This is a genomic window from candidate division WOR-3 bacterium (assembly GCA_029858255.1).
Classification (GTDB): Bacteria; Hydrothermota; Tepidihabitantia; order SM23-42; family SM23-42; genus SM23-42.
Genome location: JAOUFJ010000001.1, coordinates 56,554 through 231,591, shown reverse-complemented (window position 1 = coordinate 231,591; position 175,038 = coordinate 56,554). Strand labels below are relative to the sequence as shown.

The window sequence follows — 175,038 nt, the reverse complement described above, 5'->3', positions numbered from 1 at the left end:
GTAAAAGCGGTGCTTTTCTGTCTATTACCGTATGTTTTGGTAAGAAAATGGCACAGATTTGGCACAAATCTGGCACAAGCAAAATGGGGAGTGACCGCTTGAATCACTCCCCATGTGCTACAACTTGGTTTCTATCTCACCTTCACAACTTTCTGTGTCACCACACCGTTAACTTCAATGAAGTAGATGCCTGGCTGTATCTTGTCAGGCTTCACAACCCTGCCCATGATGTCAAAGACTTTGCATTGCTTGCCTTCGGGCAGTTGCAGAGGTCCGCGGAAGATAGTTACAGTTATCTCATGTTTATTCTTCACAGCTAATTCGTTTTCCAAGATACCCGTGGGTGAATATTTGATGGTCGCATAGTCATCGCCGGTGCTTGAACCATAACTTCTTCCTGTAACATAGATATTGCCTGCGCTATCAACCGCGATCGCATGTGCCCAATCTTCCCCTGGCTCGTTATACCTCACCACCCATTGTTCAACTCCCGAATCACTATACTTCACCGTCGCATAGTCAAAGTCGGTGCCTGAACCCACACTTGTTCCTGTGACGTAGATATCGCAAACGTTGTCAACCGCGATCGCATATGCCCAATCAATTCCGTAAACCGTCCCGTTATACCTTACCACCCATTGCTCAACGCCCGAATCATTATACTTCACCGTCGTATAGTCATGACTGGTGGTATAGGAACCATCACTTGATCCTGTAACGTAGATATTACCTGTGTTATCAATGGCAATTGCATTGCCTCCATCGTCCCCATCACCTGGCCCGTTATATCTTGCCACCCATTGCTCAACTCCCGAATCATTATACTTCACCGTCGCAATGTCAGAGCCGGTGCCTGAACCCACGCTCGCCCCCGTGACGTAGATATTACCTGTGTTATCAATGGCAATTGCATTGGCTGCATCAAAATCGCTATCGGGGTAGTGATATCTCGTCACCCATTGTTCCACTCCCGACGCATTATACTTCACCGTCGCATAGTCATCGCCGGTGCCTGAACCCTCACTTGTTCCTGTGACATAGACATTACCTGCATTGTCAAGAGCGATTCTGCCTCCACGATCTGAACCACTAACTGGGCCATCATATCTCGCCACCCATTGCTCAACCCCCGAATCACTATACTTCACCGTCGCATAGTCAGAGCCGGTGCCTGAACCCTCACTTCTTCCTGTGACGTAGATACTGCCTGCGCTGTCAACCGCGATTCCACCTGCCACATCAAGACCATTGCCCGGCCCGTTATACCTCGCCACCCATTGTTCCACTCCCGACACATTATACTTCACCGTCGCATAGTCAGAGCCGGTGCCTGAACCATAACTACTTCCTGTGACGTAGATACTGCCTGCGTTATCAATGGCAATTTTCCGGCCGTAATCATTTTCGCTAACGGGGCCGTCGTATCTGGCCACCCATTGCTCAACCCCCGAATCACTATACTTCACCGTCGCATAGTCAGAGCCGGTGCCTGAACCATAACTACTTCCTATAACGTAGATATTACCCGCGTTGTCAACTGCGATTGCTAATGCCCCATCAAAGCCATTAACTGGCCCGTTATATCTCGCCACCCATTCTTGAGCAGGAATAATTGATGATGGTATTAGCACACACACTATACACAACCATTGAAGAAATCTAATCATGTATCCTCCCCATATCTACATCAATATTTGTATCAACTGTCTATACCAAACATCTGATCGGTATATTCAATACTACGTCATTATACGGTTAGAGGTGTGTGCCGTCAAGCCGCCATTTTGGCACAAATATGACACAGCGACCGGACATCAGAACCTCCTCAACCTTGAACCCTTGGCAATATTACCGTTGAGGTGAGTGATTGTCGAACCCTGCGGAGGGTAAGTCCACCGCTCAGCAGTGACTGCAATATCGACGTAGGGGTATAGGGGGTGTCCATGTAAGGGGTATCCCTGGATCCAGAATCGCCACTAAGCGTCCGTGAAACAAAAAACAGGGCAGTAATTTTTACAGCGTACCTACGCGCTGAGGGCGCCTAGAATCAACCTGGGTGGGACACGGTCGACAAGACCATTGACAACTTGATTCTTGCCATTACAATATCCTAGCTGACGATGAAAACCTGTACATCGCTTTCAAGTGCTACACTCCGGGACGGAAACCATATGCTTCATTGCTGAGTATAGATGGACAATCGTCCGTCTAAAATAGTTATGCGCTAAAACCAAAGGAGGCTTGTTTGTGGAATCGATCACCTCGACTTCGACCCGCAGTACTGGATCTGGAGATTGAGCAATGACGAACGACCAACCCGCGTGGCCCAACGAGCACATCGTCCTGGACGCCGCCTCACGGTGGGTTGCTTCTGCCTGTGCGTGCGAGGTAGATACCCCGGAAATCCTCCGGATCAAACGGTGGGGCGTGACGGCGCGTTTCGGCAGTGTCGTTCTCAAGGCCAGCTTCACTCCGCTGTTCCCACAGGTAATCGACGTGCACGACCTTCTCGAAAAGATTGTGCCCGAAGGCGCACCGCGACTGATTGCGAGCGAGATGGTGAACGGCCAGCTCTGGACGCTCTTTGAGCACCTTCAAGGAACCACTGCCGAGGAGGTGGGAACGCCCGGGGCACTCGAGGCCACGGCGCGTGAGTTGGCACGGGTTCAGGCGGCCGTCGCGAAGCTGGACCTCACGCGGTTGCCGGTGCTCGACGTGCGCAGAGTGCCGGGTATCCTGCTCGAGGATGATCTGTCGGACCTGCCTGTGGAGTTGGTCCAGTGGCTACGTGATGCGCAACCAGCGCTTCAACTCGACGCTGATGCGCTGGCTGATATCCCGCCGTCGCTCGATCACCCCGACGTGAACGGGAGCAATGCGATCATCCTGGACGATGGACGCGCAATCCTGATCGACTGGGAGGAGGCGACCGTCGGCTGTCCACTCTTCAGTCTCGACCGACTTCTTAGCGATGCGCACGAACTCTCCGCTGTAGAGACCGTGACGGAGGCGTATCTCGACACCCTCCGCATGGGCGGATTGGAGCAGGTCGAGCGTGCGATGCGCCTCGTGCCATTGAAGCTCGCGCACGAGAGCCGCGCCTATGCTCGAGCCCTGGGCTGGCCACACCCACACACTCGCCTGACCACACTACTGCTGGAACTGGCTCAGAGGCGATCAATGGACGGCCCCCTGAATACCTGGCTTTCCGATCTCCTTGCATCGTAGGCACAATCGCCAATGGCACACTTCCGTATCGCCAGGTCGTTATGGCGCTGTTTCCGGGGATAGCACGGTGTGTTAACGAAAAAAACACGCCGATATTTATCATCTCACTATCAACTTCTTGGTCCAGTTGCTGATAACCATAAGGGTTTCGGTAGGCGCTTTTTAAATAGAGGGATATATTCTCTTGCTTAAACGATATCTTTGTCATCAGCAATTTTTTGTCAGGCTTGTATTCCAATTTTTCAACACATGCCCTGCACCCTGGAAGGAAAATTGATAGTGCACCCATGCGACTATCAGACGCACCATGAAAGTCCACAATTTCGCACCATGACGCAATAGCGCTGTCAGGATCTGGGTAAAATGGGTTTTTACTATCTAATAAAGGGTCATTGGATATATTTATTCTCTGACCTCCCCCATATGTAGAGTATAAATAACAATGACAACCGTCGGCAGGCATGTTGACTCTGACACAAGATTCTATATAATCAACTGCCGGACACTATTATCGATCTCGTAGTGTAATAACATTGCGTATGTGATCGCACCGACCACGGCAGAAGCCCAAAGCATTGCGACAAAGACCGCCGGTGGTAGGGGGTCCGAGGTCTCCATTCGATTTTTGTGCCTTCTCAAAAATCGAATGGAGAACAGGGGGAGAATCCCCATGTTGCGCCCGTAGTTCAAATGGATAGAACGGTGGACTCCGGCTCCGCAGGTTGCGCGTTCGAATCGCGCCGGGCGCGCTCCAATTTTCCCCAAATCTTCGATTTGGTTGGAAAATTGAGAGTCCCGAGTTTCAGCGAGGGAGTGCCTGGCTGAGATTGCCACGTCGTCCCTTATCATATGAAATACATATGGAAAGGGACTCCTCGCAATGACGAAGTTGTCGTAAAATAAGAATTAGTTACAATTTCATTAGGCGTAATTAGAAATGGGAGGTTTGCAGTGGATTTTTCGGAAGTGATAAGAAAACGCAAAAGTGTTAGAAAATATAAGACCGACCCCATCCCGGATGATGTATTGAACCGGATACTGGATGCCGGGCGTATGGCGCCTTCGGCAAAGAACATCCAACCATGGCACTTCATCGTGATCAGAGAACCCGGGATGAAGAAAAAAGTGGCTGAGGCTTGCCGCAATCAATTCTTCATCGCAGACGCCGGGGCGATCATCTGCGGATGTGCATTCGAAAACATCGCCTGGGGACGTATGGGCAATTACATGGCGGCCTGGCCGCACGACCTGTCGATCGCGCTCGACCACATGATCCTGGCTGCGACCAATGAAGGACTCGGCACGTGCTGGATCGGCGCTTTTGACGAAAAGATGGTTAAAGACGTTCTCCATATACCCGATGATGTCCGGGTTGTTGCGCTGACACCTGTAGGTTATCCAGCCGAAGAAGGAAAAGACAGAGGACGGTTAGAACTCAAGGACATCGTGTCATACGAGACGTTTTCTACAAAGAGAGACACGGAGAAACGCTAACACGCTTGATGCTGAAGACACGCTGCGCTGGAAACACATCAGCTGGCGCTGACTGAGGACATGCTTCGCTGAAGACACACTTTATCGCAGACACGCTCTGCTGGAGACACGTCAGCTAATGCTGACTGAAGGCACACTTTGTTGGAGACACGGATAACCTGAAGTCACGTTTTACTGAAGACACGGCACCGTTATACTTCTCGACAAGCTCGAAGAATAACACTACTATGTTTTCACAAGCTGTGTTTTCGTTTTCTTGGAAAACAAAAACGATGTACGATTCACGAATACGTTGCTAAAAATTATATCGTGTGATCGATTTCGCTACGCCGGTTTTTTCATCAAAATCAATTATTACACAGTTGGCTACCACATTTTCTTTTGCAGCGACAAATTTACGCGGGACCGAAAGCAAAAAATGCTCGATTATCTCTTCTTTTCTGTTACCTATGATTGAATCCAATGAACCCACCATTCCGACATCGGTGATATAAGCAGTCCGGCCATTTATGATCTGCTCGTCGGCAGTCTGGACGTGGGTATGAGTACCAATGACTGCTGTAACGAACCCTGCTAGATACAACCCCAGCGCCCGTTTCTCGCTCGTGGCTTCAGCATGAACATCAACAAAAATGTTCCGGGTCTCTTTACTCATCTCTTCGATAATTCTTTTGCCAACAGCAAAAGGGTCATCCAAGGGCTTCATGAATACACGACCCTGAAGATTAGTCACACCGACCTTCACACCTTGTTTCTCATATACATAATATCCGTGGCCCGGAACACCTTCGGGAAAATTCGCCGGCCTCAAAAGGCGCGTCTCCCCATCAAGATAACTTAGAACCTCTTTGTGTTTCCACACATGATTGCCGGTCGTGATACAATCAACGCCGGTCTTGAACATCTCTACCGCCGTATTTTCAGTTATACCGATACCACCAGCCAGATTCTCCCCTTGTGCTATGGTGAAAAATATATCTTCCTTTTCGATGATCTTGGGTAAATGTGTGGCTATCTTCTCACGGCCAGGGGAGCCGAATATATCACCAATGAAAAGAATTTTCATTTTGCCTGCTCTCGATTACGGTGATAAAAATACAAGATTACAGCGATAGTCATTCAGGCCATCAGTGTCGTGCGGGCAATTTAGAGTACCGTGGACAATGCCTTGACGTAGGTATCCAGTTCTTCCTTTGTTCTTCTTTCGGTTACGGCGACCAAAAATTGGTTTTGCAGTTTATCATCAAACATGGATAAGGGCACTCCGCCAAATATCTTCTGTTCGAGGAGAGCATCGAGTATTTCCTTCGCCGGTTTTTCGGTTTCCACAAGGAATTCCTTGAAGAATTCCTGCTCATGGGCGATTTTGATCCCCTTTAACCCTTTCAACTTATCGCGCAGATAGTGACTCTTTGCCAGACAAAGATTGCCCACATCAACAATACCCTGTTTCCCGAGTGTGCACAGGTAGACCAGCGCGCATAAAGCCATCAGCGCTTCATTGGTACAGATATTAGATGTCGCCTTTTCCCTGCGTATGTGCTGCTCGCGTGTCTGCAAAGTCAAGACAAACCCACGCTTACCCTCGACATCTGTAGTCTCGCCAACGATCCTCCCCGGCATTTGCCTGACAAAATCCATCTTCGATGCGAAGATACCCAGCAACGGACCGCCAAACCCTTGAGGGATACCTAATGCCTGGCCTTCACCCACGACAATGTCTGCATTGTATTCTCCCGGCGGTTTGACGATGCCCAGTGATATCGGATCAACGACCGCAACCAACAATGCTCCTTTCTCATGGACGATCTTCTCGATCTCATTCATCGATTCAAGAAACCCATAGAAATTCGGCTGCTGAATACAGACGCAACTCGTGTTGCCGTCAACCAGTTTCTTTAGTGCATTAATATCTGTCACACCATCTCTTGCCGGGCACTGGACTATCTCCACGCCACATTCATGAGTGTAAGTCCTGGTGATCTTCTGATAGAACGGATGGATCAAGCTAGCCAGAATGACTTTATTCCTGTTCTTGATCGTATTCGCCATGTGGCATGCTTCGGCAAGCGCCGAACCACCGTCGTACATCGAGGCGTTCGAAACATCCATTCCGGTCAGTTCACAAATAACGGTCTGATATTCAAAGATCGTCTGCAGCGTTCCCTGAGAGACCTCAGCCTGGTAAGGCGTATAAGCAGTGTAGAACTCACTTCGCGAGATCAGACTGTCGATTATCGCCGGGATGTAATGGTCATATACTCCGGCGCCCAGGAATGAGAGGTAGTCATCGGTATTGATATTCTTACCTGCAAGTTCGCCGAGTATTTTTCTGACCTCGCTCTCGCTCACCGCCCTCGGTATGGCAATATCACCATGATACTGCAGGTCTTTCGGAATAATTTTGTCGAGCAATTCCTCAAAAGACGAAACGCCTATTCGCACAAGCATCTCTTTTTCGTCTTGAGGTGTCAAAGGTAAGTACTGCATCAATGTTTCTCGATCAATTCTTTGTATTGTTCGGGCGAAAGAAGGCTATCTGCTTCTTTCGTATCATCGACCTTCACCTTGTATAACCAGCCTTCCCCATAGGGGTCTTTGTTGATCAATGCGGGCTCTGACACAACCTTGTCATTTACCTCAACGACCTCTCCGCTCAGACCAGCGTACAGATCGCTGACTGCTTTGACCGCTTCGATCGTCCCAACCGAATCACCCGCCTTGATCTTCTTGCCAACTGCCGGCAATTCAACCATAACAATATCAGACAATTCAGACTGCGCGTAGTCGGTCAACCCTTCTACCGCCTTGTCACCTTCGATCTTAATCCACTCATGTTCTTTGGTGTATTTGACACCGTCGATAACATTAGCCATTAAACCTCCTCTGCTCAGCATGGCTGAAGCTTGATATAAACAGATTTTTTACGGATGCAGACAGATTAGTATCATCTTTTTGTTCAATAGGAACATACTACTTACGTGATCCATGTTTGTAGAATGGTCCTTTGATTATTTGGACTTCAATTGGTTCTTTGCCCATGACCTTCAATTTATTGCCGATCTCTGCATGTGCCAGATTAACATAGCCCATACCAATGCCCTTTTTTAGCGAAGGCGCAAAAGTACCTGATGTCACAAAACCAACATTCTCATCACCCGCATGTATCTCCTGTAGATGTCGTGGAATGCCTTTTGTCAGTGCTTCGAAGCCGACTAGTTTTCGCTGCAACCCTCGTTTTTTGATCTCCTGCAATGGATCTTTGCCGATAAACTCTTCCTTATCGAGTTTCACGATCCAACTGAGACCAGCCTCCAACGGATTCGTTGTCTTGTCGATGTCGTTGCCGTAAAGACAATACCGCATTTCGAAACGGAGAGTATCCCTTGCGCCCAGACCGATCGGTTTTATACCGAATTCTTTGCCTGCGCTGAAAACCATATCCCAGGCATCGGCCGCATATTTCTTATCGAGGTATATTTCGAAACCATCCTCGCCAGTATAACCGGTACGAGACAGGATGACCGGGATTCCTTTCATGTCGGTCTCCACGGCCCAATAGAAGAGAATGGTCGACAGGTCCAGATCGAAAAGTTTCTGCATAACAGGTTCTGCTTTTGGCCCCTGAACAGCTAATTGGCCGATTTCATCACTCTGGTTCGTGATCTCCACATCATATTTCTTGTTTTCCATTATCCATGCAAAGTCTTTTTCTGTATTCGAAGCGTTAATAACAAGAAACATTCTGTCTTTTAGGTTGTATACCAGCAAATCATCAACAATACCGGCATCCGGGTAGAGCATGGTCGAATACTGGACCTGGTTCAGAGCAAGTTTCGAAGCATCATTCGTCGTTACATAGTTCACGAACTTGATGCGGTCGCTGCCCCTGATCTCGACTTCTCCCATGTGGGAAACATCGAATACGCCAACAGAATTTCGTACAGTATTATGCTCAGGGATAATACCATCGAACTGAATTGGCATCAGGAAATCAGCAAACTCGACGATCCTGCCTTTATTTTCGACTATTTTATCGTAAAAAGGGGTCTTTTTTGCCATACGTGATTATATCCATAAAAGCGTTAAAGTCAACGCCTGATGCTCAGCATCGTAGATTCACCTCGATCTGTGATATCTCGGCACACTGATTTTTGTCACTAAATCGGAGATTTAGACAAAAATCGTGACTGCGATTTAACATTGCACATCGGCCATGCCTTCGGTCGATGACAGTTATAGACCACTCAAGTTCAACCTATTCTCAATTTTCCTTGTATTTGCGACCCTTAGCGAGCCAGTACGGTTGTCTTTTTGGAGCGTGTCACCTGGTCATGGTATTGATATTCGAGGTAAACGATATACATACCAATGGGCAGATCGGTGCCGGATGCTCTTCCGTCCCAGTAGAACGTTCCCTGCTCGCTGGCCCATGATTCATTCCGGCAGATATCGTGTATTCTTATCCCCCTTGTGTCAAAAATTGATAGGGTCAATCTCCCGCCGGTTTCTGGCAAGCGGTAGTCGATTTGCAGACGGTCATTTACCCCGTCATTGTTAGGGGTAAAGATGGGCGGCGAGAGCGCGAGTTCTCCTATCTCGCCGATCACACCGAGTAGCCTGAACGCAAGATTGTTCGCCGGATTAACATCAGGTGGGAACTCAACATAGAATCCAAGAGAGTGGCTGCCCTGAGAAGGATGCTCGTAGGTGTAGAAGAGCGTAGTACTATCCAGCGCATTTACCCAGAGTCCTTCAAGTTCAACTATGATTTCCCCGCTGTTAATAAGGCTGTCCATATTCATATCTTCAAAGATGGCAAGAACGTAATCGCTCGTTCCGCTCAATCCGAGGTTTTCAACCACCACCTGGATCTGCACATTTTCACCGGTAGTGGCAACGGCGGGTACGAAATAAATCGACTGTGAATCTACCGCCAGATCGAATGCATTGGCAACACTGTTTGCACGACCAGGCGTGCAGCCCGACGTGTCGATCGACGAATGCCAGTTTGAAACCTCATCAGGCAGATCCAGGTCGACCCTCTCCCAGGAAATTCCATCACCCGGATCCGAAGGGAAATTATCAAACGAGTCATAGGGTGTGCCGAATGATGTAGTACAAAAATCGACAGTTGAATAAAAGATTAACGGATCTGTAGTAGTGAGGCCATCGCAGATCGTCGTTTCATCGGTAGTCAAAACCAGAGTTGAATCCGGGATCGTATACGGCTGCCAGTTGCCACCGGTGGTGTCAGGGCTGCAGTATTCGCTGTCCAGGATCAAGGCATAGGTGTACGGGTATATCAATGTTGAATTTGTCCTGACCGAAGGATAATTCAGTAAGATTGAGTCATTGGTCCACGGCCAGATCTCGTCTGGTGGGGCATTGTCAAAGTCCCAGATGCGATAAGCGATCAGATCGACAGTATCGGCACTCTGATTGTATATTTCGACGAATTCGTTCCGGTCGCCGCAACTCAGTTCAGGACCCCGCACATTGGACATTACTTCGGTGATGATGACGGGGGAATCACCAAGTAGCAATACAATTACAAATAACACACGTCATTATACGAATGAATAAACCCATGTCAACCGACAAAAATGGCTAGCGGGCAAAGGTTGGGATGCTGGAAGATAACAGAAATCCCAAAACATCTCATGCGGAATTACGAAAAACCGAGTGATGCCTGATAAATCAGGCAACTACAGATATTTATTTTGGAAGTTAATTATTAACTTTTTCTTTTTGGTTCTCGGGAGTTTTCTCAGATAACGCTCTCGTGCCAAAGCGGATTTTATGTTTGCCAATTCTTCGTGATATACGAGAGTCACTGGCACCCTCCCACGCGTGTACCGCGCACCATCTCCTCTATTGTGACGGTCAATACGCTTCTTGACATCCTTGGTGACACCTGTGTATAGGGTATCATCAGCACATTGAAGGATATAGACAAAGTATTTCATGGGAAAGTCTGATGCCCCTTCGCTGCACTACGGGACATGCATTTCAAAAAAATGGGCGCACCGCAACTAAACTACGGCACACTCAATCTTTCAACCAAATCGAACTAAGACAAAATTGGTGCACCGCAAACAAACCACGGGACACTCAAATTCGAAGAAAATTGATGCACCGCAGCTTCGCTACGGCACACTCAATCTTTCAACCAAATCGAACTAAGACAAAATTGGTGCACCGTAACTAAACTACGGCACACTCAATCTTTCAACCAAATCGAACTAAGACAAAATTGGTGCACCGTAACTAAACTACGGCACACTCAATCTTTCAACCAAATCAGAGATTTGGGAAAGATTGGTGGAGGCGGCGGGAATCGAACCCGCGTCCGAGACACTTCCATGCAGAGGCCTACATACTTAGTCTCTCTATGAATCTCCTCTCGCTTTACCAAGAGACAGGTGTGCAAGAGATAGCCTTTTCAGATAACCAGTCAACCCCAAAGGCAGGAATTGATCGGTTTCAGCCCTATATGACACCGGTCCCCAAACTGGGCTGGCCGTCTGGGGTGGCGTAGCCGCATTATTATGCAGCTAGAGCGTATCCGTTTTCAGGATGTTTTTTCTTTCCGGTCGGATTTACGAGGTCACCAGAACCCTCGGTATGCCCTCAATCACTTCAATTGCCTCGTCGAAACCGATCGCCCCCTATTTATATTATAAACTTTATCATAGAATTGTCAATACAGGCAAGGGACCATCGCGCATACTTCCTCCTATACGTACTATTTTGACAAACGAATACAGCACTAGTTTAATCGTTATTGCCCAACGAATTTCGATGCTTAGAATTTTGGATTTCAGATGTGTTGGTATCCTGAAGGCCGAATGGGGCGCTCTCGGCCCGCAGCAGAAAGGAACAAACCTTTCCCCTTCATGACTCTACCAATTCTGAATACCGTGACTCCGGATATCTTCGGCAATTTTGGCGCGGTGAAAAGTAACTCGAAGTCCTCACCGGCAGAGAGTATGAATTGTGTTGGGTCCATACGTTGCGCAGCGCATAACTTGCCGACTTCAGAATGGATCGGAATGTGTTCTGCTTCGATAATGATCTTTGCTCCGCTCTCTTCGGCCAGATGAAATGCATCGGTGGATAGACCGTCTGAAGTATCAATGCACGAAGTAGCATATTTGGCGATCTTGAATGCCTCTTTGATCCTCGGTTCAGGAAAGAGATGCTTCTTCATCGCATCCGGGTATTCGCTCTCCCTGTACTTATTCTGTAAAGCAATGCGGCCGGCCTCAGCCAAACCAAGGAAATTTGTCACGTATAGAGAATTGCCCGGTTTTGCACCCGAGCGTAATAGCGGTGCTTTCGTGCGACCGATGACGGTTATCGTCACACCAAGTGTCGGACATTTCACAATATCACCACCCGAGATATCGCATCTGTATTTTCGTGTCAGTTCGCTGAATCCATCATACAATTCACGAATCGCCGCCATGCCTATCTTTCTTGAAATACACAAAGAGATGAGCACCGATATCGGCGAGGCGGCCATCGCCGCGATGTCTGAGAGACTCGCTGCCATGGTGTGATATCCAAGATTGAAGAATGAGAAATAGGCCATATCAAAATGTGTCTTCTCAAAAAACGAATCAGTCGTTATGACATATCCATCCCTGAAAACCATCGCGTCATCACCGATGCCCTTGATTATTTCATTCCGCCTCTTCGGGAACCTCTTCCGCAGATAACGGATAATTTCTAACTCGCCTTTGTTTTCCATATTTCTATTCATCAACTGTTCACGGTCTTTTTGTTTATTAAATTTCAATTCTGCGATTTGATAGTTCAGACATGGAACTCCAGCACATCCCCGTCAGTAAGCACGTGGTTTTTCTCTACGCGCAGACCCTGATAGTTCGCATCGCTCCACAGGCGCGCAAATTTGAGATTCTTTCTGAAATCCTTGTGTATGTGCTCGGCCGCGTCAATGACGGTGGTGCCTACTTTCAAGACGACCGGATCCCTCTTCTCGATAGGATGTCCAATCTTCTTCGTGTAAACACGGATGATCCCCAGCGTGGCAAAGATAAGCTTCTTCAATCCTTCGATGCCTTCACCAGATTTCGTCGAAACGCTGATGATCTGGAACTCTTCTTTGTACTGTGTCGTGAATGATTTAAGGAGATCCTGGTTGCCAGAGTCAAATTTATTGAGAACAATTATGGAGCTCTTTGTGTCACCCGAATCAACGTCTCTTGAGAATATATTGCGCGCATTCAAAGCATCCATTATCGAATCAAGGTCCTGATGGATATTGGATTGAGCATCCAAGACGATCAACAGGACATCACCATTGCGGTAAAGCCCGAATAGCCAGGCCGGCGCCTCGCCATACAGAGGCGGCGTATCGACGATCTGAATCTTTATGTCTTCGTACTCCATCATTCCAACCAGTGGCAGGTTTGTTGTGAACGGGTAGAGCGCAACCTCGGCGTGAGCGTTGGTCAGCGAATTCAAGAGGGATGACCTGCCCGAATTGGGCAATCCAACCATTACGATCTGGCCCGCGCCCTGCTTCTCAACCTGATACCATGCCCCGCCTGTCCCGCCTGATTTCTTCTGCTTGCTTATCGTTTCCTTCATCTTGGAGATTCTCGTCTTCAGATCGGCCTGAAGTTTTTCAGTACCCTTGTGCTTTGGGATGATCGCAAGCATTTCCTGGAGATAAATAAGTTTCTCGCGCAAGTCTCTTGCTTCGCGGTATTTCTTCTCTACGTCGAAGTATTGGGGTGTTAGATTTGCCGGCATGCTACACCTTCGGATCTATAATATCACCGTTACGATTTGTGTCCAAATCTTCGATTTGTTTACACAAATCAGTATCTCGAACGAAGTGAGAAAAATCATCATTGATAATATCTTTGTTGCCATTTTTCTCCAAATCTGCGATTTGTTTAGAAAAATGAGCATACCAACTTCTTTTTGGTGAATCTATCTTCTATCGTTGTAATCATTTTTGTCATGAGAGACCGTGTATCCTGCCCGTATCGTCGATATCGATCTTTGTGGCATTTGGCACTTTCGGCAGTCCGGGCATCAACATTACATCACCGGCAAGCGGCACGAGAAAACCGGCACCGGCCGATATGTTCACACCGGTGATCGTAATCTTGAAATTCTCTGGACGCCCGAGGAGTTTCGGGTCATCAGAAAGCGAGCTGTTCGTTTTGGCGATGCACACCGGTAGTCCATCCATTCCATACTTCACTATTCGTCTTATGTCTCGCTCTGCTCTCGTTGTATAATTGACGCCTTCCGCGCCATATATCTCACGGGCAACTGTTTCAATCTTCTTCTCAACCGTGTCACCCAGCTCGTATATTGGCTTCATTTTCGATTCTTCATTTTGGGTAGTGCGGATAAGCATCTCAGCCAGCTCCAGCGCCCCATCCGCGCCCTGGGTGAACACACGTGTCTCAGCAGCCGGGGTGTTCTGCACCAGGCAATACTCCTTCACAATCCTGATCTCTTCTTCGCTGTCGCCCTCGAATATGTTTATGGCAACAACAAGCGGCAACCCAAACTTTCTCATATTCTCAATATGCTTACCAAGATTCGGCAGACCTTTCTTCAGATTTTCTATGGTACCTGCATCCGTGTCCTTCTCAGGAGCGCCGCCATGAAGCATCAAGGCCCTGATGGTCGCAACGATCACGGCGGCATCGACATTGATATCTCCAATGCGGGAGACAATATCTATGAATTTCTCGCCGCCCAGATCCGAGCCAAACCCGGCCTCGACGATCGTATACTCGCTGAACTTTTGTGCCAATTTCATGGAAACGATACTACAGGTCCCGTGAGCGATATTCGCAAAAGGACCGCAATGTATGAATGCCGGGGTCTGGTCGATCGTCTGCGCGATATTCGGCATTATCGCCTGGTTCAACAAAGCTGCCATGGCTCCGTGAACATGGAGGTCTTTCGCGAATACGGGTTCTTTTTCCATATTGGATGCAACGAGGATATTCCCCAGCCTTTCTTTCAACTCGGCGTCCGATCTAGAGAGGGCAAGAATTGCCATGACTTCGCTCGCCGTTGTTATGATGAAACCGTCTTCCCGTGCCGGGCCGTTCGCTCTGCCGCCGAGACCGATAACGATCCTGCGCAGACTCCGGTCGTTCATGTCCATCGCCCTCGTAAAATATATCTCGCGTTCGTCGATGTCGAGCTGATTCCCGAAATGAATGTGATTATCAAGCACTGCGGATAATAGATTATGTGCAGTGCCAACCGCATGGATGTCGCCGGTAAAGTGCAGGTTTATGTCCTCCATCGGCACAACCTGCGCATATCCACCACCGGTGGCGCCGCCCTTTATACCGAAGACAGGACCAAGTGACGGCTCACGCAGAGCGACAATAGATCTCTTGCCTGTTTTGTTCATGCCCATGCTCAAGCCAATTGCGACCGTGGTCTTACCCTCACCAAAAGCAGTGGGAGTCATGGCCGTAACGAGGATGATCTTGCCAGAAGGATTATTCCTGATCTTATTGAAGACGTCCAAACAAATCTTTGCTTTGTATTTGCCGTATGGAAACACACAGTCTTCATGAATGCCAAAACTGTCCGTCAATTCATGGATCGGCATCAACCTTGCAGATTGAGCTATTTCAATATCGCTTTTCATGCAGCTTTTCCTCCTAAAAACTGAATCGCACAGACGAAACATCAAATGTCAATTCCATCCAAGTATAACTCATTTGAATATCATGTCAATTCTCTTGCAATTACACCCGGAATCGAATAGAATACCCCATGTTATATAAGAATGCCGGCGTTGATATCGATTCTTTGAACCTGGTGAGAAAGGGCATCGGTAAACATGTAAAAAAGACGTTCAGCCGTGGTGCACGTTCTGAATTTGGATTGTTCGGCGGCATATACTCGATCAACAACGATATTCTCATCAGCAGCTGCGATAGCGTGGGCACCAAAATACTCATCGCCTGCGCAACCGATATCAATAATACGGTGGGAGCCGACCTCGTTAACCATTGTGTCAACGACATTCTCACCACCGGAGCCCTGCCTCTTTTCTTCATGGACTACATCGGCTTTTCAAAGGTACGCCAGAAAATTCTGGTCGACATTGTCAGCGGCCTGGCAAAAGCATGTATGAAAGAAAAAATGGCCCTCATTGGTGGTGAGACCGCTCAGCTGTCTCGATTCTACCCGGAAGGGGTCTATGATCTCGTTGGTTTCATCGTCGGGAAAGTCAGCAAGAAAGACTACATCGACCCTTTGACACGCATCAAAACGGGCCATATCATTCTTGGACTGAGATCATCAGGGCTACACACCAACGGTTATTCTCTGGCTCGCCGTGCCCTATTAAGAAAGTACCGCCTTTCTTCATATGTTCCCCGCCTTAAGTGCACCTTAGCCCAAGAATTGCTGAAAATTCACCGGTCATATCGCAGAGAGCTCCAGCCACGGTTGAAATATGTAAAGGGGCTGGCACATATAACCGGAGGCGGGTTCTACGACAACATCGAGCGCATTCTGCCACCCGGGAAATCAGCCATTATAAGAAAGAATGCATGGCAGCCTCAACCTGTTTTCCAGCTGATACAGGAATTAGGTAAGGTACCTGATGATGAAATGTATCGTGTCTTCAATATGGGTATAGGAATGTGCGTCATCATCGACAAGAAGCACATGAAATATTTCAACCCGATCAAAGCAAAGATCATCGGTGAGATTGTAAAGGGAAATTTCGGAACCCGACTGGAATAGAAATTATTCTATTGGGGGATTGATTCAGTTCTAATATTAAGGAAAATTAATCCCTTAAAGAGTATTTTACTACACCTTTAAGAATAACGTTCTTAACCCGACCCTTCAACTCCCTGTCCATCAAGGGAGTATTCTTGGATCGCGATCGTATTTTGTCTTCGGTGACTTTCCACTTTCTATCCGGCGCGATCATCGTTACGTTAGCCACCATGCCAGGACTGATGGTCCCAGCACTAATCTTGATCAACCTTGCCGGATTGACCGTCATCTTGGTAATTACATCCAGCCAGCTCATCTTCTGTTTATTAATGAGCTCCATGATTATCAAAGACACGGCGGTCTCAAATCCGATCATACCATAAGGCGCATTGGCAAATTCAAGCTCCTTTTCAGCCTGGCAGTGTGGAGCGTGATCAGTTGCGATACAATCGATCGTCCCGTCTTTCAGCCCCTCGATGATCGCCTGACGGTCTGCTTCGCTTCTGATCGGCGGGTTCACTTTATAATTCGCATCGAACGATTCCAGCACCTCATCAATGAAATAGAAGTAATGAGGACAGGTCTCGCAGGTAACACGCACACCTTCTTTTTTCGCTCTTCGGATCAATTCAACCGCACCCTTTGTCGAGATATGACAAAGGTGCAGACGGGCACCCGTGAATTTGGCCAGCAGTAAGTCCCGGGCAACTATCATTTCCTCAGCGATCGCGGGCGATCCCTTCAGACCAAGGCGTGTTGAGACTAACCCCTCATTCATCAACCCGTCCTGCGCGAGATTTTTGTCAATCGGATGCTCGAATATGGGAACATCAAAAATCCTGGAATATTCCAACGCGTGGCGCATGACGTTGTTGTCGGCCACCGTATCGCCGTCGTCGCTGAAACCCTTGGCGCCGGCTTTCAGCAACTCGCCAAATTCAGTAAGTTCCTTGCCACTGCGGTTCTTGGTTATGGCACTTATTGGAAATACATTACACAATCCAACCCTCGCTGCTTCCTTGTAGATGTAATTAACGATGCCGTCGTTGTCTATTGCCGGATCCGTGTTGGGCATACAACAGATGCTCGTAAATCCACCGGCGACTGCAGCGTGGCTGCCCGTTTCGATCGTCTCTTCATCTGGCCTGCCCGGATCCCGCAAATGACAATGGAGGTCTATCAACCCGGGGACAACTATTAAATCTCTTGCGTTCAGGACTCGCGCCTTCCTGTCGGCAATTGATTTTTCAATTCTTGCGACCTTACGGTCTCTGATCAATATATCACGTTTTGCGTCGAGATTAGAGGCAGGATCGATCACCCTTGCGCCCTTAAGCAACATGTTACTCAATCTTGCCTCCCGCGTGTATGAACAGTGCTGCCATTCGCAGCGCCACTCCGTTCTTTACCTGTTCCAGAATGACCGATTTCTCACTGTCAGCCACATCGGGGTCGATCTCTACTCCCCGGTTCGTCGGGCCCGGATGCATGACAACACTCTTCTTCTTCATTCTTCGAACTCTCTCTCTCGTCAAGCCGTAGAGTGTCCGGTACTCCCTCACTGAAGGAAACAGACCACCCTGCTGACGCTCCAACTGTATGCGCAGTGCCATAACAACATCAAAATCGTTTATGATCTCGTCGAGGTTGTAGAACACCTCTACACCTAACTCCTTGATGTCCAGCGGTATAATTGTCGGCGGTGCGCAGATCGCGACCCGCGCGCCAAGAGTTCGTAGACCATAGATATTCGACCTGGCGACACGTGAATGGCTTATATCACCGATGATGAGAACGTTCAGTTTTTTGAAGCCTCCGAAATGCTGCCGCATTGTCATAAAATCCAGGAGCGCCTGGGTTGGGTGTTCGTGCGCTCCATCACCCGCATTGATGACAAATGCATCAATTCGTTGACCGAGGAATTGCGCCGCACCGGGCGCCGAGTGCCTGACGACAACACCATCGACTTTCATCGCCTCGATGTTACGCGCCGTATCCAGCAAGGTCTCGCCCTTCTTCACGCTTGATGTGGATTGGGAGAAATTGACGACGTCCGCCGACAGCCGCTTTGCAGCAATACTGAAAGATATCTGCGTTCGGGTTGACGCCTCGAAGAACAGGGTCAAAATTGTCTTGCCGCGCAACGAGGGAACGATCGGTATCGGACGAGCTAGCACCTCCAGAAAATTATCAGCAAGGTCAAGGTACTGATCTATTTCATCAGCACTCAGGTATTCGATCCCCAGGAGGTCTTTTTTAGGACTCATCTTTCTCTGGACTCTCGATCGTCAACTGCTTAACCTTCTGTTTGGGCGTCCGCTGCATTTTGATGCGGGAACCATGATCCTTCTTCTTACTCTCCTTTTGCTTACTCCCCTTGTCATAATGGAGTAAAACACAGTCTTCGCCATCCAATTCTTTTATGTGGACATCGACAATTTCATTGCGTGCTGCAGGTACCTTCTTACCGACAAAATCCGCCTGGATCGGCAACTCCCTGTGGCCGCGGTCAATCAAAACCGCCAGTTGAATCGCCCTCGGCCTGCCGAAATCAAGTATTTCTTCTATCGCTGCGCGGATTGTCCGCCCGGTGTAGAGCACATCGTCAACCAGAACAATTGTTTTTTTGTTGATATCGAAATTGATGTCCGTGCCTTCGATTATTGGCGCTTCGGAAACGAGCTGCAGGTCATCCCGGTACAATGTAATATCCACGGCGCCGAGCGGAACATCAAGACCTTCGGTCGTTTTTATCTTGTCGGCGATGCGGCGCGCGATAAAATCACCACGCCGTTTGATGCCTATTAGTGCCAGATTTTTTATGCCCTTGTTGTGCTCAATGATTTCATGTACAATGCGAACCAGCGCTCTCCTGATATCTGATTCTTCCATTACTTTTTTCACTAAGCTATATTGTAGTCAGGAACCCGCGAAAGTCAATCACCAGCTTCGTGCAATACGCTTGACGCTGTACGCTCAACACACGTCACCAGGCATTCCGTATTACCCGGTCAATCTCCGGCATCTATTATTTCATCTCCGTAATCAAAAATTCAGGATTCTTGACACCCAATGACGCCTGATTAGAATTGGGCATGAGCCAGAGGCAGGACCGCAGCGGCTATCTTTTCATCCTCCCGGCACTTGCTGTGATCATTGTCTTCCGTTTCTATCCGATCCTACAAGCCATACGAATGAGTTTCTTCAAGTGGGGAATGGCGGGTCCTCTTCAGGTCGTCGGACTCAAGAATTTCAGCCGGCTTCTGGCAGACACGAAATTCTATCAGTCACTCGGGAATACTTTCTGGTACTTGATATTTGTGGTACCGCTGACAATCGTATTATCGGTTCTCTTTGCCCAGATGCTTAATCAAAAGATATCGGGGCGGGGAATATATCGAACGATATATTACTTACCAGTAGTCACATCGATCGTTGCTGTTTCCGTCGTATGGAAATGGATCTTCAATCCAGACCGCGGCATACTCAACGCAATGTTCTCTTTTTTCGGAGCCGAGGGATTGAAGTGGCTGAATGATGCGCGTGGTATTTTTGAGATCATCCTGGCGCCCCTGAATCTCGCGCCATCCGGCTTTCTCTCTGGTCCCTCGATCGCACTTTGCGCATTGATCATAATGGCGGTATGGCACAACATTGGCTACTGTGTTATCATTGCGCTGGCGGGACTGCAGAACGTTCCTGAACAGTATTACGAGGCGGCGAAGATAGACGGAGCGGGTAACTGGAGAATCTTTCGTTATGTTACACTACCACTGATCTCACCGACAATTTTCTACCTAATAATCACTCAGTCGATCTTCGCCTTCAATACCTTCACCCCGGTCTATGTCATGACACAACCACCGGGCGGTCCTCTGGGTACGACAAAACTTGTTGTCTTCTATTTGTACGAACAAGCGTTCAAGTTATGGAACCTTGGATATGCAAATGCCATCGCATTCGTCATCTTCATAATCATTTTTCTGCTCACGCAGTTCCAGAAGAAGTTCATAGAAAGACGCGTGCACTATGAATAAAAAAATCGGCGTCCATGCACTGCTCGCCCTCGGTGCATTCTGGATGCTGCTACCCTTTTTCTGGATGTTTTCCACTTCGCTCAAGACCCAAATGGAATCATTGCGTTTTCCGCCGACGATCTTTCCGGCCGCGCTGATGTTTTCGAACTATCTGGAAGCTTTCAGACAGGTCGATTTTTCAAGATATTTCCTGAATACAATAATAATGACAGCAGGAACGACCCTGCTGGTCTTCATCACCTCGACCCTAGCTGCATATGCCTTTGCCAGACTGAAATTCTGGGGGCGCGATTCTCTCTTCACGCTCTTCCTGGCGATGATGATGATACCGGTGCCTGTCTATCTCGCGCCATCGTATGTGATACTGAGCCGGTTCGGCTGGATCGATACTTTCATGGCTCTGATCATCCCATGGAGCGTAAATGTTTTTGCCATTTTTTTACTCAGGCAGCATTTCAGGATGTTACCTCAAGAACTGTTCGATGCAGCAAGAATCGACGGGCTTAATCACCTGCAGATCCTCAGACGCATAGTTTTACCATTATCCAAGGCGATCCTCATCACCATTGGCATCTTTCAGATCGTATCGAACTGGAATGCCTTCTTGTGGCCTTTGATCGTAACCCACTCTGACTCCATGCGGACAATACAAACCGGACTCGCTTACTTCTCCCAGGCGGAATCAACAAATTACCCGTTACTCTGCGCAGCTTCGACTTTCACTACGGCGCCGCTCATCATCATGTATTTCTTCGTACAAAAGCAGATAATGGAATCATACTCACGGACCGGAATAAAGGAATAGACTCAATACAACTGCGTCCAGTTGCGGCACCCGACACCGCTGACAACCACATTCAGAACTGATGATTGACATACCCCAATTACCGGTTATAATATCTACTAGACAGTGTTTATCAACAAGGAGGCATTATGAAAAATCTGTTAAACACGTGTGTGATACTACTGTGCATCGTGTCCATATCGGCAGCGTTTGCCAATCCATATTCTAAAGCGGATCACGATCAGAGCCGACCGGTAATAAAAACGAACAGCGAAATGGTCAGATATCGTCCGGCGCTGCGGCAGAACGAAGTATTGTTCGTCGAAGATAAAGCCGGCACATTCGGACCTGCCACGTCACCAGACCCTCTCTGGGATAGTCTGCTTACCGAACTCATCGGAACGGGCAACTACGGTTGGTTCACGACCCTGGATCCCGATTCGAACGGGCCGGATCTGGCGACAATGGAACAATACGAATTGGTCATCTGGAATAACTATGATTACTGGTGGGGACCGCCCACTTATCCTGCCACGCTTACTACGACCGACCAGCTGAATGTCAGCGATCTTCTCTTCAACGGCGGAAAGTGCTGGTTGATCGGGCAGGATGCTTTATGGAGTGGCGTTCCACTTTCCTGGATGAACACCCATTTCCACCTCCAGAGCGCAATACAGGACTATAATTACAGCGTTGACTCCGCGCATGTAGAGGGGCAGAATGAAATCGCCGGATTCAACATGACCGTAATTTCTGACTACGTTGATAATCCCCTTTTCAGCGATGACCTGACACCAGATCCAGCTTTTGCGCACTCGGTACTGGAAGACATCGACAGTGCTGCGGTCGTCGGTATCTTCTACCCCGGACAGATGGATTGGCAGAGTGCGTTCTGGTCAATTGATCTGAGAGATGCATCATTCACCTACTGGCCAGCGATCACCGCAATGGTGGGCGGCATGTTCACCGCATTCGAACTAACCGGGATCAACGAAACACCGGCAGAGAATCCTGTGCGGGTGCTGCAGCTCAATGTCAGCCCGGATCCATTCGTCCGCGTTACATCGATCAGCTTTGAGGTTCCGGTCGCATCGCATGTTACTGTGAACATATACAACAATGTAGGTCAACACATCACTACACTCATGGATGGCTATCAGAGTGCGGGTTCCCAAAGCATCACTTGGGATAGAAATGATGCACGTGGGGCCGACGTTCCAAATGGTGTGTATTTCGTAAGACTTACGTGCGATGATCTCGTGAGCACTGCGAATGTTGTTGTTACACGCTAAAAAACTGTCTACAAAAAAGCGGGACCGTACGGTCCCGCTTTTTTTTGCACACATCGCGACGTCTAAGTAATTTTCAGAACGGTCGATCCTGAAACACTTGAATTTTTTATCGCCAGGAGGGCCGTGTTAGCATCCTCCAATCTAAAAACATTGACCTGCGTCTCGATCTTGAACTCGGAAGCAGCATCGAGGAATGCTAACACATTATCCCGTGTCGTGTGGGCAATCGACGTCAGACATTTCTCTGGATATATCAGTGAATAATCGAAACCGGGCAGTGGCGTTGTGTAGATGCCCGCAGAAACTATCCTGCCACCCCTGTCCAATCTCTTCAGCGATTCAACCAGTAATTCGCCGCTTGGTGCAAAAACGATGCCAGCATCCAGCAGAACACCCATTTCATCCTCGACATGTCCGACCCAACTGGCGCCTAATTCCTTTGCCAGGGTCAACTCCTTGTCGGTTCTCGATACTACGTAGACTTCAAGCCCGCGATGCACTGCAATCTGAATAACGATGTGTGCCGATGATCCGAAGCCAAAAAGCCCTAATTTTCCATGATCCTTCAGTCCAGTAGCGCGGAGTGCCTGGTAGCCTATGACACCGGCGCACAACAGGGGTGCAGCCTCAAGGTCGTCATAGTTCTTTGGAAGTAGATATAAAAAGTCCTCCCCTGCTATCGTGTACTCAGCAAAACCGCCGTCCGCGTCATAACCCGTAAAAGCTGCATTCTCACACAAATTTTCCTTTCCGTTCAGACAGTATTTACACTTACCGCATGTTTTGTACAACCAGGGAACACCGACCCTCTCACCGCCTTGCCACCGCCTCACACCCCTGCCTAATCCTTCGACTATACCGACGATCTGGTGCCCGGGAACCAGTGGCAGCTTGTGCGCCGGCAGTTCTCCTTCAACGATATGTAAGTCAGTACGGCAAACGCCGCATACGCTGACCTTGATGCGCACTTCATGAGGGCCGGGTTCAGGTAGGGGAATCTCTTTCAGCTGCAGTGGAACACGCTCGAGCAGATCCTGTTTTTCAAGAACGATCGCCTTCACATAAATATTATAGTTAATTATCATCAACCGTCAATCAATGGCACTGCCCGGCAGTGGGGTCAGGTCTTGACTATTGACAATAGAAGCCCAATATCTACCATCCTCATCGGATTTCCTGAATATAGCACCTTTGCTATACCCCCGCTACACTCAGATTTTGTCAATAGTCAAGACCTGACCCCATAACACGCGTTCGTCAACAACAGGCACCCTTCGGACAAAACAGTCTTGACAGTGATAATATATCATGTATGATAAATCATGATTCTGTATATGCTTTTTGCTTTTTCAATAGGAATCGAAGGTGGCTATGACCTCCCTGCCGTAGGTTTCAAAGACATAAACACCGGTTCGGTTTTCTCGCTGACCGCAGGCCGGAAGGTCGGAATTGTTGACGCGGCACTCTCGCTGCAGGCCTCGTTTTACAGCGGAGATAATCCGGGTTACTCAATGAGCACCCTGGGATTCCGTCTGGGCTTTTATAAAAAGAACTGGCCGTTGAGTCCGGTTTTCTCCATCGGCAGCGACTATGTTATTCGCAATCTGGACGAAGCCAGCGAAAATGGTTTTGCGGCCGCTTACGCAATCGGATTGCTGTTCAACTTCAAAGTCGAAAGACTTCACGTCTACCCAAAAATATCTTACGAAGGGCTCACCGACATGAAAAAACATGCAGGTTTCATCAGTCTGCGATTAGGGATCTCATATGAAATATAAAATCGCATTGCTCGTCTTCCTAATTATCTGCTGTGGCGATAATCACATAGTAGAAAGAGCGGCCAGTGATTATTTCCCGCTCCAGGAAGATTCATGGTGGTTGTACGGCAACGGATCCGACAGCGTCTTCGTTGAGGTCGAACCTGCCGATACAATTCTACAGATCGAATGCTTCCCCGTAAGCTACAACGGCGCCGCAAGATATTTGGCTAAATCTGACGAGTCGGTATCACAATATGTTTTGAAAATATACAACCACGCCGGTACTGACTACACCGTCTTGGAAGATTTCATAATCAGAATTGAACTACCGTTCATCGAAGGCAATGACTACCATCACGTACTTCGTGATTCAATTTATGTCGCTGATCAATTGATCACCGCGCAATATGAGATCATTGGTTCGGTCGTTGATTTCGCACACGAATCCGCATACGGCGATGTATATCAAGTAGAAATCACGACGATCGCGTCTATGGTAACTGACGACACGTCAATCACCGACACAAGCGGCGTCATAGAGTACTATGCGCCCGAAATAGGAATGATCCGATTCCGTGATGCCACAAGCGAATACGAACTTATCGAATACAGCATTCCTTAAGATCTACAAAACGCTATACAAAACATTCGGCCCACAACACTGGTGGCCGGGGGAAACGCCGTTCGAGATAATCGTCGGCGCGATACTCACCCAGAATACGAACTGGCACAATGCAAGCAGGGCAATAGAAAACATAAAGATGGCAGGCCTCCTCGATCCAAAGAAACTGCTTAAGGAACGTCGCAGAATCCCTTGTCTAATAAAGACTTCGGGTTTTTACCGCATGAAATCAAGATATCTACGTGCATTCCTTGAACACTATGTGTCCAACTATGATGGCAAGGTCGAAAGGATGGCGGAAAAGGATACGCATGCCATCAGGCGTGAATTATTGACCATCCAGGGAATCGGCCCCGAAACTGCCGACGTAATACTACTCTATGCGCTGGGCAAAAGGATTTTTGTCGTCGACGGCTATACGAAAAGGATATTCTCGCGGCACGGAATGGTCGAACCGGATGTATCGTACGGAGCGTTGCAGGATAAAATCGAGAATAATCTGCCAAAAAGTACCCGCCTATACAATGAGTTTCACGCCCTGCTTGTAAGAGTAGGAAAGGAATATTGCAGAAAAAATGAACCTCTGTGCACTACTTGTCCTCTTGGCGAATTGCTACCTCGCGCCTGATAGTATCATCCGAGGCATTTACATAAATCCCTATCAGGCGAATAAGAACGAATACTGGGAAGAAGTCTTCAGCATGGCGGACTCCGGTCTGATAAATGCAGTTGTCGTGGATTTCAAAAGCGACTACGGATTCCTCACCTATGGTTCCGAACTTGAATTAGCCGAGAAAATCAATGCGATAAAGACGCACTTTAACATAACCAGTCTCGTGGAAAACACCGCAAAACATAACCTGAAGCTGATCGCGCGAATCGTCTGTTTCCGCGATAATTACCTCGCCCGTCACAAGAAGCTCGGGATCAGAAACGACAGCGGCAAGATATGGGTCGACAAGAAAAATATGGCCTGGACAAATCCTTATCAGCAAGAGGTGCATGATTACCTGCTCGCTATCACAAAAGAGATCGTTGCGCATGGAGTGAAGGCTGTGGCGTTCGATTACGTACGCTTCCCAACTGATGGCGATGTTGCCCGCATAAGACTCACGAAAGTCAAGGGATCGCGGGTCGACGCAATCGCTGGGTTTCTGGAAAAAGCCAGGCAAGAAGTTGAGGCTGAAATCGGCATATGTGTCTTTGGGTTTTCAGTGTGGCACCCTCTCCGTACCGAAGGTCAGGACATTGAAAGACTCGATGAATTCGTCGATGTACTGTACCCCATGCTATACCCTTCTCACTTCGGCAGGGATTTCAAGAATGAAGAAACCGAGAACTGGCGTAACTACTGGATCTACTTCGACTCGGTGCGTGAAGCTTTCGAACGACTGTCCAGATCGGTCAGGGTCATCCCATTTGTACAGGGTTTTGAATACCGGGCAAAGAACTATGACGCAGGATATGTCTTCAGTCAGTTAAACGGAGTGCTGTCTGCACGCGGCGATGGATTTATTATCTGGAACGCCCGTTCTGATTATTCTATCTGCTGGCGCGCCCTCGAATGGGCACGTAATTCAACCCTAATGCGATACGCTCAGACGTGCCGAGATATCCGTATGAGAGCAAAAGCGCGCTGACATCCAGATAAATACCCGGGCTCACTACGATCTCGAGAGAAAATCCCGCCGAAAATCCAGAAAAAGTCCCCTCACCGTAGCCATACTGATAGCCGCCCATTATCGCGAACCCGGAGATCCTTCTCCCGCTCGATGAACCCAGGATCCTCGGATCATGGATGACTATTTCTCCACCCACTGAAAAGGTCGATTTGGAATCTGGAAAGTATGAATACTCGCAGCTCAATGCTAATTGGTTTGCGCTTATTGGTAGTTTTATGGCAACACCCTGCCGAAAGTTTACGGGTGGATACTCCCACATATCAATGAAGCGACGTCTTGTGCCTACATTCTTGAGAACGGTTCCCAGATATAGGTACTTCACAGGATTATAAATCAGCCCGGCGTCAAGGAGCAATCCGTATGAGCTGAAGCTGTATAACTGGCTCCGTACGACTTTGACCGCACCACCGACACTTATCACATTGTGCTTCCCGAATGAACGCCCGTAGCCGATGTTCAGGAGCATATCTGAATTGGTAAAATCACCCAAATTCTCACCGCGTTCCGAGTATTCAGTATCGCTTGCACCCAGATATGATATCCCGATACCCACGGTACCCACGACGTCAGCAGGTATTGCCGAGGTCAGGTTATAATAATTCAGGTAGGTCACGTGGTTCATGAACATGCCTGCCAAATGGTAGGTATTCACCATCCCCAGGCCGGCGGGATTCCAGAAAACCGCATTTTCGTCATCGCTCAAAGCAGAAAAGGCATTTCCCATGGCAACCGGCCTCACACCAACCCCTATTTTCATGAAGGTATAGCCGGTAGCGCTCGGATCAAATATCTGTGATATAAGCAGGAGCGTAATGTAAAACATGACCGAGCCTAAAAAGATTTCACACTCAATAATTCTTGCCGGATGACAGTGATGCTTCTAATCGATTTGCAGATTTATATCCGACGATGCTTTACTTGAACTTGCCCTTCAGTTTCTCGAGCACCTGAGGCAACGTAGTGTATTCCATATCCGATAATGGAAGACGCTGTGGTTCAAACGGCCCGTGCCGTCTTATGTAATTAGCGATCTCATTAGCCTCTTTCCTCGCGAGATCATAACTAATATCCGCAAACATATCCCGTGGCCCGATGAGCTTTCCATTACACAGCTGGAAACCAAGGGCGATCACACGCGGCGGACCGTCGAAACGCGTTGGGTGAGCATCTGCGACCGAGACGGGCATGAATGGTCCCCAATGCGAACCCCGCATCCAACCGGTCACCATATAGGACATCGAAAATGGCTCCAGCACCTCACCGACCGCCGGCAACCCGCTCTGACAACGTACAATCATCACCGGATCGTCCTTGCCGACATATCTTCCGGCCAGGAGATTCACTTTTTGGGTTGACGTCGCAGCTGCAATCTCACCGCTCTTCTTGTGTATTCCCTTGATAATGTAATGCTCAGAGGCGCCGATGAGAACCAGCAGATCATACATGTCCTCTGGACAATTGAGCGTGACCGTTTTGTTATCGAAAATATCGAGTACATCGAAACTGAAACCGTCGTGCATTGATGGGTCGATCACCAAGCCGATCGTGTTGAATGGATCGGCAAACATCTTGTAGAGCGGGAAATTCCACGAACCGGGCGATGTTTTGTCCGCGGCAAAGATGATCACGGGTTCGCTCTTTCTCTCTTCAATGGTCATCTCCGCCACGCCCGGGCCCATGCCTTTCACATTACCGGCGAACGCATCAGAGAGCAGGTCCTGACCCGCTCCGTAAAGCTTCAATTCCTTGGCGATTTCGGTACAATCACAGAAAATATCCCAGGCCAGTTTGTGAATGTCACCAGCATTATCACCGAGCCGGTGCGTGATTATCAAATCGAGGTCATCACCGCAATGCGTGACGTGAAAATCTACGATCATGCCTTTGCCCTTTGCCTTCTCGAGTGATTGCATGGCATTGGTCAGGATATTGGGATGCATACTGGAATGCCCCACATAACCGCCGATGTCAGCCTTAATTACACTAATTGTGATTTTTTCCATTATTTCCTCCTTTCGAACAGGACAGGGTAATTATAGTCAAAGATGCGTGGGTGTCAACAATAGAAAAAACGCCCGTAGAACTTTCGACATTTTGCCCCGAATGCCCCCTTGCAGTCAGTTGACACCGATTCCATTTTCAATATACTTGGCCAGAGTTGGAAAAACGTATTTAGCTATCTTATTCAACATTAATTGAACCGACCGTACGTCTATTGAAGGAGGATATATGGCCAAAGGTTTGGAGTTAAAACCAGCCCAACTGCGCTGGCAATGCGACGCAAAATTGCTCAAATTCAGGCACTTGAAAGAAGTCAGTTCCTGCGAATGGATCATCGGACAGCCAAGGGCGATCGATGCTATCAAGCTCGGACTCAACGTGAAATATCCGGGGTATAACATATTCATCACGGGACCCGTAGGAACCGGCCGCACCACCGCGATCACCAAGCTGCTGGATGATCTGAAAGTCAAGGGAGAACTCAAAGATTTGCTCTATGTCAATAATTTCAAAAACCCGGACATGCCGAAGCTCATCGAGCTGCCAGGCGGCATGGGTAAAAAATTCAAGCAGGCGCTTGAAAGACTCATCCGCGGCTTAAAGACAAACATCCCGGATGTATTCGACAGCGAAGAATACCAAAAGAGAAAACAAAAGATAATTGAGAAATACGGCAATAAACATCGCGCATTACTCAAGGAATTTGAGCAGGAAGTCGAAAAACAGGGTTTGAAGCTAACAACGATACAGATGGGGCCCTATGTGCGCCCGGCAATTGTACCGATGATCGAAGGCAAACCAACCAGCCTCGAGGAAACAGAAAAATTGATAAAGGATGGTAAGATATCCGAAGAAGAGTATAAGCAGATCATCGACAAGATCCGTACCCTGGAAGTCGACATGGCCAAGATCTACAGTCAGATAAAAGATATCCAGGAAGTTGCCAATGGTGAACTGGAGAAACTCAACGAGTGGATGGTCAAACCCGTCGTGGCTAATCTTGTCGACGATATCAAGAGAAAGTTCCCGGGTGACAAAATCGCTGATTATCTCGTTGATGTGCTTGACGCGATAATGTCCAACCTGGAAAGATTTCTCAAAAAAGATAACAAGGAAGACGAATTCAGGGAGTACAATGCAAATGTCATCGTCGATAATTCAGAGATCAAGGATGTACCGATCATCTTCGAAACGAATCCTAATTATAAGAATCTGTTTGGCACCATTGAACGACAGACGGTATTGCCCGGTGTCATGACTAGCGACTTTCTTAACATCAAAGCCGGCTCACTGCTCCGCGCCAATGGCGGCTATCTGATAGTCAACGCGTTTGACGCGTTGATCGAGCCCGGTGTCTGGCAGGCATTAAAGAGAACCCTGCGCAACGGTGTTATAGATATCCAGGTATTTGATCCCTTCTATATGTTCAACACCTCTGCGTTGAAACCCGAACCAATTACGATAGACGTGAAAGTCGTCATGATCGGCAGCCAAATGCTCTACTACCTGCTCCTGCACCAGGATGAAGATTTCAAAAAAATCTTTAAAGTGAAAGCCGATTTCGACGTCGTAATGGACAAGAATACAAGAAACATCAACGAGTATGCATCTTTTGTCAAATCGATATGCGATGGTGAATCACTGCTGCCATTCTCCAAAGAAGCAATCGCCGAGATCGTTGAATATAGCGTCCGCGTGGCGGGACGGAAAAACAAACTCAGCACAAGGTTCAATATCATCGCCGATACGATCAGAGAATCGGATTACTGGGCGCGGCAGGCCAACAAAAAAGACGTGCGCGGCGAAGACGTCGAGAAGGCAATTCACTGCTGGCGCAAGCGTATGAACATGTATGAGGACAAGCTCCAGGAGATGATCGACAACGACATCCTGATGATTGCCACTAAAGGCCAAGCAGTCGGACAGTTAAATGGCCTCTCGATATATCAATTGGGCAACTATACGTTCGGACGGCCCGTGCGTATCACAGCCAAGACATCGCTCGGAAAGGCAGGCATAATAAACATCGAGCGTGAAGCGAACCTGGGCGGCCGGACATACAACAAAGGTGTTCTGATACTGAGCGGTTTCTTGAGATCACGTTATGCACAAGACCAACCGATGGCGATAGATGCTACGCTTGGCTTCGAGCAATCATACAGTGAGGTTGATGGCGACTCAGCATCAAGCGCCGAAGTCTATGTAATACTCTCCGCGCTCGCCGACGTGCCACTCAAGCAGGCACTGGCAGTCACAGGGTCGGTCAATCAGAATGGTGAGGTTCAGGCGATTGGCGGAGTGAACGAGAAGATCGAAGGTTTTTATGAGGTGTGCAAAGCCAAAGGGCTGACGGGTAAACAAGGAGTAATCATTCCCCACGCGAATGTCGAGGACCTGATGTTAAAACAAGAGATCGTGGATGCCGTAACCTCAAAGAAATTCCACATCTACGCGGTGAAGACGATTGATGAAGGCATCGAACTCCTCACCGGGATAAAGGCCGGCAAAAGGTTGAAAACAGGTTTTGAGAAAAACAGCATCAACTTCCGCGTCGCACAGCGGCTCGTCGGATATGCCAACAAGATGAAGGTGTTTGCGACACCAGAGAAGTAAAAAAGAAGAGGGGGCATAAGCCCCCTCTTCTTCTATCTTAGTTTGTAGGTTGCAGGTTTTGTCTTCTTGAAGATCTTTGGATAACGGTTGATAATTATATAAACGGAACGCTCAGGATCTTTGCGGTGGAATCGATAACCGCGTTTCTTCAAGCGCTTGGTGATTTCACGATAATGCAAAGGTTTCCTGCTCTTCTTCAATATATCAATCGTTAGTTCCCTGATTGAAGGCTTCTTCTTCTTTTTCTTCATAACCTTCATCTTCTTCTTTCTCCTCTTAACCTTCTTCATTCTTCCTCCTTTTATAAAAAACACTACATCATGCCACAACTATATTGAATATCTTGCCCGGAACATAGATCGTTTTCTTGATGCTCTTTCCTTCGAGATGGCGCATCACGTGACCGTCCTCAAGAGCTTTATCTCTCAACTCTTCCTCAGATATCGTGCCGGCAACTTCGATATGAGAACGGACCCGGCCGTTTATCTGGATCACTATTGTTTTAGTTTTACTTTCCGCATATCGATCATCGGTTTCGAGCCATGCCTGCTCGACGAGGCTGCCCTCGCCACGGACCGATGACCATAACTCATCGGCCATATGAGGAACGAACGGTGATAGCATATGGATCATCGCATAAACTCCGTATCCGAAAACCTCATCACGCGCAGACGCACCGTAGAGCGCGTTCATTAGTTCCCAAAGTGCTGCGATCGCCGTATTGTACTTAAAAGACTCCAGATCACTCGTCACCTTCGCCAGCGTTTGATTGATCTTTATATAGAGGTCCTCGCTTTCCTTCGAAACGCGGGACGGCCGTTTATCCCTGATCATTTCTGCATTTTCGGCGGCCAAGCGATACATGCGCTGCATAAAACGCTCTGCACCGGTGACCCCCTCGTCGCTCCATTCCATTTCCCGCTCCGGGGGTGCGGCGAAGAGTATGGTGAGGCGGGCAACATCTGCACCGTGCTTGTTCACGAACTGACGCACGGGTATCGCGTTGCCCTTGGACTTGGACATGACCTCGCCATTCTTCAAAACCATCCCCAGATTGAACAGGTTGATCGCCGGCTCATCGATCGAGATATATCCCGCGTCATGGAGAACTTTTGTGAAAAACCGGAAATATATTAGATGGCCCGTAGCGTGTTCACTGCCACCTCCGATATATTGGTCAATAGGAAGCCAGCGGTCTGCTTTGTCTCTAGCACAAAATTGCCTGTCATTACTGGCATCCAGATATCGCAGGAAATACCACGAGGAACATACAAAGGTATCCATTGTGTCTGCATCGCGTGTTGCTTTCCCGCCGCATTTCGGGCAGTCCGTATTCATGAAACTCTCGACCGCTGCGAGCGGCGATCTTCCCTTAGGCACGAAATCCGCGATTTCTTTGGGCAACAAAACTGGCAGGTCATCCTCTGGTACCGGGACCATACCACACCTCTCACAATAGACAATTGGAATCGGCGCGCCCCAGTAACGCTGCCGTGAGATGAGCCAATCCTTTAAGCGGTAGTTCACGCTCTCTCCACCCGCATTCTTCTCAGCCAGGAAATCAGTGACCGCCTTCGCGCCTGCGGGCGTGTCGAGCCCTGAGAATTCTCCGGAGTTTACCATGATGCCCGGTTCCTCGTAAGCCTCCTCCATCGCTCCTGCGTCCAATTCAGAATCGGGCGGATTTATCACAACCCGGACCGGCAGATCGTACTTCCTCGCGAATTGAAAATCACGAGCGTCGTGAGCCGGGACGCCCATGACAACACCGCTGCCATATTCGGGAAGAACGTAGTCGGCAACGAATATCGGCACTTTCTCGCCGTTCACCGGGTTGATCGCGTAACATCCCGTAGCGACACCATCTTTTGTCTTTTCGATACGCTCGCGTTCGGTCCTTTTTGCCGCATCCTGCGTATAATGTCTCACCGTAGCCTCAAACCTCGTGCCCCTAACAAGTTCATCGACTGCCGGATGCTCGGGAGCGACCGACATGAACGTAACTCCATATATTGTATCTGGCCTGGTCGTAAACACCCTGAAACTGATGTCATGGCCCATGACACTGAAGACTATGTCACATCCCAGACTTTTTCCGATCCAATTACGCTGCATTGCCTTTACATTATCCGGCCAGGCATCCAGCAGCTCCAAGCCCTCCAGCAGTCTATCAGCATATTCCGTGATCTTGAAAAACCACTGGTTCAGCTTTCGTTTTTCAATGACTGCCCGACAGTTGGATCTGTAGCATATACCGTCTACGACCTGCTCATTGGCAAGCACTGTCTGACAGCCGGGGCACCAGTTGACATATGCCTCCTTCTTGTAGGCCAGTCCTCGCTTGTATAGTAGCAGGAACATCCATTGTGTCCATTTATAATAATCGGGCAGGCAGGTGATAATTTCGCGATCCCAATCATAGCTGATACCAAGCAATTTTAATGATTCATCGGAGGTGCGGATATTTTCTAAAGTCCATTTTTCTGGATGGACGCCGATCTTTATCGCCTGGTTCTCGGCCGGCAACCCAAAGGCATCCCATCCAAATGGATGCAAGACATCAAAACCCTTTCTCATAAGATAGCGGGCGTATACATCACCGATAACATAGTTCCTGCAATGCCCCATGTGTATGTCGCCGGATGGATAAGCGAACATCACCAGGTTATAGAACTTCTTCCTGGGATTCTCATTGGTTCGGAACAGACCCTTCTTGTTCCAGTAGTCCTGCCATTTTTTCTCTATTTTATAATGGTCAAGCTGCATTTCAAATTATGAGGATAACTCTATCTACGATGACCCAGATGCACCAAGTATCTCAGCGCCACATTTCTCGCAATACCATGAATCGGCGGTATTGATATGATTACACTTGGGACACGCCACGCCTTTTTCCTGCTCGACCTTCTGTCCTTGCTCCCCCTCCGCAGCGACGTCGGGTTTCAATGCTTCCTCTTCCGAAAGCAACTCTTCAAGAGCAACCTCTTCCTCGGGCAATTTTTCCTCTAAGATATGCTCATCGATCGTGAGTCCTGTTTCTTCTTTTGCCGGCTCCGTGCTCGGCTGCGGAGCCGCGGCTTGGGGCTCTTTACCCTCTATGAAAGAGCTATAGTATTGAATGCTATCTCGCGTTCGCTTCAGTTCTTCGTCGAATTGCTTCATTCGCGCATCGTCCTCTGCCTTTACCTTCTTGAATGCGCTTTCATCATACTCACCGATCGAATATCGCAGCTCCACTTCTTCCATCTTGAATTTCGTTTCCTTCATCCTCCTGGATATTTCTGACTCCTGTTCCTTGAGTCGCTGTATCTCCTCGGTCACTACGTCGATATGGCTGCCCAGCTGTTCATCAATGGCTTTCAACTTATCGGCATACTCTTTTCTCACTTTATCATATACCTCAGCGCTAACCGAAGATTTCTTATTCTCGATACGGTTCAGCTTGCTGAGAACGTCACTGCGTTGCGCCTGGAGTCTTTTCAAAAGAGACATCTTATCTTCCATATCTTACTCCATTCTTAAAAGCACCTGCATTTTGCAGGATAAAAAGCTCCATTGAAAGACGCTCAAAAATGGAGCTCGTCTTAACCTTCCTGTCGATCATAGCCAATTGCGCTACAACGTCTACAAGTGCTGTCCGGTTTGTGTGTGTTACACCATCCTTCCGGCGCGCCCGATTCACTATTCCCCTTGCCAGGGCGTCAACCAACATGGCACTCTTCGGTGAAGTCGTCTGCAGTTCCTCAAAAACCTGGAGAGCATCAGAACTGCCGTTCATGAACGAATTGACCATCTCGTACTTGGTCAGATCGCAGAGGCCTTTTGCCAAATCCTTCATTCCGTTGGAATCGATACTACCCGCCTCGTGAAGGTAATTCTTGATCTTATCTAATTCATGCTTGAGCCCCGTGACATCATTACCGAATTCGTTCTCAAGATATGTGACCATTACACCACCAAGTTTCAGATTGTCACGATTGATCGCCGATTGTATCCATTTTCTAACTTTGCCTTGCTCGGTCCCCAGGACCACATGCTCTGCATGCATAAATCGTCTCTCCAATTTTGTCAATGCTCGTTTTTTGGCGGTGGCATCTTTGTCAAGCCGATATATAAGCACCAAACAGTTGCTCGATTTACTACTGGAAACCGCCCTGTCAAAATCTTCCTGCTCGCCATCCGGTAAGTCATCGAGACCCTTAACCACAACCAACCTCCGGTCCGATCCGAACGGCATAAGAAACAATTTCGCCATGATATCGTCGAGTCCGGCATCAGGCAACGAGAAAGAATCCAAATCGAATGGCTCTTCAACCTTGATCTTCTCTTTGATAGAGGTGAGGGCACGTTCGAGCAGTATTGGTTCGTCTCCGATCAGCAGATACTGATTGTGGATTTCACCGCTAGCCAGCGATTCATTCAGTTGCCGTTCTGTCATACGTTTATTCTATACATATTCAATATTCTGTCAAGGGCAAATTAATTAGAGTGTAATATGTATAACTACATAATAGTAACAAACATCATACACTCGTCATGACGGCCATCGACCGGCAATCTCCGTTTCACAGAATCTACAGCGCCCAGCATCCAGCTCATATGAATTCACGTGGTATCCGGTGCGTCCGATTATCCGCTTACCACACTCGGGACAATTGGTGTTCTCCTCCGAGACACCTGGAACGTTTCCTATATACACGTAATCCAGACCGCTTGCACGTGCGATCTCGGCGGCTTTTCTCAGGGTTTCAACTGGTGTCGGTGGCAGATTCTGCAGTTTGTACTGCGGGTAGAAACGGGAAAAATGAACGGGTGTCTCACTGCCCAATTCAGTACTCACCCACTGACACAAATCCGTGATCATAGCATCGGAATCGTTCTTCGTCGGTATAATGAGATTGGTAATCTCAAGCCACACATTATTCTTCTTCAATATCTTCAAAGATTCGAGAACCGGAGCCAGAGTCCCTCCGGTGATCTCCCGGTAGAAAGAATCGCTGAATCCCTTGAGATCAACGTTCGCGCCGTCCAGGTGCTGCGCAAGTTCGCTGAGCGCTTCCTTACTTATATAGCCGTTGGAATGATATATGCTCAGCACGCCCTTGCGGCGTGCGATCCTCGCCGTTTGGAGCATATACTCGTAGAATACTGTTGGTTCTGTGTACGTATAGGCAATGGTAGGTGTTTCATACTTGAGCGCCAATTCGGCAACGTCCTCCGGTGTAAGCTTCACATTCACCGTGTCATCAGGACGCGCCTGTGAAATGTCATGGTTCTGGCAATTTCTGCATGTGAAATTGCATCCTGCGGTCGCGATCGACAAAGCTGCGGTTCCAGGGAAGAAATGAAATAGAGGTTTTTTCTCGATTGGATCAATGTGCACTGCACACGGGTTCGAATGCACCAGAGTGTAGTATTCTCCTTCACGGTTCTCCCGAACCCGGCAAAAACCACGCTGGCCGCTGCCTACTATACATGAGCGTGGACAGAGCGTGCATTGAACCCGGCTATCCGGCAAGCGTGAGTAGTACTTGGCTTTTTTCGCCTCAACATACCCGAGTTTGGCTTCCTGTGCCTGGCCAAACCTCGTCAATTTTGATATGACCAATCCGCTCATCGTCAGCAGACCACATTTCTTCAGGAAGTTACGCCGACTCATTATTTTTTCGAAGAAGAGCTCCATGGCTAATCAATTATACATGAGCTTCAGACGGTGTCAATGTGACATCAGTACTCGTACACTAATCACGGCCCAGCAATCTGGATTTGTTTCTTATCGCCCTGGTGGGGCAGACCTCGACGCAGCAGTAGCATTTTATGCATTTATTATAATCTATATGCTGCCCCTTAATCGCCCGTGGCGGACAGACGTTCTCACACGATAGGCATTTCGTGCACGCCGCGGGATCGATGACAGGGATGCGCCCCAGCCATATCCTGTACAATATGCGGGCGACAAACTCCACCACTGCGCTGCGAAAAGGGAATACAAGAGGCAAGCTGAAACCGTTGATCCTTCGAAGTTCACCAACATACGTTATCATTTCTGGATCGAAGAGACCCGCATCGCGTGCAATTCTGATCGTCGGCACTCGCAGCGGGTCTACACCAGCCATCAGGGCACATGCAAAATCGACTGCATGACCGCTATCACCCGCGACCAACATGCCTGGCCGATGTCTCCTCCCCTTGGCATCAACAACATCAAGACAATCAACGATGATGATATCGGGTACCCTTGTTTCGTATATCTCAACCAGAACTTTGCTGAAATCTTCGATACCAGGGAACAGTGAGTGCACGTATGGCTTGAGGCCACCGGGGATTATCCCGAAGTGGTTTTTGACTGCCATGGTCATTGTGACCAACTCGTGGCTCTTATACTTAGGCAATGAAACCAGCAGATCACAATCGAACACTTCTCTCGAAACATAGAATTCTTTGAGCAGATTCTTCGGTCTTTTCACTTTCCTTGTGTATCTACCGATGTTCCTGAACGTACCCCTCGATGCTTCGGTGAAACCACAGTAGTCGGCGACATCGCTAACATTCGGGAACCTGGTATCAGGCATTGGATTGTCGCCCACCATCACCTCTGCACCCGCCGCCATCAGAAACGACACGGTTTCTTCAACAAGACGCGGATTTGTCACTACGCACTCATCAGGGTACGCCGCCCTCAGCATATTGGGTTTGACGAGCACGTTCTTCGTCTTCAAGTCGTTCCATCCCAGACATTCGAATATCTCACTGACCGATGTCTGAAGATCATCGTTCTGTTTTATTATTACCGTATGTTTTTTCACCGCTTTTCCAAAATCAACTGGTATATCCGGTAAAAATCAATGATACTCAGTTCCTGTGGCCGCTTGGCAAGAAGATCGTGGTCCGCTCCATCGGGTAACCATCGCAGATGCTTCAGGATGGCATTTTTCAATGATTTACGCCGGTAGCGGAATACACCGGCGACAAATTCAAAAAACTCCCCTTCGTTGATCTCGTCGAATATACCTTTCTTGGGTTGAAGTGCAACAACGACGGAGCTCACCTTGGGGCTGGGTGTAAAGTACCTCGCGGGAACGGAAAATAGCCTGCGAATCTCAAAGTGATAGTTTGCGCAAATTGACAAGTGGCCGTACCCCCGATGGCCCAGCGCTGCGACTATCTTTGACCCGTACTCTTTCTGGACGGTCAACAGAGCTTTCTTCACAAAATTCTTACTCCCGATCAATTTTTCGATGATCAGAGAACTAATGCCGTACGGAATATTGCCGACGACGACAGCGTGACCAAAATCACGAAGATTGACCTTCAGGAAATCGAGGTGTAAAACATCTACGCGTGGTATTCTCGAATCCTCCAGAAATCTTGCCAGACGACCGTCGATCTCCACTGCAATCACCTTCTTGGCGAGGATTGCCAGCTGCCTGGTCAGGATACCCTTACCCGGACCGATCTCAACGACCAACTCGTCCTTGACCTCGGCGGCGCGGGCGATCCTTTCAGCAACCCTTGTGCTGTTAAGAAAATGTTGCCCCAGCATCTCTCTTCTCACACGGATTTAATCATCGAAGGCGAATAGCAACCGGGCGTTTCTATCCAGAATCGTTTCGAGCTTCTCTGGCAACATATTCAGAATATCGGCGGCAACTCGAAACGTTTCAAGAATAAAGCCCGGCTCATTTCGTTTTCCCCGGTGCCCTGCCGGCGAGAGAAACGGCGCATCGGTCTCGAGGAGCAGACGATCTATTGGCAACTGCTTGATTACTTCACGGGCCCGCCGTGAGAAAGTCAACACTCCGGCAAAACTTACATAAAAACCAATATCAATAATCCTTTTAGCCTGCTCGTAACTTCCACTGTAGCAATGGAATACTCCATGATGATAATCCTCGAGTTTGAGTATCGCAATTGCATCCTCGACTGAATTTCTGGTGTGGATCAAGATGGGCAAGTGCCTTTCTTTTGCCAGAGCAATATGCAGACGGAATAACTCCTTTTGTGCCTCCCGCGGTGAGAAATCACGATAGTAGTCCAACCCCGTCTCGCCGATCGCTACAACATCATCATTTACGAGCAGGTCTCTGATCCTGCCCATCTCCTTTATCGACTGGTCAGCCGCTTCATTGGGATGGATCCCCACGGCCGGCAGAAGCCACGGGTAATGGCGCGCCATCAGAACCGCCTGCCCGCTTGTCTCCGTGTCGTATCCGGCGTTGACGATCTTGCTAACACCAGCCTCCCGGGCCCTCTTCAGAACCGCATCAAGGTCTTTCATGAACTGGGGATCTATAAGGTGACAATGTGTATCTACCATTTAATATACCGGGACGATATCATTTATTGAGACTCGATGTACGTGCTCAGCGTATCTGGGTACCTGGAGTTACTGCTTTATCAGTTGTAATGATGACAACACCTTTCTCATCCACCGATGCCAAAAGCATCCCTTCGGAAAGAACACCATGTATCTTTGCCGGCTCCAGATTGTCAACAATGACAATGATCTTGCCCAAAAGATCTTGGGGATCGTAGTCCTTCCCGATTCCGGCAACGATCTGCTTCTTCTCATCACCGACCTCGACCTGGCATTTGATCAGATTCTTGCTGCCTTCAACACGTTCTGCAGTTAAAACCTTGGCGCTCTTCAGCGAGATTTTCGAAAAATAATCCAGATCGATCATTCCCTTTCTCAACTTGTCAGTCTGCAATCTGATAACATCATCACCGATCTTATCGAAGAGGATAGAGGTCTCCCCGACCGATGGCGCATATTGTGCTCGGGCAATGTCATCCCAGCTACCCGGCGAAAGTTGTATCATATCCTTTATGCGTTGTGACGTGTAAGGCATGAATGGATCGATTAAAGAAGAAAGAGCGGTTACGATTCTCATGCACACGTTGATCGTCCTTGCGCACGCTGCCGGGTCTTTTTTCCGCGTTGACCAGGGCTCCTCATGGTCGAAATAGCGGTTACCCTCCTGGGCTATTTTCATGACTTCTTGAAGCCCGTTCTTGAATTCAAAATGCTCGACCCTGGCCCCGATCTTTTCCGGTGCCTGTTTGAGCAAATCGAATATTCGATTATCACTTTCACCAAAAGAAGACGCCTCTGGTACCGAAGAACCGTAGTACTTCTTTATGAAAGTAAGGGTGCGATTGACAAAATTACCAAGTATGTCGGCCAATTCATTGTTATGCCATACCTGAAAATCCCGCCATGTGAAATCGGTATCGCGTGCCTCCGGTGCATTACGGGTCAAAGCATAACGCAGTGAATCAGCTTTGAATTCCTTCAAAAAATCTGGCAGCCATATTGCATAGTCCTTTGATGTCGAGAATTTTCCCCCTTCCAAGTTGAGGAACTGATTCGCCGGTATGTCCGACGGCAGAACATAGTCACCGTATGCCATGAGCATGGCGGGCCATATCAAAGCATGGAACACAATGTTATCCTTGCCAATAAAGTGTACGAGACTCGTGTTCTGATCAAGCCAGTAGTCTTTCCAGAGATCTGGCTTACCCTGTTTCTGAGACATTTCGATCGTCGATGAGATATAGCCGATCGGAGCATCAAACCAAACGTAGAGCACCTTATTCTTTGCTTCCTCCAGCGGTACCGGAACACCCCACGCCAGGTCCCTCGTGATCGGCCGGTCCTGCAGACCCTCGCGTAACCACCCCTGGACAAATGTCAAAACGGTCTCTTTCCAGTCTTTCTTGCCCGCGATCCAATCGCTCAGTTTATCCTGAAACTCGGACAGCTTGAAATACCAGTGTCTGGTCTGGGTCTTTTGCGGCGCATTACCGCATATCTGGCAGCGCGGTTCGATCAATTCAAATGGTTCAAGCCAGTGACCGCACGCCTCGCACTGATCGCCGCGCGCCCCTTCGTTGCCGCATTTCGGGCACTTCCCAACGACGTATCGATCCGGCAAGAACCTCTTACAATGGACACAATAGAATTGCTCAATATTCCGGGGGTATATGAAACCCTTCTCATATATCCTGGAAAAGAAGTCCTGTGCCAGCCGGTGATGCACGGGAAGCGACGTCCGCGAGAAATTGTCGAACGTCATCCCGAAATCCTTGAAGGATTCGCTGATCGATTTGTAGTATCGATCAACGATCTCGCGGGGGGTCTTACCCTGCTTCTCGGCGCTTATGGTAACCGGCACACCATGTTCGTCAGTGCCGCAAATATAAATGACATCGCGCCGCTTCAATCGCTGGTAACGAACGTAGATATCAGCGGGCAAATAAGCGCCTGCCAGGTGGCCGAGATGAATATCACCATTGGCATACGGCAAAGCACTGGTTACCAGAATTCTCATAGGCGTATTATAAACGGCTGGGCGTTAAAGTCAACTGGTTCATAATTGACACAATATGCGCTTTCGGTACAATAGTATGTGGTATTTCTGATCATCGTCTTGTTCCACTCCACCTACGTCTCCACGTCCGCCGCACCACCGAGTGGCATCAGGGCGGCAGATAAACCTAATGATGCGGGTTCGGCCATAAAAGTCAGCTGGACCCTTCCATCACTCGATTCACTGGTAGAGAATTATGTCGTAATGAGAAAGGCGGCATCGGATACGTCATATCAACGAATCGGTTCCACTATAAAGGGTGTGTCAACATTTGAAGATGACGAAGCAAAAGATGGTACCACTTACACCTACCTCGTAGTCTCCGTGATCGACGGAATACAATACCCTTCAGGGCCGAGCAACGCTGTGACTTCGGCACCCCAGTTGTTCCACACCGGCAGGATCAATGTCCTCGCCGCACTGATCATTTTTACGCTATTACTCGCGTACTTCGTGTACAAAGCACGCTCCGGCAAGAATCTCTACATCCGGCAGATCGCCGGGCTGGCAGCCGTTGAAGAAGCTATTGGCCGGGCTACAGAAATGGGCAGGGCGATACTGTACGTACCAGGTCTCGGAGATATCGACTGGACCGCGACTATTGCCTCGATGAACATTCTTGGTGAGGTGGCGAAAAAGATCGCCTTATATGACACAAAGCTCATCGTACCGAACACCTGGTCTATCGTATATACCGTCTCAAAGGAGGTTGTCAAAGAATCCTTTGTGAGCGAGGGTAGACCAGAAAAGTTCAAGGAAGATTATGTGCGCTATGTGACCGAGGCTCAGTTTGGTTTTGCTGCTGCGGTCAACGGCATAATGACTCGTGAAAAACCCGCAACCAACTTCTTCGTGGGTAAATTCTGGGCTGAATCATTGATCATGGCAGAAACCGGCGCGCAAACAGGCGCCTTTCAGATTGCCGGCACCGATTCGGTGCTGCAGCTACCATTCTTTGTGACCGCATGCGATTACACGCTGATGGGCGAAGAACTGTACGCCGCAAGCGCATATCTGTCGCGCGAACCGATCCTGCTCGGATCACTCAAGGCACAGGATTACGGAAAGCTTATCGCACTCGTGATACTCGCAGGGTTTACGATCCTGGCTTTTTTGGGAATCAACCTGCTCCCGCTGCTCAGGATACACTGACCGCGTATGATCCGCTGGCGCGCCAGGTTGACATAACTGCTTTTTCGTGTATAATACGCTGTGACATTTATGCTGATTCTACTCAGCCTATCTCCCCCAAATGATGTCATAGCCCATGACAGACCCAACGACGCGGGTTCCACGATTTCTCTTAGCTGGGCTCTTTCGGTTGACGATTCTCTGATCGATGGCTACATCATATTAAAAAGAGAACGATCTGCCATAGAAACAGAATATGAGAAAATTGGTTCAACGGTGCGCGGCGTCGGTACTTTCGAGGACGAGAATGCACAGGATGGTGTACCATATGAGTACGTTGTTGCCGCGGTCATGGACGATGAAGTATTCCACTCTGCTCCGAGCAACCCGGTTGTTTCGTCACCACAAGTGTTTCACAAGGGTCGGATAAATGTGCTCGTTGCTATTGGAGTTTTCACGGCGATGGTTGCCTATTTTGTCACCAAAGCACGCTCGGGTAAAGGCCTTTTCATCCGCAAAATTGCCGGGCTTGCGGCGGTAGACGAGGCAGTTGGCCGGGCCACCGAGATGGGCAGACCGATACTCTATGTGCCCGGTCTTGGTGACATTGACTGGACTGCTACTATCGCTTCAATGAATATCCTTGGCGAAGTCGCGAAAAAGGTCGCCCGCTACGACACGGCGCTGATCGTTCCCAACAGATGGTCGGTAACCTATACAGTCTCAAAAGAGGTAGTCAAAGAAGCCTTTATTTCTGAAGGTAGTCCGGAAAAATTCAAAGACGAGTACGTACGCTACGTTACCGAGGCCCAATTTGGCTTTGCTGCCGCAATCACCGGCATCATGATGCGCGACAAACCAGCCACGAATTTCTTTATCGGTCGATTCTGGGCCGAATCGTTGATCATGGCGGAAACAGGTTCACAAACCGGTGCATTTCAGATCGCGGGCACCGACTCGGTATTGCAGCTGCCATTTTTTGTTACGGCATGTGACTACACGCTCATTGGTGAAGAACTATATGCTGCCAGCGCATATCTGTCCAGGGAACCACTGCTGCTGGGATCTTTGAAAGCACAAGATTACGGAAAACTCATCGTCCTGGTGATCTTATTGAGTTTCACTGTGATTTCCTTCTTTAGCATCAATTTACTTCCGGTATTGAGGGTACAATGAAACGTAAAATTCCGCTCGCGATCTGTTTTGTCATGGGGATCTCCATGATCGTCCAATTTTTCATCCCGCATCCAACATCACTAGAATTCAGCAGTGTGATCTATAAATGGATCATAGTCTTAATGGCTTTTGCCCTGGTCCTCGCCATCGGCAATCTCATTCGCCACCACGGGAATAAGATCAGGAGGAAAAAAGAAGACTGGCAATACAGTATCGTGACCCTGGTCGGCATGGTTACCATGGCGGTCATTGGTCTTGCCTGGGGAATAGACCCTGACTCACTGTACCAGAGGATTTATCTCAATATCATGGCTCCTCTGGGCGGAACGATGTTCGCTCTTCTGGCGTACTACATGGCATCAGCCGCGTACCGGTCCTTTCGCGCCAGAAGCCTTGAAGCAACGTTACTGCTGGTATCGGCATTCATCGTAATGATCGGTTTCATGCCCTTTGGACAGTATATTCATCCGAGATTCCCTGCATTTGCCGAGTGGATAATGAAGGTGCCTAACATGGCCTCACAGCGAGGTATCCTCCTCGGCGTTGCGTTCGGTTCGATCGCTACGGCGCTGAAGATAATCCTGGGGATCGAACGCTCATGGCTTGGAGGAAAAGAATGAAGTGGTACGACCGGATCACGACGATCGACCGGCGCATCATTTATCTACTCCTGACCGTGCTTGTGATACTGCCATTTTTCGTCAAGGTCACTATTCCTCAGAAGGTCATGCCTCAAACCCAGAGATTATTTGATTTTATTGAATCGGTCCCACCGAGAGAAAAGGCAGTGATGATTTCATTTGACTATTCACCGCAGACCCAGCCCGAATGCCATCCAATGGCAAAAGCGATACTCAAGCACTGCTTTGCCCGCGATATTCCAGTCGTTGGACTCTCATTCGACCCGGAAGCGCCCGGTCTTGCGGTCGATGCCCTGGTTTCGGTCGCACATGAAATAGATAGCTTGGCTCAGCGGAAAGAAGACTCGCTCACCTACGGCGTTGACTACGTATACCTTGGCTGGAAATCCGGAAGGATCGCGGCACAACTGGATATGGGCGAGGCGATATCGGGTGTCTTTCCGCGGGATTATTTTGGCAATCTCATTGACTCGCTGCCGCTCATGCAAATCGTGAAGAACTACAAGAACGTTGCCATTGTTGTCATTCTTGCTTCGGCTGACTATCCGATCGACTGGATACGCTACCCTCAGACGCGATACGGGGTTAAGGTCGGCGCCGGTCTTACCGCGGTCATGGCGCCGCAGTACTATCCATTCGTGCAAACCGGCCAGGTCTCCGGATTGATGTCGGGTATGAAGGGGGCTGCGGAGTACGAAAAGCTGGTGCTCGAACATGGTTATGCGCGCACTCTTGGAAACGCCGAGACCGGCATGAATTCCCAGTCGATGATCCACATTCTGATAATGGTCTTCATAATTCTCGGTAACGTTGGTTATTTCTTCTCACGCCGCCAGAAAGCGACACGTAAATGACAGTCAATTCTTTTCATCACTGCAATCAAGCTTCAATCACCGTAATCGATGGTGCAACCAATGAGTAGTGATCCCTGGATCTGGATAGGCGCGATCTTAACCCTGATGATATTCTCGTTTCTGTATAAAGATAATCCGTTCTACAAGTTTGGCGAACATCTTTTCGTCGGGGTGGCAAACGGATACTATATCGTCTATTATTGGCAGAATGCGTTGAAACCGAATCTCTTTGAACCGCTGAGCGCCGGACAGTTCATCTACATCGTGCCGCTTCTATTGGGGCTTATGTACTTTGCCAGATTCATACCCAGGATAGCGTGGCTCGTGCGGATCCCGATCGGATTCACCATTGGGTGGGGTGCAGGACTTTCCATACCCGCGTATTTCCAGGCCGATGTTCTCAGGCAACTCGAGGGAACCGTAGTGACACCAGCAACCTTCTCAGACACGGCAACCGGCATCTGGGCGGTCATTATCCTGGTCGGTGTTGCGTGTACGCTCATCTACTTTTTCTTCTCAAAAGAACACAAGGGCATTCTCGGTCACACCTCAAGACTCGGCATTATCTTCATCATGATAGGTTTCGGTGCTTCATTCGGTTATACGGTAATGGCAAGAGTCAGCCTTCTAATTGGCAGAATACAGTTCCTGCTCGGCCCGTGGCTGGGGCTAATAGATTAGCACAATACAGGAGCACGTAGTACCAGCCAGCATAATAGGAGTTGTAAATGAAGATGAAAAAATTTAATAATAATTGGGTGATTCGTCTCGAGAAAAATGAAGAAATAATCTCGGCACTAAGAGAAGGCATTCAGCGTGCCGGGATCGAAGGTGCATTCTTCTACGGTCTGGGTGTTGGAAAGAATCTTGAACTGGGGTTTTTTGACGCCCACCAGAAGAATTACGTTAAGAAGAGATTTGAAGATGAATACGAATTCACGAATCTTGTCGGCAATATTTCTGTAGTCGATGGTCAAATCACGGTCCACTGTCATGCTACGATCACTAACAAGGAATTTCAGGCGTTTGGCGGACACCTGTTCGAAGGCGTGGTGCAAGCAACCCTTGAAATTATTCTTTTTCCTTTCGACAAACCACTAACCCGTCGCCTGGATGAGAATACCGGATTGAAGTTGCTGGAACTATGACCCACAGACATACAAATATTCATGGATAAAAGGAGCAGCAACGCATGATCAAATACAACTCTCCAGAAATAAGCAAAAAGGCCCGAGCGATCATTGATCGGGACCAAAAAATCATGTTCGGGGCGCACACCCGCACCAGTGAAATTCCACTGGTTGTGGATCACGCTCAAGGGGCAAACGTAACCGATGTCGACGGCAAGACGTATCTCGATTTCGGCGCTGGCTTTGCCGTAGTTGGCACCGGGCACTGCCACCCCGACGTCATATCTGCAGTCGAAGAACAAATCCGTAAACTCATCCATATTTCTGGCGCCGATTTCTACTACACTCCGCAGATCGAACTGGCCGAAAAGTTGATTGAAATAACACCCGGCGATTATGACAAAAGGGTGTATTTCGGAAGCTCGGGCGCCGAGGCGGTTGAGGCTTCACTCAAGATCGCCCGCTGCTTCACGAGACGGCCAAGAATGATAAGTTTCCTTGGCGCTTTTCACGGCCGTACCTTTGCCGGCATGACGATGTCGGGAAGCAAGAAGGTTCAGCGCGCGCATTTCTCCGGATTGATACCGGAAGTCTACCATGTTCCATATCCTTACTGCTACAGATGTGTATTCGACCATAAATATCCCGAGTGCATCAAACATGATTACAATGGCGTACCACTACTGTATTGCGTATCCTATCTCACCGACGTTATATTCGAAAGACTCATTGCACCGGACGATGTCAGTCTGATCATGGTCGAACCAATTCAGGGCGAAGGTGGCTATATAGTCCCACCCAAGGAATTTCTGCCAGCCCTCAGAAAAGTCTGCGACGATCACGGAATAACACTCATTTTCGACGAAATACAGAGCGGCCTTGGAAGGACGGGAAAATGGTTTGCGTGTGACCATTTTGGCGTAGCGCCGGACATCACGCTCACGGCCAAAGCGATAGCATCGGGCTTCCCAATGAGCGCCACGATCGGCAAAGCTGCACTCATGGATCCCGGCGTCGACCCAAGAGCATGGGTACCGGGATCCCATGGTTCAACCTTCGGCGGCAACCCGGTCATATGCGCCGCAGCCATCGCCACCCTGAGAGTCATTGAACAACAGTATATCAAGAATGCCCACGACATCGGCAGTTTCCTGAAACACGAGCTGAATGCTATGATGGAGCGCCACAAGATCATCGGTGAAGTCCGCGGTCTCGGATTGATGCTCGGTATCGAACTTGTACAACACAAGGCGCCCAAAGAATTCTTCCCTTCCCAGGTTACAAGGGAGGGAAAGAATATAAAAGAGGTAATAACAGGCGAATGCTTCAAGCGAGGGCTCATTCTCTACGGAGCCGGCATAAGTTCCCTGCGCATGTCTCCCCCTCTGATGATCACAAAAGATGACGCCAGAGCTGCCATCAAAATCCTCGATGAAGTGATCAGTGGAGTCGAGGAGCAGATGAAATGATAAACCCTTCGATATTCCGGGAATACGATATTCGGGGACTTGCAGAAACCGATTTGAGCGATGAGAATATCACCGTCTTTGCGCGCGGCGTTGGTACTTATTACAGAAATCTTGGACAGAAAAAAATCATCATTGGGCGTGATATGCGCATTTCGTCGCCACGCATCGCCGCCGCACTGATAAAAGGTCTAAACGACACGGGCTGTGACATCATCGATATCGGCATGGTTCCAACGCCCCTGCTATACTTCTCGCTGTTTCATTATGATACTGGAAATGGTATAATGATAACGGCGAGCCACAATCCGAAAGAGTTCAATGGCTTCAAGGTTGCATATGACCGCCGGACAATATACGGAGCCGAAATCCAGAGTCTTAGAAAGCTAATAGAGAACGGTGATTTCGCATCGGGGAAAGGTACTACTGAAGAGAGAGAAATCACGGATGATTACATTGAATATGTTACGCGTTCAGTAAAGGTAAAAAAGGGTATGAGGATCGCGGTTGATACAGGGAATGGAACCTGTGGTCCTGTATTCGAAAAAATACTCAACAAACTGGGTGTTGAACATCTTATGTTGTTCAAAACACCGGACGGAAATTTCCCCAACCATATTCCGGATCCAGTGGTGCCAGAACATATCAAAGCACTTATCGATACGGTAAAAAATGACGGCTATGCATGCGGGATTGGATTTGATGGAGATGGCGATCGCATCGGAACGCTCGATGAAAATGGTCAGGTAATATGGGGGGATGTCCTGCTGGCCGTATATGCCGAAGACCTGCTCTCGCGCATGCCAGGCGCCAAGATCATCTTCGAAGTGAAGTGTTCCAAGGGATTGATCGAAAGAATCCGGGAATTGGGCGGCAAACCCATTATGTATAAAACCGGCCATTCTCTGATCAAGGCGAAAATGAAGGAAGAAGATGCGCCCTTGGCCGGTGAAATGTCCGGGCACGTTTTCTTCGCCGACCGCTACTATGGATATGATGATGCCATGTATGCGGCATTAAGATTATGCGAGATACTCAGCAGAGGCGAATCACTTTCAAAACTTGCCTCGAGGGTACCTAAGTATTATTCCACCCCCGAGATAAGAATCGACACTACCGACGCAGCGAAGTTCGAGATCGTCGAAACACTGAAGGCTGATTTCAAAAAATCGTACCGTGTCATAGATATTGACGGCGTGCGCGTAGATTTTGATGACGGGTGGGGATTGATAAGACCTTCCAATACCCAACCTGTGCTCGTCCTCAGGTTTGAGGCAAAGACCGAAGCGAGGCTCGAGGAAATCAGAGAACTGTTTTTTGCCAAGCTGGCTGAGCACAAAAAGAGCATGCGGGCGTGACCGGCCGGATATTCAACAAGAATAACGCAATAATGATATCACGGAGTTTACTGGAGGTTCTATGAACATGTTGTTGTTGGCAGCGGTATTGACTGCCAGTGGCGAGCCATTGTTACCACAATGGATGACAAAAGAAGAAAGTCTTATGGTCGACGAAATTGGCAGGGGACACAGGGTAACTGCACCGCCCGACGGATGGGTTGAGACGCCGGCCGAATTTGAACAGCTCAGGGGTATTTTTGTTACCTGGATATACGGCTCATCCTCGACCAATCCGATATTCAGGCAGATCGTGGAGGAAGCAGGTGAGATCTGCAGGGTATACATAATCGTCGGCAGCACCAGCGAGCAGAACAGTATTATCAGTTACCTGCAGTCCTACAATATTTCGCTTGACTCGTTGTATTTCTACGTATGGCCCAGGAATTCGATATGGATAAGAGATTACGGACCATGGTTCATGCGCGAACATGATAACGCAGAAGGAATTGTTGATTTCATGTACAATCGACCGCGGCCGCTTGACGACACCATACCGTGGCGTATCGGCCAATCCTGGGGGATTCCAGTCTACGGTTCGCCCCTGGAGCACGCCGGAGGTAACTTCATGGTAGATGGCTTGGGGACAGGCTTCGCGAGCACGCTCATACAGCAGGAAAACCCATGGCTTACCACGACGCAGATCGAATCACTAATGCTCTCCTACAGCGGGCTCGACCAATTTGTTATACTGCCGAGGATCAATATCGAATACACCGGGCATATCGACCTCTGGACCAAGATATTGAATGACACGCTGGTCATGGTCGGCGAATATGCGCCTGGTCATCCCAATTACACCATGCTGAACGACAACGCCGATTCTATCAGCCGCTGCACAAACCGCGAAGGTTTCCCTTACAGGATCGTTCGCATCCCCATGCCATGGTCTACGTCGGATGCACCACCATCTTATCTTAATTCACTCTTTGTCAATAACAAAGTTCTGGTTCCGCTCTATAATCTGGCGGAAGATGATACTGCCCTTTTTGTCTACCAGCAGGCACTACCGGACCATGAAATCATCGGCATCGATTGCGCCGCCATGTCGGGTTCGGGGGGCGCTATACATTGCATCACCATCACGGCGCCCGAAGCCGAATATATCCACGTCAGGCATTATCCCTTGCCCAACACAATTGACACCTTGAACGATTACCGCATACGTGCCGAAATAACTACATCGAGCGCATTGATCAGTGATTCGACATTGATTTACTATTGCATAAACGACGGAGTTTATACTACGGTGCCATTGGGCCCGGTTGTCGATACACCAGGGGTGTATTCGGCGTATATACCGGCACAACATGCTGACGATACAATCCACTACTATCTGGCAGTACAGAACGAAGAAGGAACCCTGTGCACCTCTCCAAAACACGTACCACCGCAGAGCTACTCATTTGTGATCGAAGGAAATCCAGGTGTCTATGAACATTACGCAACGGACATATTTAATGGAATAGTAGCATCACCAAACCCAACGCGGGACAACATATCATTTAACTTTGATCTGCACGAATCAGCACATGTCAGGATTGCAGCGTACAATGTCCTCGGACAGCTGATCAGGATCATTACCGATGCTACCTTTGATGCAGGACATACTGAAATTTTCTGGGACCTTTCCGATGAACAGGGCAACAGGTTGCCCCGGGGTGCCTACTTCTACAGGATGTACAGCAATCTGGAAGAAAGAACGGGGAAAATATTATTGATTGAGTAACCCGGTGTATCAAAAAGGAGGCAGAGGAAAGCCGGTTAGAGACTTCAGGCTCTCCTGCGTTTTTTCCAGAATCTTCCTCTTTGCGTCGCTATACGCGGCAACTATAAGATCTTCAAGCATTACCACGTCCTTCTCCTCGAAAATCTGTGGTTCGATCTTGACCGCGATCACATTTTGTTCCCCATCCATCTGGATGGTTACCATACCACCGCCCGCACTACCTTCAACTTTTATCGCGCGGAGCTGCTCCAATAACTTCGACTGTAATTTCTGGGCTTCCTTCATGAAATTCTTCATCTTACTTCCTCTCCATCGAATAGCGCCCTTATTGCATCTTCAAGATTATTTTCCTTCTTGATATTCTCTCCGACTTCGACCAGCAGCGTAACATCGCGTGTCAATATTTTTTTCATTATCGTCTCTAAAAGGTCCTTGCTGCCAGTTAGAATCTTCCGGGAAAATTCCTGATCAACAGTTACGCGGACGTTGTTTTCCTTGACCTCAACAGAAGATTTCTGTATCAGCGCCGAGAGCTTGGGACTCTGTGCCTGCAGGACCGCGAGTAATTGCTGCTTGAAATCACCCTTGTCTGCCCTATCCTTTGTCACCTGTGCTGGACCATCACCCTGAATCAATTGGCAAAATAGCAGTTCAATGACGATCCGTGTATTGATGGATCTTCTGACCATCTCCTCCGATTTCAAAAGCACTTCAAGCATGTGCATTATCTTCTCTCTATCAATATCCAGGGAGCGGATTTTTTTTATTTCATCATCACTCAAATCCAGAAATTCCTGTGGCATATCACTGTACACAAAGAGCGCAGCACGCAAATAATCGACCACACCACGATATATCTCCAGCGGATCCGCCCCATCCTCAATACCTGTGTTCAGTGCAGTCAGCACATCCGCGTGATTTCCCTGTATTATTTTTTGCAGCAGGTCGAAATAGAATTCACTGCTCATGAATCCAACGAGTTTGAAAACATCATCCTCCGTGATCGTTCCTTCCACAAAGGATATTAGCTGCTCAAGAAGGCTCTCACCGTCTCGTATGCTACCATCGGCCCTCAATGCGATGTAGTGCAACGCCTTATCGGTAATACTGATATTCTCCTTCTCCGTTATCGACTTCAAGCGGCTGCAGATCTCTTTCACAGATAAGCGCTTGAAAGCGAATCGTTCACAACGTGATAGTATTGTCTGGGGTACCTTACCAGGATTTGTCGTGGCGAATATAAACTTCACGGAGGATGGTGGTTCCTCAAGTGTTTTCAGGAGGGCATTGAAGGCTTCGGGGGTGAGCATATGCACTTCGTCGATGATATATATCTTGTGTTTACCGTACAGCGGAGAGTATTGTACTGACTCACGCAGGTTTCTGATCTCGTCGATGCCGCGCGTCGACGCACCGTCGACTTCAACCACATCGATGCTGCGGCTCTGTGCGATCTCGCGGCACGACTGGCACTTTTGACATGGATGGACTGTAGGACCTTCTACACAATTCAAGCTCTTGGCGAATATTCGAGCAGCCGTTGTCTTGCCAATCCCACGCGGACCGGAGAAAAGGAAGGCATGCCCAATTCGGCCACTGCCTATCGCCCCTTTAAGCGAAAGCACCACGTGGCGCTGGCCTGTCAATTCATCAAAGTCCTGAGGTCGGTAGCGGAGCGAAATAACACGATGATTCACAATAATCCTCGCGGCGTTCGATAAATCCCAAATCCCAAGCACCAAATATCAAATAATTTCAAACTATCAAACTCCAATAACTAAAACCGTAGTATATTCGGAAAATTGTTGATCGGAATTCAGTATTTCGGATTTAGGATTTATGTAAAAGTAATTCAAAGTCGTCTCCTCACAATTCGAGTTCCATATTTTGAAGATACCCATTATAGTGTCGGAACAAACCGGTCGTGCAACTTGTTTCGCAAGAAAGATCAGGAACAGCAAGGCGAAGAACTCAGAGCAGGCTACCTTGTGACTAGCCCTTTCTACTTACCGCTGCTTCCTTCCGGACCTGACGGAGTTTGTAGACGGTACTATCGCAAGACCCGACCGTCAACGTACTTCAATTCCCTGCTGTTGCCCCTGAACATCCTAACTCAATCAAAGTATTCGACCCCGCATAAGCGGATTTCGGGTCATCCTGATTTGCATCGGGCATCAGGGCACCGCTAGCTCCCCGTCTAGCACGACCGGGATTATCTCGCGAAATCAATTTTTTCGAAAAGAAACTCAGAGGGTTTTATACCGCAAGTACCTATGCCTCTTTTTACCAGCTCGGTCTGCAGATTTTCAACACTCTTGACGCCGATCTCAGCAAGCCTTTCGAACTCCGGTGTTCTCATATTCGTCGCCAATTCGCCCTCTTCTGGCATCCCGTTAAGTCTCAGGACATAACGTTTTGCCACATCGGGGCTCCGCGACAGGTAAGCCAATGCCGCTTCAACTGCATTCTTAACGCGTATTGCGGCCAATCTTTTCTCGGTAGTGACAAAATTCTTACGCATAACAAGAGCGCCGTATGGTATATTAGGAACAATGTACGTCGATGCCAGACCCTCGGCAATCACTGAATTACCCGAGTATATCATATAGGCGCGGTACGGGTCGAGCACATACAGAACATCGGCTTTTTTATCCTCAAAGGCACGGCTGATTTCCTCGGCACTCAGTGGCACATACTCAACCTTTTTGAGATCCAGGTCTTCGCTCATTTCCGTCATGATCAAATTGACAAAGTACTCATCGCGCGCGAGGAATCCCAAACGTTTACCGCCGATATCCCTGAGCCGTGTGATTTTGGACTTTGCAGGAACGATGAACGCATCCATTGACCTGCCTGATTTTATCTCCAGCGAGCCAAAGGCCTTTACTGTATCTCCGTTCAGGCTCGGCGATATGATCAGCCAATACCAGGGAACAACGGCAACATCATATTCGCCGTTCTTGATCCCTTCAAGCGGGTCGCCTTTAACCTCAACAAACTCGGCTTTGACCTTTTCCAGGGCGAAGTAATTCCTCGTCGTATCCATCAAGGCGACATAGAAAGGCACTGTGTTAAAGGATTTATCGACGCCAAACCTTACCTCGGAAGGCAGGGACTCTTTGTAGATTGGATAGCCAACCACGATCAAAAGACCCACAAAGGCAATAAAGATAAAAATGGTTAGTATCCTTTCTTTTGCTTTTATGCTATTCATCGATTACTCCTTTTGCAGTTTCTCCGCCTTGGTTAACCATTCTAGAGCCTTCTTGTTATTACCCATCTCCCTGTACACGTAGGCCAAATTCGTCATCGCGTCAATATTTTCCGGTTCCAGTGCAAGAACCTTGTTTTCATAGATATCAACCGCCTTCTGGTATTCCTTCTTCTGCGTGTAATTGACGCCGAGATAGAACCATGCATATGCATCATCTGCATTTACCTTGGTTATTTTGTCAAAGAGGGCTATAGATTCATCGAACTTCTTCTGCTTCACATATAACTCACCGGTATAGTACAATGCGTCGACGTCATCGTCCTTGATATCAAGACTTTTCAACAAATTCTGCAGAGCCATCTCTTCGTTTCTCAAATTGTAGTAAGCCATTCCCATATAATAATAAGTACGCGACATACCATCGGAGGTTCTGTAGAATTGCTCCAGCGTCCTCCTTTGTGCATTCAACCCGCCATCAAAACCGAGCTGGACTTTAACCAGCTGGTCGAGTCCATCCTCGTCCTTTTTTGCCCATAGTGAAACGATCTCTTTCGCAATATCCTTGTCAACCGCTGGCAAATTCTGGAAAAGAACTTTTAACGTACGTTCGTACCTTATAAGGAAGTATTTCTCGGCCTCTTTGAAACTGACAACTGATGAATCGAAGACCCCTTTTTCAAATATTGCCTTTCCGACAAGAAAATACGCCTCGGGGTTCTCTGGGTCAATATTCAATGCTTTTGCGTAAGCGGCATTAGCCTTATCAATTTCACCCAATTCGCTGTATATCCCTCCTTCGAGAATATATTGGCTCACGTTCGTGGGATCGAATATTTCGCAATAACCCAAAGTCTGCAATGCTTCATCGTACTTCTTCTCACCCATCAAACTGATCGCTGCGTTATAAAAAGCTTGCCAGTAAACCGGGATATTTTGCTTATCGGTCATCATCCAGTTCACCGTCATGGCTGAGTCTATCGCTACGCCTCGCATGAACGCATCGGTCGCAGCCAGCCAGTTAGCCATTCCGATCTCCACCTTTGCCAGCAAACCATAATACTCATAATCATTTGGCGTTTTCTCAAGCCCGGACAGAATCTGCGCTTTTGCAGCTTCATAATCGCCCCGCTGAATATATATTCTGGCCGAATTTTTTGCAGTGGGTGGACAAGCAATAAAAAGAATGACAATACCGAGGAAGATTAGTTTTTTCATCGTGCCTCCTTGATTTAATTCTATTTAATATTCTCCCAAAGTCAATACTGAAAGTACGCATTTAGACCGGCAGAATCCAATGGTATGACAGGGGCCAGCGAAACCTACTATTGATTTTCCGCGTTTTTAGCCTAATATTAATCATGCTCATATATACGCTCTTAATGCCCTTCCTGTACTCGACATTTTTAGTAGATTCCACGCTCTACTCATTGGACATCGAGCACGAGACAGTTGATGCAATCAACCTCCCAAGACCGATCATTGATTACGTCGCCGCCGATTTCACATATATTGTCACGGATGATTGCCTGTACAAGATCGACCCTACGAGTGCACGGATCATCGACAGGACGCCGCTACCACTCCGATTCAATTATATTCTGCTTCGGAACACGGAGATCATCTTGATATCGACCGACGAAATTATTGCGCTCGACCGCACGAATCTTGCCTTCAAATCAGGCATTGGCATTGAGCGCGGCGACCACAGGCCGATCATCAAAGATCAAACATTTATCAGTATTCGTGGTCAACCTAGCATCTTTCTTCTGAGCGATGCCGGCGCGCGCAGCACGGTGAGGGCGGTTAACATCGAGTCGGGAAAAACAATCGCAAGGACGACGGTAAAACGTATGAAGGACATCATCTACGATCCTCGAGGTATGATTTTCATCGGACTGGAGGTTGGACAAGATCTGGCGATCCTTGACCTTACGATGAAGATGCAGAAAAGAATACATTTGAATTTCGAGGCGAAGGCCCTCGCCAGCTGGAATGAAGATTTGTGCATAGTTTCTGACCAGGGTATTTTTCTCATGACGAGAGAAGGGGAGTTGATTGATTGTCAGCCACTGCCGCGCGTGCGGAGCGTTTGCGGTTCAACGCTGTTGACCGATGACGCGATCTTCTGGCTCGATTCGCTCACCTTCAGGATCGGCGGATGGCTGCAGAACCAAAACAATATTGCGCAGCTCCTGCAAGATGCCAGTTCGGGTTACCTTATCGGCATCAACATTCACGGTGAAATGTATTTGATCGAAAATTCACCAGGACGTGTGTCAAAACTGAGATATCACCGGCGAGAGCTGGCGCAAATCCTGCCGTCATTACCACGAGCTGATTCACTATGGTACTTACAGCTCGGCGCCTTCTCAAATCCAACCTATGCCATGCAAATGTATGAAGAATTCAGGGATAAAAGGATACCCGTTTTCGTAGATACAGCAGCCCTTTACCGTATTAAATTCGGTGGGTTCACCGACAAGCCGGCAGCGCTCGATATCCTGGAAGCGATGAAACTTGATGGCTGGCTTGTCTTTGAACCAAGAAAATACAGCCATATATCCGAGATATTTTACGTTGGCGTTGAAAAATTCGTCATCAATGAGGGTGTCGTAGGAAAGGAGTAACTAATGAAAAGTGTAGTCAATACCGACAAGGCTCCAGCAGCCATCGGACCGTACTCGCAGGCAATAAAGGCAAACGGCTTTTTATTTACGGCAGGGCAGATAGCCATCAGCCCGGCCACTGGCGACATAATTAGCGGAGGCGTCGCCGAACAGACAAAGCAGGTTCTGGATAACCTGAAGGCAGTGATCGAAGCCGCCGGTGCAAACATGTCCGCAGTCGTTAAGACGACCGTGTACCTGATAAAAACCGAGGATTTTATCCCTATGAATGAGGCATATGCGCAGTACTTCAGCGATGAACCTCCTGCACGTACTACGACTTTTGTTGCTTCATTACCCAGGAATGTAACGGTGGAAATCGATGCCATCGTTCAATTATAAAACAATCGAGAAGAAGCTAAGGGTTAGCTTCCGAAAGAAAGCACTGCTTAAACTTGCCCTCACACACTCGTCCTTTCAAGGAAACGCGGCGAAGAAATCCGCCAAATCGAACGAAACGCTCGAATTCCTTGGAGATGCGGTGCTGGAACTGATCGTGCGCGAATACCTGCACAAGAAATTCCCTGAATTGGCCGAGGGCAAATTGAATGAGATAAAGATAAAGTATACTAACACTGATTCACTCCACCGTATCGGTAAGGAATTAAGTATTGGCGAATTCCTTCTGATGGACAAGGGCGAAGAACTCACCGGAGGCCGAGAGCGGCCCTCGAATATCGCCGGTGCTCTGGAAGCACTCATCGGCGCCATCTACCTTGACAGCGGCCTGGCCCGTGCACGGGCTTTCGTGCAAAAACATATCCTCAAGAAGGATTTTTCAGGATTGCTCGATTACAAATCCATGCTCAATAGATGGGCCATGAAGAATCAGTGCAGTATCGGATACCGGGTGGCAAAATCTCATGGGCCACCACACCGTAAGGTATTCCATGTCGATCTTTACATCGACAAGAAACGTATTAGCCGCGGTTCGGGTGATTCAAAAAAGAAAGCCCAACAAGCGGCCGCAAAGAAATTCTTCGAAGAGCAGTTAGAGCGGAAGAAATAACACTTCTCCGGCACTCGCTGTCAACACGCGCGCCGCCGCGGGGGGTTTTCTGCTCGAATCTTCAGTGCATGACGACTCTGCCCTCATCCGCATTCAACTCAATGGTTGAACCATCAGTAATGAGTGATGTTGCGCCGGTGATCGATATTGCCGGTATGCCGAGTTCACGTGCGACCATCGCTGCATGACAAATGACCCCGCCAACTTCGATCACCAAACCGGATGCGACGGTGAATAGTGGCGTCCATCCCGGGTCGGCGTGATGGGTGACCAATATCTCACCCTGCTTAAGTCTGTTGATCTTTGAAAAATCCCTGATGATGCGCGCCCGAGCCTTGACCCGGCCAGAACTCAGCGATTCCCCCGTCAAAATATTTGATTTCTTAACTCTCGTCATAACCCGCATACCATTCTCGTAGATGATATCGGGCACTTCAGCATCTGCATATTCGCGCCACTGTCTCTTGCGCTCTTCGACCGTGGTCCGAACTTCGCGCTTTGTCATTCGGGCGGCTGCAATACGCTCCAGATCACGCAGGGTCAGAAAGAAAATATCACGCGGTTTCCTCATGTATCCTTTGTCAGTCAATTGTTGTCCGCTCAACAACAATTGATCTTTCGTCTTAGCGGTTGTCTTCAAGTAGTAGTGCTTTCCATTTTCCCGCAGGGGGATGAACGCTTCGAGGCGCGGTATTATCGCCTTGAGCACGAAACGTTCGTATGGCCTCGAGTTCTTGATTATTTCTTTGATAACATCGTCACGCCGGACAAAATATTGAGCGCTGTCCTTTGCCGTCGCGATAACCTTGAACAGCATGGAATAGTCCTCACGCCAGTTGACACTGGCGATATCAAACTCAGCCGGACCGCGATGGCCAAAATCAATCATAAAATTCCCTATGTTTTGCCGGAATTCGGGATCCTTACGATAGAGTCTTTTGAGACGCGCCATGCTGACGATACCTAATTTATGTTTAGCCATTGTCGCCAGCCGATTTATGCTAATTGCCATTTCACCTGTCTTGTCGATGATGCCAATTATCGACCTGCGGGCTAATGTCTCTCCTCTTTTCCCAAGCCTCACGCTCAGCAAAACACCGAGCAATGCCAGGTAAAAACTACCCAGCAAGATCCCCCCGAAGTATTTCCTTGCGAATCTGTTTAATATCAGCTTTTCCCAGTCCGATGTCTTTTCGGTCATGACCTTCAATTCTTCACTCGGCTCAAAATCTCTGTAGTAAGCATCGATCCCTTCGTTCGCGAGGGCTATTTTGTTGCGCATCCAGCCATATCTGACAAAAGCAAGCGTGAGGTAGTAGAGGAGGCGAATGAGGGCAGTAATAGTAAAGGCGAACATCTTCGGTTTGGGGAGAATCTCGGGCAGGCTGTTGATGTCTACCGATCTAAATGCAACGGCCATCTGCGGGTCTACGGCATTATCACCACCCATAAAATCGAGGAGCGGACCGATCACTTTTCCATAAGCAAGGGTGTTATTCATGTTCCAATATAATCTTCCCGACAGCATTTCCACAGGACGGAATTTACGGTATGTATCTTCACTTATCGGAAAACTAAAAACGTCGATCATGATAGCCGGGAAGAAGGATGAATCGAATATTGACCAGCCCATGGGCGAAATCGGGTCAGGAATCGTCTCTCTCACATTTGCGTTGCACCACACGGTTCCTTTCTTCCCGGGAGCGGGCACCTGAACGAACACGGGCCGCGATTGAAGGATAAAGAGTCTGCCTTTTTGAAATGCCCATTCTACGTCCTGCGGTGCCGCGAAGAAACCTTCGATCTTCTTACCGACCTTTATCAATTCGGACACCTGTTTCTGCGATAGAATATCCTTCCCTCTCTTTTGGATCATCCTCTTATTCCTTATCCGGTACCGGGTGGGCATGATCTTGCCACTGACCAGTTTATCACCGAGACCCTCACAGCATTCTATCAGCACTTCATTGATAGAGAATGGACTCTGGGTCACCATGACACCGCTCACTTCGGGGTCAAGCTGGTGCTGGATGATCACGGCCATATCACCCGCAGGAACGTCCATCTGCTTGCTGTATTCCGACACACGCGGCGAACCCGCCGATTCCCATACCTCAACGACCGCCCGCATACCATGGCGGGGATCCTCAACATTGAGCAAGGTCGAATACATACCAGCGAATGAAATGCCGGCAAGGTCCTCAGCAGTGCAGGATGAACGAACCGCAACCCTGCCCCTCCTTAAAGAATGAACCAGAGCGTTTTCTATCTCCGCCCTGAGCAATGGTGAAATTTTCCCACTGGCTTTATACTCTCTATATGCTCGAGTGGAGATAACGCAAAATTCGGGCACCCTGAACATGCTGGCAAGCCGAAACAGATTGTATGCTTTCGTACCGATCACGCGACGGTTCTTCGTCGTATTCCTATTTTCTGTGTACATCACTCACCTCGCCGTTAAGCTGTTCCTGAAGGTCTTGAATTTCCTGCGTAAGTCTCTGATACTCTTCAAACAGACGCCGTGATTTCTTAGAACTGCTATCCGGCACCCCACGCATAAAAGTGGCGCGCAGTTTCTCCTGCCGCTCTTCTTTGGCAGCGATCTGACTCTTTATCATGTCAAGCTTCGAAGGTTTTTTCTTCGGGACTCTCTTCATTTCATGCGGCATACCATCATTTCTTTTTTTCCGCAAGTAGTAAGAAAAATCACCCGGATAATCGAGGATTTGTCCCCTTTTCATTTCTATTATCCGCCGTGCAAAGGCATTGATCAGGTCACGGTCATGGGTCACCAGCACTACTGCTCCTTCGTAGAGCTGTACTGCATGCTGTATAGAATCGGTAGATTCCTTATCCAGATGATACGTCGGTTCATCGAGAACCAGGAGATTGGAGGATGTCAACATGGATTTTAGTATAACGAGCCTCGTTTTTTCGCCCCCGCTCAAAACCCCCACTTTCTTGTTGATGTCATCACCCGAAAAAAGAAACAATCCCAGATAAGTGCGGATTTTCTGGCGGACTTCGGGAAGCGAGTCCTTGAGCACCTCATCAACAACCATGGATTTTGGATCAAGCGCACGCACGAGGTCATGTGAGAAAACACCGACCTGTAATCGGTCGCTCACCCGGCACTCGCCTCCGGAAGGATCTTCGAGCCCGCAGATGATACGGCTGAGCGTGGATTTACCTGCTCCATTCTTTCCGATCAGGGCGATCTTATCACCCTTCTCGATCGTGAAATTGACATTTCTGAAGATAGTCCTTTCGCCATATCTTTTTGTGATATTCTTCAGTTCGACCAGCCTGCGGCTGTGAACTTCGGCGACCGGAAACTCAACCCTGAGCCTCCGTCTCTCCCGCTCGACCCGAATACGCTCGAGCCGTCCAAGATATTTCTCTCGACTTCTGACCAATTTTGCCTTCGATTTGTTGGCTTTGTTGCGGGCAATGAACTCCTCTATTTCCCGGACGCGCTTCTCCTGAACCTTGGCCCGCTGGACGAGTTTCTCTTTCCTCAAATCTGACTGCAGAAGGTAATCGGTATAGTTAGCGCGGTACGCACGGAATACGCCGTCATCCAGCTCCCAAATGCCGCAAACACCATTTGGACTCTGGAGCAACTTGTCCAGAAAATACCGGTCATGAGAAACGGCGATTATTGCGCCGCCAAAAGCCTGGAGATATTCCTCCAGCCACTGAATGGATTCAATGTCCAGATGATTGGTCGGCTCGTCGAGCATCAGCACGTCGGGTCTATTTAGTAGTATTCGCGCCAGCACGATGCGCATCTGCCAACCGCTCGAGAATTCTTCAACCTTCTTATCGTATTCTTCTTGCGCAAAACCCAACCCGGCAAGTACACGATATGCCTTATTCTCGTAACCATATCCGCCCATCTTGTGAAATTTTTCTTCAGCCCGCTCACACGCCTTCATCGACTCTCGCGAATGTGGATCAGCACTGATATTTTCTCTCGCGATCCCCAGCTGGCGCAGACAATCGTTGTATTCGCGCAGCACCTCGTCTTTCAACCTGCTGCCATGCAAAACCATATCCTCCTGTGGAAGATAACCAAACTTGAGGCCGCGCCGCCGTTCGACGTACCCATTCGACGGCATGACGTCACCCTTCATGATACGGAGCATCGTTGTCTTGCCGCTGCCGTTAGGTCCAACCAATCCGATGCGGTCGCGAACGTTAATGCTCGCATTGACTTTATGGATCAATGTCCGCTCACCGATCGAATACTCAAGATCATTTAGTTTAATCATATCTGTAGTGGGTTCCATACATCATACAGGAATAGCATGATTAGTCAAGCCAAGAAATGTTCGGGAACAAATCTTGACATATTCTCAATGTTATATATAATTCGAACAGTATAGGATGCTACAAGCATTCAAAGCGAAAGGAGGTGAATCCACAACGAGAAAGGTTTTTGATAGACATCGCTCTAAAGGAGGAAAAACATGAAGCACATCGTGGTTATCACGATTATGGTGTCGCTCTCTTTCGGGTTGGTTACCGAATCTTTCAGGTATCAGTCAACTGCCGGGCTCTTCGAGGATGATTACGACCTGCTGTTCGAGGCAGCACGGATACCTGAAATCACAGGAGCTCGGCTCTGGACGAGTCTTGCGAATTTCGTAACCGGCGATGAGAATTTGTTCTCGGGCGGCAGCCAGCCACACATCATCATCGGCGGCGTTACCGGTCTGGGCAGTCTCTATCCAGGTGTCATGTATGATCGGCTTGCCGAAAAGACCGCTCTGAACACGGGGCTGGTAGATCCGTACGGTAATCCAATCTACGGTGAAGGAGAATTGACAATCGAGAATCTGAACAACCCGGATACTTTAGGTAACTTTACGAACAGGACGGTTGAAACGAGGACAATTTCGGCATATGATCTCGTGGCGAGCAGCGACTGGTACCTTGCGTTGGCAACGAAACTCAATAACCTTCGCCTGGGCCTGGGATTCATGCACAGCGACTATCGCACGACAATGACCGACCCGGCAAACAATTACACCTATTCATTCTTTAATGAAGACCTACTCGCGGATACTCTGGAATATCTGCGCACCGAGAGTTTCATCGGCGACGAGATCGATAAAAACAGCAGAAATGCATTCATGTTCAGCGCTTGGAATGATTATGACAACATTTCCTTTGGGATGAACGTCGGATTTGATATGCTGAGCGCGACGAACGAGGCAATAATTCTCGGTGATTCGGCTGAGTACGATTATCCGATGAACCAGGATACGAGTTTCACCGTTGTTTCGATATTCGATTCCCTGATGCAACCGCAGTCTGGAAGCAGAATAACCATCGGATTGAAATCTTTCTACGACTATAACGAAAATGCTCAGGGCAGATTCTATCTCGACTTCTTCACACAGTCACTTGACTACGGTGATGATGCAATGGATTATTTCTTCAAGACACGTGAGGAGAGCTATAATACATTCACCTATGACACCGTTAATACGGTCACGACATACGATGGCGGCAGCAGCACCAAGGGTCTACGGGTAGGCACAAAACATCTGTTCAACATCTCCCCGCGCGTGAAATTCGGCATCGGCCTTTTCTTCAACACCGCATCATATTCAGATTCGACAACGGCGACCGACAACACAGTATCGATAAGAGTATTTGACAATGGCGATACCATTTCAGGACCTGAAGACTACACGCGCACGATCACACAGAGTGAAACCTGGATGACGCTGGTTGACGGCAGTGTTAACAGTTTTGTGATTCCAGTCGGGCTGGAATTTTTGGTCACCAAGCCCTTGGTTTTTCGCCTGGGTGCCCAGCATACACTTTCCTATAGAGATTACACTACGACCACGGAACGCATCGCCTATGAACCTCAGCGTACACTGACCGTCTACGGTGATGGTAGTCAGACCGAGGTCATCGACGACCCAGGTGCGACCCCAACGGCTTCTGTCGAACAAGAGACCGAGAAAGTCCCCATGACAGATTATTACTATGGAATCGGATGGATGGTCACTAATAATCTCCAGATCGACCTCATGGGGTTCAACGAACTCACTGATCTCTCAAACTGGAGACTATCTGCCACATTGAGATTTGACTAAATACATTCACTCTCACGAGTAGTGTTCAATTAGGTAACACATATGAGGGAAGGGTCAAGACCCTTCCCTCATCTTTTTCTAAACCTTGATTTTTCATTTACCGCAGTTATAATAATACAGACATCCATGACAGAAAGAACAAACATAATATCGCAACACCCAAAACGTCCCTCAATCGAGCTTACCAAACTAACACACACTGCCTGTCTACTTACAGCATCTCAACCCCAATCCACGTCCAATAGCCACTACAAAAATTGGATCTGAACAAGTACCAAGAACTAATACGAACCCTGTACTTCGAGAAGGACTCGAGGCGAGGGCTCGACAAAACATTCAACTGGCTCGTCGAAGAGATTGGCGAACTCTCCAGAGCAATACGTAAGAAAGATCGGGAAAAGATTGCGGAAGAATTCGCGGATTGTCTCGCCTGGCTTCTTTCCGTTGCCTCGATACTCCGAATAGATGCAGAAGACGCCATGACCAAATACCGGAACGGTTGCCCGAAATGCCATAAGACACCGTGTGGTTGTCACGAAAAACGTACTAGTGACTCGTAGATCGTATTCGTTTGAAAAAAAACATGGATTTGAAAGGGAGGATATATGAAAAAACCAAAAATAAAAAATGTGTGGGACATGGATGTCTTCAAGTTAGCACATGTACTTACTCTTCAAGTATATGAGAAAACTCGTACCTTTCCACGATTCGAATTGTATTCTCTGATCTCCCAAATGCGGAGAGCGGCAAGTTCCGTTCCCATGAATATTGCAGAGGGAGCGGCACGGAATACGCGACTCGAATATCGCAGATTTGTATCGATAGCCAAAGGATCGGTAGGAGAGATATCTTATCAGATCATCTTAAGCAGAGATCTTGGTTACTTAACTAATAACGATTCAGATGATCTTCTGAAGGCATATGATCGTGTGGGCATGATGCTCACCAGACTGGCGCATAGCCTTGCGCAGAAGGCAAGAACAAGTTTGTGAAATATATAGAAACGAGTACGAAATACGTAACACGAATACGATAATGTGTGAAAAGCGTTAGGAGGTTCAATGATATTAGTGCTGCTATGTTCGTTAGCGGGTTTAGCGCCCCCGACTGACGTCCGGGTGTATGATGCACCGAGTGACGGAGGAGGCGTGGTAGTCGTCGAATGGAATTTATCGCCGGATGATGCAGTGATCGACGGTTATGATATCTACCGCAGTGAAAACGGCGTGGATTTCGCAAGAGTCGGTTTCATCGGCAAAAGCCGCTCATCCTACAGCGACCAGACAGAAGACGGGGTCGTTTTCCAATACAAAGTGGCAGCTGTTGCAGATACCCTGCGGTCCTTTTCACAGCCGAGCGTTGAAGTCGCGAGCAAAGCGTCCTGGATCAATATTGACAAAATAAATATCTATATTGCGATGATCATATTTGGCGGACTGATTCTGTATTTCATATCTCACGCCCGCAAAGGCAAGAATTTATACATCAGGAAAATCGCCGGGTTACAGGCAATCGATGATGCTATTGGTCGCGCGACCGAAATGGGTAAGCCGATATTATACACCCTGGGACTCGGATACATTGAGGACATCGCGACGATCGCAAGTCTCAATATCCTGGGTGAAGTCGCAAAGAAAGCAGCCCAGTATGACACGAAGCTGATCGTGCCCAACGCTGACCCTATCGTGTATACTGTGGCACGCGAAATAGTCAAAGAATCTTATACAAAAGCCGGCAGACCCGATGCGTATGATCCTGACAGCGTCTTTTTTCTGGCACGCGAACAGATGGCGTACGCTGCCGGCATTGATGGCATCATGACCCGGGAAAAACCCGCCACCAACTTTCTGATCGGATATTTCGCCGCAGAGTCATTGGTGCTAGCGGAAACCGGCGCCGCAACCGGAGCGATCCAGATCGCCGGAACCGACGCCCTTGCCCAGTTACCGTTCTTCGTGACCGCATGCGACTACACCCTGATCGGTGAAGAATTATATGCAGCATCCGCCTATATCTCAAAACGACCATTGCTTCTTGGCGCCATAAAGGGCGAGGATTGGGCAAAAGTTGTTATTGTAGCGGCGCTAATATTGGCATCTATTGTCGGGTTGCTTTCTCGATTTCCAATACTCAATTTGTTTGAATAGGAGTCGACCATGAAAAAAATGATACCTTTGACCCTTATATTCATTGCCGGGTTGCTCGGCGTGATCTCATTTGTCATTCCTCATCCCTCATACCAAGTATATGACGAATGGATACGTAACGATCTCCTGCGCGTGCTCTCCGCATTTGCAGTAGTGCTTGCACTCGGTAGTCTGCTCAGAGTGCACTTTGACAAGATCAAACGTAAACGGAGAAACTGGCAATTTTCCTGGTTACTGCTCTTCGCGTTCGCAGCTTCAGCCGCGATTGGACTGTTTGGCGGCGTCGCAGCAGATGGCATTTTGCCAACCGCGATCGGTTCATTCCGATTCGACATTCAAACACTGTATGAAAATATCGTAATACCGCTCGCCTCTTCCATGTTTGCACTCCTTGCATTTTTCATGGCTTCGGCAGCGTACCGCGCTTTCAGGGTGCGGTCAATGGAAGCAACACTTCTTCTGACAGCGGCTTTCATCGTGATGATCGGTCTATTGCCCCTCGGTTACAGTATATCGAAACACCTGCCCGAATTTGTCCAGTGGATATTGAACGTGCCTAATGTTGCAGGCCAGCGCGGCATAGTATTCGGCATTGCGCTCGGTGTGATCGCAACGTCCTTGAAGATCATCCTTGGAATTGAACGTGCCTGGCTGGGAGGTGGCGAGTGAAACTATACGAGAGACTCATGACGATAGACCGTAGGATCATCTATGCGATCCTGCTCGCTGTCGTCACGCTGCCACTCGTTTTCCCGTCCGTTCTGGAAGTCACACCAATGACACCTGTTGAGAAACTCTTCACGGCAGTGGATAAAACAACGGATGATAAGGCGCTTATCCTCGACTGCAGCTATTCGCCACAGATAAAGGCCGAGGTCGAGCCGATGGCGATCGCCGTGCTCAGACACGCGTTCCAAACAAGGAAAAAAATTCTTGTCTTGAGCTTGTACGTTGAGATGATCGGACTGGCAACGAGAGCTATAAATCAGGTAGTCGAAGAATTCAATATCTCTGCCCAGACTTACGAAGACAGTATCATATATGGACGCGATTACGTGTTCCTCGGCTGGCAGCCACCGCCTATTGTACCGATGCTCGGTATGGGCGAGAGCATAGCCAACATATATGTCGTTGATTACTATGGAAACCAAACCGACACCCTCCATATGATGGAAAAAATCAGGAATTATAATGACATAAGCATACTCGTAGCACTGAGCGGCTCACGTATACCAATCTCATGGGTTGCCTACGCACAAAACAGGTACGGCCTGCAAGTTGGGGTTGGATGCACGGCAGTATCTGGAGCAGATTTCTATCCTTACTACCAAACCGGTCAATTCACCGGACTCATGGTCGGCATGAAAGGTGCGGCAGAATATGAAGAACTGGTTGAGACTAACTACGGGGTGAAAGGAAGACGCGTTGCGAGCGAGGCAATGCTTTCCCTCACTTACGCCCATCTCGCGATCATGCTCTTTATCGTTATCGGGAACATTGGGTTTTTCCTGCACAGGAGGAAAAAATGAACATCTCAACTGACCCGTGGGTATGGATAGCATCGATTTTGAGTTTGGCAATACTATCTTTTCTGTACAAAGAAAATCCGTTCTTCAGAGCCGCAGAACATATTTTCTTGGGCGTCGCCAACGGATACCTCGTTACCTTCTACTGGCATCGTATTCTCATGCCTATTCTCTTCAGACCATTATTCCAGCAGGGTGATTTGTTGCTTATCATTCCATTCACTATCGGCATACTCTATCTAGCACGTTTTATTCCGAGAATATCATGGCTTGTGCGCATACCGATCGCCATCTACATGGGATATTGGACAGGCGTGCTGATTCCGGCAACGATCCAAGCGCAGATCATCAAGCAAATTCAAGGTACAGTATTAACATCCGCTAATTTTCAATCATGGAACGCTGGCCCGTGGGGCATTGTTTGGTCAGTCATAGTCTTTATAGGCGTGCTCTGCACAATCTCCTATTTCTATTTCTCGCGCGAGCACAAGGGCGTAATAGGTGCCACCTCACGTGTGGGCATTGTCTTTGTGATGATTGGATTTGGAGCAGCCTTCGGGTATACTGTAATGGCGCGTATCAGTCTGTTGATAGGCAAATTGCAGTTCTTGCTGGGAGATTGGCTGGGAATCATTAAGTAAGCGCGCATACCCCAGAACACATTCCGGCGCACCGTCGGCAGAGGAGAGGCGGTGCGCCGCATTTCATAAATCTCTTTACATCTCCTTTTTCTCAACTATAATGTCGTTTCACGAATTCTTAATGAAGGATTCAATGCAAGAATCTCTGAATTCTGGACAATGCGTTTTGCTTCTAAATCCGAAACGCGCACGTAACCCACTCGTTACTGCGTGTGCCTGCATTTCTTTGGCAACAGGGAGCCAGCAGAAATGAATTCAAACATCCCCTTCCAATCAACACAAAGTAAGGAGGTCTAATGACTGGTATCTTACTGGTGAGCATCTTTGCGCTTGCGCCGCCGACGGCTGTCCATGCATATGATACACCTGATGACGGTGGCGGGGCTGTGACGATAGAATGGCAGCTATCGGTCGATGATATGCACCTGCAGAAATACGAAGTATACCGCAGCGAGAACGGTGTTGATTATGAAAAGGTTGGTCTCGTAGGCCGGAGCCGTAACCAGATCGAAGATGAAACCGAAGATGGCAAGCAGTATACATATAAAGTGGCTGCGGTTATTGATACTGTAATGGCATATTCCGAGCCATCCTTAATGGTAACAAGTACCGCTCAATGGCTCAACCGCAAGAAGATCAACATAATCGTAGCACTAATGGTCTTTGGCGGCCTGATACTTTTCTTCATTCAGCATGCGCGCCGGGGCAGAGAGCTCTTCGTCAGAAAGATAGCCGGATTGAATGCGATCGATGATGCCATAGGCAGGGCAACCGAAATGGGCAAACCGATCCTGTACTGCCCGGGCATCGGATATATTGAAGACATCGCCACGATCGCCTCCCTCAACATTCTCGGTGAGGTGGCAAAAAAATGCGGCGAGTATGACACCAAACTCATCAATCCTCATTTTGACCCGATCGTCTACACGGTCGCGAGAGAAATTGTGAAAGAGTCATATACCAATGTCGGAAGACCCGATGCCTTTGATCCGGACAGCGTGTACTACGTAACCGATTCACAATTTGCCTACGCAGCCGCCGTAGATGGCATCATGCTGCGAGAATTACCGGCAACCAATTTCTTGATCGGCTGGTTTCGCGCCGAATCTCTTATCCTCGCCGAGACCGGAGCCTCGACCGGCGCGATCCAGATCGCCGGCACCGACCAGGTATCGCAATTGCCGTTTTTCGTTACTGCCTGCGATTACACGTTGATCGGTGAGGAGTTATATGCGGCATCTGCTTATATATCAAAGGAACCTTTGTTGCTCGGTGCTATTAAGGGCGAGGACTGGGGCAAATTGATAATCGGCGCCATCCTCATTGCCGGTTCGATCATCGGATTGCTCACGGTTTTTCCGATCATGAGTTTGTTTAATTAGGGGGCGAAATGAAAAGAAATTTTCCCTTGTTACTGGTATTCGCATTTGGAATACTCGGTATCATCCCATTTATTGTGCCACACCCAGTAGTCCAGAACACCGACGAATTCCTGCGCAACAATCTGCTGAAGATACTCGCCGCGTTCGCCCTGATACTTGGACTGGGTAGTCTTTTGAGGGTCCACTATGACAAGATCCGGCGCAAGGGACAGAACTGGGAATACTCCTGGGTACTGATCGTTACTTTTGTTGTCACCTCGATCATCGGACTGTTCGGAGGCGTTTCCGGCACAGGTATATTGCCAACGCGGATCGGTTCATTTGCATTTGATATCTGGACAATCTATTTCAACATCGAGGTGCCACTGGGCGCCGCGATGTTCGCGTTACTATCCTTTTTCATGGCTTCGGCAGCCTACCGCGCATTCCGCGCTCGTTCCACCGAGGCAACCCTGCTTTTGGTATCGGCATTCATTGTCATGCTCGGCGTTCTTCCTCTCGGGAACGAGATCTCCCCGCACCTCCCATCCTTTGCACAATGGATCATGGACGTACCTAATGTTGCCGGGCAGCGCGGCATTCTTTTTGGCGTCGCGCTCGGCATGCTGGCAACAGCACTCAAAATAATCCTCGGTATCGAACGCTCATGGCTTGGCGGAGGTGGCGAATGAAGATCATCGACCTTTTGACAAAGATCGACCGGCGCATTATCTATGCCATACTCTTTATAGTGGTAACACTGCCAATTATTTTTCCCTCGGTAAAATCTGTGAGGGTAATGCCGCCAGTCAAAAAACTCTACGACGCAATAGACAATGTCCCGGAAGAAAAAGCACTGATCATTGACTTTGACTATGACCCCCAGACCCTGCCGGAGATCGAACCGATGGCTTTTGCCATACTGCGTCATGCTTTCAGGAAACGGATCAAAGTACTTGCGCTCAGTCTATATGTGCAGCCTCTCGGTCTCGCACAGAACGCGCTAATCAATGTGTCCGAAGAGTTCAATAGCGTAGCAATGACAAACGAGGACAGCATCATATACGGACGCGACTATGTCTTTCTCGGGTGGCAACCACCGCCCCTGATACCCATCCTCGGTATGGGCGAGAGCATCGTCAATGTCTACAAAAACGACTACTTCGGCAACCGAACCGATACATTACCGATCATGAAGGAAGTGAAGAACTACGGCGACGTCGGGCTGCTGGTATCTCTGAGCAGCGGTGATCCTCCGAGATGGTGGATCGAATATGCTCAGAACAGGTTTGGAGTGAAAGTTGGCGCCGGGATAACCGCAGTGAGTGCCTCTGAATTCTATCCGTATTTGCAGACCGGTCAATTTTCCGGCCTCATGGTCGGCATGAAAGGCGCGGCCGAATACGAAGAACAGGTAGAAACAGAACTCAATATCAAAGTACGACGCAAGGCGAGCGAATCCCTTCCCTCGCTTACATATGCTCATGTGGTGATAATCATCTTCATCATAATCGGCAACACTGGATATTTCATTTCCCGCCGCAAGACCAAATCGTCGCAACCCTCAGCCACAGGGAGGCCAAGATGACCATTGAAAGGAATCCTCAGATTGCAGATACATACAGTACTGAACATCACCGTAATCTGTCTTTCATCTAGGAGGCAAAAATGAACATATCATCTGATCCCTGGGTATGGATAAACGCGCTTTGTACGATCGCGATCTTTTCATTTCTCTGGCGCGATAATCCTTTTTATAAGGTCGCGGAACATGTTTTTGTTGGCGTGGCAAATGGCTGGGCCGTCACCTTTTACTGGCACAACGTACTCATGCCCACCCTATTCGACCCGCTGTTCAGGCAAGGTCAGCTGTTGTTTATCATTCCATTCATTATCGGCATGCTCTATCTCACAAGGTTCATACCGCGTGTGTCATGGCTCGTTCGCATTCCCATCGGCATATCCATGGGTTACTATGTCGGAGCATCGATTCCAGCGGTGAGCCAGGCGCTCATCATCAAACAAATACAGGGCACATTTCTGACACCGCAGAATTTCCAGGCATGGCACTCCGGTAGTACGGGTGTGGTGTGGTCGATAATTCTTTTCGTCGGTGTTCTCTGCACGTTGTCGTATTTCTATTTCTCCAAAGAACACAAGGGCATTCTCGGCGCCACCTCGCGTATCGGCATCGTCTTCGTCATGATCGGCTTTGGCGCCGCGTTCGGCTATACGGTCATGGCGCGCATCAGCTTGTTGATCGGCAGAATCCAGTATCTACTCGGACCCTGGTTAGGAGTTGTCGATTAATTAGAACAAACTCAACGTTCAAGGAGCACTGCGCGGCGCACGGATACCCATACCGTGCGCCGCGTCCTTTTCAATCAAGAGTCTTTACTTGCCATTCATCTCCAATATAATTGAAAGAGTCATTAAACTAATGGACAAATACTATCCATTGAGTTACACTTTCACTCTCGGATCATCGGAAACGATGATTCAATACAAACTCACAATATCCAGAAGGTTGGTATGCGAATGACTTCAGATACTGCCGGTCGGATAGCACCTTCGTCATTCGAAACCGAAAGACGACGACCGTCCCGTATTCCGCAACCGACCAACGCAACAACCAAATCAAAGGTTATTCGTTATGGCAGCCAAAACCAAAAACCAATGATCATCCGTTTGCAATCATAAGGAGGCTCAATGATTTATGTTCTCTTGACCGGTATCTTTGCACTTGCGCCGCCGACCGGCGTAAATGCCCACGACACACCTAATGACCGCGGCGACGCGATCACGGTCGAATGGCAACTTTCGCCCGACGATGCAGAGATCGAAGGGTATGAAATATACCGGAGCGAACAGGGTAAAGATTATGTACAAGTTGGTTTCATCGGCGCCGGCCGCACCAGCTACGAAGACCAAACTGAAGCTGGTAAGGAATACACTTACAGAGTTGCCGCTCTGTATGATTCAGAAAAAGCGTATTCAGAACCATCCCCGGCGGCTAGCAGCAAACCTCAGTGGTTCGATGCAAACTCCACCAATCTGCTCATCGGAGTCATCTTATTCTGCCTGATAATCCTCTATTTCATAAACCAGGCAAGGAGGGGGAAGAAACTCTTCATCCGTAAGATCAGCGGTCTCGATGCGGTCGACGAAGCAGTAGGTCGAGCAACGGAAATGGGACGGCCGATTCTCTATTGCATGGGCATCGGCCTCGTCGATTATATCGCGACCATTGCATCATTCAACATCCTCGGGGAGATCGCAAAAAAAACGGGCCAATACGAAACACCGTTGATCGTACCGACTTCTGACCCGGTCGTTTATACTGTTGCTCGAGAGATCGTCAAAGAATCATATACTACAATAGGCAGGCCAGACCTATTCGATATGGACAAAGTATACTTCGTGACCGACTCGCAGTTCGCTTTTGCTGCGGCAGTCGACGGCGTCATGTTAAGAGAAAAACCGGCAGCGAACTTTTTCATCGGCTACTTCAAGGCCGAATCGCTGATCATGGCCGAGACAGGCGCCTCGACCGGAGCGATCCAGATCGCCGGCACCGATCAGATCACGCAATTACCGTTCTTCGTAACTGCCTGTGATTTTACGCTGATAGGCGAAGAATTGTACGCTGCTTCCGCATACATATCCAAGGAACCCTTACTCTTGGGAGCGATCAAAGGTGAGGACCTTGGTAAGGTCGTCATCCTGAGCGTTCTCGCACTCGCTTCGCTCATCGGACTACTGACGAAATTCCCTATTCTAAATGTTTTTCGATAGGAGAGAAAAATGAAAAGAAGATTCCCTTTGGTCCTGGTCTTTATATTCGGGATCCTGGGCATAATACCGTACTTCGTACCACACGGCGGATACCAGGATTTTGACAATACGTTGAGGAACGACTTTATAAGAATACTGTCCGCCTTCGCCATCATACTGGGTTTGGTCAGCTTGATTAGGGTGCATCAGGACAAGATAAAGAGGAAAAGAGAGAACTGGCAATATTCTTATGTACTGATCATCGGTTTTTTAGTGAGTGGCGTGATCGGCCTCCTCGGCGGCATTGAGGGTGAACTTTTCCTGCCAACGCGGATCGCCGGATTTCAATTCGACATCCAGACCCTGTACCTCAACATAATCGTTCCGCTCGGCGCAACGATGTTCGCCCTGCTCGCTTTCTTCATGGCATCTGCTTCATACCGGGCATTCCGTGCTCGTTCTCTGGAATCGAGCCTCCTGCTCTCCGCGGCTTTCATCATAATGATCGGCTTATTACCTCTTGCCAACAGCATCTCCTCACACTTGCCAGCGTTCACCCAGTGGATCATGGACATCCCTAATGTTGCCGCGAAGCGCGGTATTACTTTCGGCATTGCCCTCGGGGCGATCGCCACTTCGCTGAAAATCATCCTCGGCATCGAACGCTCATGGCTCGGAGGTAAGGAATGAAGATAATCGAATACCTGTCAAGGCTGGACCGCCGCATCATCTACCTCGTGCTTGCAGTCGTGGTTATGGTACCGCTGGTCATTCCGGCGATTCCCAAGGTCCGCGTCATGACCCCGGTCGAAAAGCTGTTCAATGCAGTCGAAACAATCCCTAGAGACCAGATACTAATGCTTGATTTCGATTACGATCCACAAACGCTGCCCGAAATCGAACCCATGGCCGTCGCAATGTTGCGGCATGCGTTCCACAGGCGCATACGGGTAGCCGCACTCTCTCTGTATGTCCAACCCCTCGGGCTCGCCAAGAAAGCACTCGACCAGGTCACCGATGAGTTCAACAGCCAGGCGACCTCGTATGAAGACAGTATCATCTATGGACGCGACTATGTATTCCTGGGCTGGCAGCCTCCGCCGATCGTGCCGCTCTTGGGTATGGGCAGTAGTATCGTGGATGTCTACCGAAGAGATTATTATGGATACCGGACCGACTCCTTGCCGATGATGCGTAAGGTGAAAAATTTCAATGATGTCGGTATCCTTGTATCACTGAGCGGTGCATCGGCGCCCCTCTGGTGGATAGCGTATTCACAGACCCGCTTCGGTGTCGCGGTAGGCGCCGGGATAACCGCCGTCAGCGCCTCTGAATTCTACCAGTATTATCAAACCGGACAATTCTCCGGACTCATGGTCGGTATGAAAGGTGCGGCCGAATACGAAGAAATGGTCCAGTCGAGATTGATGATAACCAGCCGACGAAAAGCAAGCGAGGCGCTCGGTTCTCTGACCGCAGCACATCTGACCATGATCGCTTTCATCGTGATCGGCAACATCGGCTATTTCATCCGCAAGCAAAGGGAAAAAGGAGTACAAAAATGATAATGGTAGAACAATCCCACACAACAGCCATAGACCGCGAAAAACATCACTGTAATCTGTCCTTTATCGTTGTAATCGAAATTGCCGTTGAGGCAATTTCATCAAGGAGGGAACGATGAATATAGCACATGACCCATGGGTCTGGATCAGCGGATTTCTGACCATATGTATTTTCTCGTTTCTATACAAGGACAACCCGTTCTACAAATTCGCCGAACACCTCTTCGTGGGAGTGGCCAACGGGTATTTCATCACATTTACCGTACACCGGGTGCTAATTCCGAATCTCTTTACGCCCCTGTTCAGAGAAGGAAGGTTATTCTTCATACTGCCGTTCATGGTCGGCATGCTATATGTCATGCGTTTCATTCCAAGGGTTTCATGGCTTGTACGCATCCCGATCGCAATTACCATCGGTTACTACACTGGGTTGGTTATCCCGGCCACAGTACAGGCTGACATCATAAGGCAAATACAGGGAACGATCCTCACGCAGCAGAATTTCGGCGCCTGGAACGCAGGCTCAACCGGAATTATCTGGCAGGCAATCCTTTTCATCGGCGTCGTCTGCACCCTCTCCTATTTCTATTTCTCGAAAGAACACAAGGGGGTGCTCGGCGTCACTTCACGGATTGGGATAATATTCATCATGATCGGATTCGGCGCGGCATTTGGTTACACGGTGATGGCCCGCGTAAGCCTATTGATCGGCCGGTTTCAATTTATCATCGGGCCGTGGCTCGGCATCATTGATTGACAGAACCGTGCAACAAAAAAGGGGAGACATGACGTCTCCCCTTTTTCGCACTTATTCAGATTAGTGCAGCGTGATGACCTTCTGAGCAACATTGCCCTGCTCGGTTTCGAGCACGACAAAGTATGCACCATTGGCCAGCTGCGAGGTATTGATGTTGAACTCCTGTTCACCAGCAGCCCTGCCGCTGAACACGCTCTCAACAAGTCGCCCGCTCACATCGAACACCTTCAGCGCCACGTTGCCGGAAGCCGGCATACTGAACGCAGCACGACAGATACCCGAAGTTACCGACGGCGTCACTGAGAACCTGTAGACGCTGACCAGACCAGTGCTGACCTCATCAACGCCCCACGGGAATTCACCGAGAGGGGCCGTCTCGTGATACAACTCGCCCGCTTCGGTGGCTGGATCCTCATGAACCCATACTGCATGGATATAAGGATGCGCGCCATTTGGCACGAGGAGATCGGCAGCCTCGGTCGCATTCCAGTCTTCCCAGATGATGGTGCCCGTATTGGCAGTGGAGAGCGGCTGAGAAACTTTCCAGTTGCTACCGCCGTCCATTGTCCACATGCAACCAAGATGGGCTCCATTATAGATCGCCCACGTGACGTTGTCGCCAATATAGTAGTTGTACTTGCAGACAGCCGCCACCGCACCCGATACTGGATCAACAGATATCGTCGGATACTGGCTCGGTGCCGCATAGAACAGGGTATCGGCAACCCAGAATGAATCGGCGCCCACAACATCCTGGCTCCACAATGTCCAGGTCCAGCTGCCCGGTGAACCGGTCCCTTTTGCGACGTGAGGTCCGCCCGTACCGCCAGTACCGATGTCATTGTGTATCATCCATATATCACCATCGAAATACACTATATCCATCTCGTGCCACCAGTACTGAGACGCTACATTGGCCGGGTACACCGTTAGCGCTTGTTTTGCAGTCCAGGTGTAACCACCGTCAGTCGATTCCCTGAAATATGGGTAAATCGTGGAATCGGAGCCGCTGAATGTGTAATACTCCTGGGTCGTCATGCCCAACCAGCCGCCCGGACCTGCGGTCAAAGCAGCGCAAGACCCGTCAGCAGAAACGTGATCCACCGGAATGCTGTCAGTCCACGAGTAGCCGCCATCATTGGAGATCCAGACATATTGCCACTCGTTACCGTTTGCCAGATAGTTCCAGGCAGTGACAACAACGTTTGTTGGGTCATCAGGCGCCACAACAATGCTTGGCTCCCATGGATAGATGGTAGGAGCTGAAGCGTTCGTCGGCACGATCGGCACTGAGAATGACGGCGCTGATGGCAGGTTTTCTTCGATCATTACATTGATCTGTCCATCTGTGTAACCCTGCGTATTCTCCTGGAATAGGAAGAATATTTCACCAGGATTCGCGTCGAAATCAGGCGTGGCCGCGATGTCATTATATGCCCTGCGTGCAGCAGCGCTGAATGGTCCGTACGTGGTCCACGATGAACCGCCGTTCAACGAATAGGCGACCTTGACAAGCATTGAGTTGTTCGGGTTACCGCTCGGTTCACCATAGAGAACCGCAATAGCCTCACCACCGCCGGAAACAGCAATGCTCTTTCCTTGACTTCCGAGCACTGCACGGATGTTCCCAACCGAGTCGATTATGACACCATCATAATCGTTTGAATTGTTTACGCGAGGCCTGCTTGTAACAACTGTCGGATCTACCGGGTCCACGTTGTAGGGCAGAGCCCAGCCCAACACCACAACGGCCAAAAGCAACATACCTAACCGTTTCATTACGTCCTCCTTTTCTAACATTATGTTCTTGTGCGTAATATTTTGTTTACGGACAAGCACCTCCTTTCAAATAACACAAAAAGTGTGTGCAGGCCTGGTCAGGCCCGCACACACCAGATAAACTAGAATCCTATGGTCAATCCAATACGATGGGTTGCCTTAAGGATTCCCTTATTCATGTAAGCGTAATCGATCTTGAATTGCGTGGCACCAGTCCTGAGATGGAATCCAACGCCGGCAGTGAGGTTATTAAGCATCGTACCAATATCGTCACCCCACTCAGGATAGGTTATAACATTCTCGACCGTATCATATGCCGGCTCGCCACCTGACATTGCTCTCATGTAATCCATGTTTGTGTATGCCTTGTATCCAGCGCGCAAGAAAAGGGTATTGAGATACCCGTATTCTAAACCCAGATTGATCGTTTCATAGTTATCATTTGGGTGATTCAAGTCAAGAGCAATCGTCAACCGGTTACTCTCACTCGCGATGGGATCAAAGGCTACACCAAAACGGAACATGAGCGGCAACGGATATGGCGTCGCTCTCAGCCCTGCTGGCAGCAATTCATAGAACACAGGCGATTCAGGATAAGGGTTGGCAGCGAACTCAAGATCCCGTCCCGAGAAGGCGATGTCAGTACCGAAATTGTTCATCGCCGCGGCGAGACGCAACCCCCTGATCCCGGTATTGTAATGGATGCCAAAATCCATTGCCACACCGGTCGCGGTCATGTTCCAGATCTGCTCCTGAACCGCTTTTAATGTCAACCCGGCAGCGAGACGGTCGGTGAACATGCGGCCAAATGAAAACCCGACCGCCATATCAGAGGCATTGAAGTAATTGCCTGTTCCGGTATCCTCGCGTATTGATGTATTCGGGTCATCAATCGTCAGGATCTCCATCTCACCCATCGTCAATGCCGTGACGCTAACACCCATCGTCCCGAAACCACCCAGCGGAAACGCCGCGGTCAGATATTCGTGACGGACGTCTGCAATCCACTCGTTATGATAGAAGCTGATTTCGCGGCTAGTGACGGTGGCAAGTCCGGAGGGGTTCCAGAATGTTGCCGAGGCATCATCTGAAATCGCGACGAATGCTTCGCCCATGGCTGATCCCCGCCCTACGCTGATCTTCAAGAACTGCGCACCTGAGGTACCCAATTTGGCAAAATCAGCGTGAAGGGGCAGCACGAATATGATTAGTAATAAGGGTATGTATTTCATCGTTCTCATCACATCCTCCTTATCGGACAATCACAAACTTGCCGACTTGTTCACCTACGTCAGATTCAATGTGGAAGATATAGACACCGCTCGCAACAAGTTGACGATTTTCACTCAACACATCCCACCATTCATCACCGCCAAGATTATTGCCGACTCCGGTCGCCGAAGTCTCCTGATGCAATAGTGTTCTGACAAGTTCGCCATTGAGATTGAAGATACGGACCGTGCACCGGTTGGGCAAATTGATGAACTTCACGCGCCGCTGCACAAATCGCGTCTGCCACTCATTCGAAATGACATACGGATTCGGCACGACCTTGACGTTCAAGGTCATCGCAGTATCAGTGAAAACACCCGGTGTGGCCGTGATCCGAACCTTGCCAAGGACTGATGGCGGCAGGTAATCTCGATTCGCGCTCAGAATCCAGGTCTCGCCATCTTCTGGCAAGATCGTATCATACATATAAGAATTACTGCGCAAACCGATCATTCCGCCGTTGACATAGAGATAACGTGTTCTCTCCGATACGGGGAATGCCGCGGGATTGGCCTGTACCGTATCATGCGAGGCTTTGCTCCATGCCGTGCTCGGCGTGTGCCAGGTAAAGCACCAGCCGTCTGCCAGGTCTACTGTACTCGGTGTATTCTGAAACTGTTTGTACGGAATGACTTCACCAGTCACCAGATCCGTTATCTCAACCGTATTTACCGGACTTCCCGGATTCTTGGGACTCCAGACGACTTGATACGAATTACCGCGCCAGGCCCACATACCGTTCATGTCAGCGCTGTCAGCAACCGTCTCCGCATACGGCAGCGGCACAGGAACGTTCGCGACCAGAAGGTTTGCCGGATAAGTACCGCTCACGATCTCAATACTATCATAGACCACAAACGTCGCCGGCAGTTCAGGCGTTCCGATGTCCGGATTGATGAACATACCGTTCACCGGCGGCACTATCTCAAGCGGCACATAAGGTATACCGATCCTTCTGTCGTAGACGTAAGTTTCAAGGGTACCGTTGTCGTCTTGCAGATACGCAGTATATCGCGCACCCGTATACGGGATAGAATCACCGGATTGATCTATGAAATAAACAACGGTCGGCTCCGGTGCAGCAAACTCGATGTAGAGTGGATAGTTCGGATCAATCTCCTGAGGGTAAGCAACCGACGCATCAACCAGTTCAGTTAGCTGGTCATTACCCGAAACCAACTCGACCATCGGATCGGACGGCGGCACATAGTTGGCCGGATCACGACGCGCGCGAACACTGTCACCGCCCAGACCACTCTCAAACCAGATCGGACGCGGCCCGTACACCTCAACCGAATCATACTCGTAAACCCACATCGTATCGATCGGGTTGCCCAGGGTATCCAGTATATACCAAGCAGTGGAATCAACCGCATAAACCGAGTCATACGCTTCTCGGACCCTGTTGTAATCGAATGAAGTCACCGCATAATAATAAACAAACCCATTGCGTACTTCTTCATCGATATAGATGTGCGAAACGCCGGTGTTTGCCAATTCCAGAGGCTCGGGATCGAACGCCGTATCAGTGAAGACAATATCATTGGCGAGATCGAAGGTGGCAAGTAATTCCCAATCACCAGTCTGACCCGTCGTGCTCTTCCATATCCGATAACCCTCAAAATCAACCTCGCGGTAGAAGGGATCGTACAGAGCTGATAACGGGTTGCCAACAACGTCATAGTACGGGTCCACAGCTACCTCTGCTGCATTATCCCATACAAGGGTAATACGAGCATCGCCCGGCAGCATCGTGAGTGTTGGTGGTGGAGGAGGTCCGGGCAATAGCCAGTTCTGGTCAAAAATGAACTGGGCCGTCCCGTCCACCTCAACCAGTGCTGAATCCGGTCTGCCCCATATACCAATCCAATCTGCGAAAACGATACCAACCAGCACGGTCACGCTCGCGTCTGGAGCAAGGTCGAATGGACCACTGCATTGTAGAAAACGCTGATCATCCGGGTCCGGAGGAACAGTATCATATGGTTCGTAAACGCCAGTGCGGAAATTGTAGCCGGCAAGCGTTGTGTAGCGCTCGTAGTCGAGGCCCGGTTCGAGGTTGAGGGTGAAGCGCTTGAACGCGGTCATACCGATCTGCGGGATCTGCGAAGGATCACGGAAATCAGGCGTACCATCAAGATCGGCATCAAACAGTGAATCGGTAACCCCGATAACATTGTAGAAGTAAGCGCTATCCATCTCGTACTGGTCCAGTATCCCGTCACCATCTTTGTCCTCGTCTGGCACAATATCCCAGGGACTCTGCAGGTAGTCATAACCGATCGCGCCCGGTAACCAGGGCGGCTGGCCCGCTTCTTCAACTTCCTGCCACTGATAGCCCAGGTCATCAATCCAGGTCGAATCGCCGTCTATTACATACCACTGACCAACAATACCAGAAATGCGATCGTTGGCTGTTGTGCCTGCCTCATTACCGATATCATTGTCGGCGCAAACCCCGAAAAAGCATCGTCTCAAGGTATCGCTTGTAGTATTCATGCACTCAAAGCGAATGAATATGATATCCTGAGTCGTGCTAAGATTCCACGCGTATACGGTCTGATAGATCTCCAATCCGATAGGACGTGTGTCGCCGGCAATATGATACTGAATATCACCGTCGTTATACACGCACCACGAGTCCTGATGGGACTTGGATTCTGTAGGTGCCATTGGCAATTCAGGATCCACGGTCGGCGGCCAGGTCGCTGGCATCATGTAGATAATCGCCCTTGGATCGCTTACTGACCAGCCAATGCGTCCCGGAGCATATTCTGCCTCACCACCATGCGGACCGTAGCCAATCGTAACCAGTGTATCACCGTTCACATCAACCGTGCCAAACCAGCTACCAGCGCCATAGATGTAGTTATGACCAGAACCTGTTGGCCACCAACATCCAGCGTTGTTGCCGGTTTCATCCTGTCCGAATTTACCGTAATTGGACACGCAGCACTCTACCTGGTTGACGTTATGCCTCAGGATTTGGAACTCACGACCCATAGGCGTCGGTGTGTACACCGCTTTAGCGGCGAAAGCACACACGGCAGCAATGAGCAGTACCGCAAATATCCTTTTCATTATAGCCTCCTAAGTATTGTTAACCCGGTTAGAACTGTAGACCGACGCCAACGCGCGCACGGAAACCAGGCATGAAATTCCTTGCATCATAGTAGTAATCGTTCTGAGCATCGATGTATGATTGTTTCGCTTCGCGAGGATCGACCAAACCGTCGTGGTTGAAATCGGATTGCGGTGAGTAGCGCGTGCTCGAGATTGCCGTGAACCCGAACTGATCGAGTGACGGTTCCGGGTCACCATGCAAGACAGGATCACCCGTGGTTTCGTGGACTTCGATTATCTGCTCGGTGTTGAGCAGATTGTAGATCAATCCCTTGAGCACCAGATTCGCCGGACCTATTTTGAAGCTGCGGCTGAGATTCCAGTCGACATTCAAGTACCCAGGTATCCTTGCCGAATTTTCGTCACCAAGCTTGTTTCCACGTAGATCACGAGGGGTATACGGATGGCCTGAATGATAGGAGAAGACGATCGAACTGTTGAAGTTCTGGAGAGGTATTAAGAAGAAATCCGTCGGTAGATCAACATCCCAGTTTGCGTGTAATGTGTGTCGTTCGTCAAAGTCAAGCCAGTAATCAATAACCGGTACCGCTATATTGTAGTAGTAGTGGTCTTCGTACCATTCATATGCGTCAGCAGCCGTGCCTTTGGCAAACTGCATGGTGTAGCTCAAGCCGAATGCCCACATGTTCGACATGCGTTTCTGCAAGTTGACCTCGAAGCCCTTAACATTACCGTAGTCGACATTCATGTACTGGTAATAGGAATAGGGCACCGCAATGACTTCACGGACCTGGTTCAGGTCATAGATATCCTTGAAGTACGCAGTGAAACCGAAAATAACCTCTTCCGAGAACTGGTTCTCAATACCCAATTCATACAGCACGGTCTTCTCGGGTTTGATCAAGATGTTGCCGACAACCGCGTTGCCGCGCGAAATGAGCAACCTCACCACCGACGTATCAGTCGATCCGTATAGATTGTCGAGCGCTGGTAACTGGAAATACTGTCCGTAGTTGAAACGAAGTTTCATACGGTCGGTCACCGGTAGCGAGAAACCGAGACGTGGCGAGACCTTGTACTCAGCTTCAGAGCGGATCAGCTCGTCGTTCAGGTAATCCTCGGGCGCCTCATACGTGCTCGCTTTGGGATCGAAATAATCAAAACGCAACCCAACACGCGCAACAAGTCCCTCAAAGTCCATCTTGTCCTGTACATAAGCGGCGAATTTCCACGGTGTCCGGTCATAGTAATCCCAGAAGGGATTGGCAACCCACGGCAGATTGTTATCGTAGTATTGCATCTCATAACGGATATAATCTACGCCGGTTTTGAACTCGTGCACCCTGCCAATCGAGTGGGTGACGTCGAACCTTCCCTGGATGTCGTTGTTGTTCCATACTCTCCACACACGGTAGTCACCGGTCGTGTAGAACAAACCCTCAACACCGTAAGGATTATGGCGCAGTGCCTCGACATCACGATTGTAGTACTCTTCGTGGTACTCCATGACACTGTCGATGAGCACCTGACGAATTGTGACTGGTTCGCCGGTCACCGGATCAATATAATCTTCCGGATGAAGCAGCATATCAACAAGTCGTTCCGCCTTGAACCGGTAATCATCATACCATTGTCTTCCGCTGTCTTCTTCCCAGATATAATCACGATTGCCGTACATGCGGTCAAAGTGAGTCATACCGACTTTCAGCGATGCCAGGGTCTGGGCCGTGACCATATAGTTGAACGTCGAGGAAAGGATCCAGTTCTTGATACGACTCATCGGCCGGTTGTCAAAGTATTTGAGATCGTACTGGCCGGTGCCGGTAACGTTACTCCAGATCACCCACTGCCTGCGTTCATTGAAGCCGGTGAACGACAATTTGCCTTTTGCATTGGCTAAATTGTACGTCAAACGACCTTGCGCCCGGTAATCCTGCCTCGGAGCATCGAGTTTGAACAACCCTTCTTGATGGTATGATTCGGTCTGCATATACTCACCAGAGAAGAAATAGCGAAGTCTGTTAAATGCCGGTAACGGACCGCCAAACGAGAAATCGTATTGGCTGTACCCGTAATTGATCGGGTCTTGCCAGCTGCCGAACATCTCATCACTAAGGTAATTCAAAGCACCCGATATCTTCGAACCGCCTTCGCGCGTGACAATATTAACAACGCCCGAAAGCGCATCGCCGTACTCAGCGTCGAATCCGCCACTCACCACGGAGACTTCCTCCACGGCAGACTGATTGATAACCGCTGATTGCCAGTTAGTGTTGGGTACCTTGGTAACAATACCGTCAACGAAGTAAGTAACCTCACCGTCGCGTCCGCCGCGCAGATGGGTTCCGCGCTTGCTATCGACGACGCCGGCTTGCAGAGCAATGACCTGGTTGATCGTCGTAACGGGCAACCGGCTCATTTCCTGAGATGTAACCGCACGGCGCGTGTGAACAGCGTCTCTAACGATTGCCTCGCGCTCGGCAACGGCAGTTACACCTTTGACTTCGATCACAGTCGGAGGCAAGCGGAAATTGAGCAATGTTGTCTGGTCGGCATTCACGACGACACTCGTGAAGGTGAACGGGTCGTAACTAATATAGGACGATGTGACCCGGTAAGTTCCTGCAGGGACATAGAGTATGACGAACTCTCCTCCTGCATCGGTCGCCGCACCTAACTCGGTGCCCTCAATGACAACATCAGCTCCGACCAGGGGTTCTCCTGTCTCAGCATCCAGAACGCGACCATTTATCCTGCCGTATTCAGCACCGAAAAGGAATACCCCGATAATAAGTGCGAGTAAGATTTTTTTCATCAAGCACCCCCTAATTTCTTATGACTGGCACAAGCCAGACTGTGGCAAAATATCCTTGATTAGGGTTAACGTAGTAGTAAGAATCTCTGAATACGACCTCAAAGTAGAGGTTCACGATATCTTGACCGCTAAGATGCAAGTAACCGCGAGCGCCAGCAGTAACCGCGCCTAATTGTACTCGAGTCGGCGTATCACCGGCGCATACCGCGTAGTACGCGCAAACACCTGCAACTTCAGGATCATCGACTTCGATCGTGACCAGCACCGAATCTACACCGCTGTAATTAAGCAACGAATCGATGTGCTTAAAACGATTCATGACATGGCCGGTGTAAAGCGTATCAGTATTCGTAGCCAGTATCGTATCGACGGACGGTGGTACCTCAATGAGAACACGGTTGACCGCCGGCGCATCTGTCCCGCGCGTCGGATAGTAGTAGCTACCATAAGAAATACGCTTGAGCTGCCATTCAAACGGTTCGATTATGGCATAGGTTGTATCACCAGTTTCGGGGTCGATATCAGGGGTTGTTGACCTCAGAGGTTCCAGGAAGATCAACCGCCGGCCATCACCATGGATCTCCTCCATGTCATATAGGGTATCCGTAATGATCGTGTCGACATTCCTCAACACCCAGTTCGTATCACCGGTCGAACCAATATAAAGGCTGTCATAATGTCCGACGAGGCGTAAATCGACATGACCCCAGGATTCAACCATAAAAGTGTCTATCAGATAGACCGTGCAAGCAGTGTCCTTGGTATACCATCGATCGTACAAACGATTCATGTCGATAAAGGCAAGTTTGCAGCTATCGATGTGGTCTTTGACCATCGGTGAATCGGCTCGGAAAATACGATCCTGGTCTACGAAAGCAACGTTTGGTATATTCAAAGGGATGTATGTATTAACGAAACCATCGGTTGTGTTGAGTAGTATGCTGAATGAGTCGCTTTCGAGGATAGCGTCTATCTGCGCGTCGTCTTCAGGAGTGCCTTCGTAGAAATCTTCCGGTGGCTCGTTACCACACGTCAGCAGGCACATTACTGCAACCACTAAGAGGCCTAGAAGACGCTTCTTCATCATTCCTCCTTTCTTTTATCTTGTTCTTTATCTTATCTTGTTCTTGAGTGCTTTGCTATACAAAACCTTTTCTTTATTCTTGCCATCACCTCCTCTTTCAATTTTCTCAAAATCTACACAATTCTTACGTCTTTGCACATTATTATAGCAAGTATCAGATAATTGTCAAGATTGAATATGGAAGCCTACCCTCCTTCTACCAGGCGGAAGTTTATCGGTATTGACACGTAAACCCGCACGTACTTGTCGCGTTGTTTGGCGGGGCTGAATTTCCACCTGCGCGCCGCGGCAAGTGCTGCCTCATCCAGCATCTGGTTGCCACTTGACTTCAGTATCTGGACATCCATGACGCTACCGTCAATATCCACTAACGCCTTCACAACCGCCTGCCCCTCTATTCCGGCCCGTCTCGCCAGGTCAGGATAACGTGGTTTCTGCTGGAATATGGGCTTCGGCTTCACCTCAACCTTATAATAGGGGACAATCTCGATTTCCGGGCCTGTCGGCATTGTCCTGATAAGGTCTTCCTCAAATTCGGTATCGGCGATCGTCTCCACTGCTTCTTCTGCCACCTCGCTCTCGGCCTCTACTGCAACCTTCGGGCGTTCGAGTGGAGGCGGCTCCTCGTACTTTTCCATCTGAGCTGAGATCTCCTCAACCATCGTCACGATCTCCCGCTTCAGTTTGTAGGCCTCAGGTTCAGCATACGGAACGAAGAGAAAAGCCAGTATGAACAGGATCAGACTGGAGAGAAGACCCGCTCTCAGGTACACACCATACATAATTTTATGATCGCGCATGGTCAGCTCCTCTGTTCGGTGGCAAACGTAATCCTGAATGCCTTTGCCTCTTTCAGCTGATCGAGGATATTATCCACTACGCCGTAAGTCGCCGTCTTGTCAACTTTCATAACAGTAATGAGCTCAGGATTATCCCAGACCTTCTGTGCCATTTTCCCGGCAATCATCTCGGCCGCTATCACATTATCATCCAGATATATTTTCCGGTCAACATCAACCCAGATGTATGAAACATTCCTGCGCATCAAGATCCGCTCGGTTGATCTGGCTTCGGGTATCGTTATTCTAAGGTTCAGCTTAGTCGCGCGAAAGACTGTGGTCACCATGAAAAACAAGATAAGAAGAAACGCAATATCAGCCGTGGATGCGGTGGGGATCTCACCTCGTTCCCGATGTCTTCGAATGATACTCTTTCTCATTGTTCCTCACTTGTTGGGATTAGACTTATCTTAGTCACCCTCAATTCCCGGCCATCGGACGAAGTTGTCTTGGCGAGTTTGATCTGGTCCAGCGCCTGTATCATGTTATCGTAAGGGGCATCCTTGCTGGGACGCAACGAAACCACCAGCAAAGTATCCCTTGCCAGCAGTCGTTCTTCGACGATGCTCTTGATCTCACCGTATTCCTCAAGTACCAGTATTCTATCCAGATCAACAGTTTTTATTTTTACTTCGCCAGCAGGGTTGATCGCTACCGTAACAATGTTCTCGGGTTTCACCTTGACTTGTTCCTGCTCCTCCGTTCTCTCGGGCAGCAGCATTTTCAAACCCTTATCTTTGGTGAAAACCGTCGAGGTCAAGAAGAATATCAATATCAGGAAGGCTACATCACCCATCGATGCGGTCGGGATCCCGGCACGTGCAACCTTCTTTTCCCGTAGTATCATTATTTTTTCCTCGGTTGATACTGTTCGATAATATAATCGATCAATCCACTTGCAGCTTCCTCCATGTCACGGGCGTATCCGTCGACCTTACCGGAGAATAAAATATGAATTATCGCAAGCGGTGTCGCAATGATCAAACCCCACTTTGTAGTAATAAGTGCGGTTGAAATACCACTGGCAACAACTGTCGGCTCGACTTCACCAGCCAATGCAATCGCGGCAAAAGCCGTGATCATACCCATCACCGTTCCTAAGAATCCCAAGAATGGCGAAACGGTTGTCAGACCCGCGAGCAGTGCCATGCCCCGGTCCAGGAATGACAATTCGATCGCGGCACTGCGCGTTACCATTTCTTCCATCGCATCTTTGCCCAGGTTCGCCTTCTCCAGGATCGATTTAAGGATCTTGGCAACCGGAGATGCGGTTTGATCGCATAATGCCTTGCCCGCTTCAATACCTTGTGAATCGACCGTCGAGGTCAACTTCTCCAAGAAACTTCCTGGGTTCAGACGGGCTTTGATGAAGAGACTATACAGCCGCTCTATTATAATCGCAACTCCCAGAACAGCACAGATCACTAAGAACCACATCACAAATCCACCACCACCTTCTGATCCCAATTGAAACTCCCTTATCATGTTTTTCCTCCTTTCTTTTGGGGTTAGTGATATACCGTACTCGGTTGAATCACCAACGTCAAACCTGCAAATTATATTAAATATTGAATCGATTGTCAAGCACAAAGACCTCGAACAATCGCCTTTTCAACAGCATCATCGTGAACTCGTAAGGTAATATGAGACACCTCCTATGAGCGCAAGAATGCCAGCGCCCAGAAGCAAGTAACTTTCGACACGGGCAAGACTCAACGAACCTATTATGAGGTCGAACAAATCCCCTGGACCAGCAGTCCCCAGCATTGGAAAATAGAAAAGCACCCGATAGATATGGACCGCGGCAAGAACCAGGAGCAAGACACCCCCGAGCACCGGAAATATCCAGATATACTTGGCCCTGATAAGCGTCAGAAGGCGTCTGATAATCATTCCATACAAAAACAGGGCTACGACTGTCAGAATGATCGCGCATATGAAGATCAACTCCGCCGGCAGATCAGCTTTCATGACCCTACCTCCCTTTCGTCACGCAGTAAAATCTGTAATTGGCGAATAATGACAGACTGCCGGAAACCAAAAATAACAGATATGCACCGTAGTTAATCCCACCTTTGGGCAACATAATGTTCCCGCCGATTCCGCAGTAGATAAACTGGAGGATCGCAAAAGCGAGTATCCCTGTCGGCGCGCCGATCATGAACTGCCAGTCGGTTCTTTCTCCGAGCACAATTTCGTAGCGGCGCGCGATTATACCCAGCAACACAAAAGCGAACCAAAGGACAACCGCACCCAAAATGAGCAGGTAATTCGGGATCACCGCAAGCATTTGATAGCGTGCTGGTTCTATGCCAAACGGCGCGGTCACGAGGAGTGTCGACATCTAACCTCCTTTAATTGAAGTATTACCATACCAAACTCCAATCACTTCACCAACTCAGTTAGCCGTTTTGATAACTCACGACCCTTTGAACGGCCAACAATCATGCTCGTTGCCTTGCTCAAAGCAAGGATCACACGGCGAACATCTTCGGCATGCAATTCGTCTATTTTTATGTTCTGATTCTTCAACTGGTTCTGAAAGATCCTTTCTGTGAAATCACCGACATATTCTCCAAGAATACCCTTGATTTTCTCGAGTACACCTGGATCGACGAGCGCGGCTCGCCTCTCGGCAGGCGTCATTACCGACTTCGCGCTTATTTCCTGCAAGAGTTTCCAGATTTCTGGACGTGTGATACCTTCAGCAGGTTCGATGATCGTTCCCAACATACCATCTTCTTCGAGCTTCATGACGATACCCTTCTTGTCCCCTTTTATCTCGATTTTCTCGATCTTCACTTCACCGAGTGCATTCATCGTTTCGAAAATCACCATCGCCATCTGTGCAATCTGTTCCTGATAGACAACAGCCGCATCAGCAACGAATGTCTCACCGGAAATCGAAGCCGCAAAAGGCATTGGCAAGCCTTGAGACACTGCGTTGTTCAATGTATTCTTGTCCATCGTCACCTCATCCGCTCGATCACGGTCTGCACCCTGGCGCGCGCATGTGATGAACCCATTTCCTCGACTGCCTTTTTGACCAGAAAATCAACAACCGAACGCAATGCCTGAGAGAAATCATCTTCATTTTCCGGCGGCGGGTTTTCTTTAAAAACAAGGCTGCCCTCCACGACTCCCATGAACGGCGCAATATCTCTTCCCAATACTCCCAGGCTCTGGTTCAACAACTCAATCCAGTGATTACTATCAGAAGTTCCGCCGAACTCTTTTATCAGTAGATTTATCTGACGCATCTTAGAATCGAGTGCCCTGGGCACTTCAACGGCGGGTTTTTTGATGAACACAAGCCCGCTCAATTGTTTCACGAGTATTTGTGGATCATGTTCGCGCTCGGTCTCGATCCCAAGATATTTATCCTTGTAGGGTATTATCACGAGGCGGTTGTTTCCATACACAAGCGATATATAATCAAGTGCACCCATCCCGAAGTTATTCCTGATCGCCTCGCCGGCCGAGGAAAAATACGCTGTCAGATCAGATAGAGCATTAGCCGATGATCCCTTGACCTCTTCGATCTTGCCATCATCGGCTCGCACTGCAACATAACCAATTACGCCGGCCATATTATCAAGAACATCCATAAGTTATGTCTCGCGCTCGAGCTTCGTTTTGAAGTCATCGAACTTCTTCCTGAAAAGCAACTTACCATATATCTTCGGACCTTCCGAACTGACAATCTCCTCAAAGCTCTTGATGAAATAGTCAATGTCGCTGGCATTCAATTCGGCCACAACCTTCGTTTCCATTGTTTCTTCATCAATGCTCACTGCGCGCGCTATGCGCTTGTTATCTTCCTTGTTTGCGCTCCAGCGCTTGAACCAGATCAAGCCGTTCCTGCTGAAATCAGCCATAAAGGAATTCAGATAGCTCGTCATCACGGACATCGTGCGCGCTGCCTGCTCGGGTTCGTAGATCAACCCCTGATCTTTGAGCCATACTACAGTCTTCATTGCCTCATACCCACCCAGTTTCGATTCTGCAATAACTCCAGACAGCTTCCTCTTGCCATCGATCTTGGCCAGAACCTGCCAGTCGGTCCTCCTTAAGGCAACAGCTGATTCCGGTTCCTTCGCGGCCTTCGCCCAGACAGATTCAAGAGGTGGCATGCTCTTCTTTATGGTCTGGAGCTCCACACGTCTTTTTTCCACCGTATCAACTAATTTCCCTGCATCCTCAGAAACAGTCTTTTTTGGAGCACTCACATGAGGTTCGAAGGTCGCAGTCCCTGATGTTACCATGGACATGTTGAATAAAGCGTCAATACCCTCGCATGCTTCCTCCGCAGCATGCACGACGATCCCGTTGGCAAAGTATATTTCGCCAGAGGTTTCACCGCTAACGTGCACCACTCCGGTTTTCTGTGTGAAAAAAAGAAATTGAAGAACGTCGGTTAGTTTGAACTCTTTGAGACTGATTTCAAAGGTCATACCTAAATCAGCTGCAGCCAGTTATGGAGTAAGAAATAGACACGACCAATCAGCAATGAAATACGGGCCATTACCGTGTAGCCAAACGACGCACCGAATGCAACCATCATGAACCATATGCCCAACTTCGCAAACACACCCAAAACACCTTTGTGCGCCTTCGAAAAATAGAAATAAATGAGGGTGGATATTACACCAAATATTATTAAAAGGTTTGAAATTGTCTGCATGGGGCTCACTCCAATGAGCGGCAGAAAAGTAGCCTGCAGTTGAGGGAAGATTTCGCCCTGGATACGCTGCAATATGACTAGTGCCATGGCCACGCCCATGGTGAAGGTCAATGGAATGCGAATAAGCCAGCTTACTTTAGGAATCAGCGGCGCAAACATCATGAGGCCAACAATGATCGGTATGAGATAAATGAAATTGCCCCGCATGATCAATGGTTCGAAAAGATTGGGCCAGGCGTAGTTGAACCACAGCACAACCGCCCAATATCCAGCCGAAACACCGACAAAGATATTCTCAGCAACCTTGTAAAAAGGATTGTCTTTGTAGAGAAATGAATATATCGCCAGCGTAAGCAACGCGGCAATCCAGACACCGATCTCGGTCGACATTATATCCTTCTCTTTTGGTACAACAAGATAACATTACCGATCACGATGAAAACAACCAAAAGGAGGTGCACAATCGATTGCGAATCCATTCCTGCTACCGCTCGAGCTTTCATCTCGATGAGAGTTTCATACTCGGCAGCACCCTTCAATCCACCCAACAGCCCAACTAGTTGGCCAGAACTGAGATAGGGATACTGCTGTGGCGCCATGATCGCAGTCGTTGCCGTCGCAATCGGCGTACCGTAACGTGCACTGAAGTAGATGATCCAGTGTAGCACACCCGGATCGCCCGCCGAAAGGGTCATGACGAGATCGATATCGCGTGCAGACTTAAGCGCACGCCCAAGCGGGAAGGAATCGATCGGAACACCTGCGTAGTCCGCTCTAACCAAATCTGCAACGTTTCGGCCCAGGCTTACCAACATCACCGGACCCCCCGGACGATAGCCGATATTGATATAGTCCACCCCGTATTCCTTTCCGTACCGGGGTGCGATACTCTCCAGGGACAGATTACCGAGTTCGGGACCGGCTGGCCACAAACCCATCATATAGACGCGCAAATTTCGCCGAAAACAATGCTCTACAAACGCCGCGGTGGCAGGCGTTAACTCGGCCTCGCTGCCCGGATCATAATCGCAAGACACGACGACGATCGCTCCTTCCGGCAATTCTTCGACCCGGTCAAAAACACTTTTCACCGGTCTCGTAATATCAACCGGCAATCCAAGCGGGAAGATCAATGGTATGATCACGGCCAACCCGACTAACAAGAAGAGAATACGCCGGTCCAGATTCTCTAATCGCTCAAGAAATTTCATATTGTATCCTGAGGTTTCGATACCCTTGACTATCTTTACTCACGACCCCCACCCATGTAACTGCGTTCGATACCAAGCAATACTCTCAGCGCCATCGATATCAATCCCAGGTCCGCGCCGAAGAGTATTCCTCGTTTCGCCGCGGTATTCGGTACATTCATCATCCATTCAACCACATCCGGAAATCCTCGCCAGATATAGTAACCGATAGGTACGCGACCAATCATCACGATCACTGCCGCTATCAACAGCAATGTAGCCTCAGGTGTCCGTGCCCGGAATGCGCGGAAAGCTGCCGAGGCGACAAAAAAAGCAAGAAGAGAAAACATTGTTGCCCCCAGCGGAATCTGCATATGCTCGAATAGGTAGTTGAAGACTCCCCCGTTAGGCCCACCGATGAAACCCGCGGCCATCATCAACGCCAGGAAAATGAGTAGTATGATGCTGTATTGCCAGTCGCTCAATCTTCGCTGTATCTTGCTCGCATTCACTTTTACGATGTTGAAAATACCGATGAAAACAAAGAATGCAATTACGCCGGTATACCACGTTTCAAAGGTCTGGGAAGCGTCCTGAAATGCACTCAGCGGTATGAAAAACGCTATGATAACAAAAAACCCGAATCCAAAGACAATGATCAGTGGTATCGTCTGCTTCATTGTTGCACCGTGCTGAATAGATTGTATAAAATATCAAGCCCTACAAGTCGATCAAGAACACCTAATACGATCACGATGATGAAGATCAGTTTGCCAATATCCTGCCCTTTGAGAGATCCCAACTGGACCGGTTCCTGCGACAGATAGGCACTCGCCGCATACAATTCTTCTCCAATGAGCGTGTAGTCACATGCCGCGACGAAAAAAGGCAGCTGATCAGGCAAAGCGGTGCCCGCGATCTGTATCGCTCCAGTCGAAAATCCTGTTTCGGCAAGAATGAGTGATTCCGCATAGAATTTCCCGAGATAAAAATTCGTCGCCGGTTTTTCTCTTACCATTATACCATCCACGGCAGATACATAGCCAAACTGGTCATCGGTCAAATAACGGACATTATCAATATTGAACCAATCCGGTCTGCCGGCACGTATCGCCGCCTCCTTTACCACCTGCTGAGCCATGCTCATCACCATCGCTTTGCTGGTTGGTACATAGAGCGGCGTACCGTACTCGGCGGTCTTTTCAGCCACACGGCCAAGAATGCTCATCGACGCAATTGTCTCCGGTTCATCAATATCCATGATGCCCGGAACATAGAGCACAGGTTTTCCCATTTCCGTGGCGCGACCGATCGCTTCTTCGATGGCGGCTATGCCGGGAATCTTCCTTATAAATAACTTCTCGCCACGGCGTGCTCGTGTAATGTAATATATCACTGCAAAAAACAGAATAACAATAAACACCGCAATATTGATCCGAGCGGTGTTGAATATGTGCGGAATTGCTTTAACCGGCCCTACGACCCTCGATGATTCCGTAAGGTCCATGCCGTACGCTTCAATCTGGTAATAGTATTCCTGCCCGCCGGCTACATTGGTGTCAACGTATGTCGTACGGTCAGTAATCTCACAGACTTTTTCAAAATCGCCATCGGGGTTCAGGGACTTGAAGATGAAATAACTATTGAATAAAGTATCTGCTTGCCAATTCAGCGTAATACTAGAACCATCATCGTTTGGTGTGTCGAACGCTTTTAATTCAACCTGGTTCGTGAGAACCAATAAGATTAAAAGCATTGGTAATGATAATCATATCACCCAGGTTGTCAATAGCTGTATGACTTGAATACTGGTTTTTGGTTACTGGTCTTAGCAGCGCGTATGGTCTTTGGTTGTTGGTTGAACGGTTTGTAACAAAAAACCAAACCTTGCGACGAATCGTCATTCGGTTGACGGTTTCGAAAGGCGAAACGGACAACGGTGTCGATCATCGAAACCGTCCTTCGAAAACGTATCGCATTTCGCAACCGACCAACGCAGTATGATTGAGCTCTGGCATCATACAACGGGAAGAAATACGGCTACGAAATCATTTCGAAATGCCGTTCCAACGGAACTAACGAAATTAACGGAATAAGCGAGATTAACGAACCAAACAATACAGGCAGCAACAAACAACCACAACCAGTCTTTCAGTTTCCCTTGACAGGACCTAAAAAGGAGGTTAAACTGGTTATCATCGTTGCATGACCAGGAGTTACGAAATTGTTGTGATCAAAAGGTTGAATCTTCTGGCACAGAACGACAACCGTAAAACGATTAACGATACGGGCATCGTAACCGTTCAACGATAGACTATCCGTTCAAGGGGGTGGTTCGATGGATTATTTCTTAAGTGATGAGGAAAAAACACTCAAGGAAAAGGCACGCGCCGTCGCAGAAAATCTTGTAGAACCCGTCCATTGCGAATTCGACGAGAAAGCTGAATTCCCAATGGAAATCGTGAAAGAAATGGGCAGGCGAGGGTTGCTGAAGATCTTCATACCCACTGAGTACGGCGGTACAGGTGCGAAAATCATGGACATGTGTATCGCATGCGAGGAAGTTTCCAGGATATGTGCTGGCGTGGCAACGGCCTACGCGGTTAACGCACTTGGGTCCGGCCCGATAGTTCTTTTCGCAAGCGAGGAGCAGAAGAAGAAGTATCTGCCCAAAATCGCGGTTGGCGAATTGCTCTGTGCATTCGGTCTCACGGAAGCACAAGCAGGAAGTGACGTTGCTAACGTGCAGACGACCGCACGTAAGGAGAACGGTCATTACATTCTGAACGGCGTTAAACAGTTCATCTCGAGCGGCAGCCTTTCTGATGTGTATGTAATATTGGCGTCGACCGACAAATCGAGGGGAGCCAGGGGCATATCGGCCTTCATTGTCGAGAAGAATACCCCGGGCTTTTCTTTTGGCAAAGAAGAGAACAAATTGGGCATACGCGCTTCGACGACCACCGAGCTCGTTTTTGAGGATTGCTGCATACCTGCAGAAAATCTGCTGGGGAAAGAGGGCATGGGATTCATCTATACCATGCGTAATTTCGACCGCGCGAGGCCGGGTGTTGGTGCCATCGCCCTCGGGATTGCTCAGGGTGCCTATGAAGTAGCATTAGAGTTCCTACACCAGAAGAATCTATTGAATAATCAGTACATCCAGAGGGTTATCGCAGACATGGCGACTGAAGTGGAAGCGGCACGTGCCCTTATATATGCAACCGCGCGTATGATCGACGCCGGAGGCAAGAATTTCACCAAGGAAGCCTCGTTCGCAAAATTATATCCGGCAGATATTGCAGTCAAGATCACAAACCAAGCAATAGAACTGCTTGGGCCTCATGGTCTACTCACCGAATACAGAGTTGAAAAGATGCTCCGCGATGCAAAGATCACCCAGATCTACGAAGGAACAAACCAGATACAACGTGCTCAGATCGCAATTGAACTCGCAAGGGAGATGGGAACCAAGAAGAGGGCAGGAAAGGTTTAAGATGGCGAAAAATGTTTTTTTAACAAGCCTTCTTTCGACCCTCTCTGTGCAAATTGCGAGGAAAGGAGCCAAATGAAGCTAAGCCAGGAATGCACTTTATTGCAGAACGAGTTAAAGAAATTCGCCCAGCAGGTACTTGCTGAAAAGGTCGACGAGATCGAGAAATCGTGTAGTTTGCCCACAGACAATATCAAGAGGCTTGCCGAAATGGGCATTGTCGGTGCGATCATTCCCGAAAGCCATGGAGGAGCCGCTCTTGACACGATCGGCTTCACTGTAGTGCTGGAAGAAATCAGCAAAGTATGTGCATCAACTGCATTTGTCATCGCAGTCCACAATGCATTCTTCGCCTACCCGATCCTGAAATTCGGCAGTGAGGAAATGAAAAAGAGATATCTACCAAAAGCTGCAAGTGGAGAGACTATCGGCGGTTATGCACTGCTAAAAACAGCAGAGCTGGAACACGGTGGATCATTGAACGGACCATGTTTGGATGGAAAAAATCCCTTCGTCCTCAATGCTGCAGCAAACGGTCCCATTGTCGCGGCAGTACCCTTAACCGGGCCGAATGGGTTGAATCTCTATGTTATTGATACCGACACTCACGGCCGCAAATTCACCAAGACGAGCAAAACGGTCGGGTTAAGATCCGCGGGAATTGGCGAATACTCATTCGAGAAAGTACAACCTCTCCAAGCGAACATCATTGGAGAAGAAAACCAGGGACAGATGATAATTGACAACATGAATTCCTATGCCCGCATCTTGCTGGCGGCCATCTCCCTTGGCATAGCACAAGGTGCTGCCGAGGCCGCGATAAAATACGCAAAGGAACGCGTACAATTCGGCCAGCCTATAGTCAGCTTCGGCATGGTTCGTGAGCTAATCGCCGACATGATGGTAAGTATAGAAGCGGCACGCCATCTCGTGTACGAAGCAGCTCTGCGCGTCGACCGCGGTGAAGAATATGCTACTGCTGCGGCCATTGCCAAGCTCCTGGCAGGACGGTCTGCGACCGCCGTAACAACGAACGCGATACAAGTATATGGCGGTTATGGTTATATGAAAGATTATCCAGCCGAACGCTATTTCCGCGATGCGCAAATGCTCAATGTAATATGTAGCACGCCGGATGAGGACAAAGAAATTATCGCGAAGAACACGATCTAAAGCCGAAACCATCCTTCGAAAACGTATCAATTATCAAATCCACAACCTTGTTCATGGTTATTGGGTATGGCAGCCCGTATGGTACTTGGTTGTAGCTTGAACGGTCTGTAACCAACGACCAAACCTTGCGACAATACTGGCAGCCACAACAAATAACATATAACTATGCTCACGGTTGTCTGTTTTGAATTTTGGAAATTTGAATTTGTTTAGGATTTAGTATTTCGTGCTTAGAGTTTATTTGTGATTTAGTCAGAATGCATCTTCTATATACTCATATTTTTGCTCGCCTCTCAGCTCGCTTATTGCAAGGACGTCAAAGTGCATTTCGCTATTCATCGGAAGATGGCGTCTGCGAAGCCAGACAATAGCCGCCTTTCTAATCCTCTGCTGCTGCCGTCTTACCACTGATTCTTCCGGCAGCCCGTAATCCATGGTACGCCTGAACTTGACTTCGATGAAACGAAATGCTTTGTTTTTACGTACGATCAAATCGATCTCGCCCTGAGGACAGCGGAAATTGTGATCAACAATGTTGTAGCGCTTCTTCCTTAAGTGCTCACGCGCAAGTTTCTCTCCCAATATCCCGAGTGCAGTCGTATTATGTTTCATAGCAATTGAAAAGATTTACGATGAATCGGACATGAACCATACTTCTGAATGCAGTCACGATGCAGTTTTGTGGGGTATCCTTTGTGCTTGTTAAAATGATACTGCGGGTATGATTCGTGATATTCACACATTATCCCATCACGATATACTTTTGCCAGAATCGACGCGGCGGCGATGGAAACGCTCAGCGAATCGCCTTTTATTATTGCATCATACTTGAAGTTGAGTTCACCGATACCCAGACCATCGATCAAAACGTACTGCGGCATTGGATTCAACTGAGCAAGCGCGTTGCGCATGGCTTTTTTGGTGGCTTCGAGGATATTGATGGTGTCGATCGTAGCAGCATCGACGATGCCAAATGAATAAGCGATCGCCCTCTCAGTGATCGTCGAGTAAAGTTCCCTGCGTTTGGACGGCGTTAGTTTTTTTGAATCATCGATCTCAGGATGGACGTAATCTCTGGGCAAGATCACGGCCGCTGCGACTACAGGACCGGCGAGAGGACCCCTCCCTGATTCATCTACGCCGGCAACAAGGCTATACTTTTTCCACAGTTTCAGGTCCGGTAGCGCTTTCACCGGCTGCTTCCTCAGCTTCGGAAGGACGTGATGTTTCCTCAATCACCTCTTCAGGCTTTGCTTCAATCTGAACTGCCGCCTCTTTTATCTTCATCCTCTTCCCCTTACGCTGCCGTAGATACGTCAGTTTGGCCCTTCGCACCTTACCCTTTTTCTTTATTTCAACTCGGGCAATCATCGGCGAGTGAACCGGGAAGATTCTTTCTATCCCAACACCGGCAGAAACCTTCCGAACCGTGAAGGTCTTGGCGATATCACTACCCTTAATTTTAATGACGACACCCTGAAATGGCGCCAGACGTTCTTTATCTCCTTCAATGATTTTCGTATAAACCTTAACAAGATCACCCGGCTTAATATCAGGCAATTTATCCATACAGTACCTCCAACAGAATCTGAAAATCCTTTTTCGAAAAAACGGAATTTGCAAGCAACTCAGGCCTGCGTTCAAGGGTCGACTCCAGTGATTTTTTTCTACGCCACTCGGCAATTTGCTTGTGGTTACCACCCCTCAGCACTTCCGGAACCTTGCATTTCCTAAAAACATGCGGCCTTGTATATATTGGCGCCTCCAATAGATCATCGTGAAAAGAATCAGAATCTGCCGAATCCTGATTGCCCAGAACACCGGGGAGCAACCTGGTCACAGATTCGACAATTGCGAGTGCTGCGATCTCACCACCGGAGAGAATATAGTCGCCAATTGAAATCTGTATTGGCTCAAAGATATCGTTGATGCGTTCGTCGACGCCCTTATATCGACCGCAGATGAGGATCAAGTGTTCAAAACCGGCGAGTTCACTGACCATTTTCTGTGTAAGTCTACTTCCCTTCGGAGTGAGATTGATCATTTTAGACTCTTTCGTCATTATCGACTCAATAGTCCTGATCAAGGGTTCTGGCTTGAACACCATGCCCGCACCACCGCCAAATTGATAATCATCGACTACACCATCCGCAGTCATGTTACGCGGGTTCACAGTATTGACGCTGATGATACCCTTTTCTCTGGCAACACGCATCATACCGCTAGATAATGGGCCTTCAAAAAATTCTGGAAAGATGGAAACGATATCAAACTTCATGGGGGTATGTACTGTTATTTACTTCTAAACTTCCAGTGCAATAAATAGATGAAGAAAAAGGCAAGAGAGTCCTGAATTCATTATTCGATTATCTCTAGTACCGTGCGCTTTCCCTGTTTCATTGCGGCCGCAGTAATTATCGTCCTGATGGCTTTCGCGGTTCTGCCTTCTTTTCCGATCACCTTACCGAGGTCACCTTCGCCAACTCTCAATTCATATATAATGCTTTTTTCGCCGGCAATTTCTTTCACCATTACTTTATCGGGATTGTCAACTAATGCTTTGACCACATATTCGATGAGATCCTTCATGATGAACCTCCTTTTGCTTTTGCAATCAACTTAGCCACAGTATTGGTCGGTTGAGCTCCTTTTGAGATCCAATACTCGATGCGATCCCGGTCGAGTTCAATTTTTTTCTTGCGGGGATCGTAATGGCCTAGCTTTTCTATGTACTCACCACCTCTTGCCTTTTTCGAGTCAGTTACCACAACTCTATAAATGGGTATTTTGTTTCTGCCTATTCTTGTTAGTCTGATTTTAACCATAGCTTATCATTATATTAAATATTGAATCATTGTCAATAGCACAATCCTCTCGCCCACTCAACAAATGATCTTAAATAAAAAAACCCCGTAAGGACTTTCCAGGACATTGAGCCTGATTTGCTCTTTGAAAGGAGGTGATCCAGCCGCACGTTCCCGTACGGCTACCTTGTTACGACTTAGCCCCAGTCATCCACCCTACCTTGGGCCCTCACGAGGAGAGACTTCAGGTATTGTGAACTTCCATGGCTTGACGGGCGGTGTGTACAAGACCCGAGAACGTATTCACCGCAGCGTGCTGATCTGCGATTACTAGCGATTCCGCCTTCATGAGGGCGAATTGCAGCCCTCAATCCGAACCGTGCCTATCTTTGAAGGATCTGCTCCACCTTTCGGCTTAGCTTCCCGCTGTAATAGGCACTGTAGGACGTGTGTAGCCCTGGGTATAAAGACCATGATGACTTGACATCATCCCCACCTTCCTCCACATTATCTGCGGCAGTCCTCTTAGAGTGCCTTCATCCGAAGACAAAATGGCAACTAAGAGCAGGGGTTGCGCTCGTTACAGGACTTAACCTAACACCTCACGGCACGAGCTGACGACAGCCATGCAGCACCTGTGCTGACTTCTCACCAGAGGTGAGATCCTTTGCCTTTCGGCTCCGTACTACCAGCATGTCAAGCCCAGGTAAGGTTCTTCGCGTTGCCTCGAATTAAACCACATCCTCCACCGCTTGTGCGGGTCCCCGTCAATTCCTTTGAGTTTCACCCTTGCGAGCATACTCCCCAGGCGGTACACTTAACAGGTTACCTACGGCACGCACTATTGCTAGCACATGCCAAGTGTACATCGTTTATGGCTGGGACTACCGGGGTATCTAATCCCGTTCGCTCCCCCAGCTTTCGTGTTTCAGTGTCAGGATCGTTCAATCTTAATCCGAAGATATAAACTGAACAACTCTTCATACGAAGAACACCCTAGAGAGCCGCCTTCGCCATCGGCATTCCTCGCGATATCCACGCATTCTACCGCTACACCGCGAGTTCCACTCTCCCCTAGTGTCCTCTATCCTGATAGTTTCAAATGCCATTCAACCGTTGAGCGGTTGGATTTCACATCTGACCCACCAGGACACCTACACACCCTTTACGCCCAGTGATTCCGGACAACGCTTGCCTCCTCCGTATTACCGCGGCTGCTGGCACGGAGTTAGCCGAGGCTTCCTCGAGGGGTACCGTCATCATCGTCCCCCTCAACAAAGGTTTACATCCCGAAGGACGTCATCCCTCACGCGGCGTCGCTGGGTCAGGCTTGCGCCCATTGCCCAAATTTCTAGACTGCTGCCTCCCGTAGGAGTTGGGACCGTGTCTCAGTTCCCATGTGGGGGGTCATGCTCTCACACCCCCTACCCGTCATAGCCTTGGTGGTCATTGACTCCACCAACTAGCTGATAGGATAAAAGCCCCTCTCGGAGCGGCCGAGACCTTTCATCCAAACACTTATGTGCAAGGATTGTATGGAGAATTAGCCCCGATTTCTCGGGGTTATGCTCCACTCTGAGGTAGGTTACTTTTACATTACTCACCCGTTCGCCACTAGCGCTATTCTGTATTGCTACAAAATAGCAACCCGTTCGACTTGCATGTCTAAGACACGCCGCCAGCGTTAGTCCTGAGCCAGGATCAAACCCTCCATATAGAAGGAATTTGAATATAAGACTCAATGTCCTGGAAAATACTTACGGGGTAATTTTTCAAAGATCATTTTGCTTGTCTTAAGCATTTTATTATAACCAAAATGAATACGTTGTCAAGGGGGAAGCAAACGACTAAACGGTACTACCCGAACTCACCTCTTTGTGGCGTGCTGTATTCAACTGTCTGTCGGGCATTATTATACAATTCGTGCCTATACTAATGTCCGATGCAATATGTGCTCCTTTACCGACGATCGAGATACCGGTTGAAAGATGTTTTAAGAATTTCTTATTAGGAATCGCTTCGCCACTACCTATACAAACAGAACTGCCTACACTCACCTGCTTGTCAATTATGCTACGCTGCACAAGGGAACGAGCGCCGATTACGGTGTCATGAAAAATTATCGAATCGATGATTTTGGCGCCCTTACCCACCATCACCCCCGGTGAAATTACAGAGTTCCTCACTTCGCCTTCGATTACACAACCCCGCGCGATGAGCGAATTCTTCACCAGCGATGTCCGCCCAATATATGTCGACGGGCGGTCACCAATCTCTCCCTTTGCCGCAAGGCTAGTCTTTATGCCCCATTCCTTAACGTCGAGGCCAGAACTACTTTGTAGCATATCCATGTTTGCCTGCCAGTATGAATGGATCGTTCCGACATCGCGCCAGTAACCGTTGAAGATATAACCGAAAACACGTTTTTGTTTCATCATCGCCGGAATAATGTCCCTGGCAAAATCAGTTCCACGGCGCCGCGCGGCGCCGCTCAGCGTCTTCACCAATACATCGCGATTGAACAAGTATACGCCCATGGAGGCGAGATTGGATTTTGAACTTCTTGGTTTTTCGACCCAGGAAACGATTCTTCCCATGTCATCGGTTTCGGCAATACCGAAATGCTGAACATCCCTTGACGGTACGCGTACAAGACACACAGTCGCAAGGGCCTTTTGGTCCCGATGAAAAGCAATCAGATCATTGTAATCCATTGAGTATATGTGATCACCAGACACCACAAGAACCATTTCCGGCGCGAAGTCGCTGATGAATCCGATGTTCTGATATATTGCGTCAGACGTGCCTTTGTACCAGTCAGAGCTCGCCTCTCCTGTTTTAGGCGGGAGTATTTCGACAAGCCTGGTGCGGCCGAACAGGTCCCACGGCGTTCCTCCGTCAAGATGTTCCATGAGTGACAGAGGTTTGTATTGAGTGAGTACTCCCACAACGTCAATGTGCGAGTTAGCAATGTTACTCAGCGTGAAATCTATGATCCTGTAGATGGCACCAAAGGGTAGCGCGGGTTTGGCCCGCTTGCTCACTAGAATATTCAACCGGGAACCCATACCCCCGGCAAGGAGCATCGCAATCAGACCCTTCTTCATCGCAACGTACTCCCCGGGTCCACGCATCTGGCACTAATTCTCGCCGACGAGTAAACTGTAGTATTTGCACCTATTCTCGTTTTGTCCGGGACCACTGTATTCCTCCCGAACAAGATAATCCCGGAGTGCAAAAGATCACCAAATTCACGGGACACTGTTTGCTTACCAAAACCGCCGATCGAACAGCCTTCGCCGATCCGGGAATCTTTATCACAAATTACTTTTTGCATCATCGTATTCTTGCCAATGACCGTATCATGAAAAATAATTGAGTCTACGACCTCGGCATTATCTTGCACGATGACCCCTGGCGATAGGATGGAATTTCTAACCTTACCTTCAACAATGCATCCTTCGCTTACGACCGAGTTAACCACATCTCCGTTAATATATGCTGGTAACCGGTCGGCGCGGGCAGATCTTTCCAGAAGATTGGTCCTGATCTGCCAGTCCTTCAGGGTGGTCCCGCTGTTTATCATATCCATGTTAGTATTGTAGTAAGAATCCACGGTCCGAGCATATGCCCAATAGCCTTCGTGTTTGTACCCGAACACCCGGGCAGTGGATATAATATTAGGAATGATATCTCGCCCGAACTCGTGGGATTCTTCCTTTGCGTTCCTATTGAGAACATCGATCAGAAAATCACAATTGAAAAGATAGAGGGTCATAGATACCCAGTCCGATGGTGGTTTACTTGGTTTCTCCTGGTAATTCCGGAGTCTACCGCCCCGACCGATAACGCCGTAGCCGAATCGCGAGGATCGGCTCTTCCTCCGCGTGAATGATATAGTCGCATCCGCGTTGTTTTCAATGTGGAATTTAATGAAAGGGCGGTAATCCATGCGGTAGATGTGGTCTGCAGATGCGATCAAAACGTACTGCGGTTTGAAGCCCTCGATATACGAAATATTCTGGTATACCGCATCTGCGGTTCCTTTGTACCAGTCAGATGCCTTGAAGCCACGATACGGAGGAAGCATCCGTATGTTACGGGAACGGCCCACAAAATCCCAGTGTTCACCTGTGCCGATATGCCTTACCAGAGCGTAAGGTCTATACTGCGAGAGGACGCCAACATTATTTATACCGCTGTGCATCAAATTGCTGAGGACGAAATCGATGATCCGGTAAGTGGCAAAGACGGGCAATGCAGACTTCGGCCTATGCTCGGTGAGACAGAGTAGCTCATCAACTCTCCCACCGGCGAGCACCATAGCTAAAACACTACTCATGTTCCATTATAGGAGGAATGTATGTGATGTCAATACTACAACCTTCAAACGACATTTCGAATTTCGTATTTCGAATTGCGGAAAGCATAAGATTTGCCAAGCTCGTTATTCTCGCCAATATCGCTAATTTCGCTATTCCCGTTATTACCGTTTGAGCAACATTTTGAATTTCGAATTTCGAAAAGCGAATTTAACATGAAACGTTTTTATCGTTAATTGCGCCAGTTTCGTTAATACCGTTTTCGTCTGTTTTGGCAATTTGAATCTTGATATTCGAATTTGTTTAGCATTTAGTATTTGGAATTTCGTGCTTGCTTTCAGCCTACGGGCATCGTAACCGATGGACACTAAACGTTACCTGGCTTTCATATTGACACCGTTCTGTTTCAGATTATTGTCACTTATGCAGGACCAACAAAAGGCTTACACTTATGCCGTATTCGTGGTATTGATGTGGTCGACCATCGCCTCTGCATTCAAGTTTTCTTTGAGATATCTGGACTACGCGCAGTTGCTCTTTTATGCGACCGCTGTTTCAACGTTCACTTTGTTTACTATACTGCTAATACAAAATAAGATCGGGCTGCTGCGTGGTTGCACATTCAGAGATTGTGTTTACTCATTGCTCCTTGGTTTCTTAAATCCATTCCTCTATTACGTTGTTCTGCTCAGGGCATACTCATTGCTTCCCGCACAGCAAGCCATGGCGCTTAATTACACGTGGGCCATTCAACTTGTACTATTGTCTATTCCTCTTCTCCGCCAGAGCATAGGACTAAAGAGCGTACTCGCCGTCATCATAAGCTATCTCGGCGTCGTGATCATAGCAACTCGCGGTGACTTTGCCGGACTCCGTTTTTTCAATCCAACCGGTGTTCTCCTGGCGCTCGGCAGCGCGGTCATCTGGGCTCTTTTCTGGATATTCAATATCAAAGACCGACGTGATGAGGTTGCAAAGCTTTTCTTAAATTTCGTCTTCGGTTTTGTCTTCATAGTTATCTACATGATGTTAACTGGTAGATTCACGATTCCGAACTTGCCGGGATTTCTCGGTGCTGCATATGTCGGAATCTTTGAGATGGGAATCACTTTCGTCTTATGGTTGAAGGCCCTCCGTCTTTCGAGAACGACTGCCCAGGTCAGCAATCTCATATACCTAACGCCTTTTTTCGCCCTCGTATTCATAAATCTCTTCGTCGGAGAAAGAATTCTTGCATCCACAGTAATCGGGCTTGCATTCATTGTAAGTGGAATACTACTGCAAAAATATCCGTTTCAAAAGAAATGAGAAACGTTCCAGCACCAGTAATCTGGTCCTCTTGACAAAAAAGATCAACCGGATAGACTAGTAAAAACGGAGTAGAGTAAATGGAACTTGACGTAAAAGTACTGGCTGCTATCTTAAGCGCTGTAATAAATCTGATACTCATCATCTTCGTTTCACTGCATAATCGCCGTCACATATTGTATCGATCCTTCTTACTGATATGTTTTTGTCTTTTCGTATGGAATATAAGAGTCATCGTATCGCGAAATTTCCAGGTCAGCGATGCGAATCCGATCTACGCGATTCTTATCATGCATATCTTCTATATGTCGGCGACGGCTTGTCTTTATGTATTACCAGTAGCCACACTCCAATTCACTGCCGCTTTTATTGGACTTGAATCAAAGTACATCTTCAACGCCGTGAGAATCACCTACCTTACTGCATTTTGTTTATCGATCATCTATGCGCTGGAGATATTATCGGCAACGGCGTATGACTACATATTATGGATGTTCACTTTACCGTTATTTGTTGCGTCATTTTTACTGATAGGAAGAGCATACCTCCGCTCGCAGCGACCCCTAGAACGTACGCGACTGGCTATTCTACTCACTGCCGGCTCGATCGGTGTTACCGGCGCTATCGCTGAAGATATCATGACCGCCTCAGGGGTCAATGTAGGTGGATTGGGTAATATCGCAAACGCTGCATATTCACTGCTTGTGGCAACTTGCTTGTTTCGCCATCGGCTCTTCGACATACAGGTGACGACAAGGCGAACGCTCAGCTTCGCTCTCGTGACGGCGCTGCTTTTTGCCGGTTCTTATCTCCTCTCGGTTATCTTGCATCCCCTGATTCCTCTGCCCTACGTCTATATCTTCATCACCGCATTATTGCTGCTTCTGTTCGCAAGGAGACTCATGATCTCAGTCGAGAAAATTCTGTTCGGGAAATCCAAGTACCTGTCTCAGACAGTCGACGAGATACGCTATGCCCTTGACGAGGCGCGCGGCATAAACGACCTTCTTAGGACCTCGGTCGATATAGTCATGGAGAACATGGGAGTCAACAGGTGCATCTGCATAGGAAGGAACGAAATCACCGGGCAATATCAGTATTACTGGCCGCCAGCTACGGACATTGATCGTATGGTAAAATCCCGATCCTTTAATGATCTGACCACCTGGATTGCCAGGCGTCACACGGACGAGCCACTGGTATACGACGAACTTCTGCACACCATGCGTTTTGGAGAACAAACTCAAATTGACAGGAGGAAGATCGCACAAGTTATTGCCGATATGAAAACGCTCGGATATGAAGTATATGCACCTTTTGCGCTCGATAACCGATTCGAGGGCGTGATGTGCCTCGGTGAAAAGACGAATGGGCAGGTATTTACGGGGTCTGACATTCGTTTTATCAAACTCCTTTCATACAATTGCGTGTTGCGGTTTCAGCATCTCAAAATGCTCGAGAGAATGCGGCAACTGGAACAACTCGCTACCTTGGGTGAAATGGCAGCATACGTCGCCCACGAGGTAAAGAACCCTCTGACAATCATTCGCTCCTCGGCACAAATCATAGAATCTGGCAACAATGACTTCAAAGGATCACGCATTATTATTGAAGAATGTGACCGGCTCAACCGTGTAATCACACGGATGCTCGACTTCTCCAAAGCAGCAAAGCCGGTTCCGCGCTGCATCAACATCGCAGAAGAAGTGAATAAGAGATCAAAGGAGATGATACGTTCTTGTGAATCGAAACAACTGAAATTATCAATCAATTGTCCGTCAAAATATTACAGGATAAGGTTCGATGAGGATCACTTAAGGCAGGTATTGGACAACCTTCTGCTCAACGCAATAGAAGCTGCCCCCCCAGATGGAGAGATCGATATAAAGATTTCTGAAGAAAATAGCCATATAAAGGTGGCTATTTCCGACAACGGACCGGGAATTAGTCACCTAGACAAAGGTGATATTTACCGTCCTTTTTACACAACAAAACCCGGAGGGATAGGTCTCGGCCTGCCGATCACTAACCGCTTAATTGAACTCAATTGCGGATCCATGTCTATAGAATCGCTTCCACACAGAGGTTGTATCGTAACGCTGAAACTCCCCAAATGGAGGAAAGAAAAGTGACAAAGGACCAAATTCTCATAGTCGATGATGAAGAAAATATGCGCTCAATTCTTGCACGGTTATTGACTTCGGCAGGATATGCCGTACTGACTGCCGCAGGCGCAGCAGAAGCAATGAAACTAGTTAACAAACACGCCGTCGCCTTAACGATAACCGATCTCGTTATGCCGGGGACCGATGGCATGCAACTGTTGATCGCATTGAAGGATACCGACCCATCGATGCCCGTGATCATGCTCACCGCATACGGAACGATCGAAACGGCCGTAGCGGCCATGAAAAAAGGTGCATACGACTATGTGCTCAAACCATTCGACAACGATGAAATTCTGTTTGTAGTCAAGAAGGCGATTTCCTCCAATGATTTCCGTCGGTGCAAATGGTATCGTGGCGCGTCTGGAAACCTCTTGATCGGCACCAGCGAAAAAATGACGCGCATCTACGAATTAGTGGACAAAATAGCGGACAGCATGGGAACTGTTCTGATCAGCGGTGAGACTGGCACGGGCAAGGAATTGGTCGCGCGTGAAATCCACCGCCGAAGTTCACGGGGTGAAGGACCTTTCATCTGCGTTAACTGTGCAGCACTACCTGACACACTGCTCGAATCAGAGCTGTTCGGCTACGAGAAAGGCGCTTTCACCGGAGCCATCAATTCAAAACCAGGCAGGTTTGAACTAGCTCACGGTGGAACTATCCTGCTCGACGAAATTGGAGACATGAGCCTGCTCATGCAGACCAAACTGCTCAGGGTCTTGCAGGACAAAATGGTTACCCGGCTGGGTGGTACGGAGTCTAACGAGATCGCTGTGCGTATCATTGCCTCAACGAACAAGGATATTGAAAGAGCCTGTCATGAAGAGCAATTCCGGCAGGACCTGTATTATCGCATAAATGTCCTGAACATCAGAATCCCCCCACTCCGTGAACACAAAGAAGACATACCGGATATCGCGCATTACTTCATCGAGCACTACACTAAAAGGGACAATCGACCGGTCCAGACGATCGCGCCGGAGTCTATGACTCAACTACTGGCTTACGACTGGCCCGGAAATGTAAGGGAACTGGAGAATACGATCGAACGCGCGGTCGTCCTCTCCAAAGATCGCGCAATTGAAATAGAAATTCCGGGTTTGTCTAAACCCATCACAGAAGAAAGCAAGAGCCTGCGAGATTCTCTGCGCTCAACGACACAGGAGGTCGAAAAGCAGGCGATCGCCAACGCCCTAAGAGAATGTAATGGCAACAGGAGTAAAGCTGCAAAGAAATTGGGAATATCAAGGAGGACAATAATAAATAAAATAAAACAGTACAATATGACGTAGATCGCCGAAGCGGTATATTGTAGATCATTACGTAGCAACAAGGAAGGATAAATGTGAAATGCGATGCACGGTTTGGTACTCATAGTGCGCACAAATTTGCACATCGTCTTGTCATGTTGTAGATAAAATACTCGGAATATCAAATAAAAATAGAACATGCCGTCTCGACTTGCCTGGGCACCGATATTGCAACTAAGAAAGATAGATGAAATCAGGAATGACTATCGGCATACCGCAAGCACTCGGTTATTACTACTACCAACCGCTATGGACTACTTTCTTTGATGACCTCCAGTGTCAAGTAGTCACGAGCGGACAAACCGACCGGAACAAGCTGGATAGCGGGATAAATATTGCTCCAGGCGAAACTTGCCTACCATTGAAATGCTATTTGGGGCACCTCATTTCGCTGACAGACAAAGCCGATTGCATATTCGTGCCGCGATTGGTGTGCCTTAGCAGGCAACCCGGGATCAGGCTCGGCTGCCCCAAAATGATCGGCCTGCCCGACATGACAAAAGCATTGGTGCCCGAGGCACCTGTCGTGACAATGGATATCGATCTAAGACAGGAGAGTGAAGAGGCATCTTATGTGAATTTGGCAAGAAAACTGGGCTTCTCTGAACGACGTGCACAGATCGCGTACGAACATGGTATTGCAGTGTCTCTCAAACAGCAGGAAGAAAGGATAGCGGCCGCGCGCTTGACCACGACCGCGAAGGACGATCTGGTCATCGGCCTGATGGGCCATGCTTATTTGCTCGAGGACGATTTCTTGAATCTCCACCTGAAGAAGAAGATCCGCGAAACCGGAGCACAAATCATTAGCTGCCATGATCTGCCAGACGACAACATCGAACCTCTGACGAACAGCGTCAAACCATTGAGTTGGTATTTCGAAAACCACATACTGAACGCAGCAAAGTATTTCTATGACGACATAAGCATCTCGGGCATAATATACTTGTGCAGCTTCGGCTGCGGCGCGGCGTCGATCACTCACGAAATCATTGAACTCGAGATAGCTCCCCAGCATTCAACGCACTTTCTAAAGATCGTCCTCGACGAGCACACAGGAGAAACCGGAATAATGACCCGAATTGAATCATTCGTGGATATGGTCAATCTGAAAAGAGAAAAAAAGTTATGAAAGTAGGATTTCAGCACATGGGGAATCTGAACATTACCCTAACTGCCCTGCTCACAAACCTGGGGTGTGAAGTTCTCCAGGGACCCAGGCCTAACAAGAAATCACTCGACATCGGTGTGCGCTACGCTCCAGAATTGGTGTGCCTGCCTTTCAAGGTGACCCTGGGAGATATGTTCGGTGCGCTCGAGCAGGGCGCTGACACCTTACTATTCATTGGCGGTGGTAACTGGTCTTGCCGGTACGGATACTACGGCAGGATACAGTGTTCCATCCTCCGCCGCCTCGGATTCACTTTCAGAAGCATTTTCGTGGGACATCAAGATGTCAAATTCGTGATATCAGAGATACTCCATCTGAACCATGACAGCTGGACAACGGCACTCAGAAAATGGACCCGAGGTTTTGCGGTTGCCTGGCACAAATCAAAACTGGTCGATCAGGTCGAATCCCTTGCCCGGCAAATAAGGCCGCTTGAAAAAACCGGGGGCGAGTGTACGGCGCTTGAACGCACGCATCTAAGAAAAATCCGCGTGGAAAGCAGTATTTTGAGACTTAGAAAAATGCGAAAAGAGATCCAAGAAGATTTCGACAGTATCGAAATGATTGAAGCCTATGTACCACCACGCGTCATGGTCGTCGGTGAATCTTATTGTGTGATTGAACCATTTGTGAATTTCGACATCATTGAAAATCTCGGCAACCTCCGGGTTCAAGCCGAACCATTCCTGACTGCTCACCGGTGGCTTTTCTATCACACGATGAGAATAAATGACGACCATGGTCTTCCGCGCAAGGAAGCCAAATCTCTTGCTCAGCCAGTTTGGGCATATAACGCCGGAGGCGAAGACCAACTCAGCATTGGGTACACAATAATGGCGGCGAAAAGAGGATTCGATGGTGTGGTTCACCTTATGCCTTTTAGTTGTATGCCCGAAACTGCGGCCTTGCCGGTATTCGAAAGAATATCCAAATCATATTCACTACCGCTTCTCAACATTTCACTCGATGAACACACCAGCACCACGGGAGTAAGGACCAGAATAGAGGCATTCGTTGATATGCTACTACATCGCCGCAACAGAGCTGCAGGAATCCGCAAAGGAGCATAAGATGAAATATTACCTGGGTGTTGATGTTGGTTCCATCTCGGCAAAAGGAGTGATCATTGATGAAGAATACGACGTAGTTGCTGAATGCTATCTGAGGACCCTGGGGCGTCCGATCGAATCAATAAAAAAAGTGCTCGATCAAATCAAAACAGAGACTTCCAGTTGTTTTCATATCGCCGGTGTCGGCACTACAGGTTCGGCGCGCCGTCTCGCAGGCGTAATGCTAGACGCGGATGTAGTGAAGAATGAGATCATTGCCCACGCAATTGCCGCGTGCCACTTTTTCGAAGATGTAAATACAATAATCGAAATAGGTGGACAGGACTCAAAATTGATAATAATCCGGGAATCGATCCCCGTGGATTTTGCCATGAACACAGTTTGTGCGGCCGGAACGGGGTCTTTTTTGGATCACCAGGCGATCCGTCTCGGCTTACCCATTGAAAAATTCGGGAAACTAGCCTTGGCAGCAAAGAATCGGGTGCACATTGCTTCGCGTTGCACGGTATTTGCTGAAAGTGACATGATACACAAAACCCAACTTGGCATCGAGCGCAATGATATAGTAGCCGGACTGTGTGCTGCAATAGTACGGAATTACCTGAATGTACTAGCCAAGGGCAAAGAGATAGTACCACGTATTCTCTTTCAAGGAGGTGTTGCCGCAAATGAGGGAGTCAGGGTTGCATTCGAAAAAGCACTCGGTCTGAACATAGAAGTCCCCAGGCATTTTCTCGTCATGGGCGCGATTGGTGCCGCTATACTCTCATGCACAAGATCGAATGGCGAAACGAAATTCCCGGGATTCGACCGTTGCCTCGAGCAGGAATTCGAATCGCGCGGGTTCGAATGTCACGATTGCCCGAACCAGTGCGAAATCGTAGAGATGGTCAGGGACGATAAGATCATCACCCGTTATGGCAGCAGGTGCGGCAAATGGGAGTAGTGCGTAACTTGTAGACTTAGAACATTAGACAGCTCCGGCCCGTTTGCCGCACTATCAATTCCTTCCGCATAACCATTGACAAAGAACCGCACACCGCTAACATTATACAGGAGGTCATATGCTGAATGTGGCAATATTAATAATCTGCTTATCTGGTTATGGAACGTTTTCAATCGTCGCCATGGATCCAGAGACCAATGAGTTCGGTGTCGCCGTGGCATCGAGAGTGCTTGACGTGGGATATATCGTGCCGTGGGTGGAAGCCGATGTCGGCGCGGTGGCGACGCAGGCATATTCAAATCCTTATTTCGGACCATGGGCGCTTGAAGAATTATCCAAAGGGAAATCGGCGGCCGAGGCAATGCGTGCTATTCTCGAGAAGGATACTCTGCCCGAGGACCGTCAGATAGGCATCGTGGACAAGAATGGTCAATCCGTTTCACATACCGGTGCCAACACGACGGTATGGGCCGGACACAGAAACGGACCCAACGTTGCCGTGCAAGGTAACATACTGACCGGCCCCGAGGTCGTTGACAGCATGTTTGCCGTCTATACACGAACCGAAGGCCCACTCGCCGAACGTCTGCTCTCAGCTCTTGAAGCTGGAGAAAAGGCGGGCGGCGACAGCCGGGGTAAGCAATCCGCATCGCTCGTCGTCGTGACGAACCGTGGCGGCTACCTGGGTGCTGATGACCGCCTGGTCGATCTGAAGGTCGTCGACCATCAGGAACCGGTTCAGGAATTGCGCCGTCAATACGAGTTGTGGCAGTATGCCTTCATGGCACCTGCATACCTCAGACTCGCCGATGAACAAAAGGACAAAGAAGACCTGTTTCTAAAAAAAACCCACGCGCTCCTAACCAAGGCATTGCAGAGTGAGCTTGAATCACCCGAAGTGTACAACAGTCTTGCATGGGAGTTTGCACTGCTCAAGAAATATCCAGAAGAAACACTTCAGGCTGCGAAAAAAGCACACGCCTTAGCACCTGATGATGCCAACATAATGGATACTTTGGCTGAAGCATACTACGCTGCCGGCAATTATGAAGAAGCGGTAAAATGGGAAGCAAATGCACTAAAAATTGAGCCCGAGAACGCATTTTTTCTTGGGCAGTTAGAGAAATATAAGAAAGCGCTATCCGAAAAGAAATAATAGGAACGGATATCAAACATTTTCGAAATAGATAACCAGTAACAGAAATGCATTTGCCTAACTACAAAAATGGTAGCATTGTTAATCTGATGAGTTCGATCCTCAAAGCATATGGCGAAGACCCTACATACAGACCTCTAAAAAATCTGGATGTCGAAGCCCTGAAACGATCGACGAACATCATCCTGTTCGTCATCGATGGGCTGGGCTACGAATTCCTTATGCAGCACGGCAAAAACAGTGTTCTAAACAAATATCCGAAGCAGAAAGTCACGTCTGTGTTCCCCTCAACGACCGCAACTGCGATCACCACTTTTGCGACCGGACTGGCGCCGCAACAGCATGCGATCACCGGCTGGTTCATGCACCTCAAAGAAATGGGGTCCGTGGTCAAGATACTGCCATTCACTCCACGCCAGAGCGACCGCGCTCCGGGATTTACAGACACCAGCATGCAAAGCATTTTGGAATGCGATCCAGTATCATCAATGATCCGTGCGGATAATTTCTTTTTTTTCCCTCATTATCTGCATGGGTCAGCCTACACGCGTGCAACCTCGAGAGGAGCGGAAATGATCGCTTACGACTCACTGTCAGATTGCCTGGCCAATATCGCCAAAACAGTCAAAGACAATAGAAGAAAGAAGTTTCTGTATGTTTACTGGCCGGAATTGGACACGATATGCCATAGCTTCGGTGTCGGGAGCCCTGAGGCAAGCACCCACTTCAAAGAACTGGAAAGGAACATCGACAAACTCATTCGTGCACTCAAAGGCTCAAGAACCACGATGTTGGTAACATCAGATCATGGATTGATCGACACGGAACCAGAAGACTTCATAAACCTCAACGAACATCCAGACCTTGCCGCCACGCTCACACTGCCACTGTGCGGTGAACCACGGGTCGCTTACTGCTACGTCCACCCATCACGCGTCAGGAGATTCCGTGAATATGTCTCCGCGAAGCTTTCACGTTTCTGCACCTTGCACAGCAGTCAAGGATTGGTCAGAAAGAACTTCTTCGGTCTTCACCAACCGAATGCAAAACTCCTCGACCGCGTTGGCGACTATGTCTTGATAATGAAGAACAAGTACATTATTAAGGATTTTATCCTGGGTGAAACCGAGCATTTCCTTAAGGCAAACCACGGCGGAGTGAGCAGAGAAGAAATGCACGTGCCCCTGATCAACGTCTCCTGTTAGACGGTAAGCCCGGTTTCCGGCTTCAGGCACGAATCAGCAGACACTATCTTCTACCCTGTAAAGATAATTGAAATACATTTCGTACTGGCATCATTTCATTGTTTTAGCAATTGACAAAACTATGAATTGACCTAGGCGGGATGGACAAAAATCTTTACTCTGTGCGACGATGGAGTGCTCGATAAGACTTACCGCAATTCCGATTATTTCAAGACGCCCAACCGTGCCGCTACTTCACGACAATTAACTTCTTGACGATGTCATCATGGTCGGTTTTCAACCGGCAGAAATAGACCCCGGCACGAAGTCCGCCGATCTCAATTTCATGACTACCCGGCGTTCGATTTCCGGCCTCGACCACGCTCACCAACCTGCCGCCAACGTCATAGACAGATATCTTTACCTCTGTGCTGCGATTAAGAGTAACATTCAGAACCGGGTTGCGCGCCGGGTTGGCGGCAAAAGAGAATTCACTAAGTGGCATTGTTCCCGTCAATTCATTCACACCCACAAAAACTTGACACGTCTTGAGTAACCACAGGTCTGGATCGACCTCTATCGATGTCACGGAATCAGGAAGTGTGACCGAGTAACTCTGCGGAGCAGTATTGACCGGTACCGTAACGATGGTATCAGAGCCAGAAACGTGAAGCATGATCTCGACCGGCATGTGGAAGATCGGTGCGTTATTCTGCACCTGATGTATCAATATTGTAGTTTCATAATCGCTTCCATCCGGCTCGCATTGCCAGTAAACACGATATTCTGGATGTCCCTGGCCGTAGATCCATTCATCGAAGAACCAGGTCAAGTCAGTTCCATACACAAAAGAAAAAACGGCATTCAAATCGTCAGTACTTGCGTTACCATACTCAAAAGAATCCCGGTAAACAGCAATTGCTGGGCAGTACGCATCCTGATCGAGGTAACGGAGCATGTGCATTACCCATGATGCTTTGCAGTAGGTATAGCCATAATCGAATAATTCGCTCAGCGGGGGGTCATACAGCGGATGGCGCCACTGCTGGTCTGACTGGAAATAATTCTGAGCGCGGCTCGCCATCAGACTCAAGAAATCATTATGCCCGAACCGATACCAGATGTAGTTCGCGTCACTGTAGGTCGCGTAACCCTCGTTCAGCCAGATGTCGCGGAAATCAATACACGTTACCATATCGCCCCACCACATATGAGACAGTTCGTGGGCCATGCCCCTTTCTGATTGATTCAATAACCATGTCCGATGGATAGTGGACAGTTCCTGATGTTCCATGCCGCCCCAGGCATACGGATACACCACGTCCTGACCGTACCGGTCGAAGGGATACGCTCCGTAGAGCGAATCGAAGAGATACATTGCATCGGGCAAGTATTGAAATGACACCATTGAAAAAGCCGAGTCTTCGGGCCACATGAAATGTCTTATCTCCACCGTGTCGCCCGAGTTGCTGTAATACCAGTCTGACCACTGTGCATAATTGGAGACACCGAAATGCATGAGGTAGGTACTCACTGGATAGTCCTCCTGCCACGTGTACGTCTTCGTGTTATTCGGATTATTCACAACACCGGTGAGCTCGCCGTTGGCACAAACCACAAATGTATCAGGTACTGTCACCGAAAAGATGCAACCGTAGTCCGCCTTGTCGTAAGGTTCATCATAGCACGGCATCCAGCGCCGGGCATCCCATGGTTCACCAAGAGTATACGCCAAAGCATGGAGGGTGTTCGAGTTGTAGTTTCTTGGATAATAGACGAACCCGGTCTGAGAATAGGTAACGCTCCACGAACCGTGATAACCCACCAAAATATCGAACGAGTCGCCCATGTTATAGGTCTGGGGCAAGTTTATAGCCAACGATTCTCCTGCTGCCGAATAGGTAGCAGCAACCCCGTCGACAAAAATCGAATCAATGGACAGTGTGTAGCTGTGTAAAATAGCAGTACTCAGACCATTCTCCGTGCTCCGGCACGAAATCGTATTGACTCCCTGCATGCTGCGCTCGGTCATGGGAACGGTGATGTCGAGATCGTATTTCAGCACATCGTAAGCATGTATCGACTCGGCACGCGCAACTTGACGGTAAACTTCAGGATGAAAACACTTTCCCTCGACATTATCAACACCCCACTGGGCTATGACAAAGAGCAAAAAAACCATATATCCTCCTTAAATTTATGAGTAACACAAACGAGTTATCAAAAAAGAGTATATGGACTGCCGTGACCATGTCAACATACATAAGAGCGGTTCGATCTAACTTGACATAAGGGTGAAACATTTGTACATTTCATGCGTATTAATTATAAATGATTCTCTTGCCTGAAGGGTATGGTTGGTCCTGCGTCAACATCCAGGGTTATGACCAGCAGGAGAAAGCATAATTTTCTGTATTTTTCGCTGTGACACTAGTTTCAGGGAGGTTTCATGCACTATGTGCTAATGTTCTTTCTTATCTTCGCGGAAAGAAAATCGGTTGAGGTGCGCTATACAGAGATTGCACCCCAGATCGACGGATTCATTGAAGAAACATGGATGGCAGCTGATTCGGCTTACGACTTTGTGCAATTTATGCCCTATGAGAAAACCGCACCGACTGAAAGAACGGTCGTATATGTATTGCAGGATAAGGATAACCTGTATATTGCATTTCGATGCTATGCGGACAGCATAAAACCTATCGCCTGTTTGACCGCGGATGAAGATGACATAAGGATCGGCATCGATACGTTCGGCAGCAAGAACGCCGCCTACTATTTTCAACTCTTTGCAAGTGAGATTTACCATGATGGTTGGGTGCTCGATGACGGGCGTACCTTTGATGACTCATGGGAAGGCGTCTGGTACAAGGCGCTGAAACTATACGATGACCGATGGGAAGTTGAGGTCAAAATACCGTTCAAGTCCATACGGTACAAGAAAGGCCTTGACGAGTGGGGCATTGAGTTTGCCCGTTATATGGCACAGAACCGTGAGATTAGCGCCTGGAATGAACATCTCCAGAAAGAAGATGTTAAGGTTTCAAAATACGGTACCCTGAAGAGCATAGATCCCCAGGCAGTTGGATATTATTTCGAGCTATATCCGGAGGCGTACTTAAGGATCGATCGGCAATACTATGAAGGTGATTCAGTAGCGACCCACAAAAAACCGAGCGTTAGTCTTAACCTCAAATGGGACGTCACGCCACAGGCAACTATCAACGCCACAGTCCTTCCCGACTTCGCGCAAATCGAATCAGATCCATTCTCCCTCAACCTATCACGGTACCCGATCTATCTGGATGAAAGACGACCTTTCTTTCTGGAAGGACAGGAAATATTCAGAATGGCGGATTTTGGAGACATGGGATTCTTCGATCCGCTTGAGATATTCTATTCCCGGAGGATCGGCAAATCCGTGAATGACGATGCCGTGCCGATCCTGGGCGGGCTCAAAGTCACCAGCAAATCCCGGGACTGGAACCTCGGAATGCTGGGTGCCTACACAGATTCGTATCTGGATACGGTGCTTCACAATATCGACGAACCAAATCGCTGGTTTGCAGTAATGAGAGCAAAACACGCGGTTCTCGAGAATTCACACATCGGCGCATTGTTCAGCGGCATGGCCGCGGACAAGGACGATCACAATTACGCGTTCGGCCTCGATGGCGCTTATCTCAAGGGAGCGAATCAATTAGTAGTTCAAGGTGCGGTGAGCAGTAGAAAAGATTCGCTGCGCGACAAATCCGGATGGGCATTTGATGCCGGGTATTTTGGTTTTGTCAAAAACTTCATTGTTTTTACCTCGGCGCGAGTGGTCCAGGATTCTTTTGACGTCAGCCATATTGGATTCGTACCATGGGTCGGTGAGAAACGGCTAATGTTGATGACCGGCCCTTATAAACAATACCAGAGAGGAGCGATCAGCAATTTCTTCATCGTCCCGGGCATCGTGGCAACTCAGGAACCGGGCGTTTCAGATTGGTCATTGGCCGGTATCGTCGAGTGCAATTTGCAGTTCCGCAGAGATTGGGGATTTGATATTGGCGTTAACGCCGGACGGCATTATGAAGCGCCTATGGATACGGTGATAAGTTATTTCTCACGCGAATTTAACTCGTCGTTCTGGGGACGACTATTTAACCAGAACATAGACTTTGATTTCAACTATTCATACGGGTGGAACTACTCACGTGGCTATCTCGGCTATCAAGGTGAAAACAGATTAACGTATAACTACTCACTAATCCCGCAGGTTCGACTGGGCCTTACATCGTATTTGTGGATCGAATGGGATCCTGACAATCAGGTAGAAGCGATCTGGCCTATTTTCAGGCCAAACATTGACATTGCGTTCAATGCGGACATGAACCTGCGTATCTTTGACGAGATCGTCACCCAGACACCGGGTTCGGATTTGGGTGAACTGGAATATCTCTGGAACCGTATCGGTGTTCTTTTCTCCTGGAATTTTATGCCCAAATCATGGATATACATAGCCCTGAACGACCACCGCGTGCAGGATGAATTTGGCAATTTGCAGCCGTCATACCAGATCGGCGCGATCAAGGCAAAATATCTTATATATTTCTGAGCGATGACCGGGCCATTTCGAACGCATTCGTAATCATATTTCGTTCTTCGTATTCGGGCAACTCGCACTCTTGCGTGACATCGCATTCGTATTACGTTTTTCGGTTTCGAAAAGCGGTACGTTGTTGAAATACGGGTTGGGTTTCGTGCCGTAAGATGCTTCTCGACTCGCTGCGCTCGCTCGAAGAATATAGGCGCGTTATTGTTCGAGCGTAGTCGAGAACAAAGAAGTTGCCAAAAGTCTCAACCTCGTATCTTCTGAATTTCCTATCTTCTCGGTGGTCGTCATCCCCAGATCCGGCTGATGTGTTCTGCAGAGAGTTTGGGCGTGGCATGGCTGACCAGAACCATCAGCAGAAATCCAACGATGATTCCAGGAATAAAACCATGAACGCCAAAAGGGTTGCCGGCGATCATCCAGAAAAGAGCGGTCACACAACCGCCGACCATAGAGGCAACACAGCCACATTTAGTCGCTCCTCTCCAATATATCCCGAAAAGGATCGGCCAGAGGGTTGTCGAGGCGATCACTGCCCAGGCAAAAGCGGTCAGCGTTAAAACGAGTGCCGGTGGCCTCAACGCAATGACCAATGAAACGAATCCAATAACGACGCTGCCTATTTTACCCCAGAAAAGACTCGTCTCCTTGGCGACGTCCTTTCTTATGCCTTTCTTGATAAGGTCTTGAACCATCGAGCTCGAAAGAATGATCAATACCGACGAAAAAGTCGACATCCCGGCAGCAACGACACCCGCAAGAACGATCGCTGCACCGAAGGGAGAAAGAATCGTCTTGACCAGGGTGGGAATCGCAAGGTCCGGGTTCGAGAGCGATGGGAATAAAGTACGGGCAATAGCTCCATTGAAATACGGAAGTAGCGCCATGCATGTACCGACAGTAGCTACAACCGTACCGATCTTTAATACTTTCAAATTTTTTATCGAATAGAACCGTACAACGAGCTGCGGCATGCCCCATACTCCGAAACTCACGATCAAAGCAAATGAAAGCAGCCCGGGCCAGCCCCAGACACCAGGGGTTTGTAACAGACCGGGATCAATTGAGGCCAGGGCGCTGTTTGCCGCGGCAATCCCACCTACCCTTTGTACTGCAAACACGGTAAGCACGATCAACCCGATACCCATGACCCAGGCCTGAATGAAACTCGTCCAGACGACAGCAAGATAGCCGCCGATAGACACATAGAACAAGATGATGATACACGATATCAGAACACCGTAGACATAAGGGATGTTCATGAGCACTTCAAAGATATGCCCCATGCCTTTGAGTATGCTTACATTGTAAATGATCATGAAAAGAACGATGATGATGGCCGAGAAGATACATGCAAAATCCGACTGGAAACGTTCGCCGATAAAACCGGGAATAGTCATTGTTTTCAGACGCTGAGTAAATATTCTTATTCTGGGGCCGAGCACGATCCAGGCTACGGTACAACCCAACAGAACATTGATCGCACCGATCCAGAGTGTCGACATGCCGAACATGTATCCGAAACCACCGCCGCCGATGATCACAACCGAACTGAAGTACGCAGCGACAAAAGAGAGTGCGGTCACCCACGGGCCAATCTGACGCCCACCAATGTAGAAATCCTCCACGCTTTTCGTCCTGCGGCCGGTGATAAAACCAACCAGCACGAGTACCGCAAGATATGCAAGGAGTATCAATGTGTATACCAGGGGCTCACTCATCTTCGTCTCCAGGTTTGAAGATCCAGATCGCCCAGATAATACTGAACAATACGCATCCAAATGCTACAATCCATGCAATGAAAGTCAGCCAGGGTGTGTTGAACGGTCCCATCTTTCACCTCCGTTGAATGATCATGCAATGATACATGGAGCGGTATCCGTTGTCAACCACGAAACCGTTCGTTTCGTTTAGCTCGTTATTATCGCTAACTTCGTTAATCCCGTTAATGTCGTTTGGTTCGTTATTCTCGCTAATATCGTTAGTGGTGCTGAAAAGAAATTTCGAAATTCGAATTGCGAAATGCGAAATTAATACAAGACGTTATTATCGTCAGTGTCGTTATTATCGCTAATTTCGTTAATACCGTTAGTCCCGCTAATACCGTTGTTTTCGTTCGGTTCGTTATTCTCGTTATCCCCGTTATTCCCGCTATTGCCGTTCCTTTTCTCACGTTCTTAGTATCTTATCTTCTCAACTTCTGCCCTTCTCCGTTTCTCCGATTCACCGATTCTCAGATGAGTGTCTTCAGCGCCCCACCGCGCGGAGCGCTCAAACCGACTGCAGGTCCTATACCGCTTTTCTGTCGGCGTCTTCAAGCATGTCATATCTTGACAATCAACATTTTTTCGTTATAATGAAGACTATGAGAAATTGGACGGCAAATTGCGGAAGCGAGACGGGTATCTGTACCCAATCTCTCGCTACTGCTTTTTATCAGGGGGTGAAGTCCACCTGAGTTGTCGATATATTTTTTTCGAACGCCGTGGGCTTCCCCCACGGCGTTTTTTTTTCACGAAGTGAGGAAGGAGGTATATGGAAGCTGTAAAGTGTGAGGGTTTGGTTAAAACCTTTGGCAAGAACGGGCGTAAGATCTCGGCAGTCAACCGCATAAGTTTCGCGGTCAAGAGAAGAGAAGTGTTCGGTATTGTCGGACCAAATGGTTCGGGTAAGAGCACGCTCATCCGCATTCTTTCTACACTGCTGATCCCGGACGCTGGAAGTGCTCACATATTCGGCCATGACGTCGTGCGCGAATACGGTGCAGTCCGTCGACTCATCAACAGAGTAAGTGTCGATGCGGCTTTCTTCAAGGGCATTTCAGCCTGGGAGAATCTACGTTACGCTGCACGCCTGTATGGATTAGGAAAAAAGGATGCAAAAGAGCGGTCACTTGACATCCTGGGCAGGCTCGGGTTTGCCGAGAAACGGCTACACGAGCCACTTGAAGATCTGTCGCGCGGTATGCAGCAGAAGGTAGCGATCGCACGGGCATTCTTCACGGCGCCAATGTTATTGCTTCTGGACGAACCGACAACCGGCCTCGACCCGCGCTCCAAACTGGATGTACAGAACTATGTTCGTGAGTCAATGACTGGCAGCGGAAATGATTTGACGATCATTCTTACTACCCACGATATGCGAGAGGCCGAGGTGCTGTGCGACCGTGTTGCGATTATCATTGATGGCCGTTTTGTCACCCTGGGCAGCCCACTGCAATTAAGGAACAATTACGGGAAACCGGCTCTCGAGGATGTCTTTCTTGACCTTACCGGGCGTGAATGGAAGGAGATAGAGGATGAATATTAGAACTCATACATATGGATCGATCGCTTTTGTGGAGCGCAATTTTGCGCTGGTGCGGCGTTACATCGGTTGGGAAGCCGTATTCCTGTCCTATAACGTCGTGAATGCTCTTGCGATCGGACTGATTGGCGCACGCATCGGAAAAGAAATGGTCATGTATCTTGTGGTAGGCGCAATGGTCTGGGGATTTCTTTCCATTCTGTTCCACGAAATATCCGAGTCGATCGCCTGGGAGCGCTGGGAAGGTACGATAGAGTATACTTTTATGGCACCGATCAGCCGCTTTACACATTTGATCGGCAACTGTCTCTGGGCGGTTGTATACGGCGTAATTCGCAGCAGCCTCATACTGATAATCATCGTATTGTTCTTCGGTATTTCGATCAAGGGTGCAAACCTGCCGGGCTTGCTTGTTGTCCTGATTGTCTCCGGATTGTCGTTTGTTGGTCTGGGGCTTATTGCTGCAGTGCTACCCCTGCTCTCTACTGAAAAAGGCGCTTATGCGACTCATATCATGGAAGCCGGGCTGCTTCTCATCTCCGGTGTTTATTACGAGATTGACGTGTTGCCGGTCTGGATTCGTCCATTGAGCTATCTTTCACCAGCCACCTACACACTTCGATCAATGCGGGCCGCACTATTGGACGGCGCCGGATTCGGCGAACTGTTGCCGGTTATCCTGCTTCTTCTGGTAACTGGATTGTTACTCATTCCGGTTGGCATGTTGGTCTTTAGCCGTGCAGAGTACTACGCAAAGAAAAAAGGCAAGCTGAAGCGTTCGGGATAGTCGTCCCACGTACAATACTGAAGACACATCCGCAGTAGGGATTGAAGACACGCTACGCTGAAGAAATGGAGCGGGGAATCCAGCCCTGCCGCTCCACGCAATCCGTCATTGCGAGGAAGCCGCAGGCGGATGCAGCAATCTCCACGTCCAGCTTTCATTGCGAGTCCTGCGTAGCAGGACGCGGTAATCTCCGCAAGTACGCAATATTAACGGGATTAACGATACTAACGAAATTAACGAAAGTAACGGGAATAACGCATATAGCGTCTCAAGTTTGTGCTTGACAAAACAGAATAGATGTATACAATAGACTTAAGTTTCGAAAGGAGGCACAATGAAGCGAAAATTGTTTGTTGCGATGGTTCTGGTCATGGCAGTTGTCATCAGCCAGTGCTCAAAAGAAACGGATGAAGATGCGATAATGAATCTGATTGAGGAAGATACGATATGGTTCAATCCGAACAGCGAAGTGGATTCAACCTCTGGTGGTGATCGGGACACCCTGGTCATCTGGTGGCGCGGCGCGCAAACCCACGATGATCCGATCATCGAGATCCAGATCACCGGAGATTCGGCATGGGTATCGTACAGCCGTGGGAACTTCGGGCACTTCTACTCTCTCGCGAAAATCGATACCATGCCTTGGGTACTCTGGGACAAGAATCTATCAGAGACGGCGCAAGTGCGTGCGGTCTTTATGCGCACCGGTGAAGAATCCGACGAAAACCGGGGCTGGGAACTCGACAAGATCTCCCTGGCTTTTGGGCAGTCGAATACCGTCAGTACGGTAGCGATCGACAGCCTGCGCGTCACCACTATGACCGAGGCAGTTGACGTTCTGATTACTGATCCCCTGAACACTTACTTCGCTCTTGATGAACTCATAACATTTCAGTCCGGTGAACAGGTTACTCTGACCCTCTACACTAATGTTGAAGACGGACACGCATTTCTCCATACTTTCATATTGGCCTGGCCATTCTATGTGCGCCTGCCTTTCACCAACATGGGTGGCGGCGTGTATCAGGGGACATGGAATGCCCAACTCGTCGCGATCCCGCGCTTTGCTATCTTCGACCTAATATCCCATTCAACGATCTTCACTGAAGAAGGACCTTATGATTTCAACGGATGGCTACTGCCATACATGATCGGTCAATAGATCTATGAGTCCAAACAAAAAAAGGGGAGCACACGCTCCCCTTTTTCTTTATATCTTAAAAGGCATCTTCATGGGCATGCCCTTGCCGAACTTCTTGAGCATATCACGGGCAAGGAAGAATTCCTTCAGCATTTTGTTCACATCCGCAACGGTCGTACCGCTGCCCGCGGCGATCCTTCGCTTGCGTGAACCATCGATGACTTCTGGATGAAGCCGCTCCCGGCGGGTCATGGAATTGATCATTGCCTCCATTCGCTTGAACTGCGCCTCATCAATATCGCTCTCCTTTACGCCAGGCATCATCGCAGCGATCTTTGAAAGAGGCCCAAGTTTTTTGACCGCACCGAGTTGCTCGAGAAAGTCTTCCAGATTCAGTTCCCCTGTCATCACCTTCTTCTTTATCTTCTCCTGATCTATTTCTGCCTCTACTGTCTTCACTTTCTCGACCAGACTCATCACATCACCCATGCCCAAAATGCGCTGCGCCATGCGATCGGGATGGAAATCCTCGAGTCCGTCCAGTTTCTCGCTGGTGCCGACAAAGAAAATTGGAACATCTGCCACGCGCATAATAGATAGCGCCGCGCCGCCACGGGCGTCGCCATCCATTTTCGTTAATATTGCGCCATCCAACCCGAGTTTTTCATTGAACATGCTAGCCTGATTGACCGCATCCTGCCCGCTCATACCATCGGCAACCAATAACCGAAGATGCGGTTTGAGCGCTCGATGGATGTCCCGTATCTCTTCAATGAGCGGTTCGTCAATATGTAATCTTCCGGCCGTATCAATTATGATAACACCGTATCCCTTCTCCCCTGCAAGTTCCTTTGCCCTTTTGACGGTTGCGACAGCACTATCTTTCTCAAGAGGGATCATCGGTGCATTAGCTCGCTGGGCAAGAAGCTTCAGTTGCTGAACCGCGGCCGGCCTTTTCGTATCGGCGGGGACGAGCAATGGATTCCGGTTACGGTACTTTGCCGCCAGCTTCGCAGCGGTGGTGGTTTTGCCCACACCCTGCAAACCGATCAGGCTTATAACGGTAAACCCATCCTTTTCAAACTCAATGTGTCTTGTTGTCTTACCCAGGAACTCCACCAATTCTTCGTATACTGCCTTAATGACAAGGTCGCCCGGCTTCAAGCTCTTGGACAACTCGAGCCCTTTTGTCTTCTCTCCAAGCCCGGCGATGAAATCTTTTACCACCCGGTAATTCACATCCGCTTCAAGCAGCGCAATTCTGATCTCCTTGAAAACGCCATCGAGTTCCTGGCTGGTGATCCTGCCGTAACCGAGGATCTTACGCTTAACGATCTGGAAGCGATCTATTAACCCTTCGAACATCTTAATACCTCAATGGCCTTTGCATAATCGGGGGCTTTAAAAATCCCTGCACCGGCAACAACTATATCTGCACCTGCACTGCAGACCTGCGTCGCGTTCACATCATTAATACCGCCGTCCACTTCGACAAGACAATGGAATTTGTGTTTAGTGATCCATTTTTTTGCCTCTTTGATCTTAGGCAACACATCTGGCATGAATTTCTGACCATAGAAACCAGGGTTTACGGTCATGATCAGCAGATAGTCGAGCATCTCCACATAACCCCTGACTGCCTCGAATTTCGTCCCCGGGTTTATAGCAAGTCCCGCTTTCACCTTCCGCCCCCCAATGTATTCAATGCAGTGCTTGGTTTTATCTGTGGCTTCACAGTGAAAGGATATCCAGTCCAGACCGGCATCGATGAACTGTTTCAGATAATTTTCCGGCTTCGTTATCATCAGATGTGCATCCAGCTCAAGCTGAGTTAGTTCATTTATTGCCTCAACTACCATCGGACCGAAAGTAATGTTGGGTACAAACACACCATCCATAACATCCAGATGCAACAGATCAGCACCAGCCTCTTGTACGCTTCTTATTTCGTTCTGGAAATCAGTGAACTTTGCGGCGATTATTGAAGGCGCAACTTTCACTTGATCACTATGAGTGTTACCGTGTCCCCGCTTTCTACAATACGCTCAGGCTCGGGGCTCTGAACGATAATCGTACCTTTGCCGCCACTCCCCTGGACTTCTTCTATCTTACCGATGACAAGTCCAATTCTTTCCAGGATCACCTGCGCGCGGCTCAATTGTTGACCAACGATGTTTGGCATTCTCTTTATCAATCCCTTGCTGAGAACTACTCTGATACCATCACCCTTCTTCACTTCTGCATCAGCTTCCGGAATCGTCTCGATGATCTTGCCGATCTCCATCGAATCTGAAAAAACGGAATCCACTTTCGCGACAACTAGACCGATCTTCCTGATGATCGAAACGCCCTGTTCATAATTGACTCCCGATAGGTAGGGCACACTTATGGTCTCAGCCCCCAGGCTGACCGTAAGATTTATTATCCGCCCTTTCTTCACACGTGCATCGGGAAGCGGTTCCTGAATGATAGTATTTCCTTCTTCAATAATGCGGTCAAATCTCCGCTCGACAACCACACCTTCCAGTCCAGCGCTCTTTAGCTCATCGATAGCACCGTCCAAGGGAAGATTACAGACGTTGGGAACAACAACTTCTTCGCCTCTCCCGACCAAAAGCGGCATAATCAGAAAATTCGCAAGGAGTATACCGACTATGAAAAAAGCAAGGATGATAGCAGAGTAGATTACTGCTCTTCTCATTCGAGAACCGTAGCTACAACCAGGTCGACAGCCGACCCCTTGCTTGCCTGCCTTCCCGCTGCCGGGTTCTGGCTCATCACTATGCCCACATTGAATTCTGTACTGACCTCGTATCTGACATTACCTACTACAAAACCGCTGCTTTCGATTATTCTCTTGGCAGACGAAAAGGATTTCCCAATACACCTCGGCACTTCCGCGGTCTGCACACCTCGACTGAGTATAACGGCGATCTTTTCACCTCTTCTGACCTTAGTACCTGCAGCCGGTATTGTTGAGATTATTCTATCTTTCTGAATCTCAGCATTCTCCTCACTCTTCACTTCCCCGATATTCAATCCCAGTTCTGTCAGCCGTACCGTAGCTTCGCTCAAACCCTCACCGCGTAAGTCCGGTAGGACTATTTGGCTCGATCCTTTCGACAAAAACACGGTAATGGTCGACCTGTTTTTGACTACCGACCCAGGCAGTGGTGTCTGCCGGCAGATCAGATTAGGAGGTACTTCTTCGTTTTCCTCTTGTCCACCGACAACAAGCAACAAATCACGTGATTCCGCTATGACCCGCGCTTGTTCCTGATTTGAACCAATCACATCGGGGACTACCTTATCTGCACCTCTTCCCGCAAAAGGAAGCACAAAAAAGAAGACTGCGCAGACGACAACTGAAGTGAGTAGCGAAACAAAGAAAGAAACCAGAAAGATCCTCGTGCCATTATAGTACATGTTTCTCCTTTCTCACTTTGTGTTCTTGTTTCTTACCATCTTAGTCCGGAGAGGGCGGGATTTGAACCCGCGATCCACCTCTCGGCGGATACACGATTTCCAGTCGTGCTCCTTAGGCCGCTCGGACACCTCTCCACCATGCCTTTATCTATGGGGAACACCGAAGGAAGACTAATCCTCCTTCGCGCTTTTTGTTTCCTCGTCCTTTCCTGGTTCTAATGGTTTGTCGATTTCGCTCAGGCCTTTTTTGAATTCTCTAATACCCTTGCCCAACCCACGCGCGAGATCAGGGATTTTTTTCGCACCGAACAGCAACAGGGCAATGAGTAATATTAGTAGAATTTCCTGCCAACCAATATTCATAATTACCTCTTTCGAAATTATACTAAAATCACAAAAAATGTCAACCATAATATTATTCCTGCTTCCTCAGAGTCCCGCGCAATTACATGTTTTACAATAAAGTAATCACCAGCGCGGTCCAAAGCCAAAGGTATTGACAAGGTTTTAGTGGTGATTATAATACGAACGAATCAAGGAGGTGAGGTGACTAATTTACATTTTAATTACAAAGATGTTTTCAGAGCCGGGAGACTTGGTTTCAGTGCGAAGAAGATATGGATCGCTTTCTTGGGTCTTCTGATTGCTCATGTCGGATATGGCATATTCTCCTATCTCGCCTTTGTTGTCGGCGGTATTGAAATCGGTGAAATATGGGAAGTGTACCGACTCATGCCCATGTATCCAACCGGGCTCCCATGGTTTTCATGGGTCTTCTGGATAATCGCATTTCTCTGGTATCTCATCATTGCTCTGCTGGCCGGTGTCGCAATATCGAAAGTCACCTATGAACAACTCAAGGGCGACGAGTTCTTCGAAATAAAAGAAGCGATCAAATTCGCTTTGAAGAGCGGCAAGTCTGCAATTCTTGCACCAATAGTTTTAGTGCTATTCATGGTTGCCCTGATCCTCATGGGTATCATCCTCGCCCTCATAACTTGGGTTCCATACTTCGGACAGTTGTTCTTCGCTGTCATGTCAATACTCGCATTCGCAGTCTGTCTTTTCATCATCTATTTGATGATCGTGACAGTCGTATCTCTGATAATAGGACCGTCTATAGTCGGCGAAACAGGAAACGACACTTTCGACACGCTTTTCGAATCTTTCTCAGTTGTCAACGACCAGCCATGGAGATTCGTTGTCTACGAATTTCTACTAATACTCGTGGTAATGATCGGCGTAGGATTACTCGGATTGTTCTCGGCCAAGGCGATCTTCCTCGGCCAGGATGTCATTGGTTTAATCGTGCCTGCCGATAAACTTGACAACTTGCTGACCAATGCCGCCCACTACGTCAAAATCACTATTCCTCCAGTACTACCAGAGTCGTGGCATAGTTTCTTCGCCGGTTACCTTGAATCCATCGGTATGACGAATCTCTTATACCCACCCGAATATTTACCAGCATACGAGAGTTGGGCTGGAGCCATCACCTCTTTTATACTTGGCGTAGTCTATTACTTCATTGTTCTCTTTGTTAAATCTCTCGCCATGGCTATCTTCTGGGCGGGCAACACGGTGATATTCACAGTGCTCGTCAAGAAGAAGGATGACAAGAATCTTCTTGAAATCAAAGAAGAACCATTCGAAGAAGAGAAGAAACCAGAGGAAAAGAAAGAAGAACCGAAGAAACCGGCTGCAAAGAAGCCGAGACGGACGAGAAAGAAAACCAAGAGAACCAGGTAGCATACTGGGAATATTTAGTCCTACGCCAGGATGGGCCAATCTAACCCTCCTGGCGTATTTTTATTATGAAACATTCCAACAGGGAAATCGATGAAAGCCGGCTATGTAACCATAATAGGCAAACCTAATGTAGGCAAGTCAACATTGCTCAACCGATTGTTAGGGACAAAGATCTCGGCCGTAACATCCAAGCCGCAGACGACCAGAAACCGTATCCTTGGAATCCTAACCGAGAACGAAAACCAGGCATGTTTTATTGACACGCCCGGCATAATAAAACCCGAATATGAATTGCAGCAAAATATGGTCGGACAGATAAAGAGTGCGATAGCCGACGCCGATGTTTTGATATTGATGATCGACCCATGGTTCAAGAATGAACGCTCATACTGGCAATTCACCGGTCTCGCTGAAAATATCCCGTTGATCGTTGCGATCAACAAAATCGATCTTGTATCAAAGAATACGTTGTTGCCGCTAATAGAAAGCTTCAAATCAAGGAAGATCAAAGACATAATACCCGTATCGGCACTGAATGGCGACGGTATTGAACACCTGAAAGAATTAATATTTGCAGCCCTACCGGAAGCCGAGTTTTTCTACCCAGAAGAAGATATTTCTGACGCACCGGAACGATTCTTCGTCGCCGACCTCATCCGTGAGAAGATCTTCGAGACCTTCAAAAAAGAGATACCGTATGCGAGTTGCGTGCTCATCGATGATTTTAAGGAACGCGAGAAAGGTAAAGATTATATCCGGGCAGTCATCTACGTTGAACGTAACTCACAGAAAGCGATTTTGATCGGCAAAAAAGGTAACGCTCTGAAGAAAGTAGGAGAAAAAGCGCGGCGTGAGATTGAAAGCTTCCTGGGGCGGACCGTATATCTCGAGCTGTGGGTTAAAGTCAAAGAGAAATGGAGGAAGAACAAGAAATTCCTGAAAGAATTGGGTTACTGACCTGGATCCGACTGTCAGTCATATCCAAGGAGGTTTTATGGAGATAAAAAAAATAGGGATTGAGATCCCCGAAGGCATTAATTTGATCTGCGGACATGCACATTTCATAAAGACCGCCGAAGATCTCTACGAAGCGCTGATCAACTCTTCGGCACAGATTGCGTTCGGAATCGCATTCTGCGAAGCTTCGAGCGCTTGCCTTGTGCGCTTTGAAGGCAATGATCCCGATCTCGTCCAGATGGCACAAAAGTATGCCCTCGAGGTGGGCGCAGGTCATTTTTTCATCGTATTCATAAAAAACGCATTTCCCATCAATGTCCTCGGCTCGATCAAAGCATGCCCCGAGGTGGTCAATATCTTCTGTGCAACCGCAAACCCGATCGAGATTATCATCGTCGAGGGTAACCAAGGCAGAGGTGTCATCGGCGTAATCGACGGCTACACTCCAAAGGGCATTGAAGATGAAAAAGCACGCAAGGAACGTTATGATTTCCTTAGAAAAATCGGTTATAAGCTATAAGTCCCGCGTGCCACGATATCCACCCGGTAAACGGGAAAACCCGGTCAATTTTGCATGTGCTGCCCTGATTCTGTGCGTGATATTGCTGCTTCTACCCAATTTAGGCAGCGCATCAGCGACCGGCAGGTTCTGGTCGTATTTCAACGTAACATCATTGATCAGCCCGAAATGGGCAATTGTCACAATGCCGGGCTTTCGCTACGAATTTGCCCGAAGCGACGACCCGAACATGCTGCCGGCCAAAGGTGTGTACTTCTATGAATTTTTCATCGGTCCTGTCTTCACAAAGACATCCGGCGCATTCACTTTCAAGTTACCCGTCTGGTACTACTACATGGGATTTCCTTCTGAAGGCACATATTTCTATTCCCATAATATCGAAATCCTCCCGATCCTGAGTTATCGGCTTGGCAGAACGACACTCACGAGCCGAACAATATTCCATAACACAGTCTACGCCAGTGTTTACCAAACACCGGAAATGCGCAGTGGATATTCGCTCGTCATCCGACAGCTACTCCAGATCGCCCATGAAATAGACGAACGGACAACTGTGATCCTCGCGGACGAACCCTTTTTTGGAACGATCGAAGACGGACAGGCACCGCCAAACCCGATTGGTTTTTGGCCCAGCGGCTTCAGGTTGAACAGGGTATATGCTGGTCTTCAATACAGAATAACGCCCACCATCATAATATCTGCTCAATACGTGTTCGAAACGGCACATGATGAAGGTGCCGTGACGGATGTCAACCAATACCTATTCATAACTTTGTCCTATGTTCTGAAATTGTTCTAACTCGATCTACTTCGAGACGCCACTGACTGGTTAGCCACTGTCGTTAGGTTCGTTACTTTCGTTAATCTCGTTAATATCGCTGAAAAGAAATTGCGTATTGCGAAATTACTACAAGACGTTATTATCGTAATTCGTTTGGTTCGTTAATACCGCTAAAAACATTTCGAATTGCGTATTGCGAATTTGACAAAAAGGACGTTGGAGTGAAATATGGCTGTTTTGGTCATTTGTATTTTGGTATTCGAATTTAGGGTTTCGGATTTCGTGTTTGCGTTCTTATGATCGGGTTTCGTTACCGTCGAACGTAACCTATCTGTTCGTTCGTTTCTTCAGCGCAGCGTGTCTTCAGGAGCGAAGCGAGATGACTGCAGCGTAAGCATGTCTTCAATCCGCACAGCGGATGTGTCTTCAGGATAGTACGAAAAGGGGGTTTAATCTATTCGTTGATCCCGAGTACCTTCATTACAAACGCGAACTCGAACGCCACATACCTCAAATAGCCGTATCTGCCTGATGCACCAATGTGCCCGGCATCCATATTGATCTTCAGCAGCAAGAGATTATCGTCTGTTTTTAGAGCACGCAATTTTGCCACCCACTTTGCCGGTTCCCAGTATTGAACCCGCGGGTCATTGAAACCGGCAACGATCAACATATCCGGGTAATCCATGGCCGCAACATTGTCGTACGGCGAGTAGGATTTCATGTACTCATAGAATTCCTTTTCAAAGGGACTCCCCAACTCCGTATATTCAACGACGGTCAGAGGGATCGTAGAATCCAACAACGTGTTGATGACATCAACGAACGGTACATCAGCAACAACGGCCTTGAACAGTTCCGGATGCATATTGACGACCGCACCCATCAGCAAGCCGCCCGCACTTCCGCCCGATATTACAAGACGGTTGTTTGAAGTATACCTTTTTTCAATCAAGTGCCGGGCGCAGGAAATGAAATCAGTGAAGGTATTTATTTTGTTAAGAAACTGTCCTTGTCTATGCCACGACTTGCCCATCTCACCACCGCCCCGTACATGGGCGATCGCATAAATTATCCCTCGGTCCAACAGGCTGAGGCGATTAGACGAAAAATACGCTTCAGAACTATAACCATACGCGCCATATGCGGTCAACAAAAACGGGTTGTCACCGGTTCTCTCTATCCCATTTCGATATACCATCGATATCGGGATCATCGTTCCATCTCCGGCCCGTGCAAAAATCCTTTCACTAATGTACTTTCCCGAATCGTATCCACCCAGGACCTCGTATTGCTTTTTCATCTCTCGAGAGCGAGTCGTTATATTGTAATCGAACACCGTTCTCGGTGTTATCAACGACGTGTACTCGAAACGCAGCAAATCGGTCCTGTACTCAGGGTTCCTGACAGTCCACAAAGTATAAACAGGCTCAGAGAACTCAATGTAGTAATCAACATTTCCGGCTACATCCAATACTCTAATCCTCTCCAAACCATCTTTCCTCTCATATACTACAAGATATTTTTCAAAAACGTCAAAATCGGTAATCATCACCGAATCTCGAGGGGGAATGACTTCCCGCCAATTTATCATTGAGGGTTCCCCAACAGAGGTTTCCATCAACTTGAAATTCAATGCACTATCGTTCGTCATGATATAGAACTTTTCATCGCGGTGATCTATGTAGTATTCGACCCCCGGCTCGCGTGGTCTGAATATGGTAAAGCCAAGCTGCGGTGCATCTGCATCAAGATAATAGAATTCGGTCGTCGTATGACTGCTCGTATTCATTAGCACATACTGCTCGCTCTTTGTTTTTCTTACATCCACCCAGAACGCCTCGTCTTCCTCATGGTATATTACGCTGTCCAGGCTTGATTCCGTGCCCAGCGTGTGTCTGCATAACTCGTAGGATCGTTTCGCCTCATCAAGGACGGTGTAGTAGATGGTCTGGTCATCGTTTGCCCACGCCGCCTGATAACCCACGTTGTCGACCGTCTCACCCAACAGAGTATTCTTATCCAGATCCTTAATGTGCAGGGTGTACAGTTCGGCTCCGCTCGTGTCTATTGAGTAAGCAAGATATCTGTGGCTGGGGCTGATCTCATATACACCCAGTTCCAGATATGCGTACGCTTCTGCCAGCTCATTCATATCGAGTAAGATCTGTTCAGTGCTATCGAGGCTCACTTTTTTCCGGCAGTAGACTGGATATTCCATACCTTCTTCGGTTCGCGAATAGTAGTAGTAATCATCCAATCTCACAGGAACAGAAAGATCGGTTTCTCTGATACGCGAAAGCATTTCCCGGTACAGACTATCCTGCAACGATTCGGTGTCTTTCATCATCGCCGAAGTGTATTCGTTCTCTGCACGAAGATAATCGATCACCGCGGGGTCGTCCTTTTGTCTGAGCCAGTAATAATTGTCAACTCTAATATCCCCGTGCACCGTGTCTATATGCGGTTTTATGCTTGCCACAGGGGTATCTGGAATATGAATATCCGCTGCCTCAACGCCATATCGAAATATGCTCAAGGAGAATAAGAATAGAAAAACCAGATTATTTTTTCTCATGTACACCCTCCAGGGAGCGTAATAGTTCACTGGCGAACTTAACGTTCAATTGATGCGATGTGTTCACAGCAGTTATTCTTCCGCTGAGCCGTTTCCTGAGCACATAAAGGTCACCAAGCAAGTCTAATAGCTTGTGTCTCACCGGCTCGTCGGGAAAACGCGGCGGCGATGTTGAATATACCCTGTTACCGGTGATGCCCATGCCGTAAGGCGGCAATTTCCGGAGGCGCTGGTCGTCGTCATCAGTGAAGACAAAGGTCCGTGCCGGAGCGACCTCTTTACAGTACGTATCCCGGTCGATATTGAGCACGATCTTCTGCGTACCGATATGAGGATGGGTCAACGACATCTCGATTATCAGATCGTCCGTTTCCAGCGGAACATATGAAATACTGCCATTCCCTGCCGCGACTTCAACGCGATTTGGAGGTCGAACGCCTAGCCCGCGGTCGTAGTCCAGATCTACCAGGGAGCGCACAAAATCCTGGCTCGAGCCGTCGAAAAAAGGTATTTCATTACCGTGTACATCAATCCGGACGCCATAAATGCTCAAACCGAAAAGTGCTGAGAAAAGATGCTCGACAACATGAAGCTGGTTTCGCTCACCGATCGTCACCGAGTGGTTACTAACGCGGATACTGCCAATATCATACGGTATGTTCACTGGCGTGGTGGAGTCCTGGTGCATGTACAGACCGAATCCTTCTCCATCTTCGATCTCAACAACACTATTACCACCGCTCAAACAGGACCCTGTAAATCTGACCTTAGCCATTCTTTGTTTCGCTGTACAAACGCGCGATCGCTCTCAGCACTGCGTTGTGTTCGCGTGCCGGTATGCCCGAGTATTTCATACCTTTCTTGAGCGGCTTGAAAACACCGCTCTTTGCGTAGACAATGACATCATCGGCGATCTCCAGGTGATCGCTGATCCCTACCTGTCCGCAAATAATGACATTGTTGCCGATCCTTGAAGACCCAGCAATACCAGATTGCCCCATGATTATGCAATTCCTACCGATTCGGACATTATGCGCGACATGGACCTGACTGTCTATCTTCGTACCTTCCCCGATCACCGTATTGCCAATCGTTCCCCGATCCACGGTTACACCGCTTCCGATCTCCACATAATTACCAATAATAACACCACCGATGTGCCTGATCCTTTCATACCGTTCTCTCTTGATATAACCAAAACCCTCCTTGCCAATCACCGTGTTGGATTCTATAATGACAAAATCACCAATCTGGGTGTGCCTGTAAATACAAGTATTCGGATATATCTTACAGTTATCACCGACCACAACGCCTTCATCGATAAAGCATTGTGCTCCGATATAGGTTCTGGCACCGATACGTGCTCTATTCCGGATAACCGCAAAAGGTTCAATCGTACAGGATTCTGATATTGCGGCACCCGCATCGACTACCGAATGTGCCGATACGCCCAAAGCTTTTTCCGCCTTAGCCAGGACGTTTAACAGGAGGAACATCGCTTCCTTTATGTCTTTAACAACGATGCCGCTTTTGCCCATGATCTCTTCCTGACTCACAACTACCCCGGCACCGGTCTTGACGGAAGCATCGAAAAGAAAGGTCAAATCGGACTGTAAAGCATCCTCAGGCGGTAATACATTCTGCACGATGAGTTCACTGTTGCCATAGACCCTCCCATGAATAATACCTCCGATGTCGGCCAATTTCACGACCTATCGTATACGGATAGCCTGCGACTGTCAAGCGGCTCATATATCCTCCGTAACGTTTTACAGTCACGAAATCCGAAACCCTAATTTCGATATTTCTTTTTAGCGGGACTAACGATAATAGCGATATTAACGAAATTAGCGAGAATAACGATACTAGCGGCCGTAACGTCTCTTGTTCAATATCTTGACAGTAATGAGATTATCCGTAATATAGGTATGTGATTGAAGCATATAAGTTCGGTGAGATAAAAGTCCGCGGCAAGATTTATCAAAACGATGTCATAATCTATCCTGATCATGTTAATTCACAATGGTGGAGAAAAGAAAGCCATTCACTGGATATTGACGATATCAGGGAAGTTATCGCGGCAAAGCCCGAAGTCATTGTCTTCGGAACGGGTCAACCAGGTTTAATGAAGGTAACCAGCAAGACGGTAAACACAATAAATGATATGGATATCGAAACGATAATCATGCCAACTGAGCATGCATGTAAGGAATACAACAAAATAGAACTGCAGAAGAAAGTTATTGCCTGTATACATCTCACATGCTAAAGAAACATTTTTTAAGAATTTTAATCATAGGAGTATTTTTTATGGCACAGAACTGTGAAGGAAAAGAATTCCGCGCATCCCCGCATGCCGGGAGCTGGTACCCGGGCGATGAAGCGCAATTGAGGCAATCTATAGCCGGCTTCATGGAAAATGCCAGGGCTAAGGTGCATGGTGAGATATTCGGGTTAGTATCACCACATGCAGGATATATATATTCGGGCCCGGTTGCAGCATTTGCCTACAAAACCGTGCACGGCATGGAATTCGATGATGTAATCGTCATCGGCCCCAGCCACCGCCATGGGTTCTACGGCGCTTCGGTTGACACCTTAGCCGGACGGCAGACACCCTTAGGTAAGATCGATTACGACACTGACATCGCAAAAAAGATTATCGCTGCAGATCAGAGCATAGGCTACGAACCCGCTGCGCATGCTGCCGAGCACTCGGTAGAGATACAGATGCCCTTTGTCCAATACAGCATCAAAAGTTTCAAGGCAGTAGAGATCATCATGGGAACACAGGATCGCAAAACCTGCGAAAGCCTGAGCCAGGCAATCGTTAAAGCAACAAAAGGACGAAAGATACTGATCATTGCCAGCTCCGATCTCTCCCACTACCATTCGCAGACGGATGCAGAGCGTCTGGATAATATGGTCGTCGAAGCGATGGCTAAATTCGACCCCGAGCTGCTGTATAATAGACTCAAGACCGACAGCTGCGAAGCATGTGGAGGTGGTCCTATGATCACTGCTATGCTCGTAGCAAGGCAGCTGGGTGCAGACAAGTCAAAACCACTTTACTACGCTACAAGCGGTGATATCACGGGTGATCGCGCACAGGTAGTTGGTTACATGGCAGCCGCATTCTATAAAGAGCAGGAAATGAAAGTCGGAGTCGACCTCGGTTTCAGCAAAAAAGAAAAAGAGAAACTCAAGACTATTGCGCGTGAAACGATCGAGGCAGTAGTACGAGGAAAAAAGACTACTACGCCCACCGGGATAACCAAGAAACTGAAGGAGCCCTACGGGATATTCGTTACCATTAACAAACATGGCAACCTGCGCGGCTGCATTGGTCGCATCATCGGTGACCAACCATTGTATTTGTCCTGCCAGCAAATGGCACGCGCTGCGGCACTTGAAGATCCAAGATTCCCCCAGGTGACGGAAGACGAATTGAGTGATCTGGAAATAGAAATCTCCATACTAACACCAATGAGGAGAGTAATGAACACGGACGAAATAGTTGTCGGCCGCGACGGTCTTTACATCCGCAGGGGCGTGTACAGCGGCCTACTCCTACCCCAGGTGGCAGCAGAATACGGATGGACCGTCGACGAATTCCTTACCCAGACATGCTACAAAGCTGGCCTGTCCACTGACGCACTCAAGTCTAAGGATACTGAAATCTACCGATTTTCTGCAGAGGTCTTCTGAACACGGAAAATGCACAGAATCGCTGAAAACACTAAATCCGAAATACTAAATACTAAACGAATAAAAATACCCCGAATACAAAATACAAAACCCATGATTACTCACACTTTGCGGCGGATAAATAATAGTATCGCTGCTTTAAATATTCGAATTTTGGATTTAGAGATTATTTGGGGTTTCAAATTTCGATATTAGGATTTATGAAAAAAGAAAAGATCTATATCGAACCATTCGCCGACATGGGTTATGCAAAGATCGATCTGCATCGTGCGAAAAGAAAAGGTTTTCCAGAGGTTGTCTTTTGCCAGGGCAAGACAAAAAAGCAAATCCTTGCAATAGCTGCGAAGATACGCAGGGCGAATGATGTGGTGATGTTGACAAGAGTGAATGACAACGTAGGTAGAGCGTTGAAAAGAAAATTCCCAAAAGGCAAATACAGCGCCAAAGCACGGATTTTTCACATGGGAAAGTTGCGAAAGAAGACGGGATTGATATCGGTCCTGACCGGCGGAACGGCAGACATTCCCGTTGCCGAGGAAGCGGCGGTAACCGCTGAGATAATGGGCAGCAAGGTGCAGCGCATCTACGACGTTGGTGTCGCGGGTGTCCACCGCCTGCTGGCATTCCGTGAAACGATCGAGAAATCAAGAGTTTTAATCGTTATCGCGGGCATGGATGGTGTTCTGCCGTCGGTGGCTGGCGGATTATTCTCAAAACCTATCATCGCTGTGCCTACCAGCGTCGGATACGGCTTGAATCTTCAAGGCATAACCCCTCTGCTCACCATGCTCAATTCATGCGCGCCAGGGGTTGCGGTAGTCAACATCGATAACGGATTTGGCGCAGGCTACATCGCATCAACCATCAATCAGCTATGAAGGTGTTATACTTCGATCCGATCCTCGGCGCGAGCGGCGATATGATGCTCGCCGCCTTGATCGACCTCGGTGTAAACCGGGATTACCTGAAAGAGACACTCAGTTTTATACCCGGCGCGGAAATGAAGGTCGGCCGTGTCAATCGTCAGGGTGTTAGCGCGCGCACGGTCAGATTTACAATTACGAGAAAAATCGGAGAAAAGCAATTCATCCCACTCATCAAGAGAAGCAAATTACCCTCACGAATCAAGACTCAGGCCATCGACATCATTGAAAGGATCTTCGCGGCCGAGAGAAAAGTACACCACACGCAGCATCTGCACCTGCACGAACTGGCTGATGCTGATACGCTGCTCGACATCGTCGGCGTGCTCTCGGCGATCGAATTCCTTGCCGTGGAAAAGGTCTTCTCCAAACCAGTAAAGGCTGGTGATGGTTTCATCAAAACTGTCGAGGGTAACATGCCTGCCTTCAACTTCGCGACGGCCGAGCTATTGAAAGGTTTTCCGGTCCACTTCGTGCCCGTCGCTGCCGAGCTGACAACACCTACCGGAGCCGCTATTCTAAGCAGCGTTGCCACACCTGCTGAAGACCTTGTTGTTTCTAAAATTGAGCGAGTGGGTCTGGGCGCAGGATCGAGGACGATCAAGGATTATCCAAACTTACTGCGTGTTTTCCTCACCGAATCTCATCATCATTTTACTGATGAATGCACCGTGATCCAGACTAACATCGACGACATGAACCCACAGGATTATGAAATGCTGTTCGAGAAACTCTACTCAGGCGGAGCGATTGATGTCTTCCTCACGCCTACAATAATGAAACGCTCAAGACCCGGCATTCTTCTGACCGTACTATGTAAAGGCAGCATCAACCACATGATGGATATGCTCTTTGAACACACGACGTCAATAGGTTTCCGGGTGAGCAACACGCAGAGAATCAAGTTCCACCGTCAAATCAAAAAGATCGAATCACCTTATGGTAAAGTAAGCATTAAAGTAATCGAATATGGCGGCAAGAAAAGGTGTTCTCTCGAATATCGCGACCTCATGCGAATCGCGAAGACACGGGGTAAATCACTTGGCGAAGTACGTAATGAGATCATGAAACTTGTCAGAAAAAAGCACGTAGAATACATAGGATGAAATCGGCTAGATCCACGCGGACAAAGCAAAGCAGAAGAATACCCGACAAAAAAACCGGGTCCAACGGGGTAAACTCCTTCGTCGAAAAGCTGTCTAAATATCGGCAGCTGAGCGATATTGAGCTTGTTCAGTTGGTCAAGGGTGGTGAACCGGAGCCTTTTGATGAACTGGTCCGGCGTCATAGTGTTAAGATACATGATCTTTGTTACAAAATATTGCGCAATTACGACGATGCTCGGGATATGGCTCAGGAAACATTCATAAAAGCGTATCGTAAAATAAAGAAATTTGACGGGCGATCCAAATTCTCGACCTGGCTATACCGAATCGCGGTCAACAATTGCTTGAACTATCTGAAGAAACAACGTCCGACCGAAGAAATATACGAAGAGATGATGAGCGGCGGCAAAGACGACCCGGTCGAACGATATAGGAGCAAGAAACTGAGAGAAATGATATATAGTGCAGTGGAAAAATTACCGACCGTGCAGAGAGCGGTCTTCACCCTGAGAACACTTGAGGATATGTCGTACCAGGAAGTGAGTGAAATATTGAAAAAACCTATTAGTACGGTGAAGGTCAATCACCATCTCGCTGTCAAGAATCTAAGGAATCACATGAAGGAAATAATATGAAATGCTTCGACGTTCAAGATAATATCATATCAATGCTCTGCGGCGAACTCTCTGCAGAGGATCACACGGCTGTGCTGGAGCATATCAGAAACTGCTCGATCTGTCGCCAGGAATACCAATTCCTACACGAGTGCCTTCAGCTCTGCACCCCGGCCGAAACCGAAACCTGTCAGTGCAAGTTCCAGGAAACATACTGGGAGGAATTTGTCTTTTCGATACACGAAAAAATATCTCACGAAAAGTTCGAGAGAAAATTTTCCTTCCGTGTTGTTATCCCCGTGGTCGCTTCGGCGCTTGTAGCATTCGGCATCGGCTACTTTCTGTTCATTCGACCAGAGCCCGAGATAATCGCTCAAGAACAAGCTCCTCAGTACCAGGGTGACCAATTTGAAGAAGTTTATGAATTGACCCCTGAGCAACAAGAAGAATTCATAAAAATCATCAATCAACGCTACGGCCAGTAGGTAACGGTTGACAGCGTTGTAGTGTCGGTTATAATACTACATGGACGTTACATTCGTTGGTGCTGCGCGTACAGTAACCGGTTCACTACACCTCTTCGAATATAAAAAACAAAAATTTCTGCTCGAGTGTGGTGTTTTCCAGGGGCATCGTGAAGAAGCGGAACGCATCAACAGCACTTTTCCTTTCAAACCCAAGGACATCAAAGCGGTAATACTCTCCCACGCCCACATCGACCATTCGGGGAATTTGCCAAATCTTGCGCGACGTGGCTTCACCGGGCCGATATTCTGCACGAGTGCCACCAAAGATATCGCATCGCTGCTCCTTTTGGATTCTGCAAAAATACAGGAGTATGACTTCAAATACCTGAACAAAAAACGCGCAGAAAAAGGATTGTTGCCAAAAGAACCGCTTTATACGATAACCGACGCTGAGAATACCATCAAGCAACTCCACGCAGTCGATTATCGCAACACGTTCGAACCCATCCCCGGTGTAAAGGTCACGCTGTATGACGCCGGGCATATCCTCGGATCATCGGTCATTCTGGTTGAGGCTGAAGGGAAGCGCATTCTCTTCAGCGGCGACCTTGGGCGCAAAAACATGCCAATAATAAGGGACCCCGTAAATGTAGATACGGTTGACTACATGATACTCGAATCGACGTACGGCGGCCGGCAACACGAATCATTTGATAGTATGCAGCAGGAATTAAAGAAGATCATCGAAGAAGCAAAGAAAAAAAGAAGCAAGATGGTGATCCCTGCATTCGCCGTGGAACGCACCCAGCTGCTGGTCACTATATTGAAAAATCTTTATGATGAAGGATGTTTGAAAGATGTTCCAGTTTACGTTGACAGTCCACTCGCGTCAAATGTAACTGAAGTCTTCCGCCGGCATCCAGAATGTTTTGATGCCGAAACCACCAAGATCTTTGCCGAAGGCGACCCGTTCAACTTTCCGAACCTCCATTATGTTGCCGACGCCGAAGAGTCTAAATCACTTAATGACAAAGACGGCCCCATGATCATCATGTCCGCCTCGGGCATGTGTGAGGGCGGGCGGGTAACACATCACCTGATCCACACTATCACGGACGACCGAAATATCATAGTGATCACCGGATTTCAAGCACGTGGCACGCTGGGTAGGAAGATACTCGAACGTATGCCAAAGGTCACGATTTTCCAAGATGAGTTTGAAGTACGAGCGAAGACATATTTCATGGGTGGACTCTCGGCTCATGCGGACGGCGATGACCTAATTGAGTACGTGAAAGCAGCACAAGACAGCCGGCTGAGAAAAGTATTCCTCGTGCATGGTGAGATCGAAGAATCACAAGCATTACAGCAAAGAATACGCGAACTTGGTCTCCAGGCAGATATACCACAAAGCCTTACCACGGTGAGTATCTAAAAGTCAGCACCAGCTGAAGTCTGACCGCTGATACTTGCCACAAAACTTGACGCATATTCTTAACAGATTATAATAAGAGATGCGCATTGGTCTTATTGGCTGCGGCCGGGTAGGCGTTTCGATCACCCGTTTGCTCAAGTACAATAACCAGATTGTTGGTATGTACGACAGAAACAAAGGAAAACAAAGACAAGCAGTCAAATTGCTCAACATAACCAACAACCCCGATTACTGGAAATTGATTGACCAAAGCGAAGTGCTTCTGATCGCCACGCCTGACGATATAATTCCTCAAGTATGCAAGAAGATGATAAAATCCATCACAGGGACCAAATATGTTTTTCATTTCAGTGGCAGCCTACCAGCAGATATAATACCCAAAAAAAAGAACATCCACCGCGCCTCTGTGCACCCTTTTGCCACCTTTCCCAAAAAACCCGCAGCCGCTGGAAGGCAACACTTCTTTCTTTCCATAGAGGGTGACCCGCAGGCCATACGTGTTGCACGCATGATTTTTCACGAGAGACATTTTACGCTCAGAAAGATCAAAAAAGAAAATAAGCCAATATACCATCTCATAGGCGTATTCTCCTCTAACTTGCTCGTTGGACTCGTTGCGTCAATCAATGAACTTGCTGCCAAGATCGGCTGGCGCCGGCAAGAACTCGAGCAAATGATCATCCCAATGATCGAAGAAACAACTACCAACATTAAGATTCTTGGTGTACAAAACTCCTTGAGCGGTCCACTCCGGCGCGGCGACGTTGAGGTGATAAGGAAACACCTCCGCGCCCTCAGAAAAGACAAGAATCTCCTTGAAATATACAAAGCCCTCTCAAGAACCATCGTCGACACCCTGATCGAAGGCAAACAGAAGCGAGAGCTGAAGAAACTGCTGCGCTAAGACCGCCAGGCTCGTTAATTTCGTTAATATCGCTATTATCGTTAATACCGCTGAAAAGAAATTTCGAAATTCGAGTTGCGAAATGCGAAATTACTACAAGACGTTATTATCGTTAATACCGCCAGGCTCGTTAATTTCGTTGGGTTCGTTACTCCCGTTATTATTGCTATTGCCGTTAATGACTTGCACCCTGTTTTGGAATTGGAATTTGAGATTTGGAAGTTGTTCACCCTTGCGGGCATTCTCGCATATACAATCAAATCAGAGATTTGAGTATTTGCGGAATAGTATTTAGGATTTAGTGCTTAGTGCTTGTGTTCTATCGATCGGGCATCGTTACCGCCAAACCAAACCGAGTCTGTTCTTGTTGACTTTTCCTGTATTCGCCGTAGAATTGGGCATGTGGAATGGACCAGCACGTATTGTCACCCTTATGTTTGTGCTCGTAGCTGCATGTGCCCACAAGGCACCACCGCTAGCCAAGGACAGGCTTAATCCCAGACTGACCAAAGTATCTGTCATCAATAACCGGCAGATACAGCTCACCTTCACTGAAGAAATTGACACCCTGGCACTTGTCCCGGACAGCATACTTATCACTTCGGAGAATGAAACACTAAGGGTACTGCTCTTGTATCCTTCTCTATCTGCTTCCGAGATCATTACCGCCACCGAACCAATGAAGAATGTAAGCTACGAGATTACCGGAACGGTTTTTGACAAAGCCGAGAATAGAGGATTGTTCAAAAGCGGTTTCCAGGGTTCGACTTCCCCGGATACTATCACACCCTGGATAACATCCTATTCAGAAGGCAGGAACAAGCACGAATTTTTTCTGCAATTCTCCGAAGCAATGGACACCACAAGCGCATCATTCGCAGTTATCCCCAGAAGAAACTTCGCTGCCAATTGGACCAATCATAGATACGCAAAGTTCCTGCCCGTCTCTGAAGATGAATCTATGAAATTCGACACCACTTATTATCTCCTTCTTAAAACCGCCCGCGATATCAGCGGCAATGAATCAAGCCCATTCGTAACATCAGTCACGCCGGATACGGCCTACGACGGCATCAACTTGACCGGCAGAGCGTTAGTTGACACTGTGCGCGTCAAAGGCGGCTTTGCGCTGCTGTCCAGAGAAAAAATCATCGGCATCTCCGTGATTACGGACGGCGACTTTTCATTCAGCGTGAGAGATTCACTGGCCCATACCATAACGGTAATCGCAGGGGAGTACTCAGGTTCAATCACAGCCCTGCCTGGGAGTGATAATACAGTCAGGTTGAAAAAGGAACGAATCGACATTGATTCTCTTATCGATTAGCCTGCTGGCCATTGTCGCGGCTTTCTTTGTCTACAGGAAAAAGCCCTTGCAGTTTATCCTGCGTGCTGCTGCGGTAGTCCTCATATACTTGCTTATTAGCAACTACATGCTGCGCATAAATATCGGCGCATCACCACAGGTTCCGACTGTCCTCATCGACCACTCGGCGAGCATGGAACATAATCTTCCGCGAATCATCGAAACGGCTTCACAACTTGATTTCCCCCACCAGTCCTTCTTCTTTCAAGAAAGTCTTATCACAGAGAACAAACCAGATAGACTCGGCTCCTATACGAATATTACCAGAGCCCTCAGGGAATCTGATAGACTACACTCATCCGCAATCATTTTGATAACGGATGGCAATCATAATTCAGGCGTATCGCCGCTTACCATACTCAAGGATATGATGACGCCGGTTTATGTATGCGGTGCCGGCGCAGACAAGATCAGGGACGTTGCCGTCATCGATGCTGAGACACCGGCATACGCGTACCTGGGTGATTCGATCCAAATCGATGTCGTCGTGGAATCAAGCGGTTTCCCATCTGGTGAAGCTCAAGTCAACATCGATTTGTCCTCCGGCAAGAATGTGGCGGCGCAAACTGTGCTCTTGAGTGAAAGTCGAGCGAGACGTTCACTGAAATTCAAATATATCACGGACGTAATTGGTGAATTGCACATCGAGGCAAATGTCTTGCCGGTACCCGGAGAAATATCTTACGATAACAACAAATACTCGGTTTCTCTCAACGTGATCAGGGATAAAATCAAGGTCCTATACTACACCGATCATATATCATTCAACACAAAATTCCTCAGACAACAATTAAAACAGGACGATAATCTGTCCGTATCATCATTTGCCAGACGCGGGGCCGGCAAATTTCTCAACATCGAGCAGACAACGGAAATTACTGGATTACCAGACCCCGCAACCTATGACGTCATAATCCTCGACAATGTAAACATCGGCAGACCGCCCTGGTCAAATATGCCCGAACATGTGAAACAGGGTAAAGGGCTGATCTTGATCGGCGCGATAGAAGGTATCAATGAAAACTGGCAGCGTGTATTACCGATAAATACCACAGGTGGTGTAATAGCTGGAACTCACCGGGTCCTGGTCAAGGAACCGTTTTCAGTCCTAATAGATGAAGAATATCCACCTTTGAGGATGATCGGCCGTGCCGTAGGTTCAAAAGAGGATGCAATAATAGTTGCTTATGCAGGCAATCTGCCTGTTATCGGCTACCGCCGTGAAGGCCAAGGAGTTGTATATCAGATATCGATAATTGATCTTGCCACTTGGGATTTCGTACAGCGTGGAATCAAGGGCAGAGATCTACTCGGCCGATTCATAGGCGACATCATCAGATTCCTGTCCCACTTCGGCCAACACGACCGGCTCGTGCTCGCCGCCCAAATGGAAGATTATGCTATTGGCGAAACAGTGAATTTGACTTTGCAGAGTTATGATAGAAATTTGCGCCGCACAGGCGGCGGAGATTTCTTTCTCATTACTGAGGATGCTAACATCCCGTTCTATGAAACAAAACATGGATCTTACGAAACGAGTGTTATTTTCGAGAATCCCGGCAAGCACCAGCTTGCCGCACAAGGGAATCTGAACGGCGAGACATTGACCAGTAATAAAATCGAGGTCAACATCACCTCGCGTCCGATAGAGACCGAACAACGGCTCAATCTGAATCTGCTCGAGCGCATCGCGGCCGGCACAAATGGTAAATTCTTTCTGCTCGAGGAACTCGAGAATATCGTACCGCCCCAGAGCGGCAGACAGAAGGTCAGCAAAGTAATCAACTTCAATTCGCCCCTAACCTATCTTCTGGTTTTCCTCATGCTCGCCATCGATTGGGTGCTGCGCCGGCGCCGAGGCATCACATGAATCCGCAAGACCTTGTTTCAAGGGGACTGACCCCAGAAATTGCCGTGTTTCTCACCTCGATGCTTCCGATCATCGAATTACGCGGCGCTTTGCCTCTCGCAATCAACGTATTCAACATCAACTGGCCAAAGGCTTTTCTCATAGCCTATATCGGTAACATGATACCTGCACCGTTCATTCTCTGGCTCCTGGCCCCCGCGGTCCGGCTGCTATCAAAGATAAGAATTCTCGAACGCTTCTTCTCCTGGCTCTTTGACCGCACGCGAAAGAAAAGCAACAAGATGATAGAAAGATACAAGGAAATTGGACTCATGGCATTCGTTGCGATACCGCTGCCAGGCACAGGGGCCTGGACCGGCGCTCTGATCGCATTCCTGTTCGGGCTTGACTTCAAGAAATCACTACTGGTCATAGCTATCGGCGTCTTCATCGCAGGGGTAATAGTGAGCAGCCTGTGCCTGCTCGGATGGCTTGGAGCAATAATAGCCGGTGCAGGTTTCATCCTGCTTGCCGGTCTGGGGTTCTGGAAACTTTAGCTTCCAGGGCTACTTCCGAATACTACACACCGCCCAATTTCTGTAACTGTATACCGCTCTTACACAACGGGCATTTTTGGGGATCGAAATTCTCAACCCTCTTTTTATAAACTGAAAACGGAGCAAAAGAAAGTTCTTCAACTGAACGGTCAATGAGCACGGCAACGTCGGCAACTTCCCCGCCCATCTGGCGGATCGCATCGAGCGTCTCGACTATCGATCTGCCGGTAGTCAGCACATCATCGACCAGGAGAACACGCCTGCCCCTGATCTCAAAACCCCGGCCTACAACGCGTTTGCCTTCTCTTTCCTCTGCAAAACCCGAATATACACCCAATTGCCGTGCGACTTCGAATGCGATTATTATTCCTCCGGTTGTGGGACCAATGACCCACTCGATGTTGTCTTGTGCGTATTTATCTACGATGATTTTGCACAAACGGGACGTAGCATCAGGGTTTTCCAATATTCTGAATTTTTGAAAATAGAATTTGCTGTGCAATCCCGAGTTGAGGAGGAAATGACCCTCCTGCAACACCATTGATTCCCTAAGTAATTTCTCGATATCCATTTTCCATCTCCTCCAGAATTGCTTCTACAGCCGCGACCGGATCTGCCGCCTTGACGATCGGACGTCCGACCACCAGATAATCCGCACCAGCCTTAATTGCCTGCCCAGGCGACGTGATCCTCGCCTGATCATCATCCATAACGCCGCTCCCTGCCGGTCTGATACCAGGCGTCACGATCAAGAAATCGTCACCACAGCACTGACGAATGGGCACTATCTCCCTGGGTGATGCCACGGCACCGTCGAGGCCAGCACTCCGCGCCAATTGCGCAAGAAATAACACCTGCTCGGCAAGGGTTCTTTCGACATTACCGAAAAGGTCATTAAAATACGCCTCATCAATGCTGGTAAGTACGGTGATTCCAAGTAGCTTTGGTTTTTCTCTACCGTTCTGACCAGCGCCACTTAGCACCGCCTTCACCGCTTCCTCCAACATGGAGAACCCACCACTTGTATGGATCGTTATCAGGTCAACCTCCATCATGATCGCCCCGTCGCAGGCACGGGCAACGGTGTTTGGTATATCATGATATTTCAAGTCGAACATGATCTTCTTGTCATGCTTCTTCAAATATGTAACGATTTCTGGACCGAAGAAAGTAAATGGTATTGCGCCTATCTTGTAATATATCACACGGTCACCGAGATTATCGACCAGCGCCTTTATTTCCGAACTATCGGTCATATCCAGCGACACGATCAATCTTTCCTTCATCAAACCCCCTTCTAACATATGGTCACAGGTTAATGGGTTGGAAGGCTGGACAGTGGCATCGCGTCCTCAACCCGTATAACTTTCCAGTTCCTTGATAATCCTGAGCGGTGCGTATGGATCGCGCAGCGTTGCTGATCCGATCTCAACTGCAGAAGCACCGGCTAGCAGAAATTCATAGACGTCACGACCTGACATGATCCCGCCAACGCCGATGATAGGAACTTCCAGATCCTTCAAATAATTTACACAGTATAGAGCAAACGGTTTGATTGCAGGGCCGGAGAGTCCTCCCTTTATCATAACCTTCCTCTTATTGATATCAAAGGCCATGGCATGTAGCGTATTAATAAGCGATATGCCATCGGCACCTGCTTCAACGCACCTTCTCCCGATAACCAACGGGTCACAAAAATTTGCGGTCAGCTTCACTATTACCGGAAGCTTCGTTACCTTACGCACCTCGGCGACGACGCGGGAGCAAACTTCAGGGTCACGACCAAACGCGACTCCCCCTCCTTCAACATTGGGGCAGGAGACATTGAGTTCGAAACCGTCGACCTCGGTGCCTATCTCGCCAACAATCTGCACGAAATCATTCACGCTGAACCCGGCCACGTTCACGAATATCCGAGTCTTGAGCTTACGCATCTTCGGTAAGATATCCTTGCAGAAAATCTCGACTCCGGGGTTTTCTAGTCCGACCGAATTTATCAAACCGCATGCTGTTTCATAGACCCGGGGGGATGGATTACCACCGCGGGGCCGCGCCGTAATCCCCTTCGTGAAGATCGCGCCCGCTTTATTTGTAACACGCTTGTATATCAAGCCATACTCAAACGTCCCCGACGCAAGAAACACCGGGTTCTTGAAATCAACACCAAAGATACTACACTTCAAATACTATTTCTCCAAGTTCGAGAACGGGGCCGTCAGTGCATATTCTGTGATACTCGTTCTTGTACATTATGGCACAACCCAGACATAGACCACACCCACAGCCCATGAAGTCCTCGCAGAACGCGTAGATCGGCATCGGAAGATTCAGCTCCTGGAGAGCAATGAACATTTCTCTCGGCCCGCACGCGTAGGCGGCGCCGTAATCACCAAGGTCCATCTTCTGTATTTTTGAAACTACTGTTTCCTGCTTCTTGTAACCTCTTTCGGCCACGAAAACAGACCGTTCAGACATCTTTGCCAGTTCATCCCTAAAAATGAATTCATCCTTCCTTCGCACTCCGTAGAGCACGTCAAAGCTGATCTTGTTTCTGAATAAATGTTCAGCCATGAAGTGCAGAGGTGCAATGCCGATGCCGCCTGCAACGATCAAACTCTTCCTCTTCGGCGGTCTGAATCTACGGCCAAAAGGACCGAGCATTTTCACAAATTCACCGGGTTCTTTCATGCCGAGTATTCTTGTTCCCCTGCCAACGACTTTTACTACAATTAGTAGCCTGGCATTCACGTAGGAAGCAATGCTGATCGGCCTGTTGAGAAAAGGATCCACCCCTTCATCTACCTGGACCTGGAAGAACTGTCCCGGTAACGGACGGATCCCTGGCAACCTGAATTCAAGCCCAAATATGCTTGTGGTAAACCATCGCTTCTTTATGATGCTGAGTCTGTGCAAAACCATGGCCTATCGTTCCGGAATGACTTCCACGGAATCCAATTCTACGGCCTCCAGGATCTGCTGTGCGCTCATCGCGTATTCAGTGCGGGGGTAGGAGCCGATCAAAGAACGCGCAAGTCTGGTTGCCAGCGTGTCATCACCATATACGTTAGACGCTATCCACAAATGGGCATACAATGCCTTCGGTGCCCACTTGCTATTCGGAAAATCGTTGTAGACCTTCTGGTATCCCTCAAGGGCTTTCGGAAGGTCGTTTAGATCTGCAAAGTAAATCTCGGCCAGCAGAAATTGTGAACGCACTTCGTCTTCAGTCTCGGCGGTCAGGGTCTGGACCCGCTTGAGCACTTCCGATCTCTTTCTCGCCTTCAGACCGTATTCACTATTAGGTGCTTTGATCAGGGCACTGTCGTAGCTGGCAACCGCGAGGTCAATACTATCCTCATTCTCGTGCAGCTGCGCGATCTCGTAGAAAGCCTCAGCCGCCACCTCGGGCGTTCTATTCTGCGAGAGCTCTATGCATATGTCTTTGGCCTCGGCAATATTTCCTGTTCTCAGATACAGATCGGCGAGGAGGTCCCTGAATTCAGGATCTGTCTCACCCAGCAGAAATTCCTTGCATAGATCGAACTCGCCGATCTCAAGATATATCTCCGCGATCCGTAATTTGAGGTCTCGCCGTTCGTTCTCATCCCTAGTAATGGAAAGCAGCTGTGTTGCCGTTTCGAGCGCCTCCTCATAGCGCTGCTCACTAAATTGCGCCATGCTCACGAACCTTAGAACAGTACGCCTTTCATCGTAACTCAGCGAACCTGCCTTCAAGGTGTCCGCGATCTCATAGAGATCCGAATAGTTGGCGTCACCGTAGTACACGTAGAGCAGCGCGATCAATGACTTCTTCCTGTATTTTTTGGAGTTCATTGCTTCAGTGAGCGCAACAACCGCCGAACCATATCTCTTGAGCTTGTAGTTTGCCAATCCGACAAGATACAACGCCTCGTATTGATAACTCGAGCCGGGATAGTTTTGGATCAAGAAATCCAACTTCTCCAGACTCCGCGAATAGTCGCCCTTATAATAGTAAGACGCACCCATCATGAAAAGCGCATCATCAATCCATCGCGTACCCGGATATTTCACGATTATCGATGTCGATTTCTCAATTGTCTTGCTGAAGTTCTCCGAATCGGTTACAAGTGTATCATGCTTGACGGACTTTCTGCCTTCGCGGTAATAATTTTTAGCATTGTATACAGTATTGAAATAAGCACAGGACGAAAGTACTATGATGGCAGCACAAATGAAGAACACCGTCGATACGACGTTGATTTTGTGGCTATCTTCTTTCAGCTCTCTCAAAAAAACCTCTAACGCGTTTCACTTAGCCATCTGCTCAAACGGGGTATCCATGTTCCGGATCCCTTATTTGGCAATTCCGATCTGCACACCCCGAAATCTCGCCGGCGTAGTACCGTGCCCCACAAACATGATCTGACCCGGCTCACCCTTGCCGCAATTCGGCGTTCCATGCATACGCCAGGAACCCTTGTCGGCAACTGCATCACAATTCTTCCAGAACTGGGGAGTTATTCCTGCATAAGTTGGATTCTTGTAGACTCTCGTCAACTTACCATTTTCGATCTTCCTCGCTATTTCACAGCCGAATTGAAAATTAAGGCGTTTATCATCTATTGACCATGATTTGTTTGTTTCCAGAAAGACACCGTCATTCGTATCCGCGATCATATCTGCAAGCTTCCACTTACCTGGTTCGAGATTGATATTGGTCATACGGATCAAGGGGATTCTGTTCCAGCCATCAGCCCGCATCGCCCCACTCGATTTGCTATTGACTATACCCGCAGTCTCCCGAGAAGTCAGATATCCAACAAACATACCATTTTTGACAAGGTAAACGCGCTGTCCCGGCACGCCTTCATCATCCCAGCCAAAAGTACCGAGACCCCCCGGTACGGTCGCATCAGCAACGATGCTGACCACATCCGACCCGTACCTGAACTTACCGAGCTTATCCGTGGTCAAGAAACTGGTCCCGGCGTACGAAGCCTCGGTACCGAGTACCCGATCGAGTTCGGCAGGATGTCCGCATGATTCATGCACCTGCAAAACCATCTGGTCATCGTTGATGATTACCGTCGTCTCCATTTGCGGGCACTGTTCAGCGGTAAGTAACATCAGCGCTTCGTCGGCGACCCTCGGCGCATTCTTCAAGTATTCCATCGATTTTATGAATTCAAACCCTTTTTGCGCGTAATCGCCATAGGACCGGAATTGGATCTCTCCCTTATCCATGGCATACGCCTTGATGTTGCCGCCGGAGAACAAGAATTCCTGTGTTACGAACGAATCGTTCGTTGACGCAAAATAAACTCTATTCCTCTGAAATCTAAGCGACGCCTCACTATGTTTTATTCTCTTGTCCTTGCGCATCGCCTTGTCACACGAAAGCAGCATGTCGATCTTTTCGCTGAGCGGAATTTCCATGGGATCGATCTTTACCTTTGTGCTGTAATTCCCCTGCTGTGCCGGCAAGGAAGTCAATTCAACGCCTTTTGACCTGACGGTTGCCGATGCAAGTGCAATATTCAAAGCATCCTTCACAATCTTGTTGGCAACACTCTTCTTTATCTCGTTCGACGAAGCAAAACCCCAGGCCGAATTCTTCAGAACGCGTACCCCAAAGCCAACATCAGAATTACGCGTGATAGACTCAATGATCCCGTTCTTCAACACTATCGATTCGGATTCCCGCTGCACGACCCGTACATCACCGTACTCAACCTTCTTTGCTCTCAGACTATCGGCAACACGCCTGGCAAATTGATCCATCAAAAACTCCTTTGCATTAATATATTCAATTTATTGCCAAAATCAAGACAGATATGGAAAACCCATCCTACTTCATTTTTCATGAACTGGAAACTCCAGAGTAAATGTCGTACCCTTACCCTTCTTTGAAGCGACCTCGATCCGGCCGCCATGTTCCTCAACTATTTTCTTGACATAAGCCAACCCCAAACCCATGCCCTCTGCCTTCCTTGAAAAGAAGGGGTTGAAGATCATCTCCAATTCACGTTCTTCAACACCCACGCCACTATCTGCGATCGAAAGAAAAACGAATTCATCCTTACGGCCGATTACGAGTTCAATGTGTCCCTTGTTCTTTATCGCTTCCTTCGCGTTCTTGAGTAAATTGCTGACAGCAACAGCAAGGAGTTCGTGATCGCCCTGAACACGCATAATATCAGGTGCACTTTCTTTGACAATGCTTATCCTCTTCGGCATCGAAACTCTTTCAAATGCATCATCCACCACTTTGTTCAAGCTTACAACGGAGAGATTGAGCCTCACTGGCTTTGAATACTCGAGTATGCGCACGATCAATTGCTCCATGTTGCGGCATTCCTTCACTATTTCTGAACCAGGCTTCTTGCCTTTCTCCACGAGCCGCGCCAGACCGATTATAGCGCCCAGCGAATTTCTGAACTCATGAGCAATATACGCCGAAAATTCAACGAGCATTTGTTCCCGCAGTCTGAGTTTTCGGTACACTTCATTGAAAGTCGTCGAGACAAAATCTTCGCGCTTCATTTCAATACCAAAGTCGTGTGCAAGGTTGGCCACATAACGCATTGGGAGGAAAAGATTACGAATAAGAAAGACCCCGAGGAAACCAGTAAAGACCAGTGAGATCGTTATATAAAAAATATGCCAGCGGAAAATATTACCGAAGATGACTGAATAGGTGGGGATGAGCGATATGTAGACATACGCTGGTGGATCAGCACTCCTGTACAGGAATTCGTTATCTTTTTGAACGATTTCCTGAACGGCCGGTACTCTCTCAAAGCCGCCGGGGAACTCGAACCTGTTCGTGGCGGTCATGATGCCAAAATGGGTCCATGAATCGTACACGCGGTTGCCGAGCGTGTCAGCGATAACAAGATGATCGAGATTGAAAGAGCGGGACAGGCTCTTGAAAAGAGTGCTCAGTTCACGACTATCGTAACCGCTTCGCAAATAATCGCGGCAAATATTTGAAATCGCCAGGACATTATTCCTTCCATAATTCACGAACTCATTCCTGAACTGAAAACTGATATAGAGATTAAAAACTGCTACAAAGAGAATGAGTATTATGAAAACAGTTGCGATCGCACCGATGTCACGCGGGTATGATCCACGCAGTTTCATGACACATCTCCGGTCGGCACGCGTTGTCCGTGTATTTTGTGCATATGATGTTTTACCTTATTATGGTCAAACGACCCGTCCGTCTTTCTACCTTATCACCGCGGATCTCGATGACGTACAAATACATGCCGCTCACCACATCTTCGTCCCGGTCGTTTTTCAAATCCCAGAAAGCCCTTCGGGCAAATCGGTCGATCTCGTAGGGTTCGGTGTCGAGTACTCTCACCCGCTCCGCGGCTATATTATAGAGGGTAACCTTGAATTCGGGGAACTGACTGCCCAGCTCAACGGTATCAGAAGGCACGTACGAGATGATGACTCTCTCGCCCCACGACGGTGGTCGATCGGCACGGTAAGGGTTGGGCAGCGAGTAAATATTACCGAGGAGAACAGGTGTTACCCAGAACGATGCGGTCATGACCGAATCGGCCGGGCCAATGTCATATACCCAAACTCCGGTCGGATTGCCTGCATAATCGAGGCTCGCTGGCCGCGACGTATCTCCAAAGCCGTATTCGCGGTTCTTCCAGAGATCGGCCATACTTCCAGTGTCAGGCAAAAGGAATCGAAGATCACCGTCTGCCTGCATAACGCCAACCAGGGGATGATTTTCATCGCTATTACTACCCTTTGCGTCATCGACGTGCAATATCAGGAGACCGTCGCCTGGCAGGCTCTGGTCAAACCCGCGACGCATTCTGTTTTCAACCAGAAAATATTCACCAATTGTTCCGGGATATTCCCAATTCGGACCATCGGGGTCTTCAAGAAGCCTGACCGCAAATGGGCTGCATGACGCACAAGGAACACTTTGATGTTCGTATCTGGAAACACCAATTCTATCAACCGCCAGGGGCACGAGAAATCCCAATTGATACTTGGACCAGGCGCACAGATGGGACGGGGACGAACCCGGGATCTGACGATCGTCTCCCCTTCCCCACGATCCAGCACCCATAAGACCGAAAAGGCCAATGCCAAAAGTGGAATAATCAGTATCATAAAGATCAGGCAAACCGAGAATATGTCCAAATTCATGAGCAAAGACACCGACCGTAATACGGCTGGTATACAGCTCGAATCTCTCCGGCTCCATCGAATAATAGTCTACATAAACTCCGTCATCGGTCAGGTATGCAGAAGGGCACCCAGTACCAGTGTTCGAAAGCTGCCACTGATGGGACCAGATGTGCGAGGTGTAGCCTGGAAATCCTTCCTCTGCTCCGGGGCCCGAATGAACGACGAACAAGATATCAACAGTATCATTCCCATCTTCATCAAACTGGGTGAAGTCTACTGAAGGATCAGCAAGACTGCATGCTGCCCAGACGATTCCCTGCGCATTCCTGGGAAAGGTCCCCGGGTAAAAGCCAAATGAATCGCCCACGTAGTACGAATAATCCCCGGGTATGCGATACCAGTCGCTGACCTCACTCGACTGACTTATCGTGAATCTGCCGTAGGACACTTCCCGGTAATAATCTCTGAGTGAAGCGGTATTGTCAAAATAAATGAGCGAATCAAAAGACATGCTTGCATACTGGTGTTGGTTATCTGGAAAATCAACGAGCAGGACCAGCGCCCTTTTTTCCCCGATCGGCTTGGGCAGGCGCGTGATCCCCGCATTCATTAAATAAGGATACCGCGGCGGGATGTTTCTCAGCTCTGTATAGGGATTGGGAGGCATGAAAAAAACCAAAAGGCTGAGCACCAGCATACCCTATTATACGTAAGCAAGTCGCACTGTCAACGTCCCTGATTTTTTCAAGGAAGTCTCCGCTATTGTACAGCACACGCACGATTCCAGTTAAAAACCAGACTTGTTTGCGTAATGACAACTGGGTAAAGATTTACCCAATATATGGAGAAAAATCCCCATCCGTCATTGTTTTCTAACAAAATGCCTTAAATTTCATTGCTTTCAACAAAGATAACAGGAATGGATTTTGCTACATAATACAGCGGAGAATGGAGGTATTATGGGAAAGAATTCACAAATGAGGCGATCATCACACAGGCATGGTTTCACGCTCGTCGAATTGATGGTCGTCATTGGGATCATAGGTATTATTGCGTTGCTCGTCGTACCAAATTTCGCCAGTATGCAACGGAGGGCACGAACACGCAGCGCGGCGCAAAAGCTGGCACAGCACATCAAGATGATAAGGGAGAGGGCTATTGCATCGAGTGGAAACTACCTATTCTCTTTTCCCGACGCCCGCCACTATCGCTTGCAGCGCCCAGACGGAATGACCGTAGATTTCAGATTAGGAGACACCGATGCGGGACAGGTCCGCTTTGGTGGTGCTAATGTTGCGAACCAGCCACCCGAAGCGAGCATGGTCGCACCAGGTGTTAACGGCATCGATTTTCCCACCGGTGTGCTCTTGATCGACGCGCGTGGTGGAGCAACGAGCGGTGTCGCTTATATTACCGACGGAATAGATAATTATGCGGTTGGTGTTAACCGAGTAGGTAAGGTCGCCACCTACGAGTATGCAGGTGGTACCTGGAATCCGTAGAGGAGGTGGAGATGAACAAGATTCTCAGGAAAAATTCCGCGAAGAAAAATGCTGCAGGCCGTAAGGGGTTCACTCTTGTCGAGGTACTCGTAGCGATCGTCGTCTTAGCCATAGGCGTGCTTGCGGTTTCAAGGCTCACGGTGATGGGGATACGGACCAGCACGCTCATGAATCGCCGCATGTACGCAAGAGATGTGCTGAACCGCCACCATGAAGAATTAATGGGGCTCCCGACGAACGACTCGATACTTCGCTATATCGCATCAGCTGGCCTTGATGATACCATCACCCCTGATTACGAAATATCCGAGGTAGTAGGCGGCGGCCCGTTTCGTGTTCTGTGGAACATTGCTGACAGCATGATCGTCTCGGTGCCAGACCCGCGTTTCAAAACGGTCCGGATCCACGTATTGTGGATGCAGGCGGCACGGCCGGTCTCTTCGGATTTGATAAAACGTTACTAGGAGGAATGATGCAATTTTTCAACCATCATTTGAGAACTTCGAATAAGAATTTCACACAAAAGGATCGCAGGTCCGGCATGACACTTGTTGAGTTGATGGTCTCCCTGGTCATTCTGATGATAGTTCTTGGTGCAGTCTATTCGATTCTCAACCTGCAACAAACAAAATCCATTCAGGTAACGCGGACCACTGTACTACAGACCGATGCACAGGTTGCATTCACGCTTGTGAAGTGGGATCTGCTGCTCGCCGGGCTTGGTTATCCATACGAGCTACAGGATGCACTGCAATTGGCGAACGTTGGTTCAGATGCCACACTCAAGGGAGTTGGCCTCGGTTTCGAGATGAATCGCACACAGTGGAGTTATCTGCTCGACAATGTCGATGGTTCGACCCTGCCGGTACGGAGATGGGACGATAGCCTCGCCAATTTTCAGATCGGTGATACGATAATTGTAATAAACGAAGTACGCAAGGCAATGTACCAGGGTTTGATCATCACGGGTATAGACACATTCACATATTACGACCCGATATGGAACACCCCGACCCATGGATTCCGTCTGCATATCGGACCTTCAATAACCGCACGTGCCGGGCTCATGGTCTTTAGACGTAACTCTGATACGTACAACACCGGACTGACATACAACCTAGCGGGTGACACTCTGATGCGCGGCAATGAAGCGCTCTTGACCAATGTTGAAGCAATTCAGTTCCGTTATGGTATCGATACTGATGGTGATGGCATAGTCGATTCCTGGGGTGCAAATAATAATCCGCCGTTCAATGCGAACTATGTTAACAAATGGGCAGTACGTTTTACCATGGTCGTGTCATCTGACGCCATGGCCGGATACGAGACACTCGAAGATTCCGTGACCATTGAAAACGATCCACCATACACTTACCCGCTCGACTTTAATCAAAAACGCAGTAAACGCGCGATACTCAGCAGCATTGTCTATCCTCAGAACCTACAACCACCGGAGGGATTATGAAAACCGGAAAAATCAAGAATCACGAATCAGGTATCGCCCTGTTAGCGGCGTTAGGAACCATGATCATCATCCTGATCGTCGGCTCGATGGCCCTGTACATCGTCATCCGCGGCATGAGTGTTACGCGTGGACAGTTAAGGTACGAAACAACATATGAAGCGGCTATCGCCGCACTCGAAATTGGCAAAGCAAAGGCAGAAAGCCTCAATACCTTTCTGGATGCTAACCCCTATATGTATGATACTGTACAACTGGGTGGGTATAAAGCTTTTGTTACGGCCGAACGTACCTCGGCACAGGTCATCACGATGTCCGGCACAGCCATGAAATTCGCTCGCGCCCTGTCGGGCCCGGGATCAACGCCAGCATCAGGCAGTTACCGGACATATTATATTAGTGCGACAATAGTCGGCCGGGGCGGTGAAAGAGTCGGCGTTGAGGCTCTGCAGCGCTACACCGTACAGGCTAATTAATTTCAAGGAGGATAAGATGCACAAGATTGCAGGTTATCACAAACCATCGCTCATATTCTTCGTCAGCGTATTGCTGCTATGCACCACCTTGGGCAAGGCGCAGGACACGACCTTAATTGACACGGCTTTCTGCTGTTTTCCGCCTTTTACCTGGAAAACACCCACGCCCAACATAATGATCATACTCGACAATTCCGGTTCCATGGCTGACCGCGCCTACACTACAACAACTATTACGCAAGGCACCGCAGATGATACAGTGAGCTACTACGGATACTTCAATCCAGACAGCAACTACTTATGGGATGTCAATCGCTGGCGCGCGGACCCGGCAGGAACGATGCCCGGCCATATCATGAACTGGGCAATAATGAGCCGCGGGGATGTCGCGAAAAAAGCATTGATCGGCGGCCGAGGACCTTCAACCTTCGTTGCCATGTCCAACCCCAATCCGGTCAGATTGGAGAGTGAAGGAAGGGGTAGCTGGACCGTATACTACCGTTCAAACCTCGGCCAGGACCAGAACTACAGCAGGATCGATGTTACGCATAGTCTCGACCCCATGCTGAGTCGGGTGACAGTGACAAGAATCGGTAATGGTCCGTTGCCCACCACTCCGATACATGACGTTAAGGTAGACGTCCCAAGGGCAAACTGGGGCGGCATCATGGCCCAGTTGGCAGACAAAGATGGCGACGGCTTCTGGGATGAAAATGCCCCGCGATTCGGCCTCGCCGGCTTTCGTTACGGGCCAGGCGGTCTCTGGGAGGGCTTCAATGAAGGCAGCGGTGTATTCGAAGACAATGGCGGGGAACTGGTAGGTGGAAGCGGTTATATCGGTGGTTTCCTGTTCACTGATCTGTATCAGGACATCAGAAATGTGGTTTTCAACACATGGACGCCGATTGGCGAGTGCTACTGGGTAATGCTGCGGTATTTCTCACAGGCACAGACGTTCTACACCAATGCTGAATACTCAGTCGGCCCGGTAACGGTCAGGGATCCATGGTATGAAAAATCACTGCCAGGACCCTCGGGCTGGAGTAAAATGACACCATGCCGCAAGAGTTTTATTCTACTCATTACTGATGGCGAACCGACTATGGACCTCCACGTACCGGATAACAGCCTGATCGACATGCCCAATGCCACGAACCTCCGTTCGTATGCCACGTATGCAGGTTCAGGAGTACCAAATGGACCGAATTTAGCTGCGTATAGCAGTTTCGGTTCTAATTATCTCATTCATCTTGCCTATTACGGTAATATCAACGACCTCCGGCCTGACAGTGTTGATCAGAGCAACGCTCTGTGGCGCGACCGAAATCTACCTGATTTTCAGAATGTTTCGCTGTTTGGCGTTGCTGCTTTCGAAAGCAACCCTACATTGCAGCAGGCCTGCAAATTCGGTGGATTCACTGATAATAATGGAAACAACAGACCCGACCTGCAGATCGAATGGGACAGCGATTTCGACAATATCGCTGACAATTACTTCTATGCCGAGAATGGTTATGCATTAGAAGAAGCACTGATACGGGCGATCATGGAGATGATGGCCCGCGTCGCTTCGGCCTCACCGGTCGCGGTCGTGACCACGGGATCAAAGACCGGCGGCCAGGCTGTCCAGTCCCAGTTCTACCAGGTGAAGTTCTTCCCCGACGGTGAGATCGTCGACTGGCTCGGCACCACTCATTCGCTGTGGCTCGATCCGTTCGGGCTGCTCCGGGAAGATACTCACACCGATGCCACGCTCAATCTGTTGGACGACTATGTCATCCATATGATCTCGCATCAAACCGGCGTGACCATAGTGAGGTACCGGGATCTCTACGGTAATGGACAGACTCTCGATTCGGTTGGTATGGCAGATATTGACGACCTAGTACCGATCTGGGACGCCGGCGACTGGCTCTGGAATGTACTACCTGCTGACCGCAACATAAAGACTTTTGTCGACGCCAACAAGAATCATAGCGTGGAAGTAGGTGAAGTGATCGATTTCGAACCGGACAATGTAACCACGCTTCGCCCTTATCTCGGTGCAGCGACCGATGCCCAGGCCGACACCATAATAAGGTACATAATGGGGCAGGATTATCCGGACTTACGGACCCGCACTGTCGGAACCAACACCTGGAAACTCGGCGACATAATCAATTCTGGTCCTGGTCTGGTCGGCCGCCCGATCGAGCGCTACGACTTCATCTACGGTGATGCTTCCTATGCCCAGTACTACAACGAGTACCGTGGCCGACGTCAGGTCGTCTACGTCGGTAGTAACGACGGCATGCTCCACTGTTTCAATGCCGGTATCGCGCAAGTCGGGGACGATGCAATGAACCCGATGTCGCTCGACCCTGCACCCTATGATCTCGGAGAAGAACTATGGTCATACATTCCTTATAACCTCTTACCCCATCTAAGATGGTTGAAGAGTCTCCGCTACCGCCACTGCCACACGTATTATGTTGATCTGCGCGCCTATATCACCGACGCCCAGATATTCAATTCGGCTGACCCGAAATACCCGGGTGGCTGGGGAACCCTGCTCATCGGCGGCATGCGGCTTGGTGGATTTCCGATCTCAACACCGGCCGATACGTTCAGTTCCGCATACTTTGCCATTGACGTTACTGTTCCTGAAAACCCAGTACCATTGTGGGAATTCACTGCGCCTGACCTCGGGTTGACCGCATGCTACTCCACCGCGGTTAAGGTACAGGACAGGTGGTTCCTTGTATTCGGTTCGGGCCCCCAGAGCTGCTCTGGTGAATCCGCCCAGAATGCCCGAATATTCATAGTCGATTTGCGGACTGGAGCGCTCCTACGCACGATCATCGTGCCCGACGCTGCTTCGTTCATCACCAATATCTTCGCGTGTGATTGGGGCATTGACTACAATGTCGACCGGCTGTATTTTGGCGATGCATTCTACGCAGGACCTCCGACAAAAGCATGGCGCGGAAGGATCTACCGAATCTTGACCAACGACAATCCAGACCCCAACACCTGGACTCTGAGCATGGTCATGAATACACAACGCCCGGTCACGGCGGAAGGCAGTGTCTCTACGGATGAATATAACCATCTCTGGGTTTATTTCGGCTCGGGACGGCTGTTCAGTGAATTCGATATCGCCGATACAACGACACAGCAGCTTTATGTTGGTTTCCGTGATGATACAGTACATACAACAGATCCGCTCCAGCTGTACAATGTTACTAATGTGAATATCGACACACTGGGCAATGTGCTGCTGGGTGCCTCGGTCATCACCTTTGATTCCTTGAAGAGCCTGGTTAACAACCGGCTCGGGTGGTACCGATGGCTACCGGCTGGCGAACGGACCCTCACATCGACCCTGGTCATGGGCGGCGCCGTGCTCTTCACAACTTTCCGGCCGACCAACGACATCTGTTCTTATGGAGGTACGGCAAAACTATACGCCCTCTATTATCAAACGGGCACCGCGTATACTGAACCATTCCTAGGCTCGACTGGAAACATCAACAACATCTCACTTGGCCTTGGCTCGGGGATGCCTTCCGAACCAGCACTCTACGTCACGGCTGACCAAACAAAGGTATTCATCCAGGTTGGCGGCGTCATAGTGTCGCCACAAACAGGAATTCCTGGCCTTCCCAGAGGTGGCGTGATACTCTGGAAAGGAAGATAAGGAGGTCATGATGAAAGCAATAATACTACTCCTACTGACATTTTCTCTCTGCCTGTTTGCAGAAGAGACTTTTCTAGGTATGGTCCATAGCATCGAAGGCGATTCACTCGTTCTGGTCGATGGTCTCAGGGTCTACGTTCAGAATGCCCGTGCATCGCTGGTATACAAGAATATGCCCAAAGATGCACAGAACATCTCCTTTCCTTTTACGGCCTCCCTCATTAGTGACAGGAAAAGCCGGGTAGGAGCCAGGACCTATGTCAGGGTTGAACGCTTGTACGAAGTGAAAAAAGGCAGACTAATCGCGAAAGAATAGGATTATGTATTCGCAGAGGGTCAGGACGTTTAATGATGTCCTGACCCTCTATCGAACGCATGCACAAACACAGATTGACTTGCCTGATAAATTGCCTATACTCTTATAGTGGAGGTGAAAATTGAATAGAAACACCATCGCATTCTGGCTAGTTATCGTGCTGCTCGTCACCACGTGCGGCGGCAAGAAAGAGGAAGGAACCATTTCATCCAACGATGCACCGGTACTGCAGAGCGTGACCCTCCTTCCGTTGAATCCAAACGTTCGTTCGGAAATAACCGCACGGATTCTTGCCTCGGACAAGGATGGCGATCCGATCACCTATCTCGTAAAATGGTTCGTCAACGAAGATGAGATCGGTGAAGGTATGTCTTTCACCTACCCCGATATCAAGAAGGGAGATAAGATATTTGCCGAGGTTACGCCATACGACGGAAAGACATACGGAAAGACCATGCGGTCTGGTGAAGTGACCATTGGTGGTATGGCGCCAAGGATCGTCTCGGTATCGGTCATGCCTGAGATGGTATACGTAACAACACCCCAGATCACGCTCAACGCCCTCTTCGAAGATGCTGATCAGGATGAAATAGATCTGGTCGTTCATTGGCTGGTAAACGATGAAGTGTTACCCAACACCTCTAATGTTCTCCAACTCAGCTCTCTCGGGCTTAAGAAGAATGACGTGATAACAGGTGCCGCCTTTGCCGATGACGGCGATGACCGGTCCGAACCCTTCCCTTTTGAGATCACCATTGCCAATTCTCCACCCGCCTTCAAGATGAAGATCGACTCGGTAAAATGCGCCACTGACAGCGTTTATTACGCACTCCCAATATTCGATCCCGACGGAGACCCCCTCTCCTTTGAACTCCTGGACGCACCTTCTGGCATTATGATCGATAAGGAAAATGGTGTCATATATGGAACTGCCGGTCAAACAGAGGTTTTTGAGGTGTTTGTGCGCGCCACTGATGCCGAAGGCGCTTACTTGGATGCACAATTCACTTTGGCGGCAAAATAGATAAAACGTCTTAGCCCAGTATTTTTTCAAAAAAAATGCGGTCGGTTTTTCCGACCGCATTACGCATTTAATCCCGAAATATGGATTTATTTCTTTGGATGATCCGGATCAGGAACGCATGCATCTACCGGACAGACCGCAGCACACTGAGGCTCATCAAAGTGACCTTCACACTCTACGCATTTGTCAAAGTCGATGACGTAAATCGGATCGCCAGCCGCAATCGCCTGAACCGGGCACTCCGGCTCGCATAGCCCACATGCAGTGCACTCATCATTAATTTTGTATGCCATGTTGCCTCCTTATTTACTCCACGGAGTATATTCATTTATACCAGGCTGTCAAGAGAGTACCACTCCGACGAGAACGCTGAATATCTCTATCGATATTTCAACACGGCTTGTTCAATATCACCAGAGCGAGCGGCAGACCCTCCACGGGTGTCGATACGGTGATCACCTTGGCCGTATAACCCTTCTTTTTCATCACGGTCTCAGCTTGCCGAAGCTCCGTATTAACATGCTGCGATTTGTAGAAGATCGCTTCGCCTCCCGGAACAAGTAACTTGTCAACCAACCTCAGCAATTTTGCGACCTTCCCAACCGCCCTGAACAGCATCAGGTCAAATCCCTCACCCGAATATTCCTCTGCTCGTTCATTCCTTATCTCGACTCCCTCAAGGCGAATTCCGTCCACCAAGAATCTCAGGAAGTCCGCTTTCTTGGCCACTGATTCAAAGATCACCAGATCGATCGCGGGCAGTAATGCTTTCAGGGGGATAGAAGGAAATCCGGCACCTGCGCCGACATCACATACCCGGCGATGATTCCTCACATACTGCAAGGCAGCCAATGACGGTAGAAAGTGCCTCCTGCTTATGCGTTCGTAATCCCTGTGAGAGAGGAGGTGCAACTTACCGTGATAGGAATAAAGGATCCTAACGTAATCCGTAAAGCGGGCGATCACGTCAGCATCGAAATCTATACCGAGCTGCACAAGACCGGTTCTGAGTTCGTCTACTTCGCGCTCTATATTCTCTGACTGGCTATTCTTGTCTTTTGATCTCATCCCATATCGCGTCCATCTCTTCAAGACCGACGCTATCGATGTCACGGCCCCTACTCTTCAATTCTTTCAGGACCCTCCTGAACCGTCTGACAAATTTCTTGTTGGCGTTCCTCAAGGCATCCTCGGGATCGATGTTCAGATGGCGTGCCAGGTTCACACAGGCAAATAAGAGATCACCCATTTCCTCGTGGCGCTCAGATCCCTGGCCCTTATCGATCTCACTGAGTTCTTCGCGAACCTTACCAAGAGGCCCTGCGTGTGTGGGCCAGTCAAAACCGAGCCTTGCTGCCCTTTCCTGGATCACCTTCGCCGCCAGAAGAGCCGGAAGGATTTCAGGTATTCCTGCGAAGATATCTTCCTTACTCTTGTGCCAGAATTCCAGGACCGCATTTTCGTCTTTGAGTTCCTTTTCTTCAAACACATGCGGATGTTTGGCACGGTATTTTTTTATCGTCGACTCGATGAGTTGATCAAAATCTACCTTACCATCCTCCTCCAGAATGCGAGCAAGAAACATGGCAAGGAACATGACATCGCCGATCTCCTCCATGATCGCGGCAAGATCGTCTTCAGAGATCGCTTCGACGAGTTCGTAGGATTCCTCGATCACTTTCCCTTTTAAGGATTGAAGGGTCTGAGACCGATCCCATGGGCACTTTTCCCGCAGGGTCTTAACAAGACGAAACAGATCATCTGTCTTCATAGCGACTTTGGGGGTTCGGGCTCGACGCAGGTCTATTCTTCTTCATCGACCTGCATCGTGCGACTGAGGTTTCTCTCCTGAAAATCGGTATAGAAATTTTCTTCGAAATTCAAGCAGCAGAGCAGTTTGCCGCATACACCGGAAATTTTACTCGGGGAGACATAGAGTTTCTGCTCTCTCGCCATTCGCAGGGAGATAGATTTCAATTCATTCAAGAATGCTGAACAGCAAAGATTCCGGCCGCATGGACCGATCCCGCCGAAGAGCTTGGAGTAGTCGCGAACGCCTATCTGCTTGATAACTACACGCTTGTTCAATTTCTGGGAAATGTGCCGGTGCAACCGGCGGAATTCCAGTCTCTTCTCGGCCGTGAAATAGAACATTACCCGCTCTTCGTCAAACTGGCAATGACAATATACCGGCTTCATCGCCACGCCGAAGTCATCTACGGCCTTCTTGAATTCAATCAGGCAGAAATCTTCATACTCCTGCAGTTCACACTGCTTCTGCAGGTCCTCATGGGTAACCCCCCGCAAAATCTCCCCGTACACGCTCCCCGTTTCATCTTTCTGCAGCGCGACCACTTTGCCGATATCGATACCTTCTTTGCTCTTCAGTAAGACGAATTCGCCTGCTGCGCAGCCGGTCTCGCTGCGGCAGGATTCAAGACGAAAAGGCGTAATAAGTAATTGATAAATCATTTCTTGCGTATTAGATAGACCTTCTCACCTTTCTTGATCATTCCCAGGTCTTCCCTGGCCTTTGTTTCAATTAGACCGCCTTTCTTGTATTCATCGATCCTTTGTTTCAAAACATCATTCTCGGCACGGAGTATTATTCGCTGTCTATTCATGCTATTCTCTTCGAAGATCGCATCAGCAAATCGATAAATCCTTCTGCCCAAATACAATAACGGGACCGCAAGAACAGCAGCAAAAATTAATAGCCTGAATCGCTTCGATGTCTGCTTAGTCTGCTTGCGACGTCGCTTCATGCCTGTATACAAATTAAATTATACGGATAATCATATATTTGTCAATAAACACAAAATTCCCACTTGCCAGAATGGATAATAAGATCGTTGATGTTCGAATGACAGACGACTGAAGTCAACTGTAATTGGTCAGCGGCGATTCTCGCTGCCAGAGTAGTTGCCGCCGTTGCGGACGATGAGTCCGACGAACTGAGCAATACGCACCTTTGCCGACTGCCTCAGATAATACATGAGAGCGCCAAATGGCTGGCCCCTTGGTTCCTCCACCCAGCTCAAGGGAACATGAGCGGTCCAGCGCAACAATCCGGTGAGCCCGAACAAAACCTGTTCAGGGTGTAGATACAAACCCAGTATCTCCATGGACCTTGGTAGAAAGAAGCCGGACAGTAGCATTGTGATTATCATCGCAGTTCCGGAAAAAGCACCAAGAATCCCCGAATAGATCTGTCGCCTATCACTCGGGGCGATCGCCAGGACAAAATTCATGGCAACGATGTTGGTCCCCGACCACATGATGCCCGATGTCATCGCCTCCAGGTACAATATCCAGGTATTGTTCACATTGACGAATAACCATACCAGCGGGTTGATGCCACCTAATATAATCGCGATGCGCATGGCCGCTTTGTTACCGAACCGATCGATGATCATACCCCATGGCCGCAATGCGAGAATCGATGCGATCGCACTGATCGTACCATAGACCTGGATATTGACCAAAGACATGTGCAATTTCTGTATCATGAAAGGCTGCCAGAACGGAGACCCGATACCCAGTGCAAGCATCCACCACAAACTGTATATCAGGAATTTACGGAAGTTGCGGTCACGCATCGGTTTTATTAACATCGCGGCTATGTGTTCTTTTTTTATTTTACTTGGACGTTCTGGCTGACGCTTCAGGAATGTCAAACCAAGGAATCCAAATATCGCAGCGATCACAAATACAAAAATAAATACATATTCGAAATGCCCGGCAGAAAAAATGCCTGCATTGGTTATACTAAACAACCTTTCGATCAAACCCACCGTCTTTGGATCGAATACGTCAACGAAAGCACCGAGCACGTAGCCGATCAGTAAACCTCCGATCATAAAATAGCGGGAGCGCCACGAGAAAAAACGTCCCCTTACACGGTCCGGCACCATATCCGAGATCCAGGCTATCCAGGCATTCGTACCCATGGCATGTAGAGAAGTGCTCAGTGAAAGCAGCAGTAGGAAAACCCAGATGGCAATGTAGCGGGGAAAAAAGAAAGGCAGGACCCCATACACCAGGGCGAGCGCCCGTCCCGCGGTCGCCAGTTTGACGATTATCTTCTTCCGGGATGTTCCTCTTCTGGTAATCAGGATGCCAAAAGGTTGGAAAACCAGTGATAGTTGACCGATGGCCGCGAGCAGTCCCAGATGGTATGGTAGGGCTCCGAGCAAGAGGGCGAATCGTGTAACAAAGGCACTACCCGCACTCGCCAGGGCAATATAGATCTGAGTATACACACCTTCGGTGACAGAGAATTTTACTGTATGGCGGAGTTCGGATGACTTACCAGCATTAGACATGAATCATCAAAGATAGACACTTTTACAGCGATGTCAAGATTGATGACTGCCTATGAAGGTCGAAGAAATCTAATACCGTTAATTGCGTTAATTTCGTTACTACCGTTAAAAACTAAGTGCTCCGTGGCGCGTACTTCGGTTCTGCACTTCTCGACAAGCTCGAAGAATACCGAAATCATTACTGTTCGAGTAAGTTTCGTTAGAAACGCATCGAGAACAAAAAGCATTCACCTCACGACGGTTTCAAACTCAATAATTTCGTTAATCTCGTTAGGTTCGCTAATATCGTTACTACGTTAAAAACTAAATGCTCCGTGGCGCGTACTTCGGTTCTGCACTTCTCGACAAGATCAAACAGTAATTGACTATTACTCTTCGAGCGAACGAAGTGAGTCGAGAAGGAATTCGAAAGGCTAAGGCCTTACGACGATGCTGAATGACCTCGTGAAGGAGATCGATATTGAATATGTTCAACGATAATAACGGGAATAGCGATAGTAACGAGATTAACGAACACAACGAAAAAAAAGGGGCGGCCTCAGCCGCCCCTTTTGCCTGCAGATCTTAATGATTACCGGACGTGGATGATCTTCTTCGTTTCCTTCAGTTCTTCGGTCGTTATCCGCATGAAGTAGACACCCTCGGCAAGACGGCGGCCAAGATTATCAGTACCCTGCCAGTTCACAACATGATAACCCGGTGCCTTGATCTCATCGACCAGTGTCTTGACCCGCTGTCCGGCCGCATTGTAAACCGATATGTTCACATGCATGCTCTGCGGCACGCCGTACTCGACCCGTGTCAACTGGCTGAAAGGATTAGGGCGATTCTGATTGAGGAACACGTGGTCGGGGATCATTCCAACAAAGTTATTCTCGTTGATACCGGTAACCGTGAATGAATAGTAACCGGTCAACGGATCCTGACCAGTGTTCACGAACCACGACGCATCCTGACAGAACAGATAGAACTCGATCAGCGTGTAACTCGGATAACTCTGTATCGTATAGTAGTAGGTATTACCTGATATGCTGTCGCTGGTGACGTAAGCGAAGGTACCACCATCGGCGCGATAGGCGAGCGTATCATAATCCAGTCCGCTCCAGTCAGTGATATCGGTCGACACCACCCACGGCCCGGCGACCAGCGTATCAAATGTCGTGTTCGCGTAGACCGGCGCAGTGAAATCAACCTCGACCGCAACTTCGTTGGAGTAGTACGACATGGTGTCGGGTGCCGTATAGTTCGCCTTCACCACATAGTAGTACTCGTTTTCGCTCACCAGCATGCTGTCAATAAACGAACTCATCGTACTGGTGCCTATCGAAGTGTACGGTCCACCCTGTGTCGTACTGCGTTCGACCTCGAAATTCGATATGCCCAGAATCCGCTCCAGCAATGTCTGCACCGCGGCAGCATCGAGCGGCTCCAGCACCACTTCAGTCACCCGCTCACTCACCGCTCGCTCGGTACCGATCTTGGTCTGACCCGCACTGAACGACCGCACTACACTGTTCGAAACACGGCGTGAAACAATACCTTCGGTAGTCGGCGGAATGTAACTGACGACCGCGGTCGTGAAGAAATCATATCCGCTCGGCAGCCATCCACTACCTTCATTATATTTGCTACGCGTCGTGTTCGCTTCGGCATCACAGAGTATCCAAGGCGTGTTGTCACCCAGCCACTGGTACCCGATATGGAAATCACCATCGACAACGATGTCCTCACCCGAAAGATCGAATACCTCGGCATTAGGATATATCTGGGTGTTTATTAGGGTATCCACATACAACGGTGTACCCGGATATCCAGAACCATCATCTGCCCAGACATAGAAGGCAAAGGTATCCTGCTGCTGGTAGAAGGTGATCGAAGCCGCTTCCAATTTACAGGGTGTATGCTGCGGCGTGAATTGGGTCGCAACCATATCACCGGCATCGGACGACCAGTAGTAGGCAATTGCTCCATGATAAGAGAGCTCCTCACCCGGCGGCAACCATTCGAGCAGCACCGTAGTATCGGCCTGGAGCTCAACCTCAAGATCGGTCGGTGCCATCGGTGAGAGAACCCAGAAACGCTCAGTAGTGCTGGCCGAGCTGTTCATAAGCGCATCTACTGCACCCACATAGTACTCAACCACTGTACCCGGCGCCTGCGTCGGCATCTGATACGTGAAGGTATCACCTACCACACTCACGTGCCCGACCGCCGTCACCCCATCATCCACCACATAGTATAACGAATCGGCTGAGATACCGGATGCATCTGTGATAGTTGCGCTGACACCATAAGGACCAGGACTATAAGTATTGCCTTGCAGCGTAACCCACGCTATATCCGGACCCGTTGTATCCGCGGCAAAGTCAATGCGGAAATCATCGATATACCACCAGTACTCGTTGTATGCCCCATAATGGAAAGCGATCTTCACTTGCGATTGACCAGCAACCAGAGAAGTAATATCGAAGTTGTAGAAACCTGAATCATCCGCATTTGAGTACATCGTTATCAATTGCCAATTTGTCCCATTATCCGTGCTCAAGAGTACCCGACCCGAATCTGGACTGCTTGTTGAATAGTCGTTGTAGTAGTGCCAGTAGGCCAGCGAGTAGTTACCCCCTGCGCTGCAGTCGAATCTGGGTGATATTAACCAGTCATCCTGGTCTTCGATCGGGCTGTAGTAGATCCGCGCCACGTTACTACCGTGCGTCGAGTATAAATACCGGTGCCAGTCATTGTTATCCACGATATTCGGCGTTTGCGAGCCGCCGTCGACGATCTGCCAGCCGCAGAACGGTGGATTCGTTGAATTAGACCAATCCTCATCAAAGTCTTTGAAGTAGGGCGGCACATTAGAGAACGGACAAACCGTGAAGGAAATACTCGTCGTATCGTTGGATGGATCCTGGTCACCCGGGAGTTTTGTGCCTGCCCAGAGCGTGACATCGCCCGAACCGGAGGGCACGAATTTCGTAGAGAAGGTGAAATCCTCGGTCTGGCCGATCATCATTGACCCGGTCCATGTTTCAGTCGTCGTGTCCGCGCCACCCGTCGTATAGAATACCGGTATCGACGTCAAGACATTAAGACCATAGTTTCTGATCGTTGCCACAACCTCGAGACTGTCGCCAGCGATCACCGGCGCAGGCATCGGCGCAATCGCCATGACGCCCGCATCGGTCATTGCCGCGGTCGCCGTCGTCGCATAGAACCTTGCTGAATCTATGTACATGTAATTGCCGTAGTCACTCCAGGCAAGGAAGCCTACGTAGAGATCCGTGTTAGCGGCAAAATCACCGATCTCGACATCAAACACGCGCCATGAGTTTATCGTATCCACGCGGTCAAAACCAGCAACCGTCGTCCACGTAACATCGTCAAAGGAATACTGGACAAAGATAGAATCATGATTAGTCGCGTCGCCAGTATCGCCGTACATGTAGAAATGTAGTTTTATCTTTTTCGGTGTCGGTCCGATATTGAACGGATGGCTCCTGAGACGTGCCATTGAACCATCAGCCGCGCTGTAACTACGATATCCAGCAACCGCATAACCCTCGAGCACACCAGCAGAAGGATATGTGGGATTGTCGTACCTTGCCCAGTTATACGTACCAACGAGTATGGTCGCAGTCCAATCCTGTGGCGGGAAATTGATCGCGTTGAAGCCCGAGGCAACCTTGGTGCTCTCGTCGTAGACTTCGATATGGCAGAAGGTTGTATCGTTGGCTGCATACGCGTCGCCGGTCAGGTTTGTGAACACATAGAGTGTATCCCAGCCCAGGGAGGTCATGGTTACCGGTATTTTCACCGAATCGATCGTGCCGGAAGCAAGCGTCCCCGTATAGGTCACGCTGCCGGTCGCGGGGCTTGTCTGGAACCGGTATCCTACACTGAAGCCCGACTGTGACGCCGATCCTGAGTTAAAGATACCTACCGTGATCGTATCCTGCAGATTGACGATCGATGTCGGATTATGCATCACCACCCATGAGGCACCGACATCATTCACAAAGTCGTACTGCTCGACTTCCACGATCGTGCCGTACCCGGTGAGGACGAATTCCTCGTTCATGCTCCGGAACCGGTTTATGTCACCGATCGCAACACCGTACTGCGTCTGACTGGCCACCGGTTTGGGCAGCGTACTCACCCACCCTGAACCGTCAGCCGCGATCCAGAACGCCGCCGGGTATTGCGTCGTGCTTGCTCCGGTAACAACAACCTCATTCCCCGGGTGATCCGTAATAATATCCCCGATGTCGATACTATTGTATGAACCGATCGAGGTCGACTGCCACTGCCATGCCCTTCCCTGCCAGGCAGCGCCGTCCCAGTTCCACACCGATATCTGGTACGTGCTCGAACTATGCACCCCGACGATTTCACTCCCGGCAAGATTACCGTCGACATCACCCGCATCAATACCATAGACGGTCGAGGCAAGACCGGTGGCGACCGTTGACGTATCCCACGATGCGCCGTTCCAGTATGCCATGCCAATCGCCGAAGTACCCGAGACATAAAACTCGTTGCCTGTCAGGTCCGGACGTATGTCCGCGATCACCACATCACGGGGGTAAGTTGGTTGGCTGAATATTATCCTCGTAGTGTCCCATGCTGTACCGGTCCAGACCGCGTGCATCACCGCGTAGCCTCCGGTCGAAGAGTATATCGGCACCAGCAATTCATTGGCATTCCCGTTGTTATTCGCATCGCCGATCGTAAGACCATAAACTGCCGCATTCACCGCGAAAGAATCCTGAGGCGCCCATGCCGCACCGTTCCACTCGAACCAAATTACTTTGTACGGACTGGCCGCCATCGCAGCGACAATATCAGTGTATGCATCGCCGTCAATATCACCGACTGTAACCGGGTGGGGCGTACCGGCAGAGAACTGATAGGGCTCTTCAATCCGGAACTTCTCTTTGCCGAAACCGGTCGATGTAGTATCCGTGGCAATGACCAGGTTACGCGTGCCGCCCGACTGCACCGTTATCACACGAAGCGTGTCATCGGTTGCGCCCTTAAAGTATTTGCCGATCGCAACCTTCCTCGTCAGGTTGGCGCTTGAACCGGCATAGACACGGTTCGTATCCCAAACCGGATTTGGCGCCTCTATGAATGTTTCATGATACTTGACTTGGTATATCGGTATGGTGTTCAAGAATTCCTGCGTATTCTCTTCTACATCAGCCGGCCCGGCCATCAGGATGCATGCGGTAAGGATTATTGCTGCAATAGCCTTTTTCTGGCTAAACATCCTATCCTCCTTTGTGAGTTGTTAGTACAAATTTTTTTCTATCTCCGACCTCACACGAGATCAGAGAGACCGGGAAGCAAAACCAATACTCTCTTCCCAGCCGAATTCTACTGTTCTATGGCACCTCCATGTAAGGATCATTTTCTCATCTATCTAACGATTGCAGACTGATGAGTAATTCCGCACAGACAAGTCACACCAAGAGCACAGAAGTCATTAACGCTTGGCAGACATTAGACATTTCTCCCAAACAATAACCAGATAATTCACTTGGGGACGGATTATAGTATAGAGACACTGTTTGTCAATAGTCAATGAATCGATCGATAGAAGCAATACGGGCATACCCGCAAACCCTTTACTGTAAAGCGTCTCAGGTCAGCGCCTCCCGCTTATCCCTCAAGCCAGCAGGGCAGATATCTCGGCCCCTGCATGGAATTCCTTGCCACGGTACGCAGCTCACCGCAACAAGGCCTGATACCCAAGATCATATCATGAGCATCCATGTTCCCCTTTGTGCGCAGTAGTCAATCTGTCATAATCGGGGACACATTGCATATCAAATCATTGAAGGTAATCATACTTCACCGTACAGCGGCCGAACACTACGAATACTAAAAAAATGAAGAAATGTTTTGTCAGTAAACGCCTAATCTAATGCGGCGCTCCCCAATTTAACGCTACGCACCGAGCTGGCAATAACATAGACTCGCTCGTTGTTGCTCTGGGGATCGACCGGGATAATAAAAAACCCTTTGCGATTTTTACTGTAACCGAGACTGATCCCGCACATCACCTCGCCATCGTTGAACTCGATCTTTATCTTGATCCCACGGAGGTTGGTTGTATCGACTTCATCGAACCGCTTCTTCTCCTTGTAATTTACATTACCTGCCAGGGTTTTCACAAAGAATATCGCCTTCAAGTCTGGACAGACAACTTCATAAATTTCCCCCTTATCATGCTCCAGTTCAGAGGTTATATGGAAAGTCTCTTTTACCGGGTTGAAATCATGCGTGTACCCTTTGAGCAACCGTCCATCCCTGAAGCGAGCAACAATACGATTTCTTTCGGTAGTCACCCCATCCATCATACAAACCTCCTTCAATGCAAAGAATATTCATTTTCTTGCCTATGTCAACACGGCAGGCGTATGCGAATTAACTCACCAAACGATTTTGTTGACACTTCAGAATATTCCCCTATAATACGATTTCCACTATATCACAGCAATGACTAACACAGACAATCAGCTACGGCAAACCGAAGGCGTG

At 48.6% G+C, this 175,038-nt stretch carries 157 protein-coding genes, 2 tRNA genes, 1 rRNA gene, 2 other RNA genes and 1 pseudogene (1 of these 163 only partly in view); 76 read left to right on the top strand and 87 right to left on the bottom strand.

Annotated elements, in window-relative coordinates; translation table 11 throughout:
- Positions 1–131 precede the first annotated feature (131 nt).
- A complete protein-coding gene (locus OEV79_01150) occupies positions 132–1,667 on the bottom strand; it encodes an SBBP repeat-containing protein (GenBank protein ID MDH4210043.1) in 1,536 nt (511 codons plus the stop codon).
- Between the two features lie 634 nt (positions 1,668–2,301).
- Between OEV79_01150 and OEV79_01145 the strand changes: the two genes are divergently transcribed.
- From OEV79_01145 to OEV79_01135, 3 genes are all read left to right on the top strand, one after another.
- Positions 2,302–3,228, top strand: a complete 927-nt coding sequence (locus tag OEV79_01145) for an aminoglycoside phosphotransferase family protein (protein ID MDH4210042.1) — start codon at positions 2,302–2,304, stop codon at positions 3,226–3,228.
- 675 nt (positions 3,229–3,903) lie between these two features.
- Positions 3,904–3,977, top strand: a tRNA-Arg gene (locus OEV79_01140).
- 202 nt (positions 3,978–4,179) lie between these two features.
- Positions 4,180–4,722, top strand: coding sequence for a nitroreductase family protein (locus OEV79_01135; protein MDH4210041.1), 543 nt, complete (start codon positions 4,180–4,182; stop codon positions 4,720–4,722).
- 295 nt (positions 4,723–5,017) lie between these two features.
- On the opposite strand, the gene OEV79_01130 is transcribed toward OEV79_01135, so the two are convergent.
- The 10 genes from OEV79_01130 to OEV79_01085 form a co-directional block, all read right to left on the bottom strand.
- On the bottom strand, positions 5,018–5,788 hold the full coding sequence (locus tag OEV79_01130; protein MDH4210040.1) for a TIGR00282 family metallophosphoesterase: 771 nt from the start codon (positions 5,786–5,788) through the stop codon (positions 5,018–5,020).
- Between the two features lie 80 nt (positions 5,789–5,868).
- Positions 5,869–7,212, bottom strand: coding sequence for an aminomethyl-transferring glycine dehydrogenase subunit GcvPA (gene gcvPA / locus OEV79_01125; GenBank protein MDH4210039.1), 1,344 nt, complete (start codon positions 7,210–7,212; stop codon positions 5,869–5,871).
- Positions 7,212–7,598 (bottom strand): glycine cleavage system protein GcvH, encoded by a 387-nt coding sequence (gcvH, locus tag OEV79_01120; protein ID MDH4210038.1) that lies wholly within the window; start codon positions 7,596–7,598, stop codon positions 7,212–7,214. The genes gcvPA and gcvH overlap by 1 nt, the downstream gene beginning before the upstream one ends.
- A 97-nt stretch (positions 7,599–7,695) precedes the next feature.
- On the bottom strand, positions 7,696–8,784 hold the full coding sequence (gcvT, locus tag OEV79_01115; GenBank protein ID MDH4210037.1) for a glycine cleavage system aminomethyltransferase GcvT: 1,089 nt from the start codon (positions 8,782–8,784) through the stop codon (positions 7,696–7,698).
- A gap of 227 nt (positions 8,785–9,011) precedes the next feature.
- Positions 9,012–10,286, bottom strand: a complete 1,275-nt coding sequence (locus tag OEV79_01110; protein ID MDH4210036.1) for a gliding motility-associated C-terminal domain-containing protein — start codon at positions 10,284–10,286, stop codon at positions 9,012–9,014.
- 144 nt (positions 10,287–10,430) lie between these two features.
- A complete protein-coding gene (locus tag OEV79_01105; protein ID MDH4210035.1) occupies positions 10,431–10,691 on the bottom strand; it encodes a GIY-YIG nuclease family protein in 261 nt (86 codons plus the stop codon).
- 353 nt (positions 10,692–11,044) lie between these two features.
- Positions 11,045–11,394: a transfer-messenger RNA gene (gene ssrA / locus OEV79_01100) on the bottom strand.
- A 151-nt stretch (positions 11,395–11,545) separates the two neighbouring features.
- Complete coding sequence (thiL, locus tag OEV79_01095; GenBank protein ID MDH4210034.1) at positions 11,546–12,490, bottom strand: thiamine-phosphate kinase; 945 nt, start codon at positions 12,488–12,490, stop codon at positions 11,546–11,548.
- 53 nt (positions 12,491–12,543) lie between these two features.
- Positions 12,544–13,506: a 50S ribosome-binding GTPase gene (locus OEV79_01090; GenBank protein MDH4210033.1), complete on the bottom strand. Its 963-nt coding sequence runs from the start codon at positions 13,504–13,506 to the stop codon at positions 12,544–12,546.
- Between the two features lie 211 nt (positions 13,507–13,717).
- A complete protein-coding gene (locus OEV79_01085) occupies positions 13,718–15,388 on the bottom strand; it encodes a formate--tetrahydrofolate ligase (protein ID MDH4210032.1) in 1,671 nt (556 codons plus the stop codon).
- 128 nt (positions 15,389–15,516) lie between these two features.
- On the opposite strand from OEV79_01085, the gene purM reads away from it, so the two are divergent.
- Positions 15,517–16,497, top strand: coding sequence for a phosphoribosylformylglycinamidine cyclo-ligase (gene purM / locus OEV79_01080; GenBank protein MDH4210031.1), 981 nt, complete (start codon positions 15,517–15,519; stop codon positions 16,495–16,497).
- A gap of 46 nt (positions 16,498–16,543) precedes the next feature.
- On the opposite strand, the gene OEV79_01075 is transcribed toward purM, so the two are convergent.
- The 3 genes and pseudogenes from OEV79_01075 to pyrR form a co-directional block, all read right to left on the bottom strand.
- On the bottom strand, positions 16,544–17,818 hold the full coding sequence (locus tag OEV79_01075; GenBank protein MDH4210030.1) for a dihydroorotase: 1,275 nt from the start codon (positions 17,816–17,818) through the stop codon (positions 16,544–16,546).
- 1 nt (position 17,819) lies between these two features.
- Positions 17,820–18,743: an aspartate carbamoyltransferase catalytic subunit gene (locus OEV79_01070; GenBank protein MDH4210029.1), complete on the bottom strand. Its 924-nt coding sequence runs from the start codon at positions 18,741–18,743 to the stop codon at positions 17,820–17,822.
- A gap of 109 nt (positions 18,744–18,852) precedes the next feature.
- A pseudogene (pyrR, locus tag OEV79_01065) lies at positions 18,853–19,368 on the bottom strand (bifunctional pyr operon transcriptional regulator/uracil phosphoribosyltransferase PyrR).
- Positions 19,369–19,571: 203 nt separating this feature from the next.
- Here pyrR and OEV79_01060 point away from each other — a divergent pair.
- From OEV79_01060 to OEV79_01050, 3 genes are all read left to right on the top strand, one after another.
- On the top strand, positions 19,572–20,513 hold the full coding sequence (locus OEV79_01060) for a sugar ABC transporter permease (protein MDH4210028.1): 942 nt from the start codon (positions 19,572–19,574) through the stop codon (positions 20,511–20,513).
- A complete protein-coding gene (locus tag OEV79_01055; protein MDH4210027.1) occupies positions 20,506–21,318 on the top strand; it encodes a carbohydrate ABC transporter permease in 813 nt (270 codons plus the stop codon). The genes OEV79_01060 and OEV79_01055 overlap by 8 nt, the downstream gene beginning before the upstream one ends.
- Positions 21,319–21,446: 128 nt before the next feature.
- The gene (locus OEV79_01050; GenBank protein MDH4210026.1) at positions 21,447–22,589 is read left to right on the top strand and encodes a T9SS type A sorting domain-containing protein; all 1,143 of its coding nucleotides are present in this window, start codon (positions 21,447–21,449) and stop codon (positions 22,587–22,589) included.
- A 62-nt stretch (positions 22,590–22,651) separates the two neighbouring features.
- Here OEV79_01050 and OEV79_01045 read toward each other — a convergent pair whose 3' ends face one another.
- A complete protein-coding gene (locus OEV79_01045; GenBank protein ID MDH4210025.1) occupies positions 22,652–23,650 on the bottom strand; it encodes a zinc-dependent alcohol dehydrogenase family protein in 999 nt (332 codons plus the stop codon).
- A 261-nt stretch (positions 23,651–23,911) separates the two neighbouring features.
- Between OEV79_01045 and OEV79_01040 the strand changes: the two genes are divergently transcribed.
- The 4 genes from OEV79_01040 to OEV79_01025 are packed head-to-tail and all read left to right on the top strand — an operon-like array spanning position 23,912 to position 26,611.
- The gene (locus tag OEV79_01040) at positions 23,912–24,367 is read left to right on the top strand and encodes a hypothetical protein (GenBank protein ID MDH4210024.1); all 456 of its coding nucleotides are present in this window, start codon (positions 23,912–23,914) and stop codon (positions 24,365–24,367) included.
- On the top strand, positions 24,357–24,971 hold the full coding sequence (locus OEV79_01035; protein MDH4210023.1) for a hypothetical protein: 615 nt from the start codon (positions 24,357–24,359) through the stop codon (positions 24,969–24,971). Before OEV79_01040 ends, OEV79_01035 begins: the two co-directional genes overlap by 11 nt.
- Positions 24,928–25,599, top strand: a complete 672-nt coding sequence (locus tag OEV79_01030; protein ID MDH4210022.1) for an endonuclease III domain-containing protein — start codon at positions 24,928–24,930, stop codon at positions 25,597–25,599. The genes OEV79_01035 and OEV79_01030 overlap by 44 nt, the downstream gene beginning before the upstream one ends.
- Positions 25,547–26,611 carry a putative glycoside hydrolase gene (locus OEV79_01025; GenBank protein ID MDH4210021.1) on the top strand — a complete coding sequence of 355 codons (1,065 nt, stop codon included), beginning with the start codon at positions 25,547–25,549 and terminating at the stop codon, positions 26,609–26,611. Before OEV79_01030 ends, OEV79_01025 begins: the two co-directional genes overlap by 53 nt.
- Here the strand turns inward: OEV79_01025 and OEV79_01020 are convergent.
- Complete coding sequence (locus OEV79_01020) at positions 26,514–27,476, bottom strand: PorV/PorQ family protein (protein ID MDH4210020.1); 963 nt, start codon at positions 27,474–27,476, stop codon at positions 26,514–26,516. The two genes, OEV79_01025 and OEV79_01020, sit on opposite strands and share 98 nt — an antisense overlap.
- A 91-nt stretch (positions 27,477–27,567) precedes the next feature.
- Positions 27,568–28,659, bottom strand: coding sequence for a fructose-1,6-bisphosphate aldolase/phosphatase (gene fbp, locus OEV79_01015; protein ID MDH4210019.1), 1,092 nt, complete (start codon positions 28,657–28,659; stop codon positions 27,568–27,570).
- A 223-nt stretch (positions 28,660–28,882) separates the two neighbouring features.
- Here fbp and OEV79_01010 point away from each other — a divergent pair, with 223 nt between their 5' ends.
- On the top strand, positions 28,883–31,267 hold the full coding sequence (locus tag OEV79_01010) for an AAA family ATPase (protein ID MDH4210018.1): 2,385 nt from the start codon (positions 28,883–28,885) through the stop codon (positions 31,265–31,267).
- Between the two features lie 32 nt (positions 31,268–31,299).
- Here the strand turns inward: OEV79_01010 and OEV79_01005 are convergent, their stop codons facing one another.
- The 9 genes from OEV79_01005 to metG form a co-directional block, all read right to left on the bottom strand.
- Entirely contained in the window at positions 31,300–31,557 is a 258-nt protein-coding gene (locus OEV79_01005; protein ID MDH4210017.1) for a winged helix-turn-helix domain-containing protein, read from the bottom strand.
- Between the two features lie 28 nt (positions 31,558–31,585).
- Positions 31,586–34,033, bottom strand: a complete 2,448-nt coding sequence (gene leuS, locus OEV79_01000) for a leucine--tRNA ligase (GenBank protein ID MDH4210016.1) — start codon at positions 34,031–34,033, stop codon at positions 31,586–31,588.
- Between the two features lie 24 nt (positions 34,034–34,057).
- Positions 34,058–34,771 carry a zinc finger Ran-binding domain-containing protein gene (locus OEV79_00995; protein ID MDH4210015.1) on the bottom strand — a complete coding sequence of 238 codons (714 nt, stop codon included), beginning with the start codon at positions 34,769–34,771 and terminating at the stop codon, positions 34,058–34,060.
- Complete coding sequence (locus OEV79_00990; protein ID MDH4210014.1) at positions 34,761–35,705, bottom strand: hypothetical protein; 945 nt, start codon at positions 35,703–35,705, stop codon at positions 34,761–34,763. The genes OEV79_00995 and OEV79_00990 overlap by 11 nt, the downstream gene beginning before the upstream one ends.
- 96 nt (positions 35,706–35,801) lie before the next feature.
- Complete coding sequence (gene amrS / locus OEV79_00985; GenBank protein ID MDH4210013.1) at positions 35,802–36,950, bottom strand: AmmeMemoRadiSam system radical SAM enzyme; 1,149 nt, start codon at positions 36,948–36,950, stop codon at positions 35,802–35,804.
- Positions 36,951–37,008: 58 nt separating this feature from the next.
- Positions 37,009–38,073 carry a DUF362 domain-containing protein gene (locus OEV79_00980; protein ID MDH4210012.1) on the bottom strand — a complete coding sequence of 355 codons (1,065 nt, stop codon included), beginning with the start codon at positions 38,071–38,073 and terminating at the stop codon, positions 37,009–37,011.
- Complete coding sequence (rsmA, locus tag OEV79_00975) at positions 38,070–38,822, bottom strand: 16S rRNA (adenine(1518)-N(6)/adenine(1519)-N(6))-dimethyltransferase RsmA (GenBank protein MDH4210011.1); 753 nt, start codon at positions 38,820–38,822, stop codon at positions 38,070–38,072. Before rsmA ends, OEV79_00980 begins: the two co-directional genes overlap by 4 nt.
- Before the next feature lie 6 nt (positions 38,823–38,828).
- Positions 38,829–39,584, bottom strand: a complete 756-nt coding sequence (locus tag OEV79_00970) for a TatD family hydrolase (GenBank protein MDH4210010.1) — start codon at positions 39,582–39,584, stop codon at positions 38,829–38,831.
- Positions 39,585–39,630: 46 nt separating this feature from the next.
- Positions 39,631–41,601 carry a methionine--tRNA ligase gene (metG, locus tag OEV79_00965; protein ID MDH4210009.1) on the bottom strand — a complete coding sequence of 657 codons (1,971 nt, stop codon included), beginning with the start codon at positions 41,599–41,601 and terminating at the stop codon, positions 39,631–39,633.
- A 78-nt stretch (positions 41,602–41,679) separates the two neighbouring features.
- Between metG and OEV79_00960 the strand changes: the two genes are divergently transcribed.
- The 9 genes from OEV79_00960 to OEV79_00920 all read left to right on the top strand — a co-directional run bounded on the left by OEV79_00960 (position 41,680) and on the right by OEV79_00920 (position 51,164).
- Complete coding sequence (locus tag OEV79_00960) at positions 41,680–42,792, top strand: fibronectin type III domain-containing protein (GenBank protein ID MDH4210008.1); 1,113 nt, start codon at positions 41,680–41,682, stop codon at positions 42,790–42,792.
- A gap of 60 nt (positions 42,793–42,852) precedes the next feature.
- Entirely contained in the window at positions 42,853–43,947 is a 1,095-nt protein-coding gene (locus tag OEV79_00955; protein MDH4210007.1) for a fibronectin type III domain-containing protein, read from the top strand.
- A complete protein-coding gene (locus OEV79_00950) occupies positions 43,944–44,567 on the top strand; it encodes a hypothetical protein (GenBank protein MDH4210006.1) in 624 nt (207 codons plus the stop codon). Before OEV79_00955 ends, OEV79_00950 begins: the two co-directional genes overlap by 4 nt.
- Positions 44,564–45,442 (top strand): hypothetical protein, encoded by an 879-nt coding sequence (locus OEV79_00945; protein MDH4210005.1) that lies wholly within the window; start codon positions 44,564–44,566, stop codon positions 45,440–45,442. Before OEV79_00950 ends, OEV79_00945 begins: the two co-directional genes overlap by 4 nt.
- A gap of 60 nt (positions 45,443–45,502) precedes the next feature.
- Positions 45,503–46,123, top strand: a complete 621-nt coding sequence (locus OEV79_00940) for a hypothetical protein (protein MDH4210004.1) — start codon at positions 45,503–45,505, stop codon at positions 46,121–46,123.
- Positions 46,124–46,170: 47 nt separating this feature from the next.
- Positions 46,171–46,590 (top strand): DNA-binding protein, encoded by a 420-nt coding sequence (locus OEV79_00935; GenBank protein ID MDH4210003.1) that lies wholly within the window; start codon positions 46,171–46,173, stop codon positions 46,588–46,590.
- Positions 46,591–46,634: 44 nt separating this feature from the next.
- Positions 46,635–48,041, top strand: a complete 1,407-nt coding sequence (locus tag OEV79_00930) for an aminotransferase class III-fold pyridoxal phosphate-dependent enzyme (GenBank protein ID MDH4210002.1) — start codon at positions 46,635–46,637, stop codon at positions 48,039–48,041.
- Positions 48,038–49,396 (top strand): phosphomannomutase/phosphoglucomutase, encoded by a 1,359-nt coding sequence (locus OEV79_00925; protein ID MDH4210001.1) that lies wholly within the window; start codon positions 48,038–48,040, stop codon positions 49,394–49,396. Before OEV79_00930 ends, OEV79_00925 begins: the two co-directional genes overlap by 4 nt.
- A 61-nt stretch (positions 49,397–49,457) precedes the next feature.
- Positions 49,458–51,164 (top strand): agmatine deiminase family protein, encoded by a 1,707-nt coding sequence (locus OEV79_00920; GenBank protein MDH4210000.1) that lies wholly within the window; start codon positions 49,458–49,460, stop codon positions 51,162–51,164.
- Between the two features lie 9 nt (positions 51,165–51,173).
- On the opposite strand, the gene OEV79_00915 is transcribed toward OEV79_00920, so the two are convergent.
- The 5 genes from OEV79_00915 to OEV79_00895 form a co-directional block, all read right to left on the bottom strand.
- Positions 51,174–51,461 carry a YbaB/EbfC family nucleoid-associated protein gene (locus OEV79_00915; GenBank protein MDH4209999.1) on the bottom strand — a complete coding sequence of 96 codons (288 nt, stop codon included), beginning with the start codon at positions 51,459–51,461 and terminating at the stop codon, positions 51,174–51,176.
- On the bottom strand, positions 51,458–52,861 hold the full coding sequence (gene dnaX / locus OEV79_00910) for a DNA polymerase III subunit gamma/tau (GenBank protein MDH4209998.1): 1,404 nt from the start codon (positions 52,859–52,861) through the stop codon (positions 51,458–51,460). Before dnaX ends, OEV79_00915 begins: the two co-directional genes overlap by 4 nt.
- A 225-nt stretch (positions 52,862–53,086) precedes the next feature.
- An RNA gene (ffs, locus tag OEV79_00905) (signal recognition particle sRNA large type) lies at positions 53,087–53,370 on the bottom strand.
- 6 nt (positions 53,371–53,376) lie between these two features.
- Complete coding sequence (locus OEV79_00900) at positions 53,377–54,378, bottom strand: ABC transporter substrate-binding protein (GenBank protein ID MDH4209997.1); 1,002 nt, start codon at positions 54,376–54,378, stop codon at positions 53,377–53,379.
- Positions 54,379–54,381: 3 nt separating this feature from the next.
- On the bottom strand, positions 54,382–55,593 hold the full coding sequence (locus tag OEV79_00895; GenBank protein ID MDH4209996.1) for a tetratricopeptide repeat protein: 1,212 nt from the start codon (positions 55,591–55,593) through the stop codon (positions 54,382–54,384).
- Positions 55,594–55,736: 143 nt separating this feature from the next.
- Here OEV79_00895 and OEV79_00890 point away from each other — a divergent pair, with 143 nt between their 5' ends.
- Genes OEV79_00890 through rnc form a run of 3 tightly spaced genes read left to right on the top strand, consistent with a single transcriptional unit; the run spans position 55,737 to position 58,053 of the window.
- Positions 55,737–57,005, top strand: a complete 1,269-nt coding sequence (locus OEV79_00890) for an SPOR domain-containing protein (protein MDH4209995.1) — start codon at positions 55,737–55,739, stop codon at positions 57,003–57,005.
- A 3-nt stretch (positions 57,006–57,008) separates the two neighbouring features.
- Positions 57,009–57,386, top strand: coding sequence for a Rid family detoxifying hydrolase (locus tag OEV79_00885; protein ID MDH4209994.1), 378 nt, complete (start codon positions 57,009–57,011; stop codon positions 57,384–57,386).
- Positions 57,367–58,053 carry a ribonuclease III gene (gene rnc, locus OEV79_00880; GenBank protein MDH4209993.1) on the top strand — a complete coding sequence of 229 codons (687 nt, stop codon included), beginning with the start codon at positions 57,367–57,369 and terminating at the stop codon, positions 58,051–58,053. Before OEV79_00885 ends, rnc begins: the two co-directional genes overlap by 20 nt.
- Positions 58,054–58,114: 61 nt before the next feature.
- On the opposite strand, the gene OEV79_00875 is transcribed toward rnc, so the two are convergent.
- Entirely contained in the window at positions 58,115–60,496 is a 2,382-nt protein-coding gene (locus OEV79_00875; protein MDH4209992.1) for a PEP-utilizing enzyme, read from the bottom strand.
- The gene (locus OEV79_00870; protein MDH4209991.1) at positions 60,480–62,345 is read right to left on the bottom strand and encodes an ATP-binding cassette domain-containing protein; all 1,866 of its coding nucleotides are present in this window, start codon (positions 62,343–62,345) and stop codon (positions 60,480–60,482) included. Before OEV79_00870 ends, OEV79_00875 begins: the two co-directional genes overlap by 17 nt.
- A 180-nt stretch (positions 62,346–62,525) precedes the next feature.
- Here OEV79_00870 and OEV79_00865 point away from each other — a divergent pair, with 180 nt between their 5' ends.
- The 15 genes from OEV79_00865 to OEV79_00795 all read left to right on the top strand — a co-directional run bounded on the left by OEV79_00865 (position 62,526) and on the right by OEV79_00795 (position 75,940).
- A complete protein-coding gene (locus OEV79_00865) occupies positions 62,526–64,169 on the top strand; it encodes a hypothetical protein (protein ID MDH4209990.1) in 1,644 nt (547 codons plus the stop codon).
- A 257-nt stretch (positions 64,170–64,426) separates the two neighbouring features.
- Positions 64,427–64,729, top strand: coding sequence for a nucleotide pyrophosphohydrolase (locus OEV79_00860; GenBank protein ID MDH4209989.1), 303 nt, complete (start codon positions 64,427–64,429; stop codon positions 64,727–64,729).
- 45 nt (positions 64,730–64,774) lie between these two features.
- A complete protein-coding gene (locus tag OEV79_00855; protein MDH4209988.1) occupies positions 64,775–65,161 on the top strand; it encodes a four helix bundle protein in 387 nt (128 codons plus the stop codon).
- A gap of 69 nt (positions 65,162–65,230) precedes the next feature.
- Positions 65,231–66,316, top strand: a complete 1,086-nt coding sequence (locus tag OEV79_00850; GenBank protein MDH4209987.1) for a hypothetical protein — start codon at positions 65,231–65,233, stop codon at positions 66,314–66,316.
- A 9-nt stretch (positions 66,317–66,325) separates the two neighbouring features.
- Positions 66,326–66,985, top strand: a complete 660-nt coding sequence (locus tag OEV79_00845) for a hypothetical protein (GenBank protein MDH4209986.1) — start codon at positions 66,326–66,328, stop codon at positions 66,983–66,985.
- On the top strand, positions 66,982–67,845 hold the full coding sequence (locus OEV79_00840; GenBank protein MDH4209985.1) for a hypothetical protein: 864 nt from the start codon (positions 66,982–66,984) through the stop codon (positions 67,843–67,845). Before OEV79_00845 ends, OEV79_00840 begins: the two co-directional genes overlap by 4 nt.
- On the top strand, positions 67,842–68,483 hold the full coding sequence (locus OEV79_00835) for a hypothetical protein (GenBank protein ID MDH4209984.1): 642 nt from the start codon (positions 67,842–67,844) through the stop codon (positions 68,481–68,483). Before OEV79_00840 ends, OEV79_00835 begins: the two co-directional genes overlap by 4 nt.
- Before the next feature lie 296 nt (positions 68,484–68,779).
- Positions 68,780–69,865, top strand: coding sequence for a hypothetical protein (locus OEV79_00830; protein ID MDH4209983.1), 1,086 nt, complete (start codon positions 68,780–68,782; stop codon positions 69,863–69,865).
- Positions 69,866–69,873: 8 nt separating this feature from the next.
- Positions 69,874–70,536: a hypothetical protein gene (locus OEV79_00825; GenBank protein ID MDH4209982.1), complete on the top strand. Its 663-nt coding sequence runs from the start codon at positions 69,874–69,876 to the stop codon at positions 70,534–70,536.
- On the top strand, positions 70,533–71,432 hold the full coding sequence (locus tag OEV79_00820) for a hypothetical protein (GenBank protein ID MDH4209981.1): 900 nt from the start codon (positions 70,533–70,535) through the stop codon (positions 71,430–71,432). The genes OEV79_00825 and OEV79_00820 overlap by 4 nt, the downstream gene beginning before the upstream one ends.
- Positions 71,433–71,512: 80 nt before the next feature.
- Positions 71,513–72,154 carry a hypothetical protein gene (locus OEV79_00815; GenBank protein MDH4209980.1) on the top strand — a complete coding sequence of 214 codons (642 nt, stop codon included), beginning with the start codon at positions 71,513–71,515 and terminating at the stop codon, positions 72,152–72,154.
- Between the two features lie 399 nt (positions 72,155–72,553).
- Positions 72,554–73,639, top strand: coding sequence for a fibronectin type III domain-containing protein (locus tag OEV79_00810; GenBank protein ID MDH4209979.1), 1,086 nt, complete (start codon positions 72,554–72,556; stop codon positions 73,637–73,639).
- A 9-nt stretch (positions 73,640–73,648) separates the two neighbouring features.
- Positions 73,649–74,308 (top strand): hypothetical protein, encoded by a 660-nt coding sequence (locus OEV79_00805; GenBank protein MDH4209978.1) that lies wholly within the window; start codon positions 73,649–73,651, stop codon positions 74,306–74,308.
- Positions 74,305–75,183: a hypothetical protein gene (locus OEV79_00800; protein ID MDH4209977.1), complete on the top strand. Its 879-nt coding sequence runs from the start codon at positions 74,305–74,307 to the stop codon at positions 75,181–75,183. The genes OEV79_00805 and OEV79_00800 overlap by 4 nt, the downstream gene beginning before the upstream one ends.
- Positions 75,184–75,298: 115 nt before the next feature.
- A complete protein-coding gene (locus tag OEV79_00795; GenBank protein ID MDH4209976.1) occupies positions 75,299–75,940 on the top strand; it encodes a hypothetical protein in 642 nt (213 codons plus the stop codon).
- 60 nt (positions 75,941–76,000) lie between these two features.
- Here OEV79_00795 and OEV79_00790 read toward each other — a convergent pair whose 3' ends face one another.
- The 18 genes from OEV79_00790 to OEV79_00705 all read right to left on the bottom strand — a co-directional run bounded on the left by OEV79_00790 (position 76,001) and on the right by OEV79_00705 (position 94,443).
- Positions 76,001–77,719, bottom strand: coding sequence for a T9SS type A sorting domain-containing protein (locus OEV79_00790; protein MDH4209975.1), 1,719 nt, complete (start codon positions 77,717–77,719; stop codon positions 76,001–76,003).
- 122 nt (positions 77,720–77,841) lie between these two features.
- The gene (locus tag OEV79_00785) at positions 77,842–78,960 is read right to left on the bottom strand and encodes a PorV/PorQ family protein (GenBank protein MDH4209974.1); all 1,119 of its coding nucleotides are present in this window, start codon (positions 78,958–78,960) and stop codon (positions 77,842–77,844) included.
- Between the two features lie 10 nt (positions 78,961–78,970).
- The gene (locus tag OEV79_00780) at positions 78,971–82,072 is read right to left on the bottom strand and encodes a T9SS type A sorting domain-containing protein (protein ID MDH4209973.1); all 3,102 of its coding nucleotides are present in this window, start codon (positions 82,070–82,072) and stop codon (positions 78,971–78,973) included.
- Between the two features lie 28 nt (positions 82,073–82,100).
- Positions 82,101–84,890, bottom strand: coding sequence for a TonB-dependent receptor (locus OEV79_00775; protein MDH4209972.1), 2,790 nt, complete (start codon positions 84,888–84,890; stop codon positions 82,101–82,103).
- Between the two features lie 10 nt (positions 84,891–84,900).
- Positions 84,901–85,974, bottom strand: a complete 1,074-nt coding sequence (locus OEV79_00770; protein ID MDH4209971.1) for a hypothetical protein — start codon at positions 85,972–85,974, stop codon at positions 84,901–84,903.
- A 185-nt stretch (positions 85,975–86,159) separates the two neighbouring features.
- Positions 86,160–86,774: an energy transducer TonB gene (locus tag OEV79_00765; protein ID MDH4209970.1), complete on the bottom strand. Its 615-nt coding sequence runs from the start codon at positions 86,772–86,774 to the stop codon at positions 86,160–86,162.
- 2 nt (positions 86,775–86,776) lie between these two features.
- Positions 86,777–87,193, bottom strand: coding sequence for a biopolymer transporter ExbD (locus OEV79_00760; GenBank protein ID MDH4209969.1), 417 nt, complete (start codon positions 87,191–87,193; stop codon positions 86,777–86,779).
- Complete coding sequence (locus tag OEV79_00755; protein ID MDH4209968.1) at positions 87,190–87,660, bottom strand: biopolymer transporter ExbD; 471 nt, start codon at positions 87,658–87,660, stop codon at positions 87,190–87,192. Before OEV79_00755 ends, OEV79_00760 begins: the two co-directional genes overlap by 4 nt.
- Complete coding sequence (locus OEV79_00750; GenBank protein MDH4209967.1) at positions 87,660–88,298, bottom strand: MotA/TolQ/ExbB proton channel family protein; 639 nt, start codon at positions 88,296–88,298, stop codon at positions 87,660–87,662. The genes OEV79_00755 and OEV79_00750 overlap by 1 nt, the downstream gene beginning before the upstream one ends.
- Before the next feature lie 135 nt (positions 88,299–88,433).
- Complete coding sequence (locus OEV79_00745; GenBank protein MDH4209966.1) at positions 88,434–88,784, bottom strand: hypothetical protein; 351 nt, start codon at positions 88,782–88,784, stop codon at positions 88,434–88,436.
- A gap of 4 nt (positions 88,785–88,788) precedes the next feature.
- The gene (locus OEV79_00740) at positions 88,789–89,157 is read right to left on the bottom strand and encodes a hypothetical protein (protein MDH4209965.1); all 369 of its coding nucleotides are present in this window, start codon (positions 89,155–89,157) and stop codon (positions 88,789–88,791) included.
- A gap of 41 nt (positions 89,158–89,198) precedes the next feature.
- Positions 89,199–89,780: a hypothetical protein gene (locus OEV79_00735; GenBank protein ID MDH4209964.1), complete on the bottom strand. Its 582-nt coding sequence runs from the start codon at positions 89,778–89,780 to the stop codon at positions 89,199–89,201.
- Positions 89,781–89,782: 2 nt separating this feature from the next.
- The gene (locus tag OEV79_00730) at positions 89,783–90,421 is read right to left on the bottom strand and encodes a hypothetical protein (GenBank protein MDH4209963.1); all 639 of its coding nucleotides are present in this window, start codon (positions 90,419–90,421) and stop codon (positions 89,783–89,785) included.
- A gap of 3 nt (positions 90,422–90,424) precedes the next feature.
- The gene (locus tag OEV79_00725) at positions 90,425–91,267 is read right to left on the bottom strand and encodes a DUF4388 domain-containing protein (GenBank protein MDH4209962.1); all 843 of its coding nucleotides are present in this window, start codon (positions 91,265–91,267) and stop codon (positions 90,425–90,427) included.
- Positions 91,268–91,269: 2 nt separating this feature from the next.
- Positions 91,270–91,887 carry a hypothetical protein gene (locus tag OEV79_00720; GenBank protein MDH4209961.1) on the bottom strand — a complete coding sequence of 206 codons (618 nt, stop codon included), beginning with the start codon at positions 91,885–91,887 and terminating at the stop codon, positions 91,270–91,272.
- On the bottom strand, positions 91,887–92,708 hold the full coding sequence (locus OEV79_00715) for a hypothetical protein (GenBank protein ID MDH4209960.1): 822 nt from the start codon (positions 92,706–92,708) through the stop codon (positions 91,887–91,889). Before OEV79_00715 ends, OEV79_00720 begins: the two co-directional genes overlap by 1 nt.
- A gap of 35 nt (positions 92,709–92,743) precedes the next feature.
- The gene (locus OEV79_00710; protein MDH4209959.1) at positions 92,744–93,367 is read right to left on the bottom strand and encodes a hypothetical protein; all 624 of its coding nucleotides are present in this window, start codon (positions 93,365–93,367) and stop codon (positions 92,744–92,746) included.
- Positions 93,364–94,443, bottom strand: coding sequence for a hypothetical protein (locus tag OEV79_00705; GenBank protein ID MDH4209958.1), 1,080 nt, complete (start codon positions 94,441–94,443; stop codon positions 93,364–93,366). The genes OEV79_00710 and OEV79_00705 overlap by 4 nt, the downstream gene beginning before the upstream one ends.
- 582 nt (positions 94,444–95,025) lie before the next feature.
- Here OEV79_00705 and OEV79_00700 point away from each other — a divergent pair.
- A complete protein-coding gene (locus tag OEV79_00700) occupies positions 95,026–96,183 on the top strand; it encodes an acyl-CoA dehydrogenase family protein (protein MDH4209957.1) in 1,158 nt (385 codons plus the stop codon).
- 72 nt (positions 96,184–96,255) lie between these two features.
- Complete coding sequence (locus tag OEV79_00695) at positions 96,256–97,353, top strand: acyl-CoA dehydrogenase family protein (GenBank protein MDH4209956.1); 1,098 nt, start codon at positions 96,256–96,258, stop codon at positions 97,351–97,353.
- Positions 97,354–97,605: 252 nt separating this feature from the next.
- Here the strand turns inward: OEV79_00695 and OEV79_00690 are convergent, their stop codons facing one another.
- The 9 genes from OEV79_00690 to OEV79_00650 all read right to left on the bottom strand — a co-directional run bounded on the left by OEV79_00690 (position 97,606) and on the right by OEV79_00650 (position 104,499).
- Positions 97,606–97,965 carry a YraN family protein gene (locus OEV79_00690; protein ID MDH4209955.1) on the bottom strand — a complete coding sequence of 120 codons (360 nt, stop codon included), beginning with the start codon at positions 97,963–97,965 and terminating at the stop codon, positions 97,606–97,608.
- Entirely contained in the window at positions 97,962–98,546 is a 585-nt protein-coding gene (locus OEV79_00685; protein MDH4209954.1) for a ribonuclease HII, read from the bottom strand. The genes OEV79_00690 and OEV79_00685 overlap by 4 nt, the downstream gene beginning before the upstream one ends.
- A complete protein-coding gene (gene rplS / locus OEV79_00680) occupies positions 98,506–98,922 on the bottom strand; it encodes a 50S ribosomal protein L19 (GenBank protein MDH4209953.1) in 417 nt (138 codons plus the stop codon). The genes OEV79_00685 and rplS overlap by 41 nt, the downstream gene beginning before the upstream one ends.
- Positions 98,915–99,631, bottom strand: a complete 717-nt coding sequence (trmD, locus tag OEV79_00675; GenBank protein ID MDH4209952.1) for a tRNA (guanosine(37)-N1)-methyltransferase TrmD — start codon at positions 99,629–99,631, stop codon at positions 98,915–98,917. Before trmD ends, rplS begins: the two co-directional genes overlap by 8 nt.
- Positions 99,632–99,711: 80 nt before the next feature.
- On the bottom strand, positions 99,712–99,942 hold the full coding sequence (locus tag OEV79_00670) for a KH domain-containing protein (GenBank protein MDH4209951.1): 231 nt from the start codon (positions 99,940–99,942) through the stop codon (positions 99,712–99,714).
- Positions 99,939–100,178, bottom strand: a complete 240-nt coding sequence (gene rpsP / locus OEV79_00665) for a 30S ribosomal protein S16 (GenBank protein MDH4209950.1) — start codon at positions 100,176–100,178, stop codon at positions 99,939–99,941. The genes OEV79_00670 and rpsP overlap by 4 nt, the downstream gene beginning before the upstream one ends.
- A 127-nt stretch (positions 100,179–100,305) precedes the next feature.
- Positions 100,306–101,874 (bottom strand): 16S ribosomal RNA (locus OEV79_00660).
- A 130-nt stretch (positions 101,875–102,004) separates the two neighbouring features.
- Positions 102,005–103,264: a sugar phosphate nucleotidyltransferase gene (locus OEV79_00655; GenBank protein ID MDH4209949.1), complete on the bottom strand. Its 1,260-nt coding sequence runs from the start codon at positions 103,262–103,264 to the stop codon at positions 102,005–102,007.
- The gene (locus OEV79_00650) at positions 103,261–104,499 is read right to left on the bottom strand and encodes a sugar phosphate nucleotidyltransferase (GenBank protein ID MDH4209948.1); all 1,239 of its coding nucleotides are present in this window, start codon (positions 104,497–104,499) and stop codon (positions 103,261–103,263) included. Before OEV79_00650 ends, OEV79_00655 begins: the two co-directional genes overlap by 4 nt.
- 403 nt (positions 104,500–104,902) lie before the next feature.
- On the opposite strand from OEV79_00650, the gene OEV79_00645 reads away from it, so the two are divergent.
- The 8 genes from OEV79_00645 to OEV79_00610 all read left to right on the top strand — a co-directional run bounded on the left by OEV79_00645 (position 104,903) and on the right by OEV79_00610 (position 114,813).
- Positions 104,903–105,787 (top strand): DMT family transporter, encoded by an 885-nt coding sequence (locus tag OEV79_00645; protein ID MDH4209947.1) that lies wholly within the window; start codon positions 104,903–104,905, stop codon positions 105,785–105,787.
- Positions 105,788–105,867: 80 nt separating this feature from the next.
- A complete protein-coding gene (locus OEV79_00640; protein MDH4209946.1) occupies positions 105,868–107,919 on the top strand; it encodes an ATP-binding protein in 2,052 nt (683 codons plus the stop codon).
- Entirely contained in the window at positions 107,916–109,247 is a 1,332-nt protein-coding gene (locus tag OEV79_00635) for a sigma-54 dependent transcriptional regulator (protein MDH4209945.1), read from the top strand. Before OEV79_00640 ends, OEV79_00635 begins: the two co-directional genes overlap by 4 nt.
- Before the next feature lie 205 nt (positions 109,248–109,452).
- Positions 109,453–110,397, top strand: a complete 945-nt coding sequence (locus tag OEV79_00630; GenBank protein MDH4209944.1) for an acyl-CoA dehydratase activase-related protein — start codon at positions 109,453–109,455, stop codon at positions 110,395–110,397.
- Positions 110,394–111,506 (top strand): 2-hydroxyacyl-CoA dehydratase, encoded by a 1,113-nt coding sequence (locus OEV79_00625; GenBank protein MDH4209943.1) that lies wholly within the window; start codon positions 110,394–110,396, stop codon positions 111,504–111,506. The genes OEV79_00630 and OEV79_00625 overlap by 4 nt, the downstream gene beginning before the upstream one ends.
- A 1-nt stretch (position 111,507) precedes the next feature.
- Positions 111,508–112,452 carry an acyl-CoA dehydratase activase gene (locus OEV79_00620; protein ID MDH4209942.1) on the top strand — a complete coding sequence of 315 codons (945 nt, stop codon included), beginning with the start codon at positions 111,508–111,510 and terminating at the stop codon, positions 112,450–112,452.
- 118 nt (positions 112,453–112,570) lie between these two features.
- Positions 112,571–113,608 carry a DUF1028 domain-containing protein gene (locus OEV79_00615; GenBank protein MDH4209941.1) on the top strand — a complete coding sequence of 346 codons (1,038 nt, stop codon included), beginning with the start codon at positions 112,571–112,573 and terminating at the stop codon, positions 113,606–113,608.
- A gap of 89 nt (positions 113,609–113,697) precedes the next feature.
- Positions 113,698–114,813, top strand: coding sequence for an alkaline phosphatase family protein (locus OEV79_00610; protein ID MDH4209940.1), 1,116 nt, complete (start codon positions 113,698–113,700; stop codon positions 114,811–114,813).
- 229 nt (positions 114,814–115,042) lie between these two features.
- On the opposite strand, the gene OEV79_00605 is transcribed toward OEV79_00610, so the two are convergent.
- Positions 115,043–116,974 (bottom strand): M1 family aminopeptidase, encoded by a 1,932-nt coding sequence (locus OEV79_00605; protein MDH4209939.1) that lies wholly within the window; start codon positions 116,972–116,974, stop codon positions 115,043–115,045.
- Between the two features lie 267 nt (positions 116,975–117,241).
- Between OEV79_00605 and OEV79_00600 the strand changes: the two genes are divergently transcribed.
- A complete protein-coding gene (locus OEV79_00600) occupies positions 117,242–119,392 on the top strand; it encodes a carbohydrate binding family 9 domain-containing protein (protein MDH4209938.1) in 2,151 nt (716 codons plus the stop codon).
- A 284-nt stretch (positions 119,393–119,676) separates the two neighbouring features.
- On the opposite strand, the gene OEV79_00595 is transcribed toward OEV79_00600, so the two are convergent.
- A complete protein-coding gene (locus OEV79_00595) occupies positions 119,677–121,110 on the bottom strand; it encodes a sodium/proline symporter (protein ID MDH4209937.1) in 1,434 nt (477 codons plus the stop codon).
- Between the two features lie 814 nt (positions 121,111–121,924).
- Here OEV79_00595 and OEV79_00590 point away from each other — a divergent pair.
- From OEV79_00590 to OEV79_00580, 3 genes are all read left to right on the top strand, one after another.
- Entirely contained in the window at positions 121,925–122,698 is a 774-nt protein-coding gene (locus tag OEV79_00590) for an ABC transporter ATP-binding protein (GenBank protein ID MDH4209936.1), read from the top strand.
- A complete protein-coding gene (locus OEV79_00585) occupies positions 122,688–123,482 on the top strand; it encodes an ABC transporter permease (protein ID MDH4209935.1) in 795 nt (264 codons plus the stop codon). Before OEV79_00590 ends, OEV79_00585 begins: the two co-directional genes overlap by 11 nt.
- 334 nt (positions 123,483–123,816) lie before the next feature.
- The gene (locus OEV79_00580; GenBank protein ID MDH4209934.1) at positions 123,817–124,644 is read left to right on the top strand and encodes a hypothetical protein; all 828 of its coding nucleotides are present in this window, start codon (positions 123,817–123,819) and stop codon (positions 124,642–124,644) included.
- A 48-nt stretch (positions 124,645–124,692) separates the two neighbouring features.
- On the opposite strand, the gene ffh is transcribed toward OEV79_00580, so the two are convergent.
- From ffh to OEV79_00550, 6 genes are all read right to left on the bottom strand, one after another.
- Positions 124,693–125,988, bottom strand: coding sequence for a signal recognition particle protein (gene ffh / locus OEV79_00575; protein ID MDH4209933.1), 1,296 nt, complete (start codon positions 125,986–125,988; stop codon positions 124,693–124,695).
- Positions 125,973–126,623 (bottom strand): ribulose-phosphate 3-epimerase, encoded by a 651-nt coding sequence (gene rpe / locus OEV79_00570; GenBank protein MDH4209932.1) that lies wholly within the window; start codon positions 126,621–126,623, stop codon positions 125,973–125,975. The genes ffh and rpe overlap by 16 nt, the downstream gene beginning before the upstream one ends.
- The gene (locus OEV79_00565; GenBank protein MDH4209931.1) at positions 126,620–127,324 is read right to left on the bottom strand and encodes a PASTA domain-containing protein; all 705 of its coding nucleotides are present in this window, start codon (positions 127,322–127,324) and stop codon (positions 126,620–126,622) included. Before OEV79_00565 ends, rpe begins: the two co-directional genes overlap by 4 nt.
- Positions 127,321–128,049 (bottom strand): PASTA domain-containing protein, encoded by a 729-nt coding sequence (locus OEV79_00560; GenBank protein ID MDH4209930.1) that lies wholly within the window; start codon positions 128,047–128,049, stop codon positions 127,321–127,323. The genes OEV79_00565 and OEV79_00560 overlap by 4 nt, the downstream gene beginning before the upstream one ends.
- A gap of 46 nt (positions 128,050–128,095) precedes the next feature.
- A tRNA-Ser gene (locus tag OEV79_00555) sits at positions 128,096–128,184 on the bottom strand.
- A gap of 36 nt (positions 128,185–128,220) precedes the next feature.
- The gene (locus OEV79_00550; protein MDH4209929.1) at positions 128,221–128,412 is read right to left on the bottom strand and encodes a twin-arginine translocase TatA/TatE family subunit; all 192 of its coding nucleotides are present in this window, start codon (positions 128,410–128,412) and stop codon (positions 128,221–128,223) included.
- Between the two features lie 183 nt (positions 128,413–128,595).
- Between OEV79_00550 and OEV79_00545 the strand changes: the two genes are divergently transcribed.
- From OEV79_00545 to OEV79_00530, 4 genes are all read left to right on the top strand, one after another.
- Positions 128,596–129,798 (top strand): hypothetical protein, encoded by a 1,203-nt coding sequence (locus OEV79_00545; GenBank protein ID MDH4209928.1) that lies wholly within the window; start codon positions 128,596–128,598, stop codon positions 129,796–129,798.
- Positions 129,799–129,888: 90 nt separating this feature from the next.
- Positions 129,889–130,755: a GTPase Era gene (gene era / locus OEV79_00540; GenBank protein ID MDH4209927.1), complete on the top strand. Its 867-nt coding sequence runs from the start codon at positions 129,889–129,891 to the stop codon at positions 130,753–130,755.
- Positions 130,756–130,792: 37 nt separating this feature from the next.
- The gene (locus OEV79_00535; GenBank protein MDH4209926.1) at positions 130,793–131,275 is read left to right on the top strand and encodes an adenosine-specific kinase; all 483 of its coding nucleotides are present in this window, start codon (positions 130,793–130,795) and stop codon (positions 131,273–131,275) included.
- A gap of 7 nt (positions 131,276–131,282) precedes the next feature.
- Entirely contained in the window at positions 131,283–132,074 is a 792-nt protein-coding gene (locus OEV79_00530; protein ID MDH4209925.1) for a DUF2490 domain-containing protein, read from the top strand.
- 436 nt (positions 132,075–132,510) lie between these two features.
- On the opposite strand, the gene OEV79_00525 is transcribed toward OEV79_00530, so the two are convergent.
- From OEV79_00525 to lpxD, 3 genes are read right to left on the bottom strand one after another with little or no spacing between them, the layout of a single operon-like run.
- Positions 132,511–134,634, bottom strand: coding sequence for a S9 family peptidase (locus OEV79_00525; protein MDH4209924.1), 2,124 nt, complete (start codon positions 134,632–134,634; stop codon positions 132,511–132,513).
- Positions 134,621–135,409, bottom strand: a complete 789-nt coding sequence (locus OEV79_00520) for a UDP-3-O-acyl-N-acetylglucosamine deacetylase (protein ID MDH4209923.1) — start codon at positions 135,407–135,409, stop codon at positions 134,621–134,623. Before OEV79_00520 ends, OEV79_00525 begins: the two co-directional genes overlap by 14 nt.
- On the bottom strand, positions 135,402–136,343 hold the full coding sequence (lpxD, locus tag OEV79_00515; protein ID MDH4209922.1) for a UDP-3-O-(3-hydroxymyristoyl)glucosamine N-acyltransferase: 942 nt from the start codon (positions 136,341–136,343) through the stop codon (positions 135,402–135,404). The genes OEV79_00520 and lpxD overlap by 8 nt, the downstream gene beginning before the upstream one ends.
- 221 nt (positions 136,344–136,564) lie before the next feature.
- On the opposite strand from lpxD, the gene OEV79_00510 reads away from it, so the two are divergent.
- The 11 genes from OEV79_00510 (at position 136,565) to OEV79_00460 (ending at position 147,563) form a co-directional block, all read left to right on the top strand.
- Positions 136,565–136,903, top strand: coding sequence for an MTH938/NDUFAF3 family protein (locus OEV79_00510; protein ID MDH4209921.1), 339 nt, complete (start codon positions 136,565–136,567; stop codon positions 136,901–136,903).
- Between the two features lie 41 nt (positions 136,904–136,944).
- Positions 136,945–138,342, top strand: coding sequence for an AmmeMemoRadiSam system protein B (gene amrB, locus OEV79_00505; GenBank protein ID MDH4209920.1), 1,398 nt, complete (start codon positions 136,945–136,947; stop codon positions 138,340–138,342).
- Between the two features lie 200 nt (positions 138,343–138,542).
- Entirely contained in the window at positions 138,543–139,220 is a 678-nt protein-coding gene (larB, locus tag OEV79_00500) for a nickel pincer cofactor biosynthesis protein LarB (GenBank protein ID MDH4209919.1), read from the top strand.
- Positions 139,217–140,371, top strand: a complete 1,155-nt coding sequence (larC, locus tag OEV79_00495; protein ID MDH4209918.1) for a nickel pincer cofactor biosynthesis protein LarC — start codon at positions 139,217–139,219, stop codon at positions 140,369–140,371. Before larB ends, larC begins: the two co-directional genes overlap by 4 nt.
- A complete protein-coding gene (locus tag OEV79_00490; protein ID MDH4209917.1) occupies positions 140,368–141,006 on the top strand; it encodes a sigma-70 family RNA polymerase sigma factor in 639 nt (212 codons plus the stop codon). The genes larC and OEV79_00490 overlap by 4 nt, the downstream gene beginning before the upstream one ends.
- Positions 141,003–141,470: a hypothetical protein gene (locus OEV79_00485; protein ID MDH4209916.1), complete on the top strand. Its 468-nt coding sequence runs from the start codon at positions 141,003–141,005 to the stop codon at positions 141,468–141,470. Before OEV79_00490 ends, OEV79_00485 begins: the two co-directional genes overlap by 4 nt.
- A 40-nt stretch (positions 141,471–141,510) precedes the next feature.
- The gene (locus OEV79_00480; GenBank protein ID MDH4209915.1) at positions 141,511–142,887 is read left to right on the top strand and encodes an MBL fold metallo-hydrolase; all 1,377 of its coding nucleotides are present in this window, start codon (positions 141,511–141,513) and stop codon (positions 142,885–142,887) included.
- A gap of 79 nt (positions 142,888–142,966) precedes the next feature.
- A complete protein-coding gene (locus tag OEV79_00475) occupies positions 142,967–143,791 on the top strand; it encodes a DUF2520 domain-containing protein (protein ID MDH4209914.1) in 825 nt (274 codons plus the stop codon).
- A gap of 400 nt (positions 143,792–144,191) precedes the next feature.
- Positions 144,192–145,118, top strand: a complete 927-nt coding sequence (locus OEV79_00470) for a hypothetical protein (GenBank protein MDH4209913.1) — start codon at positions 144,192–144,194, stop codon at positions 145,116–145,118.
- Positions 145,099–147,027 (top strand): hypothetical protein, encoded by a 1,929-nt coding sequence (locus OEV79_00465; protein MDH4209912.1) that lies wholly within the window; start codon positions 145,099–145,101, stop codon positions 147,025–147,027. Before OEV79_00470 ends, OEV79_00465 begins: the two co-directional genes overlap by 20 nt.
- Complete coding sequence (locus OEV79_00460; GenBank protein ID MDH4209911.1) at positions 147,024–147,563, top strand: small multi-drug export protein; 540 nt, start codon at positions 147,024–147,026, stop codon at positions 147,561–147,563. The genes OEV79_00465 and OEV79_00460 overlap by 4 nt, the downstream gene beginning before the upstream one ends.
- Before the next feature lie 22 nt (positions 147,564–147,585).
- Here OEV79_00460 and OEV79_00455 read toward each other — a convergent pair whose 3' ends face one another.
- From OEV79_00455 to OEV79_00420, 8 genes are all read right to left on the bottom strand, one after another.
- Positions 147,586–148,134: an orotate phosphoribosyltransferase gene (locus OEV79_00455; GenBank protein ID MDH4209910.1), complete on the bottom strand. Its 549-nt coding sequence runs from the start codon at positions 148,132–148,134 to the stop codon at positions 147,586–147,588.
- Complete coding sequence (gene pyrF, locus OEV79_00450) at positions 148,112–148,849, bottom strand: orotidine-5'-phosphate decarboxylase (GenBank protein ID MDH4209909.1); 738 nt, start codon at positions 148,847–148,849, stop codon at positions 148,112–148,114. Before pyrF ends, OEV79_00455 begins: the two co-directional genes overlap by 23 nt.
- A 66-nt stretch (positions 148,850–148,915) precedes the next feature.
- On the bottom strand, positions 148,916–149,746 hold the full coding sequence (locus tag OEV79_00445) for a dihydroorotate dehydrogenase (protein MDH4209908.1): 831 nt from the start codon (positions 149,744–149,746) through the stop codon (positions 148,916–148,918).
- Positions 149,736–150,482 carry a hypothetical protein gene (locus OEV79_00440; GenBank protein ID MDH4209907.1) on the bottom strand — a complete coding sequence of 249 codons (747 nt, stop codon included), beginning with the start codon at positions 150,480–150,482 and terminating at the stop codon, positions 149,736–149,738. Before OEV79_00440 ends, OEV79_00445 begins: the two co-directional genes overlap by 11 nt.
- A 3-nt stretch (positions 150,483–150,485) precedes the next feature.
- Positions 150,486–151,835, bottom strand: coding sequence for a tetratricopeptide repeat protein (locus OEV79_00435; protein ID MDH4209906.1), 1,350 nt, complete (start codon positions 151,833–151,835; stop codon positions 150,486–150,488).
- Positions 151,836–151,898: 63 nt separating this feature from the next.
- Complete coding sequence (locus OEV79_00430; protein MDH4209905.1) at positions 151,899–153,326, bottom strand: TldD/PmbA family protein; 1,428 nt, start codon at positions 153,324–153,326, stop codon at positions 151,899–151,901.
- Positions 153,327–153,398: 72 nt separating this feature from the next.
- Positions 153,399–154,691, bottom strand: a complete 1,293-nt coding sequence (locus OEV79_00425; GenBank protein MDH4209904.1) for a HAMP domain-containing histidine kinase — start codon at positions 154,689–154,691, stop codon at positions 153,399–153,401.
- A gap of 52 nt (positions 154,692–154,743) precedes the next feature.
- Positions 154,744–156,408, bottom strand: coding sequence for a M6 family metalloprotease domain-containing protein (locus OEV79_00420; protein MDH4209903.1), 1,665 nt, complete (start codon positions 156,406–156,408; stop codon positions 154,744–154,746).
- A gap of 262 nt (positions 156,409–156,670) precedes the next feature.
- On the opposite strand from OEV79_00420, the gene OEV79_00415 reads away from it, so the two are divergent.
- The 7 genes from OEV79_00415 (at position 156,671) to OEV79_00385 (ending at position 164,170) form a co-directional block, all read left to right on the top strand.
- Positions 156,671–157,213 (top strand): prepilin-type N-terminal cleavage/methylation domain-containing protein, encoded by a 543-nt coding sequence (locus OEV79_00415; GenBank protein MDH4209902.1) that lies wholly within the window; start codon positions 156,671–156,673, stop codon positions 157,211–157,213.
- Positions 157,214–157,224: 11 nt separating this feature from the next.
- Positions 157,225–157,677, top strand: a complete 453-nt coding sequence (locus OEV79_00410; GenBank protein MDH4209901.1) for a prepilin-type N-terminal cleavage/methylation domain-containing protein — start codon at positions 157,225–157,227, stop codon at positions 157,675–157,677.
- Positions 157,678–157,685: 8 nt separating this feature from the next.
- A complete protein-coding gene (locus OEV79_00405; GenBank protein MDH4209900.1) occupies positions 157,686–158,678 on the top strand; it encodes a prepilin-type N-terminal cleavage/methylation domain-containing protein in 993 nt (330 codons plus the stop codon).
- Positions 158,675–159,151 carry a hypothetical protein gene (locus OEV79_00400; protein MDH4209899.1) on the top strand — a complete coding sequence of 159 codons (477 nt, stop codon included), beginning with the start codon at positions 158,675–158,677 and terminating at the stop codon, positions 159,149–159,151. The genes OEV79_00405 and OEV79_00400 overlap by 4 nt, the downstream gene beginning before the upstream one ends.
- A 16-nt stretch (positions 159,152–159,167) precedes the next feature.
- Positions 159,168–162,830 (top strand): PilC/PilY family type IV pilus protein, encoded by a 3,663-nt coding sequence (locus OEV79_00395; GenBank protein MDH4209898.1) that lies wholly within the window; start codon positions 159,168–159,170, stop codon positions 162,828–162,830.
- A 10-nt stretch (positions 162,831–162,840) separates the two neighbouring features.
- Positions 162,841–163,146, top strand: coding sequence for a hypothetical protein (locus tag OEV79_00390; protein ID MDH4209897.1), 306 nt, complete (start codon positions 162,841–162,843; stop codon positions 163,144–163,146).
- A 121-nt stretch (positions 163,147–163,267) separates the two neighbouring features.
- On the top strand, positions 163,268–164,170 hold the full coding sequence (locus OEV79_00385) for a putative Ig domain-containing protein (protein MDH4209896.1): 903 nt from the start codon (positions 163,268–163,270) through the stop codon (positions 164,168–164,170).
- 86 nt (positions 164,171–164,256) lie between these two features.
- Here OEV79_00385 and OEV79_00380 read toward each other — a convergent pair whose 3' ends face one another.
- From OEV79_00380 to OEV79_00345, 8 genes are all read right to left on the bottom strand, one after another.
- The gene (locus tag OEV79_00380; GenBank protein ID MDH4209895.1) at positions 164,257–164,463 is read right to left on the bottom strand and encodes a YfhL family 4Fe-4S dicluster ferredoxin; all 207 of its coding nucleotides are present in this window, start codon (positions 164,461–164,463) and stop codon (positions 164,257–164,259) included.
- Between the two features lie 97 nt (positions 164,464–164,560).
- A complete protein-coding gene (rsmG, locus tag OEV79_00375) occupies positions 164,561–165,238 on the bottom strand; it encodes a 16S rRNA (guanine(527)-N(7))-methyltransferase RsmG (protein ID MDH4209894.1) in 678 nt (225 codons plus the stop codon).
- Positions 165,216–165,941 carry a nucleoside triphosphate pyrophosphohydrolase gene (gene mazG / locus OEV79_00370; GenBank protein ID MDH4209893.1) on the bottom strand — a complete coding sequence of 242 codons (726 nt, stop codon included), beginning with the start codon at positions 165,939–165,941 and terminating at the stop codon, positions 165,216–165,218. Before mazG ends, rsmG begins: the two co-directional genes overlap by 23 nt.
- A gap of 32 nt (positions 165,942–165,973) precedes the next feature.
- A complete protein-coding gene (gene ricT, locus OEV79_00365; protein ID MDH4209892.1) occupies positions 165,974–166,642 on the bottom strand; it encodes a regulatory iron-sulfur-containing complex subunit RicT in 669 nt (222 codons plus the stop codon).
- Entirely contained in the window at positions 166,639–166,947 is a 309-nt protein-coding gene (locus OEV79_00360) for a septum formation initiator family protein (protein ID MDH4209891.1), read from the bottom strand. Before OEV79_00360 ends, ricT begins: the two co-directional genes overlap by 4 nt.
- A gap of 117 nt (positions 166,948–167,064) precedes the next feature.
- Entirely contained in the window at positions 167,065–168,495 is a 1,431-nt protein-coding gene (locus OEV79_00355) for an MFS transporter (GenBank protein ID MDH4209890.1), read from the bottom strand.
- A 571-nt stretch (positions 168,496–169,066) separates the two neighbouring features.
- Positions 169,067–173,764, bottom strand: a complete 4,698-nt coding sequence (locus OEV79_00350; protein MDH4209889.1) for a T9SS type A sorting domain-containing protein — start codon at positions 173,762–173,764, stop codon at positions 169,067–169,069.
- A 649-nt stretch (positions 173,765–174,413) separates the two neighbouring features.
- A complete protein-coding gene (locus tag OEV79_00345; GenBank protein MDH4209888.1) occupies positions 174,414–174,872 on the bottom strand; it encodes a hypothetical protein in 459 nt (152 codons plus the stop codon).
- Between the two features lie 124 nt (positions 174,873–174,996).
- Here OEV79_00345 and OEV79_00340 point away from each other — a divergent pair, with 124 nt between their 5' ends.
- Positions 174,997–175,038, top strand: the 5' portion of a protein-coding gene (locus OEV79_00340; GenBank protein MDH4209887.1) for an MATE family efflux transporter. 1,344 nt of this gene lie beyond the right edge of the window; 42 of the gene's 1,386 nt are visible here — the first part of the coding sequence; it begins with the start codon at positions 174,997–174,999; its stop codon lies beyond the right edge, outside the window.

Excerpts from the sequence above, each read along its gene's own strand:
- OEV79_01150 (MDH4210043.1), bottom strand. The coding sequence starts at position 1,667 with ATGATTAGATTTCTTCAATGGTTGTGTATAGTGTGTGTGCTAATACCA.
- OEV79_01145 (MDH4210042.1), top strand. The coding sequence starts at position 2,302 with ATGACGAACGACCAACCCGCGTGGCCCAACGAGCACATCGTCCTGGAC.
- OEV79_01130 (MDH4210040.1), bottom strand. The coding sequence starts at position 5,788 with ATGAAAATTCTTTTCATTGGTGATATATTCGGCTCCCCTGGCCGTGAG.
- gcvPA (MDH4210039.1), bottom strand. The coding sequence starts at position 7,212 with ATGCAGTACTTACCTTTGACACCTCAAGACGAAAAAGAGATGCTTGTG.
- gcvH (MDH4210038.1), bottom strand. The coding sequence starts at position 7,598 with ATGGCTAATGTTATCGACGGTGTCAAATACACCAAAGAACATGAGTGG.
- gcvT (MDH4210037.1), bottom strand. The coding sequence starts at position 8,784 with ATGGCAAAAAAGACCCCTTTTTACGATAAAATAGTCGAAAATAAAGGC.
- OEV79_01105 (MDH4210035.1), bottom strand. The coding sequence starts at position 10,691 with ATGAAATACTTTGTCTATATCCTTCAATGTGCTGATGATACCCTATAC.
- thiL (MDH4210034.1), bottom strand. The coding sequence starts at position 12,490 with ATGAATAGAAATATGGAAAACAAAGGCGAGTTAGAAATTATCCGTTAT.
- OEV79_01090 (MDH4210033.1), bottom strand. The coding sequence starts at position 13,506 with ATGCCGGCAAATCTAACACCCCAATACTTCGACGTAGAGAAGAAATAC.
- OEV79_01085 (MDH4210032.1), bottom strand. The coding sequence starts at position 15,388 with ATGAAAAGCGATATTGAAATAGCTCAATCTGCAAGGTTGATGCCGATC.
- purM (MDH4210031.1), top strand. The coding sequence starts at position 15,517 with ATGTTATATAAGAATGCCGGCGTTGATATCGATTCTTTGAACCTGGTG.
- OEV79_01075 (MDH4210030.1), bottom strand. The coding sequence starts at position 17,818 with ATGTTGCTTAAGGGCGCAAGGGTGATCGATCCTGCCTCTAATCTCGAC.
- OEV79_01070 (MDH4210029.1), bottom strand. The coding sequence starts at position 18,743 with ATGAGTCCTAAAAAAGACCTCCTGGGGATCGAATACCTGAGTGCTGAT.
- OEV79_01060 (MDH4210028.1), top strand. The coding sequence starts at position 19,572 with ATGAGCCAGAGGCAGGACCGCAGCGGCTATCTTTTCATCCTCCCGGCA.
- OEV79_01055 (MDH4210027.1), top strand. The coding sequence starts at position 20,506 with ATGAATAAAAAAATCGGCGTCCATGCACTGCTCGCCCTCGGTGCATTC.
- OEV79_01050 (MDH4210026.1), top strand. The coding sequence starts at position 21,447 with ATGAAAAATCTGTTAAACACGTGTGTGATACTACTGTGCATCGTGTCC.
- OEV79_01040 (MDH4210024.1), top strand. The coding sequence starts at position 23,912 with ATGATTCTGTATATGCTTTTTGCTTTTTCAATAGGAATCGAAGGTGGC.
- OEV79_01035 (MDH4210023.1), top strand. The coding sequence starts at position 24,357 with ATGAAATATAAAATCGCATTGCTCGTCTTCCTAATTATCTGCTGTGGC.
- OEV79_01030 (MDH4210022.1), top strand. The coding sequence starts at position 24,928 with ATGCCACAAGCGAATACGAACTTATCGAATACAGCATTCCTTAAGATC.
- OEV79_01025 (MDH4210021.1), top strand. The coding sequence starts at position 25,547 with ATGAACCTCTGTGCACTACTTGTCCTCTTGGCGAATTGCTACCTCGCG.
- OEV79_01020 (MDH4210020.1), bottom strand. The coding sequence starts at position 27,476 with ATGTTTTACATTACGCTCCTGCTTATATCACAGATATTTGATCCGAGC.
- OEV79_01010 (MDH4210018.1), top strand. The coding sequence starts at position 28,883 with ATGGCCAAAGGTTTGGAGTTAAAACCAGCCCAACTGCGCTGGCAATGC.
- OEV79_01005 (MDH4210017.1), bottom strand. The coding sequence starts at position 31,557 with ATGAAGAAGGTTAAGAGGAGAAAGAAGAAGATGAAGGTTATGAAGAAA.
- leuS (MDH4210016.1), bottom strand. The coding sequence starts at position 34,033 with ATGCAGCTTGACCATTATAAAATAGAGAAAAAATGGCAGGACTACTGG.
- OEV79_00995 (MDH4210015.1), bottom strand. The coding sequence starts at position 34,771 with ATGGAAGATAAGATGTCTCTTTTGAAAAGACTCCAGGCGCAACGCAGT.
- OEV79_00990 (MDH4210014.1), bottom strand. The coding sequence starts at position 35,705 with ATGACAGAACGGCAACTGAATGAATCGCTGGCTAGCGGTGAAATCCAC.
- amrS (MDH4210013.1), bottom strand. The coding sequence starts at position 36,950 with ATGGAGCTCTTCTTCGAAAAAATAATGAGTCGGCGTAACTTCCTGAAG.
- OEV79_00970 (MDH4210010.1), bottom strand. The coding sequence starts at position 39,584 with ATGGTAGATACACATTGTCACCTTATAGATCCCCAGTTCATGAAAGAC.
- metG (MDH4210009.1), bottom strand. The coding sequence starts at position 41,601 with ATGAGAATTCTGGTAACCAGTGCTTTGCCGTATGCCAATGGTGATATT.
- OEV79_00950 (MDH4210006.1), top strand. The coding sequence starts at position 43,944 with ATGAAACGTAAAATTCCGCTCGCGATCTGTTTTGTCATGGGGATCTCC.
- OEV79_00945 (MDH4210005.1), top strand. The coding sequence starts at position 44,564 with ATGAAGTGGTACGACCGGATCACGACGATCGACCGGCGCATCATTTAT.
- OEV79_00940 (MDH4210004.1), top strand. The coding sequence starts at position 45,503 with ATGAGTAGTGATCCCTGGATCTGGATAGGCGCGATCTTAACCCTGATG.
- OEV79_00935 (MDH4210003.1), top strand. The coding sequence starts at position 46,171 with ATGAAGATGAAAAAATTTAATAATAATTGGGTGATTCGTCTCGAGAAA.
- OEV79_00930 (MDH4210002.1), top strand. The coding sequence starts at position 46,635 with ATGATCAAATACAACTCTCCAGAAATAAGCAAAAAGGCCCGAGCGATC.
- OEV79_00925 (MDH4210001.1), top strand. The coding sequence starts at position 48,038 with ATGATAAACCCTTCGATATTCCGGGAATACGATATTCGGGGACTTGCA.
- OEV79_00920 (MDH4210000.1), top strand. The coding sequence starts at position 49,458 with ATGAACATGTTGTTGTTGGCAGCGGTATTGACTGCCAGTGGCGAGCCA.
- OEV79_00915 (MDH4209999.1), bottom strand. The coding sequence starts at position 51,461 with ATGAAGAATTTCATGAAGGAAGCCCAGAAATTACAGTCGAAGTTATTG.
- OEV79_00900 (MDH4209997.1), bottom strand. The coding sequence starts at position 54,378 with ATGAATAGCATAAAAGCAAAAGAAAGGATACTAACCATTTTTATCTTT.
- OEV79_00895 (MDH4209996.1), bottom strand. The coding sequence starts at position 55,593 with ATGAAAAAACTAATCTTCCTCGGTATTGTCATTCTTTTTATTGCTTGT.
- OEV79_00890 (MDH4209995.1), top strand. The coding sequence starts at position 55,737 with ATGCTCATATATACGCTCTTAATGCCCTTCCTGTACTCGACATTTTTA.
- OEV79_00885 (MDH4209994.1), top strand. The coding sequence starts at position 57,009 with ATGAAAAGTGTAGTCAATACCGACAAGGCTCCAGCAGCCATCGGACCG.
- rnc (MDH4209993.1), top strand. The coding sequence starts at position 57,367 with ATGCCATCGTTCAATTATAAAACAATCGAGAAGAAGCTAAGGGTTAGC.
- OEV79_00875 (MDH4209992.1), bottom strand. The coding sequence starts at position 60,496 with ATGTACACAGAAAATAGGAATACGACGAAGAACCGTCGCGTGATCGGT.
- OEV79_00870 (MDH4209991.1), bottom strand. The coding sequence starts at position 62,345 with ATGGAACCCACTACAGATATGATTAAACTAAATGATCTTGAGTATTCG.
- OEV79_00865 (MDH4209990.1), top strand. The coding sequence starts at position 62,526 with ATGAAGCACATCGTGGTTATCACGATTATGGTGTCGCTCTCTTTCGGG.
- OEV79_00855 (MDH4209988.1), top strand. The coding sequence starts at position 64,775 with ATGAAAAAACCAAAAATAAAAAATGTGTGGGACATGGATGTCTTCAAG.
- OEV79_00850 (MDH4209987.1), top strand. The coding sequence starts at position 65,231 with ATGATATTAGTGCTGCTATGTTCGTTAGCGGGTTTAGCGCCCCCGACT.
- OEV79_00845 (MDH4209986.1), top strand. The coding sequence starts at position 66,326 with ATGAAAAAAATGATACCTTTGACCCTTATATTCATTGCCGGGTTGCTC.
- OEV79_00835 (MDH4209984.1), top strand. The coding sequence starts at position 67,842 with ATGAACATCTCAACTGACCCGTGGGTATGGATAGCATCGATTTTGAGT.
- OEV79_00830 (MDH4209983.1), top strand. The coding sequence starts at position 68,780 with ATGACTGGTATCTTACTGGTGAGCATCTTTGCGCTTGCGCCGCCGACG.
- OEV79_00825 (MDH4209982.1), top strand. The coding sequence starts at position 69,874 with ATGAAAAGAAATTTTCCCTTGTTACTGGTATTCGCATTTGGAATACTC.
- OEV79_00820 (MDH4209981.1), top strand. The coding sequence starts at position 70,533 with ATGAAGATCATCGACCTTTTGACAAAGATCGACCGGCGCATTATCTAT.
- OEV79_00815 (MDH4209980.1), top strand. The coding sequence starts at position 71,513 with ATGAACATATCATCTGATCCCTGGGTATGGATAAACGCGCTTTGTACG.
- OEV79_00810 (MDH4209979.1), top strand. The coding sequence starts at position 72,554 with ATGATTTATGTTCTCTTGACCGGTATCTTTGCACTTGCGCCGCCGACC.
- OEV79_00805 (MDH4209978.1), top strand. The coding sequence starts at position 73,649 with ATGAAAAGAAGATTCCCTTTGGTCCTGGTCTTTATATTCGGGATCCTG.
- OEV79_00800 (MDH4209977.1), top strand. The coding sequence starts at position 74,305 with ATGAAGATAATCGAATACCTGTCAAGGCTGGACCGCCGCATCATCTAC.
- OEV79_00795 (MDH4209976.1), top strand. The coding sequence starts at position 75,299 with ATGAATATAGCACATGACCCATGGGTCTGGATCAGCGGATTTCTGACC.
- OEV79_00790 (MDH4209975.1), bottom strand. The coding sequence starts at position 77,719 with ATGAAACGGTTAGGTATGTTGCTTTTGGCCGTTGTGGTGTTGGGCTGG.
- OEV79_00785 (MDH4209974.1), bottom strand. The coding sequence starts at position 78,960 with ATGAGAACGATGAAATACATACCCTTATTACTAATCATATTCGTGCTG.
- OEV79_00780 (MDH4209973.1), bottom strand. The coding sequence starts at position 82,072 with ATGAAAAGGATATTTGCGGTACTGCTCATTGCTGCCGTGTGTGCTTTC.
- OEV79_00775 (MDH4209972.1), bottom strand. The coding sequence starts at position 84,890 with ATGAAAAAAATCTTACTCGCACTTATTATCGGGGTATTCCTTTTCGGT.
- OEV79_00770 (MDH4209971.1), bottom strand. The coding sequence starts at position 85,974 with ATGAAGAAGCGTCTTCTAGGCCTCTTAGTGGTTGCAGTAATGTGCCTG.
- OEV79_00765 (MDH4209970.1), bottom strand. The coding sequence starts at position 86,774 with ATGCGCGATCATAAAATTATGTATGGTGTGTACCTGAGAGCGGGTCTT.
- OEV79_00760 (MDH4209969.1), bottom strand. The coding sequence starts at position 87,193 with ATGAGAAAGAGTATCATTCGAAGACATCGGGAACGAGGTGAGATCCCC.
- OEV79_00755 (MDH4209968.1), bottom strand. The coding sequence starts at position 87,660 with ATGATACTACGGGAAAAGAAGGTTGCACGTGCCGGGATCCCGACCGCA.
- OEV79_00750 (MDH4209967.1), bottom strand. The coding sequence starts at position 88,298 with ATGATAAGGGAGTTTCAATTGGGATCAGAAGGTGGTGGTGGATTTGTG.
- OEV79_00745 (MDH4209966.1), bottom strand. The coding sequence starts at position 88,784 with ATGAAAGCTGATCTGCCGGCGGAGTTGATCTTCATATGCGCGATCATT.
- OEV79_00740 (MDH4209965.1), bottom strand. The coding sequence starts at position 89,157 with ATGTCGACACTCCTCGTGACCGCGCCGTTTGGCATAGAACCAGCACGC.
- OEV79_00735 (MDH4209964.1), bottom strand. The coding sequence starts at position 89,780 with ATGGACAAGAATACATTGAACAACGCAGTGTCTCAAGGCTTGCCAATG.
- OEV79_00730 (MDH4209963.1), bottom strand. The coding sequence starts at position 90,421 with ATGGATGTTCTTGATAATATGGCCGGCGTAATTGGTTATGTTGCAGTG.
- OEV79_00725 (MDH4209962.1), bottom strand. The coding sequence starts at position 91,267 with ATGACCTTTGAAATCAGTCTCAAAGAGTTCAAACTAACCGACGTTCTT.
- OEV79_00720 (MDH4209961.1), bottom strand. The coding sequence starts at position 91,887 with ATGTCGACCGAGATCGGTGTCTGGATTGCCGCGTTGCTTACGCTGGCG.
- OEV79_00715 (MDH4209960.1), bottom strand. The coding sequence starts at position 92,708 with ATGAAATTTCTTGAGCGATTAGAGAATCTGGACCGGCGTATTCTCTTC.
- OEV79_00710 (MDH4209959.1), bottom strand. The coding sequence starts at position 93,367 with ATGAAGCAGACGATACCACTGATCATTGTCTTTGGATTCGGGTTTTTT.
- OEV79_00705 (MDH4209958.1), bottom strand. The coding sequence starts at position 94,443 with ATGCTTTTAATCTTATTGGTTCTCACGAACCAGGTTGAATTAAAAGCG.
- OEV79_00700 (MDH4209957.1), top strand. The coding sequence starts at position 95,026 with ATGGATTATTTCTTAAGTGATGAGGAAAAAACACTCAAGGAAAAGGCA.
- OEV79_00695 (MDH4209956.1), top strand. The coding sequence starts at position 96,256 with ATGAAGCTAAGCCAGGAATGCACTTTATTGCAGAACGAGTTAAAGAAA.
- OEV79_00690 (MDH4209955.1), bottom strand. The coding sequence starts at position 97,965 with ATGAAACATAATACGACTGCACTCGGGATATTGGGAGAGAAACTTGCG.
- rplS (MDH4209953.1), bottom strand. The coding sequence starts at position 98,922 with ATGGATAAATTGCCTGATATTAAGCCGGGTGATCTTGTTAAGGTTTAT.
- trmD (MDH4209952.1), bottom strand. The coding sequence starts at position 99,631 with ATGAAGTTTGATATCGTTTCCATCTTTCCAGAATTTTTTGAAGGCCCA.
- OEV79_00670 (MDH4209951.1), bottom strand. The coding sequence starts at position 99,942 with ATGAAGGATCTCATCGAATATGTGGTCAAAGCATTAGTTGACAATCCC.
- rpsP (MDH4209950.1), bottom strand. The coding sequence starts at position 100,178 with ATGGTTAAAATCAGACTAACAAGAATAGGCAGAAACAAAATACCCATT.
- OEV79_00655 (MDH4209949.1), bottom strand. The coding sequence starts at position 103,264 with ATGAAGAAGGGTCTGATTGCGATGCTCCTTGCCGGGGGTATGGGTTCC.
- OEV79_00650 (MDH4209948.1), bottom strand. The coding sequence starts at position 104,499 with ATGAGTAGTGTTTTAGCTATGGTGCTCGCCGGTGGGAGAGTTGATGAG.
- OEV79_00645 (MDH4209947.1), top strand. The coding sequence starts at position 104,903 with ATGCAGGACCAACAAAAGGCTTACACTTATGCCGTATTCGTGGTATTG.
- OEV79_00640 (MDH4209946.1), top strand. The coding sequence starts at position 105,868 with ATGGAACTTGACGTAAAAGTACTGGCTGCTATCTTAAGCGCTGTAATA.
- OEV79_00630 (MDH4209944.1), top strand. The coding sequence starts at position 109,453 with ATGAAATCAGGAATGACTATCGGCATACCGCAAGCACTCGGTTATTAC.
- OEV79_00625 (MDH4209943.1), top strand. The coding sequence starts at position 110,394 with ATGAAAGTAGGATTTCAGCACATGGGGAATCTGAACATTACCCTAACT.
- OEV79_00620 (MDH4209942.1), top strand. The coding sequence starts at position 111,508 with ATGAAATATTACCTGGGTGTTGATGTTGGTTCCATCTCGGCAAAAGGA.
- OEV79_00615 (MDH4209941.1), top strand. The coding sequence starts at position 112,571 with ATGCTGAATGTGGCAATATTAATAATCTGCTTATCTGGTTATGGAACG.
- OEV79_00610 (MDH4209940.1), top strand. The coding sequence starts at position 113,698 with ATGAGTTCGATCCTCAAAGCATATGGCGAAGACCCTACATACAGACCT.
- OEV79_00605 (MDH4209939.1), bottom strand. The coding sequence starts at position 116,974 with ATGGTTTTTTTGCTCTTTGTCATAGCCCAGTGGGGTGTTGATAATGTC.
- OEV79_00600 (MDH4209938.1), top strand. The coding sequence starts at position 117,242 with ATGCACTATGTGCTAATGTTCTTTCTTATCTTCGCGGAAAGAAAATCG.
- OEV79_00595 (MDH4209937.1), bottom strand. The coding sequence starts at position 121,110 with ATGAGTGAGCCCCTGGTATACACATTGATACTCCTTGCATATCTTGCG.
- OEV79_00590 (MDH4209936.1), top strand. The coding sequence starts at position 121,925 with ATGGAAGCTGTAAAGTGTGAGGGTTTGGTTAAAACCTTTGGCAAGAAC.
- OEV79_00585 (MDH4209935.1), top strand. The coding sequence starts at position 122,688 with ATGAATATTAGAACTCATACATATGGATCGATCGCTTTTGTGGAGCGC.
- OEV79_00580 (MDH4209934.1), top strand. The coding sequence starts at position 123,817 with ATGAAGCGAAAATTGTTTGTTGCGATGGTTCTGGTCATGGCAGTTGTC.
- ffh (MDH4209933.1), bottom strand. The coding sequence starts at position 125,988 with ATGTTCGAAGGGTTAATAGATCGCTTCCAGATCGTTAAGCGTAAGATC.
- OEV79_00565 (MDH4209931.1), bottom strand. The coding sequence starts at position 127,324 with ATGAGAAGAGCAGTAATCTACTCTGCTATCATCCTTGCTTTTTTCATA.
- OEV79_00560 (MDH4209930.1), bottom strand. The coding sequence starts at position 128,049 with ATGTACTATAATGGCACGAGGATCTTTCTGGTTTCTTTCTTTGTTTCG.
- OEV79_00550 (MDH4209929.1), bottom strand. The coding sequence starts at position 128,412 with ATGAATATTGGTTGGCAGGAAATTCTACTAATATTACTCATTGCCCTG.
- era (MDH4209927.1), top strand. The coding sequence starts at position 129,889 with ATGAAAGCCGGCTATGTAACCATAATAGGCAAACCTAATGTAGGCAAG.
- OEV79_00535 (MDH4209926.1), top strand. The coding sequence starts at position 130,793 with ATGGAGATAAAAAAAATAGGGATTGAGATCCCCGAAGGCATTAATTTG.
- OEV79_00525 (MDH4209924.1), bottom strand. The coding sequence starts at position 134,634 with ATGAGAAAAAATAATCTGGTTTTTCTATTCTTATTCTCCTTGAGCATA.
- OEV79_00520 (MDH4209923.1), bottom strand. The coding sequence starts at position 135,409 with ATGGCTAAGGTCAGATTTACAGGGTCCTGTTTGAGCGGTGGTAATAGT.
- amrB (MDH4209920.1), top strand. The coding sequence starts at position 136,945 with ATGGCACAGAACTGTGAAGGAAAAGAATTCCGCGCATCCCCGCATGCC.
- larB (MDH4209919.1), top strand. The coding sequence starts at position 138,543 with ATGAAAAAAGAAAAGATCTATATCGAACCATTCGCCGACATGGGTTAT.
- larC (MDH4209918.1), top strand. The coding sequence starts at position 139,217 with ATGAAGGTGTTATACTTCGATCCGATCCTCGGCGCGAGCGGCGATATG.
- OEV79_00490 (MDH4209917.1), top strand. The coding sequence starts at position 140,368 with ATGAAATCGGCTAGATCCACGCGGACAAAGCAAAGCAGAAGAATACCC.
- OEV79_00485 (MDH4209916.1), top strand. The coding sequence starts at position 141,003 with ATGAAATGCTTCGACGTTCAAGATAATATCATATCAATGCTCTGCGGC.
- OEV79_00480 (MDH4209915.1), top strand. The coding sequence starts at position 141,511 with ATGGACGTTACATTCGTTGGTGCTGCGCGTACAGTAACCGGTTCACTA.
- OEV79_00475 (MDH4209914.1), top strand. The coding sequence starts at position 142,967 with ATGCGCATTGGTCTTATTGGCTGCGGCCGGGTAGGCGTTTCGATCACC.
- OEV79_00470 (MDH4209913.1), top strand. The coding sequence starts at position 144,192 with ATGTGGAATGGACCAGCACGTATTGTCACCCTTATGTTTGTGCTCGTA.
- OEV79_00460 (MDH4209911.1), top strand. The coding sequence starts at position 147,024 with ATGAATCCGCAAGACCTTGTTTCAAGGGGACTGACCCCAGAAATTGCC.
- OEV79_00455 (MDH4209910.1), bottom strand. The coding sequence starts at position 148,134 with ATGGATATCGAGAAATTACTTAGGGAATCAATGGTGTTGCAGGAGGGT.
- pyrF (MDH4209909.1), bottom strand. The coding sequence starts at position 148,849 with ATGAAGGAAAGATTGATCGTGTCGCTGGATATGACCGATAGTTCGGAA.
- OEV79_00440 (MDH4209907.1), bottom strand. The coding sequence starts at position 150,482 with ATGGTTTTGCACAGACTCAGCATCATAAAGAAGCGATGGTTTACCACA.
- OEV79_00430 (MDH4209905.1), bottom strand. The coding sequence starts at position 153,326 with ATGGATCAATTTGCCAGGCGTGTTGCCGATAGTCTGAGAGCAAAGAAG.
- OEV79_00425 (MDH4209904.1), bottom strand. The coding sequence starts at position 154,691 with ATGAAACTGCGTGGATCATACCCGCGTGACATCGGTGCGATCGCAACT.
- OEV79_00420 (MDH4209903.1), bottom strand. The coding sequence starts at position 156,408 with ATGCTGGTGCTCAGCCTTTTGGTTTTTTTCATGCCTCCCAATCCCTAT.
- OEV79_00415 (MDH4209902.1), top strand. The coding sequence starts at position 156,671 with ATGGGAAAGAATTCACAAATGAGGCGATCATCACACAGGCATGGTTTC.
- OEV79_00410 (MDH4209901.1), top strand. The coding sequence starts at position 157,225 with ATGAACAAGATTCTCAGGAAAAATTCCGCGAAGAAAAATGCTGCAGGC.
- OEV79_00405 (MDH4209900.1), top strand. The coding sequence starts at position 157,686 with ATGCAATTTTTCAACCATCATTTGAGAACTTCGAATAAGAATTTCACA.
- OEV79_00400 (MDH4209899.1), top strand. The coding sequence starts at position 158,675 with ATGAAAACCGGAAAAATCAAGAATCACGAATCAGGTATCGCCCTGTTA.
- OEV79_00395 (MDH4209898.1), top strand. The coding sequence starts at position 159,168 with ATGCACAAGATTGCAGGTTATCACAAACCATCGCTCATATTCTTCGTC.
- OEV79_00390 (MDH4209897.1), top strand. The coding sequence starts at position 162,841 with ATGAAAGCAATAATACTACTCCTACTGACATTTTCTCTCTGCCTGTTT.
- OEV79_00380 (MDH4209895.1), bottom strand. The coding sequence starts at position 164,463 with ATGGCATACAAAATTAATGATGAGTGCACTGCATGTGGGCTATGCGAG.
- rsmG (MDH4209894.1), bottom strand. The coding sequence starts at position 165,238 with ATGAGATCAAAAGACAAGAATAGCCAGTCAGAGAATATAGAGCGCGAA.
- mazG (MDH4209893.1), bottom strand. The coding sequence starts at position 165,941 with ATGAAGACAGATGATCTGTTTCGTCTTGTTAAGACCCTGCGGGAAAAG.
- ricT (MDH4209892.1), bottom strand. The coding sequence starts at position 166,642 with ATGATTTATCAATTACTTATTACGCCTTTTCGTCTTGAATCCTGCCGC.
- OEV79_00355 (MDH4209890.1), bottom strand. The coding sequence starts at position 168,495 with ATGTCTAATGCTGGTAAGTCATCCGAACTCCGCCATACAGTAAAATTC.
- OEV79_00350 (MDH4209889.1), bottom strand. The coding sequence starts at position 173,764 with ATGTTTAGCCAGAAAAAGGCTATTGCAGCAATAATCCTTACCGCATGC.